194 protein-coding genes and 1 tRNA gene (2 of these 195 only partly in view) are annotated in these 196,238 nt (G+C 67.2%); 101 read left to right on the forward strand and 94 right to left on the reverse strand.

What is annotated here, in order from left to right; all coding sequences use genetic code 11:
* Positions 1-315 carry the 3' portion of a sterol desaturase family protein gene (locus ACWKSV_RS13150; protein WP_237243483.1) on the forward strand. The gene continues 252 nt to the left of window position 1, outside the view, so 315 of the gene's 567 nt are visible here — the last part of the coding sequence; its start codon lies beyond the left edge, outside the window; the stop codon is at positions 313-315.
* A gap of 26 nt (positions 316-341) precedes the next feature.
* Positions 342-674: a pilus assembly protein PilZ gene (locus tag ACWKSV_RS13155; protein WP_056439044.1), complete on the forward strand. Its 333-nt coding sequence runs from the start codon at positions 342-344 to the stop codon at positions 672-674.
* 244 nt (positions 675-918) lie between these two features.
* Here ACWKSV_RS13155 and ACWKSV_RS13160 read toward each other — a convergent pair whose 3' ends face one another.
* Positions 919-1,854 (reverse strand): ribose-phosphate pyrophosphokinase, encoded by a 936-nt coding sequence (locus ACWKSV_RS13160; RefSeq protein WP_056438950.1) that lies wholly within the window; start codon positions 1,852-1,854, stop codon positions 919-921.
* Positions 1,855-1,951: 97 nt separating this feature from the next.
* On the opposite strand from ACWKSV_RS13160, the gene gltX reads away from it, so the two are divergent.
* The 4 genes from gltX to ACWKSV_RS13180 all read left to right on the forward strand — a co-directional run bounded on the left by gltX (position 1,952) and on the right by ACWKSV_RS13180 (position 5,035).
* The gene (gene gltX / locus ACWKSV_RS13165) at positions 1,952-3,277 is read left to right on the forward strand and encodes a glutamate--tRNA ligase (RefSeq protein ID WP_076717767.1); all 1,326 of its coding nucleotides are present in this window, start codon (positions 1,952-1,954) and stop codon (positions 3,275-3,277) included.
* An 87-nt stretch (positions 3,278-3,364) separates the two neighbouring features.
* Entirely contained in the window at positions 3,365-4,261 is an 897-nt protein-coding gene (locus ACWKSV_RS13170) for a tetratricopeptide repeat protein (RefSeq protein ID WP_056438947.1), read from the forward strand.
* A 4-nt stretch (positions 4,262-4,265) separates the two neighbouring features.
* Positions 4,266-4,871 (forward strand): LON peptidase substrate-binding domain-containing protein, encoded by a 606-nt coding sequence (locus tag ACWKSV_RS13175; protein WP_056438944.1) that lies wholly within the window; start codon positions 4,266-4,268, stop codon positions 4,869-4,871.
* Positions 4,868-5,035 carry a Trm112 family protein gene (locus ACWKSV_RS13180; protein ID WP_076714270.1) on the forward strand — a complete coding sequence of 56 codons (168 nt, stop codon included), beginning with the start codon at positions 4,868-4,870 and terminating at the stop codon, positions 5,033-5,035. The genes ACWKSV_RS13175 and ACWKSV_RS13180 overlap by 4 nt, the downstream gene beginning before the upstream one ends.
* Before the next feature lie 50 nt (positions 5,036-5,085).
* Here ACWKSV_RS13180 and ACWKSV_RS13185 read toward each other — a convergent pair whose 3' ends face one another.
* Both ACWKSV_RS13185 and ACWKSV_RS13190 read right to left on the reverse strand, forming a co-directional pair.
* Positions 5,086-5,568: an MAPEG family protein gene (locus ACWKSV_RS13185; RefSeq protein ID WP_076714272.1), complete on the reverse strand. Its 483-nt coding sequence runs from the start codon at positions 5,566-5,568 to the stop codon at positions 5,086-5,088.
* A gap of 288 nt (positions 5,569-5,856) precedes the next feature.
* Entirely contained in the window at positions 5,857-7,071 is a 1,215-nt protein-coding gene (locus ACWKSV_RS13190) for a UbiH/UbiF/VisC/COQ6 family ubiquinone biosynthesis hydroxylase (RefSeq protein ID WP_076717768.1), read from the reverse strand.
* A 137-nt stretch (positions 7,072-7,208) separates the two neighbouring features.
* Here ACWKSV_RS13190 and ACWKSV_RS13195 point away from each other — a divergent pair, with 137 nt between their 5' ends.
* Entirely contained in the window at positions 7,209-9,524 is a 2,316-nt protein-coding gene (locus ACWKSV_RS13195; RefSeq protein WP_056438942.1) for a DNA translocase FtsK, read from the forward strand.
* A gap of 150 nt (positions 9,525-9,674) precedes the next feature.
* Here ACWKSV_RS13195 and ACWKSV_RS13200 read toward each other — a convergent pair whose 3' ends face one another.
* From ACWKSV_RS13200 to hemC, 6 genes are all read right to left on the reverse strand, one after another.
* On the reverse strand, positions 9,675-10,445 hold the full coding sequence (locus ACWKSV_RS13200) for a hypothetical protein (protein WP_156884155.1): 771 nt from the start codon (positions 10,443-10,445) through the stop codon (positions 9,675-9,677).
* A gap of 77 nt (positions 10,446-10,522) precedes the next feature.
* Entirely contained in the window at positions 10,523-11,122 is a 600-nt protein-coding gene (locus ACWKSV_RS13205) for a response regulator transcription factor (RefSeq protein WP_076714276.1), read from the reverse strand.
* Complete coding sequence (locus tag ACWKSV_RS13210) at positions 11,122-12,762, reverse strand: MASE1 domain-containing protein (protein WP_076714278.1); 1,641 nt, start codon at positions 12,760-12,762, stop codon at positions 11,122-11,124. The genes ACWKSV_RS13205 and ACWKSV_RS13210 overlap by 1 nt, the downstream gene beginning before the upstream one ends.
* Before the next feature lie 63 nt (positions 12,763-12,825).
* Complete coding sequence (locus tag ACWKSV_RS13215; RefSeq protein ID WP_076714280.1) at positions 12,826-13,779, reverse strand: hypothetical protein; 954 nt, start codon at positions 13,777-13,779, stop codon at positions 12,826-12,828.
* Entirely contained in the window at positions 13,776-14,459 is a 684-nt protein-coding gene (locus ACWKSV_RS13220; RefSeq protein ID WP_076714282.1) for a uroporphyrinogen-III synthase, read from the reverse strand. The genes ACWKSV_RS13215 and ACWKSV_RS13220 overlap by 4 nt, the downstream gene beginning before the upstream one ends.
* Before the next feature lie 4 nt (positions 14,460-14,463).
* On the reverse strand, positions 14,464-15,375 hold the full coding sequence (hemC, locus tag ACWKSV_RS13225) for a hydroxymethylbilane synthase (protein ID WP_184105799.1): 912 nt from the start codon (positions 15,373-15,375) through the stop codon (positions 14,464-14,466).
* A 65-nt stretch (positions 15,376-15,440) separates the two neighbouring features.
* On the opposite strand from hemC, the gene tsaD reads away from it, so the two are divergent.
* Both tsaD and ACWKSV_RS13235 read left to right on the forward strand, forming a co-directional pair.
* A complete protein-coding gene (gene tsaD, locus ACWKSV_RS13230; protein WP_076714284.1) occupies positions 15,441-16,466 on the forward strand; it encodes a tRNA (adenosine(37)-N6)-threonylcarbamoyltransferase complex transferase subunit TsaD in 1,026 nt (341 codons plus the stop codon).
* A complete protein-coding gene (locus ACWKSV_RS13235; protein ID WP_076714286.1) occupies positions 16,463-17,440 on the forward strand; it encodes an NAD(P)H-dependent glycerol-3-phosphate dehydrogenase in 978 nt (325 codons plus the stop codon). The genes tsaD and ACWKSV_RS13235 overlap by 4 nt, the downstream gene beginning before the upstream one ends.
* 31 nt (positions 17,441-17,471) lie before the next feature.
* On the opposite strand, the gene ACWKSV_RS13240 is transcribed toward ACWKSV_RS13235, so the two are convergent.
* Positions 17,472-19,316: an AsmA family protein gene (locus ACWKSV_RS13240; RefSeq protein WP_172839605.1), complete on the reverse strand. Its 1,845-nt coding sequence runs from the start codon at positions 19,314-19,316 to the stop codon at positions 17,472-17,474.
* A gap of 121 nt (positions 19,317-19,437) precedes the next feature.
* Here ACWKSV_RS13240 and ACWKSV_RS13245 point away from each other — a divergent pair, with 121 nt between their 5' ends.
* The 6 genes from ACWKSV_RS13245 to ACWKSV_RS13270 all read left to right on the forward strand — a co-directional run bounded on the left by ACWKSV_RS13245 (position 19,438) and on the right by ACWKSV_RS13270 (position 23,129).
* On the forward strand, positions 19,438-19,749 hold the full coding sequence (locus ACWKSV_RS13245) for a YggT family protein (RefSeq protein ID WP_076714288.1): 312 nt from the start codon (positions 19,438-19,440) through the stop codon (positions 19,747-19,749).
* Positions 19,749-20,051, forward strand: coding sequence for a DUF167 domain-containing protein (locus tag ACWKSV_RS13250; RefSeq protein ID WP_076714290.1), 303 nt, complete (start codon positions 19,749-19,751; stop codon positions 20,049-20,051). The genes ACWKSV_RS13245 and ACWKSV_RS13250 overlap by 1 nt, the downstream gene beginning before the upstream one ends.
* Positions 20,048-20,938: a bifunctional methylenetetrahydrofolate dehydrogenase/methenyltetrahydrofolate cyclohydrolase FolD gene (gene folD / locus ACWKSV_RS13255; RefSeq protein WP_076714292.1), complete on the forward strand. Its 891-nt coding sequence runs from the start codon at positions 20,048-20,050 to the stop codon at positions 20,936-20,938. Before ACWKSV_RS13250 ends, folD begins: the two co-directional genes overlap by 4 nt.
* 4 nt (positions 20,939-20,942) lie before the next feature.
* The gene (locus ACWKSV_RS13260) at positions 20,943-21,566 is read left to right on the forward strand and encodes a MarC family protein (RefSeq protein WP_042486983.1); all 624 of its coding nucleotides are present in this window, start codon (positions 20,943-20,945) and stop codon (positions 21,564-21,566) included.
* Positions 21,567-21,633: 67 nt separating this feature from the next.
* On the forward strand, positions 21,634-21,912 hold the full coding sequence (locus ACWKSV_RS13265) for an acylphosphatase (RefSeq protein ID WP_076714294.1): 279 nt from the start codon (positions 21,634-21,636) through the stop codon (positions 21,910-21,912).
* Entirely contained in the window at positions 21,906-23,129 is a 1,224-nt protein-coding gene (locus ACWKSV_RS13270) for a dipeptidase (RefSeq protein ID WP_076714296.1), read from the forward strand. Before ACWKSV_RS13265 ends, ACWKSV_RS13270 begins: the two co-directional genes overlap by 7 nt.
* Here ACWKSV_RS13270 and ACWKSV_RS13275 read toward each other — a convergent pair.
* A complete protein-coding gene (locus tag ACWKSV_RS13275) occupies positions 23,083-24,282 on the reverse strand; it encodes an MFS transporter (RefSeq protein ID WP_076714298.1) in 1,200 nt (399 codons plus the stop codon). The genes ACWKSV_RS13270 and ACWKSV_RS13275 overlap by 47 nt on opposite strands.
* Before the next feature lie 202 nt (positions 24,283-24,484).
* On the opposite strand from ACWKSV_RS13275, the gene ACWKSV_RS13280 reads away from it, so the two are divergent.
* The 5 genes from ACWKSV_RS13280 to ACWKSV_RS13300 all read left to right on the forward strand — a co-directional run bounded on the left by ACWKSV_RS13280 (position 24,485) and on the right by ACWKSV_RS13300 (position 30,264).
* The gene (locus ACWKSV_RS13280; RefSeq protein WP_172839606.1) at positions 24,485-25,864 is read left to right on the forward strand and encodes a glycosyl transferase family protein; all 1,380 of its coding nucleotides are present in this window, start codon (positions 24,485-24,487) and stop codon (positions 25,862-25,864) included.
* Positions 25,861-26,838, forward strand: coding sequence for a hypothetical protein (locus tag ACWKSV_RS13285; protein WP_237243485.1), 978 nt, complete (start codon positions 25,861-25,863; stop codon positions 26,836-26,838). Before ACWKSV_RS13280 ends, ACWKSV_RS13285 begins: the two co-directional genes overlap by 4 nt.
* A 45-nt stretch (positions 26,839-26,883) precedes the next feature.
* Positions 26,884-27,798, forward strand: a complete 915-nt coding sequence (locus ACWKSV_RS13290; RefSeq protein WP_056438903.1) for a sulfite exporter TauE/SafE family protein — start codon at positions 26,884-26,886, stop codon at positions 27,796-27,798.
* A 41-nt stretch (positions 27,799-27,839) separates the two neighbouring features.
* Complete coding sequence (locus ACWKSV_RS13295; protein ID WP_221238927.1) at positions 27,840-28,559, forward strand: TIGR02186 family protein; 720 nt, start codon at positions 27,840-27,842, stop codon at positions 28,557-28,559.
* Positions 28,560-28,626: 67 nt separating this feature from the next.
* Positions 28,627-30,264 carry an ATP-binding protein gene (locus ACWKSV_RS13300; protein ID WP_056438897.1) on the forward strand — a complete coding sequence of 546 codons (1,638 nt, stop codon included), beginning with the start codon at positions 28,627-28,629 and terminating at the stop codon, positions 30,262-30,264.
* A 138-nt stretch (positions 30,265-30,402) separates the two neighbouring features.
* Here ACWKSV_RS13300 and ACWKSV_RS13305 read toward each other — a convergent pair whose 3' ends face one another.
* On the reverse strand, positions 30,403-31,872 hold the full coding sequence (locus ACWKSV_RS13305; protein ID WP_076714301.1) for a M23 family metallopeptidase: 1,470 nt from the start codon (positions 31,870-31,872) through the stop codon (positions 30,403-30,405).
* Positions 31,873-32,093: 221 nt separating this feature from the next.
* Between ACWKSV_RS13305 and ACWKSV_RS13310 the strand changes: the two genes are divergently transcribed.
* The 6 genes from ACWKSV_RS13310 (at position 32,094) to ACWKSV_RS13335 (ending at position 38,044) form a co-directional block, all read left to right on the forward strand.
* On the forward strand, positions 32,094-34,586 hold the full coding sequence (locus tag ACWKSV_RS13310) for a helicase-related protein (RefSeq protein WP_076714303.1): 2,493 nt from the start codon (positions 32,094-32,096) through the stop codon (positions 34,584-34,586).
* Between the two features lie 220 nt (positions 34,587-34,806).
* On the forward strand, positions 34,807-35,163 hold the full coding sequence (locus ACWKSV_RS13315) for a S4 domain-containing protein (protein ID WP_056438888.1): 357 nt from the start codon (positions 34,807-34,809) through the stop codon (positions 35,161-35,163).
* A 29-nt stretch (positions 35,164-35,192) separates the two neighbouring features.
* On the forward strand, positions 35,193-35,534 hold the full coding sequence (gene fdxA / locus ACWKSV_RS13320; protein ID WP_042486955.1) for a ferredoxin FdxA: 342 nt from the start codon (positions 35,193-35,195) through the stop codon (positions 35,532-35,534).
* A 389-nt stretch (positions 35,535-35,923) separates the two neighbouring features.
* The gene (locus tag ACWKSV_RS13325) at positions 35,924-36,457 is read left to right on the forward strand and encodes a CarD family transcriptional regulator (protein ID WP_042486954.1); all 534 of its coding nucleotides are present in this window, start codon (positions 35,924-35,926) and stop codon (positions 36,455-36,457) included.
* A 118-nt stretch (positions 36,458-36,575) separates the two neighbouring features.
* Positions 36,576-37,325 carry a head GIN domain-containing protein gene (locus ACWKSV_RS13330; protein WP_076714305.1) on the forward strand — a complete coding sequence of 250 codons (750 nt, stop codon included), beginning with the start codon at positions 36,576-36,578 and terminating at the stop codon, positions 37,323-37,325.
* A gap of 47 nt (positions 37,326-37,372) precedes the next feature.
* On the forward strand, positions 37,373-38,044 hold the full coding sequence (locus ACWKSV_RS13335; protein ID WP_076717775.1) for a GIN domain-containing protein: 672 nt from the start codon (positions 37,373-37,375) through the stop codon (positions 38,042-38,044).
* On the opposite strand, the gene ACWKSV_RS13340 is transcribed toward ACWKSV_RS13335, so the two are convergent.
* From ACWKSV_RS13340 to ACWKSV_RS13355, 4 genes are all read right to left on the reverse strand, one after another.
* Positions 38,007-38,984, reverse strand: coding sequence for an alpha/beta fold hydrolase (locus tag ACWKSV_RS13340; RefSeq protein ID WP_076714307.1), 978 nt, complete (start codon positions 38,982-38,984; stop codon positions 38,007-38,009). The two genes, ACWKSV_RS13335 and ACWKSV_RS13340, sit on opposite strands and share 38 nt — an antisense overlap.
* Before the next feature lie 295 nt (positions 38,985-39,279).
* Positions 39,280-40,629, reverse strand: coding sequence for a family 43 glycosylhydrolase (locus ACWKSV_RS13345; RefSeq protein ID WP_076714309.1), 1,350 nt, complete (start codon positions 40,627-40,629; stop codon positions 39,280-39,282).
* Entirely contained in the window at positions 40,629-42,194 is a 1,566-nt protein-coding gene (locus ACWKSV_RS13350; RefSeq protein ID WP_076714311.1) for an alpha-N-arabinofuranosidase, read from the reverse strand. The genes ACWKSV_RS13345 and ACWKSV_RS13350 overlap by 1 nt, the downstream gene beginning before the upstream one ends.
* A gap of 56 nt (positions 42,195-42,250) precedes the next feature.
* Complete coding sequence (locus ACWKSV_RS13355; protein WP_076714313.1) at positions 42,251-45,445, reverse strand: glycoside hydrolase family 2 TIM barrel-domain containing protein; 3,195 nt, start codon at positions 45,443-45,445, stop codon at positions 42,251-42,253.
* 205 nt (positions 45,446-45,650) lie between these two features.
* On the opposite strand from ACWKSV_RS13355, the gene ACWKSV_RS13360 reads away from it, so the two are divergent.
* Entirely contained in the window at positions 45,651-47,150 is a 1,500-nt protein-coding gene (locus tag ACWKSV_RS13360; RefSeq protein WP_237243487.1) for a glycoside hydrolase, read from the forward strand.
* Positions 47,151-47,312: 162 nt separating this feature from the next.
* On the opposite strand, the gene ACWKSV_RS13365 is transcribed toward ACWKSV_RS13360, so the two are convergent.
* The 11 genes from ACWKSV_RS13365 to ACWKSV_RS13415 form a co-directional block, all read right to left on the reverse strand.
* The gene (locus tag ACWKSV_RS13365; RefSeq protein ID WP_076710376.1) at positions 47,313-47,801 is read right to left on the reverse strand and encodes an MmcB family DNA repair protein; all 489 of its coding nucleotides are present in this window, start codon (positions 47,799-47,801) and stop codon (positions 47,313-47,315) included.
* Positions 47,802-47,862: 61 nt separating this feature from the next.
* Positions 47,863-48,516 (reverse strand): cell wall hydrolase, encoded by a 654-nt coding sequence (locus ACWKSV_RS13370; protein WP_056438860.1) that lies wholly within the window; start codon positions 48,514-48,516, stop codon positions 47,863-47,865.
* A gap of 155 nt (positions 48,517-48,671) precedes the next feature.
* Positions 48,672-49,013, reverse strand: a complete 342-nt coding sequence (locus ACWKSV_RS13375; RefSeq protein ID WP_076714317.1) for a DUF1491 family protein — start codon at positions 49,011-49,013, stop codon at positions 48,672-48,674.
* A gap of 5 nt (positions 49,014-49,018) precedes the next feature.
* The gene (locus ACWKSV_RS13380) at positions 49,019-49,477 is read right to left on the reverse strand and encodes a PaaI family thioesterase (RefSeq protein ID WP_076714319.1); all 459 of its coding nucleotides are present in this window, start codon (positions 49,475-49,477) and stop codon (positions 49,019-49,021) included.
* Positions 49,461-49,931 carry a PTS IIA-like nitrogen regulatory protein PtsN gene (ptsN, locus tag ACWKSV_RS13385; RefSeq protein ID WP_056438851.1) on the reverse strand — a complete coding sequence of 157 codons (471 nt, stop codon included), beginning with the start codon at positions 49,929-49,931 and terminating at the stop codon, positions 49,461-49,463. Before ptsN ends, ACWKSV_RS13380 begins: the two co-directional genes overlap by 17 nt.
* Positions 49,932-49,995: 64 nt before the next feature.
* Positions 49,996-50,586, reverse strand: a complete 591-nt coding sequence (gene hpf / locus ACWKSV_RS13390; RefSeq protein WP_056438849.1) for a ribosome hibernation-promoting factor, HPF/YfiA family — start codon at positions 50,584-50,586, stop codon at positions 49,996-49,998.
* A 55-nt stretch (positions 50,587-50,641) separates the two neighbouring features.
* Positions 50,642-51,337 carry a DNA polymerase III subunit epsilon gene (gene dnaQ / locus ACWKSV_RS13395; RefSeq protein WP_076714321.1) on the reverse strand — a complete coding sequence of 232 codons (696 nt, stop codon included), beginning with the start codon at positions 51,335-51,337 and terminating at the stop codon, positions 50,642-50,644.
* A 7-nt stretch (positions 51,338-51,344) separates the two neighbouring features.
* A complete protein-coding gene (gene coaE / locus ACWKSV_RS13400; RefSeq protein ID WP_076714323.1) occupies positions 51,345-51,938 on the reverse strand; it encodes a dephospho-CoA kinase in 594 nt (197 codons plus the stop codon).
* Positions 51,935-52,747 carry a shikimate dehydrogenase gene (aroE, locus tag ACWKSV_RS13405; protein ID WP_191864752.1) on the reverse strand — a complete coding sequence of 271 codons (813 nt, stop codon included), beginning with the start codon at positions 52,745-52,747 and terminating at the stop codon, positions 51,935-51,937. Before aroE ends, coaE begins: the two co-directional genes overlap by 4 nt.
* Positions 52,747-53,334 carry a Maf family protein gene (locus ACWKSV_RS13410; RefSeq protein WP_076714324.1) on the reverse strand — a complete coding sequence of 196 codons (588 nt, stop codon included), beginning with the start codon at positions 53,332-53,334 and terminating at the stop codon, positions 52,747-52,749. The genes aroE and ACWKSV_RS13410 overlap by 1 nt, the downstream gene beginning before the upstream one ends.
* Complete coding sequence (locus tag ACWKSV_RS13415; RefSeq protein WP_056438836.1) at positions 53,331-54,149, reverse strand: pyruvate, water dikinase regulatory protein; 819 nt, start codon at positions 54,147-54,149, stop codon at positions 53,331-53,333. The genes ACWKSV_RS13410 and ACWKSV_RS13415 overlap by 4 nt, the downstream gene beginning before the upstream one ends.
* Before the next feature lie 372 nt (positions 54,150-54,521).
* Between ACWKSV_RS13415 and hemE the strand changes: the two genes are divergently transcribed.
* The 3 genes from hemE to rho all read left to right on the forward strand — a co-directional run bounded on the left by hemE (position 54,522) and on the right by rho (position 57,528).
* On the forward strand, positions 54,522-55,487 hold the full coding sequence (gene hemE / locus ACWKSV_RS13420) for a uroporphyrinogen decarboxylase (RefSeq protein WP_483666924.1): 966 nt from the start codon (positions 54,522-54,524) through the stop codon (positions 55,485-55,487).
* Positions 55,487-55,948 carry a CopD family protein gene (locus tag ACWKSV_RS13425; RefSeq protein ID WP_076717777.1) on the forward strand — a complete coding sequence of 154 codons (462 nt, stop codon included), beginning with the start codon at positions 55,487-55,489 and terminating at the stop codon, positions 55,946-55,948. The genes hemE and ACWKSV_RS13425 overlap by 1 nt, the downstream gene beginning before the upstream one ends.
* A gap of 323 nt (positions 55,949-56,271) precedes the next feature.
* Positions 56,272-57,528, forward strand: a complete 1,257-nt coding sequence (gene rho / locus ACWKSV_RS13430; protein WP_042486922.1) for a transcription termination factor Rho — start codon at positions 56,272-56,274, stop codon at positions 57,526-57,528.
* Between the two features lie 354 nt (positions 57,529-57,882).
* Here rho and ACWKSV_RS13435 read toward each other — a convergent pair whose 3' ends face one another.
* Complete coding sequence (locus tag ACWKSV_RS13435; RefSeq protein WP_056439014.1) at positions 57,883-58,374, reverse strand: outer membrane protein assembly factor BamE; 492 nt, start codon at positions 58,372-58,374, stop codon at positions 57,883-57,885.
* Positions 58,375-58,522: 148 nt separating this feature from the next.
* On the opposite strand from ACWKSV_RS13435, the gene ACWKSV_RS13440 reads away from it, so the two are divergent.
* Positions 58,523-59,056, forward strand: a complete 534-nt coding sequence (locus ACWKSV_RS13440; RefSeq protein WP_076714326.1) for a ubiquinol-cytochrome C chaperone family protein — start codon at positions 58,523-58,525, stop codon at positions 59,054-59,056.
* A complete protein-coding gene (locus ACWKSV_RS13445; RefSeq protein ID WP_076714328.1) occupies positions 59,053-59,580 on the forward strand; it encodes a YceD family protein in 528 nt (175 codons plus the stop codon). The genes ACWKSV_RS13440 and ACWKSV_RS13445 overlap by 4 nt, the downstream gene beginning before the upstream one ends.
* Positions 59,581-59,652: 72 nt before the next feature.
* On the opposite strand, the gene ACWKSV_RS13450 is transcribed toward ACWKSV_RS13445, so the two are convergent.
* Positions 59,653-60,186 (reverse strand): SixA phosphatase family protein, encoded by a 534-nt coding sequence (locus tag ACWKSV_RS13450; protein WP_076714330.1) that lies wholly within the window; start codon positions 60,184-60,186, stop codon positions 59,653-59,655.
* On the reverse strand, positions 60,183-62,918 hold the full coding sequence (locus ACWKSV_RS13455) for an ATP-dependent DNA helicase (RefSeq protein ID WP_076717779.1): 2,736 nt from the start codon (positions 62,916-62,918) through the stop codon (positions 60,183-60,185). The genes ACWKSV_RS13450 and ACWKSV_RS13455 overlap by 4 nt, the downstream gene beginning before the upstream one ends.
* A gap of 331 nt (positions 62,919-63,249) precedes the next feature.
* Here ACWKSV_RS13455 and ACWKSV_RS13460 point away from each other — a divergent pair, with 331 nt between their 5' ends.
* Entirely contained in the window at positions 63,250-64,824 is a 1,575-nt protein-coding gene (locus ACWKSV_RS13460) for a lysine--tRNA ligase (protein ID WP_191864751.1), read from the forward strand.
* Positions 64,825-64,931: 107 nt separating this feature from the next.
* On the opposite strand, the gene ACWKSV_RS13465 is transcribed toward ACWKSV_RS13460, so the two are convergent.
* A complete protein-coding gene (locus ACWKSV_RS13465) occupies positions 64,932-65,633 on the reverse strand; it encodes a dienelactone hydrolase family protein (protein WP_076714334.1) in 702 nt (233 codons plus the stop codon).
* A gap of 70 nt (positions 65,634-65,703) precedes the next feature.
* Between ACWKSV_RS13465 and ACWKSV_RS13470 the strand changes: the two genes are divergently transcribed.
* The 6 genes from ACWKSV_RS13470 (at position 65,704) to ACWKSV_RS13495 (ending at position 71,462) form a co-directional block, all read left to right on the forward strand.
* The gene (locus ACWKSV_RS13470) at positions 65,704-65,928 is read left to right on the forward strand and encodes a DUF6489 family protein (protein WP_042486898.1); all 225 of its coding nucleotides are present in this window, start codon (positions 65,704-65,706) and stop codon (positions 65,926-65,928) included.
* A gap of 8 nt (positions 65,929-65,936) precedes the next feature.
* Positions 65,937-67,223, forward strand: coding sequence for a tRNA uridine-5-carboxymethylaminomethyl(34) synthesis GTPase MnmE (gene mnmE, locus ACWKSV_RS13475; protein ID WP_076714336.1), 1,287 nt, complete (start codon positions 65,937-65,939; stop codon positions 67,221-67,223).
* An 81-nt stretch (positions 67,224-67,304) separates the two neighbouring features.
* Positions 67,305-69,140, forward strand: coding sequence for a tRNA uridine-5-carboxymethylaminomethyl(34) synthesis enzyme MnmG (gene mnmG, locus ACWKSV_RS13480; RefSeq protein ID WP_076714338.1), 1,836 nt, complete (start codon positions 67,305-67,307; stop codon positions 69,138-69,140).
* Positions 69,137-69,751: a 16S rRNA (guanine(527)-N(7))-methyltransferase RsmG gene (rsmG, locus tag ACWKSV_RS13485; protein WP_076714340.1), complete on the forward strand. Its 615-nt coding sequence runs from the start codon at positions 69,137-69,139 to the stop codon at positions 69,749-69,751. The genes mnmG and rsmG overlap by 4 nt, the downstream gene beginning before the upstream one ends.
* A complete protein-coding gene (locus ACWKSV_RS13490; RefSeq protein WP_056438807.1) occupies positions 69,748-70,539 on the forward strand; it encodes a ParA family protein in 792 nt (263 codons plus the stop codon). Before rsmG ends, ACWKSV_RS13490 begins: the two co-directional genes overlap by 4 nt.
* Positions 70,536-71,462 (forward strand): ParB/RepB/Spo0J family partition protein, encoded by a 927-nt coding sequence (locus tag ACWKSV_RS13495; protein ID WP_076714342.1) that lies wholly within the window; start codon positions 70,536-70,538, stop codon positions 71,460-71,462. Before ACWKSV_RS13490 ends, ACWKSV_RS13495 begins: the two co-directional genes overlap by 4 nt.
* A 188-nt stretch (positions 71,463-71,650) precedes the next feature.
* Here the strand turns inward: ACWKSV_RS13495 and ACWKSV_RS13500 are convergent, their stop codons facing one another.
* Both ACWKSV_RS13500 and ACWKSV_RS13505 read right to left on the reverse strand, forming a co-directional pair.
* Positions 71,651-72,319 (reverse strand): HAD family hydrolase, encoded by a 669-nt coding sequence (locus ACWKSV_RS13500; protein WP_056438800.1) that lies wholly within the window; start codon positions 72,317-72,319, stop codon positions 71,651-71,653.
* Positions 72,316-72,975: a YggS family pyridoxal phosphate-dependent enzyme gene (locus tag ACWKSV_RS13505; protein ID WP_076714344.1), complete on the reverse strand. Its 660-nt coding sequence runs from the start codon at positions 72,973-72,975 to the stop codon at positions 72,316-72,318. Before ACWKSV_RS13505 ends, ACWKSV_RS13500 begins: the two co-directional genes overlap by 4 nt.
* Positions 72,976-73,027: 52 nt before the next feature.
* Between ACWKSV_RS13505 and ACWKSV_RS13510 the strand changes: the two genes are divergently transcribed.
* Both ACWKSV_RS13510 and ACWKSV_RS13515 read left to right on the forward strand, forming a co-directional pair.
* Positions 73,028-73,549, forward strand: a complete 522-nt coding sequence (locus tag ACWKSV_RS13510) for a thiamine phosphate synthase (protein WP_156884342.1) — start codon at positions 73,028-73,030, stop codon at positions 73,547-73,549.
* 22 nt (positions 73,550-73,571) lie between these two features.
* Positions 73,572-74,051, forward strand: coding sequence for a COG3650 family protein (locus ACWKSV_RS13515; RefSeq protein ID WP_076714346.1), 480 nt, complete (start codon positions 73,572-73,574; stop codon positions 74,049-74,051).
* A gap of 38 nt (positions 74,052-74,089) precedes the next feature.
* Here ACWKSV_RS13515 and ACWKSV_RS13520 read toward each other — a convergent pair whose 3' ends face one another.
* Positions 74,090-74,800, reverse strand: a complete 711-nt coding sequence (locus ACWKSV_RS13520; RefSeq protein WP_172839608.1) for a hypothetical protein — start codon at positions 74,798-74,800, stop codon at positions 74,090-74,092.
* Between the two features lie 231 nt (positions 74,801-75,031).
* Here ACWKSV_RS13520 and ACWKSV_RS13525 point away from each other — a divergent pair, with 231 nt between their 5' ends.
* From ACWKSV_RS13525 to holA, 4 genes are read left to right on the forward strand one after another with little or no spacing between them, the layout of a single operon-like run.
* Positions 75,032-75,466, forward strand: coding sequence for a DUF3576 domain-containing protein (locus tag ACWKSV_RS13525; RefSeq protein WP_056439008.1), 435 nt, complete (start codon positions 75,032-75,034; stop codon positions 75,464-75,466).
* A gap of 12 nt (positions 75,467-75,478) precedes the next feature.
* A complete protein-coding gene (gene leuS, locus ACWKSV_RS13530) occupies positions 75,479-77,980 on the forward strand; it encodes a leucine--tRNA ligase (RefSeq protein WP_076714348.1) in 2,502 nt (833 codons plus the stop codon).
* On the forward strand, positions 77,977-78,504 hold the full coding sequence (lptE, locus tag ACWKSV_RS13535; protein ID WP_076714350.1) for an LPS assembly lipoprotein LptE: 528 nt from the start codon (positions 77,977-77,979) through the stop codon (positions 78,502-78,504). The genes leuS and lptE overlap by 4 nt, the downstream gene beginning before the upstream one ends.
* Before the next feature lie 13 nt (positions 78,505-78,517).
* Positions 78,518-79,537, forward strand: a complete 1,020-nt coding sequence (holA, locus tag ACWKSV_RS13540) for a DNA polymerase III subunit delta (protein ID WP_076717785.1) — start codon at positions 78,518-78,520, stop codon at positions 79,535-79,537.
* Between the two features lie 186 nt (positions 79,538-79,723).
* On the opposite strand, the gene ribA is transcribed toward holA, so the two are convergent.
* From ribA to ACWKSV_RS13575, 7 genes are all read right to left on the reverse strand, one after another.
* On the reverse strand, positions 79,724-80,773 hold the full coding sequence (gene ribA, locus ACWKSV_RS13545) for a GTP cyclohydrolase II (protein ID WP_076714352.1): 1,050 nt from the start codon (positions 80,771-80,773) through the stop codon (positions 79,724-79,726).
* Positions 80,770-81,552, reverse strand: a complete 783-nt coding sequence (locus tag ACWKSV_RS13550) for an exodeoxyribonuclease III (protein WP_076714354.1) — start codon at positions 81,550-81,552, stop codon at positions 80,770-80,772. Before ACWKSV_RS13550 ends, ribA begins: the two co-directional genes overlap by 4 nt.
* 363 nt (positions 81,553-81,915) lie before the next feature.
* Positions 81,916-82,548: a LolA family protein gene (locus ACWKSV_RS13555; protein WP_443026374.1), complete on the reverse strand. Its 633-nt coding sequence runs from the start codon at positions 82,546-82,548 to the stop codon at positions 81,916-81,918.
* Positions 82,549-82,615: 67 nt separating this feature from the next.
* The gene (locus ACWKSV_RS13560) at positions 82,616-84,022 is read right to left on the reverse strand and encodes a carbohydrate porin (protein WP_076714356.1); all 1,407 of its coding nucleotides are present in this window, start codon (positions 84,020-84,022) and stop codon (positions 82,616-82,618) included.
* 194 nt (positions 84,023-84,216) lie between these two features.
* The gene (gene msrB, locus ACWKSV_RS13565) at positions 84,217-84,678 is read right to left on the reverse strand and encodes a peptide-methionine (R)-S-oxide reductase MsrB (RefSeq protein ID WP_056438774.1); all 462 of its coding nucleotides are present in this window, start codon (positions 84,676-84,678) and stop codon (positions 84,217-84,219) included.
* Positions 84,679-84,700: 22 nt separating this feature from the next.
* Positions 84,701-85,357, reverse strand: coding sequence for a DsbA family oxidoreductase (locus ACWKSV_RS13570; RefSeq protein WP_076714358.1), 657 nt, complete (start codon positions 85,355-85,357; stop codon positions 84,701-84,703).
* A 79-nt stretch (positions 85,358-85,436) separates the two neighbouring features.
* On the reverse strand, positions 85,437-85,640 hold the full coding sequence (locus ACWKSV_RS13575; protein ID WP_056438767.1) for a hypothetical protein: 204 nt from the start codon (positions 85,638-85,640) through the stop codon (positions 85,437-85,439).
* Between the two features lie 221 nt (positions 85,641-85,861).
* On the opposite strand from ACWKSV_RS13575, the gene ACWKSV_RS13580 reads away from it, so the two are divergent.
* Positions 85,862-86,611 (forward strand): SDR family NAD(P)-dependent oxidoreductase, encoded by a 750-nt coding sequence (locus ACWKSV_RS13580; RefSeq protein WP_076714360.1) that lies wholly within the window; start codon positions 85,862-85,864, stop codon positions 86,609-86,611.
* Positions 86,612-86,613: 2 nt separating this feature from the next.
* On the opposite strand, the gene ACWKSV_RS13585 is transcribed toward ACWKSV_RS13580, so the two are convergent.
* Positions 86,614-87,096 carry a GNAT family N-acetyltransferase gene (locus ACWKSV_RS13585; protein ID WP_076717788.1) on the reverse strand — a complete coding sequence of 161 codons (483 nt, stop codon included), beginning with the start codon at positions 87,094-87,096 and terminating at the stop codon, positions 86,614-86,616.
* A 104-nt stretch (positions 87,097-87,200) separates the two neighbouring features.
* Between ACWKSV_RS13585 and ACWKSV_RS13590 the strand changes: the two genes are divergently transcribed.
* Positions 87,201-87,614, forward strand: a complete 414-nt coding sequence (locus ACWKSV_RS13590; protein ID WP_076717790.1) for a VOC family protein — start codon at positions 87,201-87,203, stop codon at positions 87,612-87,614.
* Between the two features lie 97 nt (positions 87,615-87,711).
* On the opposite strand, the gene ACWKSV_RS13595 is transcribed toward ACWKSV_RS13590, so the two are convergent.
* Positions 87,712-87,786, reverse strand: a tRNA-Gly gene (locus ACWKSV_RS13595).
* 131 nt (positions 87,787-87,917) lie between these two features.
* Here ACWKSV_RS13595 and ACWKSV_RS13600 point away from each other — a divergent pair.
* From ACWKSV_RS13600 to clpS, 4 genes are all read left to right on the forward strand, one after another.
* Positions 87,918-88,679, forward strand: coding sequence for an ImuA family protein (locus ACWKSV_RS13600; protein WP_076714362.1), 762 nt, complete (start codon positions 87,918-87,920; stop codon positions 88,677-88,679).
* The gene (locus ACWKSV_RS13605; RefSeq protein ID WP_237243489.1) at positions 88,570-90,123 is read left to right on the forward strand and encodes a Y-family DNA polymerase; all 1,554 of its coding nucleotides are present in this window, start codon (positions 88,570-88,572) and stop codon (positions 90,121-90,123) included. Before ACWKSV_RS13600 ends, ACWKSV_RS13605 begins: the two co-directional genes overlap by 110 nt.
* A gap of 161 nt (positions 90,124-90,284) precedes the next feature.
* The gene (locus ACWKSV_RS13610; RefSeq protein ID WP_191864749.1) at positions 90,285-93,578 is read left to right on the forward strand and encodes an error-prone DNA polymerase; all 3,294 of its coding nucleotides are present in this window, start codon (positions 90,285-90,287) and stop codon (positions 93,576-93,578) included.
* A 396-nt stretch (positions 93,579-93,974) separates the two neighbouring features.
* Complete coding sequence (gene clpS / locus ACWKSV_RS13615; protein ID WP_056438998.1) at positions 93,975-94,331, forward strand: ATP-dependent Clp protease adapter ClpS; 357 nt, start codon at positions 93,975-93,977, stop codon at positions 94,329-94,331.
* 32 nt (positions 94,332-94,363) lie between these two features.
* Here the strand turns inward: clpS and ACWKSV_RS13620 are convergent, their stop codons facing one another.
* Complete coding sequence (locus ACWKSV_RS13620) at positions 94,364-95,311, reverse strand: NAD(P)/FAD-dependent oxidoreductase (RefSeq protein WP_237243490.1); 948 nt, start codon at positions 95,309-95,311, stop codon at positions 94,364-94,366.
* A gap of 336 nt (positions 95,312-95,647) precedes the next feature.
* On the opposite strand from ACWKSV_RS13620, the gene katG reads away from it, so the two are divergent.
* Both katG and ACWKSV_RS13630 read left to right on the forward strand, forming a co-directional pair.
* Positions 95,648-97,909 carry a catalase/peroxidase HPI gene (gene katG / locus ACWKSV_RS13625; RefSeq protein WP_076714364.1) on the forward strand — a complete coding sequence of 754 codons (2,262 nt, stop codon included), beginning with the start codon at positions 95,648-95,650 and terminating at the stop codon, positions 97,907-97,909.
* A gap of 51 nt (positions 97,910-97,960) precedes the next feature.
* Complete coding sequence (locus ACWKSV_RS13630) at positions 97,961-98,311, forward strand: thiol-disulfide oxidoreductase DCC family protein (RefSeq protein WP_076714366.1); 351 nt, start codon at positions 97,961-97,963, stop codon at positions 98,309-98,311.
* Positions 98,312-98,342: 31 nt separating this feature from the next.
* Here the strand turns inward: ACWKSV_RS13630 and ACWKSV_RS13635 are convergent, their stop codons facing one another.
* On the reverse strand, positions 98,343-99,032 hold the full coding sequence (locus ACWKSV_RS13635; RefSeq protein ID WP_237243491.1) for a Crp/Fnr family transcriptional regulator: 690 nt from the start codon (positions 99,030-99,032) through the stop codon (positions 98,343-98,345).
* Positions 99,033-99,241: 209 nt separating this feature from the next.
* Here ACWKSV_RS13635 and murA point away from each other — a divergent pair, with 209 nt between their 5' ends.
* A complete protein-coding gene (gene murA, locus ACWKSV_RS13640; RefSeq protein ID WP_056438739.1) occupies positions 99,242-100,522 on the forward strand; it encodes a UDP-N-acetylglucosamine 1-carboxyvinyltransferase in 1,281 nt (426 codons plus the stop codon).
* 132 nt (positions 100,523-100,654) lie between these two features.
* On the opposite strand, the gene ACWKSV_RS13645 is transcribed toward murA, so the two are convergent.
* Positions 100,655-101,389, reverse strand: a complete 735-nt coding sequence (locus tag ACWKSV_RS13645) for a LytTR family DNA-binding domain-containing protein (RefSeq protein ID WP_172839609.1) — start codon at positions 101,387-101,389, stop codon at positions 100,655-100,657.
* 173 nt (positions 101,390-101,562) lie between these two features.
* On the opposite strand from ACWKSV_RS13645, the gene ACWKSV_RS13650 reads away from it, so the two are divergent.
* On the forward strand, positions 101,563-102,090 hold the full coding sequence (locus ACWKSV_RS13650; protein ID WP_172839610.1) for a DUF2306 domain-containing protein: 528 nt from the start codon (positions 101,563-101,565) through the stop codon (positions 102,088-102,090).
* Here the strand turns inward: ACWKSV_RS13650 and ACWKSV_RS13655 are convergent.
* Both ACWKSV_RS13655 and ACWKSV_RS13660 read right to left on the reverse strand, forming a co-directional pair.
* Positions 102,087-103,679, reverse strand: a complete 1,593-nt coding sequence (locus tag ACWKSV_RS13655; protein ID WP_483666805.1) for a cisplatin damage response ATP-dependent DNA ligase — start codon at positions 103,677-103,679, stop codon at positions 102,087-102,089. The genes ACWKSV_RS13650 and ACWKSV_RS13655 overlap by 4 nt on opposite strands.
* A gap of 6 nt (positions 103,680-103,685) precedes the next feature.
* Positions 103,686-103,871: a DUF1328 domain-containing protein gene (locus ACWKSV_RS13660; protein WP_007407044.1), complete on the reverse strand. Its 186-nt coding sequence runs from the start codon at positions 103,869-103,871 to the stop codon at positions 103,686-103,688.
* A gap of 269 nt (positions 103,872-104,140) precedes the next feature.
* Between ACWKSV_RS13660 and ACWKSV_RS13665 the strand changes: the two genes are divergently transcribed.
* Positions 104,141-105,904 (forward strand): polysaccharide deacetylase family protein, encoded by a 1,764-nt coding sequence (locus ACWKSV_RS13665; protein ID WP_172839611.1) that lies wholly within the window; start codon positions 104,141-104,143, stop codon positions 105,902-105,904.
* A 62-nt stretch (positions 105,905-105,966) separates the two neighbouring features.
* On the opposite strand, the gene ACWKSV_RS13670 is transcribed toward ACWKSV_RS13665, so the two are convergent.
* The 3 genes from ACWKSV_RS13670 to ACWKSV_RS13680 form a co-directional block, all read right to left on the reverse strand.
* A complete protein-coding gene (locus ACWKSV_RS13670; RefSeq protein ID WP_443025833.1) occupies positions 105,967-106,464 on the reverse strand; it encodes a Dps family protein in 498 nt (165 codons plus the stop codon).
* 102 nt (positions 106,465-106,566) lie between these two features.
* Entirely contained in the window at positions 106,567-107,136 is a 570-nt protein-coding gene (locus ACWKSV_RS13675) for a TMEM165/GDT1 family protein (protein WP_076714374.1), read from the reverse strand.
* Positions 107,136-107,486: a hypothetical protein gene (locus ACWKSV_RS13680; protein ID WP_237243492.1), complete on the reverse strand. Its 351-nt coding sequence runs from the start codon at positions 107,484-107,486 to the stop codon at positions 107,136-107,138. The genes ACWKSV_RS13675 and ACWKSV_RS13680 overlap by 1 nt, the downstream gene beginning before the upstream one ends.
* Positions 107,487-107,667: 181 nt before the next feature.
* Between ACWKSV_RS13680 and rpmG the strand changes: the two genes are divergently transcribed.
* Entirely contained in the window at positions 107,668-107,835 is a 168-nt protein-coding gene (gene rpmG, locus ACWKSV_RS13685) for a 50S ribosomal protein L33 (RefSeq protein WP_007407030.1), read from the forward strand.
* Positions 107,836-108,088: 253 nt separating this feature from the next.
* Here the strand turns inward: rpmG and ACWKSV_RS13690 are convergent, their stop codons facing one another.
* Positions 108,089-108,979, reverse strand: a complete 891-nt coding sequence (locus ACWKSV_RS13690) for a LysR substrate-binding domain-containing protein (protein WP_076714376.1) — start codon at positions 108,977-108,979, stop codon at positions 108,089-108,091.
* A gap of 262 nt (positions 108,980-109,241) precedes the next feature.
* On the opposite strand from ACWKSV_RS13690, the gene ACWKSV_RS13695 reads away from it, so the two are divergent.
* On the forward strand, positions 109,242-111,533 hold the full coding sequence (locus ACWKSV_RS13695) for a CDC48 family AAA ATPase (RefSeq protein WP_056438718.1): 2,292 nt from the start codon (positions 109,242-109,244) through the stop codon (positions 111,531-111,533).
* Between the two features lie 152 nt (positions 111,534-111,685).
* Here the strand turns inward: ACWKSV_RS13695 and ACWKSV_RS13700 are convergent, their stop codons facing one another.
* On the reverse strand, positions 111,686-112,003 hold the full coding sequence (locus tag ACWKSV_RS13700; protein ID WP_076717801.1) for an antibiotic biosynthesis monooxygenase family protein: 318 nt from the start codon (positions 112,001-112,003) through the stop codon (positions 111,686-111,688).
* 148 nt (positions 112,004-112,151) lie between these two features.
* Here ACWKSV_RS13700 and ACWKSV_RS13705 point away from each other — a divergent pair, with 148 nt between their 5' ends.
* Positions 112,152-112,766, forward strand: coding sequence for a class I SAM-dependent methyltransferase (locus ACWKSV_RS13705; RefSeq protein ID WP_056438713.1), 615 nt, complete (start codon positions 112,152-112,154; stop codon positions 112,764-112,766).
* Between the two features lie 127 nt (positions 112,767-112,893).
* Here ACWKSV_RS13705 and ACWKSV_RS13710 read toward each other — a convergent pair whose 3' ends face one another.
* The gene (locus ACWKSV_RS13710; protein WP_076717803.1) at positions 112,894-114,081 is read right to left on the reverse strand and encodes a phospholipase D-like domain-containing protein; all 1,188 of its coding nucleotides are present in this window, start codon (positions 114,079-114,081) and stop codon (positions 112,894-112,896) included.
* 147 nt (positions 114,082-114,228) lie between these two features.
* Here ACWKSV_RS13710 and rpoZ point away from each other — a divergent pair, with 147 nt between their 5' ends.
* Positions 114,229-114,573, forward strand: coding sequence for a DNA-directed RNA polymerase subunit omega (gene rpoZ / locus ACWKSV_RS13715; RefSeq protein ID WP_042486773.1), 345 nt, complete (start codon positions 114,229-114,231; stop codon positions 114,571-114,573).
* Between the two features lie 111 nt (positions 114,574-114,684).
* Here rpoZ and ACWKSV_RS13720 read toward each other — a convergent pair whose 3' ends face one another.
* Positions 114,685-115,011, reverse strand: coding sequence for a hypothetical protein (locus ACWKSV_RS13720; protein ID WP_076714378.1), 327 nt, complete (start codon positions 115,009-115,011; stop codon positions 114,685-114,687).
* 145 nt (positions 115,012-115,156) lie between these two features.
* Here ACWKSV_RS13720 and ACWKSV_RS13725 point away from each other — a divergent pair, with 145 nt between their 5' ends.
* Positions 115,157-115,621 (forward strand): hypothetical protein, encoded by a 465-nt coding sequence (locus ACWKSV_RS13725; protein ID WP_076714380.1) that lies wholly within the window; start codon positions 115,157-115,159, stop codon positions 115,619-115,621.
* A 175-nt stretch (positions 115,622-115,796) separates the two neighbouring features.
* Here ACWKSV_RS13725 and ACWKSV_RS13730 read toward each other — a convergent pair whose 3' ends face one another.
* Positions 115,797-117,206: a M20/M25/M40 family metallo-hydrolase gene (locus ACWKSV_RS13730; protein WP_076714382.1), complete on the reverse strand. Its 1,410-nt coding sequence runs from the start codon at positions 117,204-117,206 to the stop codon at positions 115,797-115,799.
* Positions 117,207-117,453: 247 nt separating this feature from the next.
* On the opposite strand from ACWKSV_RS13730, the gene ACWKSV_RS13735 reads away from it, so the two are divergent.
* Both ACWKSV_RS13735 and argB read left to right on the forward strand, forming a co-directional pair.
* Positions 117,454-118,107, forward strand: coding sequence for a queuosine precursor transporter (locus tag ACWKSV_RS13735; RefSeq protein ID WP_082442340.1), 654 nt, complete (start codon positions 117,454-117,456; stop codon positions 118,105-118,107).
* Between the two features lie 48 nt (positions 118,108-118,155).
* Positions 118,156-119,055 carry an acetylglutamate kinase gene (gene argB / locus ACWKSV_RS13740; RefSeq protein WP_076714383.1) on the forward strand — a complete coding sequence of 300 codons (900 nt, stop codon included), beginning with the start codon at positions 118,156-118,158 and terminating at the stop codon, positions 119,053-119,055.
* 279 nt (positions 119,056-119,334) lie between these two features.
* On the opposite strand, the gene ACWKSV_RS13745 is transcribed toward argB, so the two are convergent.
* Positions 119,335-119,496 carry a DUF1674 domain-containing protein gene (locus ACWKSV_RS13745; protein ID WP_076714385.1) on the reverse strand — a complete coding sequence of 54 codons (162 nt, stop codon included), beginning with the start codon at positions 119,494-119,496 and terminating at the stop codon, positions 119,335-119,337.
* A 68-nt stretch (positions 119,497-119,564) separates the two neighbouring features.
* Between ACWKSV_RS13745 and ACWKSV_RS13750 the strand changes: the two genes are divergently transcribed.
* The 4 genes from ACWKSV_RS13750 to purH all read left to right on the forward strand — a co-directional run bounded on the left by ACWKSV_RS13750 (position 119,565) and on the right by purH (position 125,388).
* Positions 119,565-120,908, forward strand: coding sequence for an RsmB/NOP family class I SAM-dependent RNA methyltransferase (locus ACWKSV_RS13750; RefSeq protein ID WP_443026375.1), 1,344 nt, complete (start codon positions 119,565-119,567; stop codon positions 120,906-120,908).
* Between the two features lie 33 nt (positions 120,909-120,941).
* On the forward strand, positions 120,942-121,598 hold the full coding sequence (gene rpe / locus ACWKSV_RS13755; protein ID WP_076714387.1) for a ribulose-phosphate 3-epimerase: 657 nt from the start codon (positions 120,942-120,944) through the stop codon (positions 121,596-121,598).
* 17 nt (positions 121,599-121,615) lie between these two features.
* Positions 121,616-123,358 carry a heparinase II/III family protein gene (locus ACWKSV_RS13760; protein ID WP_076714389.1) on the forward strand — a complete coding sequence of 581 codons (1,743 nt, stop codon included), beginning with the start codon at positions 121,616-121,618 and terminating at the stop codon, positions 123,356-123,358.
* Between the two features lie 410 nt (positions 123,359-123,768).
* Positions 123,769-125,388: a bifunctional phosphoribosylaminoimidazolecarboxamide formyltransferase/IMP cyclohydrolase gene (gene purH / locus ACWKSV_RS13765; protein ID WP_076714391.1), complete on the forward strand. Its 1,620-nt coding sequence runs from the start codon at positions 123,769-123,771 to the stop codon at positions 125,386-125,388.
* Positions 125,389-125,521: 133 nt separating this feature from the next.
* Here purH and ACWKSV_RS13770 read toward each other — a convergent pair whose 3' ends face one another.
* From ACWKSV_RS13770 to nadB, 4 genes are all read right to left on the reverse strand, one after another.
* The gene (locus ACWKSV_RS13770; protein WP_076714393.1) at positions 125,522-127,036 is read right to left on the reverse strand and encodes a lipopolysaccharide biosynthesis protein; all 1,515 of its coding nucleotides are present in this window, start codon (positions 127,034-127,036) and stop codon (positions 125,522-125,524) included.
* A 154-nt stretch (positions 127,037-127,190) separates the two neighbouring features.
* Positions 127,191-129,965, reverse strand: coding sequence for a DNA polymerase I (gene polA / locus ACWKSV_RS13775; protein ID WP_076714395.1), 2,775 nt, complete (start codon positions 129,963-129,965; stop codon positions 127,191-127,193).
* A 464-nt stretch (positions 129,966-130,429) separates the two neighbouring features.
* Positions 130,430-131,569 (reverse strand): serine hydrolase, encoded by a 1,140-nt coding sequence (locus tag ACWKSV_RS13780; protein WP_443026381.1) that lies wholly within the window; start codon positions 131,567-131,569, stop codon positions 130,430-130,432.
* Positions 131,570-131,752: 183 nt separating this feature from the next.
* Positions 131,753-133,330 carry an L-aspartate oxidase gene (nadB, locus tag ACWKSV_RS13785; protein ID WP_076714399.1) on the reverse strand — a complete coding sequence of 526 codons (1,578 nt, stop codon included), beginning with the start codon at positions 133,328-133,330 and terminating at the stop codon, positions 131,753-131,755.
* A gap of 119 nt (positions 133,331-133,449) precedes the next feature.
* Here nadB and ACWKSV_RS13790 point away from each other — a divergent pair, with 119 nt between their 5' ends.
* Positions 133,450-134,199, forward strand: coding sequence for an energy transducer TonB (locus tag ACWKSV_RS13790; RefSeq protein ID WP_076714401.1), 750 nt, complete (start codon positions 133,450-133,452; stop codon positions 134,197-134,199).
* A gap of 154 nt (positions 134,200-134,353) precedes the next feature.
* Here ACWKSV_RS13790 and pdeM read toward each other — a convergent pair whose 3' ends face one another.
* Positions 134,354-135,016: a ligase-associated DNA damage response endonuclease PdeM gene (gene pdeM, locus ACWKSV_RS13795; protein ID WP_076714403.1), complete on the reverse strand. Its 663-nt coding sequence runs from the start codon at positions 135,014-135,016 to the stop codon at positions 134,354-134,356.
* A 158-nt stretch (positions 135,017-135,174) separates the two neighbouring features.
* Between pdeM and ACWKSV_RS13800 the strand changes: the two genes are divergently transcribed.
* A complete protein-coding gene (locus ACWKSV_RS13800; RefSeq protein WP_191864837.1) occupies positions 135,175-137,127 on the forward strand; it encodes a potassium transporter Kup in 1,953 nt (650 codons plus the stop codon).
* A gap of 180 nt (positions 137,128-137,307) precedes the next feature.
* Here the strand turns inward: ACWKSV_RS13800 and ACWKSV_RS13805 are convergent, their stop codons facing one another.
* Positions 137,308-137,574: a hypothetical protein gene (locus ACWKSV_RS13805; protein WP_056438666.1), complete on the reverse strand. Its 267-nt coding sequence runs from the start codon at positions 137,572-137,574 to the stop codon at positions 137,308-137,310.
* 196 nt (positions 137,575-137,770) lie between these two features.
* Positions 137,771-139,159, reverse strand: a complete 1,389-nt coding sequence (locus ACWKSV_RS13810; RefSeq protein ID WP_076717806.1) for a DEAD/DEAH box helicase — start codon at positions 139,157-139,159, stop codon at positions 137,771-137,773.
* A gap of 274 nt (positions 139,160-139,433) precedes the next feature.
* On the opposite strand from ACWKSV_RS13810, the gene ACWKSV_RS13815 reads away from it, so the two are divergent.
* Complete coding sequence (locus ACWKSV_RS13815; RefSeq protein WP_076714407.1) at positions 139,434-140,435, forward strand: fumarylacetoacetate hydrolase family protein; 1,002 nt, start codon at positions 139,434-139,436, stop codon at positions 140,433-140,435.
* 168 nt (positions 140,436-140,603) lie between these two features.
* Here the strand turns inward: ACWKSV_RS13815 and ACWKSV_RS13820 are convergent, their stop codons facing one another.
* A complete protein-coding gene (locus ACWKSV_RS13820) occupies positions 140,604-140,894 on the reverse strand; it encodes a 4a-hydroxytetrahydrobiopterin dehydratase (protein ID WP_058746286.1) in 291 nt (96 codons plus the stop codon).
* A 57-nt stretch (positions 140,895-140,951) separates the two neighbouring features.
* Here ACWKSV_RS13820 and ACWKSV_RS13825 point away from each other — a divergent pair, with 57 nt between their 5' ends.
* The 4 genes from ACWKSV_RS13825 to ACWKSV_RS13840 are packed head-to-tail and all read left to right on the forward strand — an operon-like array spanning position 140,952 to position 143,326.
* The gene (locus ACWKSV_RS13825; protein ID WP_076714410.1) at positions 140,952-141,359 is read left to right on the forward strand and encodes a metallopeptidase family protein; all 408 of its coding nucleotides are present in this window, start codon (positions 140,952-140,954) and stop codon (positions 141,357-141,359) included.
* Entirely contained in the window at positions 141,356-141,946 is a 591-nt protein-coding gene (gene ccmA, locus ACWKSV_RS13830; RefSeq protein ID WP_076714412.1) for a heme ABC exporter ATP-binding protein CcmA, read from the forward strand. The genes ACWKSV_RS13825 and ccmA overlap by 4 nt, the downstream gene beginning before the upstream one ends.
* 8 nt (positions 141,947-141,954) lie before the next feature.
* Positions 141,955-142,593 (forward strand): heme exporter protein CcmB, encoded by a 639-nt coding sequence (locus ACWKSV_RS13835; RefSeq protein ID WP_076714414.1) that lies wholly within the window; start codon positions 141,955-141,957, stop codon positions 142,591-142,593.
* A 4-nt stretch (positions 142,594-142,597) separates the two neighbouring features.
* A complete protein-coding gene (locus ACWKSV_RS13840) occupies positions 142,598-143,326 on the forward strand; it encodes a methyltransferase (RefSeq protein WP_076714416.1) in 729 nt (242 codons plus the stop codon).
* A 100-nt stretch (positions 143,327-143,426) separates the two neighbouring features.
* Here ACWKSV_RS13840 and ACWKSV_RS13845 read toward each other — a convergent pair whose 3' ends face one another.
* From ACWKSV_RS13845 to coxB, 13 genes are all read right to left on the reverse strand, one after another.
* Positions 143,427-144,296, reverse strand: a complete 870-nt coding sequence (locus tag ACWKSV_RS13845; RefSeq protein WP_076714418.1) for a class I SAM-dependent methyltransferase — start codon at positions 144,294-144,296, stop codon at positions 143,427-143,429.
* A gap of 9 nt (positions 144,297-144,305) precedes the next feature.
* Positions 144,306-145,694 carry a threonine synthase gene (gene thrC, locus ACWKSV_RS13850; RefSeq protein ID WP_076714420.1) on the reverse strand — a complete coding sequence of 463 codons (1,389 nt, stop codon included), beginning with the start codon at positions 145,692-145,694 and terminating at the stop codon, positions 144,306-144,308.
* A gap of 13 nt (positions 145,695-145,707) precedes the next feature.
* Entirely contained in the window at positions 145,708-146,328 is a 621-nt protein-coding gene (locus ACWKSV_RS13855) for an SURF1 family cytochrome oxidase biogenesis protein (protein ID WP_076714422.1), read from the reverse strand.
* Positions 146,325-146,750 carry a DUF983 domain-containing protein gene (locus ACWKSV_RS13860; protein WP_443025840.1) on the reverse strand — a complete coding sequence of 142 codons (426 nt, stop codon included), beginning with the start codon at positions 146,748-146,750 and terminating at the stop codon, positions 146,325-146,327. Before ACWKSV_RS13860 ends, ACWKSV_RS13855 begins: the two co-directional genes overlap by 4 nt.
* Positions 146,740-147,651: a cytochrome c oxidase subunit 3 gene (locus tag ACWKSV_RS13865; RefSeq protein ID WP_076714426.1), complete on the reverse strand. Its 912-nt coding sequence runs from the start codon at positions 147,649-147,651 to the stop codon at positions 146,740-146,742. The genes ACWKSV_RS13860 and ACWKSV_RS13865 overlap by 11 nt, the downstream gene beginning before the upstream one ends.
* Positions 147,652-147,688: 37 nt before the next feature.
* Positions 147,689-148,228 carry a cytochrome c oxidase assembly protein gene (locus ACWKSV_RS13870; protein ID WP_076714428.1) on the reverse strand — a complete coding sequence of 180 codons (540 nt, stop codon included), beginning with the start codon at positions 148,226-148,228 and terminating at the stop codon, positions 147,689-147,691.
* Positions 148,228-148,362 (reverse strand): cytochrome c oxidase system small membrane protein, encoded by a 135-nt coding sequence (locus ACWKSV_RS13875; RefSeq protein ID WP_257575300.1) that lies wholly within the window; start codon positions 148,360-148,362, stop codon positions 148,228-148,230. The genes ACWKSV_RS13870 and ACWKSV_RS13875 overlap by 1 nt, the downstream gene beginning before the upstream one ends.
* The gene (locus ACWKSV_RS13880) at positions 148,359-149,258 is read right to left on the reverse strand and encodes a heme o synthase (protein ID WP_076714430.1); all 900 of its coding nucleotides are present in this window, start codon (positions 149,256-149,258) and stop codon (positions 148,359-148,361) included. The genes ACWKSV_RS13875 and ACWKSV_RS13880 overlap by 4 nt, the downstream gene beginning before the upstream one ends.
* A 225-nt stretch (positions 149,259-149,483) precedes the next feature.
* Positions 149,484-150,545, reverse strand: coding sequence for an NAD(P)-dependent alcohol dehydrogenase (locus ACWKSV_RS13885; protein ID WP_191864835.1), 1,062 nt, complete (start codon positions 150,543-150,545; stop codon positions 149,484-149,486).
* Positions 150,546-150,706: 161 nt separating this feature from the next.
* Entirely contained in the window at positions 150,707-152,089 is a 1,383-nt protein-coding gene (locus ACWKSV_RS13890; protein WP_335695361.1) for a DUF1501 domain-containing protein, read from the reverse strand.
* A 5-nt stretch (positions 152,090-152,094) separates the two neighbouring features.
* Positions 152,095-153,861: a DUF1800 domain-containing protein gene (locus ACWKSV_RS13895; protein WP_076714436.1), complete on the reverse strand. Its 1,767-nt coding sequence runs from the start codon at positions 153,859-153,861 to the stop codon at positions 152,095-152,097.
* Positions 153,862-154,057: 196 nt separating this feature from the next.
* Positions 154,058-155,731: a cytochrome c oxidase subunit I gene (gene ctaD / locus ACWKSV_RS13900; protein ID WP_056438620.1), complete on the reverse strand. Its 1,674-nt coding sequence runs from the start codon at positions 155,729-155,731 to the stop codon at positions 154,058-154,060.
* Between the two features lie 3 nt (positions 155,732-155,734).
* Positions 155,735-156,910, reverse strand: coding sequence for a cytochrome c oxidase subunit II (gene coxB, locus ACWKSV_RS13905; RefSeq protein ID WP_076714438.1), 1,176 nt, complete (start codon positions 156,908-156,910; stop codon positions 155,735-155,737).
* A 251-nt stretch (positions 156,911-157,161) separates the two neighbouring features.
* On the opposite strand from coxB, the gene pyrE reads away from it, so the two are divergent.
* The 5 genes from pyrE to ACWKSV_RS13930 all read left to right on the forward strand — a co-directional run bounded on the left by pyrE (position 157,162) and on the right by ACWKSV_RS13930 (position 161,077).
* Positions 157,162-157,746 (forward strand): orotate phosphoribosyltransferase, encoded by a 585-nt coding sequence (pyrE, locus tag ACWKSV_RS13910; RefSeq protein ID WP_056438614.1) that lies wholly within the window; start codon positions 157,162-157,164, stop codon positions 157,744-157,746.
* The gene (locus ACWKSV_RS13915; RefSeq protein ID WP_076714440.1) at positions 157,743-158,471 is read left to right on the forward strand and encodes a pyridoxine 5'-phosphate synthase; all 729 of its coding nucleotides are present in this window, start codon (positions 157,743-157,745) and stop codon (positions 158,469-158,471) included. The genes pyrE and ACWKSV_RS13915 overlap by 4 nt, the downstream gene beginning before the upstream one ends.
* Before the next feature lie 136 nt (positions 158,472-158,607).
* Complete coding sequence (gene acpS / locus ACWKSV_RS13920; RefSeq protein ID WP_056438608.1) at positions 158,608-159,018, forward strand: holo-ACP synthase; 411 nt, start codon at positions 158,608-158,610, stop codon at positions 159,016-159,018.
* Complete coding sequence (gene lepB / locus ACWKSV_RS13925) at positions 159,015-159,995, forward strand: signal peptidase I (RefSeq protein ID WP_056438605.1); 981 nt, start codon at positions 159,015-159,017, stop codon at positions 159,993-159,995. Before acpS ends, lepB begins: the two co-directional genes overlap by 4 nt.
* Complete coding sequence (locus ACWKSV_RS13930) at positions 159,992-161,077, forward strand: AI-2E family transporter (RefSeq protein ID WP_076714442.1); 1,086 nt, start codon at positions 159,992-159,994, stop codon at positions 161,075-161,077. Before lepB ends, ACWKSV_RS13930 begins: the two co-directional genes overlap by 4 nt.
* Before the next feature lie 12 nt (positions 161,078-161,089).
* Here ACWKSV_RS13930 and ACWKSV_RS13935 read toward each other — a convergent pair whose 3' ends face one another.
* On the reverse strand, positions 161,090-162,199 hold the full coding sequence (locus tag ACWKSV_RS13935) for a glycosyltransferase (RefSeq protein WP_076714444.1): 1,110 nt from the start codon (positions 162,197-162,199) through the stop codon (positions 161,090-161,092).
* A 213-nt stretch (positions 162,200-162,412) separates the two neighbouring features.
* On the opposite strand from ACWKSV_RS13935, the gene ACWKSV_RS13940 reads away from it, so the two are divergent.
* From ACWKSV_RS13940 to ACWKSV_RS13955, 4 genes are all read left to right on the forward strand, one after another.
* A complete protein-coding gene (locus ACWKSV_RS13940) occupies positions 162,413-163,381 on the forward strand; it encodes a hypothetical protein (RefSeq protein WP_237243493.1) in 969 nt (322 codons plus the stop codon).
* Positions 163,378-163,902: a DUF2141 domain-containing protein gene (locus tag ACWKSV_RS13945; protein ID WP_056438597.1), complete on the forward strand. Its 525-nt coding sequence runs from the start codon at positions 163,378-163,380 to the stop codon at positions 163,900-163,902. The genes ACWKSV_RS13940 and ACWKSV_RS13945 overlap by 4 nt, the downstream gene beginning before the upstream one ends.
* 10 nt (positions 163,903-163,912) lie before the next feature.
* The gene (locus ACWKSV_RS13950) at positions 163,913-165,097 is read left to right on the forward strand and encodes a glycosyltransferase (protein WP_076714446.1); all 1,185 of its coding nucleotides are present in this window, start codon (positions 163,913-163,915) and stop codon (positions 165,095-165,097) included.
* A gap of 68 nt (positions 165,098-165,165) precedes the next feature.
* The gene (locus ACWKSV_RS13955) at positions 165,166-165,630 is read left to right on the forward strand and encodes a hypothetical protein (protein ID WP_156884156.1); all 465 of its coding nucleotides are present in this window, start codon (positions 165,166-165,168) and stop codon (positions 165,628-165,630) included.
* Between the two features lies 1 nt (position 165,631).
* Here the strand turns inward: ACWKSV_RS13955 and ACWKSV_RS13960 are convergent, their stop codons facing one another.
* From ACWKSV_RS13960 to ubiG, 3 genes are all read right to left on the reverse strand, one after another.
* Positions 165,632-166,369, reverse strand: coding sequence for a polysaccharide deacetylase family protein (locus ACWKSV_RS13960; protein ID WP_076714450.1), 738 nt, complete (start codon positions 166,367-166,369; stop codon positions 165,632-165,634).
* The gene (locus tag ACWKSV_RS13965) at positions 166,366-167,799 is read right to left on the reverse strand and encodes a glycosyltransferase family protein (protein ID WP_076714452.1); all 1,434 of its coding nucleotides are present in this window, start codon (positions 167,797-167,799) and stop codon (positions 166,366-166,368) included. Before ACWKSV_RS13965 ends, ACWKSV_RS13960 begins: the two co-directional genes overlap by 4 nt.
* A 127-nt stretch (positions 167,800-167,926) precedes the next feature.
* The gene (gene ubiG, locus ACWKSV_RS13970) at positions 167,927-168,598 is read right to left on the reverse strand and encodes a bifunctional 2-polyprenyl-6-hydroxyphenol methylase/3-demethylubiquinol 3-O-methyltransferase UbiG (protein WP_443026382.1); all 672 of its coding nucleotides are present in this window, start codon (positions 168,596-168,598) and stop codon (positions 167,927-167,929) included.
* Between the two features lie 120 nt (positions 168,599-168,718).
* Between ubiG and ACWKSV_RS13975 the strand changes: the two genes are divergently transcribed.
* The 3 genes from ACWKSV_RS13975 to ACWKSV_RS13985 all read left to right on the forward strand — a co-directional run bounded on the left by ACWKSV_RS13975 (position 168,719) and on the right by ACWKSV_RS13985 (position 172,326).
* Positions 168,719-169,969: an aspartate kinase gene (locus ACWKSV_RS13975; protein ID WP_056438578.1), complete on the forward strand. Its 1,251-nt coding sequence runs from the start codon at positions 168,719-168,721 to the stop codon at positions 169,967-169,969.
* Positions 169,970-170,299: 330 nt separating this feature from the next.
* On the forward strand, positions 170,300-171,286 hold the full coding sequence (locus tag ACWKSV_RS13980; protein ID WP_056438961.1) for an NAD(P)H-dependent flavin oxidoreductase: 987 nt from the start codon (positions 170,300-170,302) through the stop codon (positions 171,284-171,286).
* 242 nt (positions 171,287-171,528) lie between these two features.
* Entirely contained in the window at positions 171,529-172,326 is a 798-nt protein-coding gene (locus tag ACWKSV_RS13985) for a hypothetical protein (protein ID WP_156884157.1), read from the forward strand.
* Positions 172,327-172,333: 7 nt separating this feature from the next.
* On the opposite strand, the gene ACWKSV_RS13990 is transcribed toward ACWKSV_RS13985, so the two are convergent.
* Positions 172,334-172,540, reverse strand: a complete 207-nt coding sequence (locus tag ACWKSV_RS13990; protein ID WP_076714458.1) for a helix-turn-helix transcriptional regulator — start codon at positions 172,538-172,540, stop codon at positions 172,334-172,336.
* Positions 172,537-172,959, reverse strand: coding sequence for a hypothetical protein (locus ACWKSV_RS13995; RefSeq protein ID WP_076714460.1), 423 nt, complete (start codon positions 172,957-172,959; stop codon positions 172,537-172,539). The genes ACWKSV_RS13990 and ACWKSV_RS13995 overlap by 4 nt, the downstream gene beginning before the upstream one ends.
* A 98-nt stretch (positions 172,960-173,057) precedes the next feature.
* On the opposite strand from ACWKSV_RS13995, the gene ACWKSV_RS14000 reads away from it, so the two are divergent.
* The 6 genes from ACWKSV_RS14000 to pal are packed head-to-tail and all read left to right on the forward strand — an operon-like array spanning position 173,058 to position 177,707.
* On the forward strand, positions 173,058-173,528 hold the full coding sequence (locus ACWKSV_RS14000; protein ID WP_076714462.1) for a YbgC/FadM family acyl-CoA thioesterase: 471 nt from the start codon (positions 173,058-173,060) through the stop codon (positions 173,526-173,528).
* Positions 173,525-174,217, forward strand: a complete 693-nt coding sequence (gene tolQ / locus ACWKSV_RS14005) for a protein TolQ (protein WP_056438563.1) — start codon at positions 173,525-173,527, stop codon at positions 174,215-174,217. Before ACWKSV_RS14000 ends, tolQ begins: the two co-directional genes overlap by 4 nt.
* 13 nt (positions 174,218-174,230) lie before the next feature.
* On the forward strand, positions 174,231-174,689 hold the full coding sequence (gene tolR, locus ACWKSV_RS14010) for a protein TolR (protein ID WP_076714464.1): 459 nt from the start codon (positions 174,231-174,233) through the stop codon (positions 174,687-174,689).
* Positions 174,689-175,717 (forward strand): cell envelope biogenesis protein TolA, encoded by a 1,029-nt coding sequence (locus tag ACWKSV_RS14015; protein ID WP_076714466.1) that lies wholly within the window; start codon positions 174,689-174,691, stop codon positions 175,715-175,717. The genes tolR and ACWKSV_RS14015 overlap by 1 nt, the downstream gene beginning before the upstream one ends.
* 11 nt (positions 175,718-175,728) lie before the next feature.
* A complete protein-coding gene (gene tolB / locus ACWKSV_RS14020; protein WP_083706726.1) occupies positions 175,729-177,138 on the forward strand; it encodes a Tol-Pal system beta propeller repeat protein TolB in 1,410 nt (469 codons plus the stop codon).
* Positions 177,139-177,182: 44 nt separating this feature from the next.
* Entirely contained in the window at positions 177,183-177,707 is a 525-nt protein-coding gene (gene pal, locus ACWKSV_RS14025; RefSeq protein WP_076714468.1) for a peptidoglycan-associated lipoprotein Pal, read from the forward strand.
* 142 nt (positions 177,708-177,849) lie between these two features.
* Here pal and ACWKSV_RS14030 read toward each other — a convergent pair whose 3' ends face one another.
* The 3 genes from ACWKSV_RS14030 to ACWKSV_RS14040 are packed head-to-tail and all read right to left on the reverse strand — an operon-like array spanning position 177,850 to position 180,868.
* Positions 177,850-178,722: a S1/P1 nuclease gene (locus tag ACWKSV_RS14030; RefSeq protein WP_076714470.1), complete on the reverse strand. Its 873-nt coding sequence runs from the start codon at positions 178,720-178,722 to the stop codon at positions 177,850-177,852.
* A gap of 10 nt (positions 178,723-178,732) precedes the next feature.
* The gene (locus ACWKSV_RS14035) at positions 178,733-179,659 is read right to left on the reverse strand and encodes an isoaspartyl peptidase/L-asparaginase family protein (protein WP_076714472.1); all 927 of its coding nucleotides are present in this window, start codon (positions 179,657-179,659) and stop codon (positions 178,733-178,735) included.
* A 42-nt stretch (positions 179,660-179,701) separates the two neighbouring features.
* The gene (locus tag ACWKSV_RS14040; RefSeq protein WP_172839613.1) at positions 179,702-180,868 is read right to left on the reverse strand and encodes an acyltransferase family protein; all 1,167 of its coding nucleotides are present in this window, start codon (positions 180,866-180,868) and stop codon (positions 179,702-179,704) included.
* Between the two features lie 60 nt (positions 180,869-180,928).
* Here ACWKSV_RS14040 and ispG point away from each other — a divergent pair, with 60 nt between their 5' ends.
* Positions 180,929-182,056, forward strand: coding sequence for a flavodoxin-dependent (E)-4-hydroxy-3-methylbut-2-enyl-diphosphate synthase (ispG, locus tag ACWKSV_RS14045; protein ID WP_056438549.1), 1,128 nt, complete (start codon positions 180,929-180,931; stop codon positions 182,054-182,056).
* Positions 182,056-182,466, forward strand: coding sequence for an NUDIX hydrolase (locus ACWKSV_RS14050; protein ID WP_076714474.1), 411 nt, complete (start codon positions 182,056-182,058; stop codon positions 182,464-182,466). The genes ispG and ACWKSV_RS14050 overlap by 1 nt, the downstream gene beginning before the upstream one ends.
* Before the next feature lie 132 nt (positions 182,467-182,598).
* Here the strand turns inward: ACWKSV_RS14050 and ACWKSV_RS14055 are convergent, their stop codons facing one another.
* Positions 182,599-183,369, reverse strand: coding sequence for a transporter (locus tag ACWKSV_RS14055; protein WP_076714476.1), 771 nt, complete (start codon positions 183,367-183,369; stop codon positions 182,599-182,601).
* Positions 183,370-183,606: 237 nt separating this feature from the next.
* Here ACWKSV_RS14055 and ACWKSV_RS14060 point away from each other — a divergent pair, with 237 nt between their 5' ends.
* A complete protein-coding gene (locus ACWKSV_RS14060; protein WP_076714478.1) occupies positions 183,607-184,503 on the forward strand; it encodes a DMT family transporter in 897 nt (298 codons plus the stop codon).
* The gene (locus tag ACWKSV_RS14065; RefSeq protein ID WP_076714480.1) at positions 184,500-184,979 is read left to right on the forward strand and encodes a GNAT family N-acetyltransferase; all 480 of its coding nucleotides are present in this window, start codon (positions 184,500-184,502) and stop codon (positions 184,977-184,979) included. The genes ACWKSV_RS14060 and ACWKSV_RS14065 overlap by 4 nt, the downstream gene beginning before the upstream one ends.
* A gap of 349 nt (positions 184,980-185,328) precedes the next feature.
* Here the strand turns inward: ACWKSV_RS14065 and ppa are convergent, their stop codons facing one another.
* The 4 genes from ppa to ACWKSV_RS14085 all read right to left on the reverse strand — a co-directional run bounded on the left by ppa (position 185,329) and on the right by ACWKSV_RS14085 (position 189,884).
* The gene (ppa, locus tag ACWKSV_RS14070) at positions 185,329-185,907 is read right to left on the reverse strand and encodes an inorganic diphosphatase (protein WP_056438535.1); all 579 of its coding nucleotides are present in this window, start codon (positions 185,905-185,907) and stop codon (positions 185,329-185,331) included.
* 119 nt (positions 185,908-186,026) lie between these two features.
* The gene (locus tag ACWKSV_RS14075; RefSeq protein WP_076714482.1) at positions 186,027-187,952 is read right to left on the reverse strand and encodes a M61 family metallopeptidase; all 1,926 of its coding nucleotides are present in this window, start codon (positions 187,950-187,952) and stop codon (positions 186,027-186,029) included.
* 82 nt (positions 187,953-188,034) lie between these two features.
* The gene (locus tag ACWKSV_RS14080) at positions 188,035-188,697 is read right to left on the reverse strand and encodes a DUF1345 domain-containing protein (protein ID WP_076714484.1); all 663 of its coding nucleotides are present in this window, start codon (positions 188,695-188,697) and stop codon (positions 188,035-188,037) included.
* Between the two features lie 50 nt (positions 188,698-188,747).
* Positions 188,748-189,884 carry a GGDEF domain-containing protein gene (locus ACWKSV_RS14085; RefSeq protein WP_076714486.1) on the reverse strand — a complete coding sequence of 379 codons (1,137 nt, stop codon included), beginning with the start codon at positions 189,882-189,884 and terminating at the stop codon, positions 188,748-188,750.
* Between the two features lie 308 nt (positions 189,885-190,192).
* Between ACWKSV_RS14085 and ACWKSV_RS14090 the strand changes: the two genes are divergently transcribed.
* From ACWKSV_RS14090 to ACWKSV_RS14110, 5 genes are all read left to right on the forward strand, one after another.
* Positions 190,193-190,774, forward strand: a complete 582-nt coding sequence (locus ACWKSV_RS14090; RefSeq protein ID WP_076714488.1) for a cysteine hydrolase family protein — start codon at positions 190,193-190,195, stop codon at positions 190,772-190,774.
* 48 nt (positions 190,775-190,822) lie between these two features.
* On the forward strand, positions 190,823-192,145 hold the full coding sequence (gene hisS, locus ACWKSV_RS14095; protein ID WP_076714490.1) for a histidine--tRNA ligase: 1,323 nt from the start codon (positions 190,823-190,825) through the stop codon (positions 192,143-192,145).
* Entirely contained in the window at positions 192,142-193,215 is a 1,074-nt protein-coding gene (gene prfA / locus ACWKSV_RS14100; protein WP_056438521.1) for a peptide chain release factor 1, read from the forward strand. Before hisS ends, prfA begins: the two co-directional genes overlap by 4 nt.
* Before the next feature lie 167 nt (positions 193,216-193,382).
* Positions 193,383-194,195, forward strand: a complete 813-nt coding sequence (gene prmC, locus ACWKSV_RS14105; protein WP_076714492.1) for a peptide chain release factor N(5)-glutamine methyltransferase — start codon at positions 193,383-193,385, stop codon at positions 194,193-194,195.
* A 285-nt stretch (positions 194,196-194,480) separates the two neighbouring features.
* On the forward strand, positions 194,481-195,332 hold the full coding sequence (locus tag ACWKSV_RS14110; protein WP_076714494.1) for a DUF4167 domain-containing protein: 852 nt from the start codon (positions 194,481-194,483) through the stop codon (positions 195,330-195,332).
* Between the two features lie 63 nt (positions 195,333-195,395).
* Here ACWKSV_RS14110 and ACWKSV_RS14115 read toward each other — a convergent pair whose 3' ends face one another.
* Both ACWKSV_RS14115 and ACWKSV_RS14120 read right to left on the reverse strand, forming a co-directional pair.
* Positions 195,396-195,674: a hypothetical protein gene (locus ACWKSV_RS14115; protein WP_056438513.1), complete on the reverse strand. Its 279-nt coding sequence runs from the start codon at positions 195,672-195,674 to the stop codon at positions 195,396-195,398.
* Positions 195,675-195,721: 47 nt separating this feature from the next.
* Positions 195,722-196,238 carry the 3' portion of an oligosaccharide flippase family protein gene (locus ACWKSV_RS14120; protein WP_076714496.1) on the reverse strand. The gene runs 962 nt beyond the window's last position, so 517 of the gene's 1,479 nt are visible here — the last part of the coding sequence; its start codon lies off the right edge, out of view; it ends in the stop codon at positions 195,722-195,724.

A 196,238-nucleotide genomic window follows, 5' to 3' on the forward strand; every position in this document is an offset into this window, starting at 1 on the left:
ACCTGGATCGGGGCGGGAATCGCGGCCTATGGCGCGATCTATTTCGGCTTTCACGACATCATCGTCCATAAGCGTCTTCCGACCCGATATCTGCCCAAGTCCGATTATATGAAGCGGATCATCCAGGCGCACCGGCTGCACCATGTCGTCGAGACGAAGGAAGGCACGGTCAGCTTCGGCTTTCTGGTCGCGCCTCGGCCCGAGGATCTGAAGGCGGAACTGAAGAAGCGCGCACGGGCGGGCGTGCGGCGGCCTGCGGGTGCGTCCGAACGTGTCGCGGCCGAGCGTCAGGATGCCCTGTTGACGGAAAAGTAACCTTGTTCAGCGAAGAGGGGAGCGTCATGGAAAAACCGGTCTTCACACCGCCTTTCGAGCCCGTTCCCGGCCAGGACCTTCGCCGGTCGCTGCGCCATGCGGTGCGCATGCGCGCCCATCTGCGCGACAAGGGCCAGACCCGGTTCGAGATCGACGTCGTCGACCTGTCGTCCGAGGGCTTTCGCGCCGAGACCAGCTTCACCCTGTGGCCGGGTACGATCGTCTGGCTGACCCTGCCGGGCCTCGCCCCGCTGGAGGCGGTGATCGCCTGGCGTGACCGCTTCAAATATGGCTGCGCATTCTCCAAGCCGCTCCACCCGGCGGTGTTCGAGCATATCGTCGCGCTGGGAAATCGCTGAGGAGTGTGAGCCTTAAGCGTTTCGCTTGTGGCGAAGCCCTCCCCCATCCCAGTTTCAGGTAAACGATGCCCCGCATCGTTTAGGTCATGCCGGCGGCATGACCGACCTGAAACTCGCCTGCGGGAGGGGCGTGCTTAGTTCGACTGGCTAGCGCTTCTTCTAAACCCCTCCTCCCGGCCGGGGGGAGGGGTTTGGGGTAGGGGATAGGCCACGAGCGAGATGCCTGCGGCTTACCCCAAAAAAATCAATCGAACAGGCTCGACACGCTGGTCTCATCCGCGATGCGCTTGATCGCTTCGCCCAGCAGCGGAGCAATCGGCAGGTGGCGGATCTTGCCCGTGCCGCTGATCGACTCATGGTTGCCGATCGAGTCGGTAATCACCAGCTCGCGCAGTTCCGAGCCATCGACTCGCGCCACCGCGCCACCCGACAGCACGCCGTGGGTGACATAGGCGACGACGTCTTCCGCCCCCGCCTGGCGCAAAGCGGCGGCCGCGTTGCACAGCGTGCCCGCCGAGTCGACGATATCGTCGATCAGGATGCAGAAGCGCCCTTCCACGTCACCGATGATGTTCATCACCTCCGACTCGCCCGCGCGCTCGCGGCGCTTGTCGACGATGGCGAGCGGCGCGTTGTTCAGCCGCTTGGCAAGCTGGCGGGCACGGACCACGCCGCCGACGTCGGGCGAGACGACCATGAGGTTGTCGTTCTTGAAGCGCGCCAGAATGTCCGCCGACATGACCGGCGCGGCATAGAGATTGTCGGTCGGGATATCGAAGAATCCCTGAATCTGACCGGCATGGAGATCGACCGACAGGACGCGGTCGGCGCCCGCGACGGTGATCAGGTTGGCGACCAGCTTGGCCGAGATCGGCGTGCGGGGGCCGGGCTTCCGATCCTGGCGCGCATAGCCGAAATAGGGAATCACCGCCGTGATGCGCCGCGCCGACGCGCGCTTCAGCGCGTCGATCATGATGAGCAGTTCCATGAGGTTGTCGTTGACCGGATAGCCGGTCGATTGGATCACGAACACGTCCTCGCCGCGGACGTTTTCCTGGATCTCGACGAAGATTTCCTCATCGGCGAAGCGGCGCACCAGTGCCTCCGTCAACGGCACCTCCAGATAGGAGGAAACCGCCTTCGCCAGCGGCAGATTGGAATTGCCGGTCATCAATTTCATGGTCGTACCCCGTCCCCGCAGACAGCCCGTAGTCGCGGCCCCTTTAATCGCGCTGTCACAATAGCGCAAAGGTGATTCCCCGATTATGGCGGCGCTCATGACCGTGACCCGTTTCGCTCCCTCGCCCACCGGGCGGCTGCATGTCGGCAATATCCGCACCGCGCTGCACAACTGGATGTATGCGCAAAAGGCTGGCGGGCGTTTCCTGCTGCGCATCGACGATACCGATGCCGAGCGCAGCGAGGAACGCTATGTGGATGCGATCCGGGCGGATTTGGCCTGGCTGGGGCTGATCCCCGATGCCGAGGTACGCCAGTCGCAGCGTTTCACTCTGTACGAGGCGCGCTTCGCCGAGCTGGTTGCGGGCGGCCATGTGTACCCCGCCTATGAGAGCGCGCAGGAACTGGACCTGAAGCGCAAGATCCAGCTCGGGCGCGGCCTGCCGCCGGTGTACGACCGCGCCGCGCTGTCGTTGACCGAGGAGGACCGTACCAAGCTGGAGAGCGAAGGCGTTCGCCCGCACTGGCGGTTCAAGCTGGATCACGGCGCGCCGATCGAATGGGACGATGCGGTGCGCGGGCCCCAGCGCTTCGACCCCGCAACGATGAGCGATCCCATCATCCGCCGCGCCGATGGGACATGGCTCTATATGCTGCCCTCGGTGATCGACGATATCGACATGGGCGTGACCCAGGTGGTGCGTGGCGAGGATCACGTCTCCAACACCGCGCTCCAGATTCAGATGTTCCAGGCGCTGGCGGCCGAGCTGCCGCGCTTCGCCCATGCCGCGCTGCTGACCGGCAATGAGGGCAAGCTGTCCAAGCGACTCGGCTCGCTGGGGGTCGACCACTTCCGCGAGATCGGCATCGAACCGCAGGCGGTGCGCGCGCTCCTCGCCCGCATCGGAACCAGCGATCCGGTCGAGCCGGTCGCCGACATGGCGCCGCTTATCGCCGGGTTCGATTTCTCCCGCTTCGGCCGGGCGCCCGCGCGGTTCGACGAAGCGGAACTGGCGCAGCTGAACGCGCGCATCCTCCACCAGACGCCGTTCGAGGCCGTCGCCGACCGGCTGCCGACCGGTATGGGTGTAGCGGAATGGGAGGCGGTGCGGCCCAATCTCAACACCGTCGCGGAGGCCGCCGACTGGTGGCAGGTGATCGAGGGGCCGGTCGAGGCTCCCGAGCCTGCCGAGGACGACCGCGCCTATCTGGCGCAAGCGGCCGAGGTCGCGGGGCGGATCGACTGGGCGGGCGATCCTTGGGCTGCGCTGACCGCCGCCTTGAAGGACGCGACGGGGCGCAAGGGCAAGACGCTGTTCCTGCCGCTGCGCCTGGCGCTGACCGGCCGGGCGCAGGGGCCGGACATGGCCGCGCTGCTGCCGCTGATCGGGCGGGAGCGGACGATCGCACGGCTGAACGGCTGATTTACGCCGCCACCTTTCATTACCGCCCCGCCTCGCCCACATAGGGCCTAGCAACACGTAAAGGAGCGTCTTTTGGCCACGTTGGGAATGTCGCCCGCCGACAAGGAAGCCGTCACCGCCTTCCGCCGTGATGTCGTCGAGCCGTCGATGACCAAGCTGGTCATCCTGGACTTCTGGGCGGAATGGTGCGGGCCGTGCAAGGCGCTGGGCCCGACGCTGGAGAAGGTCGCGGAGGCCTATGCCGACAAGGGCGTCGTGCTGGCGAAGATCGATACCGACAAGAACCAGTTCATCGCCAACCAATTCCAGATCCGCTCGATCCCGACCGTCTATGCGATGTTCCAGGGCCAGCTGGTCGCCGACCTAACCAGCGCGCGTACCGAAAGCGCGTTGCGCACGATGCTGGACCAGCTGCTCAAGCAGCTGCCGATCCAGTCGGAGGCGGCGGACGCGGCGGCCGAGCTGGAACCGCTGATCGCGATGGGCGAGGAAGTGCTGGAGGCCGGTGACGCTGAGCGCGCGGTGTCGATCTTCCAGCAGCTGCTCGACATGGCGCCGGAGCATCCCGCCGTGCTGTCGGGGCATATCCGTGCGCTGCTGGGTGCAGGGCGCATCGAGGAAGCCGAAGCCGCGACCGAGGCGCTGCCGCAAGGCCTGGCCAACGACCCCGCCATCCACCGCGCCATCGCGACCGTGTCGCTGGCGCGGTCCGCTCCACCGGCGGCGGACTATGCGGGGCTTGCGGCCGAGGTCGCGGCCAGCCCCGACGATCACGAAAAGCGGTTCGCGCTGGCCAACGCCCAGATGGCGGCGGGCGACCGTGACGGCGCGGCCGACAACCTCCTCCATATCGTCGCGGCCGACCGCAGCTGGAATGAGGATGCCGCGCGTCAGCAGTTGCTCAAGCTGTTCGAGGTGGTCGGCATGACCGATCCCTGGGTATCGCAGCAGCGGCGGCGCCTGTCCGCCATTCTGTTCGGCTAAGGACATGGCGCGGCTCTCGATCTTTCCGCTGGCGGGCGCGATCCTCTTTCCGGGGATGCCGCTTCCGCTGCACATCTTCGAGCCGCGCTACCGGGCGCTCGTCTCCGACGCGATGGCGCGCGACCGGCGGATCGGCATGGTCCAGCCATCGGGCGAGGGCGATACGCCGTCGCTCTACCAGATGGGCTGTGTCGGCCGCATCGCCGAGGTCGAGGCGATGGAGGATGGCCGCTACAACCTCGTCCTCGAAGGCGTGTCGCTGTTCCGCATCGTCCGCGAGCTGGAGGTGACGACGCCGTTCCGCCAGGTCGAGGCCGAGCTGCTGCCGGTGATCGACGAGGATCTGCTGTCGCTCGGCCGCCGCGCCTCGCTGGAGCAGGAATCGAAGCGTTTCGCCGATCTTCAGGGCTATGCGGTCGACTGGGACGCGGTCGGGCGGCTGGACGACGAGAGCCTGGTCAACGGCATCGCCCAGATCGCGCCGTTCGACGTGGCGGCCAAACAGGCGCTGCTGGAGGCCCCCGATCTGGAACAGCGTGCCGAACTGATCATCCAGCTGATGCAATTTTTCGGTCGTCATGACGGCGAGGATCGGGTGACCCTGCAATGAGCCTGGACCCATGGTTGCTCGAACGGCTGGTCTGCCCGCTGACGCGGACGCCTTTGCGCTATGACGAAGCGGCGCAGGAGCTGGTGTCGGAGGCGGCTGGGCTCGCCTATCCGATCCGCGACGGGGTGCCGGTGATGCTGGTCGAGGAAGCGCGGGAGCTCTGATCCCCGCCGCCTCCACCCTCCGTTCAGCCTGAGCGAACGGGGTGAGGGTATCAGGCCAGCCGCCCGACCAACGCCACCAGCACGATGACCAGCGCCGCCACGCTGGAATAAAATCCCAGCGCGAACCCGAAGGCCCGCGCCGCCGCGCCGCGCGCATAATGGGACCAGAACAGCGTGCGCCCCACGGAGAACAGCCCGGCCAGCGTCGGGATGATCGCCCCCGATCCCTCGACCACCCAGGCGAGCGCCAGATAGGCCGGGATCGCCAGCACCACCTGCTCCAGCGTGTTGCGCAGCACCGCCTGCGCCATCGCGACTCGCGGCGAATCGGGACTTCCGCTGGCCGCCGCATCGATATCGGCAGGCGATGTGAAGCGCAGCGCCGCGACATGCCCGATCGCCGCCGCCAGCCAGAGCGCGGCCACCGTGGATGCCGCCACCGCGCGTAAAATCCGGTCGGTGGGGGAAAGCGTTGGTCCGACACTCCACCCGACCAGCAAGGCAAGCGCCACCACGGCCAATGCGGCTGCCATGGCGCGGGCTACACCGGCCTGGCGGCGGTCGCGGATCGGGGTTCGAAGCGGACGAGTGGGATGGTCAGGCCCGGGGATCATGGCGCGCGAAACGCCGGACATGGCTTTTGGGATCCCATATGGTGTCATTACGGGTGCGTCGCTTGTGGCTTTCCCTCCCCCATCCCCTCCCGCCTGCGGGAGGGGAGCGCTTGTTGGCTGGCCGTAAGCGCGCCTCATGCCACGCCCCTCCCGCAGGCGGGAGGGGTTGGGGGAGGGCCTGATACTCTTCGGACCGGCCCGCCCGGTTTACACCAGCACACCCTGCAACAGGCGCGGCAACTGCCCCGTCTCGCCGCGCGCTTCGGCCATGAAGCGGTTCTTCAGCGGCGGGATATGGTCGATCGCGGTGATGCCCAGCCGCCGGACCGCGCTGGCGGTCTTGCCGGGCACGCTGAAGATGCGGTTGAAGCTATCGGTCGCCACCGACACCATCAGCGTGTCGAGCCCGCGCCACTGCTGATAACGCTGGAGCAAGGCCGCATCGCCCAGGTCCAGGCCGGTGCGCTTGCCCTCGATCAGCACCTCGACCAGGGCGGCGACGTCGCGATAGCCCAGATTGACGCCCTGACCCGCAATCGGGTGGATGCCATGCGCCGAGTCGCCGACCAGCACCAGCCGCTCGCCCGTCATCGTCGCGGCACGATGGAAGCCCAGCGGATAGGCGGAACGGGGACTCGCATGGCTCAGCTTGCCCAGGAACCCGCCCATGCTCTTCTCCGCCTCGGCCAGGAAGGCACGGTCGGACAGTTTCAGCATCGCATCGCCGTCACGCCCCGACACCGACCAGACGATCGCCGAGCGGTGGCCGATCTCGTCGTCGGGCAGGGGCAGCAGCGCGAAGGGGCCGCTGGGGTAGAAGATTTCGAACGCGATATTCTCGTGCGCGATTTCGTGATGGAAGGCGCTGATGATCGCCTTGTGGTCATAGGACCAGCGCGCGACCTTGATTCCCGCCGCCTCGCGAGTCGGCGACTGACGCCCTTCGGCGGCGACCAGCAGCGGCGCGCGGACGGTGCTGCCATCGCTCAAGGTCGCGGTGACGCCCGCCGGGCCGCGTTCGACATGCGTCGCGCGGGTCAGCATCCGCAGATCGACCAGCTCGGCTTCATTGGCGGCCTCGTTGATCGCGCGGCGCAGCAGCTTGTTCTCGAACATCGTGCCCAGCGCGCCGTCATCGGCGTCGGGAATGAAATCGAGCTTGCCCGGCTCCAGCCCGTCGCTGACCCGGATATGCCGAATCTCGCAGCCCTTGCCCGCCAGCTTCGCGCCGATACCGATCGCGTCCAGCATCCGCCAGCTGGCCGAGGCGACCGCCGAGGCGCGCCCGTCGAAGCCGGGGGCCAGCACGACCGCCGGATCGGCGGGATCGACGATGATCGAAGACAGGCCATGCGCGGCCAGACCGACACCCAGAGTCGCGCCGACCAGGCCGCCGCCGAGGATGATGACGTCGCTATCCATGTCCATGCTCCTAGACCGTCACGCGGTCGCAAACAATGCGGGTGTCGCCCCCCGCGCCTTGACGCAGGAACCGCCAGAGGCGATGAATTTTCCGGGATTTTTCCCGGATTTTTGCGACTTCCTGAAGGACAAGACCCATGGCCAGCCGCGCGCAGCCGGTTTTATGGCGCGAGACGGTGAAGGCGGGTGCGGTGCGCAGCGGTGCGCTGGTCGCCGCGCTCATCCTGTTTGCCGTAACGCTGATGCTGGTGCTGGCGCTCGCCAGCTACCGGGCGAGCGATCCTGCGCTCAACACCGCCTCGGGCGCGGCCCCGGCCAACTGGATGGGGCATCCCGGTGCCTGGATCGCCGATATCGTGCTGACCCTGTTCGGCCCCGCCGTGGCGCTGATCCTGCCGGTCGGGCCGATCATCGCGACCCGGTTGTGGCGCGACCGTCCGGCGGGCCGCTGGGTGAAGATGCTGCGCCAGGCGGTGCTTGGCGTTGCGCTGATGGCCTGCGCCCTGTCCTTCGTGTCCGACTCGGCGGTGCTGGCGCTGCCCGCCGGATGGGGCGGCGTGATCGGGCTGTCGGTGGCGGGCCTTGTCCGCTGGGCGCTGGAATTTTCGGGCCAGGCGGCGGTCGTGACCTGGGGATCGGTGGCGATCGGCCTGGCCTTCGGGCTGGGCGGCGCGCTGATCTGGGGCCGCAGCCTGGAACTCGACATCGCCGAACGCGGCCTGGCGCGCCTGCGCCGCCGCCGGGCGGTGAGCGAGGATGGCGAGGCGCTGCCCTGGGACGATGAGGACGAGGCGCTTTACGACGAAGACGACGAGGATGAGGAACCGCTGACGCTGGCCCGCAAGGCGGTGCCGGTGCGCGAGGATCGCCCCGCCCCCGTCATCGCCGACCGTCAGGTCGCGCCTGCGCCCGCCAAGCCCAAGACGGCGGCCGATCGCGATGCGCCCTATCAGTTGCCTGGCCTGGACCTGCTGACGCCCGCGCCGCCCTCGCCCGCCGGACAGATCGACAAGGCGGCGCTGGAGCGCAATGCGCGCCTGCTGGAGAATGTGCTCGACGATTTCCGCGTCCAGGGTTCGATCGTCGAGGTCCGCCCCGGCCCGGTCGTCACCATGTACGAGCTGGAGCCCGCGCCCGGCATCAAGGCCAACCGCGTCATCGCGCTGGCCGACGATATCGCGCGCAACATGTCGGCGATCTCGGCGCGCGTCGCGGTGATTCCGGGGCGCAACGTCATCGGCATCGAACTGCCCAATCCCAAGCGGGAGATGGTGTCGCTGCACGAACTGGTCGCGTCGCAGAGCTTCGCCGATCAGGCCGCGCAGCTGCCGATCATCCTGGGCAAGAACATCGCGGGCGACTCGGTCGTGGCCGATCTGGCGCCGATGCCCCACCTGCTGGTCGCGGGTACGACGGGTTCGGGCAAGTCGGTCGGCCTGAACGGCATGATCCTGTCGCTGCTCTATCGCCTGACGCCCGAGCAGTGCCGGATGATCATGATCGATCCCAAGATGCTGGAGTTGTCGATGTATGACGACATCCCGCATCTGCTGTCGCCGGTCGTGACCGATCCGGCCAAGGCGGTCCGCGCGCTGAAATGGGCGGTCGAGACGATGGAGGACCGCTATCGGCAAATGTCCTCGGTCGGCGTGCGCAGTCTCGCCAGCTTCAACGACAAGGTGCGCGCGGCCAAGGCCAAGGGCCAGCCGCTCGGCCGCAAGGTCCAGACCGGCTATCATCCCGAGACCGGCCAGCCGGTCTATGAGGAAGAGAAGCTCGAATACGAACCGCTGCCGCAGATCGTCGTGATCGTCGACGAGCTGGCCGACCTGATGATGACGGCGGGCAAGGAAGTCGAATTCCTGATCCAGCGCCTCGCGCAAAAGGCGCGTGCGGCGGGTATCCACCTGATCATGGCGACGCAGCGGCCGTCGGTCGACGTCATCACCGGCGTCATCAAGGCGAATTTGCCGACCCGCATCAGCTTCCATGTGACGTCGAAGATCGACTCGCGCACCATCCTGGGCGAACAGGGCGCCGAACAGCTGCTGGGGCGCGGCGACATGCTCTACATGCCCGGCGGCAAGGGCATCGTCCGCGTCCACGGCCCCTTCGTCTCGGACGACGAGGTGCACCGCGTCGCAGATCACTGGCGCGCGCAGGGCCAGCCCGATTACATCTCCTCGGTCACCGAGGAACCGGCCGAGAGCTTCGCGCTCGACGGCGCGCCCACGGGCGAGGACACGGCCGAGGACCAGCAATATCGCGCGGCGATCCAGCTGGTGTGCGAAAGCCAGAAGGCCTCGACTTCCTGGCTCCAGCGTCAGTTGCGCATCGGCTATAACTCGGCGGCGCGGCTGATCGAGCGGATGGAGACCGACGGCATCGTCAGCCGCCCGGACCATGTCGGACGGCGCGAGGTGCTGCGCGATACCGAGGGGCATCCGGTTTAGGGAAGTCCGGGGCGTGGCCTTCGACTTCGCTCAAGCTGAACGGAGGTTGGGAGGAGCCGCCGTCCCCCCACGCCCGTTCACACTGAGCGAAGTCGAAGTGCACGTTCCGCGCTTAGCCACGAGGGCCATTCCCATAGCCTTCGACGAAGCTCAGGTCGCAGGCTTCAATGTCGCCGAATCGATATGCCACCGCAGCTGTGCCGCACTGGCCCCCGGCACGTCGTTGACCCGCCGCACCACATATTGCCCGACGAAGCGCTGCTGCCGCCCATCGTCGAGCTGTGCATTCACCGTCACCGGCACCGTCGCATAGATCGACCCCGCCGCGCCCTCGCTGGGGGCCAGCTTGCCGATCGTCACGCTGGTCGCGCGGGTATTCGCAAAGCCCTTCTGAAAATCGGCGAAACGCTGGCCGGGGCGGCCGTCCGGGCCCCATTGCGTCCAGGCGGTGCTATAGTCATGTGCATTGATCGCCGCATAATAACGGCGGACGACATCGACCGCCGCCGCATCGCTTTTGGGATCGACCGCGCAGCCGGGCGTTTTGCCCGCGTCATCGCCCATCAGCGCACAGGATCGGGCAATCTCGTCCTCGATGATCGCGCAGCTATTGACCGCATTGCAGGGCGGATGAGTGGCGGGTGAAACCGAGGTACAGATCTTCACCAGCCGCTGCGCCGCCGCCTGCCCACGCTCGGCCGAGCAGGACAGGACCGCATCCGGGGCGCGGGTGGCGCCGGTCTTGATCGGCGCGGGCAGGGTGGCGCGGGTCGGCTCGACTGCCGGTGTCGCCTCAGCGTCCGGCGAGGGGACGGCCGTCACCATGTTGCGCTCCGGCTCGCCGCCCCCGCCACAGGCAGCCAGCGGCAGGACCAGCGCACCCGCCAGCCAGCGGGTCATGCGGAATGCGGGACGAATCACGGCAGAACCTCCGACAGCATCGATCCCGGTCAACGCGCCCCGCCCGCGCCCGGCTCCTCGCTTCACCGCAAGCGGATTTAGCGGGATAGCGCGATCAGCTGCGCCACGCTTTGCGTCTGGGTCTTGTGGAACACCGCCGCCCGGTGATCCTCGATCGTCTTGGGCGACAGGCCAAGCAGCCCGGCCATCGCCTTGTTGCCATGGCCCTGCACCATCAGGTCGAACACCTGCCGTTCGCGCGGCGACAGCTCGCCCAACCGCCGGGCGGTCGCGCGACTCGCGGTCGACCAGGCGATGCCGTCGCGCAACGACGCACACAGCCGCGCCTCGTCGATGGGCTTGTCCAGATAATCGACGCCGCCATGCCGCCGGACCGAATCGACCGCATGGGCCGTGTTCGGCCAGGCGGTCATGAACAGGATGGCGACATGGGCATCGAGCGCGCGCAGCCGCTCGGCAAAGTCGAAGCCGTGCCACTCGCCCATCATCACATCGGTGACGACGGCATGGGCGGCCCGGCCGGGATAGGCGGCGAGCAGTGCGGCGGGATCGTCAAAGGCCTTGGCGACGAAACCCTGCCGGGTCAGCATCCGCGCGACCGCCGCCCCCAGATCGGCATCGTCGTCCAGCACATGCACGGTCGCGGGGGCTACGGGATCGGGCGAACGGAGGGGCATCAGCGGATCTCGATCAGGGGAAGCGACAGGGCGGCATGGACCATGCCGTCCGGCCCATGCATCCGGGTCAGGGTGCCGCCATGCGCCTCGACGATGGCGCGCGCGACATGGGTGCCGATCCCCATGCCGTCGCGCGCCACCGGCCGGGCGGATGCGCGATTGACGACATGGATCACGGCCTGGGTCTCGTCGGCGGTGACGTCCAGCGTGACGGGATGAGGATCGGCGTCGCCCTGCGCGGCCTGCACCGCGTTGCGGACGAGGTTCATCACCGCCTGCGCCAGCTCGACCTCCTGCGCCATCACCTGCAAGGTTGGATCGACCGGGCTGATGACGAGGGCGACGCCCGCCTCGCGCGCCTCGGCCTGGGCCAGCGTCGCCACCATGTCGACCAGCGCGGTCAGCGCCAGCGGCTGCGGTGCGCCTTCGGCATGGCCGCCGAACCGGCGCAGGCGTCGGATCAGCGTCGCCAGATGCTCCGCCTTGCGATCGATCAGCGCCGCTCCGTCCGCGATCTCGTCCCCCCGCCCGGCGGTCAGCTGGTGCAGGTGGCGCGCCTCGATCGCGAGCGTGGACAGCGGCTGGCTGACCTCATGGATCACCGCCACCGACATGGCGCGCAGCGTCTTCAGCCGCTCGGCCTGGAAGAGCAGCCGGTCGCGCCGTTCCAGCATGGCGCGTGCGGTGGCCTGCGCATCGGCGAAGCTGCCCGCCAGATAGCCGGTGACGACGATGGTCGCGAGCGCCAGGTGCCGCTGCAACCGCTCGGGCGTGTCCATCGCGCCCGCCGTGTCGGGCAGGACGCGCAGCACCACGACGAGCAGCGCCCCCCAGGCGGCGGCACGGCCGAAGCGCAACCCGATCCACGCCACCGCGACCAGCACCGGCGCGGGCTGCATCCCCAGCCCCGCCTGGTCGAGCAGCCGGGCAAGGCCGATGCCCAGCCCTAATACCCCCGCCGTCTCCACAGCCGCGAGCAACGAAGGCAGCGGCCAGCGCCAGCGGGCCCGGCCCGACACCGCATCGGCGATCCACAGGAGCGGCGGCGCAATGAACAGCGTGCCAAGCAGATCGCCGACCGCAAAGGCGGCGAGCGACACGATCACCTCGCGCGGGCTGGATACGCCGGTCAGCTCCGGGCTGGTCAGCGCCTGGGGCACCGCGCTCAACGCCGCCGCCAGCGGGGCGAGCACCAGCGCCAGCCCCAGCGGCATCGGCGCAGTCAGCAAGGCCGCCCCCCGCCGCTCCGCCAGCCAGCCGATGGCCGCGACCGTCGCGCCGTAAGCCAGCACCGGGCGCGCAATGCCCCAGATCGCGACCGTCCAAGGCATGCCCTTCAGCACCGCCGGGGTCAGGGTGACGTCGACCGCGATCTCGACCAGCGCGATCGCCGGGGTCAGCCGGGGCCCCAGCCGCCAGAGCAGAGCGAGCCGCAGCCCGGCCGCCGGAAACCAGAGCGAATAGAAGCCGCTGCCGCCCCAATAGGCCGCCAGCCGGTGCAGGACGGCGAACCCCACCGCATAGAAGGCGAGCGCCGGCCAGTCCTGCCGCCGGGGCCAGAACATCCGCAGGCCGAGCGTGTCGAGAGGCTCAGGGGCAGCGGGCTGGGAAGCAAAGGAGGGACTGAGCGGCGCCGTCATCGCAATCTGTCTGTACCGGGCGCCTGGCGATCGGCATCCGGGAATTTCCCGGATAGACAGTGTTTAGATGGTCGGCGCGGCTGGTGCCGTCTGTGGAGAAGCCTGTGGATTATCCTGTGGGTTCGTTTGGGCCGTGGTGGTGTCGGCCGTGTCGGCGGGCGGGGTGCCCGGCACCGGGGTCGTCACGATCGGTGCCGGGGGCGGCGCGGGCGGGGTGACGAGCGCGGCATTCTCGATCAGGTCGAGCGCCTGGCGCGCGCGGACATAGCGCAAGGCGGCTTGTTGCCAGCCTTGGGCGGCGGCGGCACCGGGCAGGCGTGCGACCTCGGCCCGGGCGGCATCGACCTGTCCGCCGTCGAGCAGGCGGCGCGCCCGCGCCAGCCGGTCGGTTGGGTTGGTCGAGGGGGCATTGGCCTCTCGAATGACGATCAGGCGCGCCAGTTCCTGGCGAAGTCCTTCCCACCAGCCATTGCCGCCGCTGACGACCAGATCGGGGGCCAGCGTATCGAGCCCCTGGCGCAGCGTTTCCAGCGTCACCGGCTGGCGCGCGGTGACGATCAGGACGGAGACGGCGCGCGGCTCGCTGGTGCCGAAGCGGGTGCGAAGCTGCTCCTCCAGATAGCCGAGCGGCTGGCCACGATCGACCGCGCGGCGCACGGCGGCGGCGACCAGGATCGACTCGGCGCGGCCCGCCTGCGCACCCGCCGCCGTGGCGTCGGTGGACAGCGTGGCGGCGCGCGTCTCCAGCGCGGCGAGCTGCGCGGCCAGTTGCGCCTCGCGCGTGGCCAGCGCCACGGGATCGGTACGCGGCGTTTCCTTGACGGTGCCGCCGGTGCCGCCGGGCTTGGCGGTGACGGCCTGCGTCGCGGTGCCATTGGCGTTGAACCAGGACAGGTTGCGCATGGCATAGGCCATCAGCAGGATACCGGCGACAAAGGCGATCAGGACCAGCGCGACGATCGCGCCCTTTCGGGGGCCGCGCGTCGGCGGTCGGTCGGAAGGCGCGAAATTGTTCATGCCCCGCTTATCCCCGTGGCGGCGGCTCGGGTCAACGCCTGCGCGGCCGCCACCATGGCATCGTCGCGCGGCGCCGTGGCGATGACGGCCGCCTGCCAGCCCGGCCCAGCCGCCGCCGCCGTCTTGGCGCTGATCGCCACCAGTGACACGGTGGCGCGGGACAGGCCCGCCCGCTCGACCAGCTCGGCCAGCCGCGCGGCGGCGCGGGCGGAGTGAAGCAGGACGATCTGCCCCGCCAGGGCGTGGATCGCGGACACCTCCACCGCCACGGGATCGGCGGCATAGACGATGCAGGTCATCGCCCCCGTCTCGACCCGATCACGGCCCGCCAGATGAAGCAGCCGCGCATATTCCTGCATCCGCGCCTGGGCGACGACCGACGCGGCATCCTGCGTACCGGTCAGCACCACCGACAGCCCGGCCTCGCGCGCGGCGGCGGCGGTGGCGGGGCCGACCGCGATCACCGGCTTGTGGCGCAGCGGACCGAGCGCCGATCCGGCCAGCCGGACGCCCTGGGCACTGGTGAAGAGCAGCGCATCGAACGTCTCGGCCGCAGGTGCCGTCCACGCGACCGCATGCGCCGCGAACAGCGGCAGCGACATGGCGTCCAGCCCCGCCGCGTGCAGGGCGGCGATCGTCGCGCCATGGCCGGGTTCGGGCCGGACGACGACGACCGCCACGGGCTCAGCCCCCGGCGAACAGGCGGCGTACTTCGGGGGCCGCGCGTTCGAGCAGATCGACCGCCAGCCGCGCGCCGAGTTCCTCGTCGAGCCCCCCCTCGACCCAGCCGCTGACCCGCGACGATCCGTCCTCGGCCAGCAATTCGGCACGCAGGGTCAGCATCTCGCCCGCCAGCGAGGCGAGCGCCGCGACCGGGCTGTGGCAATCGGCCTGCAAGGCGGCGAGCAGCGCGCGTTCGGCCATTACGCAGGCATGGGTCTCGGCATGGTCGATCGAGGCGATCAACATGGTCGCGGCGGCATCGTCGGCGCGCGTCTCGATCCCGACCGCGCCTTGCGCGGGCGCAGGCAGCATCTGGTCGGTGGGCACAGGCTGGCCGACCTCGCGCCCCAGCCGGTCGAGCCCGGCGGCGGCGAGCAGCGTCGCGTCGACATCGCCGTTCGCCACCGCGGCGAGGCGTGTGTCGACATTGCCGCGCAGCAGGGTGATGGTCAGGTCGGGCCGGTGCGACAGCATCTGGGCGCGGCGGCGCGGGCTGCTGGTGCCGATCACTGCGCCGGGCCGCAGCTCGGCAATGGTCTCCGCGCCGATCAGCCGGTCGCGGACATCGGCGCGCGGCAGCATCGCGGCGATATGCAGCCAGTCGGGCCGGATCGTCTCGACATCCTTCATCGAATGGACCGAAGCATCGATCTCGCGGTCGTACAGCGCGCGGTCCAGTTCCTTGGTCCACAGCGCCTTGCCGCCGATCTCGGCCAGTGCGCGGTCCTGCACCCGGTCGCCGGTGGTCTTGATCGGCACGATCTGAACCGCATCCTCGCTCCACCCCTGGGCGTTTGCCAGCGCCGCGCGCACCATATGCGCCTGGGTGAGGGCCAGCGGCGAACCGCGCGTACCGAGCCGGAAACGAACCATGCGTCCGCCTTTGCCGCATCAAGCCCCCCTTCGACAAGTTGCCAACGGACAGGTATGGGGAAGTCATGCTGATCCTGGGACTGGAATCCTCGTGCGACGAGACCGCCGCCGCGCTTGTCACCGATGACGGCCGCGTGCTGGCGCACCGGCTGCTGGGGCAGGAGGCCGCGCACGCCCCCTTCGGCGGCGTCGTTCCCGAAATCGCCGCGCGCGCGCATGTCGAGGCGATGGAGCCGCTGGTTGCCGCCGCCTTTGCCGATGCGGGGGTGACGCTGGCCGAGGTCGACGCGATCGCGGCGACGGCGGGGCCGGGGCTGATCGGCGGGGTGATGGTCGGCCTCGTGACCGGCAAGGCGCTGGCGCACGCGGCGGGCAAGCCGTTGATCGCGGTCAACCATCTGGAGGGCCATGCCCTGTCGCCGCGCCTGTCGGATCGCGAACTGGCCTATCCCTATCTCCTACTGCTCGTCTCGGGCGGGCATTGCCAGCTGCTGCTGGTCGAGGGCGTCGGACGCTATCGACGGATGGCGACCACCATCGACGATGCGGCGGGCGAGGCGTTCGACAAGACCGCCAAGCTGCTGGGTCTGGGCTATCCCGGCGGCCCGCGCGTCGAGGCGGCGGCGCGGGAGGGCAACCCCCATGCCGTGCCGCTGCCCCGGCCGCTCAAGGGTTCGGCCGAGCCGCATTTCTCCTTTGCCGGGCTGAAGAGCGCGGTGGCGCGCGCGATCGGGCATCATTCGCCCGAGGACATCGCCGCCTCGTTCCAGCAGGCGGTGGTCGATTGCCTGCTCGACCGGACGCGGCGTGCGCTGGCCGATGTGCCGCCCGTCACAGCGCTGGTGGTCGCGGGCGGTGTCGCGGCGAACGGCGTGATCCGGGGGGCGCTGGAGGGGCTGGCGGCCGAGTATGGCCTGCGCTTCGTCGCGCCGCCGCTCTGGCTGTGCACCGACAATGCCGCGATGATCGCCTGGGCGGGCGTGGAGCGGTTCCGCGAAGGGCTGACCGATCCGCTCGACACGCCCGCACGGGCGCGCTGGCCGCTCGATCCGGCGGCGGAAGCGGTGCGCGGCGCGGGGGTGAAGGCATGAAGATCGGGGTGATCGGCGCTGGCGCCTGGGGCACCGCGCTGGCACAGGTGGCGGCGCATGGGCGTAGGCCGGTGCGGCTCTGGGCGCGCGATCCGGCGGTGGCCGAGGCGATCAACACGACTCACGCCAACCCGCTCTATCTGCCGAACATCGCATTGTCGCCGAGCATCGAGGCGGTCAGCGATCCGGCGGCGATGGCCGAGATGGATGCGCTGCTGGTCGTCACGCCCGCGCAGGCCGTCGGCGCGGTGCTGGCGACGATGCCGGTGGGCCCCAAGCCGCTGGTCCTGTGCTCCAAGGGGATCGAGGCGGGGACCCGGCGGCTGGTCGGCGAGGTCGCGCGGGCGATCCACCCCGACGCGCCGATCGCGGTGCTGTCCGGCCCGACCTTCGCGCATGAGGTGGCGGCGGGGCTGCCGACGGCGGTGACGCTGGCGTGCGAGAACCCCGAGCTGCGCAAGGCCCTGTCCGCGCGCCTCGCGGCGCCGCATTTCCGGCCCTATGCCACCGACGACGTGACGGGCGCGGAGATCGGCGGCGCGATCAAGAATGTGCTCGCCATCGGTTGCGGCGTGGTAGAGGGCGCGGGGCTGGGCCAGAATGCCCGCGCCGCCCTGATCGCACGCGGCTTTGCCGAGATGACGCGGTTTGGCCTCGCGCGCGGCGGGCGGGCGGAGACGCTGGCGGGCCTGTCGGGGCTGGGCGACCTGGTTCTGACCTGTTCGTCGACCGCCTCACGCAATTTCTCGCTGGGCGTCGGGCTGGGGCAGGGGCGGTCGGCCGCCGAGCTGCTGGCCGACCGGCGGACCGTGGCGGAGGGGGCGTTCACCGCGCCGGTCCTGCGTCAGGCGGCGGTGGAGGCCGGTGTGGACATGCCGGTGTGCGAGGCGGTGTGCCGGTTGCTGGAGGGCGCGACCGTGGGTGAGGTAATCGGGGCGCTGCTCGCGCGGCCGCTGAAAGCCGAGGGTAACTGACCCCGTTCCGCGGAACGGAGATTGGGGGAAATTACCGCAACACCTGCCGCGCCAGCGCCCCGCAGGCCGCATTCTGCGCCTTCGGCCCGGTATCGCCGGTGATCGCGCGGCCGATCGACTTGAAGATATTGCCGACCGACTTCACCTCCTTCGGGATCACCAGATCGGGCTTTTGCAGCGTGCCCGTTACCGTTGCCGCCCCCGCCAGCCTCAGCGTCGCCCCCTGTTTCGGCGCGCCGGTCAGCCGCAGCGCCAGTCGTTCGTCGGGGAAATGGACCGTCCCCGTCCCGTCCAACCGACTGCGCGAGGTGTCGACGATCAGCGGATCCGCGCGGCCCGTGCCGTTCGTCATGTCCACCCCCAGCACCAGACAGCGCAGGGCCGCCTTGCCGCTGTCGCCCATGAATGCCGCGCCCGCGTCGAAGCCCAGCGCCGTCGCATAGCGATCGGGCAAGGTCCCGTTGGCGACGACCAGCCCGATGCGGCCATTCGCGCGCCCGATCGCCGCGCGCACCGTCTCTCCCACACCCGCCAGCTTGGCGCGCGCGCCGACATGGCCGGTGATCCGTGTCTCGCCCGAGAGCGACAACACGCTCGCCCCGCGCAGCCGCAGGTCGACCGACAGCTTCGGCACCTTCGCGCCGTTCCGCTGGTCGATCACCGCCTGGCCCGTCACCACGCCTTCGCGCAAGGCCATGCGGATGTCGCCGATGGTCAGCAACTGATGGTCCATCGTCATCCGCCCGGCCAGCCCGGTGATCGGTGAGGGACCTTGTGCGCTGACCACCCGGCCGACCTTGAAGCGAATGGTCCCGTCGGTCGTGTCGATCTTGCCGATATCGATCCGCGTATTGGGCACCAGTCGCGGTCCGATCCGGCGTTCGAGCGCGGCGGCCTCGGCACGCCCTTGCGCCGACGACAGATCGTCGAAATCGAGCTGTCCCGCCGTCACCTCGCCGTCCAGCCGCGTGCGGCCTTCTTTCTTGTCGACGGTCAACCGCCCGTTCAGGTCGGAGCGGCCGATCCGCCCCTTCAGATCGGTGATGGTCCAGCGCGGGCGTTCGTGGCGGACATGCGCGGTCAGCTGGACCGGACGGGTCTGGAACAGCCCCGCCTCGATCACCGCATCGATCCGCTTCAGGTCGTCGGCCTTCGCCGTCAGGTCCAGCGTCATCGCATCGGTGTCGAGCGGTCGGTCCATCGTGCCGGCCGCCTTCATCACCAACTGCTCGCCAGTGATGTCGGCGGTGAAGGGCCAGCGGCCGGGCTTCACCGCCGCGCCGGTAAAGGCGATGCGGACGGGCGCGCCGCGCACCCTGCCCTCACCCTCGGCCCGCACGCCGCGATCCGGGTCGGCTGCCACGTTCAGCACCGCCTGCCGATCCTCCTTGGCGTCGCGGTAGCTGACCACGCCATCGCTGACGGTCAGCCCCTGCAGATCGGTCGCGCTGCCGCCTTCCTCGGGTTCGCCGGGGCGTGACCAGTTGGTGCGGCCCTGCCTGTCGCGGACCAGCGCCAGGCGAAGCCCGGACACGCGAATATCCTCCGGGACGAAAGCACCGCGCAGCAACGGCCAGACCGAAAAGCGGATTTCCGCCCGCTTTACCGCCGCGAAATCGCCCTGACCGGCCCAACCGGCCTGCGGAATCTTCAGGTCTTCGACCGCGATGGTCGGATGAAAGCCGATGCCGTCGACCCGGTGGACCGACCCGATGGTCACCGGCCGCCCGAACCGCTCGGTCGCCGCGCGGCACACCGCGTCGCGCAGGAGCCCCCAGGGAAACACCGCCAGGATCAGCAGAAAAAGCAGGGGCAACCCGATCAGCAGCGCCACCACGCCCCGCATCCAGCGCGGCCATCCCCTATCCTGTATCATGATGATGGGACGCGCGACCGGGGGCTTCGTTCCGCCTGCGTCAGGATCGCCGCGCACGATTATTGCCCCGACGCGCGTCCTACCCTAGATATGGCGAAATCCGTATTCGGGAGCCCTCACGTTGGTCCTCATCCTTCAGATCCTTCAGATTCTGCTCAATGTCGTCTGGTGGATCATCATCGTGCAGGCGATCCTGTCCTGGCTGATCGCGTTCAACGTCATCAACACCTCGAATGATTTCATCCGGTCGGTCTGGTACGCGCTGCAGAAGATGACCGATCCGCTCTATCGCCCGATCCGGCGCATCCTGCCCGATTTCGGCGCGCTCGACCTGTCGCCGATGGTCGTGCTGCTGGCGGTCATCATCCTGGGCAAGATCCTGGACGCCGCGATCGCCAATGCGATGTACGGGGGGGCGGTCGTCGTCGGCTGATGCCCGCCTGGACGGCCAGCGATGATGGGATTCGGATCGCGGTCCGGGTCACGCCGCGCGGCGGGCGCGATGCGCTGAGTGCGGGCACGGAGGAGCATTTCGCCGCGCGCCTGTCGGCACCGCCGGTCGACGGCGCGGCCAATGCGGCGCTGATCCCGCTGGTCGCCAAGCATTTCGGGGTGCCCAAGCGCGCGGTCAGCATCGTCGCGGGAGATACCGCACGATTGAAGCGTCTGCATGTCGCCGGAGACCCGCACATACTGGCGCGTATCGCCCAGGCGCTTTATGGCGATCGGCCATGACCCCAGAGATCCCAAGCGCCACGATCATCGACGGCAAGGCGTTCGCCGCCGGCCTCCGCACCCGCATCGCCACCCAGGTAGCCAAGTTCCGCGAACAGGCAGGCCGCGCGCCCGGCCTGGCGGTCGTGCTGGTCGGCGAGGACCCCGCCTCCAGCGTCTATGTCCGCTCCAAGGGCAAGGCGACGCGCGAGGCAGGCATGGAGAGCATCGAGCATCGCCTGCCCGTCGATACCGACCAGGCGACGCTGCTGGCGCTCGTCGAGCAGCTCAATCAAGACCCGACCGTCGACGGCATCCTCGTCCAGCTGCCGCTGCCGGGCCAGATCGACGCGCAGGCGGTGATCCAGGCGATCGACCCCGACAAGGACGTCGACGGCTTCCACCCGGTCAACGCCGGACGGCTGGCGACGGGCAGCGAGGGCTTCGTCCCCTGCACCCCGCTCGGCTGCCTGATGCTGCTCAAGAGCATCCACCCCAGCCTGTCGGGCATGGACGCGGTGGTCGTCGGCCGCTCCAACATCGTCGGCAAGCCGATGGCGCAGTTGCTGCTCGGCGAAAGCTGCACGGTAACGGTCGCGCACAGCCGCACGCGTAATCTGGCCGAGGTAGTCGGTCGCGCCGATATCGTCGTGGCGGCGGTGGGTGTTCCCGGCCTGGTCAAGGGCGAGTGGATCAAGCCCGGCGCCAGCGTCATCGATGTCGGCATCAACCGCACCGAGACGGGTCTGGTCGGTGATGTCGAATATGACACGGCGGCGCAGCGGGCGGGCGCGATCACCCCGGTGCCGGGCGGCGTCGGGCCGATGACGATCGCGGTCCTGCTGCGCAACACCCTGGTTTCGGCGGGACGCCGCGAGGGCGTCGCGATCGACCAGACGGCGCTGTAAGGCCGTGCTCGAACTCTATATCTCCTCGCTGATCACCTTCTTCGTGGTGATCGATCCGCCGGGTTGCGCCCCCATTTATGCGGGCCTCTCGGCGGGGGCGACGCCGCAGCATCGCCGGGCGATGGCGATCCGCGCGGTCATGGTCGCCTCGGTCATCCTGTTCGTCTTCGCCCTGTTCGGCGAAGCGCTGCTGCATGGCCTGGGTATCGAGATGGCGGCGTTCCGCATCGCGGGCGGCATCATGCTGTTCCTGATCGCACTGGAGATGGTGTTCGAGAAGCGCACCCAGCGGCGCGAGGACCGCGCGGCCAAGGTCGCCGACGATCCGCACGAGGCGGAGGATGTGTCGATCTTCCCCATGGCGATGCCGATGATCGCCGGGCCGGGCTCGATCGCGACCGTCATGCTGTTGATGAGCCGCAATTCGGGGCTTCAGGCGTCGATCGTGGTCCTGGGCGCGATGGTGTCGATCCTGCTGCTGACGCTCGTTGCGCTGCTGGCGGCGGGGCCGTTGATGCGGCTGCTGGGCGCCAAGATCGAGGCGGTGATCACCCGCGTGCTGGGCGTGCTGCTCGCCGCGCTGGCGGTGCAGTTCGTGATCGACGGGGTGACCGCCAGCCTGAAGTGATCCCCCTCCCCATGCCGGAAGGATCGGGACCTTCCTTTTCCCACCCTCCCGCGCGACAATCGCGGGCATGATCGGTCGTCATCTTCGCATCACCGGGCGCGTACAGGGCGTTGGATATCGTTACTGGTTCCTTGGACACGCGGCGGCCTCGGGGCTGACCGGCTGGGTTCGCAACCGTATGGACGGCACGGTCGAGGCGGTGGTGCAGGGACCGGGGGACGCGGTGGCACGGATCGTGGCCGAGGCGGAATCGGGACCGCCCGCCGCGCGGATTGACCGGGTCGAGACGATCGAGCAGGCCATCGACCCTCTATTGACCCGCTTCGAGCAGCGGCCGACATGCTGATCGCCCTACTCCTCGCCCAGGCCGCCGATCCAGCTATCACGCGGCGGGTCGAGTCGGTCCTGGCCCGCGCACCGATCGTCGACGGGCATAACGACCTGCCCTGGGAGTTACGGGACTCCGACCTTTCGCCCGAGTCTCCTTCGCTCGCGACCGGCACCGCCGCCCTGCCCCATCCGCTTCAGACCGACCTGCCCCGCCTCAAACGCGGCGGGGTCGGCGGGCAATTCTGGTCGGTCTGGATTCCCGCCGATGTCACCGGCCCACGCGCGGTCGAGATGACGCTGGAGCAGATCGACCGTGTCCACCGCCTGGTCGCCGCCCATCCGACCCGGCTCGCGATGGCACGCACCGCCGCAGATATCCGCCGGGTCGCGCGCGCGGGCCGGGTCGCCTCGCTGATCGGGGTCGAGGGCGGGCATCAGATCGACGGGCGCTTGTCGGTGTTGCGCCAGTACAAGGCGCTGGGCGTCGCCTATCTGACGCTGACCCATGGCCGCAGCCTGGCCTGGGCCGATTCCTCGACCGATGCCCCCATCGCCAATGGGCTCGGCCCCTTTGGTCGTGCGGTGGTGGCCGAGATGAACCGGATCGGCATGATCGTCGATGTCGCGCACGTCTCCGACGCGACGATGGCGGCGGTGCTGGATACCAGCCGGGCGCCCGTCATCGCCTCGCACTCCGATGCCCGCGCCTTGGCCGATGCGTCGCGCAATATTCCCGACGCACTGCTCCGCCGGATCGGCGCGGGCGGCGGGGTCGTGATGGTCAATTGCTATCCCGCCTTCCTGTCGAGCGAATGGCGGGCCTGGGATTCCGGCCGCACCGCCTATGCCAGGTCGGTCGGCGTGGTCGCCAACATCTATGGCCCGCGCGCGCCAGCGCCGTTGATTGCCTGGGACGCCAGCCACCCCGCCCCGCGCGTGACGGCGGCGATGGTCGCCGATCATCTCGAGCATATCGCCCGCGTGGCGGGACGCGGGGCGGTGGGCTTTGGCGGCGATTATGACGGGATCAACGGCACCGGCCCGGAGGGGATGACCGGTGTGGACGGCTATCCGCTGGTGCTGGCCGAACTGGTCCGGCGCGGTTGGGGCGACGCGGACTTGATGGCCCTGACCAGCGGCAATATCCTGCGCGTGATGGAACGGGTCGAGGCGGTGGCGCAAAGCCTCAGTGCGACAGCACCGGGCGATTCGATTGATCCGCTGGCGCGCTAGTCCCACCGAAACGCATCGCGATCAGCCAGATCACGAACCCGCCCAGCGCCAGCCCGCACCCGACATAGCCGGTCGAGGTCCATCCCAACCCGTTGGCGATGGCCAGCCCGCCCGCCCAGGGACCGATGGCATTGGCCGTGTTGAAGGCCGAATGGTTGAGCGCGGCGGCGAGCCCCTGTCCTTCGCCCGCCACGTCCATCAGCCGCGTCTGGAGCACGGTGCCCAGTGCTCCGCCCAGCCCGATCGCAAAGACGATGGGCAGGATCGTCCACAGGCTGCCCGCCGCCAGCGGATAGAGCGCCAGCATCGCCGCCGACCAGAGCAGCAAGCCCCCGGCGGTCGGCATCAGAGCGCGGTCGGCGAAACGCGGGACCACGATATTGCCGATCGTCATGCCCAGCCCGAACACCGCCAGCACCAGCGGGATCATGGCGGTCGACGCGCCGGTCACTTCGGTCAGCGTCGCCGCCAGATAGGTATAGACCGCGAACATGCCGCCAAAGCCGATCGCCCCGATGGCGAGCGTCAGCCAGACCTGCCCCTTGCTCAGCGCGTCGAGTTCGCGACGGATGCTGGCGCCTTCGTCGGGCCGGTCATGCGGCGCGGCGATGGCGACCAGCGTCGCGGTCAGCAGCGCCAGTGCCGCGACGACACCGAACACCCAGCGCCAGTTGAGCCACTGGCCCAGCATCTGCGCCAGCGGCACGCCGATCACCGTCGCGACCGTCAGGCCCAGCATGATCCGCCCGACCGCCACCGTCCGCCGCGACTCAGGGACGAGCGAGGCCGCGACCAGCGCCGCGATCCCGAAATAGGCCCCGTGTGGCAGCCCGCTGAGGAATCGGAAGAACAGCATCCAGTGATAATCGGGCGCCATCGCCGACAGGCCGTTGCCCGCAGCGAACATCAGCATCAACGCGATCAGCAGCGTGCGCCGCGCCAGCTTGGCCGACAGCACCGCCAGGAGCGGTGCCCCCACCACCACGCCCAGCGCATAGGCGCTGATGACATGCCCCGCCGTCGGCGCATCGATGCCGAGGCCGCGCGCCAGATCGGGCTCCAGGCTCATCGCGGCGAATTCGGTCGTGCCGATCGCAAAGCCGCCCACCGCCAGTGCGGTATGGACGATGCCGGGGGGAAGTGTCCGGGCCATGGAAAATCCTTTCGCGACCCCATATGTTGCACCGCAGCAGAAGGTGCAACCACCCGCCGGTTCGACATACTGATTTTGCAGGATAAAAGGCGAAACACACGGCTTTCCCGCAGGGGTGCTTAGGCCAAAATGACCAATCACACCGCTATTGATCGGCTCATTTCGGACAGGCACAATAAGATTCGGCAACGGGGGGAGCCGAGTGGGGGAAGTCTCGACGATCTTCGAAATCGTCGCGCGGGAACTGTTGTTGTTCGCGGCCGTCGGATTGTTGGTCGGGGGCCTGGATGATCTTCTGGTCGATCTGATCTATATCGTACGACGACTGATAAAAGGCCCCGCCACGCCGATCCGCAGCTATGCGCTGCCCCAACCCGAACAGCCGGGACGCATGATCGTCTTCACCCCGGCCTGGGACGAAGCCGCGGTGATCGGCGCGATGCTATCCACTGCGCTCGCGCGTTTCCGGCATCCCGATTATCGTATCTATGTCGGGCTCTACCCCAATGACCCGGCCACCATTGCGGCGGCGGCCGATATGGCCGAACGCGACGATCGGGTCCGTCTGGTCATCGGCGCGCGCGATGGCCCGACGACCAAGGCCGATTGCCTCAACACGCTTTGGCACGCACTCCAGCACGACATCGCGGTGGAAGGGTTTCGAGCGAAGGCGATCGTCCTGCACGATGCCGAAGATGTCGTGCATCCGGACGAACTGGCGGTCTTCGACTCGCTGATCGAGGAGCGGGCGGTGGTGCAGTTGCCGGTCCTGCCGCTGGTCGTACCGGGATCGCGCCTGGTGTCCGGCCACTATGCCGACGAGTTCGCCGAAAGCCACATCAAGCAGCTGGTCGTCCGCACCTGGATCGGGGCGGGCATGCCGCTGGCCGGCACCGGCTGCGCGCTGTCGCCAGCCATGCTGGGCCGGATCGCCGCGTCGCGCGGGGGCGATCCGTTCGATGCGACCAGCCTGACCGAGGATTACGAGCTGGGCCTGCGCATCGCCGAACTGGGCGGCGAGGGACTGTTCGCGCGGGTCGCGGACGGGACGCGGGGCGGCGTGGTGGCGGTCCGCGCCTATTTCCCGGCGACCCTGGTGGCCGCCGTCCGGCAAAAGGCCCGATGGATGACCGGTATCGCGCTGATCGGCTGGGATCGCACCGGTTGGGGGCGGGCATTGGCGATGGGGGATCATTGGTGGCGCTTACGCGATCGGCGGGGGCCGATGGCGATGCTGGTGCTGGCGGCGGCCTATCTGGGCATGACCGCCGATGTGCTGGCCGTGTCGATCCACTGGATCGCCGGCACGCCCCTGCCGCCGGTCGATCCGGGCCTGCGTTTCCTGTTCGGGGTCAACGCCCTGCTGCTGGCATGGCGGCTGGCCGTGCGCATGACGTTCACCGGCCGCGCCTATGGCTGGCGAGAGGCCTTATGGTCGTTGCCGCGATTCATCATCGGTAATTTCGTGGCGCTGGCGGCCATCCCCCGCGCCCTGATCCGCTATATCCATGTGCTGCGTGGCGGCGTGCCCGCCTGGGACAAGACGAGCCACCACTTCCCCGACCTGTCGCCGCAGTCATGAGCGGACGCCCCTTGCGATTCCTGGGCGGCGTCGTCGGGCTGTGGACGCTGGGCCGCATCGCCTTTCTCCTGCCCTCCGACCCGGCCGTCGTGATAGCGGTGAGGCCCGTCAAGCGTACCGAACCGCGCGCTGCCCTGACCCTGCTTCGTGGTCCCGTCCCGCATCAGCCCGAGATACAGCTCGCACGACTTGGGATTACGCGTGCACCACGACCGAAACCCTCGATCCAGGGTCCCGCTCGACCTTCCCCGATCCCCGCCGCGCAAGCGCCGATCCAGGACAGGCCGATCATCGCATCGGCACCGTCCGTCCCACCGCTTTCGCCGCGTGTCGCGCTGCCCATACTTCCCGCCCCGCCGCAGCGGTGGAGCGCCAGCCTGTGGGCCGTCATTCGCGAAGGCGGCCAGACGCTGCTGCCCGGTGGCCAACTGGGTGGGACGCAAGGCGGCATCCGCTTGTTACGGCGGCTCGATTCGCGGGGCGACGTGGCCGCCAGCCTGCGCCTGTCCGCGCCCGCGGAGGGAATCGGACGCGAGATGGCGGTCGGGATCGACTGGCGCCCGCTTCATCATGTGCCGATTCACCTGCTGGTCGAACAAAGGCTGGCGCTCGATGCCGGACAGGATGCCCCCGCCGCACTGGTCGTGGGCGGGATCGGTCCCCGTTCCGTTGCCCCCGGCATCGTCCTGACCGGCTATGCCCAGGCCGGTGCGGTGGCCCGCGCGCGGATCGAGCCCTTCGCCGACGGCGCGGTTCGGGCCAGCACGCCGCTGACGCCCGCCCTCGACCTGGGGCTGGCGCTATGGGGCGGGGCGCAGCGGGATGCGCAGCGGCTGGATATCGGACCGACCTTGGGCATCGCCCTGCCCGTCGCGAACCGCCGCGTCCGCCTGTCGCTCGACTGGCGGCAGCGGGTGGCGGGGCGTGCCGCTCCCGATTCCGGCCCCGCACTGACGCTGGCGGGCGATTTCTGACGCTTCGACACTGTTCGGAAAGGCGGGCGCGTCTATAACGCGGCCGTGGACCTGTATCTTCCGATCGCCAACCTGTCGGTCAATGCGCTCGTCATCATCGCGCTGGGGGCGGGTGTCGGCCTGTTGTCGGGGATGTTCGGGGTCGGCGGCGGGTTCCTGACCACGCCGCTGTTGATCGTCTATGGCATTCCGCCCACCGTCGCCGCCGCCTCGGCCGCCAGCCAGGTGACGGGGGCGAGCGTCTCGGGCGTATCCGCGCATTGGCGACGTGGCGGGGTGGATGTGAAGATGGGCGGCGTGCTGGTCGCGGGCGGCATCATCGGGTCGTTCGCGGGCGCCTGGATCTTCCGCCTGCTCCAGGCGAGCGGGCAAATCGATACGGTCATTGCCATCGTCTATGTGCTGATGTTGGGGTGGATCGGATCGGTCATGGCGCGCGAGGCGGCCGGGGCGATCCTGGCGCAGCGGCGCGGGCGGCCGCAGAAAGCGGCACGGCGGCGGCATCATCCGCTGGTCGCGGCCCTGCCCTTCCGCACCCGCTTCTATGCCTCGGGCCTGTATATCTCGCCGCTCGCCCCGCTGATGCTGGGATTCTTTACCGGCATCCTGACCATATTGCTGGGTGTCGGCGGCGGGTTCATCCTCGTGCCCGCCATGATCTATATCCTGGGCATGGCGACCAATGTCGTGCTCGGCACCTCGCTGTTCCAGACCTTGTTCGTCACCGCCGCCGCGACGATGGTCCATGCGACGACCACCAAGGCGGTCGATATCGTGCTGGCCGGACTGCTTCTGGTCGGATCGGTGACGGGGGCGCAGGTCGGCGCGAAGCTCGCCACCAATGCGAAGCCCGAATATCTGCGCCTGGCGCTGGCCGTCATCGTGCTCTTGGTCGGCTTGCGCATCCTTTTGGGGTTGGTGTGGCGGCCCGAGGAAATCTTCACGGTCCAGCTGCTGTGAAACGCCTTTCCGTCATCCTGGCGCTGCTCTCGCCGCTATTGATGGCGCAGGCTAAGCCGGTGCTGGTCCCCGACGTGTCGCAGCGCGATATCCAGATCGCCTACAGCTTCACCGGCGCGGAACTGCTGTTGTTCGGCGCGATCCTCTATCCCGGCGGCCGCCCGCCCAGCGACGACCGGCCGACCGACATCGTCGTCGTGGTCAAGGGGCCGACCCAATCGATCCTGATCCGCGAGAAGGAGAAGATCGCCGGTCTCTGGGTCAATGCCGGGCGCCTGCGCTATCAGTCGGCGCCGTCCTTCTACGCCATCGCCTCATCGCGGCCGATCGAGCGGATCGTCGACGATCGCACCCGCGCCATCTACGAACTCGGGCTCGACAGCCTGCAGCTCTCGCCCGCCTCCGCCGCGCCCGCCAATGTCCAGGCGCGGTTTCAGCAGGGGCTGGTCGACCAGCGCCGCCGCAGCGGCCTGTATGTCGAGGCGCCACGCGCCGTCGAGATTACCGACGACGTGCTCTACCGCGCCCGCGTCACCATCCCGGCGCGCGTGCCGGTGGGGCGCTTCACCGCCGAAACCTTCCTGATCCGCGACGGCCGCGTGCTGGCCGCCGCCGTGCGCGACATCGATATCCGCAAATCGGGGTTCGAGCGTTTCGTGGCGCGCGCCGCCGACCGCGCGGCCATCCCCTATGGCCTGACGGCGGTGGCGCTGTCGATCCTGCTCGGCTGGACCGCAGGCTGGATCGCGCGGCGGGTGTAAGGATCGGGAAATCTTAAGATTTCCAACCTAGCGTCGCCATCCTCCCATTCCAAATGACGGCGTATCCATGTCCTCCCTACCGTCTGCCGACCCCCATTCCGCCCATGATACACCGGTCATCGGCTGGCTGCTCGCCATCGCCGGGTCGTCGGGGCGGATCGTGCTCGACCGCCAGGCGCTGGCCGCGCTGGCGGAGGATACCGATCCGGTGCTGGCCGCTGCCGGACAGGTGGCGATGCCGGTCAAGGTCAAGCGCGGCGATCGCTGGATCATCGGCACGATCCGCTCGCTCGCGCTCGACCCCGCCAGCGACGCCGCCGCGCTGACGACCGAGATCGACCTGATGGGGGAAGGGATGCGCCAGCCCGAGACGGGCGCGCTGTACGGCTTTCGGCGCGGCGTCACCTCCTATCCCATGCCCGGCGCGACGATCCATGCGATCACCAATGACGAGCTGGCGGGCATCCACCTCAACCGTGCCCAGACGACGGTGACGATCGGCACCGTCCACCCCGCCCGCACCGTACCCGCGACTCTGGCGGTCGACGCATTGCTGGGACGGCATTTCGCCATCCTGGGATCGACCGGCACCGGCAAGTCCACCGCGACGGCGATGATCCTGCACCGCATCTGCGAGCGTGCGCCGCTGGGCCATATCGTCATGATCGATCCGCATGGCGAATATGCCCGGGCCTTTCGCGACACCGGCAGCATCCATGACGTCGGCAATCTGCGCATGCCCTATTGGCTGATGAACTTCGCCGAGCATTGCGAGATCCTGCTCTCGGCCAGCGGCGAACAGCGCCAGCACGACGCCGATGTGCTCGCCAAATGCCTGCTCGCCGCCCGCATGCGCAACCGCGCCGCCGCCGAACTGCCGCGCGTCACCGTCGACACGCCCATCCCCTATCTCCTGTCCGACCTGACCGCGCAGCTGGGCCAGGAGATGAGCAAGCTGGAGCGGGTCGGCGACATCGCCCCCTATCAGCGGATCAAGTCCAAGATCGAGGAGATCAAGAGCGATCCCCGCTATGCCTTCATGTTCTCAGGCATGCTGGTCGCCGATACGATGACCGACTTCCTCGCGCGCATCCTGCGGATGCCGGGGGACGGGCGGCCGATCTCGATCATCGACGTCTCCGGCGTGCCGTCGGACGTGACCAGCAGCGTCGTCGCGGTGCTGGCGCGGATGATCTTCGACCATGCGATCTGGACCCATCCCGCCGAGCGTCGCCCCGTCCTGATGGTCTGCGAGGAGGCGCATCGCTACATCCCCGCACAGGCCGAACAGACGTCGGCGGTCGGCCGAATCCTGTCGCGCATCGCCAAGGAGGGACGCAAATACGGCGTCTCGCTGGGCCTGGTGACGCAGCGCCCGTCCGACCTGGCCGAGGGCGTGCTGTCGCAATGCGGCACCATCATCGCGATGCGGCTGAACAACGAACGCGATCAGGCGATGGTGCGCTCGGCGATGCCCGAGGGCGGGCGCGGCCTGCTCGACACCATTTCGGCGCTGCGCAACCGCGAGGCGATCCTGTGCGGCGAGGCCGTCAGCTTCCCGATGCGCGCTAGCCTGGACAATCTGGCCGAGGACAAATGCCCGGCATCCAGCGACATGACGATCACCGCGCTCTGGGCGAACCCGTCGGGGGGCAACCGGGTGCTGACCGAGACGGTCGGCCGCTGGCGCGCGGCGGGGAAGTAACGCCTTCCGGCTTTAGCCCGCCTCCCCACCTTCGTTCAGCCTGAGCGCAATCGAAGGCCTCGGGATGAACTGGCCAAGCGCGGAACGTGCACTTCGACTTCGCTCAGTGCGAACGGGGGTTGGGATTGGGAAAAAGCTTTACCGCCCCGGCTTGACCGCCAGCATCGCCTGCACCTCGCGGCGGAAGGTGCGCAGCTTGGCACCCGACAGCACCGCCATGCTCGCCAGCTTCAGCGTGCGCGGGTTCACCACCGCGCCGTTCTTCCACACTTCCCAGTGCAGGTGCGGGCCGGTCGACATGCCGGTCGAGCCGACATAGCCGATCACCTGGCCCTGTTTCACATGCGCGCCCGAACGGACGGCGAAGCGGCTCATATGGCCATAGCCGCTGGCGACCCCGCCCGAATGCGCCAGCTTGATGAAATTGCCGTAACCGCCCGAGCGACCGGCGAACTGGACGACCCCGTCCATCATCGCATGGATCGGCGTGCCATAGGGCGCACCGATATCGGTGCCCTTGTGCATCCGCATTAGGCCCAGGATCGGGTGGACCCGCTTGCCGTATGACGAGGTGACGCGCCCGGCGACCGGCATCCCCATCGCGCCGCGCTTTTCGCTCTGGCCGTTCACGTCATACCATTGGCCGTCCTCGTCATCGGCCAGCCGTGCCAGCTGCACCTTGCGCCCGCCATGGTCGAGCCCCGCGAGCAGCAGCTTGCCGAGCCGGGTCTCGCCGGTTGCGGCCCGCTCGCGCTCGATAATCAGGTCGAAACTGTCCGAACGCTTCACGTCGCGGCCGACCGACATGCGCGACGCCAGTGCCTTGATATAGGCCTCGACCACCTTGGCGGGCGCTCCCGCCGCGCGGACCGAACGGTACAGGCTCGATCCCGCCAGTCCTTGCAGGCGCAGCGGCGTGCGGTCGATCGCGATCGGCGCCTGCGTCATCTCGAACCCCTGTGGCGTGCGGGTCAGCGTGACGGCCAGGTCGAAGCGCGCGCGCAGCTTCATCGTCTCCAGCGGTCGCGCGACCGATCGGCTCGGTCGCCGTCCCAGGGTCAGCGCGATGCGGGTGCCCGACGGGATCGCCTCGCCCTCCGTCACCGGCTGGATCAGGGCGGCGGCGGCGCGCGCCTGATCCCGGGACACGCCCGCACGTTGCAGCACGCGGTCGAGACGGTCGCCCGAACCGATGGTGGCGGACAATTCCATCATGGGCCGCTCTGGCGCTTCGGCCAGGTGCATGACGAGTTCGTTGGCGGCCAGCCGTTGCCCGCTGTCCGCACCCAGCGCCAGCGGGGCGATGGCCTGCGCCCGCTCATGGCTCCGCGCCTCGCCGGTCAGGGGAGCAGGGGCCTGCCCGACGATGGGGCGGTGAAAGCCCGGCGCCATGGCAATGGTCGCGGCACAAAGCGCCGAACAGGTCGCCAGCCCCCGCCACCAGTCGCGGCTGCCGATCTGGGTTCCCAGATCGGGCACCCAGTCGATCTCGCGGGCGCCGATGCGCCACCGGGCGAGGCGTCCCATGGGCGGCGGGGCCACGCGGCCCATGGGGCGCGTGGCGGTTCCCCCGGACAGGATCAGGGCTTCGTCGGTGGCAAGGAACATGAGAAGCGTTGCGTTTCCGTGAAATCGTCGACAGCGTCGCCGATCCCCCCCGGCGCACAGGATTTTGCGGTGTGGGCAGCAGCGTGCAAAGTCAAAGCCGCTGCGTCCCGCCGCCCCGATGCTGCGGCAAGACGTGGCCGGACCGGGCCGAATCCCGCCAGTGCACGACGATCTTGCTCCATGCCGTTGCAACCGCGCCTGCGAAGCCCGATGTAGGGCGTATGACAAGCCGCGTATCGGGCGCCGTGACGGCCGTTCTCGGGCCGACCAACACCGGCAAGACGCACCTCGCGATAGAGCGGATGTGCGCGCATAGCAGCGGCATCATCGGCTTTCCCCTCCGCCTGCTCGCGCGCGAGGTCTATGACCGGGTCGTGGCGCTGAAGGGACCGGGCCAGGTCGCGCTGGTCACGGGCGAGGAAAAGATCGTGCCGCCCGATGCGCGCTGGTTCCTGTGCACCGCCGAGTCCATGCCCGACCGCGACGTCGCCTTCATGGCGCTGGACGAGGCGCAGCTGGGCGCGGACCTGGAGCGCGGTCATGTCTTTACCGATCGGTTGCTGCACCGGCGCGGCCGCGATGAGACGATGATCCTGGGGTCCGAGGCGCTCAAGCCCATGATCCGCGCGCTGGTGCCGGATGCCGAGATCATCGCCCGTCCCCGCTTCTCGACGCTCACCTATGCGGGCGCCAAGAAGATCAGCCGCCTGCCCAAGCGCTCCGCCATCGTCGCCTTCTCGGCCGAGGAGGTCTATGCGGTGGCCGAGATGCTGCGCCGTTTGCGTGGCGGCGCCGCGGTGGTGATGGGCGCGCTGTCCCCGCGCACCCGCAATGCGCAGGTCGAGATGTTCCAGGCGGGCGAGGTCGATTATCTCGTCGCCACCGATGCGATCGGCATGGGTCTGAACATGGATGTCGCGCATGTCGCCTTTGCCGGGCTGCACAAGTTCGACGGTCGTCGTCGCCGCCGCCTGACCGTGGCCGAGATGGCGCAGATCGCCGGACGCGCCGGGCGGCATCACCGCGACGGCAGCTTCGGCGCGCTGGCCGAGGAGGGACCGGACTCGTTCCTGCCCGAAGAGGTGCTGGCGATCGAGGAGCATCGCTTCCCCCGGCTCGACCATCTCTATTGGCGGGAGGGCGATCCCGACCTGTCGAGCATCGACGCATTGATCGCCAGCCTGGAGCGCAAGCCCGCCCCCGGCGTGCTGCGCGCAGCCCCGCTCGCCACCGATCTTCAGGTGCTCAAGCGGCTGTCCGACGAACCCTGGGTCCGCGACCGGGTGCGGCGGCCCGCCATGGTCGCGCGGCTGTGGGCGGCATGCGGCATTCCCGATTTCCGCAAGGTGGGCATCGACCCCCATGCCCGCTTCGTCTCGCGCGTCTTCGGCCATTTGTCCGAAGGGCTGGGTCATGTCCCGCACCAGTGGTTCGCCGACGAGATTGCGCGGCTCGACAATATGGCGGGCGATGTCGAGACGCTGGCGGGCCGCCTCTCCGCGATCCGCAGCTGGGCCTATATCGCCCAGCGCGCCGACTGGCTGGCCGATCCCAGACACTGGGCCGAACGCACGCGCGAGATCGAGGAGCGACTGTCGGACGGCCTTCATGCCAGCCTGACCCAGCGTTTCGTCGACAAGCGCACCACCGCGCTGATCCGCCGCATCGGCGCCGATGCGGGTGCATTGCCCGTCACCATCGGGCCGGAGGGCGAGGTGCTGGTCGAGGATCATCCGATCGGTCGGCTGGAGGGATTCCGCTTCACCGTCGAGGCGGGCGCGCGGGCGAACGACAAGCGCCTGTTGCTGGCGGCGGCGGAAAAGCGGCTGGGCACCGAGCGGTCGCGCCGCGCCGAGGCGCTGATCGCCGCCGAGCATGACGCGATCGCGCTGGTCGAGGATCGGCTGGTCTGGGACGGGCATGGCGTGGCGCGGCTGATAGCGGGGCCGTCGCTGGGGCGGCCGGTGCTGCGGCTGGAACGCGATCTCGATTGCCTGGCCCCGATCCAGCGCGAGCAGGTGAAGGCCCGGCTGGACGCCTGGCTGGCGCGGTCGCTCGACCGGCAACTGCCCGCGCTCGTCCGGCTGGCGGGGCTGGCGCGCGAGGCCAAGGCGTCGCCCGCGATCCGCGCCGTCGCCGCCGCGCTGGAGGATGCGGGCGGCATCGCGCCGCGCCAGCCGCTGCGCCTGATGATCGATGCGTTGTCGCCCGAGGAGCGGCGGCGACTGCGCGGCATGGGGATCACCATCGGCACGCTGGACGTGTTCGATCCGCGGTTGCTCAAACCCGGTGCGGCGGCATGGCGGCGTATCCTGATGACCCTGTGGGGCCAGACGCCCGACCTCGCCCGGCCGGGCGCCACCATCCTGCGCCGCGACGAGCCGGGGCGCGGCGTCGCGTCGGGCTATCGGCCGCTCGGCGAACAGGCGGTACGGATCGATCTGGTCGAGCGCATCGCGCGTGCCGCCCATGACGCGCGCGAGGGGCGTGGACCCTTCACCCCCGACGCCTCGTTGGCGACCTCGATCGGGCTGGAGGCGGCGACGCTCGACCGGCTGATGGGCGACCTGGGGTTCCGCAAGATACGGGGCGGGGAGAATGAACCCGCCCGCTGGATCTGGCGCGGCCGTCCACCTGCCCGCCCCGCCCCGCGTGTCACCGCCAGCCCAGGCAACGCCTTCGCCGCGCTCGCCGACTGGGGGCGTACGCCGTGACGACACGCCTCCGTTCCTCCCCATCTTCGATGGGGAGGGGGACCACCGCGAAGCGGTGGTGGAGGGGCAATATCCTGCGGCTCGCGCCAGGCCGCGAAGGTCATCGCCAAGCCCCTGCCCCTCCACCATCATGCGGATGGTCCCCCTCCCCAAGCCTAGCTTGGGGAGGAATGGGCTTGTCCGCGCCTTCCATGACCCACCGAAAGGACCGCCCCACCCCATGAGCACCCGCGCCCCTGCACTCGAGTCGATGCGGCTCGACCGTTTCCTCTGGTGGGCGCGGATCGCCAAGTCGCGGGAGACGGCGCAGGCGATGGCGTGCGATGGGCATTTCCGCATGGACGGCCGCGCGATCGACCGGGCCCATGCGCCGGTGCGGATCGGCAGCATCCTGACCTTTGCGCATCATGGCCAGGTGCGCGTGCTGCGGGTGGAATCGCTGCCCGTCCGGCGCGGGCCGCCCGCCGAGGGGCGCGCCTGTTACTGCGATCTGGTCACCTCGCCGGTCTCTAGCCCCAATATGGTTTCGGGCCCCGATACGGTTTCAAGCGTTGACGGATCGCCGCACGCGGCATAGCAGCACGCGTTCGTACCTTGGGAGTTGTCATGACCTACGTCGTCACCGATGCCTGCATTCGCTGCAAGTATATGGACTGTGTCGAGGTGTGTCCCGTCGACTGCTTCTATGAGGGCGAGAACATGCTCGTCATCAACCCGTCGGAGTGCATCGATTGCGGCGTGTGCGAGCCGGAATGCCCGGCCGAGGCGATCCTGCCCGACACCGAGAGCGGGCTGGAACAGTGGTTGGAGCTGAACAACACCTTCTCCGCCCAGTGGCCCAACGTCACCCGCAAGCTCGACCAGACGCCGCCCGATGCGGATGCGATGAAGGGTGTCGAGAACAAGTACGACCAGTTCTTCAGCCCGGAGCCCGGCAAGGGCGACTAACCGGGACGCGCCCGGCAAGGGCGACTGATCCCGATCATTCCTCCCCTTTCAGGGGAGGTGGCAGGCCGAAGGCTTGACGGAGGGATGTACCCCCTTTCGATGGCGGGACACCCCTCCACCATGCTGCGCATGGTCCCCCTCCCCTTACAGGGGAGGAAAGATGGAATGGGGATGCGTAGGCCGCCCGCACCGGATGGTTCCGCTACCCTGCACATATGCTGGTAATTTTCTTGCGACCATGCTATATGGTTCCGCGACGGGCATAGCTGTTTTCGCGACCGCCCGCCTTTGATGTGTTCGACCCTTCCTTCCCGAGGCCGACTTGATCAGTGGACCCATTTCCGCTTGTTCGGCGCTCGTGCGAAGGCCCTGATCCGGAAAGGCCCCCAATGGCTGCCAAGGCGCTCCACTTCGACGTCGGTGACTATGTCGTGTATCCCAAACATGGCGTGGGCCGCGTTATCGAGCTGCAAAAGCAGGAAATCGCAGGGATGCAGCTCGAACTCTATGTGCTGCGGTTCGAAAAGGAGCGCATGACGCTCCGCGTTCCCACCAACAAGGCCGAGTCGGTCGGCATGCGCAAGCTGTCCTCGGACAAGACCATGCGCGAGGCGATGGAAACGCTGAAGGGCAAGCCCAAGGTCAAGCGCACCATGTGGTCGCGCCGCGCCCAGGAATATGAAGCGAAGATCAACTCGGGCGACCTGGTGTCGATCGCCGAAGTGGTCCGCGACCTGTTCCGCGCCGACGACCAGCCCGAGCAGAGCTATTCCGAGCGGCAGATCTTCGAAGCGGCCACCAGCCGCCTCGCCCGCGAACTCGCCGCGATGGAAGAGGTGGACGAACCGCGCGCCCAGGAAAAGATCCTGGAAATCCTGCGCGCTGCCGCCGCCATCTACAACAAGGAAAAGCCCGCCGCCTGATAAGCGGTCGGTCTTTGCCGATACGAACAAGGGGCGGTCCCGGGCGGGGCCGCCCCTTTTCATTTGCACGGGCAACCCGAGCATGTGTATTATTCGTTCAATACACAGGAGGTCGCTCATGCCCAAGTCCGTCACGCTTTCCACGCTTCTCGGCCTGATGGTACTGGCCATCCCCACCGCCGCCTGCTCGTTCGAGAGCGACGCCAAGGGACAGGAAGTCCCCGCGCAAGGCTCTGGCGACACGCGCAGCTACGCGGCGCGGGGCTTTACCACCGTGTCCAGCGACGGCAGCGATCCGGTCGATATCCGGGTCGGCGGCGATTTCTCGGTGCGTGCGGAAGGGGCGGCATCCGACCTCGACCAGCTGCGGATCGCACGCGATGGCGACACGCTGCGGATCGGCATGAAGAAGGGCGTGCATTGGGGCAATCGCCGCAACGTCCGCATCCTGGTAACGCTGCCCCGCCTGACCGAAGCCGGTATCGCGGGTTCGGGCCAGATGCGCATCGACCGGGTCGAGGGTGCGCGCTTCAAGGGCGGGATTGCGGGCTCGGGCGACCTGACGATCGCCACCCTGCGGGTCGAGCAGGCTGAACTGGGCATCGCGGGTTCCGGCTCGGTCCAGGCCAGCGGGCTCGTCGGCGCGCTGAAGATCGGCATTGCCGGGTCGGGCGACGTGCGCGCCAATGGGCTTCAAGCCAAGCAGGCCGAGGTCGGGATCGCTGGATCGGGCCATGTCGCGGTACAGGTCGACGGCCCTGCCAAGGTATCCTTGAGCGGTTCGGGCGATGCCGACCTGGGGCCGAACTCGGTCTGCACCGTCCGCAAGGCGGGATCGGGTAGCGCGCGCTGCGGGCGTACCTTGTAACGGAGACCGGCTTGCGACGCCGACGGGGCGGTGCGAGGATGGCGATCATGGCGATCCGTGCGCTCCTTTTCCTGCCCGTCTTGTTGGCGACCGCCCCGGCCATGGCCGCCGAACGGCGCGTCGATCTGAGCAGCTTCGACAAATTGCGGGTCGAGGGGCCGTTCCGCGTCACCATGACCACCGCTCCCTCGCCGCGCGGCACCCTGTCCGGTGACGGCGCGGCGCTGCGGCAGGTCGAGGCGCAGGTGATGGGCAGCACGCTGGTCCTGCGACGCTCGGGCGGGGGCGACGCGCCGGTGACGCTGGCCCTTGCCGCGCCGCCGCTCTCCGGTGTCACCGTCATCGGCGGCGCGCAGGTGACGGTGCAGGCGATGAAGGGCAGCGCGCTTAACCTGTCGGTCACGGGCACGGGCGAGGTGCGGGTCGGTCGGGCGGATGGCGATCAGCTGACCGCGATGCTGTTCGGCCCTGCCAGGCTGACCATCGAAGGCGGCCGGGTCGGCAAGGCGCGGCTGGCGGCCAATGGGCCTGCCAGCATTGCGGCCGATACGCTGGAGGCGGGCGACCTGACCGTCACGCTCGACGGCCCCGGCGAGATTGCCGCACGGGCGCGCTATACGGCGGCGGTCGCCAATGGCGGGCTGGGCAAGGTGACGGTGGCGGGCACCCCCAAATGCCGGATTACGGGCGGTGGTCTGGTTCGCTGCGGGCTGAAGTAACCGGCGCGCGCCGGTCGAGAAACGCGGCGATGGCGGCAAAGGCGTTGGCGCGGACCGGATCGGCCTCGCGCAGGATTTCATGCGCACAGCCGCGACCGAAGGCGACCAGCTCGCCCTGCGGCAAACGCTGCGCCACCCGCGCCGACGCGCCTGCATCGACCAGCTGATCGGCGAGCGCAACCAGCATCAGCACCGGCGTTGCGATCCGCGCCAGCGCCGGATCGTCGCGCAATGCCGCCGTGGCGCGAAAGGCCTCCGCCACCCAATGCCAGCTGGGCGATCCCAGACACAGCTCGGGCTGCGCCTGTCGAAACGCCTGCTGGTCGGCGAAGCGGGTCAGGTCATGGGTCAGCCTCTTCTGCCGCGCGGTGGCGGCAGCGGGTGTCTCCAGCCGTCGCCAGGCGGGGCGTAGCGGATCGCCGCGCCCGACCTGCCAGCGGGCGAACCGTGCACCTGCCCATTGGCCGACCGGCGAGCGCAGCGCCAGCATCGGCGCGACCAGCACCACCGCATCGGGCGCGATCCCGCCCCCGGCCAGTGCCGACAGGGTGGCGAACCCGCCCATCGAATGGCCCAGCACGACATGCGGCCCCTCGCCCGGTCGTACCCACCCGGCATAAAACGCCGCCAGATCCTCGCCCAGCCGGTCGAGCCGGTCGATATGCCCGGTCCCGTCGCCCGTCAGCCGCCCCGACCCACCCTGCCCGCGCCAGTCGAAGGCCGTAACGTCCCAGCCCTGTGCGCGGAAATGATCGATCGCATCGCCATATTTCTCGATCATGTCGGCACGACCAGTCTGGAACAGCAACCGGCCCCGCCGCGCGGTGCCCGGTTCGTGCGGGCGGTCATAGCGGCGATGGACCCAGCCATCGGGGGCCGTCCAGTATGACAGGAAGGGCGTGAGGGGGCCTTCCATCGGGTTCGATGTGTGTGTCGCCATGCAGGTCCGTCCTAGCACGCCCTGTGTTACGGTTGTTGTGGGGTTTGGGGAAAGGTCTGCCCTTGGCCTTCGACTTCGCTCAGGCTGAACGGGGGTTTGGGGTACGATCCGCTCGCCCCAGGCACGCCCCTCCCGCAGGCGGGAGGGGATGGGGGAGGGCAAGGGGTCTCACCGAGACCATCGCTCACGGCCCTCCCCTCCCCAAACCCAGTTTCAGGTAAACGATGCCCCGCATCGTTTAGGTCATGCCGGGGGCATGACCGACCTGAAACTCGCCTGCGGGAGGGGCTCAAGATCAGAAGATCGACCACTCCAGGATCGCAGGTTCCTTCGCCGTCACCGTCATGCGCAGGAAGCGGGCCTTGCCCGGATGGCGCAGCGTGATCGGTGAGCCGCTCACGCCCGTCTCGGCCGCCACGTTGCGCCAGCTATTGCCGTCCGGCGAAGCCTCGATCCGTAGATCCTGCGGCTGGATCGCGAAGGCCGGACGGACCCGGCTTTCGCGTATGTCCCGCAATCCGCCCAGATCGGCGGTCAGCACCGGCGCCTGCCCGGCTTCGGGCCGCCACGCGGTCGCGTAATTGTCGTCCGCCGCCAGCGCATCCACGCCCTTGCCCGTCCAGCGCAGCCCGCGATCGCGCTTTGCCGCAAAGGCCGGGATCACCGGATCATGGCTGGGCCGAACCTTCTCGAACGTGCCGTCCGCCCGCACGGTCAGCGGGTCGACCGACACCTGCCGCAGCACGCGCTCGCCACCCGTCACGAAGGGCAGCGCCTGACGGTGATAGAGGATGTACGACTTGCCCTTGTCGGCGAAGATCGCGTGATGGCCGGGGCTGATGATCTGCCGTGCGGCATCGGTTTCCAGCAGCGGGCTGTTCGCCGCTTCGGTGAACGGGCCCATCGGCGATCTGCCGACCGCATAACGGACCTTGTACGTGTCCTTGGTGGTGTTGCCGTCGCTATAGGTCAGCAGGTAACGCCCCTTCTCCTTCACCATGAAGGGGCCTTCGAAGTAATTCGCCGGGGTCACATCCTTCGGCGCGCCGTCGAAATGGACCATGTCGGGCTTCAGCTTCACGACGAAGCAATGGCCGTTGACCCAGTTCAGCCCCGATCCCCAATAGAGATAGGCCTGGCCGTCATCATCGACGAACGCCTCGGCGTCGATCATATGATATTGGGGCGCAAAGTCGCGCGCGATCAGCGGCTTGCCGCCATTGGCATCGGCCCATGGTCCCGCCGGGGATGGGGCGGAGCCGACCCACACCTCGCTGCCGACCGAGACATACATATACCAGCGTCCGTTCGGCGCCTTGACCACCGAAGGGGCCCAGACCTTGGCATCGCCCGAGGTCGGGCTGGTCGCAGCCTGCTTGGTCGGCCAGTTCGGCTGCGAGAAGCGCCAGTCGCGGCCATTGTCCGAGGTCCACAGCCCCAGACGGTCGTCGCCCCACGGATCGATCGTGGCGAAGATATACCAACGCCCCCCATCGCGAACGATGGAGGGGTCGGCGAAATAGCCGGGGAGCAGCGGGTTGCCCGCCCCCGGACTATTCCAAGGAACATCGCGCCGGGGCACAGCGGACCCCGCCGCCCCGGTAAGAAGGACGGCGGCGAGCAGCGCTCCGGCGCGGGCCTTCATCAGCGCAGGTCCAGCATGACGACCGACTTGGCCGGCACCTGCACGGTCAGCATGCCGCCCGACAGCGTCGCGCCGTTGAACGGCTGCGGCGCGACCTGGTTCGGCGCGTCGAAGCTGTTGTGCGCGTCCATCGTCGCGCCGGTCAGAACCCGGCCCGACACCTGCGCCGCGGTCACGCCGTCCAGCTTGACCGAGACGGTCGCGGGCTGGTTGGGATCGACATTGGTCAGGCCGACATGGACCACGCCCGCCTTGTCGCGAACGGCCGAGGCGCTGACCGCCTTCATCACCCACTGGTTCTTGTTGTACCAGCGCGACTGGACATCGACCGGCAGGACGGTCGCGTCCTGATAGTCCTTGTACATGTCGAACACCCAATAGGTGGGCGTCTTCACCATGCGCGCGCCGTCGGTCAGGATCATCGCCTGGAGGACGTTGATCATCTGGGCGATGTTGGCGCCCCGCACGCGGTCGGCATGACGGGCAAAGATGTCGAGGTTCAGGCTCGTCACCATCGCGTCGCGAAGCGAGTTCTGCTGGTACAGGAAGCCCGGATTGGTGCCGGGTTCGACGTCATACCAGGTGCCCCATTCGTCGACGAGCAGCGCGACCCGCTTGTTCGGATCGTACTTGTCCATGATCGCCGAGTGACGGGTGAGCAACTCCTCCATCTTCAGCGTCTTGGACAGGGTGCGCGCCCAGCTTTCCTCGTCGAAGCCGGTGGCCGCGCCCTTCTTGTCCCAATTGCCCGGAATCGTATAGTAATGGACGCCGATGCCGTCGAACGCGCCGCCCGCGTCCCGCATCATCACTTCGGTCCAGTTGTAATCGTCGCTGTTGGCGCCGCTGGCGATCTTCTGAAGCTTTTCGCCTGCGGGCACCTTCAGGAAGGTCGAATAGCGGCGAGTCACGTCGGCGGCATATTCGGGACGCATATTGCCGCCGCAACCCCATAGCTCGTTGCCGATGCCGAACATGGCGAGCTTCCACGGTTTGTCGCGGCCGTTCTTGCGGCGCTCCTCGGCATAGGTCGATTTGGACGGGAAGGTCATATATTCGACCCACTCGGCCATTTCCGACGGCGAGGCCGAGCCGACATTGCCCGAGACATAGGCCTCGGCGCCGACCATCTCGCTGTAATTCATGAATTCATGCGTGCCGAAGCTGTTGTCCTCGGTCACGCCGCCCCAGTTGGTGTTGACCTTGGTCAGGCGCTTGGCCTGCGGGCCGACACCTTCGCGCCAGTGATATTCGTCCGCATAGCAGCCGCCCGGCCAGCGGATGACCGGCACCCGGATCGCCTTCAGCGCGTCGAGCACGTCGCGGCGATAGCCGTTGACGTTGGGAATCTTGCTGCCCTTGCCGACCCAGATACCGCCATAGATGCCGGTGCCCAGATGCTCGGCGAACTGGCCGAACAGGCGGCGGTTATAGACCGGACCCGGACGGTCGGCATGCACTTCGACCGTGTCGGCGGTACCGGCGGGCGCGGTTTGTCCGGTTGCGGTGCCCGCGAACAGCGTGGCGACCGCCGCCGCAAACAGGAATTTCGTTGCCCTTTTCATGGATTCTCCTCTGCCTGATGCGGCATGATGGCTTATTGTCCGAGTAAAGAACAGCCCTATTGCACCTCTGTTGCGCGGGCGGGCTTCGCTTTGTCGGGGGTGGTGCCATCGCCGCTGAAGGGCTCCAGGCGGAAGGCGACGCGCGTCGGCGCGAGGACGGTGCGATATTGCTGATGCGGCTGGCCGACATGGCTCCAGGTCGTGTCGCCGCCGACACCCCATTGCGCGGCATCGATGATCAGCGTCGTCTCGCCATGCGGCACGATATCGGTCGACTTCCACGTCCCCGGCGCCCGGCGGTAGAGGTCGCCATAGGGGAAGGCGAGCGCCTGCATCATCAGCGGCTTGGATGCACGGACACGCATACCCGCCCCCTCGCCCGACAATTCCATCCAGCGGACATCGACCTTGTTGCCGGTATCCTGCGGCCGCATGTAATCATGGTTCTGCTCGGCGATGCTCCCTCGCCACAGCCCGATCGCCGCCGAACTCTTGCGATCGACATAGCTTTCATGCGGGCCCCGGCCATACCATTCGACCGTCTTCATGGTGGTGGGCATGGTGTACCACAGGCCGATACGGACCGGCGGCGGCAGGTCGGCCTTCAGCGGCACGAACTGCCCGTCGACATCGACCGCGCCGTTGCCTGCCATCTTGTAGCGGGTGACGAAACGCGCCGCGCCCGCCCCCATCTCGTGATCGACGGCCACGCTCTGGTCGGGACCGATCGATACACTCCGCACCTGATAGCGGCCGTTCATCGTGAACCAGGGCGACTGCTGGGCGACGGTCCCGTTGGCGGTGTCGTTGTCGGTTTCGGCACGGACGAAATTGGGCTGGCCGCCCTTGGCCAGCATCCGTCCGCCCGCCGCATAACGCGTTACGAGTCCGGTCTTGCGGTCGATGACCAACTCCGCGCCGTTCGCCGACAGGGTGACGCTGTCGGCATTATCGGCGACCGCGACCTGCCCTCTGGCCGCCACCGGCATGGCGGGGGCGTCGGTGAGCGCGAACTGTTCCCAGCCGACCACGTAATTAGCCGGAACCGCGCGGATCGTGCCGTCCTTGGCATGGGCGCGGACGGTCAGGACATATTCCGCTCCGGCCTCGCGCGCGAATTTGGGGGCGAGCGCCACCGTCTGCACCTGCCCGGCTGCCGTGGTCAGCGCGGGGAGCTGCCCGCTCGCCACTGCGACGCCGTTCTTCTCCACCACCCAGTCGAAGGTGAAACCCGACAGATCGATAAAGTCATGACGGTTATGTACAGTCAGTCGTCCGGTCTTCGCATCGTAACCGTCGAAGCGGATCGGCGACTGAACCTTCTGCACCTCGTACAGCTGCGGATTGGGCGTCCGGTCGGGCTGGTTCAGCCCGTCGCCAAACTCGATATCGCCGCCCGGATTGGGGCCATACTCGCCGCCGTCACCCCAGTAACGCCGCCCGTCCTTGGTATAGCGATACATGGACTGGTCGACCCAATCCCAGATGAAGCCGCCCTGCAGCTTGCGGTGCGCGTAGATGGTGTCCCAGTAATCCTTGAAATTGCCGCCCGAATTGCCCTGCATATGGGCATATTCGCACTGGATCATCGGCTGGGTCCGGGTCGGGTCCTCGGCCCAGTCGACCATCTTTTCGATGTCGTCATACATGGGCGCATAGATATCGACATAGTTGTTCGGCTGATGGCTCCAGTCGAGCGTCCCCCAGCCGAGATAGGAGATCAGCCGTGCCGGATCGCGCCGCCGGATCGCCGCCGCCGCCTTCTCGAAATTGGGGCCGATGCCTGCCTCATTGCCCAGCGACCAGAAGATGATCGAGGGGTGGTTCTTGTCCCGCTCGACCATGTTCATCACGCGGGAGACATGCGCGCCCTCCCAGGCAGGGTCGAAGCCGATCTGATATTTGCTGCGCTGATCGCCGTTGCGATTGCCCTGCTCCATATAGGCGTGGCTCTCGATATTGGCCTCGTCCATCAGGTAGAAGCCATACTCGTCCGCCAGCGCCAGGAAACGCGGGTCGTTGGGGTAGTGCGAGGTGCGGATGGCGTTGAAATTGTTGCGCTTCATCAGCTCCAGGTCGCGGCGCATCGACGCTTCGGAGATGACGTGGAAGGTCTCGGGGTCATGCTCGTGGCGGTTGACGCCGCGGATCACGATGCGGCGGCCATTGACCATGACCTGCCCGTCCTTGATCTCGACGGTGCGGAAGCCGATCCGCTGCGGCGTGGCCTGCACCACCTGGCCGTTCGCATCGACCAGTTCGACCAGCAACGTGTAGAGATGGGGCGTCTCCGCCGACCAGCTCCGCACGCCGGGCACGGCGGCATCCAGCTTGGCCGAGGTGGCGCCCTGGGCCAGTGCTACCTCCCGCGTCACCACCGCTCGCTCGCCGTCGAGCAGCGTCATGCGCGCGGTCATCGCCTGGGGCAGCGCGGGCAGCGTCAACTCGGTCGACAGGGTGCCGTCGCGGTAATTCTTGTCGAGCCCGGCATGGACGAACAGATCGTCGATCCGCGCTTTCGGCACCGCCCGCAGATATACCGACCGCTCGATCCCCGAGACGCGCCAGAAATCCTGATCCTCCAGATAGCTGCCGTCCGACCAGCGATAGACGCGGATCGCCACGACATTGCGGCCGGGCTTCAGGAACCGGGTGACGTCATATTCGGTGGGAAGCTTGGAGTCCTCGGAATATCCGGCGTCCTGCCCGTTGATCCATAGCTGATAGGCCGATCCCGCCGCACCGATCTGAAGGATCACATCCTGCCCGCGCCAGCCGTCCGGCAGGATGAAGTCGCGGCGGTACGATCCCGTCTCGTTATCGTCATGCGGCACCAGCGGACGGTTGGCCGGGAAGGGATAGGTGATGTTGTTGTATTTGGGCTGACCATATCCTTCGGCCTGCCACATCGCGGGGACCTTTATCGTCTTCCACTTGGACACATCGTAACCGGGCCGCTCGAACCCCTTGGGCGCGCCGTCGACAGAGGGGGAGAAGGCGAAGGACCAGTCGCCGTCGAGGCTCATGAAGCGGCTGGATCGGGTCCGGTCGCCCGCCAGCGCCAGGTCGCGGCTTTCATAGGGAAAGGCGGTGGCGCTGGCGAGGCGGGTTCCCCGCGCGTTGACGGCGGGATTTTCCCAATCGGGGCGGCTGGGATCGACCTGGACGGCGGCGACCTGTGGGCCGTTTTGCGCAAAAGCCGGGCTCGCCAGAGCCACCACGGCCACACCGGCCGCCAAACGCCACTTCATATCACTCCCCTTTGTCACTTCCCGCGATTCCCTGACCGGATCGCGCCTATATTTGTCTGATTTTTATGACGGCTTTGTCATCTCGACAAGGAAAAAGGACCTCGGGGCCGCCAGCGCATCCCCGATCCGACGCAGGTTGACGGACCCGCCGCGCCTCCGGCTATAGTCTGACGTTTGATCGGATATGCGTTGGGGAGACGCCAGGGTGAAGAACGGGACGATCCTTCGCAAAAGCCGTCTGGCGGCCGCCGCGCTGGCGCTGATCTCGGGTCCGGGGGCGGCCCAGGCGGCGCAGGGACAGGCAGCCCCGCCGCCCGCCGACCGTCCGGTGCCCGTGACCCTGCGCCCCGCGATCGACCGCCCGTCGACGGTGTTCGAGGGCTGGGGCACCGCGCTCGCTTGGTTCGCGCATGTCACCGGCGGCTGGCCCGAGGCGGAGCGGACACGGCTGGCGGATTTGTTCTACGGGCCGCAAGGCCTCGGCTGGACGATCGCGCGCTATAATATCGGCGGCGGCAATGCGGCGGACACGCCCCCCTATATGAAGGTCGGGCGCGCGGTGCCGGGCTTCTGGCGACAACCGGCGGGGATGACGGGCAAGGACTGGTGGCGCGCCGACGATCCCGCCATGTGGGACTGGGGGCAGGACGCCAACCAGCGCTGGTGGCTCGACGCCATCACCGCGCGGGTGAAGCGGCCGATCTTCGAGGCCTTCTCCAACTCGCCGCCCTGGTTCATGACGGTCAGTGGCCGGGTATCGGGCGCGGAAAAGGGGACGGACGACAATCTTCGCCCCGGTCAGGAAGCCGCCTTCGCCACCTATCTGGTCCGCGTCACCGACGAATTGCAGCGGCGGCACCATCTGACCTTCCGCACCCTGTCGCCGGTCAACGAGCCCAACACCAATTACTGGTTCGCCGCCAATACCCAGGAAGGCGCGCATTGGAGCCCCGCCCGCCAGGCGCAGATGATCGACGCGACCGCCGCCGCGTTGAAGGCCAAGCGGCTGTCCACCGTCATCGCCGCCCCCGACGAAACCGCCTCGCATCTGTTCGTACAGGACTGGGCCGCCTATCCGCCCGCCACCCGCGCCGCGATCGGGCAGCTGAACGTCCACAGCTATGGCACGGTCCACCAGACCGCCGTGCGCGACATCGCCCGCGCCTCGGGCATCAAGATGTGGATGAGCGAGAACGACACGCCGCTGTCGGGCGATCCCGAGGACCTGACCGGCATGGCGACGCCGCTGGCCTTTGCCGAGCATGTCGTCGCCGATCTCAAGCGGCTGGAGCCCGCCGCCTGGGTCTTCTGGCAGGCGGTCGAGGATCTCAGCACCCGCAAGGGCGAGAAGGGATCGAACTGGGGCATCGTCAAGGCCGACCTGATGGGCGCGGCGGACCAGCCCCATGCGATCCATGTGACGGGCAAATATTGGGCGATGGCGCAGTTCAGCCGCTATATCCGGCCGGGCGACCGGCTGGTGCCGGTGGACGATATGGATACGGTCGGCGCGCTGTCACCCGACGGACGGCGGCTGGTGCTGGTCCATGTCAATCCAGGCCTGTCGCCAAGGCCGCTGAGCGTCGCGGTGCCGGGGCGGTGGCAGCGGCGGATGATCGTAACCGACGCTGTGCATAAGTCCGTGGATATCGCGGGGGATATCGCGCCGCCGCGCTCGGTGGTGACGTTGATATTGACGCGGTGAAGGTGGAGCGTGGCCTTCGACTTCGCTCAGGCTGAACGGCTGTTTGTATCGGCCCCCTCCCCCCAACCTCCGTTCCGCCTGAGCGTAGTCGAAGGCCACGGGAAACCCTCTCCACACTGAACCGCTAGGTTGCGGGTCCGAGTCCTGCCGGGCCCACCAATCTCACATCCCCGCATCCGGATCGGTCAACCCGATCATCCGCCGCCCTGCCCTGCGCGCGAAATTCAGCGTCGCCTTTTTCCGCACATGCGCGGGCAGCGGCACGCTATGCGCCTCGCGCACGATCGCGGCATCGTAACGATCGGCAACGATGATCCCCGTCCGCTCGGGCAGGAACGCCGCGCTTTCCAGCGGCGACCAGTCGAACCCGGCGGGCACCGCCCAGTAGAAGCGGTCGCAATGCGCCAGATAATCGGGCCATTTGCCGTCGCCCAGCATGTCGGCGCGCGACACCTTGATCTCGACGACGACGACATTCCCCCGCGCGTCGAGCGCCATCAGGTCGGCGCGGCGGCCGCCCTCCAGCGGGACTTCGGGAATGGTGATCAGGTCGTGGCGGAGCAGCATCCGGGTCACGCCCCGCGCGACATCGGCGGCGCAGAGCGGAGACAGCGGATCGTCGACGCACGAAGCGGGCGGCATGTCCAACATGCCACCCGCTTAGAACATTTGACGAACAAATGCAAAAGCCCCTGGAACGGGGCCTTGAATATCAACGATAGAAGATGTGGTTGCCGATCGCGGCGACCTTCTGCACCCGCACGCCCGGACGGTTGCCGGGGGTGTTGAAGTACAGCGCCTTGCCCGCGGTGCTGTCCCATGCCTGGGCCAGCGCGACCTTGGCGACGGCGACGGCGGTGCGATAGGCGGTGTGCGACGGGCTGACCGACGGAATTTCACCACGGCGCACGAAGCTGAACTGGCCGCGCTGCTTGATGACGTCGCACACGCCGGTGGGGAAACGACCCGACTTGGTGCGGTTCAGGATGACCTGCGCCACGGCGAGCTGGCCTGCGAGCGGTTCGCCGCGACCTTCGAAATAGATGGCACCGGCCAGACAGCGGAGCTCTTCGCTCGACGCAATCTCGTCCTGATCGGCCACGGCGTCGGCCAGCGAGTCATAGTCGCCGTCCTCATCGCCTTCAGAAACCTGGGAAAAATCGGGGAGCGCGGACATGGTGGCCCGGGCGCTTTGGGGAACCATCGCGACATCGGCGACGTTGATCCCGGAAACAGTCATCGCACTGACTGGAGTGGCAGCAACACCGGCAACGTTGGTCGCGAGGCTGGGGGTGCTGGTGGCGAGAAGACCCGCCAGAGATAGAGCCATGGCAGCGGACGCCGCGACTCGCTTGAAAACGGTCATTCACTCAAACAGACATGCGGTTGGATCACGGACCCGAGCATTGCCCAAAGGCGCTCGTCCGGGCTTCCCCCCGACTGCGTAACCCACCGGATCGCACCCGATAAGCACAACGCGAAATTACGATGGGGGGCTCGTGGCCGATCCGGCCGCGTTCGTCAATGTTGCAGGATCGTTTCAGCGGTGAAGCGTTCCGCCGCAGCGCCATCCAGTTCCAGGACCCACAGGTCCGGATCGCGCGCCCGGCGGCGGCGCCAATAGCTTAAAATATCGTTTGCAGGCGTCGATTCGATCAGCGCGGTCTTGCCATCGGGGCCGATACCCCGTTCCAGCACCCGCTCGCGCCGGTGCGACGTGACGGGGTCGGTATCGATGACGATCACCAACATGCCCCCGGCCTGCGGATCGCCCTTGGCCAGCACCATGCCCATACCGCCGCTGTCGTTCATCCGGCGCAACAGGGCGGTGACCAGCATTCCGCTCGGCAGACGGCCGTCCATCGCGCTCAGGCCGTCCGATAGCCGGGCAGGCCCGCCAGCGCGATCTGCGAGCGCATGAAGGTGCCGGTGCCGCGCGCGACCTCTTCGCCGCTGGCATCGATCAGCCGGGCATCGGCGACGAACACCCGTCGCCGCCCGCTGACCCAGCGGCCCTCGGCCACGACCTCCCCCGCCTTGATCGGACGGGTCAGCAACAGGTTGAACTGCGTGGTCAGCAAGAAGCGGTCGGTGACCAGGCTGTTGCAGGCATAGAAAGCCGCATCGTCGAGCATCTTGAAATAGCTCGTACCATGCGCTGCGCCGGCCGCGTGATAATGCCGCTCGTCCACCCGAAAGCGGATGCGCGCGACGCCCGGCTCGGTAATCTCCAGCGTGGAGTCGAACAGGCGATTGATCGGGGCTTCGGCATAGAGCGTCTCGAGCGCCCGAAAATGCGCGGCCTCGCCCTCAGGCCGCGGCGTCACGCGCCTCGTCCTGGGTGAGCAGCGCCCAGATCGCATCGGGCGACCCCGCCCCGCGCAGCTTGGCGACGAAGCCCTTGTCGCGCAGCCGCCGCGAAATCCGGGCCAGCGCCTTCAGATGCGCGGATCCCGCATCGGCGGGCGAGAACATCGCAAAGACCAGATCGACCGGCATGTCGTCGACCGCCTGGAAATCGACCGGCTGTGCCAGGCGCGCAAAGACACCGACGATCTGGGTCAGTCCGGGCAGCTTGCCGTGCGGGATGGCGACGCCCCCGCCGAAACCGGTCGACCCCAGCTTCTCGCGTTCGAGCAGCACATCGGCCAGCAGCTTGGCATCCTGCCCCGCAGGCCCGGCGGCAGCCGCCGCCAGCGCCTGGAACAGGGTCTTCTTGTTGGCGGCGCTGACGCCCGCCAGCACCGTATCGTGGCGCAACAGATCGCTGAAGTCGTTCATGGTCTTTCCGGTGCGCCCCCGCGCGGCCCGCCTAATAACGGGCCACGCGGAAGAACGATAGAGCTTATCCGGCCGTGCCGCCGCGTTGCGGCTCGACCCAGCCGATGGTTCCGTCACCACGGCGATAGACCATGTTATACGATCCCGTGCCCGAATTCTTGAACAACAGGGCCGCAGTATTGCGCAGATCGAGCATCATGACCGCATCGGAGACACTGGCGTCGGGGATATCGACGCGGGTTTCGGCGATGATCAGGGGTGCATCGCCCGCCTCGTCCTCATCCACCTGTTCGGCAAAGAGGGTGTAGCCCGCATCATAGGCCCCGGCCTCGGCCAGTTCGATCGCCTGCCCCGCATTGCGGTCCTTCAGGCGGCGCGAATAACGGCGCAGCTGCTTTTCAATCTTGGTCGCGGCGCCGTCAAAGGCGAGGTGCGCGTCCTGGGCTTCGTGACGGCCTTTGAGCACCAGGCCGCGGGTGACGTGCATCACGATATCGCATTTGAAGCCGACGTCATGCGGCCCCTTGCCGAACGTCACCTCGGACGAGATGGCGCGGGCGAAATATTTCTCGGCGATACCCTGAAGCCGGTCCGTCACATGGGTCCGCAGCGCGTCGCCCGTTTCGACCTGATGACCAGAAATCCGGATATCCATCGTCTTCTCCTTGATGCACTCTGATGGGACGGTCCTTTTGGCCTGTCCCGTGGCGTCAACCGGACGCCTCGGCCCCCCAAACCGGATCGGTTATGCCCTTTAGAAACGCCGCATGGGCGGCAAGTTCCGCCTCGCTCGGTCGGAAGATGCGCGGCGGGCGGACTTTTGCGGGCGCGCGGGCGACGATCACCGGCCCGGTATCCGCGCTCGCCTCGGCGAGCAGGCCCAGGCCGATCTGCCGCCCGCCCATCAACTCGACATAGACCTGCGCCAGCAGCTGCGCGTCGAGCAGCGCGCCGTGCAGCACACGGTGCGAGCGGTCGATGCCATAGCGCGAGCAGAGCGCGTCGAGCGTATGCTTGGCGCCGGGATGCTTGCTGCGCGCGATCGCCAGCGTGTCGACCATCCGCGTCTTCTCGCAGACCGGCGGGAAGCCCAGCACGCCCAGCTCGCCATTGATGAAGCCGAAGTCGAAGGTCGCGTTGTGCGCGATCAGCGGCGCGTCGCCGATGAAGTCCAGAAACTCGGCCACCCCGGCCGAAAAGACCGGCTTGTCCTTCAGGAACGCGTCGGACAATCCGTGGACCGCCTGCGCCTCGGCAGGCATCGACCGTTCGGGATTGAAATAGGCGTGATAGGTGCGCCCGGTCTCGACCCGGTTGACCAGTTCGACACAGCCGATTTCGACCAGCCGGTCGCCTTCCGAAAATTTGAACCCTGTCGTTTCGGTGTCGAAAACGATCTCTCTCATGACCCGACTATCGGCCTTCGGATGCGGTGATGCAAGCGATCAAAGACCGCACTTTTTCGCGGGTTTCGGCCAATGGAATGTCGGTCGCGACGACATGATCGGCGCGCGCGCGTTTATCCCCATCGGGCCATTGACGCTTCAAAATGGCGTCGAATTTGGCCCGGGTCATTCCCGGCCTTGCCAACACCCGCGCCTCCTGGATTTCGGGTTTTGCCGAAACCACCAACACCTTATCCACAACCTTGTCACCGCCGGTTTCGAACAGCAGCGGCACGTCGACCACCACCAGCGGAGCCCCGGCATGTGCCGCCAGAAAGGCCGCGCGTTCGGCCTGCACCGCTGGGTGCACGATCGCCTCGAGTCGGCGCATCGCCGAATCATCGCCCAGCACCGCCTGCCCCAGCGCGGCACGATTCACGCCATCGGGTCCGGTGGTACCGGGAAAGGCCGACTCAATCGTTGCGACCAATGTTCCACCTGGCCCTTGCAAGCGGTGGACACAGGCATCGGCGTCGAACACCGGCACCCCTTCGTCGCGAAACATCTGCGCGACGGTCGACTTGCCCATGCCGATCGAGCCGGTCAGCCCCAAAACGATCATCGCAGCAGGATCTCGCGCAGCTCGCCGTCCCGGTCGCGCGGCGGGGCCGCGCCGAAGAACCGCTCGAACGCCACCGCCGCCTGTCCGATCAGCATCTCCAGCCCGTCGATCGTCGCCAGCCCCCTCGCCCGCGCCGCCGCCAGCAGCGCGGTTTCGAGCGGCGCATAGACGATGTCATAGACGACCGCGTCCCCCGGCAGGGCGGACAGGTCGAGGTCGAGCGGCGGCTGGCCGGTCATGCCCAGGCTGGTCGCGTTGACGACCAGGGCACTGGGCGGCACGGCGTCACCGATCGGCAGCGCCTGCCCCTCCAGTCCGAAGGACGACAACAGCGCCGCCCCCTTTTCCACATTGCGGTTGAACAGCGTCACCGCCCCGACGCCGATCCCCGCCAGGGCATAAAGCACCGCCCGCCCGGCCCCCCCTGCCCCGATCACCGTCACCGGCTTGCCCGCCAGATCAAAGGCTTTGAGCGGCGCGGCAAAACCCGCCGCATCGGTGTTGGTGCCAACCAAAGCGCCGTCCGCATCGCGAAACGCCGTGTTGGTCGCCCCGATCGCGGTGCGTATATCCTCACGATCCTCGACATGCTCCAGCGCGGCGATCTTGTGCGGCACGGTGATGTTGCAGCCGCGCCAGTCCGGATCGGCCTTCCGCTCGGCGAAATAGGCGGGCAGCGCGTCCGGCGTGACATGGGTGGCGCGATACGCCGCCTCGATCCCCAGCGCCTTTAGCCAGAAACCGTGGATTTTCGGGGATTTGCTATGAGCAATCGGGTCGCCGATCACCTCCGCATAAGGAAGGGCCATCAGGCGGGCGTCCAGCCGCGTTCGCGCAAATAGCCCAGCACAGGAAGCAGCGGCATACCGAGAATGGTGAAATGGCTGCCCTCGATCCGCGAGAAGAGCTGCACTCCCGGCCCCTCGATCCGGAAACAGCCGACGCAGCCCGAAATGGCGGGCCATTCCTGATCCAGATAGCGGTCGATGAACGCGGGTGACAGCGGCCGGACATGGAGCTTGGCGCGCTCGACATGTCGCCAGACCGGACGGCCATGCTCGGCGATGACGGCGGCGCTCCACAGCTCGTGGCTCCCGCTGCTCATCCGCGCCAGATGCTCGGCCGCCTCCTCGCGGCTCTCCGGCTTGTCGAGCAGCGTGCCGTCGGCGAGCGCGACGATGGAATCGGACCCCAGCACCGGCACCGGCCCGGCATTGGCGGAGACCTTTACCGCCTTCATCTCGGCCAGCGCATCGGACAGGTCGCGTGGGGAAGCCCCGGCCATCGCCGCCTTGACCCCGGCTTCGTCCACCCGCGCAGGCAACGCTTCATAGGCCACGCCCGCCGCGTCGAGCATCGCCCGGCGCGAGGCGCTTTGCGAGGCGAGGATGATCATGCGTCGGACTTTCTCTGGTTCACGAGGGAGATGATCGCCGCCGCCGTTTCCTCGATCGAGCGGCGGGTGACGTCGATCACCGGCCAGTCATTGTCGGCGAACATCCGCCTGGCGAAGGTGAGTTCGCGATTGACCGCCTCCTGCTCGACATAATCGGTGTCGGGCGCTTGGTTGAGCGAGAGCAGCCGGTTGCGCCGGATCGCGATCAGCCGATCCGCACTGGTGGTCAGGCCCACGACCAGCGGCTTTTTCAGCGTGAACAGGAAGGGGGGCGGGGGGCTTTCGACGACGATCGGAATGTTTGCGGTCTTGTAGCCGCGATTGGCGAGATAGATGGAGGTCGGCGTCTTGGACGAACGGCTGACACCCGCCAGCACGATATCGGCCTCCTCCCATTCCTCCCAGGCGATGCCGTCGTCATGCGCGATGGTGAACTGGATCGCATCGACGCGCGCGAAATAGGCGGCGTCGAGCACATGCTGGCGGCCGGGGCGCATCTTGGCCTGTACGCCCAGCAAGCCCGACAGCGCGGCATTGACCGGATCGAGCGGCGCGACCGTCGGCAGGCCCAGCGCGTGGCAGCGGCTTTCCAGCACGCGCCGCGTCGTCGGGTTGACCAGCGTGTAGATCACCAGCCCCGGATTCTGTGCGATCTCCTGCAGGATGCGCTCCAAGTGACTCTCGGTGCGCACCATCGGCCAGAAGTGCCGGACGGTTTCCACATCGTCATATTGGGCAAGCGCCGCCTTCGCGATGTTCTCCAGCGTTTCGCCGGTGGAATCGGACAGGAGGTGCAGGTGGAGCCGCGTCTTCATGACCGACCTAATGACTCTGTGGATAACATGGGAAGAATCGGTAGCGTAACTTCGCCGACCGGCCAAGCGGCGGACCGGCGGTGGATAACGACCGATTCGTCCACAATGAATCTCACAGGTCCGATTCTTTTCCACAGCCTGTGAGTTACGGGGGTCATGAATCCGAATCCCGTTGAATCGGCGATTCCCCATGAGTCAACGTGTTGGCATATCGGGGAGAGCCGCATAATCCCGACAACCAACGTGCCAACCACTTCAACAATCCATTCTTAGAATCTTCTTTAATAGAAGAAGGGGGGTCTCCTGACCGACGTTGCGATTCAAAAGCCCCTGCTCGCCGTGCTGAACGGAGAGCGGCAGGCGACACCGCCGATGTGGCTCATGCGACAGGCCGGACGCTATCTGCCGGAGTATCGCGCGCTGCGGGCGGAGAAGGGGGGCTTCCTGGCTTTGGCCACCGATCCGACGGCGGCGGCCGAGGTGACGGTGCAACCGATCCGGCGCTTCGGATTCGACGGCGCGATCCTGTTCTCCGACATCCTGATGGTCCCCTGGGCGCTGGGCCAGGACCTCAGCTTCGGGGCAGGGGAGGGGCCACGTCTGGCGCCTGCGCTGGTCGATCATGCGCTGAATGCCCTGGAGCGCGTCCCTGAGCGGCTCGATCCGGTCTATGCCACCGTAGCGGGGGTCAAGGCGCAATTGCCTCCACAGACCAGCTTCCTGGGCTTTGCGGGCTCTCCCTGGACGGTCGCAACCTATATGGTGGCGGGGCAGGGGTCCAAGGACCAGGGCGAGACGCGGCGTTTCGCCTATGCCGACCCGGCGGGGTTCGGGGCGATCGTCGATGCGATCGTGACCATGACCATCGATTATCTGGCGGGACAGGTCGAAAACGGGGTCGAGGCGGTGCAGCTGTTCGACAGCTGGGCAGGCTCGCTGTCCCCCGCGCAGTTCGAACGCTGGGTGATCGCGCCCAATGCCGCGATCGTCGAGGGTTTCCGGGTGCGCTGTCCCGGCGTGCCGGTGATCGGCTTCCCCAAGGGGGCCGGGGGCAAGCTGCCCGCTTATGCGCGGGAGACCGGTGTGGACGCGGTCGGGCTGGACGAGACGGTCGATCCGGTCTGGGCCGATACCTATCTGCCCAAGGGTTTGCCGGTGCAGGGCAATCTCGATCCCCTGGCGCTGATCGCCGGGGGCGAGGCGCTGGACGGGGCGGTGGATCATATCCTGGCGGCCTTCACCGAACGGCCGCATATCTTCAACCTGGGCCATGGCATCCTGCCCGACACGCCGATCGCGCATGTCGAGCGGCTGATCGCCCGCGTACGGAGCGCATGATGACCGGACTGTTGGGGGCCGCCTATGAATGGGTGAAGGCGGCGCATATCATCTTCGTGATCTTCTGGATGGCCGGGTTGTTCATGATGCCGCGCTATCTGGTCTATCATCAGGAGGCGCTGGTCGCGAGCGACGCCACCGACGCCGCGCGCTGGGTCGAGCGCGAGGGCAAGCTGCGCAAGATCATCCTGACCCCGGCGATGATCGTGGTCTGGGTGCTGGGCCTGCTGCTGGCGGGCTCGCTGGGGCTGTTCTCGGGGGTGCCGGGGCTGGGATGGCTCCATGCCAAGCTGTTCTTCGTGCTGCTGCTCAGCGGCTATCATGGCTGGATGGTCGGTTATTCCAAGAAGTTGGCGCGGGGTCAGATGAAGCTGAGCGGCAAGCAGCTGCGGATGATCAACGAGGTGCCTGCGCTCGCCGCGACGATCATCGTCGTGCTGGTGGTGATCAAGCCGTTCTGAACTCCTCTCCCCCTTCTGCTCCCCTCCCGCAGGCGGGAGGGGTTGGGGGAGGGCAAGGTGTCTCACAGAGCCCATCGCCTGCGGCTTACCCTCCCCCCGCCCCTCCCGCCTGCGGGAGGGGAGTAAGAAGAGGAGACCTCTCGTTTACGGGAGGGGCGTGAGTCTCACTTCGGGCGCACCCTTTCCCCATTGACTTGGGGCACCCCCAATCCTAACTCCTCCCCCGTACGGCGCGGTCCTCGCGTCGGGTACGCTTCCTTATCGACAGCCTCGTTTCGCCGCGATCCTCGCCGACCGACGCCCTCCGACCATCCGGACCGATCATGCATCTGAAAGACCTCAAGAAGAAAACCCCCGCCGACCTCGTGCAGCTGGCCGAGGAATTGGGGGTCGAAAGCGCGTCCACGCTGCGCAAGCAGGACCTGCTGTTCGCCATCCTGAAGGAGCAGGCGGAGAAGGGCGACCAGATCATGGGCCTGGGCACGATCGAGGTGCTGCCCGACGGTTTCGGCTTCCTGCGCTCGCCCGAAGCCAATTACCTCGCCGGCCCGGACGACATCTATGTCTCGCCCAACCAGGTGCGTAAGCACGGCCTGCGCACCGGCGATACGGTGGAAGGCGAGATCCGCGCGCCCAAGGATGGCGAACGCTATTTCGCGCTGACCAAGCTGACCAGCGTCAATTTCGACGATCCAGAGGCGGTCCGCCACCGCGTCAATTTCGACAATCTGACGCCGCTCTATCCCGAGCAGAAGCTGATCCTCGACCCCGCCGACCCGACCCAGAAGGACAAGTCGGCGCGTGTCATCGATATCGTCAGCCCCCAGGGCAAGGGCCAGCGCACGCTGATCGTCGCACCGCCGCGCGTCGGTAAGACGGTGATGTTGCAGAACATCGCCAAGGCGATCACCGACAACCATCCCGAAGTCTTCCTGATCGTCCTCCTCATCGACGAGCGTCCGGAAGAAGTCACCGACATGCAGCGCTCGGTGCGTGGCGAGGTCGTCTCCTCGACCTTCGACGAACCGGCACAGCGCCACGTCCAGGTCGCCGAGATGGTGATCGAAAAGGCCAAGCGCCTGGTCGAGCACAAGAAGGATGTCGTCATCCTGCTCGACTCGATCACCCGTCTGGGTCGCGCCTACAACACCGTCGTGCCGTCGTCGGGCAAGGTGCTGACGGGCGGCGTCGATGCGAACGCGCTCCAGCGGCCCAAGCGCTTCTTCGGTGCGGCGCGCAATATCGAGGAGGGCGGTTCGCTCTCGATCATCGCCACCGCGCTGATCGACACCGGTAGCCGCATGGACGAGGTCATCTTCGAAGAGTTCAAGGGCACCGGCAACTCGGAAATCGTCCTCGACCGCAAGGTGGCGGACAAGCGCATCTTCCCGGCGATGGACGTCGGCAAGTCGGGCACCCGCAAGGAAGAGCTGCTGGTCGAGAAGGACAAGCTGTCCAAGATGTGGGTGCTGCGCCGCATCCTGATGCAGATGGGCACGATCGACTCGATGGAGTTCCTGCTCGACAAGATGAAGAATTCGAAGACCAACGAGGATTTCTTCGACTCGATGAACCAGTAAGCTTTGGGGAACCGGTAAGGCGCCAGGCGGGGCTTCGGCCCTGCCGACGCTACGGTTTGATGGGTTCGCTGGCGGCAAACAGGCCCACTTGCGAACCCATTTTCGTTTTGGGGCGTTAGCAGGCCCGATCCCACCCCCTTCGGGATCGTGCCGGTCCAAGCACGGCACGGCCGCGTCGTTGCTTAACACGCGACGCGGCCAAACGGGGTGGGGTTCGAGCCCATTCACCCCCAACTTCCGTTCAGCCTGAGCGAAGTCGAAGGCCAAGGGAATCCGTCGACGAAACGCAGAACGCGCGCTTCGACTTCGCTCGGCGCGAACGGCTGTTATCGTTGTGAAGGAAAACCCAGCCCTTTACGGCCGGGTACGCCCGCCACCCATGCCGCCGCCCTGACCGCCACCGGCGCCCGGCGCACCGACTGCGCCGATATTGCCGAACAGATCCTGGAAGAAGCCGCGCTGGCGACCCAAGGTCGGCGTGGTCTTGCCATAGGGCGAGATGTCGGCGACCTGATCGACACCGGCGCGGCGGATCGTTGCGACGTTGCCCGCCTGGTCGAAGCTGATCTGCAATGTGATCTGCGACACGGGCTTGGGCAGGGTATAGCCCAGGTTGCGGCTGTCGCGGGCGACATAATACCAGTCGCCACCGCCGAACTGGCTGGAGATGGTCGGCGTGCCCAGTGTCTGGAGCACCGACTGGCGGTTGTCGACGCCCGGCTGGATCGAGTTGACGAGATCGACATCGACCACATAACCCTGATGCGACCGCAGCGGCGTACAGGCCGACGCCGCCAGGGCCATGATCAGGCCCAGCCCGAGGGCGCGGGTGGAAGAAACGCTCATCATTATCTCCGGGCCGGACGATCGGCCGCACAGGCAGCTATACAGGCGGTCGATCCGCTCGACCGTCACCCCCTCGATATGCCAAGGGAAAGGCGCATACAAGCAATTCGCGCGCAACCGGTCGTGCGGGCAGGAAGGGGAGGGGCACATGGCCTGGGGCTGGCTCAAGCAGGGGATCGCCCGCTATTTCGGGCGGGACGCGGATGCGGCGCTGCCGCTGTACAACGCCGTCGTGCTGCGCGCGCGGGCGGAGCATTGGTATCTGGACGGCGCGGTGCCCGATACGGTCGATGGCCGGTTCGACATGATCGCGGCGGTCCTGTCGGTGGTGCTGATCCGGCTGGAGGCCGAGCCCAAGGGCGTGGAACCCGCTGCGCGGCTGACCGAGCGCTTCGTCACCGACATGGACGGGCAGCTTCGCGAACTCGGCATCGGCGACATCGTGGTCGGCAAGCATATCGGCAAGATGATGGCGATGCTGGGAGGGCGCCTGACCGCCTATCGCGAGGGGCTGACCGGGGATAAGGCGGTGATGGACGCCGCCTTGGTCCGCAATCTGTATCGCGGCGCGGCACCCGCGGATACGGATGCCGTTGCCCATGTTCGTGACGCGCTTCGCACCCTACATGAGCAATTGGCGGCTGTTTCGCTCGCTCGCCTTACCCTTGGAGACCTGCCGTGACCCCCGAATGGAGCCGCCCCGAAAAGATCGACACGATCGGTGAGCGCGAAAAGCCCGTCTCGATCGACACGACCGCGGACGAACGCCGGGCGCTGGCCGGGCGGTTCGGGCTGCTCTCGGTCGAAGCGCTGTCGGCCGATCTGGTCGTGCGGCGCGATGCGGCCGGTATCCTCGTCACCGGCACGGTGCGTGGGTCGGTGGTGCAGCCCTGTTCGGTGACGGGCGACCCGGTCCCGGCCAAGGTCGACGAACCGGTCGCCCTGCGCTTCGTCGAACCCATGGGGCACGGTGCGGACGAGGAGATCGAACTGTCCGAGGATTCGCTCGACACGATCGAGATCGAGGGCGGCACGATCGACCTGGGCGAGGCGGCGGCCGAAACCATGGCCCTGTCGCTCGATCCCTTCCCGCGCAGCCCGAACGCGGCGGCAACTCTCAAGGAAGCGGGCGTGATCAGCGAGGATGAAGCGGGGCCATTCGGCGCGCTGGCTGGACTGAAGGCGAAGCTCGAAGGGAAGGGGTAACCAATTCCTCCCCAAGCTCGCTTGGGGAGGGGGACCGCCGGGCGTCGGCCCGGTGGTGGAGGGGCAGGCGGGCTACGGCGTATCCGGCCCCAGCGTCGGGTCCAGATCGCGCGGCCGGATGAACGCCACCAGCGTCGCGCTATGCGCCCGGACCTCGGCCCAGCGATCGACCGGCAAGGTCATCTGCGCCACCGTCGCGGTCGGATATTTATCCTCCACCCGCTCGCGCAATTCGCCGGTGAGCGTGAGGTCAAGGACCAGATCCTCCAGCCCCGGATTATGCCCGACCATCAACACATGGTCCGCAGCGTCGGGCATCGCCTGGACCAGATCGAGCAGGCTGGCGGCGGAGGCCAGGTACATCGCCTTGTTCCAGACCGGCTCCAGCTTTTGGCCGTAACCGCTCCATACCTCGTCCAGCGTCTCGATGACGCGGACAGCGGGGGAGGCGAGAACATGGTCGAAGGCGAATCCCTTGGCCTTCAGATGCCGCCCGATCATCGCCGCCGCGCGCCGTCCCTTGGCATTGAGCGGACGATCGAAATCGCGGGCGACGGGATCGTCCCAGCTCGACTTGGCATGGCGAAGGAGCGTCAGCGTCTTCATCGATCCGGAAACTCCGTCGCGGCGGCTGGCAGGATTTGGCTATCCCCATGCCCTATCGGCGCGTCGGAGGAAAGCCGCCCCGCGACCCGCGCGACCGCTTCGTCGAGGGTCACGCGGGAAATCGCGACGCCCGGTGGAAAGGCGTCGAGCAGCCGCGACGGCATGGCGGCGGAGAGCAGGACGAACGCCCCGCGATCGTCGGCGCGCCGGATTAACCGACCGAACGCCTGCGCCAGCCGCGCCCGCACGATCCGGTCGTCATAGGCGCTGCCGCCGCCCGCCAATTTGCGCGCGGCGTGCAGCACGGTGGGCTTGGGCCAGGGCACACCCTCCATCACCACCAGCCGGAGGGACGAGCCGGGCACGTCCACCCCGTCGCGCAACGCATCGGTGCCGAGCAGCGACGCCGATGGATCGTCGCGAAAGATATCCACAAGCGTGCCGGTGTCGATCGGATCGACATGCTGCGCGTGCAGCGCCAGCCCGTCGCGCGCTAGCCGGTCGGCGATCCGGCCATGCACACCGCGCAACCGCCGGATCGCGGTGAACAGCCCCAGCGTCCCGCCCTTGGCCGCCGCGATCAGCCGGGAATAGGCATTGGCGAGTTGTGGAATATCACCCCGCTTCACATCGGTGACGATCAGCACTTCGGCGCGGGTCGGATAATCGAACGGGCTCTCCGCGACAAAATGGGCGGGGTCACGCGCCAGATGCGGCGCGCCCGTCCTGGCCTCCGCCACGTCCCAATTCCCTCCGGCCCGCAAGGTCGCCGAGGTGACGAGCGCGCCATGCGCAGGCTTCAGCACGATCTCGGCAAAGGGGCGGGTGGGGTCGAGCCAGTGGCGATGCAGGCCGATATCATATTCGCGCCCCTCGACCCGATCGACCGCCAGCCAGTCGACGAAATCGGGATCGACCGGCCCGCCGATCCGCGCGAGCAACGACAGCCAGGCGGCGACCGTTTCCGCGCGCCATGCGATCGAGGCGATCGCGCCTTCCACCCGCGCACGCGCTTGCCCGTCGAGCCAGTCGGGCGCTTCCTGCAACACCGCCTCCAGCCGCTGGCCCAAGGTCACGAGCGGCCGCAGCAGGGCGTCGAGCGCATGGGCGGCGGGCCCGGCGGCCTCGATCAGTGCGGGCGAGGGATCGGCCAGTTCGGTCTCCAGGCCATAACCCGCATCGCCCGGTTGCTCGGCGCGGGCAAAGGCCAGGCCGCGTACCGCCGCCAGCAATGCCTCGATCGGGCCGAAGGGCTGACCCTCCGCCAGTCGTCCCAGCCAGCCTTCGCTCGCCAGCGCGTGCGCCGCCTGCACCGCATCTCCGATCGCGCGGTTGCCGCCCTCGTCATAGCTGGCGACATCGGACAGTCGCGCGGCGAGGCCCCGGCGACGCCCCCGCGATCCGGCTTCGGGGCCAAGTATCCAGCGCCGTAGCTCGATCGTCTCGGAACCGGTCAGCGCGGTGGCGAACATCGAGTCCGCCGCGTCGAACAGGTGATGGCCCTCGTCGAAGACGTAGCGCGTTGGGCGCGTCTGCGTTTCGCGACCACGTGCGGCGTTGACCATGACCAGTGCGTGATTGGCGATGACGATGTCCGCCTGCACCGAGGCGCGCGCCGCATGCTCGATGAAGCATTTCCGGTAATGCGGGCAGCCCGCATAGACGCACTCGCCGCGCCGGTCGGTCAGCGCGGCCGAGCCGTTGCGACGGAACAAGGTGGTCAGCCAGCCGGGCAGGTCGCCCCCGACCATGTCGCCATCGGCGCTATAGGCCGCCCAGCGCGCGACCAGCTGCGCCAGCACCGCTGCGCGTCCGGCGAACCCGCCTTGCAGCGCATCCTCCAGATTGAGCAGGCACAGATAATTTTCGCGGCCCTTGCGGGTGACAACGCGTTCCTTGCGCAGCACGGCATCCGGGAAGATGCGCGCGGTCTCGCCGCTCAACTGGCGTTGCAGCGCCTTCGTATAGGTCGAAATCCACACCGCGCCGCCCGCCCGCTCGGCCCAGAGGCTGGCGGGGGCGAGATAGCCGAGCGTCTTGCCGATACCGGTTCCCGCCTCGGCCAGCACCATGTTCGGCGTGTCGCGAACGGCGCGCGGTGCGAAGGCGGCGGTGACGGCGGCGGCATAGGCGCGCTGGCCCGGGCGTTCCTCGGCCCCATCGCCGGTCAGGCGTCGCAGCCGTTCCTCCGAATCCTGCGGCGGCAGATCGATGGTGCGCGGGGCGGGACGGGGGGCGTCCTCCTCCCATTCAGGCAGCGCGCTGAACAGCCAGCGCTCGTTGCGCTCCGGCCGAGTGAGCCGTGGGCCGATCAGCGGCGCCCAGGGCCAGCGGAGCCGGGCAAGGCTTTGCGCAGCCGTCCACGCACCCTCGCGCTCAGGCCATGCGCCGTCTGGCATGGCGAGCAGCTTTTCGGTCGCGCGAAGCAGAAAGGCGGCCACGTCCGCATCGCCTTCCGGTGGCTCCAATCCACAGGCGCGGGCGAGACCGTGCGGCGTCGGGACCGCGAATTGCGCGGGGCGCAGAAAGGCGAAGAGTTCGAGGATGTCGAGCCCGGACAGTTCGGCATAGCCCAGTCGCTGGCCGATCAACGGCGCGTTGAGCAGGATGACCGGCGTTTCCGACGCCAGCCCGATCGCCTCGCCGCGTGAGACGGCACGGGTCTGTCCCCCGGTGGAAATCCACACACCGCTATGGCTGGCATGAAGGGCGGGGTGGGGGAGTGAAGTCACCAAAGTGATTTGGGGGAGTGGGAACAGGATGGCAACGGGGGATGGGAATTTGACGCGATCCATTGAGCAAATAGTTCTCGGTGACGCCCTCTCCAAACCCTTCCCGCCTGCGGGAGGGGCTTACCGGGTGAGGCGCGCTTATCCTTTCAACCAGGCACTCCCCTCCCGCAGGCGGGAGGGGATGGGGGAGGGAATGCCAAACAGTACGACCTCATCTGTTCCACGTGGAACAAACTCACCCTGTGGATAACTCTGTGCATGAGCGGCGAGCAGCCCGTGGAAATCGCAAAATACATTGTGCATCACGCCCCGGCTTGCCAGAGGCAAATCCATGACAGACGAACTCCGCTCCACCGCTCTCGAGTCCAAGGCCTGGCCCTATGAGGAGGCTCGCAAGCTCCTCAAACGCTATCCCGACGGCAAGCCGGGCGGTGCGCCGGTCCTGTTCGAAACCGGCTATGGCCCCTCGGGCCTGCCGCATATCGGCACGTTCAACGAAGTGCTGCGCACCACCATGGTCCGCAATGCCTTCCACGCGCTGTCGGATCAGAAGACCCGGCTGATCGCCTTTTCGGACGATATGGACGGCCTGCGCAAGGTGCCGGACAATGTGCCGAACCAGGAAATGCTGCTCGAGCATCTCGGCAAGCCGCTGACCCAGGTGCCCGATCCGTTCGAGAAGTTCGACAGCTTCGCTGCGCACAACAACGCGCTGCTGCGCCAGTTTCTTGACCGCTATGGCTTCGATTACGAGTTCGCCTCGTCGACGGAGTACTACACGTCCGGCCGGTTTGACGATGCGTTGCGGCTGGTGCTGAAGCATTTCCAGGGCATTCAGGACGTGATGCTCCCGACGCTGCGTGCCGAGCGCCGCGCGACCTATTCACCCGTCCTGCCGATCAGCCCCAAGTCGGGCATCGTGTTGCAGGTGCCGGTCGAGGTGATCGACGCCGAGGCAGGCCTGATTGCCTTCGAGGACGAGGGCGAGCGAATCGTCCAGTCGGCGCTGGGCGGCCTGTCCAAGCTGCAATGGAAGGTCGACTGGGCGATGCGCTGGGTCGCGCTCGGTGTGGATTACGAGATGGCGGGCAAGGACCTGATCGACTCGGTCACCCAGTCGTCGAAGATCGTGCGCGTGCTCGGCGGCCGTCCGCCCGAGGGCTTCAACTACGAGATGTTCCTTGACGAGCATGGCGAGAAGATTTCCAAGTCGAAGGGCAACGGCCTCAGCCTCGACCAGTGGCTGACCTATGGCCCGGAGGAGAGCCTGGCCTTCTTCGCCTATCGCGAGCCGAAAAAGGCCAAGCAGCTGCACATGGGCGTCATCCCGCGGGCTGTGGACGAATATTGGCAGTTCCGGGTCAACTATCCCAACCAGTCGCTCAAGGAGCAGCTGGGCAATCCGGTCCACCATATCCATGACGGCAAGCTGCCCGAGGGCGAGCTGCCGGTGACGTTCGGGCTGCTGCTCAACCTGGTCGGCGTGATGGGTGAGGCCACCAAGGAACAGGTCTGGGGCTATCTCGCCAATTACGTTCCGGAAGCGTCGGCGGAGAAATATCCCGAGCTCGACCGGCTGATCGACCACGCGCTAGCCTATGCCCGTGACTTCGTCGCGCCCACGCTCCAGCGCCGCGCGCCCGAGCCGCATGAGGCGGAAGCGCTGCGCCAGCTGGATGCGCAGTTGGCCGCATTGCCCGAGGGCGCGACCGCCGAGGACATCCAAAATATCGTCTATGAGATCGGCAAGACCGACGCCTTCCCGTCGCTGCGCGACTGGTTCAAGGCGCTGTACGAGACGCTGCTGGGCTCGGCGCAAGGGCCGCGCATGGGCAGCTTCATCGCGCTTTACGGTGTGGATAACAGCCGCAAACTGATCGCCGAGGCGCTGGCCAAGACGGCGTAAAAATACACCCTCACCCTTCCGGCGCTTCGCGCCTCCCTCCCTCTCCCAATGGGAGCGGGAAGGGACCCACCCGCAGCGCGGGTGGGAAGGGTGAGGGTGGTTCCTATTTAGCGGAGATGCTCCGCGAAGAACGCCATGGTGCGTTCATCCGCCAGCTTGGCGGACTCATCCGACCGACGCTGACCGAACTCGGTCGCGAAGCCGTGATCCTCACCGGCATAATCATACAGCGTGACCTTGGGGTGATCGTCCAGCCCCTCATGCATCCGCGCTTGCGCGTCCTTGTCGACGAAGTGATCCTCCTGCGGAATGTGGAGCAGGACCGGCTTGGCGATGGCGTGCTTCTCGCCCAGCAGGCCGTCGATGCCGACGCCATAATAGCCGGTACTGGCGTCCACATCGGTCCGCGCGGCGGTCATGAAGGCCAGTCGCCCGCCCAGGCAATAGCCGACGACGCCGACCTTGAAGTCCGCGCCATGCTCGTCGCGGATCGCCTTGATCGTCGCCTCGATATCGCGAATGCCGCCGTCCTGGTCGAACTGGCCCATCAGGTCGAGTGCCTGTTGCATCTCGTTGGGGACGTCGGGGTCCAGTTCGATGCCGGGGGCGATCTTGTGGAAAAGATCGGGGGCGACGGCCAGATAGCCCGCCTCGGCCAACGTATCGCATTTGCGGCGGATGCCCGCATTCACGCCGAAGATTTCCTGGATGACGATGATCGCGGCGGTCGGCTGACCCTCCGGCTCGGCATAATAGGCGTTGAACTGGCCTTCGCCGTGGGTGGCGGCGATGGTCTTGGTGGCAGTCATGCGGGTCTCCTGTGGTCGTCGCGACGATAACGCCTTATGCCATTCTTGGTCGCGTGATGGAGGATGGCGCATGAAAGTGAATGTGGAAATCGACTGCACGCCCGAAGAGGCGCGCCGCGCCATGGGCCTGCCCGACCTGACGCCGATCCACGAACGCTATGTCCAGATGATGCTCGACACGATGCAGTCCGGCGTGAAGCCCGAGATGATCGAGGCGATGATGCGCAACTGGGCGCCGATGGGCGAGGCAAGCATGACCATGTGGCGCCGGATGTTCGAGGGGCAGAAGGGCTGACCCTGAGCATGACCGACACGATCTTCGCCGTCTCCAGCGGACAGCCGCCCGCCGCCATCGCGGTGATCCGTGTGAGCGGCCCGGCGGCCTTCGCAGCCGCCGAGCGGCTGGGCGGACGGTTGCCCGAGGCCCGTCGCGCGAGCCTGCGGACGTTGAAGGATGGGGCGGGGGCAGTGCTGGATTCGGCGTTGCTGCTCTCCTTTCCCGGCCCGGCGACGGCGACCGGCGAGGATCTGATCGAACTGCACTGCCATGGCGGTCGCGCGGTGGTGGCAGCGGTCGAGCGGGCCTTGGCAGAACAGCCGGGCGTTCGCCGTGCCGAGCCGGGCGAGTTTACCCGTCGCGCTTTGCTGAATGGCCGGATCGATCTGGCCGAGGCGGAAGGGCTGGCCGATCTTCTGGAAGCACAGACCGAACGCCAGCGCCGCGCCGCGATCGGTGCGGTCGAAGGGCGGGTGAGCCAGGCGGTGCGCGGCTGGATGGATCGGCTGGCGATGCTGTCGGCGATGATCGAGGCGATGCTCGATTTCGCCGAAGAGGATGACGTGCCGCTCGATCAGGCGGCGGTGGCGCGGATCAAAAGCGAGATGCACGATCTGGCTATCACCATGCTGGAGGTGGTCGAGCGGCCGCCGGTCGACCGGCTTCACGACGGTATCCGCGTGGTGCTGGCCGGGCCGCCCAATAGCGGCAAGTCGACCTTGCTCAACCTGCTGGTCGAGCGCGAGGCGGCCATCGTCTCGCCGATTGCGGGCACGACCCGTGACCGGATCGAGGCGAGCGTGCTGCGGGGCGGGGTGGCCTATGTGCTGACCGATACCGCCGGACTGGCCGAAGATACCGATGACGTGATCGAGGCGATCGGCGTAACCCGCGCGCAAGAGGCGATCCTTCAGGCGGACATCCTGTTGTGGATGGCCGACACGCCTCCGCCGCGTGGCGATGCGATCTGGCTCCATTCGCGGGCGGATTTGCCGGGGCGGGAGGGGCTGCCCGAGGGGCGGCGGCTGGCCGTGCGACGTGATGAGGGGAGCAGTGTAGCCAGCGTCTGGGACGCGATTGCGGAGACCGCCACCGGACTGCTGCCGCGCGAAGATGCGATCGGATTCAAGCGGCATCAGCAGGACCAATGCCGCCGCGCCGCCAATGCGTTGATCGCCGCGCCGAGCGATGACATCCTTTTGATGGCGGAGGAATTGCGGGTGGCACGACAGGCGCTGGCGGAAGTGCTGGGCGTCAGTGCGACCGAAACGATGCTCGATGCACTGTTCGGGCGCTTTTGCCTCGGCAAGTAATTGTTCCACGTGGAACGTTAAGCATAGAATGTTGGTGGGGATCGCTTTGACGCTGCCCGGTCCTTCCGGTAGGGCGGGGGCATGTTTGATGTCGTAGTGATCGGTGGTGGTCACGCGGGAACCGAGGCCGCTGCGGCGGCTGCGCGCCGGGGTGCGCGGACGGCCCTTTTGTCCTTCGATCGTCATGGCCTGGGCGCCATGTCCTGCAATCCCGCCATCGGGGGATTGGGGAAGGGCCATATCGTGCGGGAGGTCGATGCCTTTGACGGGCTGATCGGCCGCGCGGCGGATATGGGTGCGATCCATTATCGGATGCTCAACCGCAGCAAGGGCACCGCCGTCCAGGGGCCGCGCGTGCAGGCGGACCGGCGGCGCTATGCCGGGGCAATCCAGGCGATGCTCGCGGCGCAACCCAATTTGACCATCGTCGAGGGTGAGGCCGAGGCTCTGGTTCTCGACGGCGATCGGGTCGCGGGTGTGCAGCTGGCCGACGGCACGATCCTGTCGGCTCGTGCGGTGGTGCTGGCGACCGGGACCTTCCTGGGCGGACGGCTGTTCCGCGGCGAGGAACGGCATCTGGGCGGTCGCATCGGCGAGCGCGCCGCGACCCGCATGGCCGAGCAGCTCCGTGCACTCGGCTTGCCGATGGCACGGATGAAGACCGGCACGCCGCCGCGTCTCGACGGCCGCACAATCGACTGGGCGAAGCTGGACGAGCAGCCTTCCGACACCAATCCCTGGACCATGTCGCCGATGACGGCGGCCCGGCCGCTACCCCAGATCGCCTGCGCGATCACGCGAACGACCGAGCAGACTCATGCGATCATCGCGGCGGCTTTCCACCGCTCGCCGCTGTTCACCGGCGCGATCGAGGCGAACGGTCCGCGCTACTGCCCGTCGATCGAGGACAAGATCAAACGCTTCGCCGACCGCGACAGCCATCAGATCTTTCTGGAGCCGGAGGGGCTGGACGATCCCTTGGTCTATCCGAACGGCCTGTCGACCTCGCTACCGACCGATGTGCAGGAGGCGATGATCGCCTCCATGCCGGGGCTGGAGAGGGCGGTCATCACGCTGCCGGGCTATGCCGTCGAGTATGATCATATCGATCCGCGTGCCCTTGATTCACGATTGGCACTCGGCGCTCTGGCGGGGGTATTCTGCGCCGGTCAGATCAACGGCACGACCGGCTATGAGGAAGCGGCGGGGCAGGGACTGATCGCCGGGCTGAACGCCGCGGCGCATGCCTGTGATCTGTCACCCGTCATCCTCGACCGGGCATCGAGCTATCTGGGCGTGATGATCGACGATCTGGTGTTGCAGGGCGTGACCGAACCCTATCGCATGCTGACCGCGCGCGCCGAGTACCGCCTGTCGTTGCGGGCGGACAATGCCGAGACACGGTTGGGCGGTATTGCCGAAGCGGCCGGGTGCCTCTCGGAGCAACGGCTGGCCCATAGGCGGCAGCGACAGGAACAGCAGGCAAGGTTGCGCGAGCGGTTGTCCGTGGTGCGTACCGCGTCCGATCTGTCGCGCAGCGGTGCCGCGATCGCGCAGGATGGCGCGCGGCGGACGGCTTATGAATGGCTGCGTTTCGACGGTGTGACGCTGGCGCATGTTGCGCCCGACGCAGCGGAGGGTTGCGACCCGGCGGTGGTGGCCGAAACACTGGAGGATGCGCGTTACGCGCCCTATGTCGAACGACAGGCGGAGGAGGTCGCACGGCTCCGTGCCGATGAGCAAATCCTATTGTCGCCTGCGCTCGACTATGCCGCCATCCCCGGGCTGTCGCAGGAGATGATCGACCGGCTCGGTCTCGCGCGCCCCGCTACCTTGGCGGCGGCATCGCGTATTCGCGGCATCACGCCTGCTGCCCTGTCGGCAGTGCTTCTCTACGCTCGAAAGGTCGCCGCATGAACGAGGATCAGGCCCGCGACTGGGCGGTGCAGCGGTTCGGGGAGGATGCGGCGTCGCGGATCGACTGGTTCCTCGACCGTGTGGTTGTGGAAAACGACCAGCAGAACCTCATCTCACCTTCCACCATCGGCACGATCTGGAGCCGCCATGCGGTCGACTCGGCACAGCTGATCCCTCTCGCCGATCGGGCGGATGGCCAGTGGATCGATATCGGCACGGGCGGCGGCTTTCCCGGCATGATCGTCGCCATCGCTTGGCCCGGGCGGGTCGCGCTGGTCGAGCCGCGCAAGAAGCGGGCGGAGTTCCTGCAAGAATGCGTCGACGGGCTGGGCATGGGTGACCGGGTGACGGTCCACGCGTCCAAGATCGAAGCCGTGCCGCTCCAGGCCGATATTATTTCTGCTCGTGCGGTGGCGACAGTCGAAAATCTTTTGCGCGCGGCGGCGCACTGCGGCAAACAGGAAACGCGGTGGCTGCTCCCGCGCGGCCGCCTGGACGAGCGCGAAATCAAGACCCTCAAGCGGCAATGGCGCTTCGTGTTTCACGTGGAACATAGCATCACCTCGGCGGAATCGTCGATCGTGATCCTCGACCGAGTAGAGGCCCGATGATCTGCGTTGCCATCGCGAACCAGAAGGGTGGGGTGGGCAAGACCACCAGCGCCATCAATCTTGCCACCGCGCTGGCGGCGACGGGGCTGAACGTCCTGCTGATCGATCTCGATCCACAGGGTAATGCTTCGACAGGTCTGGGCATTCCCAACAGCCAGCGGATGTTCTCCAGCTATCACGTACTGCTGGGCGAGGCGCGGATCGACGATGCGGTGGTGCATAGCCAGGTGCCGCGTCTGGACGTCGTGCCCGCCACGGTCGACCTGTCAGGCGCCGAGCTGGAGCTGGTCGATTTCGAGAATCGGACGCACCGGCTGGACCATGCGCTGCGGCGGACGCAGGGCAATTGGGACATCGTGCTGGTCGATTGCCCGCCCTCGCTGGGACTGTTGACGATCAACGCCATGGTGGCGTCCGACTCGCTGTTCGTGCCGCTGCAATGCGAGTTCTTTGCGCTCGAAGGTCTGTCGCAGTTGCTGACCACAGTCGAGCGGATACGCGCGCGGTTCAATCCCGGGCTCGCGATCCTGGGCGTGGCCTTGACGATGTATGACCGGCGCAACCGGCTGACCGACCAGGTGTCGGCCGATGTGCGCGCCGTTTTGGGGGGTGTAGTGTTCGATACGGTGATTCCGCGCAACGTCCGGCTGTCGGAGGCGCCCAGCCATGGCCTGCCCGCGTTGATCTATGACCATCGCTGCGTCGGCAGCCAGGCCTATATCGCGCTGGCCCGCGAGCTGATCGCGCGCCTGCCGCTCGGCCACCAGCCGGGAGCGGCGGCGGCATGAGCGGCGAAACCACAGCAAAGCGTCCGCGTCCCGGTCTGGGCCGCGGCCTTGGCGCCCTGCTCGGCGATATCGCGCGTGAGGCGCCGATCCGGCCGGGCGATCAGCCGACGCCGGGGGGCGTGCGGATGCTGCCCGTTGGCTCGTTGCAGCCGCATCCCGATCAGCCGCGCCGTCATTTCGAGGAAGCAGCGCTGGACGAACTCGCCGCCTCGATCGCGGCGCGCGGGCTGATCCAGCCGATCGTCGTGCGCCCGCACGGCAAGGACTATCAGATCGTCGCGGGCGAACGCCGTTGGCGTGCGGCCCAGCGCGCGCGGTTGCACGAGGTGCCGGTCGTCGTCCGGGACTTCGACGATGCCCAGACGCTCGAAGTCGCGTTGATCGAGAATATCCAGCGGCAGGACCTGAACGCCATCGAAGAGGCGCAGGCCTATCAGCGGCTGGCGGGCGAGTTCGGTCATACCCAGGAGGCGCTGGCCAAGATCGTCCACAAGTCGCGCAGCCATGTCGCCAATCTGCTGCGCCTGCTTGAACTGCCCGATACGGTGCAGGGGCAGGTGGTCAGCGGCGCGCTGTCGATGGGCCATGCCCGTGCGCTGCTCGGCGCAAACGAGGTCGAGGCGCTGGCCGATCAGGTCATCGCGCGCGGCCTCAGCGTTCGTGAGACCGAGAAGCTGACCCGCGAAGCCAAGGGCGGCGGTCGCAAGGGATCGGACGAGGGCGAGAAGGGTACTGGCAAACTGCCGCCGGGGCAGGACGCGGCGGATGCCGATATCGCCGCCCTGGAGGGACAGCTTGCCGATCTGCTCGGCCTGTCGGTGCGTATCGCGCATGGCGAGAAGGGGGGTACGCTGACCCTCAGCTATTCGACGCTCGATCAGCTGGACATGGTATGCCAGCGCCTGACAGGTGAGGGTATTTGAAAGGGATACGCCAGCATCCTTTTAGGACCGGCGCAATTTTCCTTTGATTTTTGAGGGGGGCTTTATCCCCCCTTCCGTTCACGCTGAGCGAAGTCGAAGCGCACATGCGGTGCTATGCGACAAGGTTTATTCCCGTGGCCTTCGACTTCGCTCCGGCTGAACGGAGGTAGGTTTGAGGACTATCGGCCTCAGAACCCCAATTCGCGGCGGACGTCTTCATAATCCTGCGCGATCGCAGCGACGCCGATGTCGCGCAGTCTCTGGTCATGGCCGATGGCGCAATGCGTGCCCATGCACATGCCGATGACATGCCCGCCGCTCGCCACCGCACCAGTCGCGCCGACGGGGGAGTCCTCCAGGATCGCGCAATCCTCGATCCGGACGCCCAGCTGCTCGGCTGCATGGAGATAGAGGTCGGGGGCGGGCTTGCCGCGCGTGACATGCTCGCGACCGCTATAGATATGCTCGCCGAACAGGTCGCGCAGGCCGATATGGCGCAAATGCTGGTCGATCCAGACGGTCGGGCTGGATGAGACGATTGCCTTGGGAAAATCGGCGGGAAGCGACTTCACGAACGCCACCGCGCCACCGATCGCCGCCACGCCCTCTGCCATGGCGCGAACATCCTCGGCCCGGCGTGCTTCGTAGAAACTCTCAGGCAGGGTGTGGCCGATACGCCCCTCGATCGTCGCGATGAAGTCCTTGCCCGCCAGCCCCATATAATGGTGCATCGCTTCCTGCGGAGAATGCGGGTGGCCGTTGGCGGTCAGCCATTCGGCGAGGTGGCGATTGCCTTCATATTCGCTGTCGATCAGGACACCGTCGAAATCGAACAAAAGGGCGGCAAAGCGGCTCATGCGCGGGCTCCGAACAAGGCGCTGCCGATGCGGACATGGCTGGCACCCAGCATCACGGCGACCTCATAATCCTCGGACATGCCCATGCTGAGCTTCGCCAGCCCCAGTTCGCGCGCCATTTTGGCGAGCAAGGCGAAATAGGGGGCGGCGTCCAGCCCGTGCGGCGGGATCGCCATCAGGCCGATGATGGGTAGGCCAGCGCTGCGGGCCGCCTCCAGCATCGCAGGGGCCTCGGCGATGGCACAGCCGCCCTTCTGGTCCTCGTCGCCGATATTGACCTGAAGGAAACAGTCGGGCCGCTTTCCGCTCTTGTCCATCGCCTCGGCCAGCGCGGCGATCAGCGAGGGACGGTCGACGGTGTGGATCACATCGAACAACGCAACCGCGTCGGCCGCCTTGTTCGATTGAAGTTGGCCAATCAGATGGAGTTCGACGCCCGGATAGGCCGCGCGCAGGTCGGGCCATTTGGTAGCCGCCTCCTGCACCCGGTTTTCGCCGAAGACGCGGTGTCCGGCCTCCAGCAGCGGGCGGATCGTGTCGGCATCATGCGTCTTCGACACCGCGATCAGGGTCGGGGTCGCGTGCTGTCCAAGCTTCGCGGCGTGCTGAAGCTGGGCGGAGACGGTGGCAAGGCGGGAAACGCTGTCGTCGGTCATGCCCGGCGCTATAATGCCCCCGATGGCCGACCGATACCCCGTGACATGGCTGATGACCGACGAGCGGCTGGGGGAGGGGCTTTGGGCCGCGCTGCGCAGGCTGCCGCCCCGATCGGGGGTGGTGTTCCGTCACCACGCGACGCCCCCGGCCGAGCGGCGTGCGATTCACCGCCGGGTCCGGCGAATCGCCAAAGCGCGGGGGCTGGTTCTGCTGATCGCGGGAGGGGGTTTGCCCGGCGATGGGGTACATAAGGCAAGACGGGGCAGGGGGCTGCGAAGCTGGCCTGCGCATGACCGGGCGGAAGCGGTGGCGGGATGGAAGGCCGGGGCCGACCTTTTGTTCGTCTCGCCAGTCTTTCCCACGCGCTCGCATCCGGGTGCTCCGGCATTGGGCTTGGCAAGAGCCATGTGGATCGGACGCGGGCTCGGTCTGCCGCGAATCGCATTGGGCGGGATGAATGCGCAGCGCTTCCGCCGGTTGCGCGGGGTGTTTCAGGGCTGGGCCGCGATCGATGCCTGGAGTTCGTCCCATCCCATGTGCTCGTCATCAAAGGGTCGTGCAGACACGCGATGATGGTCGAGCAAGGAGGAGCGTCATGATGGTTTTGCTGATTCTGGCCGCCTTAGCCGAGCCGACGCCAATTCCTGCTGGGCTGGCCGCCTATGTCCGCGACCAGAAACTCACCCGGTATGATTATGCGCTCCGTGATCTGAACGGCGACGGCCGACCCGAGGCGTTGGTCTATGCTTGGCAGGGACGCGAGGATGGCCAGGACGTCAGCTTATGTGGCTCGGGTGGGTGCGATCTGACGATCCTGACACTGACGCCGACCGGCTATCACGCTATATCCAATATCAGCATCACGCGTCCGCCCATCCGCGTTCTGAACAGTGGTACGAAGGGTTGGCATGATCTGAGCGTGCTGGTCAGCGGCGGCGGCATCCTGCCCGGCTATCGCGTGCGCTTGCGTTTCGATGGGAAAAGCTATCCGACCAATCCCAGCGTCGCGCCTACCCGACGCTTGAAGGGGCAAGAGCCAGCGGGGGTAACCGTGATCGACGTCAAATCAGACTGACGGGAAATCCATGCCGGGTCCGCGGTGAACAGCAGGAGTTAGAAGCGGAAGGCCGTTCCCAGATAGACTGCCTGGCTGTTCCGGCGATCGTCGTCGATCCGAGCCAGACGCTCACGATCCGAGCGATAGCGGACACCCGCCGTTACATCGAGATTGCGGGTCAGCGAATAGGAGCCACCCATGTCGAGCGAATAGCTGGACGGCATGTCGATCATCTTCGGTGCGCCGTCGATCGGGCGGTCGGTCGAGGCCTTTACGCGGCCAGTGAAGCGACTCGCGGTATAGCTGACCGCCACATCGGCGCTCTCGCGGCTGCCCGGCAGACCGGCCAGATCGACACGCGCGATATCGCCCGACAGCGCGACACGCTTCCAGCCGACCGACACGCCCAGATTATAGGAGATCGGGGCCAAGCCGACGGTCGGCGCGGTGTTGGCGGCAACGCGTTCCTCGTTGGTGCGGCTACTCTGCGCGCGCACCGCGACGGTCACGGGGCGGTTGACGCCGCGCTGGCTCTCCGCCGGGGTGAAGCGCAGGTCACCCGCATCGAGTCCACTCTTGGCGAAGATGGCGGCGAGCCGGGGGTCTGCGGCGGACGGGGTAAAACCGCCACGGCCGAGCAGGCTGAATCCCCGTGGCTTGACCGGGTGCTTATTCTGGTCGACCGCACCGATGGCGGGCGCGACCATCGCGGTCGTGGCGGCAAGCGCCCCGATTGCGATTCCGATCACGATACGCCCGAACGACACGGTCCACCCCTTTTATAAGACCCTTTTGCAAGATTGCTCCTAACATGGAATCGGGCGTGAGCGATCCCATTGTTACGCCCATTATCGCGAATCTTGTCCGAGTGTTGCGCAACTTCCACAGAATCGGTCGTATCGTCCATGGCGTCCCGGCGCTTGCCGGGGTGTCGGCACCCCTGTAGAGGCTATAGGCAACCCATATTCCCGTCCTTCATCGCAGTCAGGATAATGCCGATGCTTCGCCGTTCCGCCACCGCGTTCGCGGTAATCGCCGCTTTGTCGCTCGGCGCCTGTGCCGGCAAGAAGGAGCGCCCGCAGGGCGATCTGGCCGCGTCGAAGATCACCACGATCGGCGTCAATTCCTATCTGTGGCGCGCCAGCCTCGACACGCTGAGCTTCATGCCGCTGGCCGAGACCGACTCCAACGGCGGCGTCATCGTCACCGACTGGTACGTGAATCCGCAGGTCCCGACCGAGCGGATGAAGGTCACCGTCACCATCCTCGACCAGGATCTGCGCGCCGATGCGCTACGCGTGACCGCCCTGCGCGAAGTCAATCGCGGCGGCCAGTGGGTGGAGGCGCCGGTGCAGGCGGCCACCATCCAGAAGCTGGAAGACATCATCCTCACCAAGGCGCGCGACCTGCGCCGCGCCTCGATCACAAAGTAAAAGACGACCCGAATGGCCTCGCGTTACAATGCCCTGAAATCGGATTCGACCTGGCAGCGGATCTGGGAAGAACGGCGCACCTTCGCCGCCGACGATCACAGCCCCAAGCCCCGGTCCTATGTCCTTGAGATGTTTCCCTATCCGTCGGGGCGCATCCACATGGGGCATGTCCGCAACTATACGATGGGCGACGTGCTGGCGCGCTATCGCCGGATGATCGGGCATGAGGTGCTCCACCCGATGGGCTGGGACGCGTTCGGCATGCCTGCCGAGAATGCCGCGATGGAAAAGGGCGTCCATCCGGGCGGCTGGACCCGCGACAATATCGCGACGATGAAGGCGCAGCTGAAGCGGCTGGGCTTCGCGCTCGACTGGACGCGTGAGATCGCGACCTGCGAGCCGGATTATTACGGGCATGAGCAGGCGCTGTTCCTCGACCTGTACGCAGGCGGCCTGGTCTATCGCAAGGAATCGGCGGTCAATTGGGACCCGGTCGACATGACCGTGCTGGCCAATGAACAGGTAATCGACGGGCGCGGCTGGCGCTCGGGCGCGCTGGTCGAGAAGCGCAAGCTGAACCAGTGGTTCCTGAAGATCACCGACTTCGCCGACGAGCTGCTGGAGGGTCTGACGACGCTCGAGCATTGGCCCGACAAGGTGAAGCTGATGCAGGAGAACTGGATTGGCCGCAGCAAGGGGCTCCAGTTCCGCTTCGCTCCCGTGGCGCCCTTCGCGACGCCGATCGAGGTCTATTCGACCCGTCCCGACACCATCTTCGGGGCGAGCTTCGTCGCGATCGCCGCGGATCACCCGATCGCGCGCGAACTGGCCGAGACGAACGCGGAGGCAGCCGCCTTCATCGAGCGTTGCAAAGCGGGCGGCACGACGGCAGCCGAGCTGGAAACCCAGGAAAAGCTGGGCTTCGACACCGGCTATCGGATGCAGCATCCGATGGACGACGGCATCACCTTGCCCGTCTATATCGCGAACTTCGTGCTGATGGATTACGGCACGGGCGCCGTCATGGGCGTGCCCGCGCATGACCAGCGCGACCTGGATTTCGCGCGGAAGTACGGCCTGAGCGTCACGCGCGTCGTCGCCGATGGCGATGTCACCGCGCCGGTGTTCGAGGGCGACACCGCCTTCACCGGTATCGGGCGTCTGGTGAACTCCGGTCCGCTCGATGGCATGGATGTCGAGGCCGCCAAGGCCGCCGTCATCGCCCGTGCCGAGGGCGAAGGCTGGGGCCAGGGCCAGACCGTGTACCGTCTGCGCGACTGGGGCGTCAGCCGCCAGCGTTACTGGGGCACGCCGATCCCGATCATCCATTGCGATGACTGCGGCGCGGTGCCGGTGCCGAAGGACCAGTTGCCGGTGACGCTGCCCGAGGATGTAACTTTCGACGTCCCCGGCAATCCGCTCGATCGCCATGCGACGTGGAAGCATGTCGACTGCCCGACCTGCGGCAAGCCCGCCCGGCGCGAAACCGACACGCTCGACACCTTTGTCGATTCGTCCTGGTATTTCATCCGCTTCGCCAGCCAGCCCAAGGATCGCCCGTTCGACCCCGAGGTGGTGAAGCAGTGGCTGCCGGTCGGGCAATATATCGGCGGCGTCGAGCATGCGATCCTGCACCTGCTCTACGCCCGCTTCTGGACGCGGGCGCTCAAGCATATCGGCCTGATCGACGTGGCGGAGCCTTTTGCGGGCCTGTTTACCCAAGGCATGGTCACGCACGAGAGCTATAAATCCTCGGACGGCCGCTGGCTCGCACCCGGCGAGATTCGCGACGGCATCGAGATCGCGACCGGCCAGCCGATCACGGTCGGCCGCGTCGAGAAGATGTCCAAGTCCAAGAAGAACACCGTCGATCCCGAGCCCATCGTGGATCAGTACGGCGCGGACGCGGTGCGCTGGTTCATGCTGTCCGACAGCCCGCCCGAGCGCGACCTGCCTTGGTCGGAATCGGGCATCGAGGGGTCGTGGCGTTTCGTCCAGCGCCTGTGGCGTCTGTTCGACGGCTCGGAAGCGGCCGAGGGTGAGGACAAGGCGCTTTCCCGCAAGCTGCACCAGACCATCGCGGGCGTCGCGGCGGATATCGAGGCGCTGGCCTTCAACAAGGCGGTCGCCAAGCTGTACGAGCTGGTCAACGCCATCGAAAAGGCCAAGCCTTCGGCCGCCCGCAACGACGCGATCCGCACCACCATGTTGCTGGTCGCGCCGATGGTCCCGCACATGGCCGAGGAAGCCTGGGCGGGCATGGGCCAGGAGGGCCTGATCGCCGACGCCGCCTGGCCGGCGGTCGACGAAAGCCTGCTGGTCGAGGACGAAGTCACCGTCGCGGTGCAGGTCAACGGCAAGCTGCGCGACACGCTGACCGTCGCCAAGGGGCTGCCCAAGGATCAGTTGGAGGCGACCGCGCTGGCGTCCGAGAAGATCGTCCGCGCGCTGGATGGCGCGACCCCGAAAAAGGTGATCGTGGTGCCCGACCGTCTGGTGAACATCGTCGCATGAACCGCACGCTTCCCCTGATCGTTGCCGGTCTGGCGCTGACGCTGGGTCTGTCGGGCTGTGGGCTGCATCCGCTTTATGCGGGTGGCGGTTCCGGTCCGGTCGCGAATGCCCTGTCGCAGATCGAGGTCGCGCCGATTCAGGGGAAGGCGGGCTGGCTGATGGCCAATGCGCTGAACGACCGGCTGGGCGGCAAGACGGGGACGGCGCGTTACCGGCTGGACGTGAAGCTGGACGACCAGATTCGCGGGCTTGGCGTGCGGCGCGACGACTCAGTGGTGCGCGAACGGCGTATCCTGCGCGCGCGCTATCAGCTGGTCGACCAGACGAGCAACGCGGTCCTGGTCGATTCCACCGCCGGATCGGATGCCGGGATCGATGTGGTCCGCTCCGAATATGCGACCATCGCGGCGGAAAACACCGCGCTGGAGCGGCTGTCGGTGATCGTTGCGGACGAAATCGTCGCGCGGCTGGCCACCTATGCCCGGTCGCGGCCCGGCGAGGCGATGGTGCCCGCCCGCCAATGAAGGCCCGTTGGTCGTGAAGGCTAACGCCAACCAGATCCGACAGGCGCTGGGGCGTCCCTCCGCCGATATCCGCCTCTATCTACTCCATGGCCCCGACGAGGCGGGAGCGAGCGAACTGGCGCGAATCCTCGCCAAGGCGATGGGGCAGGATGCCGAGCGGATCGACCTGGATTCGGCCACGCTGAAAAGCGATCCCGCCCGCCTGACCGACGAAGCGGCGGCCATGTCGTTGTTCGGCGGCCCGCGCCATATCCGTATCGCCAGCGTCGGCGAGGAGGGGCTGGCGGCGTTTACCGCGTTGCTGGAGGCCGAGTCGGCGGGCAATCCGGTCGTCGCCATCGCCCCCACGGTCAAGACGACCGCCAAGATCGTGAAACTGGCGCTCGATTCGCCGCGCGCGATGGCGTTCGGCTGTTATGCGCCCACCGCTGCGGACGCCGAGCGGCTGGCGACCACGATCGGCGGCGAGATGGGGCTGCGGCTGGCGGCGGGCGTGCCGACGCGACTGGTCGAGGCGGCCGCCGCCGACCGGTCGGTGATGATGCGCGAGTTGGAGAAGCTGGCGCTTTACCTCGACGCCGCGCCCGATCGCCCGCGCGAGGTCGATCACGCCGCGATGGATGCGATCGGCGCCGATCTGGGCGAGGTCGAGATGGGCGACGCGGTCGAGGCGGTGGTCGAGGGCCGCGTGGGCGATCTGGGCGGGGAACTGGCGCTGCTCGACGAGGGCGGAGCCTCGCCCATCCCCTGGCTACGTGCGCTGGCCCGGCGGCTGGTCGCGCTGGCCGAGATGCGGGCCGATGTCGATGCGGGCGAGCCGGTCGACGCGGTGATGAAGCGCCACCGCGTCTTCTTCCGCGACGAAGCGAAGACCGCGCGTGCGCTGCGCCGCTGGACTCCCGCCATGCTGGCCCGCGCGATGGCGCGCATCCGCGCGGCCGAACGCGCGGTAATGGCGCCGGGCAATGCCGGATCGGTGCTGGCCGAGGCGGAGGCGACGATCATCGCCCAAGGGATCGCGCGGCGGGGGTAACGCCTGGAAGGCAAGATGATGTTCGCGCGGAGGCGCGGAGAACGCGGAGGTGTCTGGCTCGCCGCGACAGCAGCCCTCCTATCGCAACCGAGGTGAGAGAGGGGCTCAGCCCAGCCCCGAGCGATTCATCTCCGCGCCTCCGCGTCTCCGCGCGAACCATTCTTCTGAAAGAGCGCGACGCGCTCCTTAAAGCTGGTGTCCCGTCCGATCGCGCTTAGTCGCGAGATAGCGTTCGTTATGCGGATTGGGCGGCAGTCTGTGCGCGACCCGCTCGATCACCTGCACCCCTGCGGCACCCAGTCCCGCAACCTTGGCCGGATTGTTCGTCAACAGCCGCACCTTGTCCTGCCCCATCAGGGTCAGCATCCGCGCCGCCACGCCGAAGTCGCGCGCGTCGATCGCGAAGCCCAGCCGGGTGTTGGCGTCGACCGTGTCGAAGCCCTGATCCTGAAGCTGATAGGCGCGCAATTTGTTGACCAGGCCGATCCCGCGCCCCTCCTGCCGCAGATAGAGCAATATGCCCCAGCCCGATGTCGCAATGGCATGGATCGCGGCATGAAGCTGCGGCCCGCAATCGCATTTCAGGCTGCCCAGCACATCGCCGGTCAGGCATTCGCTGTGCAGCCGCACCAAGGGCGGCTGGCCGTTGGGCTGGCCGATCAGCAGCGCGACATGTTCGCCCGCGGCATGGGGCGAGCGGAACGCGACGATCTCGGCATCCTCTGCTCCCGCCACGGGCAAGCGGGCGCGGGTGGCGATGGCGAGCGCCTCGGCATTTTCATGCGCGGCGATGTCGGCCAGTGAAATCTCCGCCTCGACACCGGTACCGCCGAGGAAGAAGGCGGGCAGCATCCCGGCGATCCGCGCGAACCGGATCGCCGCCGCCGCGACCGCCGGGTCGGGCAAAGGGAGGGCGCGGAACGGGCCTTTCAGCGGGGTCGCCAGATCGAATTGCGGATCGGCCAGGGCGGTCGCGGCGGCGAAGTCGACCCAGGGCGCGCGCTCGACCAGCACGGCGGCGTCGGGATCGGCGGCCTCCAACTGGTTGGTCAGCTTCAACGTCGCGGCGCGCCCCGCCGAGATCAGGACGGGCGCCTGGCCCTCCGGATCGAAGGCAGCGAGGCGCAACGGATCGGCCGTCTCGACCGCCAGCAGCGGCTGGCCCGCAATCGCGATCGGCCAGCCCCGGCGCAGCGCGTCGATCGCGCGGGCCGCCGCTTTGGGATCGGCGCTCAAAAATCGAATTCCGTCATGATCGGGATATGGTCGGAGGGCTTCAGCCAGCTGCGGCACGGCTCGAACACCTGATGCGACACCGCCTTGTCGGCCACGTCGCGCGTCGCCCACATATGGTCGAGCCGCCGCCCGCGATCCGACGCCGCCCAGTCCTTCGCGCGGTAGCTCCACCAGGTATAGAGCCGCTGCGGCGCGGGGATGAAGTGGCGGCCCAGATCGATCCAGTCATTCGACGCCTGCAACCTCGCCAGCGTCTCCACCTCGATGGGGGTATGGCTGACCACGTCGAGCAGCTGCCTATGGCTCCACACGTCCGATTCGAGCGGGGCGATATTGAAGTCGCCGGTCAGGATCGTCGGACAGTCGAGCTGGCCCGACCATTCGATCATGCGGCCGAGGAAATCGAGCTTCTGGCCGAATTTCGGATTCACCTCGCGATCGGGCACGTCGCCGCCCGCCGGGATATAGACATTCTCCAGCCGCACGCCGTTCGGCAGGCGGATGCCGACATGCCGCGCCTCGGCATTGGCCTGCCAGTCGAGCCGGTCGTCCTCGGCGATGGGCACACGCGCGACGATCGCGACGCCGTGGTGCATCCGCTGACCATGGATGATGATGTGATCATAGCCGAGCGAGCGGAACAGCTCGAACGGAAAGTCGTCATCGACGACTTTCGTCTCCTGAAGACACAGCACATCGGGCGCGGCTTCCTTCAGGAATTGCTCGACGATCGCGGCGCGGAAACGCACCGAATTGATGTTCCAGGAGGCGATTTTCACGGGATGCGATGTAGCGGGGGCAGGGGGGTGAGACAAGATTACCTGCCCCGCATTCCTCCCCTGCAAGGGGAGGTGGCAGGGCGCAGCCCTGACGGAGGGGTGTCGCCCCTATCGAGAGCGGGACACCCCTCCGACGCGCGATGCGCGCCACCTCCCCTTGCAGGGGAGGAATGATGGGAGTCCAGAAACGGAAAGGCCCCCGCTCCGGGGGCATGGAGCGAGGGCCGACCTAGCGTTCGTCACGCAGGCGGGATGAGGGTGCTCGTCCGAGCAACAGGGGGGAATCTCGAAGGCCCCTCAACCGCAACGCCTTGATAGGGCAGCGAACCTGTCGCCCGGATGAATGAAACGGTCCGCCAGCGTTCAGTTACGCGCCGCCGTTCTCCGGGGATCGTTGAATCGGAACGCCTTGTCGTCCACCGGCACGCCGAAACGCTGGTTGGACAGGCGAATCGTCGTGCGGTTGTTCTGGCTGTCGAGCGCGACCCAGCCCTGCATCATCAGCCCGCCCGGCGCGGCGGCATCGCGGGCGAAGACCAGGGTGATCTTGCCATATTCGGGATGCTTGGGATCGTTCGCCTCGACCGAGAGCAGGCGCGGGTCGGCGCTGGGTACGACCTTGGCATAACGACCGATGTCACGGCTGGGGTCGAGCAGCACGCCCAGCGGCGAATTCTTGATCGGCCAGCGCTGCACCTGCTTGACCGAATAATCGATGAAGGTCAGCGCGCCGCCATCGGCGACGATCAACAGGGGCACGCCCTTTTCATATTGAAACCGAATCTTGCCCGGCTTCTTCATGGTCAGCGTGCCGGTCAGCACCTTGCCCGCGCGGTCGGTCTGGGTGAAGTCGGCGGTCATCGTCTGCACCGATTGCAGGTGACGCTGCACCGCCGCCAGATCGCCATTGGCCTGCGCCAAGGCGGGCACGGGGGCGGCGACCATCGCCATGGCGGTCGGCGCCAGCAGGGCGGACGCCATCATCGAACGGATCATCAAATCACTCCTTTGGGCACGCCTGTCCTTGCGCGCCGCCTATTGAACGGGTCGTGAATCAGGGGCGTTACAGGGTGAAGGCGGCCTTCAGCCCCAATATGGTGACGTCATCCGCCTGCGCATAGCCGCCGGGATGGTGGACGAACTGGAGGTTGGGCCGCATCTCCAGCCACTCCGCCGGATGGATGCTGTAATAGACTTCGGCGGCATATTCGGAGCCCTGTACGGCGGGTCGGGTGGGATCGAGCCGCTGTCCGTCCGCGACGCGCCCGTTCACATGGGTCCGCGCCACGCCGAAGCCCAGCACGTCGCCCGGCACGGCGGGGACCAGCCCCTTGTAGAACAGCCCGGCCGCAACCTGGTTGTCGGTGATGCTGGTCGCGCGGTCGGCCTGGGTGGCGTTCAGGAAGACGCTGAGGCCGTTTTCCGCCTTGCCGTCCTTGGTCTTGCCGGTCAGCTGCTGCTGGATGTTGACGTACACGCCGTAGCGGCTGCTGCGTTCCAGCGGGGCCAGGCCGGTGATCGCCACGGGTCTGCGGTTCACGTCGAGGAACACGTCCGGCGCATCGGCCGTCGCGATCCAGCCACCTAGCTTGTACGACCCGATCCGCCCGGCACTGGCATTGCGGATCCAGCCGATTTCGGCAGGGACCAGCACGCCGGTCGCGCCCTTGAAGTGGCCGATGAAGAAATCATTGTCGAGGTTGCGCGGATTGATCTCATAGACCGCGCCCTGGACATACAGGTCGTCGCGCGGTTCGTAGCGCAGCCGCGCGCCCCATTGGCTGACCGGCCAGTTCTGCCAATAGTCGCCGACCAGATTGCCCGGTTGCGCGCCGCAGAAACTCAAGTTCATGAAGTGGCACGAGAAGATCGCGAAATCCTCGCCCGGATTGGTGCGGCCCAGCTTCAGCTCGAACCGCTCGCCGATCCGCTGTTCATACCAGAATTGCGTCAGGCGCAGCGTCTGGCCGCGTCCATAGACCTCCTGCACCTGTTGCAGCGTGCCGAGATTCGCATCGTCGCTCAGGTTACGGCCCCGGCGATAGGTGAGGGTGGCCTGGAACGCCCCGCCCTTCAGCCCCATCACTTTTTCCAGATCGAACAGCGCGCCCGCGTCGAACTGGCCCGTCTCGCGGAACAGCGTCTTGCGCCCGCCGGTGACGTTGGCGGCGCTTTCCGAGGCGTAACGCGCGGTGACGGTAATGCCGCGCTCGTTCAGGCGGGTGCGGATCTCGTGCCAGTCGCCGATGATCCCCGGCGGCGGCGTGCGGCGCGTGTCGGCGGTGATCGCCGAGGGCGCGCTGTCGGAGGGGCGGACCGGGCGGCGGCGGGTGGGCGTGCGCTGCGTATCGCCCGCTGCGGCATCGGGGGTGATGCGGGCGGCGGTGGGGACGGGATCGGTGGTCTGCTGGGGCGCCAGCGGTGCCGCCGTCAACAGCGCAGCCCAACCCCAGATCATCGTCGCCAACATTGCCCCTGTTTCCCGAACCTTATCGTTGCGGAGGCCAAACGATCGGACGGGCAAAAGGTGCCGTAGACGTCAATGCGGATTCCTCCCCTGAAAGGAGAGGTGGCAGTCCGTAGGACCGACGGAGGGGTGTCCCGGTCGGTGAGGTGGGCGAACCTCGCCAGCGGTGACACCCCTCCCCTTGCAGGGGAGGAAAATTAGCCCTGCTCGGCGGCGCGGACCTGATCGACATAATCGCCATATCCCTGCGCCTCCATATCCCCCAGCGGCACGAAGCGCAGCGAGGCGGAGTTGATGCAATAGCGCAGGCCGCCGCGATCGCGCGGGCCGTCGGGGAAGACATGGCCCAGATGGCTGTCACCATGCGCAGAGCGGACCTCGGTACGGACCATGCCGTGCGTAGTGTCGCGCAGTTCGTTGACATGGGCAGGCTCGATCGGCCGGGTGAAGCTGGGCCAGCCGCAATGCGAATCGAATTTGTCGGCCGAGGCGAACAGCGGCTCGCCCGAGACGATGTCGACATACAGACCCGGCTCGCGGGTGTGGAGATATTCGCCGGTGCCGGGGCGCTCGGTGCCGCTCTCTTGGGTCACATAATATTGTTCGGGCGTCAGCTTCGCGAGCGCTTCCTCGGTCTTGGCATAACGGGTGTCGGCCATGGGGTCTGTCCTTTCCGTAAAATCAGGCAGCAGCAGGTTCGGCGGCGATTTGGCGCAGCGCCTGCTCGAAGGATTCGGGCGGCTGTCCGCCCGAGATGAGATAGCGGTTGTCGATCACGATGGCGGGCACCGACTGGATGCCGCGTCCCTGCCACAACCGCTCCGCCTCGCGCACCTCGGTCGCGTAGCGGTCAGACGACAGGATCGCGCGGGCCTCGTCGGTGTCCAGCCCGGTGCGGCTCACGGCGGCGATCAGCACGTCATGGTTCGAGATATCCTCGCCGCGCGTGAAATAGCTGTCGAACAGCGCATGCTTCAGCGCCGCCTGCCGCCCCTCCATCTTCGCCCAGTGGAGCAGCCGGTGCGCGTCGAAGCTGTTATAGATGCGCGCATCGTCGGCCATCGCCATGGTGAAGCCGACCGAGGCCGCCCGCTCGCGGATATTGGCACGGTTGGCGGCGGACTGTTCGGGCGTCGCGCCATATTTGCGGCCGATATGCTCGACGATATTCTCGCCCTCGGGCGCCATGGCGGGGTTCAGCTCGAAGGGCTGGAAATGGATGTCCGCCTCGACCGTATCGCCCATTCGCTCCAGCGCGATCTCCAGCCCGCGCAGCCCGATAATGCACCAGGGGCAGGAAATGTCGGAGACGAAATCGATACGAAGGCGGCGGGGCATGGGGAGTCCTGGCTGATGCGACCCCAAGGCGGCCGCCCCGCTTATGTGGGAGGGCGATCCGGCCCCCGCAACCGTGGCGCTACCAACGGACCCGGACCCAGCCGTCCACCGCCTCGTCTTCCGGGCAAGGATAGATGGCGCGAACCGTCATGGCGCCATCCGCCTCGGTCGCTGCGCCGGTCAGCGCGGGCCGGAAATCACACTGTCCGCCCTGTGCACGGGGGAAGGGGCCGCGCGAGCGGTCACTGGCGATTCGTCGCGGCTGGCCTGGTCGATAGTCCATGCCCGTCTTCTCCCGAGGCCGATCATGCCGCCATCCAGATATCCCGGCCATCCGGGAAAAGCCCGGTATTTCTAGTGCTTGGATAAGGAGCGGGAACAGAGGCCGGTCTTGCCGCCTTGTGCACCGCGTACGCTTTGCCATGTCCGGCCCCGCCGGATACCAGCAGGTGCCCGGCCCCGCCGGATACCAGCAGGCAAACCGCTTGAGAGGGAGTTGGACGGATGACGAAGACAGTTCTGGTGACGGGGGCGACCGCCGGAATCGGTGCGGGCACCGCGCGTGCCTTTGTCGCGGCCGGATGGCGGGTGATCGGCACGGGCCGCCGCGCCGACCGGCTCCAGGCGCTGGCCGACGAGCTGGGCGCGGCCTTTCATCCGCTGGCCTTCGACATCACCGACGAGGAGGCGCTCGACGCCGCGCTGGGCGGCCTGCCGCCGGAATTCGCCGAGATCGACCTGCTCATCAACAATGCGGGCCTCGCGCTCGGCACCAAGCCCGCCCAGGACAGCGATCTGGCCCAGTGGCGCACGATGATCGCGACCAATATCGACGGGCTCATCACCATCACCCATCGGCTGCTGCCCCGGCTGATCGAACGGCGCGGGGCGATCATCAACCTGTCCTCGGTGGCGGCGAACTATCCCTATACCGGCGGCAACGTCTATGGCGGCACCAAGGCGTTCGTGAAGCAATTCTCGCTGAACCTGCGCGCGGACCTGCACGGCAAGGGGGTGCGCGTCACCTCGATCGAGCCGGGCATGGTCGAGACCGAGTTCACCACCATCCGCACCGGCGGCGACCAGGCGGCGTCGGACGCGCTCTATGCGGGCTCCGATCCGATGACGGCGCAGGATATCGCCGCCACTTTGCTCTGGGTCGCCGAACTGCCGCCGCATCTGAACATCAACCGGCTGGAGCTGATGCCGGTCAGCCAGTCCTTTGCGGGCTTCCAGGTCGCGCGCGAAGGGTGATGCTATAGCGCCCGGTGCATGACCAGTGCATCCACCGGGCCCAGGCGCGGGTGCCGGAACGCCTCCGGCACCCTTCCGACCGTGGCGAAGCCCAGCGCCGTCCACAGATGCACGGCGGCCTCATTGCTGGCGACCACGAAGTTGAACTGCATCGCGGCAAAGCCCCGTGCGCGGGCTTCGTCGAAGGAATGCAACGCCATCGCCCGCGCCACCCCGCGCCCGCGCGCGGCGGGGCCGGTCATATAGCCCGCATTGGCGACATGATCCCCGCCGCCCGCCTGATTGGCGCGCAGATAATAGGTGCCGAGGATGGCGCCGTCCTCTTCGAACACGAAGACCGTCTTGTCGCCGCCGAACCAGTAAGCGAGCGCCGCCTCTTCGGTTATCGCGGGATCGAGCGCATAGGTCTCCCCCGCACGGATCACCGGCAGGATGATCGCGGCGATGGCATTGGCGTGGGCGGAGGTGGCGGGGCGAATCGGCATGGGGATCAGATAGCGCGTGGCGTCGATGATGGGCATCCACGGACCATGACTTGATCGGCGTCGCGACTCCTCCGATGGTGGCTACGCAGACAAGGCGCGAGAGCATGGCCGCAGGCATCACCGGATTGAACCACGTCACGCTCGCCGTCGTCGATCTGGAAAGGTCCGTGGCATTTTACCGGGATGTCCTGGGCTGCACGGTCCGTGCGATCTGGGCGGATGGCGCGTATCTGGAGGCGGGATCGTTATGGTTATGCCTGTCTCGCGATGACGAGGCACGCCGTAGGCCACACGCCGATTATAGTCATATCGCCTTCAGCGTATCGGAAGAGGATTACACCGCGCTCAGCACACGATTGGTGGCGGAGTATGCCATTTGGAAAGAGGACCGAAGCGAAGGGCGTTCGACCTATTTCCTCGATCCCGACGGCCACAAGCTCGAAATCCATGTGGGAACGATGGAATCACGATTGCGCCATTATCGGCAGCATCCAGAGAAGAACGTGAAAATCTTTTGACGTAACCAGCGATGTTAACAATCCATGCCGTCGTTTATCGTTATGTCATATGAAAACCGTCGCTATGCGACGAAGGCGATCTCATCCGAGAGATCGCTGGAGCGGGCGAAGGGATTCGAACCCTCGACCCCAACCTTGGCAAGGTTGTGCTCTACCCCTGAGCTACGCCCGCTCTGGCGTTCCGAACCGGCTGACCGGCTGGGGTGAGGCGGGCTATTAGACGTGGGTTTCGAATCCGGCAAGCACTTTTTTCAATTTTTTTACGGCTGGCGACTCCGGTCATAGAACATTACAAGAACATATATGGAGGAGCCCTTTGCCCTGATCGATCGTCTGCGCCGCGCCGCCGCTCTGGTGGCGCCGGGCGATGATGGCGGGATGGAGTCGGGACGGGGCTTCGAGGTTCGGCTGGCGGTTGCGCAGCTCCATGAAATCCATGCGCTTTCGGAAGGCGAAGCGGCGAGCGGCGCTGGGCTGGCGCTGGGCTGTGCGTTGACGGTGGGGGCGCGGCCGATCCTGTGGCTGCGCACCGAGGCGGCCGAGCGGCAGGGCGGGCGACTCCATGGGCCGGGACTGGTCGCGATGGGTCTCGACCCCGCCGATCTGGTCGTGGTGGTGGTGGCCGATGATGCCGCGCTGCTGCGTGCCGCCGCCGATGGCGCGCGCTGTCCGGGGCTGGGCACGGTCATCGCGGAAGGCTGGGGGGCGATGCGCGGGCTGGACCTGACCGCGTCGCGGCGGCTGATGCTGGCGGCCGAAGCCTCGGGTGTGTTGATGCTGGTGCTGCGCGTCGGCGGTCAGGTCGTGCCCAGCGCGGCGGCGACCCGCTGGTCGGTCGCGTCGGCCCCCTCGCGGGCGCTGGCGGCGGAGGCACCGGGGGCACCGGCCTATGATCTGGAATTGCTGCGCCGAAGGGGAGGGCCCGCGGGCGCCCGGTGGCGCGTGGAGTGGAACCGTGACACGCAAAGCTTCGACCCCGCGCCGCTATCTGGCGCTCGTCTTCCCCTGGTTGCCGATCGAGCGGTTGCGGGCCCGGCGCCCGCACCTGTTCGTGGCGCGGGATGAGGCGCCGATCGGTTTTGCCGAATCGGTCGGCGGCGCGATTCGCCTGGCGGCGCTGAACGCCCAGGCGGCAGCGGCGGGGCTGTCGGTCGGGCTGACGCTGGCCGATGCGCGCGCGCGGGTGCCCGAGGTCGAGATATTCCCGCACGACCCCGCCGCCGATGCCGACTGGCTGGAGCGGCTGGCCGAGGGGGCGCGGCGCTACAGCCCGGCGGTGGCGCTCGATCCGCCGCAAGGGCTGGTGCTCGATTCGGGCGGGGCGGATCATCTGTTCGGCGGCGAGCGGGGCCTTGCCGAGGATATCGAGACGCGGATGGCGCGGCGGGGACTGACCGTGCGACTGGCCTATGGCGATACGCCCGAGGCGGCGCGCGCGCTGGCGCGGCATGCAGGCGCTCCGGCACCCGACGAGATGGGGGCGATCCGTCGCCTGCCCGTCGCGGCGCTGGAATTGGATGAGGATGCCGGCGCGGCGCTGATCGCGGCAGGGCTGAAGTCGGTCGGCGACGTGCTGGCGCGACCCATGGCGACGATCGCGGCGCGCTTCGGGCGGGAGGCGGCGACGGCACTGCGGCGGTTGACCGGCGAGGAGGACAGCCCGCTGACCCCGCGCGTCGTGGCCGCGCCGATCGGGGTGGAGCGGCGCTTTGCCGAGCCGGTGGCGCGGACCGAGCATATGCTGGGCGTGCTGGAGGAACTGACGGGAGAGGCGGCGCGCGTGCTGGAGGAGCGGCACGAAGGCGGGCGGCGCTGGGACGCGCGGCTGTTCCGTTCGGATGGCGAGGTGCAGCATTTGCGGGTCGAGACGGGGCAGCCGACCCGCGATCCGGCCGTGCTGTTGCGGCTGTTCCGCGAGCGGATCGAGGCGCTGGCCGATCCGCTCGACCCCGGTTTTGGATATGACCTGATGCGGCTGGATGTCGGGCTGGCCGAGAAGCTGGACGCGGTGCAGCTTCGGCTGGAGGGCGGCGAGGCCAAGTCGGAGGCGGTGGCGGCGCTGATCGACCGGCTGGGCACGCGGCTGGGGCGCGAGCGGGTGCGACGGATCCATCCCCGCGACAGCCATATGCCCGAACAGGCCGAATTGCTGCTGCCCGCGACCGATCCCGCGCCCAAGGCCGAATGGACCCGGCCGGAGCCGGGCGAGCCGCCCTTGCGGCCGATTCACCTGTTCGATCCGCCCCAGCCGATCGAATCGCTCGCCGCCGAGACGCCCGATGGACCGCCGGCGCGGTTTCGCTGGCGGCGCAAGATGCACGACGTGGCGCGCGCAGAAGGGCCGGAGCGGATCGCGGGCGAATGGTGGCGCCGCGCCGACATGGCGCCGCCGACACGGGACTATTACCGGGTCGAGGATGTGCGCGGGCGGCGCTTCTGGATCTTCCGCCATGGGCTCTACACCGAAACCGAGCGGCCGCGCTGGTATGTGCATGGGCTGTTCGCGTGAGGGGGCGGGCCGATATTCCTCCCCTGCAAGGGGAGGGGGACCATGCGCAGCATGGTGGAGGGGTGTCACCGGTTGAGAGGGCATCCATCTTCTCCGATGGTGACACCCCTCCGTCAGTCCTTCGGACTGCCACCTCCCCTTGCAGGGGAGGAAAAGGGTAAATGCCCGACTTCGCCGAACTGGTCGCGGCGACGCATTATTCCTTCCTCGACGGCGCAAGCTCGGCGGAGGCGATGGTTCAGCAGGCGATTTTGCTGGGGCTGGACGGAATCGGCATTGCCGACCGCAACACGGTGGCGGGGGTGGTGCGGGCCTACCGGGCGCTGCGGGAAATCCGCGAGACACTCGGTGATCGGATGCCGCCTTTCGAACTGGTCGTCGGCGCGCGCCTCGTCTTTGCCGATGGCACGCCGGATATCGTCGCCTATCCGATCGACCGGACGGGCTGGGGGCGGCTGACCCGGTTGCTGACGACGGGCAATAAGCGGGCGCGCAAGGGCGGCTGTATCCTGGGACTGGGCGACCTGATCCGCCATGCCGAGGATCTGCTGCTGATCGCACTTCCCAAGTCGAGTGCGCGGCCCTGCGAGCCGATGACGGATGCGATGCTGCCCCCCAAGCGCGCCGATCCGGGGCTGGCGGCGACGCTCGACCGGCTGGTGGCGGCGGCGCCGGGGCGGGTGTGGCTGGGCGTGACCATGCCGCGATCGGGGGCGGACCGGCGGCGGCTGATGGCGCATGCCGCGCTGGTCGAGGCGCGGGGCGTGCCCCTGCTCGCCACCACCGATGCACTGTCCGCCTCACCTGCGGACCGTCCGGTACAGGATATACTGACCTGCATCCGCGAAGGACTGACCGTCCGCACCGGGGGGCGGCGGCTGGCGGCCAATGCGGAGCGGCATCTGAAACCCGGTGTCGAGATGGCGCGCTTGTTCGCCGACCGTCCGGAAGCGGTGGCGGAGAGCATGGCGATCCTGGAGCGGATTACCTTTCGTCTGGATCACATCTCCTACCAATATCCCGACGAGCCGATCCCGCAGGGCTGGGACGCACAGAACTGGCTGGAGGAACTGGTCCGGCGCGAAGCCGTGAAGCGCTATCCGGGGGGCGTTCCGGTCAAGCTGCGCGCCTTGCTGGACGAGGAACTCGGGCTGATCCGCCGGTGCGGATATGCGCATTATTTTCTGACCGTGCATGACGTCGTCCGCTTCGCGCGGACGGTGGAGCCGCCCATTCTTTGCCAGGGGCGCGGATCGGCGGCCAATTCGGCGGTCTGCTGGGTCCTGGGCGTCACCTCGGTCGATCCGGTGCGATATGACCTGCTCTTCTCGCGCTTCGTATCGGAGGAGCGCCGCGAGCCGCCCGATATCGACATCGATTTCGAGCATGAGCGGCGCGAGGAGGTGATCCAGTATATCTATGACCGCTATGGTCGCCACCGCGCCGCCATCGCCGCCACCGTCATCCATTACCGCCCGCGCAGCACGGTGCGCGAGGTCGGTCGCGCGCTGGGGCTGAGCGAGGATGTCACGCAAAGGCTGACCAGCACCGTCTGGGGCAGCTTTTCCAAACAGTTCGAGGAGAAGCGGTTCCACGAAACGGGCTTCTCCCCCGACAATCCCGAGATCGCCCGCCTGCGCACCCTGGTCGACCGGCTGCTGGGCGCGCCCCGCCATTTGTCGCAGCATGTCGGCGGCTTCGTGCTGACTCAGGGGCGGCTCGACGAGACGGTGCCGATCCACAACGGCGCGATGGAGGGGCGGACCTTCATCGAATGGGATAAGGACGATATCGACGAGCTGAAGATCATGAAGGTCGACATATTGGCGCTGGGCATGCTGACCTGCATCCGCAAGGCGTTCGATCTGATGGAGGCGAACGGCCTGGCCCGTCCCGATCTCGACACGCTGGCGCAGGATGAGGACGCGGCCGTCTACAAGATGCTGCAAAAGGGCGACAGCATCGGCGTGTTCCAGGTGGAGAGCCGCGCGCAGATCAACATGCTGCCCCGCCTGAAGCCCCGCGAATTCTACGATCTGGTCGTGCAAGTCGCGATCGTGCGGCCGGGGCCGATCGAGGGCGACATGGTCCATCCCTATCTGCGGCGGCGGGCACAAAAGGAGGCGGTGACCTATCCCTCGCCGCATCCCGATCATGGCCCGGCGGACGAACTGCGTACCCTGCTCGGCAAGACGTACGGCGTGCCGCTGTTTCAGGAACAGGCGATGAAACTCGCCATCACCGCCGCCAAGTTCACCCCCGACGAGGCCAATCAGCTTCGCCGCGCCATGGCGACCTTCCGCAAGGTCGGGGGAATGGACGGATTCCAGCAAAAGATGATCGGCGGCATGGTCGCGCGCGGGTACGAGCCCGAATTCGCCGAGCGGTGCTTCAAGCAGATCGAGGGGTTCGGCTCCTATGGTTTTCCCGAAAGCCATGCGCTGTCCTTCGCCCGGCTGGTCTATGTCTCGGCCTGGCTGAAACGCCATCAGCCCGCGATCTTCACCTGTGCGCTTTTGAACGCCCAGCCGATGGGCTTCTACGCGCCCGCGCAGCTCGTCCGCGACGCGCGCGAGAATGGCGGGGTCGAGGTGCGACCGGTCGATGTGAATTTCAGCGGCTGGGACAATAGGCTGGAGCGGCGGGAGGACGGAGCCTTCGCGCTGCGGCTGGGCTTTCGGCAGGTCGATGCCTTTCGTGAGGCCTGGGGCAAGGGAATTGCGGATCACGCCCCCTATGAGACTATCGAATCGGTCGCGATCCGGGCGCAGCTGCCGCGCCGTGCGCTCGACCTGCTGGCGCAGGCCGACGCCTATCGCTCGTTGAGCCGCGGACGGCGCGAGGGGCAGTGGGAGGCGCGGCGGATGAAGTCGGCGCAATTGCCGCTGTTCGCCGCGATGGAGGCCCCCGAAATGGCAATCGAACCCGATGTCACGCTGCCGCCGATGCCGCTGTCCGAACAGGTCAGCGCCGATTACCGCGCAACGCGGCTGTCGCTGAAAGGCCATCCCATGGCGTTCCTACGCCGCGAGCTGGCGGGCGAGGGCATCCTGTCCGCCGCCGATCTGGGCCATCTGGCCGATGGGCGGCGGGCCAAGGTGGCGGGGGTGGTGTTGGTCCGCCAGCGGCCGGGCAAGGGCAATGCGATCTTCGTCACGATCGAGGACGAGACGGGCATCGTCAACGCGTTGATGTGGGCGCGCGATTTCGAGGCGAACCGGCGCGCGGTGATGGCCTCGCGGCTGATGCTGATCCACGGCGTCGTCCAGCGCAGCGAGGAGGGCGTGATCCACCTGATGACCGCAGGGGTCGAGGATCGCAGCGCGATGCTGACCCGGTTGGAGGACGTGCCCGCCGCCGCCACCCGCTCGCATGATCCGCGTGGGGCTCCGGCGCAACGCGGGGTCCATCCCCGCGATGTCCGCCTGCTGCCCCGCTCGCGCGACTTTCATTAGGGGCGATTGCCATTCGGCTTGTTTTGCATTCCCTCTCCCCTGGACAGGGGAGAGGGTTAGCGGAGCTTGCCAGCGTGCTGGCTAGCGCAGCTTGGGTGAGGGGTTGAGCGAGTCTCCGGCTCGCGCGCGCGTTCCGCGCGCTCACCCCTCACCCAGCTCCGACTAAGTCTTTGCTTCCGCAAAGACCAAGTCTGCGCAACCCTCTCCCCTCAAAGAGGGGCGAGGGAAGGGTAGGCTCGCCCTGTTCTGCAAAGAAAGAAGGATGTGGGAAATTCCCGTCGGAAAGTGCCGATTTATACGATCGACGCTGTCCCCAAGGGCTTGTGCCTACCCCCCGCCATGCCATATTTTACCGTCATGGCCCAGAACAGCGACACCTTCACCCATCCTCTGGGAATGGCCGGCAATGGTCCCGGGCAAGGGCCCGATCATGGCCCCGATCACGGCGATGACGAGGGCACCGGCCTGGGCGTCGCGACGCGGACCCGGACGCGCACCAAGCAGCCGACGCCGTACCGCGTGCTGATGCTGAACGACGACTATACGCCAATGGAATTCGTCGTGCTGTGCCTGCAGCGTTTCTTCCGCATGAGCATGGACGATGCGACCCGCGTCATGCTGCACGTCCATCAGCGCGGCGTGGGGGTGTGCGGCGTATTCTCCTATGAGGTCGCCGAGACCAAGGTGGCGCAGGTGATCGACTTCGCCCGCGCCAACCAGCATCCGCTTCAGTGCACGCTGGAGAAGGCGTAACTCTTGTTCATTCCTCTCCGGCACGGGGAGGACTACGCCATTACCAGATCCGCCGCCTGCCGCCCGGACAGCCAGGCACTCTCCACCCGTGGCGCGATCATCCAGTCGCCACAGGCCGCCAGCCCCGTATCGGCCTGGTGATAGGCCCCGACACCGGCCTTGCCCGACCGCGCGTAACGCCAGCGATGCGCGGTGGCATGGACCGGCACGGGCAGGGTGCCCACCTGTTCTTCCAGCGCGCGTAGCAGCGAGGCGGTGACGGAGGTGCGGTCGCTTTCGACATGGCGCCGCGACCAGTCGGCCGTGGCATGGATCGTCCAGGCTTCGCCGCCCTCGCGTCCCGGTTTGGCGCTGTTGCGTGCGGCCCAGTCGATGGGATCGGCGGCGGACAGGATATCCGGTGCCGAGAAGCCGGCGTCGAACCCCAGCAGCACGGTCCAGCACGGATCGGACGGATGCGCGCGGGCCAGTTCGGCCAACGCCGGATCGATTGGTGCGACAAGTCCCGCCGTTTGTTCGGCGGGGAGCGCCAGGACCGCCACATCGAACGGCCCCTCGGCCATCTCGTCATGGTCCAGCCGCCATCCGTCCGCATCGCGGCGCAACGCGCGGATATGCGTCGACCAGCGCACGTCGAGCGCCGCCGCCATATGCGTGACAAGCGCATTCATCCCCGGCACCCCGACCCAGGCATCGTCGCCCATGGCGGGCCATCGCGCAGCCACTCCCTGCCGCTCCCAGTCTCGGACTTGCGCGACGAAGGCCGGGTCGCGCGCGGTCAGATATTGCGCGCCATAATCGAAGGCGAAGCAGGCACCTTGCGCCGTCACGACCTTGCTCGCCATGCGGCCGCCGGGGCCGCGCCCCTTGTCGAACAGCGTGACCCGCCATCCCGCCTCGGTCAGGCGTGAGGCGCAGGCCAGACCCGCTATCCCCGCGCCGACGATCGCCGCCGATCCGGCCATATCCCGTTCCTTCATGATTCGCCGCATCGCGTGCAATCCGACGATACGCCTCGGGTTGAGGATCGATCCGTCTCATCGGTGAACCGCCCCCCGATTCCACCAAGTATCAGGGTTGATCCATGCTAAAATTTTTGGGTGTGGGGTGGTCCGGTCAAGGATCGACCGGGAATGCCCGACGTTGTGGGGCATGACGAGCGGCGGTCCCTTCCGCTCAGGGGAAGACCTCAGGCCGTCCATGTCCATGACAGACGCGACATGATCCCGCCCGATGGGCGTGCCGGTGAGCCTGTGGGCTTGCCAAGTCTTTGCGCGCCCGGCCTTTTTACCAGATTAACCCGGAGAGCTTGCGGCATGGAAGACTATAAGACGGTACTCGAAGGCAAGTGCCCCTTTGGCGGCGACCGGATCGGGGGTGCCTTCACCACGCCGCCGACGCTGGCCGAATGGTATCCCAACCGCCTGCGCGTCGAGCAGCTGCACCGCCACGGCCCCCGTGCCAATCCGCTGGGGGAGGATTTCGACTATCGCGCCGCATTCGCCAAGATTGACCTCGATACGCTGAAGGCCGAGATCAAGCGCTTCCTGACCAGTTCGGTCGCGTGGTGGCCGTCCGACTATGGCAATTACGGGCCGCAGATGATCCGCATGTCGTGGCATTCGGCGGGCAGCTATCGCATCGCCGACGGGCGCGGCGGTGCTGGCGAGGCGATGCAGCGTTTCGCGCCGATCAACAGCTGGTGGGACAATGGCAATGTCGACAAGTCGCGTCGCCTGCTCTGGCCGATCAAGCAGAAATATGGCGCGGCGCTGTCCTGGGCCGACCTGATCGTCCTGACCGGCAATTGCTCGCTCGAGATCATGGGGCTGCCGACCTATGGTTTCGGCGGCGGGCGCGAGGATGCGTGGGAGGCCGATGACGCGACCTATTGGGGTCCCGAGGTCTTCGACATGACCCAGGTCGACTCGTTCGACGAGATGGTCAACCGCGACAAGCGCTGGCGCGGGCAGAATGGCGATGCGGACTATGATCTGGAGCAGCCGCTGGCCGCCTCGCACCAGTCGCTCATCTATGTGAACCCCGAAGGCCCCTATGCCAGCGGCGATCCGATGGCCTCGGCCCGCGACATCCGCATCACCTTCACCCGCATGGCGATGAACGACGAGGAGACGGTGGCGCTGATCGCGGGCGGCCATGCCTTCGGCAAGAGCCATGGCATGGTGAAGGCCGACCGTATCGGCGCGCCGCCCGAAATCGCCGCGATCGAGGAGATGGGGCTGGGCTGGCACAACCCCGAGGGCACCGGCAATGCCGAGTTCACCATGACCAACGGTATCGAGGGCAGCTGGACCCAGAACCCGACCCAGTGGGACAACAGCTATCTCGAAAACCTGCTGGGCCTGGAATGGGAACAGACGCGCAGCCCGGCGGGTGCGCTGCAATGGACGCCGGTCAGCGGTGACGCGCCGCGCACCCCCGACGCGCATATCGAGGGCAAGAGCCATGCGCTGATGATGATGACCAGCGACATCGCGTTGAAGGTCGATCCGGTCTATCGCCCGATCTGCGAGCGGTTCCTGACCGACTTCGACTATTTCACCGAGCAGTTTTCGAAGGCGTGGTACAAGCTGACGCACCGCGACATGGGACCGCGCGAGCGTTATGTCGGGCCCGAGGTCACGATCGAGCCGGACCTGCTGTGGCAGGACCCGATCCCCGAGCGCGATTACGAGTTGGTCGACGCCGCCGACATCGGGGCGTTGAAGCAGCGGATCCTGGACAGCGGCCTGTCGGTGTCGGACCTGGCCTTCACCGCCTTTTCCGCCGCCGTCACCTACCGCGACAGCGACAAGCGCGGCGGCGCGAATGGTGCGCGTCTGGCCCTCGCCCCGCAAAAGGACTGGGCGATCAATCGTCGCACCGTGCCCGTCATCGCGTGCTTGCGCGAGATCATGGGCGCGTTCAACGACGGGGCGACCGGCGGCAAGCGCGTGTCGCTGGCCGACCTGATCGTGCTGGGCGGCACGGCGGCGGTCGAGAAGGCGGCGGCGGATGCGGGTGCCGCGCTGGAGGTGCCCTTCACCGCCGGGCGTCGCGACACCACCGACGAACTGACCGATGCCGACAGCTTCGAATGGCTGAAGCCGGTGGTCGATGGTTTCCGCAACTATGTCGACGATCACTTCACCGAGGTGACGGCGGGCCGCGTCGCCCCCGAGGAACTGTTCCTCGACAAGGCGGCGCTGCTGAAGCTCAGTGCGCCCGAATGGGTGGTGCTGACCGGCGGCCTGCGTGCGCTGGGGGCGAATTGGGACGAGAGCGAGGCGGGCCTGTTCACCGACCGGGTGGGTGTGCTGAGCAACGACTTCTTCCGCGTGCTGACCAGCATGGACTATGTCTGGACCAAGCAGAACGAGGCGGGTTTGCGCTTTACCCTGGACGACCGGGATAGCGGTGAGACGCGCTACACCGCCACGCGTAACGACCTGGTCTTCGGGGCCAATTCGCAGCTGCGCAACATCGCGGAATTCTACGCGGCCGAGGACGGCCATCCCCGCATGGTCCGCGACTTCGTGAAGGTCTGGAACAAGGTGATGACCGCCGATCTTTTCTGATGGTGGAGGCGGCCCGGTCGTGATCGGGCCGCCCTTGCCGGAGAGAAGGGCATGACAACCGTCACCGTCTGGTATGATGCCGCCTGTCCGCTGTGTCGCCGCGAGATCGCGGTGATGCGGCGGCTGGACCGACGTCGCCGGATCGAATTCGTCGCGATCGGCGGGCAGGGGCCTGACCAATGCCCGATCGACCGCGACACGCTGCTCGCGCGCTTTCACGCGCGGGAGGATGGCCGGATGCTGTCGGGCGCGGCAGCCTTTGCCGCGATGTGGCGGGCGATCCCGCTCCTCCGGCCGCTGGGTCTGGCGGCACGCTCTCCCTGGATGCTGGCGTTGCTGGAGCGCGGCTATCGACGCTTTCTGAAGGTTCGACCGCGCCTGCAACGTTGGGCGGGACCCTGACCATTCCTCCCCTTTTCGGGGAAGGAATGCCTCAATGCCCCGGTGGCAGCCAGCTGAGGTCCAGCCCCTCGAACCGGTCGATATAGCCCGCTTCGCGCACCAGCTGTGCTTCGTCGAGCAGGTGGACACGCCCGCCCTCGCGCTTGATCAGCCCATCGTCCTCCAGCTGGCGCAGCATCCGGTTGACGTGGACGGCGGTCAGCCCGATCGCGTCGCCCATCTCCTCCTGGGTCAGGCCGGGGGCGAAGGACGCGGCCACCTCTATGCCCGCCTGGCGCATCTGGCCGCGCAGCGACAGCAACAGCGTCGCCACCCGCACCCGCGCCGAGGTACGGCCGAGACCTGCCAGCCGGTCGGTGGTGATGACCCGCTCGATCTGGTTGAGCACCAGGATCAGGCTGAACAGGCGGGGATGCCGGGTCGCCAGTCCCGCGATCTGGCCCCGGTCGAAGGGACAGACGACCGCATTGGAGACTGCCACCACCGTATCGGGCGAACGGCCATAGACCAGCGCCGACAGCGCGAAGAGATCGCCGGGAAACAGGAAGCGTACCACCTGGCGGCTGCCATCGTCGAGCAGCACATAGCACATCAACATGCCCTGCTGCACGACGAACAGCTCGTCGCTGCGCGCCTGTTCCTCCATCAACACCGCACCGCGCCGGATCGTCTTTGGTCGATCCTCCAGCCGTGCCAAGGCCTCTCGTTCGGCCGGGGTCAACGAAACCCATTTGTTCAGGCGATCAGCTAGCCCGCAATTTGACACTGACACCTCATCCCCGGAGCGGACGAACGCCTTAGCCATCAAGGGTGCGACCACGCATTAATATCGATCAACCGGCCCTTTTCTTTGCTTTTCGTGCTCTTTGGCCATGGGGGACGGGCACGACCCTTGGCGATGCCCGCCACGTCCGCTAGGAGGACGGGTCTATGGACCGTATCCTTATTCGCGGCGGCAACCGGCTGTCGGGCCGCCTGAAGATCTCGGGCGCGAAGAACGCCGCGCTCACCCTGATGCCCTGCGCGATCCTGACCGACGAACCGGTCACGCTGCGCAACCTGCCGCGTCTGGCCGATGTCGACGGGTTCGGCCATCTGCTGAACCAGATCGGCGCATCGACCCGTGTCGAGGGGACACGTCCCGAAGATTTCGGCCGGGTGATGACGATCCGCGCGGGCCAGCTCTTCTCGACCGAGGCGCCGTACGACATCGTGCGCAAGATGCGCGCGTCGATCCTGGTGCTCGGCCCCATTCTGGCGCGCGCGGGCGAGGCGCGGGTGTCGCTGCCCGGCGGCTGCGCGATCGGCAACCGCCCGATCGATTTGCACCTGAAGGCGCTCGAGGCGATCGGCGCGGAGATCGAACTGACCGCCGGTTACGTCAAGGCCAGCGCGCCCGGCGGCCGCCTGTCGGGCGGACGCTATACCTTCCCGGTGGTGTCGGTCGGCGCGACGGAGAATGCGCTGATGGCCGCCGTCACGGCCAAGGGCACCTCGGTGCTGGGCAATGCCGCGCGCGAGCCCGAGATCGTCGACCTGTGCCGCTTGCTGATCGCGATGGGCGCGCGGATCGACGGCGTCGGTACCGAGACGCTGACCATCGAGGGTGTCGACCGGCTGCACGGCGCCACCTATTCGGTGATGCCCGACCGGATCGAAGCGGGCAGTTACGCCTGTGCCGCCGCGATCACCGGCGGTGACCTGGAGCTGGTCGGTGCCTGTGCCGAGGATATGCGCGCCACCTTGTCCGCGCTGACCGAAGCGGGCGTGACGGTCGAGGAAAGCCGGGATTCGATCCGGGTGAAGGCCGATGGTCCGCTCCAGCCGCTGACCCTGTCGACCGCGCCCTATCCGGGCTTCGCCACCGACATGCAGGCGCAGTTCATGGCGATGCTGTGCAAGGCGGAGGGGACCAGCACCCTGACCGAGACGATCTTCGAGAATCGCTACATGCACGTGCCTGAGCTGGCGCGCATGGGCGCGGACATCCAGGTCCATGGCCGCACCGCGATGGTGAAGGGTGTGAACAAGCTGACCGGCGCGCCGGTGATGGCGACCGACCTGCGCGCCTCGATGAGCCTGATCCTGGCGGGTCTGGCGGCCGAGGGCGAGACGTCGGTGGCCCGCGTGTACCATCTCGACCGCGGTTACGAACGTCTGGAAGAGAAGCTGTCGGCCGTCGGCGCCGACATCGAACGCGTCGGCGACTGATTTCATCCTCCCCGGCACGGGGAGGGGGACCGCCGCGAAGCGGTGGTGGAGGGGTGTCAGCAGCAGCGTTGACACCCCTCCGTCAGTCCTACGGACTGCCACCTCTCCTTGCAGGGGAGGAATTTAAAGCCGCTACCACCAGCCCTCCGCCTCCAGCACCGGTACCATCGCGCGCGATACCCGCGCCTCGACCCCGCCGGTCAGGACCAGCCGCAGCCCGCGCCCCTCGCGATGCGTCTCGCGAACGGCAGCCCGCGCCACCCACCAGCTCCGATGCACCTGCGCGCCGATCAGCGGCGCGACCTCCTGCACCGCGTCACGCATCCTCAGCAGGATCAGCTCCGACCCATAGGCGCCATGGACGCGCAGATAATGGTCCTCCATTTCCAGCGCGACGATATCCGGCCCGAAACCGGGCGGCAGGCGGTCGAGCAGCGCGGGGCGGGGGGCTGCAACCGGCGGGGCGGATGGAGCCGGCTCCGGCGCGACAGTCCGTCGCGTTTGCCCATACCAAAGGAGCAGGCTCGCCAATCCCCCGATCACCAGCACATTGCCATAGAGGAGCAGGGCCTGATCCGCGTCGGGCCAACGCAGCGGCAGACCCAGACGTCCGACCCACCAGACGACGACGCTCATCGGCAGGCTGGCGAGAATCGCGGCGGCAGCCCAGCCCGCCATTTTGGGCAGATGCAGCCGCGCCGCCGCAACCAGTGCACCCGCCATTATCGGCTTGTAGAGTGCATAGCCCGCCAGCATCAGCGCGATCCAATAGATCAGCCGATAGGCGAAGCGCGCGTCGAAGGTTCCGAACGGTCCCAGCACCGCGAGCAGCAGCCCGACGCCGATCATCAGCGCGATATCGATCACTATGCGGCGCGAGCGGGGCATCACGGCCCCGTGCCTATGGCCAATTGGCGCTTCGTGAAATGGCAAATCGGCCGCTCCACGAAGGGAAACCGCCGTTCGACGCAATCAGACTGGCGCGGGTTCGGCGCCAGGTCAGGAAAGGGGCAACTCGTTTCCGATCAGGATCTCGACCGATGACCAGCCTTTCGATCGCCGCCCCAAACCGCCGCCCTCTCGATACCTCTCCCGCCGCCCGCGCCGCGATCCTGCTTGCAGGGGGCACGCTGTCGCTGATGGCGGTGGTCGCCATGGCGCGCGGTGCGCTCGGGCTCTCGCCGACCCTGGCGCGGACGCATGACGTGGCGGTGTGGATTCATCTCGGCTCGGTCCTGCCCGCCCTGCCGCTGGGGCTCTATGTCCTGCTGGCGCGCAAAGGGGATGCGCGGCACCGGATGCTGGGCAATCTCTGGGCGGTGCTGATGGTGGTCGCGGCCCTTTCCGCCCTGGCGCTGCGCGACCTGAATCACGGGCAATTCAGTTTCATCCATATCTTCGTGCCCGTCACGCTGATCGGACTGTGGCGCGCGATCGCGGCGGCACGGGCCGGGCGGATCGACACGCATCGCAAGGTGATGGTCAGCCTGTATCTTACCGGTCTGATCGGTGCGGGCTCCTTCGCCTTCCTGCCCGGCCGGGTGATGGGGACGTGGCTGTTCGGTTAAGTCACCAGCCGCTTGAGCGTCTCCACCCGGTCGGCTTCGGCGGCGGGCTTGTCAGTGCGGATGCGGGCGATGCGGGGGAAGCGCATGGCGACGCCTGACTTGTGGCGCTTCGAATCGTGGATCGAATCGAACGCGATCTCGAGCACCAGCATCTTTTCCACCTCGCGTACCGGACCGAAGCGGTGGACGGTATGCGCCCGCACGAACCGGTCGAGCTGGCGCAATTCCTCGTCGGTGATCCCCGAATAGGCCTTGCCGACCGGCAGCAACTCGCCCTCCTCGGTCCAGCAGCCGAAGGTATAGTCGCTATAATAGCTCGAACGCCGGCCATTGCCGCGCTGCGCGTACATCATCACGCAATCGGCCGTCAGCGGATCGCGCTTCCATTTGTACCACAGGCCGACGCGCCGCCCGCCGCTATAGGGGGAATCGCGGCGCTTGAGCATCACCCCCTCGATCGCGGCATCGCGCGCGGTGGCGCGCAAAGCCTCCAGCGCGGTGAAGTCCTCCGCTTCGATCACCGCGCTGACGTCGAACCGCTCGGGGTCGAGCTTGGCGGCGAACCCCTCCAGCCTCTTGCGCCGCTCGGTCCAGGGCAAAGCGCGGACATCCTCGGTCCCGTCGACCAATATGTCGTAGAGCCGGACGAAGGCGGGATAGTCGGCGAGCATCTTGGCCGACACCGTCTTGCGCCCGAGCCTTTGCTGGAGCGCGTTGAAGCTGGCCGCACCGCCGCCATCCTCCAGCGTGCCACCCTGATGCTCGCCCTTGACCAGCAACTCGCCGTCCACGGCCCCGATCGCATCGAAAGCACTCGCCACATCGGGAAAGGCGTGGGTCACATCGTCGCCGGTCCGACTGTAGAGCCGGGTCTGGCCGGCGACATGAACGATCTGCACCCGGATGCCGTCCCATTTCCATTCGGCGGCATAGTCGGTCAGGTCGACCCGCAGATCCTCCAGCGGATGGGCGAGCATGAAGGGGCGGAAAACCGGCACATCGGCGGGTGTCGGCTGCGCGCCCGTGCCCTCGACCCAGGCGAACAGCTCGGCATAAGGCGGCGACAGGCCGTGCCAGACCTCCTCGACCGCCTCGACATCCAATCCGAAATGTTGGGCAAAGGCAGTCTTCGCAAGCCGAGCGGACAGGCCGATGCGCAAGCCCCCCGTCGCCATCTTGAGCAGCGCGAACCGTTCCTCGGCGGTCGACCGGTCGAGCATATCAGCCAGCACGCCGGGCGCGTCGGAACGCGACAGATGCCGCAGCCGCTCGACCACATCGCTGACCGATAAGGGCTCGGGATCGAGCGGCCGGTCGGGCGCGTGCCAGAGCAGGGCGACCGTCTCGGCGGTGTCGCCGACATAATCGCGGCTCATGCGGAACAGCACGGGGTCCACCCGCTGCTCGATAAGCGCGCGGATCAGCGCGGTCTTGACGCCCGGCAGGTCGAGATCGCCCGTCAGCGCCGCCATCGCCCAACCCCGGTCGGGATCGGGCGTGGCGGCAAGGTAATCCGCGACCAACTTCAGCTTGGCGTTGCGCGAGCGCGTATAGATCAGCGCATCGAGCAACGCCGCGAATTCGCGCATGGGGGATCAGTCGATCGCGTTCTTTACCGACTTGCCCGCGACCAGCCCGAGCACGAGGAAGATCACGAACAGCGCGATCGCGATGAAGAACAGAATCTTGGCGATCCCGACGAACGCGCCGCCAATGCCCCCGAAACCGAGCGCCCCCAGGATCAATCCGACGACAAGGAAGGTGATGGCAAGCTTGAGCATGGGGTAATCCTCCTGACCTGATAAGGGGTTAACTGGCGGGGAGGGTCGGTGTTCCGGTTACGGATGATCGGATGGGCCGCGATCCGGCAGAATCCGGGCGCTCTGCCGTTGAAAAGAGCATATCATCTGTCTCATCATGGAATAGAAATCGATGCATGGGACGATCACAGGATTGCGTCGCTGTCCTGACTTGGTGCATCCGCTAAGCAAGGGGGGGCGGCGATGATCTGCCCCGCGGGGGAAAATCGATGACAACTCGGCGTCAATTCTTGATCGGCGCGATGGCCTTTTCATGCTCTGGTTGCGTGATCGAGGGTGGGAACGACCCTGCACCGCAACCGACGCCGACACCGACACCATCGGTTAATGCGCCGCAAATCTATATGCTGGCAACGAAGGACGGATCGGTCGGGCAGACCTATTCGGCCCCGCAGGGAATGTCGGGAGTCCAGTGGTTTCGCGAAGCCCTGACCTCCGACCGAACACGTACGCCGATTACCGATGCCTCGGCGACCACCTATGTCGCGCGCGCTGAGGATATCGGTACTCGTCTGGTCACGGTCGGCGTCATGAATGGGCAGCGCGTCGTCGCCTCCGCGCTGTCGGTCGTGCTCGACATTCCCATATTGCTGGAAAGCTTTGATACGACCAGTGGGTTCACCGCGACCAATGAAGCCTTGCTCGCCAGTCGTTCGGCGGTGGCGCAAGGCAGTGGTGCAGTGGAGATCCAGGGGACCGGATCACGCCTGGGCGGTCCGGGCCTGAGCAAATCGGATATCGGCTATCACGATCCCGCCAAATTCGGCACCATCGCACAGTTCGTCGATCTGGGATGGGACCCGATCTATCATACCGTCACAGCCTTCGATCTGACGCTGACGCGTGGTAGCCAGGAATTTCGTGCGAAAACGCCGCTTCTGGAGCCGCTGTACCAGACGCCGCAGCCGCTCTTTTATGGCTCCATGTGGGCATCGATCCACTCGAGTGAGATCGAAGGATTACAGGGCGCTGGCGCCGGCCGTTTCGGCGTGACGAACAGTGTGATTACCCAGGTTCCGCATGCGCCGCGCGTCAGCGTGGATGCGCTGGTGGCCCGCGCGGGTGGTCGCCCGACCATTGTCATCGGCTTCGACGACATTTTGCGGACGCAATATACGGACGCATTCCCCTATATGCAGGCTCGCAACGTCAAGGGCGGCTTCCATATCGCTCCCGGCAAGATCGGGGGGCCAAGTCGGCTGATGCTGGCACAGCTTCGCGAGATGTATAATGCAGGCTGGGATTGCTATCTAAACGGTAGCTATGACGATGATCTGATGACCACCCGGCCGACCTTGGCGGCCGCTCTCGCGGAATTGCAGAAGGTACGAGACTGGGCTCAGGCCAATGGAATGACGCGTGGCAATGATTTCTGTTGCTACCCCAATGGACGTTACCAAGACAGCCCCTTCCGGCCGCGCAGCTTCTCTGCCAAGACCAATGGCACACGGATCGCCACCATGTCGGATACGTCGGGCATTCAGCCGGGCATGCTCGTCGGCGGTTACAACGTGCCAGTAGGAACAACCGTTGTCAGCGTGGACAGCCCGACGCAGATCACGCTCAGCGAAAATGTTATCGCACAGGTGAAGACGTTCAATTTCACTGATTTGTCGAGCGAGTTTTCCTACACGAAACTGCCCCTCGCGCTGAAGGCCGCCGGATACAAGATGGCGCGCACGACACAGGGTAAGGGGAGCTGGCTGTCACGGTTCGGCATTACGGATCGCGGCGGAGTGGTCACGCCCGCCAACGCCACTTCGAACATGAGCTTGGACGAGCTTAAGTCCCTGGTTGATGTTGCTATATTGCGAGGCGAGACATTGGAATTTTACCTTCACGGCATTTACGAAACCGGAACGGGCCAGACCGATTCCGCCAAATTCCGTGGTTTGATCGATTATATCGTTGCGCGCCGCGACGCCGGGCAGCTGGACGTTTTGACCAAGACCGAATTGTGGATGCGGGACGGAAATTCCTCGCTCCCGATCTGACACGAAGGAAAAAAGGCCCCGGTATCGACCGGGGCCTTTTCGTATCGGGTCGGGGAGGGCGGTCAGCCCTTGCGACCGGCCTCGAACAGGAACCAGGCGCGTTCCTCGGCCTGGTCGGTCCATTCGTCGACGATGCCGCTGGTGGCGTTGTCCTTGGCCTCCTCGGCCGCGTCCTTGACCGTGCGGAAACGTTCGACCAGCTTCAGATTGTCATCGCGCAGTTCGACCAGCATGTCGGCGGCCGACACGAATTCGCGGTCATTGTCGACGATGGTCTGACGGCGCGCGATGTCGCCGATCGAGCGCAGCGTGACGTTGCCGGTCTTTCGCACGCGCTCGGCAATGGCGTCGGTCACGCCCAGGATCTGCGCGGCCTGATCGTCGAGCATCAGGTGATAGTCGCGGAAATGCGGGCCAGAGACGTGCCAGTGAAAATTCTTGGTCTTCAGATAAAGTGCATAGCAATCGGCCAGCGCGCCGTTCAGCGCGTCGGCGACGCTGGCGGTGGCGTTGCGATTGAGGTCGGTCGGCGTATCGAGCGCCGGATTGATATCGGACATGGACATGCTCCCGCTGTCTGAGGAATCGTTGCGTTAACGATCCGATGGCCCAATGGCTCCCCCGCTGTCCATGTACAAAGCCTGTGCTGTCTGATCGACCGCCTAGATCAATCCCTTGGCAGAAAGCGCGATGACGATGCCGATCAGGATCATGATCGCACCGCCCGTCATCCGGATCGGCCGCCACGCCAGCCTGCGCCACTCACGCGCGCCCAGCAGGATCGCCGGTATCAACGCGCCGAGCATCCCCAGCATCGCGCCCGGCCAGGCCGCCCAGGGCAGGGGAGAGCGTGCGGCGGCGACCGCGACCAGCACCAGCCCGGATTCCATCAACAGGATCGTGCCAGCCCCCAACAAGGCGGTGCCGAACACCCCCAGGCGAACCGAGCCGAAGGGCGAACCAGCGCGCGGCAACCGCCCCATCATGCCGAGGCCCACCAGCACCAGCGCAACCGCCAGCAACAGGCTGCGCGCCTCAGGTGTCACCTGCGGCCCCAGCAATATCCCGATGCGGATCGCCACCGCCGCCAGCAACCCTTGCGCCAGCAGGACCCCCGCCAGGACCGGCAGGGCGCTGTCCGTCCGTTCCGCCAGCCTTTCGGCAAAACCGCTCAGCCGCCCGCCCGCCTGTGACAGCAGCGTGGCGACCAGGACGATCATCAGCGCATCCATCAGCTGGCCAGACGTACCGAACAGGCCTCTGCAAAGGCGTTGGCGGCCTGCCAATCCTGCCGCTCGCTGGCGATGGCGTCGCTCAGGATCGCGAACCAGCCATGGACCGGCGCGGGCTCATCCTGCCGCATGAGCGCGCGGCCGATGAAATGGGTGACGGTGACGGCGGGGACCAGCCCGTGGCGATGGGCGATGCGGCGAATCGCCTCCACCCCGTCGATCAATTCGGCCGCCCGCGCATAGGGGGCGGACACGTCGAGCGCGGCGATTCGGGCCCAGAGCTGGTCGCGAATCTCGGTGGAGCTGAGGCCCGCATGAAGTGATTCGCCCGGCTCCATCGTGATGGTCATCCCTCTCATGCCCGCCCCGATAGCGGGAAGCGGCACGGTTTCCATAGGGCCTTGGCCGTAAAGAGGGGCTTAAATCAGGTGAAATGCTTGACTCGGGCAGGCCCATGGGCCATGGGCGGCCCTTATATAGCGGCGGCTCCGGCTGCCGCTTTCGCTTTTTCACGCATACAGGAACCAGGTCATGGCCAAGCCGACCACCGTCAAGATCAAGCTCGTCAGCTCGGCTGATACCGGCTTCTTTTACGTCACCAAGAAGAACCCGCGCACCAAGACCGAGAAGCTGAGCTTCAACAAGTACGACCCGGTCGTGCGCAAGCATGTTGAGTTCAAGGAAGCCAAGATCAAGTAATTTGCGGGCGGCGGCCCCAGGGTCGCCCCGTGAGCCTTGAAGGCGTGAAGCCGCCGTCCGACAGGACGCGCGGCTTTTTGTCGTTGGGTTGAGCGCCTAGGTCCGCCATGCGCGCTCCCCCTCCCGCAGGCGGGAGGGGGTCGGGGGGAGGGTTAGGAGTCTCATCGAGACCGTCGCTCGTGGCTTTCCCTCCCCCTCCCCCATCCCCTCCCGCTTGCGGGAGGGGCGTGCTTGTGGCGGGTGTAGGGGAGTATCAACCCGCTTCCGGGTACAGCGTGGCGATCAGCCAGTCGTGGAACAGCTTCACCGACTTCAACTGAAGCGCGCGCGGGCGGCAGACAAACCAGTGGCTGTACGGGCTGTCGACCTCGATATCGAACAGCCGGACCAGACGCGGATCATGCGCATGTTCGAAATGGCTGGCGTGCATGAAGGCGACGCCGAGGCCCTGCGCCACCGCCTCCAGCATCAGGCCGCCCGAGTCGAAGAAGTCGATCGCCTTGGGCTTGATATCGGTCAGTCCCGCAACCTGGCACCAGGCGGTGAAGGCGTCGGGCATTTCGCGGTGCAGCAACGCGGTCATGCCGTTCATCTGCTCGGGACGGAGCAGCGGATCGGGGCCTTCGAGCAGCCGCTTGGCGCCGATGACATAGACTTTGTTGCGGTCGAGCCGCTTGGCGTAGAGCGAGGGGTCGATGTCGCGGCCCAGCGCGATCACCGCGTCCAGTCCTTCGCCCAGCCGCGCGATGCCATGCCCGGCGGTGTCGATATCCAGATGCAGTTCGGGATGTGCCGCACGTAGCAGCCCCATATGCGGGAACAGCCGCTGCGACGCATAGAGCGGCAGCACGCCCAGGCGCAGGCGCAACACTTCCTGTCCGCTGGTCATCGCCTCCACCGCATCCGACAATTGGTCGAGCAGCGGCGCGATCTGCTCCATCAGGCGCTGGCCCTCTTCATTGGGCACCATCGCCTGGTGCCGCCGGGCGAATAGCGGCTTGCCGACAAAGCGTTCCAGCGTCTGCACCCGGCGGCTGAGCGCGGGCGCCGACAGCGCCAGTTCCTCGGCCGCCGCCTTGATGGAGCCCAGGCGTACGACCTGGACAAATGCTTCGATCGCACCCAGCGGGGGGAGCCTGCGCATGGCGTACCTGTACTCGTTGACCTATTGGGCAGAGGATTGCACAAACTGCAATCATAACCAAGCTTTTCGCACTTGCAACATAACGTGTCGCACCGCAAAAGGAACGGGCCTTTCAGGCATCCTCTCCTAAAAACTTTCACGGGCTGGTCGTTTCGATCGGCCCTTTTTTTTGCCTCGGCTCGGCCGTCCGCCCTTTTGCGGATCGGAACCCGCCCCCACGTCCCGCGCTTTCGTGTTTCAGACACTTTGCCAAGGGACGATCATGGCCGACAGCGACGCGCCGACCCGCAAGATACAGGTGGCCAATAGCCGCCCCGAGGATTCGGGCCGGGGCCTCGCCCATGTCCCGCGCAGCCTGATGGCGGCGCTGGGCATCACCGAGGGCGACGTGGTCGAGATCGTCGGCAAACAGGCCACCCCGGCGCGCGCGGTCGCCCCCTATCCCGAGGATGAAGGGCTGGACCTCGTCCGCATCGACGGATTGCAGCGCGCCAATGCAGGCGTCGGCTCGGGCGATTTCGTCGAGGTGCGCAAGGTCGAATCGAAGCCTGCGACCCGTGTCGTCTTTGCCCCTGCGCAACAGAATCTGCGGCTTCAGGGCTCGGCCCAGGCATTGAAGCGGACCTTCTTCAACCGGCCGCTCTGTCAGGGCGATGTGGTGGCCACGGCGGGGCAGCAGCGGGTCACCAACATGCCGCCGGGCGTCGCGCAGTTCATGAACGCGCCCGCCTATGCGCTCCAGGAAATCCGCCTCGCGGTCGTCGCGGCCAGCCCCAAGGGGGTCGTCCATATCGACGAGAATACCGAGGTCGAGCTGCGTCCCGAATATGAGGAACCGCGCGAGGCGAGGCGCGCCGACGTCACCTATGACGATATCGGCGGCATGGCCTCGACCATCGACCAGCTGCGCGAGATGGTCGAGCTGCCGCTACGCTATCCCGAATTGTTCGAGCGGTTGGGCGTCGAGCCGCCCAAGGGCGTGCTGCTCCACGGGCCACCCGGCACCGGCAAGACGCGGCTGGCCCGTGCCGTCGCCAATGAGTCGGATGCCCAGTTCTTCCTGATCAACGGCCCCGAGATCATGGGCTCGGCCTATGGCGAGTCGGAGCAGCGGCTGCGCGAGATTTTCGAGGAGGCGACCAAATCCGCCCCCTCGATCGTCTTCATCGACGAAATCGACTCGATCGCCCCCAAGCGCGACCGCGTGCAGGGTGAGGCGGAGAAGCGGCTCGTCGCACAGCTGCTGACGCTGATGGATGGGCTGGAAGCGCGCGCGAACCTGGTCATCATCGCCGCGACCAATCGGCCCGAAGCGATCGACGAGGCGCTGCGGCGGCCGGGTCGGTTCGACCGCGAGATCGTGGTCGGCGTGCCCGATGAGCGCGGGCGGCGCGAAATCCTGGGCATCCATACGCGCGGCATGCCACTGGGCGACAAGGTCGATCTGAACGAGCTGGCGCGCACCACCTTCGGCTTTGTCGGCGCGGATTTGGCCGCGCTGACCCGCGAGGCGGCGATCGAGGCGGTGCGGCGGATCATGCCGCGCCTGAACCTGGAGGAGCGGACGATCCCGGCCGAAGTGCTCGACACGCTATCGGTGACGCGCGAGGATTTCCTGGAGGCGCTGAAGCGCGTCCAGCCCTCGGCGATGCGCGAGGTGATGGTGCAGGCGCCGACCGTGCGCTGGGAGGATGTCGGCGGCCTCGACACCGCGCAGATGAAGCTGAAGGAAGGCGTCGAACTGCCGCTGAAGGACCCGGATGCGTTTCGGCGCCTGGGCATTCGGCCCGCCAAGGGTTTCCTGCTCTATGGCCCGCCAGGCACCGGCAAGACGCTGTTGGCGAAAGCGGTCGCGCGCGAGGCGCAGGCCAATTTCATCGCCACCAAGTCGAGCGACCTTCTGTCCAAATGGTATGGCGAGAGCGAGCAGCAGATCACTCGGCTGTTCGCCCGTGCGCGGCAGGTGGCGCCGACCGTGATCTTCATCGACGAACTGGATTCGCTGGTCCCGGCGCGTGGCGGCGGGCTGGGTGAGCCGCAGGTGACCGAGCGGGTGGTCAACACCATTCTGGCCGAGATGGACGGGCTGGAGGAGTTGCAGTCGGTCGTCGTCATCGGCGCGACCAATCGGCCCAATCTGGTCGACCCCGCGCTGCTCCGGCCCGGTCGGTTCGACGAACTGATCTATGTCGGCGTGCCCGACAAGGCGGGGCGGCGGCGTATCCTGGGCATCCAGACCGCCAAGATGCCGTTGGCCGAGGATGTCGATCTGGACGATGTGGCGGCGCGGACCGACCGTTTCACCGGTGCCGATCTGGGCGATGTGGTGCGCCGGGCGGGCCTGATCGCGCTGCGCAAGTCGCTGGGCGCGACTCAGGTCGATATGGCGGCCTTTGACGAGGCACTGACCGAGGCGCGGGCGAGCGTAACCCCGGAAATGGAGCGCGATTACGAACAGATCGCCGCCAAGCTGAAGCAGGAGGCGGCTGCGATCCAGCCGATCGGCTTCATCGCGCCGGGCATGCTGACGCCGCGAGGGGACAAGCAGCCGTAACGGAAGCCTAAGCCCCTCCTCCCGGCAGGGGGGAGGGGTTTGGGGTGGGGGCAGGGCCGCAAGCGATGGTCTCTGTGAGACTCCTTGCCCTCCCCCATCCCCTCCCGCCTGCGGGAGGGGCGTGCTTGCGGCGCGCTTTGGATTCCAAACGGCTAAGTTTGGTCCCACTCATAACTCCGCCCAACCTGCGCCACGGCCACCTCATACCGCGAATACCATTCCGCCCGCCCCCGCTCCCGGATCGCGGCATGGTCCGGGTGCGCCCGCCACGCCAAGGCGCTGGCTTCGTCTGCCCACCAACTGACGGTGATCCCGATCCCATCCGCCCCGCGCGCACTGTCGACGCCACGATAACCCGGTTGCCCGGCGGCCAGCCGATCCATCGCCTCCGCCGCCGCGGCATAGCCCGCCGCATCGCTCTCCGTCCGCGTCGACACGAAAATCACCGCGATCTGCCCTGTCCGGTCCATGCCAAATTCCCCGTCGATCGAGTCCGCTTTGCGACGGAATGCACCGCGCCCGCGCAACCCAATAGCTTGAAAGTCGTTCGGCACCTGTGCGACGAGGGGGTTTCCCTCGCGCGTCCCTTACGCGGGGATCACGAACGACAGGAACTCGATGCCCAGCTCGACCACCGCCGCGCGCAAGTCCCGCACCGACGCCACGGGTTATCCGTCGCCCGGCCAGATGTTCTTTCAGCAGTTCCTGAAGCATCCGGTGATGGTGGGCTCGATCATTCCGTCGTCGGGCAAGCTGATCCGCAAGATGCTGGCCCCCGTCGATTGGGCCAACACCAAGTTGTTCGTCGAATATGGCCCCGGCGTCGGCACCTTCTGTCGCCCGGTGCTGGAGCGCATGGCGCCCGACGCGACGTTGATCGCGATCGATACCAATGCCGATTTCTGCGACTATCTGCGCCACACGATCATCGATTCCCGCTTCAAGGCGGTGAACGGGTCGGCGGCGGACGTGCAGAAGATCGTGCGCGATCATGGTTTCGACCATGCCGATTATGTCCTGTCGGGCCTGCCCTTCTCGACCCTGCCGCCCGGCGTCGGTCCGGCGATCGCGCAAGGCACGCATGACGTGCTGCGCCCCGGCGGCGCGTTCCTGGTCTATCAGTTCAGCCCCAAGGTGAAGGACTTCCTGGTCCCGCACTGGTCGAACATCGACCACGATATGGAATGGTGGAACGTGCCCCCGGCGCAGCTCTACTGGGCCTGGAAGGACTGACACCCATTCCTCCCCTGTAAGGGGAGGGGAACCAGCGAAGCTGGTGGAGGGGTGTCGCCCTCTCGATAGCGGGACACCCCTCCGTCAGGCCTGACGGCCTGCCACCTCCCCTTACAGGGGAGGAATTTTAGTCCCCGTCCGGCGCCTCGATCCCGAAGTTCAGCCCCCGCGATACCGACGGGTCGATCACCGCGATCAGCAGATATGCCGCGAACTGGCGCAGCCGCTGGAACCAACCGGTATTCCGCTTGTACCAGTCGGGGGTGATCGCCTCCGACCGCGCGACCTCTCCATCGATATAGGCGCGGACATGGGCTGCGAAGGCGGCGTCCTCCACCCTGAGCATCAGTTCCAGATTCACGAACAGGCTGCGCATGTCGAAATTGGCCGAGCCGACATGCACGGCATCGTCGATCACGTATAATTTGGTGTGCAGCTTGGTCAGCTGATATTCGAAAATCCGCACGCCCTTGCGCAGCAGGCCCGCATAGGTGAAGCGCGCGGCGGCGATCGTCGCCTCGTTGTCGGACTTGCCCGCCGTCACGATCCGCACCTCGGCCTCGCGCCGCCCCGCCCGGTCGAGGCGGCGCAGCATGGTGGGGCTGGGCGTGAAATAGGCGGCGATCACGTCGATGCGTCGCCCCCGCCGCATATCGTCGCGCACGGTTCGCGCCCAGGGCGACAGCCGCCGGGTCGGCCCGCCGATCAACCAGCGCAATCTGCCCTTCGACTCGCTCCAATGCGCCAGCGCCTTGTTCAGGTCGCGAAGGCGCCCCTTGGGATCTTCCGTCCAGGCGAACAGCGCATCGAAATATCCCGCCATCCGCGCCGCCGCCGAACCCTCGACCAACAGGCCCAGATCGCGCCAGCTCTGGTCGGCGGGGGTGCCGAAATAATCATCCTCAATATTGAAGCCGCCGATGATGATCGAGGGGGAGGGCCCTTCGGCATCCGCCAGCGCCAGCTTCTGATGGTTGCGCAACAGATAGCGGCGGCCGAAGCGCGGCTCGAACCGTGAAAGCCGCGCACCCGTCTCGACCAGCGGGCGGAAGAACGCCTCGTCCGCGCCCGCCCCGAATCCGTCGACGATCACCGACACCGAAACGCCGCGCCGGGCCGCCGCGATCATCGCGTCGCGGACCCGCCGCCCGGTTTCGTCATCGGCATAGATATAATAGAGGATGCGCAACGACACCTGCGCCCCGTCGATCAGCGCCAGCACCGCCTCCAGTCGCCGCGGCCCCGTGTCGAGCAGGGTCAGCCGCTGCCCATCGACCTGGAAACCGGGCTGCTCGGGCGGATGGGGGGCGGAAATGGCGCGGCTCCTTGGGGTAGGTGATCCTGTTGAAAACGTAACGATCCAGGGGGCAGGGGTGTTGCAAGCCCAAGGCTTTTGACTTGGGCGGCCTTTGCTGCTAGGCGGCACGCTTTCATCCCAGCATTATTTGCGAAGGACACACGCATGGCGCGCGTCACCGTCGAAGATTGCGTCGACAAGATTCCCAACCGTTTCGATCTGGTGCTGTTCGCGGCGCAGCGGGCCCGTCAGATTTCGGGCGGGGCGGATCTGACCGTCGACCGCGATCGCGACAAAAACCCGGTCGTCGCGCTGCGCGAGATCGCAGAGGAAACGGTTCGTCCGACCCATCTGGAAGAAGCCGTGGTCAACAGCCTGCAGCGCGTCCAGATCGACGACGAGGACGAGGCGGATGACGTCGGCAGCCTGCAGGCCTCGGCCGAGGCGCTGCGCCTGACCGCCGCCGCTCCGCCGCGCAACCAGAATCTGGGTGCCGATTACGACGGCTGATCGGCTGCGGGCCGATCGCCGGGCGTGATCGCCGAGTGTATCGCACAGCAAAAAGGGGCCGACGCTAACCCAGCGTCGGCCCCTTTTCCGTTGCGCGTCGGGGGGCGGGGCTTACCAGCCCCAGCCGTGATGCCGCCATGAATCCCAATATTGCGCCTTCTTCGCCTCATGCGCGAAGCGGGCGGCCTGTTTGGCCTCCGACCGGCGGATCGAGGCATCATGCGCATAGGCATTGGCGGCGCGGTAATCGCCATAATAGGCGGCTTCGTCGGCCGCGCGCTGGTCCCGGCCCGCCTGATAGGCGCGATACCGGGCATCCTGATGCGCCTGTTGCGCGGCATAGCCGTCATAGCGCCAGTCCTGCGCGCCGGCGGCGGTGGCCGTCAGCATCGCCCCACCGGCCAGGGCCACCAGCAATCCGGTCTTGAGCATCTTCATTGCCAGTTCCTCGAAACGTATTCGCTCCCGTATGTTGCAGATATTGAGGCATTTGATCTGAACGAAGCATGGCGGCGGCGTTCAGCCAATTGGCAGCTTGCGACGGGCGCGACGCCCCAGCGGTTGAAGGAACGGGAGAGCCGAGATGATCGCAGCATTGATCCTGCAAGCCAGCATCACCGGGCCGTTACCCGATGATGTCTGGGCGGACATGACCTATGAGCCGTCACTTGCCTATAGTTCGGAAACCGTCGCGTTTCTTCGCGACGAGGCCAGTAGCATGGCGGATCCCCGCATCCTGCGCATGACCTTACGGCGACACGGCAAGCCGACCGTCATCACATGGGCCGATAGCCGGACATGTCCCGGCGCGGCCGAAGCCGTCCGCCATTTGCGATCCATCCCCATGCCGAGACCGTCGCTGCCCAGCGACCCGGCGGACTTGATCCTGGACGGCGTGGGCTATCGGGTCCGTTTTCGGGCGCATTACGGCTCGGAAATCGGGTTTCCGGTCGAGGTCGATTCGAATGCCGGCACGCCGCTGGCCGAATGGGTGAACCGGACGCGCGCGATGCTGAAACCCTGCTGGACGACGACCCGCCCCGGTTAGGGCCACGGCGCGATCCACCCCTCCCCTTGTCCGAGGGCGGGGGGAAGACAGGCCTATGGGCATGCCGACCCTGCCCGGATGTGCAAACCGTCGCACTCTCGGATGGGGAGCACGCGCATCCCCCGGCTCGATGTGAAAAACCGCCGCCCGCCGGGCACGGGCGGCGACGTTTCACTCAATATGCATAAGCCTTCACCAGATCGTAGAGATAATCCCGCCCGTCATAGAGCGAGCTGACCCGAATCCGCTCGTTCAGGCCGTGGATGCCCGACATGTCCTTCTCGATGAAGATGCCCGGCGCGCCGTAAACGGGAATGCCGATCGTCTGGAAGAAGATGCCGTCGGTCGCCCCGGTGGACATCATCGGGACCAGCGGCACGCCGGGGAAGTGCTTGGCCGCCAGCGTCTTCATCGGGCCGATGATCTTCGGGTCCAGCTTGGGCGAAATCGCGGTCGGGCGCACCGGCTGGTTGGCGGTGACGGTGACCTTGGCGCCCGCCAGCTCCTTCAGCCGGGCCAGCGTGCCGTCGACCGTCTCACCGGGGAAGATGCGGCAGTTGATATTGGCCGTCGCGCGCTGGGGCAGGGCGTTTTCGGCATGGCCCGCCTGGAGGAGCGTCGCGACGCAGGTGGTGCGCAGCGTCGAGTGCAGCGCCTTGTCCTGGCTGACGATCGCATCCGCTGCCTTGTCGTCCGGATTGGCGAGCAGGCGGGTAATCGCATCGCCCAGCTGGCCGCCGACCTTCTGTGCGGTCGCGGTCAGGAAGGCGCGGGTGGTGTCGGTCAGGTGGATGGGAAACTCGTAACCCTGCACCGCCTTCACGGCATCGGCGAGTCCGTAGATCGCGTTTTCCGGCGTCGGCTGCGAACTGTGCCCGCCCGGATTGGTGGCGAGGAAGGTATAGTTCTGCGCCGCCTTCTCGCCGACCTGCACCGCCAGCAACTCGCGCTTGCCGTCCGAATCGAGCCGCCCGCCGCCGCCCTCGTTCAGGACGAATTCGGCGGCGATCAGGTCGGGCTTGTTCTTGGCCAGCCATTCCGCGCCGTTGAAGGCGAAGGTCGTTTCCTCGCCACAGGTCAGCGCCATCTTGATCGTGCGCTTGGGCGGGGTCTTTTTCAGGCGGATCAGCGTGTCGGCCCAGATCGCGCTCATCGCCTTGTCGTCGACGGTGCCGCGTCCATAGAGGAAGCCGTCCTCCTCGATCAGCTTGAACGGATCGCGCGTCCAGTCCTCGCGCTTGGCCTCGACCACGTCGAGATGGCCGAGCAGCAGCATCGGCTTCAGCTTCTTGTCGGTGCCGGGCAGGATCGCGACGATGCCGCCGTCCTTGGGATGTTCGGGCACCGCGAACAGGGTGATGTCGGCGTCCTTGTAGCCCGCCGCCTTCAGCCGGTCGGCGATCTGCGCGGAGGCCTGGGTGCAGCTGCCGACCGACAGGCTGGTGTTGGTTTCGACCAGCTGCTTGTACAGGTCGAAGAACGCCTTCTGGTCGGGCCTCCCTTGCGCCGCCGCGATGCCGGGCAGCATCGCCCCGGGAATCGCCAGTGCCGCCGCCACCCCGCCGAGCCATTTAGCCAACCGCATGTGATCCCCCTCTTTTCTGTGTCGGCGGGGAATAGAGCCTGTCACGGGGTGCGGTGCAAGCGGTTGAGCTTGCCAATTCCTCCCCTGCAAGGGGAGGTGGCGCGCGCAGCGCGTCGGAGGGGTGTCTCGCTATCGAGAAGGGCGACACCCCTCCGTCAGGCCTCCAGCCTGCCACCTCCCGTTCCAGGGGAGGGATGTGACGCCGCTAATCCTTTGCCCCGGATCGTTTTCGCGCTAGCAGTCGCCGATGGACCAGCCCGACATTTCCGCTCGCCCCCGCCTGATTTCGCCTTCGCTCTTTGCCCTGTCGATCTTCTATGGCGGCATGGTCTGTATCGCGGGCGTGCTGGGCAACAAGCAGGTGGCGCTCGGCCCGCTGGCGGTGGAGGCGGGCATCTTCGCCTTCCTGCTGCTGGTCGTCACGTCGAGCGCGGTGGCCGAGCTGCACGGCCCCGCCACCGCCGGACGGCTGGTGCGGGTGGGCTTCGTGCCGCTGCTCGTGTCGCTGGTCCTCTCCTTCGTCGTCTACAAGCTGCCCGCCTCGCCGGAGATGATCCCGGCCAATCGCGATGCGATCCAGCTGGTGCTGGGATCGACCTGGCGGATCTGGATGGGGGGCATCGTCGCCTACGGCGTGTCGCAGACGCTGAACGTCACCATCTTCGCCGCCCTGAAAGGACGCGAGGGCAGCAAGCTGCTCTGGCTCCGCGCGGCGATCGCCAGCATGCTCAGCCAGGTGGTCGACACGCTGCTGTTCGTGACGATCGCCTTTTACGGCGAGTTTCCCGTCGGCCCGCTGATCGTGGGGCAGATGATCGCCAAGGTCACGCTGTCGGCGATCCTGGTGCCGCCGTTGATCTATGTCTTCGTGGGGCTGGGGCGGCGGCTGGACCGCGCCTGACCCATATTGCCGGTTTTCCCCGCTCCCGACCCGCGATAAAGGGCCGCCATGACCAACCACGATCCCGACGCCGCCCTGCTCGCCAAGGCTGAGACGCTGACCGAGGCGCTGCCCTATCTTCAGCGTTATGCGGGCAAGACCTTCGTGGTGAAATATGGCGGCCACGCCATGGGCGATCCCGAGCGGCAGCGCGACTTCGCCGAGGACATGGTTCTACTCAAGGCGGTCGGCATCAACCCGGTGGTCGTGCACGGTGGCGGCCCGCAGATCGGCGCCATGCTGAAGCGGCTGGGCGTCGAATCACAGTTCGTCAATGGCCTGCGCGTCACCGACCGCGAAACCGCGCAGATCGCCGAAATGGTGCTGGCGGGTTCGATCAACAAGGAAATCGTCAGCTGGATCTCCGCCGCCGGGGGCCGCGCGGTCGGCATCTCGGGCAAGGATGCGGGCCTCGTCATCGCCGAGAAGATCCAGGGGCGCGAGGCCGATCCGCTGAAGGGGATCGAGCGGCATGTCGACCTGGGCTTCGTCGGTGAGCCGGTCGCGGTCGACCCGCGACTCATCGAAAGCCTGTGCGCCGACGGCATCATCCCGGTCATCGCGCCGGTCGCCATCGGGCTGGACGGGCATACCTATAACATCAACGCCGACACCATGGCGGGCGCGATCGCCGCGCGGCTGGGCGCGTCGCGCTTCTTCCTGCTGACCGATGTCGCGGGCGTGCTGGACAAGCAGGGCGAGCTGATGACCGACCTCAACCCGGCAAAGATCGCGGAACTGCGCATCGACGGGACGATTTCGGGGGGGATGATCCCCAAGCTGGAAACCTGCGTCAACGCGGTGGAAGCGGGCGTGGATGCGGCGGTGATCCTGGATGGGCGCGTGCCGCATGGGATGCTGCTGGAGATCTTCACCAAGCAGGGGGCGGGGACTTTGGTGCGGCGGTGATTTTTTGCTTGAGGTGAGGTCGGGGTGTGGCCTTCGACTTCGCTCAGGCTGAACGGGGGTAGGGCGGTAAACGCCTGCCTCTTGCCGCTCCCCTCCCGCAGGCGAGTTTCAGGTCGGTCATGCCCCCGGCATGACCTAAACGATGCGGGGCATCGTTTACCTGAAACTGGGATGGGGGAGGGCAAGCCCCAAGCGATAAACTCTGCGAGGCTCCGTGCCCTCCCCAAACCCCTCCCGCGTGCGGGAGGGGCTTAAAAGAAGAAGGGTAAGGGCTTCCCCTCAAAAATCGACCGCTACGCCCTTCAACTCCCAATCCCCATAGCGCACCGGATTCTTCCCCAACGGGTCGTCTTGCGGCTCCGGCTTGGCCTCGGGCTGCGGCACGGGCGGGTTCTGCGAGAGATAGGCGGGCGGCTTCACATGGTCGGGGCGCTGGCCCATGAGCGGTCCTTTCGACTAAGGGGACGGAATATTGCAGCCCATGTCGGGGCTGACAGGAGTTTTGCCAAGTGACACGTCCTCCCCAATCGCCGACCCGTGGCCGTCCCGATCGTCGTGGTGGCCCCAAGGGCGAGGACCGGCGCGGGCGGCAGCAGCGCCCGACCGAGCCGCTGGGCACCGCGAGCCGCCGCGCCGCCATCCGGCTGCTCGACGCGGTGCTGCGTCGGGGCGAGCCGCTGGAGGCCGCCCTCGCCTCGGCGACTCGCGCGCTGCCGGGCGGGCCTGATCGGGGCCTGGCGCACGCCATCGCGGCGGAGACGCTGCGCCGCCTGCCCGATCTCGACGCGCTGATCGACTCGGCGACCAAGCAGCGCCTGCCCGACGATGCCAAGGCGCGCTTCGCCCTGCGCATCGCGCTCGTCCAGGTGCTGGCGCTGGGCACGCCGCCGCACGCCGCCATCTCGACCGTGCTGCCGCTGGTCGATGGCGGCCCGCGCAAGCTGGTCCACGGCGTGTTCAGCACCATCACCAAGAGCGGCGTGCTGCTCCCCGAAATCCCCGCTCTGCCCGACACGGCCGAGGCCCGTTGGGAAGAGAATTGGGGCGAGGAGATGGTCGAGGCCGCCGCCCATGCCATCGCCGCGCCGCCGCCGCTCGACCTGACTCTGGCCGATCCGTCCGCGACCGGGGAATGGGCCGAAAAGCTGGGCGGGATTAGCCTGTTGCCCGGTCATGTGCGTTTGCCTTCGGGCAGCGCGGTGATGGAGTTGCAGGGTTTCGACGAGGGCGCCTGGTGGGTGCAGGACCTCGCCGCCTCGATCCCCGCACGGCTGCTGGGCGAGGGCAAGGGCCATGTGCTCGACCTGTGTGCCGCACCGGGTGGCAAGACGCTCCAGCTCGCCGCCGCCGGTTGGACCGTCACCGCGATCGACCAGTCCGAGTCGCGCCTTGCCCGACTCGCCGAGAATCTGGAGCGCACCAACCAGTCCGCCGAAGTCGTCACCGCCGACCTGCGCGAATGGAGCCCGAAGCAACCGGTCGACGCGATCCTGGTCGACGCGCCGTGCAGCGCCAGCGGCATCTTCCGCCGTCACCCGGACGTCCTCTACCGCGTCCGCCCCGCGATCATCGCCGAGATGGCCGCGTTGCAGCGCGTGATCCTGGCGCGCGCCGCCGACTGGCTGAAGCCCGGCGGGACCTTGGTCTATGCCACCTGCTCGCTGGAGCCCGAAGAGGGCGAGCGCCAGATTGCCGCCTTCCTGGCCGAGCGGCCCGATTATGCGCTGTCGCCGATCACCGGCGAGTGGCCGGGGATCACCGAGGAGGGCACGATCCGCACCCTGCCGACGATGCTCGCAAAGGAAGGGCGGCTCGACGGGTTCTTCATCGCGCGGCTGCAACGCAAAGGCTGACTTGGGCGCGATATGGCGTTAAGGACAAATGCCATGCTCCCCGTCCGTATCGCACCCTCCATCCTGTCCGCCGATTTCGCCAAACTGGGCGAGGAAGTCCGGGCCATCGACGCCGCTGGTGCCGACTGGATCCATATCGATGTGATGGACGGGCATTTCGTGCCCAACATCACCATCGGCCCGGCGGTGGTGAGGGCGTTGCGCCCGCACACGACCAAGCCGTTCGACGTGCATCTGATGATCTCGCCGATCGACGCCTATCTCGACGCCTTTGCCGAGGCCGGGGCGGACACGATCACGGTCCATCCGGAGGCGGGGCCGCATATCCACCGCACGATCCAGCACATCAAGGGGCTGGGCAAGCGCGCCGGTGTCGTCCTGAACCCCGCCACGCCCGCCAAGATGCTGGATTACCTGATCGACATGGTCGACCTGGTCCTGGTGATGAGCGTGAACCCCGGCTTCGGCGGGCAGAGCTTCATCGAGAGCCAGCTCAAGAAGATTTCGGCGATCCGCAAGATGATCGAGCATTCGGGCCGCGCCATCGACCTGGAGGTGGATGGCGGGGTCGATCCGGCCTGGGCCAAGCGCTGTATCGAGGCCGGGGCCGACGCGCTGGTCGCGGGCACCGCCGCCTTCCGGGGTGGTCCGGAGCATTACGCCGCGAACATCGCCGCTCTGCGCGGTTGAGCGGGCCGTTGACTCAAATGCGCGATCGCATGGGGGCCGAAGAGGCCCGTATCGCCGCCGACAGCATCGAGGAAGGCAAACGCCTGGTCCGCGTCCAGAGCGGCGGCCTGTCGCTCGCGGATCGGCTTAGCGAGCATCTTCACCGGCTGACCTGGCGTACGCCGCTGCATTCGCTGCGGCTGAAGGGGCGGCATCCGCTGAAGCTGATGGCGGTGCCCGAGGACCCCGTATTGGGCGATATCGAGCGCGGTCATGCGCTGCTGGGCGGGGTGCTCGACTGGCGGGGCGAGGAGCGCGGGGTCGAGTCGATCGATTTCGCCCGGCCCGACTGGTCGACGGGTTTTGCCGATCATCTGCACAGCTTTGCCTGGCTGCGCGACCTGTCGACCGTCGCGACCCGGGCGCAGGGCGCGCCGATCGCCGAGTATCTGATGGGTCGCTGGCTCGACGCCTTTGCCGAGACGGTCGATGCCGTCGCTTGGCGCCCCGATCTCTGGGGGCGGCGCATCCTGTTCTGGACCGCGCATGCGCCGCTGATCCTGTCGTCCGACGACCTCGTCTATCGCTCGCGCGTGCTCAACACGATGGCGCGGGGCGCGCGGCATCTCGATCGCGGCGCCGACAAGGCCCCGCCGGGCGTCGCGCGCATCGCGGCATGGTGCGGGGTGATCGCGGCCGGGCTGCTGCTGGCGGGCGGCGATCCGCGCCAGGCGTTCGGTGAGGCGGGGCTGGCCCGCGCGCTCGATACCGGGCTGTTTCCCGACGGCGGCGTGATCGCGCGCAGTCCGGCGGTACAGCTCGACGCGGTGATGCTGCTGACCATGATGCGCGAAGTCTATGACGCGCGCGGCCTGGCCTTTCCCGAACAGTTCCAGACGCGGTTGCAGCGGATGATCTCCGCGCTGCTCGGCGTCATGCATGGCGACCGGGCGCTGTCGAGCTGGCAGGGCTCCGGCCCCGAAACGCCCGAGCGGATCGCCGCCGTGATCGAGGCGTCGGGCGTGCGTACCCGGCCGCTGCGCCAGGCAGGCGACTGGGGCTATCAGCGGCTGGCGGCGGCGCAGGCGGTGCTGGTCATGGACGCCGCCCCCCCACCGATCGCCCGCGCGATCGAGGGTGGCTGCGCCTCGACCCTGGCCTTCGAGTTTTCGGACGGCGCGCAGCGGATCGTCGTCAATTGCGGCGGCGCGCGCGCCACCGTGGCGCAGGTGCCCGCCAGCCTGGCCCATGGCCTGCGCACCACGGCGGCGCATTCGACGCTGACGCTGGGCGACAGCAACTCCACCGCCATCCATGCCGATGGCACGCTGGGACGCGGCGTCGCCGAGGTGGAGCTCAGCCGCCAGGAGTCGGACGCGGCCAGCCGGATCGAGGCGAGCCATGACGGTTATGTCCGCCGCTATGGCTTCACCCATCGTCGCCAGCTGCTGCTGACCGGCGACGGGCGCGAACTGCGCGGCGAGGATGCGCTGCTGCCCGAGGGGCGCAAGCGGCAGGCGGGCAGCACGGTCTTCGCCCTGCGCTTCCATCTGGGCGACGGGGTGGAGGCGATGGTGACGGCCGAGAGCGGCCAGGCGATCCTGCGGCTGGAGGACGGCGCGCTGTGGCAGTTCCGCTGTCGCGGCGGCATGCTGGCCATCGAGGAGTCGCTGTGGATCGACGGCACCGGACGGCCGGTGGCGACGCAGCAGCTGGTCGTGACCGGCGAAACGCCCGCGGGCGGCGCGCATGTCAGCTGGGCATTCAAGCGGGCGCTTTAAGAAGGATCGTTCGCGCGGAGGCGCGGAGAACGCAGAGATGACTGGCCTGGCTCATGCGCAGGATTCCTCTCAGGCCATTGCTGATCCGAGCGGCTTGCCAGGGGAACAAACCCCTCCGCATTCTCCGCGCGAACGATCAAATTCCTCCCCTGGAAGGGGAGGTGGCAGGGCGCAGCCCTGACGGAGGGGTGTCGCCCTCTCGATAGCGCTACACCCCTCCACCAGCTTGGCTGGTCCCAGTGACAGGTCGATCATGCCCCCGGCATGATCTGGATTGCCTGGGAGGCAATCCACCTGCCACTCCTTGCAAGGGAGGAAAGGCGCATACCCCGAATCACATTTTGCGCTTCGGCGAATCGGAGTCTATCGGGTCCGCAAACTCCCCTTCAGCATGTAGGACCCGCTGCCCGATGGCCGTTTCGCTCCCCTCCGCTCCCTCCGTCGATCTCGTGCCGGTCCGCCGCGCGCTGCTGTCGGTGTCCGACAAGACCGGCGTCATCGACCTGGCCCGTGCGCTGGCCGAGCGCGGGGTCGATCTTGTCTCGACCGGCGGCACCGCCAAGGCGATCCGCGATGCGGGCCTGCCGGTGCGGGACATTTCCGAGGTCACCAACTTCCCCGAGATGATGGACGGCCGGGTCAAGACGCTGCACCCGATGGTGCATGGCGGCCTGCTCGCGGTGCGCGACGACCCCGCCCATGCCGCCGCGATGACCGAGCATGGCATCGGCGCGATCGACCTCGTGGTGGTCAACCTCTACCCCTTCCAGCAGACCGCCGCGAAGGGCGCGGAGCGGCCCGAGATCATCGAGAATATCGATATCGGCGGCCCGTCCATGGTCCGCTCGGCAGCCAAGAATCATGGCTATGTCTCGATCCTGACCGATCCCGCCGACTATGCCGACTTCCTGGCCGATCTGGCCGCCCATGACGGCGCCTCGACGTTGAAGACCCGCCAGCGCCTCGCCGCCAAGGCCTTCGCCGCCACTGCCGCCTATGACTCGGCGATCGCGCAGTGGTTCGGCTTCGTCGACCAGGGAGAGGCGTTCCCGGCGACCCTGCCGCTCGCTTTCACCAAGCATCCCGAAACGCTGCGCTATGGCGAGAACCCGCATCAGGTCGCCGCGCTCTATCTGCCGCAAAAGGGCGGTCAGGGCATCGCCCAGGCCGAGCAGTTGCAGGGCAAGGCGCTGAGCTACAACAATCTCAACGACGCCGACGCCGCGCTGGAACTGGTCAGCGAGTTCCTCGACGGCCCGCCGACCGTCGTCATCGTCAAGCACGCCAATCCCTGCGGCGTGGCGAGCGGCGAGACGCTGCTGGAGGCCTATCAGGCGGCGTTCGCCTGCGACACGGTGTCGGCGTTCGGCGGCATCATCGCCTGCAACCGTCCGCTCGACGCCGAGACGGCGGAAGCGATCTCGGGCATCTTCACCGAAGTGGTGGTGGCCCCGGACGCTTCGCCGGAAGCGCGTGAGATTTTCGCCAAGAAGAAGAATCTGCGCCTGCTGCTGTCGGGTGAGCTTCCCAACCCGGCACGCCCCGGCCTGATGATGAAGTCGATCGCGGGCGGCCTGTTGGTCCAGAGCCGCGACAATGGCCGCCTGACCGACGGCATGCTGAAGGTCGTGACCAAGCGCGCGCCGACGGAGCAGGAACTGGCCGATTGCCGCTTCGCCTGGACGGTGGCCAAGCATGTGAAGTCGAACGCGATCGTCTATGCCAAGGGCGGCTCGACCGCCGGTGTCGGTGCGGGCCAGATGAACCGTCTGGAATCGGCGCGCATCGCGGCGTGGAAGGCCAAGGACGCCGCCGAGAAGGCGGGCTGGGCGGAACCCCGCACCATCGGTTCGGCGGTCGCGTCGGACGCCTTCTTCCCCTTCGCCGACGGCCTGCTCGCCGCGGTCGAGGCGGGCGCGACGGCGGTGATTCAGCCGGGTGGCTCGATCCGCGACGACGAGGTCATCGCGGCGGCGGACGAGGCGGGCCTGGCGATGGTCTTCACCGGCATGCGCCACTTCCGGCATTGATCGGGCTGTAGTTCCTCCCCTGCAAGGGGAGGTGGCAGGCCAAAGGCCTGACGGAGGGGTGTCCCGCTCTCGATAGGGCGACACCCCTCCACCAGCTTCGCTGGTCCCCCTCCCCTTGCAGGGGAGGAAAAGGTTACCGTGTGATCCCGCCCGCATTGGGCAGCGTCGCCTCCTCCGCGCTTGGCGCCTTGCCGAACAGCGCCCGGTCCGCCGGACCGAAGGCCCAGCGCCACAGCACCAGCAGATAGGTCGCCGCGATGGCGGGCTCGCCGAACAGCAGTTCGGCCCATTCCAGCCGCTTGGGCAGCAGGGTGAACGCGCCCCCGACCACGACCGCCGCACCGGCCGCCCAGACCAAAGGCCAGCGGAACGGCGATACCGGCGCCTTCAATATGCCCGACAACACGCGCGCCTTGATGACCGAGGTCATGGTCACGCTCATGGCCAGCGCCACCGCCGGGCCCGCCGCCGCCCAGGTCTGTGGCCAGCCGAGCGCGCGCATCCCCAGGATCAGCGCGAAGCTCAGGCCGATCTGTACGCCCAGCATCGCGATCGAGATCATCAGGTTGCGGTGCCGCGCAGTATAGACCAGCGCCGACTCGCATACCGCGCCGGTCGAGGCCAGCACCTCGGCGAACAGCAGGAAGGCGAGGGCGGCGGTGCCCGACACGAATTGCGGGCCGACCACGCCCATCACGCCTTCGCCCGGAATCGAGCCCATCAGCGCCAGACAGCCCTGCGCCGCCATGATCCAGAAGGCGACCTGCCGCACCTGCCGCGCGATCGCGCCCATGTCGCCATTGGCCAGGCTCTGGGTAATGACGGGGCCCAGAATCGGGTCGAAACTGGTCTTCAGCTTCTGCGGCAAGGACGCGACCTGCTGCGCCATGTAATAGATGCCGACGATGCGCGGTTCGAACATCACGCCCAGGATGAAGCGGTCGACATTGCGCGTGCCCCATTCCAGCGCGTCCGCCCCCGCCAGCGGCGCATTGGCACGGGCCAGCGCGAAGACGCGGGCGAGGCGGGGGCTCCATCCCTGCGGCAGGCCATAGCTGCGCAGGAACGGCACCAGGCTGGCGATCAGCGCCGCCGTCATCGACGCGACATAGGACAGGACGAGGCCGTCGCGGATGGTGAAGAAGGAAAAGACCCAGGCGGCGATCGAGATGGTCCAGGGCTCGATCACCGCCCGTGCGGTGACGGTCGCCTTGACGTTGTGGCGATAGGCGAGCGCGGCCAGACTGACATCGGACCAGGCGATGGCGACGATGATGCAGGGCAGCCACCGGTCCAGCCCGGTGATCGCGCTATTGGGGTAGAGAAGCTCGGGAAAGCTCCACAGGACCGCACTGGCCGCCACCGAGGCGAGGAAGGCGAGCGCCATCGCGTCCCAGACGACATGGACATGCGGCCGGTCGGTTGAGGCCAGTGCCTGTGCCAGCCCGCGCTTCATGCCCAGTGTCGCGACCAGCGCCGCCAGCTCGACCACCACTACGGCAATGGCGAAGCGCCCGACCAGATCGGGGCCATAGATGCGCCCCGCGATGAACAGAAAGGGGATGCGCGCCGCCAGCCGCAGGACGAAGCCCGCGATGTTGGTCCGCCCGCCCTTGGCCAGCGCGTCGATGTCCTGGGTCTGGGCCATCAGTGGGCGCAGTGCCCCGAAATCGGCCGACGGCCTGACGGAGGGGTGTCACCGGCCGCGAGGTTGGGCCAAGCTGCCCCCCCATCATGGCTATCGCCATGGTCCCCCTCCCCAAGCGGCGCTTGGGGAGGAATGGGGGTGAGGGAAGCGTGGATCAATGTGCCGCGCCCCAGCTCTTGCCGAAGCCGATCTCGACGCCCAGCGGCACCGACAGCGACACCGCCGGTTCGGCCGCGCCCGCCATCACCTCGCGGATGACCGCGCCCGCCGCCTCGGCATCCGCTTCGGGCGCCTCGAACACCAGTTCGTCATGCACCTGCAGCAGCATCCGGACATGGCCGAGGCCAGCGGCGGCGAGGGCGGGTTCCATGCGGACCATGGCGCGCTTGATGATGTCGGCGCTGGTGCCCTGGATCGGCGCGTTGATCGCGGCACGCTCGGCCCCCTGGCGTTCGCCCTGGTTGCGCGAGGCGATGCGCGGGAAATGCGTCTTGCGGCCGAACAGCGTCTCGGTGAACCCCTTCTCGCGCACGCTCGACAGCGTCTCGGCGATATAGCGGTTGATGCCGGGGAAACGTTCGAAATAGCGGTCGATCATCGACTGCGCCTCGTCCGCCGACACGTCGAGCCGCCCCGCCAGGCCCCAGCGCGAAATGCCGTAGAGGATGGCGAAGTTGATCGTCTTGGCGCGCCCGCGCGTGTCGCGATTGACCTCGCCGAACAGCTCCATCGCGGTCAGGCTGTGGATGTCGTCGCCATTGGCAAAGGCATCGCGCAGGGCGGGCACGTCGGCCATATGCGCGGCCAGCCGCAACTCGATCTGCGAATAGTCGGCCGCGATCAGGACATGGCCGTCCTCGGCGATGAACGCCTCGCGCAACTGCCGCCCCACCTCGGTGCGGATCGGGATGTTCTGAAGGTTCGGCTCGGTCGAGGACAGGCGGCCGGTCTGTGCGCCGGTCAGGCTGTAGCTGGTGTGGACGCGGCCGGTCTTGGGGTTGATCTGCGCTTGGAGCGCGTCGGTATAGGTGCTCTTCAGCTTGGAGAGCTGGCGCCATTCCAGGATCTTGCGCACGATCTCCGCCGCTTCGCCGCCGTCGCGCGCCAGGCGTTCGAGTTCGGTCACGTCGGTCGAATAGACGCCCGACTTCCCCTTGCGCCCGCCCTTCAGGCCGAGGCGGTCGAACAGGATTTCGCCGAGCTGCTTGGGGCTGCCGATGGTGAAGGGGGTGCCCGCCATCGCATGAATCTCGCCCTCGAGCGCGGCAATCTGTCCGGCGAACTCGGTGGAGAGTTGCGAGAGGCGGTCGCGATCGACCTTGATCCCGCGCCGCTCCATGCCCGCGATCACGGGGACGAGCGGGCGGTCGACCATCTCGTAGACGCGCGTCGCCTGCTCCATGGGCAACCGCGCCTTGAACCGCTTCCACAACCGCAGCGTGACGTCGGCATCCTCAGCGGCGTAGCGGGTGGCGAGTTTGAGATCGACCTCGTGGAAGCCGAGCTGTTTCTTGCCGGTGCCGACCACCTCCTTGAAGGCGAGGCAGGTGTGCGACAGATGCGTCGCGGCCAGTTCGTCCATGCCGTGGCCGTGAAGCCCGGCGTCGAGGTCGAAGCTCATGACGATGGTGTCGTCATGCGGCGCGACGGCGATGCCGCGCTCGCCCAGCACGATCATGTCGAACTTCAGATTCTGACCGATCTTCAGGACCGACGGGTCCTCGCACAGTGCCTTGATCCGCTCCAAGGCTTCGGCGACCGGAATCTGTACCGGCACCTCGGCCAACAGGTCGGTGCCGCCATGGCCCAGCGGGATATAACACGCCTTGTTGGGCGCCAGGCACAAGCTGACCCCGACCAGTTCGGCCTGGGTCGCGTCGGTCGAGCTGGTCTCGGTGTCGATCGCGACGAAACCCTGATGACGCGCGTCGGCCACCCATTGGTCGAGCGTCGCCAGGTCCTGCACCGTGGTATAGCCGTCGAGATTGCACGGCTCGTCATCGTCCATCGGCGCGGCGGGCGCGGCTTCTCCGGCGACGGGGGCGGGCGCGGCATCGTCGGTGATCTGGCCCATCTTGGCGATCAGCGAGCGGAAGCCGTGATGCTCCAGAAAGGCGCGAAGCGGCGCATCCGGGATGGTCGGATGCAGCGCCAGTTCCTCCAGCGGCTGCGGCAGCGGCGCGTTGCACTCCAGCGTGACCAGCCGCTTCGACAGCCGCGCATTCTCGGCATGTTCGATCAGGTTGTCGCGCAGCTTGCCCTTCTTCATCTCGGGCGCGGCGGCGAGGACGGATTCCAGGTCGCCATGCTCGACGATCAACTTGGAGGCGGTCTTGGGGCCGACACCCGGCACGCCCGGCACGTTATCGACGCTGTCGCCCATCAGCGCGAGGACATCGCCCAGCTGCTTCGGCCCGACGCCGAACTTCTCCTGGACGTACGCCTCGCCGAGACGCCGGTTGTTCATCGTATCGAGCATGTCGAGGCTGCCATCCTCGACCAGCTGCATCAGGTCCTTGTCGCCCGAGACGATCGTGACCTGCCACCCCTGCGCCATCGCGGCGCGGGCATAACAGGCGATCAGGTCGTCGGCCTCCAGCCCCATCTCCTCGATGCAGGGCAGCGAAAAGGCGCGGGTGGCGTCGCGGATCATCGGGAACTGGGGCACCAGATCGGGCGGGGGCGGGGGCCGGTGCGCCTTATACTGGTCGTACATCTCGTTGCGGAAGGTCTTGGACGACTTGTCGAGGACCACCGCCATATGGGTCGGCCCATCGGCGGCATTGATCTCGTCCACCAGCTTCCAGAGCATGGTAGTATAGCCGTACACCGCCCCCACCGGCTCGCCATGCTTGTTCGTCAGCGGCGGCAGGCGGTGATAGGCGCGGAAGATATAGCCGGAGCCGTCGACGAGATAGAGATGGGGCATATGCTCGCGGTTTAGCGGAACAGAGAGAGGGTAAACAGCCCCTGATCGCACGGCTTTTTGGCGGCTGTGGCGGATGGGTCACGCCATTGCGCGGTTTGTGGGTCGCCCATGAGTAAAGATGTAGAAACGCAGCTTTGCAGGTGATGACGGCGCACTGACCAAAACAAGCCCCTCCCCTTCAGGGGAGGGGTTGGGGTGGGGCCTCTCCATCAGCGTTGCGCCTGCGGAAAGGCCCCACCCCCGGCCCCTCCCCTAAAGGGGAGGGGTGATTCAAGATCGAGTTATTTTGTTCAAAATAATAGTAATTTAGCGGGATTGCTTGTTCAAAATCCTTATTGCTGCGCAAAGATTGCGTGCTGCTTCTTCCGGTTCGACAAAGACATTCAATTATCGCACTGATGACCATTGGATATAATCGGTCAGAGGTTGGGAAACGCCAGTCATCTTGCGACAGTTGTACGCAATCAGTTCGCCACCGCCACCGGCCCCCTCGGCGGCCCCGCCGCATTGGCCACCGCCGCCGCGACATTCTGGATCAGCTGTTGCCGCTTGCGAATATCCTCGGTCGTGTCGCCGATCATCACGGCAATCGCGAAGCGGCGGCCGTCGGGGGCGGTCAGCAGGCCGACATCGTTGAAGCCTGCATTGCGGCGGCCCAGATCCTGGCCGGTGCCGGTCTTGTGCGCGATCTGCCAGCCGCTGGGCACGGCGGCGCGCAGGCGGGCATGGCCGGTGCGCGAAGCCTCCATTGTGTCGATCAGGATACGGGTCGAGGTCTCGGACAACAACTCGCCGCGCGCCAGCCGGGCGAGCGCGTCGGCGATGGCGATGGGCGCGGCGCCGTCGGGCGGATCGCTGACATAGGCGTCGAGCGCGGCCTTGCGTGCCGCCGGATCGAGCCGGTTGCGCGCCGCCTGGAACGCGCCTGCCGCCGCGAAGGCGGGCTGCCACGTCAGACCCGCCGTCTTCGCCTGGAGCAGCCGCTCGCCCGGGCCGAAGCGAATATCGCCCAGCCGCTTGGCGGCGATCATCGCGCGCACCGCCTGCGGTCCGCCGACATAGGTCAGCAGCCGGTCGTTCGCGGTATTGTCGCTCATCGTCAGCGCGCGGTTCAGCAACTCGCCGACCGTGGTGTGATAGCCGTCGCCCTTGACCAGCATCGCGATCGGCTGGTGGAAGACGGTCAGGTCCTCGCGTCGCACGACGATCGGCTCGTCCAGCCGCGCCCGGCCCCGGTCCCGAAGGTCGAGTAGCGTGATCGCAACCCACAGCTTGGAGACGGATTGCTGCGGCAGGCGCTGGCGCCCGCCGACCTCGACGGTCCAGCCGTCATCGACGGCGCGCACGGCAATGCCCTTCTTGCCCGCGAACGACGCGGAGAGGCGGTTGATCGTCGACACCAGCTCGGCAGGCGCAGCGGGCGCGCGGCTGGGGCGGGGCGGGGGGAGCGGCATCGATACCGACACCTGGGGATCGGGCACGCTGGGAGCATGGGACGTCGCGCCGGGGCGTGAATCCGCCCCACAGCCTGCGAGCCCCAAGAGAAGAAACCCGGCAGGCCATGAACGCAGCCCGCCGCTCGATACTCGCTTCGTCACCGCAATACCCCGCAACACAGGGGTATCCTTACGTGTTGACCGGGTGGGGGAAATCCCCGTGTCCGGGGCTTGCGACGAAAGGCCGCACGCGCACGACAAGACGCGAAACATTTTAAATTGCTCCCCTGCAAGGGGAGGTGGCGCGCGAAGCGCGTCGGAGGGGTGTCCCCGCTATCGAGAGGGCTTGCCTCACGGAATCAGGATGGTGTCCACCGCCTCGTCCAGCGTCTCGGGATAATCGAGCGTATAGTGCAGCCCCCGGCTCTCCTTGCGATGGAGGGCGCACCGAACGATCAGTTCCGCCGTCTGGAGCAGGTTGCGCAGCTCGATCAGGTCGGGCGTGACGCGGAAATGGCCGTAATAGTCGTTCACCTCGTCGGTCAGCATGCGGATGCGATGCTGTGCGCGTTCCAGCCGCTTGGTGGTGCGCACGATGCCGACATAATTCCACATGAAGCGGCGGATCTCGGTCCAGTTCTGCTTGATGACCACCTCTTCGTCCGAATCGGTGACTCGGCTTTCGTCCCAGGGGCGGATGGCGGGTGGTGGGGGCAGATCGTCCCAATGCTGCGCAATATGGTTGGCGCATGCCTCGCCATAGACGAAGCATTCGAGCAGCGAGTTGGAGGCCAGCCGGTTCGCGCCGTGCAGGCCGGACTGGGTGACCTCGCCCGCCGCATAGAGACCGGGCAGGTCGGTTCGCCCGTCGCGGTCCACGATGACGCCGCCACAGGTGTAATGCTGGGCGGGGACGACCGGGATCGGCTGCACCGTCATATCGATGCCGAGCGAAAGCAGCTTTTCGTGGATGTTGGGGAAATGCTCGCGGACAAAGGCGGGCGGCTGGTGGCTGATGTCGAGATGGACATAGTCCAGGCCCAGCCGCTTGATCTCATGGTCGATCGCGCGCGCCACGATGTCGCGCGGCGCCAGTTCGGCACGGGCATCGAAATCGGGCATGAAGCGATGCCCGGTCTCGGGGATCTTCAGGTGTCCGCCCTCGCCGCGAACCGCCTCGGTAATCAGGAAATTCTTGACCTGGGTGTTGTAGAGGCAGGTCGGGTGGAACTGCATGAACTCCATGTTGGAGACACGCGCCCCCGCCCGCCACGCCATGGCGATGCCGTCGCCGGTCGCCCCCTTGGGCGCGGTCGAGAATTGATAGGTTCTCCCTGCGCCACCCGTGGCCAAGATCGTCGCGCGCGCCTTGTGCAGCACCACGCGGCCGGTCCGCCGGTCGACGGCATAGATGCCCCAGACATGGCCCGCCCCCGAATAGCGCATCTCGTGGCGGCTGGTTGCCAGGTCGATGGCGACCTGATCGGGGACCATGGTGATATTGGGATGCGCGTCCGCCGCCTTCAGCAGCGCGTCGAGCACCGCCCAGCCGGTCGCGTCCGCCACATGCACTATGCGGCGATGCGAATGCCCGCCCTCGCGCGTCAGGTGCAGCATATTGCCCTCGGTCGCGAAGGGCACGCCCAACTTCTGGAGCCGCGCGATCGCGGCAGGGGCGTTCTCGACGACGAACTCGACGGTGGCGCGGTCGTTCAGCCCGGCGCCCGCGACCATCGTATCCTCGATATGGCTGTCGAACGTGTCGCCGGGTTCGAGGACGGCGGCGATGCCCCCCTGCGCCCAGGCGGTCGAGCCCTCGTTCATCTTGCCCTTGGCCAGAACCGTGACCTTGAAACGGTCGGCCAGGTTCAGCGCGGCGGTCAGCCCGGCCGCGCCCGATCCGACGATCAGGATATCGGATTCGGTCATGCGCGGGCTCCTTGTGGCGCGGATCGGGGTTGCATGACGGTCCTGTGGCACGGACGCGGGGCGGGGGACAGGGGGTTAAGCGGCTTGCGGGCGGGGGCGGGCCTTCCCACCTGTCCCCCATGACGCTGACCCGGCCCGATTGGCGCGACCGTCTGCGCGCAGCCATTCCCACGGCGCTGATCGCGGGGGGGATGGGCTATGCGCTGATCGTCGGGCTGGGCTTTGCGCCGACCCTGCCGATCCCGGCCGAGGCGCTGGACAGTTTCGACGTGCGCCCGCCCGCACCGCCTCCGCCGCCGCGCATCCAGCCCAAGCGGGTCCAGACCCACCGCCCGCGTGGTGCCGCCGCGCCGCCCAATCTCCGGTCGCAGGCGACGCAGGTGGTCGCACCGCCGCCGGTGGTCGTGCTGCCGCCCGTCTCGCCGGTGATCGCCGCGCCGGTCGCGGGCACCGGCTCGCAGGCCAGCCAGGGGGCCTCGGACAAGCCCGGTCCCGGCACCGGTGCGGGCGGGATCGGCAATGGCACGGGCAGCGGCGGGTCGGGCGACGGCGACGGTTATGGCGACGAAACCCCGCCGCGCCGGATCAAGGGGCGCATCAAGGACTCCGACTATCCCCGCGAAGCCGCCGAGGCGGGGGTGAGCGGTAGCGTGACGGTGCGCTATTTCGTCAATGTCGATGGCCGGGTCAGCGGCTGCGTCGTGACCCGCAGCAGCGGCAATCGCGCACTGGACGAGACGACGTGCAGCCTGATCGAGAAACGCTATCGCTACGACCCGTCACGCGATGCCGACGGGCGGCCGGTGCGCTCGATCATCGTCGTCAGCCAGGATTGGGTCCTGGAGCGCGAGCCGCCGGAGGGGCGTTAGGGCCGAGCCCATTCCTCCCCTGCAAGGGGAGGGGGACCAGCGAAGCTGGTGGAGGGGTGTCACCGGTTGTTTGAGCAACCGAACCTCATCAAGTGGGACACCCCTCCGTCAGGCCTTCGGCCTGCCACCTCCCCTTGCAGGGGAGGAATTGGGGTTAGGCCGCGACGGGAAAGCGCAGCATCCGGTCGCGCACCGGCACCAGAGCTTCGGCGGGGCGGCCGACGGCCTGGCGCAGGGCGGGGTGGTCCACGTCCAGCCCGCCGGTCAGCGCGCCGAAGGCGGGCAGGATCAGCTTGTTCGCCGTGCCCACGAAGCAGCGCCGCGCGACCAGCTTGCCGCGCACCCGTAAGCGAAGCTTGGGGTGGAAATGCCCCGACAGTTCGGGGCGTGTCTCGGCCGGATCGGCTTCGTGGCGTAGGACGAGGCCGTCGACCGCCGCCTCCTCGGTCACCGCGCCGCCGCAGCGATCGCGCATCACCGGATCGTGGTTGCCGGTGATCCATGTCCAGGCGGTCGAGCCGGTCAGCGCCAGCAGCATGGCCCGCGCCTCCGGCAGCAGCCGGTCGCAGCCATCCACGTCATGGAAACTGTCGCCCAGGCACCAGACCTCCCGCGCCCCCGTCCGCGTGACGATCGCGGTCAGTTCGCTGAGCGTCGCCAGCGAGTCGTAGGGCGGCAGCATCTGTCCGCCGCCCGCATACCAGCTTGCCTTTTCCAGATGGAGATCGGCGACCAGCAACGCCCCCCGCGCAGGCCAGTAGAGTGCGCCATCGGCCAGCGCCTGGAAAGCATGACCGCCGAACGAAAAGGGAACCATTTCACGCCCATGCGCTTGACGCCTGGCAATATCAAGGGTTTGCAAACGGTCGCCGAAAGCCCTTGCGTCAGGCGCGCATAAGCGTAAAGCGCGCCGTCCTTTTGGCACAGGGGGTTCCGGTGGGCATGACGGGGACGGCAACCGACATGAGGGGCGAGATGACGGGCCATTCGGCGCCATCGACCGACACGGGTGACGCGGGCGTGCAACGCCACCCCGCGCTGGTGGCACTGACCATCGGCGCGATCGGCGTCGTGTTCGGCGATATCGGCACCAGCCCCCTCTACGCCTTTCGCGAGGCGCTGGCGCAATCGGCGGGCGACGGCATCGACCCGGGCGAGATTCTGGGTGTGCTCAGCCTCGCGCTCTGGTCGCTAATCCTGGTCGTGACGATCAAATATGTCGTCTTCCTGATGCGCGCCGACAACCAGGGCGAGGGCGGGGTGCTGGCGCTCGCCGCGCTGGCCCGCCGGGCGGCGGGTGCGCGTTCGCGCATCGCGCTGGTGCTGGGCGCGGCGGGGGCGTCGCTCTTCTATGGCGATGCGATCATCACGCCCGCCCTGTCCGTGCTGTCCGCGATGGAGGGCCTGCGCACCATTCCCGCCGCCGCGTCGATCTTCGACGAGGCCGTGATCCGCATGTGCACGATCGTCATCCTGGTCGGGCTGTTCTTCATCCAGTCGCGCGGCACGGCACAGGTGTCGAAGCTGTTCGGGCCGATCTGTATCCTCTGGTTCCTCGTCATCGGCGGGCTGGGCATCTGGCATATTGCCGACGAACCCTCGATCGCGCGGGTCGTGTGGCCGGGTTATGGCGTCGGCTTCCTGGCCAACCACGGAGTCGTCGGGCTGTTCGTGCTGGGCGCGGTGTTCCTGACCGTCACCGGGGCCGAGGCGCTGACCGCCGATATGGGGCATTTCGGTCGGCTGCCGATCCGCATCGGCTGGTTCTCGCTGGTCCTGCCCGCGCTGGCGCTCAACTATCTGGGGCAGGGGGCTTTCGCCCTTTCCACGCTCGAGCAGGCGGCGGCGAGCGGCAAGCCCTTCACCAATCAGGACTGGTTCTTCCTGATGGCGCCCGAACCGCTTCGCCCGGCGCTGATCGTGCTGGCGGGGCTGGCGACGGTCATCGCGGCGCAGGCGGTCATCACCGGCGCCTTTTCGCTGACGCAACAGGCGATCCAGCTCGGCTTCCTGCCCCGGCTGCGGGTGCGTCAGACCTCGGCCGATTTCCAGGGCCAGATCTATCTGCCCGCGATCAACTGGCTGTTGCTGTTCGGCGTGCTGGTGCTGGTGATCCAGTTCAAGACGTCCTCGGCCATGGCCGCCGCCTATGGCATCGCGGTGACGGGCACGATGGTCGTGACGACCTGCCTGGCCTATCTGGTCGTGCGCCACCGCTGGGGCTGGTCGCGGGCGCTCGCGCTGGCGGCGATCCTGCCGTTCCTGACGCTCGACCTGGTCTTTTTCGGCGCCAATATCCTGCGCGTGATCGAAGGGGGCTGGGTGCCGCTGCTGGTCGGGGCGGGCGTTGGCCTTGTCATCTATACCTGGGTGCGCGGGCGCGGGATCGTGTCGGCCTTCGAGAAGCGCCAGGCGATCCCGCTCGCCGATCTGGCCGCCGCGCTGGCCAAGCGCCCGCCGGAGCGGGTGCCGGGCACGGCGGTGTTCCTGACCGCCAACCCCGCCTCGGCACCGGGCGCGCTGCTCCACAATCTGAAGCATAACAAGGTGCTGCATGCGCAGAACCTGGTGATGACGATCCGCACCGCCGACCGCCCCTATGTGCCCGCCGAGCGCCGCGCCCATGTCGAGCGGCTGGACGATAATTTCGCGACCGTCACGCTGACCTATGGCTTCATGGAGACCCCGGACGTGCCGCGCGACCTGCCGCGCGATCTGGGCATCGAGAACAGGACGACCGGGCTGGACCCGATGAAGACCAGCTTCTTCATCGGCCGCAACACGCTGAAGCCCGAGGCGGAGAAAGGCATGCCGCTGTGGCAGGACCGGCTGTTCATGTTTCTGCAGCGCAATGCCAGCGACCCAACCGAGTTCCTGCGGATTCCGCCGGGCAAGGTGCTGGAACTGGGCGAGCAGGTGACGGTGTAACCCTATTCCTCCCCAAGCTCGCTTGGGGAGGGGGACCGCTCGGCGATAGCCGAGTGGTGGAGGGGCAGGGGCCGTCGCTTCCGTCTTAGGTGATGGAGCAGGCCGCATGGCCTTGCCCCACCACCACCGGGCTGGCGCCCGGCGGTCCCCCTCCCCATCGGAGATGGGGAGGACTATGGGCTAGAGCGTGACCTTGGGCGGCTTGGCGGCCTCGACCGCGACCAGCACCATCTTTTCCCAGATCGCCGGATCGCCCGCATCGGCCATCGCCTGATCGGGTTCGCGCAGTGTGCGCAGCACGGCCAGTGCATCGGCCATATGATCGCGCCACTGCGCGTCGACCAGCTTGGCGGCGGATTCGGAGTCGCCCTTGGCATTGGCGCTCAACCGCTGACCGCACAGCACGCGTGCGATGCGTTCGGCGGCGGGGGTGTGGGCAATATCCATGGCAACCTCTCCTGATGCGCGGGATCGTTACGCGTTCAACGCGGGAGAGGGGAGAATGGTGCCAGCATCTGCGGCTGGGCACGCCCCTCCCGTAAACGGGAGGGGATGGGGAGGGTAAGCCGCAGGCGTTGGTCTCGGTGAGACCCCTTGCCCTCCCCAAACCCCTCCCGCTTGCGGGAGGGGCTTAAGAAGGGGTTTAGCCCTGCGCGCCGCGACCGGCACCGCCGCCGCCGGGGCGACCCTGGCCGCCACGACCGCGACCGCCGCCCGGACCACCGGCACCACCACCGCCGCCGCGACGACGCGGCTGGCGGCCCTGCGGCGCCCGCGAGTCGGTCGCACGCGGATGATGCGTGGCGCGCGGGCGGGCCGGGTCACGCGGACGGTCGACGCGCGGCGCGGGGTCGGCGCCGATCGCCTTCACGCGCTGCGACTTGATCGTCTCGGCGCGCTTCACGAAGTCGGCGGGAAGCGGCACGACGGTGATCTTCTGCCGCGTCAGCTTCTCGATATCCTTCAGATATGGACGCTCATCCTCGGCGCAGAAGGCGATGGCCATGCCCGAACGACCGGCGCGCGCGGTGCGGCCGATGCGGTGGACATATTGTTCCGCGACGTTGGGCAGCTCGAAATTGAAGACGTGGCTGACGCCCGGAATGTCGATGCCGCGCGCGGCGATGTCGGTCGCCACCAGCACGCGGGTCTGGCCTGAGCGGAACTCTCCCAGCGCACGCTCGCGCTGGCCCTGACTCTTGTTGCCGTGGATCGCATTGGCGGCGATGCCGTTGCCTGCCAGCAGCTTCACGACGCGGTCGGCGCCATGCTTGGTGCGGGTGAAGACCAGCGCCAGCTCGATCGCGGGATCGGCGAGCAGGATGGTCAGCAGCGCCTGCTTTTCCTGTTGCGTGACGAAGGTCACCGACTGGTCGACGCGCTCGGCGGTGGTCGACACCGGGGTCACGGTGACGGTCGCCGGATTGTCGAGGAACTTGTCGGCCAGGTCGCGGATCGCGGCGGGCATGGTGGCCGAGAAGAACAGGGTCTGACGCTTGCGCGGGATCATCTTCACGATGCGGCGCAGCGCGTGGATGAAGCCCAGGTCGAGCATCTGGTCGGCTTCGTCGAGCACCAGGATCTCGATCATCGACAGGTTCAGGAAGCCCTGCTCGACGAGGTCGATCAGGCGGCCCGGCGTGGCGACCAGGATGTCGACGCCGCGCGACAGGTCCTGGCGGTTCTTGTTCAGGCTGGTCCCGCCGAAGACGGTCGCGACCGCCAGCTTGGAAAACTTGGCATAGCCCTTGGCATTTTCGGCGATCTGGCTGGCCAGTTCGCGCGTCGGCGCAAGGACGAGCATCCGGCAATGGGTCGGCAGGACGCGCTTGTTCGCCTCGACCAGACGCTGGATCGAGGGGAGGACGAAGGCCGCCGTCTTGCCGGTGCCGGTCTGCGCGATGCCGAGCAGGTCGCGGCCTTCCAGCAGCGTCGGGATCGAGTCGCGCTGAATGGGCGTGGGTTCGGAATAGCCCTTGGCTTCGAGCGCACGGACGAGCGGCTCGGCGAGGCCGAGTTCGGAAAAGGACATGGAATTACTTTCGATCATGGCGCGCGAGTCACGACAGGCCGCAAGCGCGGGCCGGGGTTGATGACACCCCGCGTGACAAGGGAAGCCTGAAGACAGGGTCGGGGCGGAGCCGGGACCAGATGGTCCGTTCACGCTGCGAGTGGACGCCTCGACGGGCGGGCATGTGCGCTGGCCATTGCCAAAAGTCAAGTTTCGGGCAGGATCGCCACCGCAATGCGTGACAAGCGCGGACGGATGGTTACATCTGATACCAGTTAGCGAAGAGGAGTCCTGCATGAAACTCGCCAGTCTGAAGAACGGTCGTGACGGCAAGCTGGTCGTCGTGTCGAGCGACCTCGCCTGGTATGCGGATGCGGGGCATATCGTGCCGACGCTTCAGGCCGCGCTCGACGATTGGGAGACGCATGCGCCCGCGCTCGCCAATCTGGCGATCGACCTGGATCATGAGGCGATCCCGCGTGCGCGCTTCCACGAGCATGACGCCGCCTCGCCCTTACCGCGCGCCTATCAATGGGCGGACGGATCGGCCTATGTGAATCACGTCGCGCTCGTCCGCCAGGCGCGCGGGGCGGAACTGCCCGAGAGCTTCTGGCATGACCCGCTAATGTATCAGGGCGGCTCGGACGGGTTTCTGGGGCCGCGCGATGCCATTCCGCTGGCCGATGAAAGCTGGGGCTGCGACCTGGAGGGCGAGGTCGTCGTCGTCACCGGCGACGTGGCCCTAGGCGCAAGCCGCGAAGAGGCGCTGGCGGCGATCCGGCTGGTCGGGCTGACCAACGACGTGTCGTTGCGCGGGCTGATCCCCGGCGAGCTGGCCAAGGGCTTCGGCTTCTTCCAGTCCAAGCCCGCCTCAGCCTTCTCTCCCGTCTTCGTGACGCCGGAGTCGCTGGGCGACTGGTGGCAGGACGGCAAGCTGCACCGCGTGCTGAAGGTTGACCTGAACGGCCAGCCCTTCGGTCGGGCGGATGCGGGGCAGGACATGACCTTCGATTTCGGCACGTTGGTCGCCCATGCCGCCAAGACCCGCGCGCTGGGGGCGGGGACGATCATCGGGTCGGGCACCGTATCCAACCGCGATTCGGACGGCGGCCCGGGCAAGCCGGTGGCGGAGGGCGGCGTCGGCTATAGCTGCCTGGCCGAGCTGCGCATGATCGAGACGATCCGCGGCGGCGAGGCGGTGACGCCGTTCCTGAAGAAGGGCGACACGGTGCGCATCTGGATGGAGGACGACCGCCACCATCCGATCTTCGGCGCGATCGAACAGACGGTCGGCTGAACCTAAATCCTCCCCAAGCACAGCTTGGGGAGGGGGACCATCGCGCAAGCGATGGTGGAGGGGCAGGGCCGCGCCATCACCGATCACCGAAGGCGTCCGGCATCGCCCCTCCACCACGGCCTTCGGCCGCGGTCCCCCTCCCCATCGGAGATGGGGAGGATTGAGGGGTTACTCCACCAAAGCGTCGATCGCCTCGGCCATGTCGATGTCGCGCGCCGACAGCCCCCCTGCGTCATGGGTGGTCAGCACGATATCGACCCGGTTCCAGACATTGGACCATTCGGGATGATGATCCGCCTTTTCCGCCAGAAGGGCGACGCGGGTCATGAAGCCGAACGCCTCGTTGAAGTCGGCAAACACGAAACGGCGGCTGATCGCATCACGCGATTCGTCCCAGTCCCATTCGGTCAGGCCGTCCAGCGCCTCGTCCCGGTCCAGCTCGCTCAGCCGTTCCACCATGATCGTCCCCTTGGCGTATCTTGTTCTTTTGACCGGCACAGCGGTAAGACGGCGGCCATGGGCGGGCAAGACGCGATTGGTGAAGCACCGGGTCCCGAGGTGATCGAGCGGATCGCGCGGGATATGATCGCGCGCCTGCCCGCCGCATTCGCCGCGCATCTGGGCGATGTCGTCCTGATCGTCGAGGAATTCGCCGATGACGAGACGCTGGCCGCGCTGGGCCTCGACCATCCGCTGGACCTGACCGGCCTGTATCATGGGCGGCCGGTGGGCGAGAAAAGCAGCATGGATTCAGGGGCGCTGCCCGACCGCATCCATCTGTATCGTCGCGCGATCCTGGACGAATGGGTCGAGACGGGCGTGCGCCTCGACGATCTGGTCGCGCATGTGACGATCCATGAGATCGGCCATCATTTCGGCCTGTCCGACGACGACATGCACGCGCTGGAAGACGCCGTGACGTGATCCTGGAGTTGCATCAGGTTGCCTGCGCACGCGGCGGGCGGCTGCTCTTCACGCAACTGTCGCTGGCCTTGGGCGCGGGCGAGGCGGTGGTCGTCACTGGCCCCAACGGCATCGGCAAGTCGAGCCTGCTGCGTCTCGCCGCCGGATTGATCGCGCCGTTCGAGGGGCGTGTCACCCGGTCGGGGCGGATCGCCCTGGCGACCGAGGATCTCGCGCTCGATACGGAGCGGCGGCTGGGGGAGGCGCTGTCCTTCTGGGCGCGGCTCGACGGGCTGGCGGCGGCGGATCGGCGGGTTGCCGCGGCGCTCGATACGGTCGGGCTGGGCAAGCTCGCCGATGTGCCGGTGCGTCTGCTCTCGACCGGGCAGCGGCGGCGTGCGGGGCTGGCACGGGTACTGGCGGCGCAGGCCCCGCTCTGGCTGCTCGACGAGCCGGGCAATGGGCTGGACGTCGCGGGTGTCGCGATGCTGGAGCGGGCCATCGCGGATCACCGTGCGGGGGGCGGCGCGGTGCTGCTGACCACGCACCAGCCGCTGGCGTTGACGGACGCGCGGACACTCGCGCTGGACGGGTACGCCCCGGCATGACCACGGCCATGACCCTTGTGGCGACCCTGATCGCGCGCGACGTGCGGCGCGGCTATGCCGGGGGCGGGGCGGGGCTGGTGTGTGGCTTCTTCCTGCTGGCGGTGGTGTTGTTCCCCTTTGCGATCGGGCCGGACCGGGCGGTGCTGATGCGTGTCGGCGCGGGGGCGATCTGGGTCGCGGCGCTGCTGGCCGCGCTGCTGCCGGTCGAGCGGCTGGTCGCGCCCGATGTCGAATCGGGGTGGTTCGACCAGATTCGCGTCCTCGGCCTGTCACTGCCGCTGGTGATGGCGCTGCGCATCGTCGCCCACTGGCTGGCCTTTGCGCCGCCGCTGATGCTGGCGGCGCTGGTCGCGGCCGGGCTGTTCGGACTGGAGACGGCGGCGCTGGTGCGGGTCGAGGCGGGGTTGCTGCTCGGCACGCCCGGGCTGGCGGCGCTGGCCGTGGCGACGGGGGCGCTGACCGCCGGATTGCGCGGCGCGGGCGGGCTGGCCGGGCTGCTCCTGCTGCCGCTTGCGCTGCCGCTGCTGATCTTCGGCGCGGGGAGCGGTGACATGGGTGCGCCGAAGCTGCTGGCGGCGGTGTCGCTGATGCTGGTGGCGGGCGCGCCGTGGATCGCGGCGGCGGCGATCCGATCGGTGCGTGATTGAGGTGATGGCCGAATCGAAAGCGATCGCGCGGGCCTTCGACGCGGCCTCGGCTTATGACGCGCATGCGGTGGTGCAGCGGCAGGTCGCCGACTGGCTGGCCGAACGGATCGTCGCGATGGCACCACCCGCCCCGCGCGTGCTGGAAGTGGGGTGCGGGACCGGCTTTCTGACGGCTGCGACCTTGCCGCGATTGGTGAATCCCGACTGGCTGATGACCGACATCGCGCCCGCCATGCTGGCGCGGGGCCTTGCCAAGCATCCGGGTGTGCGCGGCCGAGTGATGGACGGCGAGTATCCCGATCTGCCGGGCGAGGCGCCGTTCGACCTGATCGTCAGCAGCCTGGCGGTGCAATGGTTCGGCGATCTGGAGGCGGGCTTGCGGCGGCTGGCCGGGTTGCTGGCGCCGGGCGGGCGGATGCTGGTGACGACGCTGGTCGAAGGGACCTTCGCAGCGTGGCATGAGGCGCACCGGGCGGAGGGTCATGAGGCGGGGAGTCCGGTCTATCCCCCGGTCGAGGCGCTGGGCTGGCCGGTCGAGACCCGGCGGTTCGAGCAGCGGCATCGATCGGCGGCGGACTTCATGCGCGCGCTCCGGGCGATCGGGGCGGGGACACCGCGTGAGGGACACCGCCCCATTCCGCCGGGCGCGATGCGGCGGATCGCGCGGCGGTTCGAGGCGGGCGGGGCGGTGGCGGCCTATGAGGTCGCGTTGATTGAGGTCGCTGCCCCGTAACCCCCCGCCCCGTTCATGCTGAGCGAAGTCGAAGCACACGCCCCGCCGCTATGATCTGGCGCGGCCTTCGACTTCGCTCAGGCTGAACGGAGGTTTTTGCTTATCGGCTCCACCGCGCCCAGATGGCGGTGGGCAGGGTCAGGCCGCGGGCTTCCTCGCGCACGCCGAGTTCGCCGCATTCCACCTTGCCGGGAAGATCGGCCATCACCTGGCGCATCATCTCGCCGATCGCCATCGCCGACATGCGCACCGCATAAACGGTCAGGAACAGGAAGCGCGAATCGGCGTCCAGCAGCTGGCGGCAATTGGCGATCAGGCCGGGCAGGTCCTCTTCCAACCGCCAGACCTCGCCCTCCGGCCCGCGTCCGTACTTCGGCGGGTCGAGCAGGATGCCGTCATAGCGCCGGGCGCGCCGCACCTCGCGCGCGACGAACTTGGCGGCGTCGTCGATGATCCAGCGGACCGGCGCATCGCCCAGACCCGACAGCATCGCATTGCCGCGTGCCGCCTCGACCGATTTCTTCGAGGCGTCGACATGGACCATCTTGGCGCCCGCGCTCGCCATCGCCAGCGTGCCGACGCCGGTATAGCCGAACAGGTTCATGCATTCGGGCTCGGCCATCCCGTCGACCTGCTCGCGCATCCAGCTCCACACCGGCGCCATGTCGGGGAAGAAGCCCAGATGGCGGAACGGCGTGTTCTGCGCGGTGAAGCGAACCTCGTTCCACTTGAGCGGCCAGCCGTCGCGCGGGACCGGTTCGTTGAAGTTCCAGCGGCCGCCGCCATCCTCGTCCGATCCGGGCACGAACTCGGCCGCCGCGCGCCAGTCGGTGGTCGCGGGGGCCCACATCGCCTGCGGTTCGGGGCGGATGAAGCGGAACCGGCCATAGCGTTCCAGCTTGCGGCCATGGCCGGAGTCGACGAGCCCGTAATCCGCCCAGGGCTCGCCGATCATCGTTTCGAGTTTCATGGGAGTGCGTTAGCGCAAACCATGCCCGTCGATAAAGGCCGTCACCGCGTTGAAGGTGGCGGGCAGGGTGGTATAGCGTTCCTCGCGCTCGAACAGGTCGCCGACGCGGCGGGGCAGCGCGGGGCGGCTGCCGGTCGCGCGCTCGACCGCATCGGTGAACTTGGCCGGGTGCGCGGTGGCCAGCGTCACCACCGGCACGTCCAGCCCGCTCTTGCGCGCGGCGGACAGGGCGATGCCGGTATGCGGGTCGAGAATCTGCCCGGCCTCGTCCGCCGCCCAGCGCATCGCGCGGCTCATGTCATCGGCGTCCACGCGCGCGCTGGTGAAGAGCGGGGCGATATTCTGGCTCTGCGCATTGGTCAGCCGCATCGCGCCCGTACCCTCAAAGCCCTTCATCTGCGCGGCCAGCGCGGCGCCGTCGCGGCCATTGGCGTCGAACAGCAGCCGCTCGAAATTCGAGCTGACCTGGATGTCCATCGAAGGGGTGGCGGTCGCCTGGACCTGCCCCTTGGAATAGTCGCCCGACGATAGCGCGCGGTGGAGGATGTCGTTGACGTTGGTCGCGACGATCAGCCGCTCGATCGGCAGGCCCATGCGCGCGGCCACATAACCGGCAAACACGTCGCCGAAATTGCCCGTCGGCACCGAGAAGGCGATGCGCTTGCCCGGCGCGCCCAGCCGGACGGCGGTGTAGAAATAATAGACGACCTGCGCCATCAACCGCGCCCAGTTGATCGAATTGACCGCCGACAGGGTGTGGCGGTCGGCAAAGGCGCGGTCGTTGAACATGGCCTTCACCAGCGCCTGGGCGTCGTCGAAATTGCCCTCGATCGCGATGTTGTGGACGTTGGGGGCGAGCACCGTCGTCATCTGGCGGCGCTGGATCTCGGTCACGCGGCCTGCCGGGTGCAGCATGAAGATGTCGATATTGGCGCGCCCCGCGACCGCATCGATCGCGGCCGATCCGGTGTCGCCGCTGGTCGCGCCGACGATGGTCAGGCGGGTGTCGGTGCCGCGCAGGAACCGCTCGAACAGCAGGCCCAGCATCTGGAGCGCGACGTCCTTGAACGCCAGCGTGGGGCCGTGGAACAGCTCCAGCAGCCACTGGTCATGGTCGAGCTGGACCAAGGGCGTGACGGCCGCGTGCGAGAAACGACCATAGGCGGCGTCGCACAGGCCCTGGAGTTCCTCTGCGGTCAGGCTGTCGCCGATGAACGGCGCCATGATCTTTGCGGCGGTCTGCGCATAGGACAGGCCCGCCAGCCCCTCGATGTCTTGCGGAGACAGGGTCGGCCAGGTCTCGGGCACGTAGAGCCCGCCATCGCTGGCGAGACCGGCCAGGGTCGCACCCCGGAAATCGAGGACGGGGGCGGAGCCACGGGTACTGTGATAGCGCATGATGCGCTGCGGCTTAACGGGGTGCGTTGCGTACCACAACCATTCGATTGCGCCGGGCGACCGCCAAAACATAGATAATTGCGGCGATGGCGGCAAACAGGAACCATTGCAGCGCATAGGCGAGATGGTTGTTGGGTATCCCGTCGATCCCCGGGCGGGGGTTCGCGTCGAGGCCGGGGGCGGGGGTGTCGGCGACCAGCAGCATGTCCTGCGGCCGATGGTCGAAGGCCGACTGGAGCAACGACCGGCTGTCGGGCGCATGGGAGACATAGCCGCTCACACGACCGCCCGGCCAATGGCTCACCGCGCGCGGATCATGGGTCGTGCCCAGTTGCACCTGCAGCGATCCCTGCGGCACCGAACAGGTGGCGATCAGGCGAAATCCCGCCGCCCCGGCGCCTGCGCGGCGGATGGCGAGCGGCGGGCGGCAATCGGCGACCGTGCGGCGGAAGAGCAGGCTGTCGTCCGGGAACAGCGGAAAGGCGATGACGGGGCGCGCCGGATTGGCGGCGAGCTGCGCCAGATAGGCTTCCTTTTTCGGCAGCCGGTCCAGCAACTGCCACAGGCCCAGCGCGATCATTGCCGCGACCGCCAGACCGACGATCAGCGTGGGCAGGACGGGCAGGCGCTTCATGATTCCCCGTCTCGGGCGTCTTCGTCGTCTTCGGGGCGAACCACGGCCCCCTCACGCGCCTCGTTGCGATATTCGGCCGCCATCAGCGCACCCTTGGCGATGCGCAAGCTATAGACCACGCCGATCGCGGTCAGCGGCAGCCAGATCGCCATTTGCAGCCACAGCGGCGGATGCAGGGTCAGCTCGACGGTGATGGCCGCAATGGTGATGATCGTGCCCAAGATCAGCGTCAGGAACGCGGCGGGGCCGTCGCCGACATTGAACCGGGTGAAGTCCAGCCCGCACGCGGCGCATGCATCGGCAAAGGTCGTCACCTTCGTCGAGAAGACCGGCCCTGCAAACAAATGGGGCTGGCCGCAACGCGGACACAGCCCCTGAAATGCCGCCTGCGCGATGGTCGGAGGCGTAAACTCAGCCACTATGAACCGGCGCGCCCCAACCACCCCAGACATAGATGGTGACGAACAGGAACAGCCACACCACGTCGACGAAATGCCAGTACCAGGCCGCCGCCTCGAACCCGAAATGCTGGCGGGGCGTGAAGTCGCCGCGATAGGCGCGGATCAGGCAGACGATCAGGAAGATGGTGCCGACGATGACGTGGAAACCATGGAAGCCGGTCGCCATGAAGAAGGCCGCGCCATAGTTGATGCCCTTGAACGGGAAGGGCGCGTGCATGTATTCATAGGCCTGGATCGCGCTGAAGATCAGGCCCAGGATCACGGTCAGCCACAGGCCCTTGAGCACGCCGTCGCGGTCGCCCACGCCCAGCGCACCCCACAGGCCGCGCTTCTCGCCACCGCGCTGGTCGTGGATCAGCGCATGATGCGCCCAGGTGACGGTGGTGCCGCTGGTCAGCAGGATCAGCGTGTTGAGAAGCGGCAGCTTGAAGGCATCGATCACCTCCAGCCCCTTGGGCGGCCAGGTCGCGGCGATGGCGGCGGCGCCCTCGGTCGCGCGCTCGACCTGTCCGTCGACGAAGCTCATCGCGGTCGGGAACAGCGCGAAGTCGAAAAAGGCCCAGAACCAGCCGACGAAGAACATCACTTCCGATGCGATGAATAGGATCATGCCGTATCGGAAATGCAGCTGCACGACGGGGGTATGGTCGCCATGATGCGCCTCGCGCACCACGTCCGCCCACCAGCTGCCCATGCAGAACAGCACCGCCGCCAGGCCCGCCAGGAACGCCCAGCCGCCGCCCTGCACGCTGTGCATCCACATGATCGCGCCGGAGGCCATCAGCAGCGCCGACATCGAACTGGCCAGCGGCCAGGGGCTCGGCGGCAGGATATGATAGTCGTGGTTCTTCGCGCCAGCCATGATCCCGTCCCTATGTTTTTGCTATTTTGGGGACAGGCTAACCCGCTTTCTTCGCCGAATCCACCGGGTAAAATGTGTAGGACAGGGTGATGGTCTCGATGTCGCGCGCGTCGGGATCGTTCAGGATCTTCGGGTCGATGAAGAAGATGACCGGCATCCGCGCCGTCTCACCGGGTTTCAGCGTCTGCTGGGTGAAGCAGAAGCATTGGATCTTGGTGAAATAGCGCCCCGCCTGATCGGGGGTGACGTTGAACGTCGCGGTGCCGGTGACCGGCACTTTCGCATTGTTGGTGGCGGTGAAGAACACCATGTCGCGCGCGCCGATATCGACGGTCTCGTGCGGGTTCTCGGGCTTGAAGGTCCAGGCGAGGCGCGAGGAGACGTTGGCGTCGAAATTGACGGTGATCTGGCGGTGGACGCTGCCGGGGGCCTGACTGCCCCGCTGGGTCGTGCCCTGATAACCCGTCACCTGGCAGAACATGCGGTAGAGCGGCACGCTGGCAAAGGCGAGGCCGGTCATGAACACCACGCCGAAGATCGCCAGCGCAACCGTCCGACCCTGGCGCGTCAGTCGCATCAGTGCATGCCCGACCGGATTTTCGACAGGGTGATGAAGAAGATCAGCACCACCAGAAAGCCGAGCAGCAGGGCCATGGCGGTGGCGCGGGCGCGCTGCTTGGCGCGAATCCGATTCGAATCGTCAGGCGTCATGCCCAACGATCCACCACCAGCGCGCCAAAGAGAAGGAAAAGATAGAGAATCGAATATTTGAACAGCCGCTTCTCGGGCTTCATCGAATCCTCGGGCCCGGTATGGCGGAAGGCGACGATCGCGGCATAGGCGGCGAACAGCGCGGTTCCGGCGGTCGCGATCACGCCATAGATCGATCCCGTCAGCCCCAGCGGCCAGGGCGCGACGGCGGCGATCGCCATCGGAATGGTGTAGAGGCCGATCTGCGCGCGCGTCACCCGCTCGCCCGCCACCACGGGCAGCATCGGCACGCCCGCATTGGCGTAATCGGTCTTCACGAAGAGGGCCAGCGCCCAGAAATGCGGCGGCGTCCACAGGAAGACCAGGCTGAACAGCAGGAAGGGGAGGAGCGCGACTTCGCCCGTCGCGGCGGCCCAGCCGATCAACGGCGGAAACGCGCCCGCCGCCCCGCCGATGACGATATTCTGCGGCGTCCGCCGTTTCAGCCAGACGGTGTAGACCAGCACATAGAACAGGATCGAGACGGTCAGGATTCCGGCGGCGACATAATTGACCGCCAGCCCCATCAGCAGAACCGAGAAACAGGCAAGCCCCACGCCGAAGTGCAACGCCGATTCGCGGGTCATGCGCCCGGCGGGCAGCGGCCGCTTGGCGGTGCGCTTCATCAGCGCGTCGAGGTCCGCCTCATACCATTGGTTCAGCGCCCCCGCCGCGCCCGCGCCCAGCGCGATGCACAATATGGCGGTGAAGCCGATGACCGGATCGACGCCGACAGGGGCCGCCAGCATCCCGCACAGGCCGGTGAACACCACCAGCGTCATCACCCGCGGCTTGGTCAGGGCCAGGAAGTCGCGCCAGTCGGCGGGAACGAAGACGGAGGAGGGAATGCTGGACATGGGAGCCCCGCATATAGGGCTTGGGGGGAAGGGGGGCAATCGAAGCGGGTGTCTTGGAACGGATACTACCGCTCGCCAAACGCGCACCCCCTCCCGCAAGCGGAAGGGGGATGGGGGGAGGGCAGGGAGTCTCACCGAGACCGACGCCCGTGGCGTTCCCTCCCCCATCCCCTCCCGTTTACGGGAGGGGCGTGCCAAGCATTGAGGGAAGGGCCTAAACCAGACTCAACCCTTCAACGTCGCCATGTCGATGACGAAGCGATACTTCACATCGCTCTTCTGCATCCGGTCATAGGCGGTGTTGACCTCGTCCATCGCGATCATCTCGATGTCGGCGGTCAGGCCATGCTGATGACAGAAATCGAGCATCTCCTGCGTCTCGGCGATGCCGCCGATCAGCGAGCCCGCCAGCGAACGGCGGCGGAAGACGAGGTTGCCGACCGAGGGCGAGGGGTGCGGCGAATCGGGCACGCCGACCAGCGTCATCGTGCCGTCGCGCTTCAGCAGCATCAGGAACGCGTCGAGGATGTGCGGCGCGGCCACCGTGTTCAGGATGAAGTCGAAGCTGTTGGCATGTTCCGCCATCTGCGCCTCGTCCTTCGACACGATCAGGCCCTTGGCGCCCAGCCGCTTGGCATCCTCGGCCTTGTTGGGCGAGGTCGAGAAGACATAGACCTCGGCCCCCATGGCGGCGGCGATCTTCACGCCCATATGACCAAGGCCGCCCAGACCGACGATGCCGACCTTCTGGCCCGGCCCGACCTTCCAGTGGCGCAGCGGCGAATAGGTGGTTATGCCCGCGCAGAGCAGCGGCGCGACGGCGGCCAGATCGGCCTCGTCATGGTTGATCTTCAGGACGAAGCCTTGCTTGACCACGATATGGTCGGAATAGCCGCCAAAGGTATGGCCGCCCAGCACGGAATCGGGGCCGTTATAGGTGCCGACGAAGCCGGTCGTCTCGCAATATTGTTCTTCGCCGTCATGGCAGGACGGGCAGTGGCCGCAGCTGTCGACCATGCAGCCGACGCCGACCAGATCGCCCACCTTGTACTGGGTCACGTCGCCGCCGACGGCGGTCACGCGGCCGACGATCTCATGTCCCGGCACGCACGGATATTGGGTGCCCGCCCATTCGCCGCGCGCGGTGTGCAGGTCGGAATGGCAGACGCCGCAATAGAGGATGTCGATCGCGACATCGTCGCCCTGCGGGTCGCGACGCTCGAAGGAAAAGGGGGCGAGCGGGGTTTCGGCCGACTGGGCGGCATAACCCTTGGCGGGAGTGGGCATGGAAGCTCCTCTGGAATCTGTATCGCGACCGGACGGGCGCGGCCGCCCATATGGGGGCCGCGCGGTCCGGTGCCAGACGATCCAAGGGTTAAGTTTTCCGATTGGCGATGATCGGAGAATTGCCTCAAATCAATATGTTATATTGTCACAAGGCGCTCGGCCTATCCCATGAACCCCTGATTCCAGGTCGAGGAGTCATAGTTGCCGATATTGGGCAGCACGGTGCGCAAGCCGCCCGAATCGATCCCGAACCAGCTGGCCAGGGTCGCGGCATATTGGTCGACCGACATGGTGGGGATCAGGCGGCCCTGACCGACATCGTCATTGGTGTTGGTGCCGACGATCGGCGCTTTGCCATAGAAACGCTGCCCTTTCACCGCGCCGCCGACGATGAAGTGCATGCCGCCCCAGCCATGGTCCGACCCGTCGTCGTTCGACTGGAGCGTGCGGCCGAAGTCCGATGCGGTAAAGCTGGTCACCTGGTTGGCGACCCCCATCGCGGCGGTGGTGTCGTAAAAGGCCTTCATCGCCGAGGATATCTTGGCGAGCAGCCCCGGATGCTGCGCGACCAGATTGTCGTGCAGGTCGAACCCGCCCATCGACACGAAGAACACCTGCCGCTTCAGCCCCAGCGTCTGGTTCACCGCGATCATCCGCGCGACCATCTTCAGCTGGTCGGCGAGCGTGTTGTTCGAGGGGAAGAGCGGGAAATTGGTGGTGGGCGCCCCGGCCAGCGCGCTGCTCAACTGGGCCTGGATGTCGAGCGACCGCTTGCTGATCCGTGCATGTTCGTTGGCCATCGCAAGGCCGGTCTCGGTCGTCATCAGCGCGCGCAGCGTGTCGAGGGCGGTCGACGATCCGTACAGCGTGCGGCTGCTGTTCAGCAGGGCGATCGGGCCGCCGGTGCCGACCGAATATTGGATGGCGTTGCGCCCGGTCAGGTACACCGCATTGCCGCTGGTGTTGATGCAGGTCAGCGCGGCATTGCCGTTGCCGTTCTGGAACACGTCGCCGATCCGCCCGCCCCAGCCGCTGCCCGCACCCTCCGGGCTGGACGCCTGGAAGAAGCTCTGCTGATCATTGTGGCTGAACAGCTTGGGCGGCAGTTGCACGGTGCGGCGCTGATACTGGCTCTTGGTCGTCGGTTCGACCAGCGTGCCGACGTTCAGCGCGACCGCCATCTTTCCGGCGGCGAACAACTGGCTCATCTCCGGCATGCTCGGCGACAGCGCATAGGCGCGGCCATCGGGCAGGGCGACCGTCGGGTTCAGCACGGTCCCCCCCAGCACGTCGCGCTGATAGCCGATATTGGCGCGCGCCGCGCGATAGGCGGCAAAGCTGCCCTCATCATACGGGACCAACGTGTTGGCATAGTCGTTGCCGCCATAGAGGAACACGCACACCAGCGCCTTATAGTCGGACGCGGTGGCCGCCGCCGCCTCGCCGATCGCGGCCAGGCTGGAGACGAAGGGGGTGGCAGTCCCGGCCAGGCCGAGCAGCGCGCTGCGCTTCAGGAAGGCGCGTCTGGACTGATCTTGCATCATGCTCATCACCGCAGGGTCAGGTAATCGGGGGAGGCCATCGTCAGCAGGATCGCGATGCCGACGCGGTTGATCGGGCCATTGGCGGCGGTGGCGGACACGCTGTCTACCGCCGCGCGGATCGAGGCCAGGGTGGTGGCGGACAATTGCCCGGCGGCGAGGACCAGATTGACTTCGTCGAGCAGCGCCTTGCTGTCGGCGGCCAGCGTCAGGATGTCGGTGTAATCGGCCTTCACGTCGCCGATGCCGTTGGCGATCAGGCCGTACATGAAGTTCACATAACCGACGACGCTCTGTTCGTTGGTGATCTGGAATTCGGGCGCGACCAGGCCGCTGCTCGCCAGATTGGTGCCGGGCGGGGTATAGCCCGGACGATAGAAGTTGAAGACCGAGGGGCTGTGTCCCTTGGCCTGGCCCAGCCGGTTCGCCGGATTGGTCGTGTCGCCGATCAGCCAGGCGTTGGAGGGCGAGGTCGCCTTGAACGCCCGTGCCCAGCCGGTCAGGCGCAGCACGGGTTCGCGCAGCTTGCCCGCGGTGGCGGCGGTCGGCACGTTGCGCGCCTCGCTGTCGAGCAGGATGGCGCGGATCACCGCCTTCATGTCGCCGCGCACGCCCTGGCCGTTATCGGCGAACTTGGTGGCGACGCGGGTGACATAGCCGGGCGAGGGGTTGCTGGTCACCAGCCGCTGGATCAGCTGTTTCGCAATGAAGGGCGGCACATTGGGATGGGCGAAGATCGTATCCAGCGCGGCCGAGATCGCGGCCATGCCGCCGCCGCTGACCGTGGTGCCCAGAAAGGTCGAGGCGCCGGTCTCGTTGAGCGAGGCGTTCATCACCAAAGGCTGGCGCAGGCGGGCGGGGGTGTTGCTGTCGGTGCTGGTCGGGACCAGCCCGGTGAAGACGCGCGCCAGCCCGGTCACATCGGCCTGGCCATAGGTGTCGATCGTCTGGCCGCCGTTCAGCTTGGGCGTGCCGTCCATGTTCAACTGGCTGACGCCCAGGGTGAACAGCTGCATCAGCTCGCGTGCGTAATTCTCGTCGGGCTGGGTGCCGGTGGTTGGGTTGGCCTTGCGATTGTAGAGATAGGTCAGGAAATTGCCCATCGCATAGCTGGTCGTCACTGCGCCCAGCAGATCGCGGTAATTGCCGAAGGCGTTGTCGAGCAGAAGATCGACATAGGCCCCCATCGCATAGGCGCGCCATGTATCGCTGGACTGGTCGATGCCGACCACCAGGATGTCGAGCAGCGCCATGCCGACCCGCTGGCGCAACTGGTCGGGCTCGACGATCATCTGCCGCCACATGGACGGGTCGAAGCCGTTGATCGAATTCATCTTGGCCGAGTCGAAGCCGTTCGCGGTCAGCCAGTCCCAGTGGCTGGTGGCACGGGGCAGGGCGAACTGGTCGGTCAGCCAGCCGTCATAACCGCGCGAGACGACGGCATCGATGGTGCTGCGGGTCGCGCCCATCGACGCCTGCGCCAGGAAGCGGCTGGCCTCGGTGGCGGTGGGTGGCGCGGTGACGACGACGATGGGGGTGGAGCTGGATGTATCGGTCGGCGTACCGGCATTGCCCGCGGGTGTGGCGCTCGTCGTGCCCCCGCCCGTGCCACCGCCGCCGCCGCACGCGGCCAGCGCGACCAGCGGCAACAGCGCGCTGCTTTTTCCCGCCCGCGCCAGGACGCCGTCCGTGCCGCCCGGTATCGCAGGCGCGACTGTCCCCTCGGTGGCGGTGGCCGCCATCGGCGACGCGTCCCGCTCGTCCCACCCCGTCATATGTCGAAATCCCGCTAGGCCCGCCTGTCTGCGGACCCGCCGAAAATGCCGCGAAGTTGGATAACAAACCGTGAAATGGTTCCGCGCTTCGTCGCATATCGCGATGAGCCGAGCCCATTGCATGTCATTGCGAAACCGCAATGAAAAAGGCCCCGGAGCAAAGCTCCGAGGCCCTTTCGGGATGGGGTGGCCGGGATCAGTCGATGCGCGGCAGCGTCTCGAACTGGTGATAGGGCGGCGGGCTGGACAGCGTCCATTCCAGCGTCGTCGCGCCTTCGCCCCAGGGATTGTCGCCCGCGGGCTTGCCCGCGATCAGCGACCAGATCAGGTTGATGAAGAAGATCGCCATGCCCGCGGCCATGATCTCATAGCCGTGGGTCGCGACCTTGTTCCACAGCGCGAAGGCGTCCGGATAGTCCGGATAGCGGCGCGGCATGCCCTGCAGCCCCAGGAAGTGCATCGGGAAGAACAACAGGTTCACGCCCGCGAAGAACACCCAGAAATGCAGCTGGCCGAGCAGCTCGCTATACATCTTCCCCGACATCTTGGGGAACCAGTAATAGAAGCCCGCAAACAGCGCGAAAACGGCGCCCAGCGACAGGACATAGTGAAAGTGCGCCACGACATAATAGGTGTCGTGCATGTAATCGTCGATGCCGCCATTCGCCAGCACGACGCCGGTCACGCCGCCGACCGTGAACATGAAGATGAAGCCGATCGCCCAGACCATCGGCGTCTTGAACGACAGCGAACCGCCCCACATGGTCGCGATCCACGAGAAGATCTTGATGCCGGTCGGCACCGCGATGATCATCGTCGCGGCGGTGAAGTACATCTTGGTGTTCACTGACAGGCCGGTGGCGAACATGTGGTGCGCCCATACGACGAAGCCGACCACGCCGATCGCGACCATGGCGTATGCCATGCCCAAATAGCCGAAGACCGGCTTGCGGCTGAAGGTCGCGATGATCTGGCTGACGATGCCGAAGCCCGGCAGGATCATGATGTACACTTCGGGGTGGCCGAAGAACCAGAAGAGATGCTGGTACAGGATCGGATCGCCGCCACCGGCGGGATCGAAGAAAGTCGTGCCGAAGTTGCGATCGGTCAGCAGCATGGTGATCGCGGCGGCCAGCACCGGCAGCGAGAGCAGCAGCAGGAAGGCGGTGACCAGCACCGACCAGACGAACAGCGGCATCTTGTGCAGCGTCATGCCCGGCGCGCGCATGTTGAAGATGGTGGTGATGAAGTTGATCGCCCCCAGGATCGACGAGGCGCCCGCCAGGTGGAGCGACAGGATGGCCATGTCGACCGATGGACCCGGCTCGCCGAAGGTCGATAGCGGGGCGTAGGCGGTCCAGCCGACGCCCGCGCCCGACCCGAAGAAGGGCGAGGCGAGCAGCAGGGTGAAGGCCGGGATCAGCAGCCAGAAGGACACGTTGTTCATGCGCGGGAAGGCCATGTCGGGCGCGCCGATCATGATCGGCACGAACCAATTGCCGAACCCGCCGATCATCGCGGGCATGACCATGAAGAACACCATGATCAGGCCATGCGCGGTAATCAGCACATTCCACAGGTGGAGCGACTGGTCGAGGCTCTGCGCGCCGCCGTGGAGCATCCCCGCCCAGATACCCAGATACTGGATGCCCGGCTCGCGCAGCTCGGCCCGCATCAGGCCGGAGATGCCGCCGCCGATGATCCCCGCCACGATGGCGAAGATCAGATAGAGGGTGCCGATATCCTTGTGGTTGGTCGACAGGAACCAGCGCGCGAAGAAGCCGGGCTTGTGATCGGCGTCATGGTGCGCGTGGTGATGATCCTCATGACCGACGAATGCCGATCCGGGGTGAAGTGCGGTGTCGGTCATGGCTTATTGTCCAGCGTTGCCGGGGCCGGCCGGATTCCCGGTGGCGCCCTGCGCGGAAGAAGGGGACTGGGCGGGGGTGGCCATGTTGTCGGCCGGACCGGTGACCGCCTCGGCCGCATTGGCCTGGGTGGCTTCGACCTTCGAACCCTCGGCACCCGGCTGCGGGATGACCGCCGCCGACGGCGCGACCGAACCCGGCATCTTGCCGCCCTTGGCCGCGACCCAGGCGGCGAACTGCTCACGCGGCACCGCCTGCACCGCGATCGGCATGAAGGCATGGCGTGCGCCGCACAGTTCCGAACACTGGCCGAAATACAGGCCCGGCTTCTCGATGGTGAAGCTCGTCTCGTTCAACCGGCCGGGCACCGCGTCCAGCTTCATCCAGAAGGCCGGGATCGCCCAGCTGTGGATGACGTCGTTCGACGTGGTGATCAGGCGGATCGGCACGCCGACGGGTAGGACGATGCGGTTGTCCACCGCCAGCAGGCGCGGGCCGTCGGCATCGGTGCGCGCACGCTCACCCGGCGCGACCTGATCCTTTTCCTTCAGCATGTTGGCGGTGATCTCGATCCCGCCATGATCCGGATACTGATAGGTCCAGTACCATTGGTTGCCGATCGCCTTCAGCGTGACGGCACCGGCGGGCGCGGGCTTGAACTGCGCCTGGAGCAGGCCGATCGAGGGGATGGCGATCAGGACGAGGACCACGACCGGCCCCAGCGTCCACAACACCTCGACCAGCGTGTTGTGGCTGGTCTTGGACGGCACCGGGTTGGCGGCGCGGCGATAGCGGAACACCACCCAGGCGAGCAGCAGCAGGACGAGCACGCAGATCGCGGTGATGACGGGCACCAGCACGTCGTTGTGCATCCAATGCGCGAACTCGCCGTTCTTCGTCACCTGCGGCTGGAGGCCGAAGCGGCCGTCGATCGGCAGGCCGACATTGGGATCGATCGTCGTGGCGGGGGCGCCGTCCTGCGCCAGCAGCGGGCTGGTCGGCGCGGCGGTGGCGGGGGCCGCGGCGCTGGTCGGCGCGGTGTTGGAGACGCCCGCCCCCTCGGCGGCGGCCTGCGGCGCGGGGGCGGCGGTCTGGGTCGCAGGGGGCGCGGCCGGAGTCGCGAAGGCGACACCCGACAGCGTGGCGCATCCCATCCCGGCGGCGATCGCGAGCGCCTTCATGCGTTTGGGCATCCTCATCCTCCGGGGTCCGGACATGCGCTTGACCTCGCTCATCCCGCTCTCGTCTCCCATCTCCCTCACCCGTCCATCGGTCGTCCGACGGTCCTGGGGCGGGGCCTCATGTCGTTTTTGTTAGGGGGACTATAGCACGGGACTTCGCCCCCTCAACCCTTGAGCGCATATGCCAGATTGCGCGGGGGGCGGGGCGATCCTATGAGGCCGGGTCATCTGACCGATGCCGGAGTTGCCCCATGACCGATGAAGACGTCCTTGCCGAGTTCCGTGCCGCCGAGGCGCTGCTCGAAGGGCATTTCATCCTCTCCTCCGGCCTGCGCAGCCCGCGCTATCTGCAATGCGCGCGCGTCCTGATGGACCCGGCCCGCGCCGCCCGGCTGTGCGAGGCGGTGGCCGCCAAGATCCCGGCCGACATCAAGGCGCAGATCAGCGCCGTCGTCGCCCCCGCCATGGGCGGCGTCATCGTCGGCCATGAAATGGCGCGTGCGCTGGGTGTGCCGGGCATGTTCCTGGAGCGGCCCGAGGGAACCTTCCACCTGCGCCGCGGCTTCCGCCTGGAGCCAGGGCAGAAGGTGCTGATGATGGAAGACGTGGTCACGACCGGCCTGTCCAGCCGCGAGGCGATCGCCGCCATCGCGCGCGAAGGGGGCGAGACGATTGCCGCCGCCTCGCTGGTCGACCGCTCGAACGGCGCCGCGGATCTGGGCGTGCCCTTCTTCCCGCTGATCCGGCTGGACGTGCCGAGCTACAGCCCCGACGACTTGCCGCCCGAACTGGCCGCGATCCCCGCGATCAAGCCGGGGAGCCGCGCGGCGGCATGACCGAGCATCTGCGCCTGGGCGTCAATATCGACCATATCGCGACCGTGCGGAATGCGCGCGGCGTGGGCTATCCCGATCCGGTCAAGGCGGCGCTGATCGCGGCAGAAGCGGGTGCGGACGGCATCACCGCGCATCTGCGCGAGGACCGGCGGCACATCACCGACGACGACATTGCGCGGTTGTCGGCGGACCTCAGCGTGCCGCTGAACCTGGAGATGGCGGCGACCGAGGAAATGCTGGCCATCGCGCTGAAGCATCGCCCCCACGCCGCCTGCATCGTGCCGGAAAAGCGCGAGGAGCGGACGACCGAAGGCGGCCTCGACGCCGCCGGGCAGCGCGAATGGCTGGCACCCATGGTGGCGAAGCTGGGCGAGGCGGGTATCCGGGTTTCCTTGTTTATCGAACCCGATCCGCGCCAGATCGAGGCCGCGCTGCATCTGGGTGTGCCGGTGGTCGAGCTGCACACCGGCCGTTATGCCGAGCTGGACGGCGAGGCGCGCAGCGTGGAGCTGCGCCGCCTGTCGGACGCAGCGGCGCTGGCGGCGAAGAACGGCATCGAGGTTCATGCCGGGCACGGGCTGACCTATGACAATGTCGCGCCCATCGCGGCGATCCCGCAGGTGCGCGAGCTGAACATCGGCCATTTCCTGATCGCCGACGCGGTGTTCGTCGGCCTGCCCGAAGTGGTGCGCAAGATGCGCACCGCGATGGACCTGGCCCGGTGAGAGGCTTCACCCATTCCTCCCCTGCAAGGGGAGGGGGACCACGGCAAAGCCGTGGTGGAGGGGTGTCCCCGCTGGCCGTGACACCCCTCCGTCAGCCCTTCGGGCTGCCACCTCCCCTTGCAGGGGAGGAAATGTCGTGATTATCGGTCTCGGCTCCGACCTCTGTAACATCGAGCGTATCCAGGCCGCGCTGGATCGGCATGGCGGGCGTTTCGAGGCGCGCTGTTTCACCGATATCGAGCAGGCCAAGGCGGCCAAGCGTCCCTTCACCCGCGCGGGCACCTACGCCAAGCGCTTCGCCGCCAAGGAGGCCTTTTCCAAGGCGGTCGGCACGGGTTTCTCGCAGGGTGTGTTCATGCGCGACATCGGCGTCGTGAACCTGCCCGGCGGTGCGCCGACCCTCTCTTTGACCGGCGGCGCGCGCGAACGGCTTGACGCGATGACGCCGGAGGGCCACGTCGCCCATATCCACTTGACCATGACCGACGATCACCCCTGGGCGCAGGCCTTTGTCGTGATCGAGGCACGACCGGAAGTTTCCGCATGAAGGACGCGGTGTTGGACACGAACCCAGGCTCACCCGCCGATCCGACGGTGAGCGCGCCGCCGCCACCTGCGCAGACGCCGCCCGCCAGGAAGAAGGGCACCGACTGGTGGGCCGAGGTCAAGGGGCTGTTCTGGCTGCTGCTGATCGTGCTGGGCTTCCACAGCTTCATCGCCAAGCCCTTCTACATCCCGTCCGAATCGATGCTGCCGGGCCTGCGCGTCGGCGACCGGCTGGTCGTCAGCAAGTTCGCCTATGGCTGGTCCTATATCTCGCCGACCATTCCCAACCCGGTCGCGATCTTCAAGTCGGTGGTCCTGCGCCAGCCCGAGGCGAGCTGGAGCTATCAGCTGCCCTTCATCCATGGCCGGGTCTTCGGCTCGCTGCCCAAGCGCGGCGACGTCGTGATCGTGACCCCGCCGGGCACGCACAACGACTATATCAAGCGGGTGATCGGCCTGCCCGGCGATACGCTGGCGGTGCGCGACGGCACGGTGATCCTGAACGGCAAGCCGGTGCAGCGCGGGCCGATCCATTATATCGACATCCCCATCGATACGAATAGCCCGTGCACCGACTATGGCGATCAGGCGCGCGTCCGCACCGCGAACGGCCAATGGGTCTGCCACCTGCCGATCGTGACCGAGACGCTGCCCAATGGCCGCCGTTACGACACGGTCGAAATGGGGTGGAGCCCGGGCGACAATTATCCGGCCATCACCATCCCGGCCGATCATGTCTTCCTGATGGGCGACAATCGCGACCGTTCGGCCGACAGCCGCTTCTCGCTGGCCGAGCTGGGGCTGGGCGGGGCGGTGCCCTATGAGAATATCGGCGGCCGGGCCGAGTTCGTGACCTTCAGCCTGGACGGCGACACGACGCTGAACCCCGTCACTTGGTGGACCTCGCTGCGGTCGGGCCGGGCGGGGCTGTCGCTGCACCCAACCACCGTCAAGACCGGCGACGGCGCCACGCCATGAGCGATCAGGCCCCGCTGACCGACCGCCCGGCGCCGATCGAGTTCCGGGAAGGCTTTGTCCGGCGGGAGCTGACCCGCGCGGCAATCTGGCTGGGACTGATCGCCGCGATGGCGGTAACGGTGCTGCTGGTCCAGCCGTTGCTGGTGATCTTTGCCGGGCTGGTCTTTGCCACGCTGCTCGACGGTGGCGTGCGACTACTCGGCCGGGTGTTGCCGATCGGGCGCGGCTGGCGGTTGCTGATCGTCGTGCTGGCGGTGGTCGTCTTCCTGCTCGGCACCTTCTACCTGACCGGTGTCGAGATGACGCAGCAGGTGACCCAGCTCCGCTCCACGCTGGAGACGCAGGCGGGCAAGGTCACCGGCTGGCTGTCGTCGCAGGGGCTGATGCCCGGCACGTCGGATATCAACGGCCTGCTGAAACAGTCGGTGGGGTCGATCGGCAAGCTGACCTCCTGGGTCGGCACCGCCGTGGGCGCGGTGACGACGATGTTCATGATCCTGATCATCGGCCTGTTCCTGGCGATGGACCCCGAAGGCTATGCGCGCGGCCTGCAATGGTTCGTGCCGCGTGCCGCCCGCGCCGAATTCGCGATCACGCAAGGGCGCGTGATGTTCACGCTGCGCCGCCTGCTCGCCGGGCGTCTGCTGGGCATGGCGGTGGAGGGGGTGCTGACCGGCATCGCGCTGATGATCGGCGGCGTGCCGATGGCGCTGCTGCTGGGCATCATCGCGGGCATCCTGGCCTTCATCCCCAATATCGGGGCCATCATCACCGGCGCGCTGATGATCGCGGTCGGCTTTTCGGCCGGTAGCGATGCGGGCTTCTGGGCGATCGGCACCTATCTGATCGTGCAGACCTTCGACGGCTATGTCGTGGTGCCGATGGTCGCCAAGCGCACCGTCGACCTGCCGCCCGCGCTGACCCTGTCGACCCAGATCATGGCGAGTGCCTTGTTTGGTATCCTCGGGTTGGCGCTGGCCGATCCGATGACCGCCATGGCCAAGTCCGCGCTCCAGCGCCGCTCGGAGCGCGAGGCGGAACAGGACAAGGACACGGCCCGCGCCGAGGCTGATATTCAGTAAGCTCCGGCCGCTCTACCCGGCTAGCACAGGTTCTAGCAGTCCCCTGTCGCCCAACGTGCGGCGGGCCCGGGCGGCGACGATCGAATCGAACAGCGCCAGATAACGCTCGGCCGAATCCTGCCCGGGTTGCGGGACGGGTTCGGGACGCGGTGCCACGGGATCGAGCCAGTGGCGCAGCGCCGCGACCAGGGCGCCCAGATCCTCGCGCGGGACGATGGTGCCCAGCGAGCGATCGGACACGATCTCATGCACCGCCGGGCTCGAATCGGTGCTGACCACGGGCGTGCCGACCGCCAGCGCCTCGCGCAGCACGCCGGGCACGCCTTCATAGTCGGAGGGCAGGGCGACGACCTGCGCCGCCGCCATCGCGGCGGGCGCGTTCGCGCTGTGGCCGGGCAGCGAGACCCGGTGCGACAGGCCCAATATCTCGATCTGCGCGGTCAGGGCGGGACGCAGGCTGCCCTCGCCCAATATAGTCAGGCCGATATCGTCGGGCAGATGGGTCATCGCGGTGATCAGCCGGTCCCAGCGCTTCTGCGGCTCCAGCCGCCCGACGCCCAGGATGCGGCGGCCCGGCGTCGTGGCGCGCGGAACCGCCATGGGATCGAGCAATGTCGGTGGATTGGGAATGACCGCGACCGACAGCCCGGTGGCGCCCTGCGCCTCGCGCGCGGTCGCCGGGGTCATCGCGACCAGCGCGTCCAGGAACAGCCGGTGCCCCGCCAGCCATTGCCGCTGGCCCCAGGCGATCAGTGCGGGCTGGTCGCCGCGATCGACCGCATTCGACATCTTGGCGACGATCGGCGGGCAGGACCCGGCCAGCCGCGCCCGCGTCCACGCGGCCATGGCGGTATAGTGATTGCCCGGACAGAAGACGATATCGGGCCGCACCCGCTCGATCGCTAAAGGCAATGCGCGGCACAGCCCGGCATAGCGTTGATGGCCCAGCGTCACCGTCTCGACACCCTTCGGCACGCCGCCCTGGAACTGGCCGTCCTCGTCGCCCAGGATCAGCGTGACGCGCCGTCCCCGGTTCAGCCAGCCCGGCAGCATCCGCCCCAGCGCCGCTTCGACGCCGCCGCGCATGGCCAGGGCATAGGTCAGGATATGATCGGCGGGCATAGGCTCCGTGGGCGATGGGACGGGTCGATAATGGGAGCGCTAATCGCCGCTTGTCGCTGAATTATGTCAATTTCAGCCCTAAGGTCGACACAATCGCACGACAGAGGATGAATTCTTATTCAGGTGCGAGAAAGCAGTGTTGAGGTTAGCGGGCGCCACCGGCGAACGCCGCCGAGGAATCTCCATAACGTGCAGAATGAACGAGATGATCCCATGACCCCGCAACAGGCCCTGCCTGGCGGCTCGGTACCCGGAGCGGCGCAGGGCGCCGGCGGTACGAGCGGCCCGGTGGCGCGCGACATGGCCGCGCTGGAGCCGTTGAAGACGGTCAAGAGCCGCTGGCCCGCCATTATCGGCGGCGTGCTGACGCTCGCCATGATCGTCGGGCTGGGGCAGGAACTGCTTGGGCGCGGTCTGGTCGGCCTCAGCCATTCGGTTCCGACCAACCCGCTCTTCTACATCGTCTTTGTCGGCCTCTACATGGCGCTGCCGATCGGCGATTATATCATCTTCCGGCGGCTGTGGGGCATCCCGATCAGCGGCATGGCCGCGCTGATCCGTAAGCGGATCGCGAACGAAGTGGCGTTCAGCTATTCGGGCGAGGCCTATTTCTACGCCTGGGCGCGCGCGAATGCGAAGATGGTCGCCGCTCCCTTCGGCGCGGTCAAGGATGTCGGCATTTTGTCCGCCATCGCGGGCAATGCGATCACCCTTCTCATGATCGGCCTGGCCCTGCCGGTCGGGCGCGAGCTGCTGACGCCGGAACAGCTGCGGCTGGTCTGGGGATCGATCGCGATCGTCATGGCGACCTCGCTGCCCTTCCTGATCTTTTCGCGGCGGGTCTTCTCGCTCGATCGCAAGACGCTCTGGTGGGTCTTCATGGTCCACTGCACCCGCCTGATCGCCAATTCGCTGCTGGTTGCACTGGCGTGGCATTACGGCATGCCGAGCGTGTCCTTGGGCATGTGGCTGTTCCTGTCGGCGGCGCGGCTGCTCGTCTCGCGCCTGCCGCTGGTGCCCAACAAGGACCTTCTTTTCGCCAATTTCGCGATCCTGTTGATCGGGCAGGATCAGGAACTGAGCGAACTGATCGCCTTCACCGCGGCGCTGACCCTGCTGGTCCATGTCGTGTTGATCGCGGGGTTCGGTGTGGCGGCACTGGTTCGGAAGGTACGCGCATGATTCGCGTGATGAAGATGATGATGGCGGCGACGATTGGCCTGGCGATGATGCCGCAGGCGGCGGGCGCGCAGGTGCTGGGCAGCGATGCGGCGGCGTGCACGAGTGGCGGCGGTCCCGCCATCCTGGCCCGGATCGAGGGGTTGAAGGACCGCAAGGGCAATCTGAAGCTGGAACTCTATCCCGCGAACGAGGAGGATTTCCTCCAGGACGACAGCGTGCTGGTCAGCGCGGGCAAGACCTTCCGCCGCGTCCAGGTGCCGACCCCGGCAGGCGGCGCGATCGCGCTGTGCATCCGCGTGCCGCGTCCCGGCCGCTATGCGCTGCTGTTCACCCATGACCGTGACGGCAAGAACAAGTTCAATTTCTGGAGCGACGGCGCAGGCTTCCCGGCCAATACGAAGCTTGGCCGCCGCAAGCCGCCGCTCGCCTCCGCGCTGATCGACGTGCCCAACGGGGTGGCGACGACGACCATCCGTGCCCAATATCTGCGTGGGCTGGGCGGTTTCGGTCCGGTGGAGTAAGGAACAGACGATGCGCATCGTCGACGTCAACGAATTCTACTCCCCCACCGGCGGGGGCGTGCGGACCTATATCGATCGCAAGATGTCGATCCTGGCCGAGATGGGCCATGAGCTGATCGTGCTCGCGCCGGGCACCGAGGACCGGGTCGAGGAACGCCCCGGCGGCGGCAAGATCATCTATGTGAAGGCGCCGCGCCTGATCCTGGACACCAATTACGGGATGTTCTGGGATTCCGCGCCGGTCTGCCAGCTGCTCGACGAGCTGGACCCCGACATCGTGGAGGTCTCCTCGCCCGCCAAGCCCGCCTGGTTCGTCGCCAGCTGGCAGGCGCGCGCGAAGAAGGTCTTCTTCATGCACAACGACAATGTCGGCACCTATCCGGTCCGCTGGCTGGACGGCCTGGTCGCGCAGGAGCGGGTGGAGGACTGGTTCAGCTGGTACAGCCGCTACATGAACCGTTTCCTCGACCATTACGACCTGGTGCTGTCCAACGGCCCGGCGCTGGTGAAGCGCCTGGGCAAGCGCGGCGTGCGGGTGGACGAGGGCATTCCGCTGGGCATCGAGCGGCATTTCTTCTCGCCCGACCACCGCGACGAACGGCTGCGCGCCGCGCTGCTGGCGCAGTGTGCTCTCCCTGAGGACGCGCATCTGTTGCTGGGGCTGGGGCGGCATCATCCCGAAAAGCGCTGGCCGATGGTCATCGACGCGGTCGAGCGCGTGGCCTCGACCCGGCCGGTCGGCCTGATCCTGATCGGCGGCGGCGTCGCCAGCCGGACGCTGGAGAAGCGGATCGCGGGCAGCCCCCATATCCGCCTGTTCCGCCCGGTCTATGACCGCCCGCGCCTCGCCCGGATCATGGCGAGCTGCGACGCGCTGGTCCATGGCTGTGAGACCGAGACGTTCGGGCTGGTGGCGTCCGAAGCGCTGGCCTCCGGCCTGCCGCTGGTCGTGCCCGATTATGGCGGCTGTGCCGAGGTGGCGAACCCGCTGTTCGCCGAGACCTTCCGCGCGCGCGACGGGGCGGCCTGTGCCGAGGCGATCGAGCGGCTGCTGGCGCGCGACCAGCGCGTGCTGCGCAACGCCGCGCGCGTGGCGGCGGGCAAGGTGTTCAGCGACCGCGACCATGCCGAGGCGCTGATCGCGCGCTATCAGCAGTTGCTCGACCAGGGCGAGCAGTTGCAGGCCGTCGCCTAAGCCGGAACGGACCTTTCGCACCGCCCGTGAGTCTGTCATCATGACAAAAATGTCATGGGAGACGGTCGATGAGTCGTGGCTTCGCAGTCGTGATGGGCATCATGCTGGCGTCTTCGGGCGCCGCACAGGCGGCCGACCGTCCCCCGATCGAAAGCTGGGGCAAACCCGGCGTCACCTTCGACCAGTATCGCGCCGACTCGGTCGAATGCGCCAAGATCGGCTATTTCCGTGACGTATCGCAGGATGAACCGGCAAAGCGGTTCATCCGAGGGTTCGAGACGGCGGATCGCCTGATGAATTTCCCCAGCCCCGCCGATGGCGGCGACGACTGGATGCTGTCCGTTCGTCGAACGCAGCCGGATCGGCAAAAGCGCCTGCTCCACGGCATTCAGGTCGGCGACGTCGAACGGTGCCTGGGCAGCAAAGGCTATCAGAAATTCAGCCTGACCGCAGGTGAGGCGAAGATGCTTGCCGCCTATCCGCGCGGGTCGGAGGCGCGGCATCGCTACCTCCATACGCTGGCGGCGCGCTGATTCAGGCGGCGAGCAGGTCCGCGTAGCGCGACGGCCGATGGGTACGGGCGAGGCGCGCATAGGTCTTGTCGATGCTGTCGAGCAGCGCGGGCACGCCATTGTCGCCCGGATGCACCGCGACGCGCGCGACCGGGGTCGGGCGCAGGCCGTGACGCAGCACGGCGGCGGCGGCGAGCGAACTCAACTGCCGCCCGCGCGAACGGCTGGCCCAGGTGACGACGGGGCCACGCGCGATGATCTTGCCGTCGGTCGGTGTCCAGACGCGGAAATGATCCTCCGCCAGCCCGAAACCCGCATCCCCCAGCGCCAGGCGCGCCTCGTCCGAATAGAGCCAGGCGGGGGCGATGAAGCCGGTCGCGCGGCGGCCGATGATATCCTCGATCAGCGCGGTGCCGCGTTGCATCCGGCGCAGCGCCTCGGCGCGGTCCAGGCCGACGAACTCACCTTCGCCCGCGGTCATGTGCTTGGCCTTCAGCGCGGTCTTCTGGTCGGTGTGAACCATATCGTCCTTATGCGACCAGCCATGGACGAACATCTCGATTCCCATGTCCGCCCAGTTGCGCAGCCGCGTGGCAAAGGGGGTGCCGGGTGCGATGGGCGCGCTGTTCCAATGGTCGGGAATGACCAGCATGGCGAGGCGCGGGCCGCCCAGATGCCCCGACAGACGGTCGTACAGCGCATCGACCGCCCCCTCGAACCGGGGGGACACGTCATGGATCGAGGCGAGAAGGCGTTTCATCGCGTGGATTTATAGACGCTGATCGTCTCATTGCCCATCGGCAGTTTCGCCGCCAGCCGATAGCCATCGGCCATCGCCGCCAGGACGCGGGCATGGGCCTCGGGACGCTCGCCATTATAGGGCGGGCGCATCACGACGACGGCGGGATGTTGCGAGAGGATGCGGGTGATCTCCACATCCTGGTCGACGCCGGTGGCCCCGGCCTCGCGCGCGCGGCTGAGATGCGCAGGCACGATCCAGCGCGACAGGGCGCAGCGCTGGGTCGCGACATAGAGCATGGTGCTGCCCGAATAGACGTAGAGGCAACCCGGCCCCTTGCCGACCGCCTGGGACAGAGCGGCGAACTCGGTCGCGTCGCCGCGTTCGTGGCGCAAGGACAGCAGCACGATCTGCCCCGCCAGCGCGACGGTCAGCAGCAGGGCAGGGGTATAGCGCCGCCGCCAAACTTCCCGCCCCAGCATCGCCGCCGCCGCCGTACAGGCGGGGAGCAGGATCGGCAGGCCGTAATGATCGAACCAAGGCCGGAATATCAGCACCCCGATGATCGCGGCGCCCAGCCAGACGGCCAGGAAATTCCGTTCCCGATCGTGCTCCGCTCGCTTCAATCCGAGCACCGCCAGCGTGACGATGGGCGACAGGATCAACACCATCTGCCCCAGATTGCCCGCCAGTTCTGCCAGCGGATCGGGGTTGCGGTGAAAGATCGACAGGAAATTGGCGTAGAGGAACGCGTCCCACTGCCCGATCGCGGCATAGACGCCCGCCGCCATCGCGGTGGGCAACAGCGACACGACCACCAGCGCGAGGCCATAAAGGATCAGGGCAACAGGCGACCGGCTCCGCCGCCACTCTGCAACGAGCAGCCACAAGCCGAAGACCATCCCCTCGACCACTGCCGAATATTTGATCTGCAGGACAAGGCCAACCAGCGCCATTGCGGCAAGACCCAGGCTGCGCAGTCCTCGCCGATCCGATTCGAGGATCGCCCAGGCCGCCCCCATCATCAGCAGATTGTAGAAGACCGGCGCTTGGCCCCCCTGTCCGCCGAGCAGGTCCAGCCACAGAATATAGGCGATCCCCGCCGCCGTCGCGCCTGCGCCCCAGCCGAGCCGCTCGGCCATGCGTGCGATCAGCCAGCCGGTCGCGACGACGCTGGCCAGTGCCATGGCCTGATAGGCCCAGATGCCCGCCGGAAAGCCGAATGCGGCGGGTAGGGCATAGAGCAGGAACAGCCCGATCGGCTTGCGGTCCCACACATCGACGAACGGCCATGCGCCCTGCCACATCGAATGGCCGGTGAAGAAATAGAACTCCTCGTCCACATGCACCACCGGATTGCCGAAGGTCAGCGCACGAGCGGCAAGTGCGACGGCGAGCAGGATCAGGAGGCGGTGGTTGGCCGAAATCGTGGGGCGGTCAAAAGATGGCATGGGGGTATTCCGAGCAAGCCCCTCCCCTTCAGGGGAGGGGTTGGGGTGGGGCGTCGCCACTGGCCGTGCGTTTGCGGAAGCGCCCACCCCCGACCCTTCCCCTGAAGGGGAAGGGAGAATGGCGGCGTCAGCGGGTCGCGGTCACGAAATAGTCGAGCGCGGTCGAGTCGCTGACCATGAACCCCTTGGTCGGCGAATAACTCAGCCCCCGCACATCGCGGACCGTCAGTCCTGCGTCCGTCAGCAGCGCCGACAGTTCCTCCGGCGTCAGGAACTTCGACCAGTCATGCGTGCCCTTGGGGATCGCACCCGTCCCCTCGGCCAGCGTGATCAGCGCCAGCCTCGACAACGGCGTACGGTTGGGCGTTGACAGGATCATCAGCCCGCCCGGCGCCAGCGCATCGGCCAGCCCGCGCACGAATCGCGCCGGATCGGCGACATGCTCGATCACCTCCAGCGAGGTGACGAGGTCGAACGTCTCGCCCGCCAGCCCCTCGACGCTGCCCGCGCGATAATGGATGTCCAGCCCCGATTGCGCGGCATGGGCGGCGGCGACCGCGACGTTTTCGGCGGCGGCGTCGAGCCCCGTCACCTCGGCCCCGAGTCGCGCCAGCGGCTCGCACAACAACCCCGCGCCGCACCCGACGTCCAGCGCGCGCTTGCCCGAAAGCGGCGTGAAGCCCTGTCCGTCCGCATCCCAATGCAGATCGATCTGCTCGCGAATGTAACGCAGCCGGGGCGGGTTGAGTCGGTGCAGCATCGCGCTCGACCCCTTGGGATCCCACCAATCCGCCGCCATCTTTCCGAAATGTGCGGCTTCGGCCCCAATAATGGTAGAATCGTTCAAATGGCTTGCGTTCGTCATGGGGGCTACCTATCAGGACCGCCGTTTTACCCCAAGGAGATTGGCAAAAACCGCATGGCCCGTATCGTGATGAAGTTCGGCGGCACCTCGATGGCCGGAATCGAGCGCATCCGCAACGTGGCGGCGCGGGTCAAATGCGAGGTGGAGGCGGGCCATGAGGTCGCGGTCGTCGTCTCTGCAATGGCGGGGGAGACCGACCGGCTGGTCGGTTTCTGCCGCGAGGCCTCGTCGCTTTACGATCCCCAGGAATATGACGTCGTCGTCTCGGCGGGCGAACAGATCACCAGCGGCCTGCTGGCGATCACGCTCCAGGCGATGGGCGTCCCGGCTCGCTCGTGGCTGGGTTGGCAGCTGCCGATCCATACCGACACCGCCTTTGCGAAGGCGCGGATCGGCGAGATCGACACCACCGCGCTCGACCAGAGCCTCGCCAGCGGCGTCGTCGCGGTGATCCCCGGCTTCCAGGGCGTGGCCGAGGGCAACCGGGTCACGACGCTGGGGCGTGGCGGATCGGACACCAGCGCGGTCGCCGTCGCGGCGGCGATGAAGGCGGAGCGGTGCGACATCTATACCGATGTCGACGGCGTCTACACGACCGACCCGCGCATCGTGCCCCGCGCACGCAAGCTGTCGAAGGTCACCTATGAGGAGATGCTGGAACTCGCCAGTGTCGGCGCCAAGGTGCTCCAGACCCGCTCGGTGGGTCTGGCGATGAAGGAACAGGTGCGCGTGCGGGTGCTCAGCTCGTTCGACGACGCACGGGACGAAGACGGACATCGCGGCACGTTGATCGTGGGCGAAGAGGAAATCGACGATATGGAACGCCAGCTCATCACCGGCATCGCGCATGACAAGAACGAAGCCAAGATCACCCTGACCGCCGTGCCGGATCGCCCCGGCGCGGTCGGCGCGATCTTCGCGCCGCTGGCCGATGCGGGGATCAATGTGGACATGATCGTCCAGAATATCGCGCATTCGACCGGTTCGACCGACGTGACGTTCACCGTGCCATCGGCCGACCTGGCGCGCAGCCTGGACGTGCTGGAAAAGGCGAGCGGCGAGATCGGGTACGGCAACCTCGTCCACGATACGCGGGTCGCCAAGATCTCGGTCGTGGGCGTCGGCATGCGCAGCCATGCGGGCGTGGCCTCGACCATGTTCCAGACGTTGGGCGCGCGCGGGATCAACATCCTTGCTATCACCACGTCGGAGATCAAGGTCAGCGTGCTGATCGAAGAGGACTATACCGAACTGGCGGTGCGTGTCCTGCACACCGCTTACGGCCTGGACGCTGAGGCTGCCTAAAGGCTTCCCCCTCCCTGGGTCCGGCTTGGGGAGGGGGCTTTCGTTCACGCGAAGACGCGAAGAGTCTTCAAGAAGATTGGTTCGCGCGGAGGCGCGGAGACGCGGAGGTGTTGAGTCCAGCCGCGTCGCCGTTCCTTTTTCAACCATCGTTGATCAAGTGGTGGCGCTGCCGCGCGCAGGTCATCTCCGCGCCTCCGCGCGAACCAACTTCTTCGCGGCATCGCGGCTTCGCGTGAACCAAATCTTGCCGTCCGCCCCGCTCCACGGCATGGAGCGTCGATGACCGACACCCTCACCACCACCACCGGCGAACAGCGTCTCGCCACCCGCATGGCGCGCGGCGCGGAATTTCTGGGCGCCGACATGGCGATCATGGCGGGGGCCATGTCCTGGGTCTCGGAGCGCAACCTGGTTTCCGCCATGTCGAATGCGGGCGGCTTCGGCGTGATCGCGTGCGGCGCGATGACCCCCGAGCTGCTCGATACCGAGATCGCTGCGACCAAGGCGATGACCAGCCGCCCGTTTGGCGTGAACCTGATCACCATGCACCCGCAGCTGTTCGACCTGATCGCGGTGTGCGGCCGTCATCAGGTCGGCCATGTCGTGCTGGCCGGTGGCCTGCCCCCCAAGGGTGCGCTGGAGGCGATCAAGGAGACGGGGGCCAAGGTCATCTGCTTCGCGCCCGCGCTCAGCCTCGCCAAGAAGCTGATCCGCTCGGGCGTCGACGCGCTGGTGATCGAGGGCATGGAGGCGGGCGGCCATATCGGCCCGGTGTCGACCAGCGTGCTGGCGCAGGAAATGCTGCCCGAGATCGCGGAGCAGGTGCCGGTCTTCGTGGCGGGCGGTATCGGCCGGGGCGAGGCGATCGCGGGTTATCTCGACATGGGCGCGGCGGGCGTCCAGCTCGGCACGCGTTTCGTCTGTGCGACCGAATCGATCGCCCATGCCAATTTCAAAAAGGCGTTCATCCGCGCCTCGGCCCGCGATGCGGTGGCCAGCGTGCAGATCGACCCGCGCCTGCCGGTCATCCCGGTCCGCGCGCTGAAGAATGCGGGCGGTGAGCTGTTCACCGCCAAGCAGCGCGAAGTCGCCCAGGCGCTGGACGAGGGCAAGGTCGCAATGATGGAGGCGCAGCTCCAAATCGAACATTACTGGGCGGGCGCGCTGCGCCGCGCGGTGATCGACGGCGATGTCGAGCATGGCTCGGTGATGGCGGGCCAGTCGGTCGGCATGGTGACGAAGGAAGAGCCGATCGCCGACATCCTCGCTCAGCTGATGACCGAAGCCGCCGCCGCACTGGTCGCGCGCGCGGCGTAAACCTGTTCCTCCCCTTGCAGGGGAGGGGGACCATGCGAAGCATGGTGGAGGGGTGTCCCCACTGGCCGTGACACCCCTCCGTCAGGGCTTCGCCCTGCCACCTCCCCTTGCAGGGGAGGAATGATACGACTTCCAACCCCCTGACATACGCCTCGTTTCATCGCACAGGTTACGACGTGTTAACCTTGTTTCGGCATGACGTCGCCCATAACCGGGGGCGGGGTTTTCCGAGGATCAGGGTCATGGCGAGTTTGCGTATTGTATCGGGTGTGGCGATCGGCCTGTCGCTGGCGGGATGCGCCGCGCGCGAAACCGCCAAGGTCGCGCCGCCGCCGGTCATGGTCCCGGCCCCGCCGCAATATGTCCGCGCGCCGATGCCCGCCGGTGCCACGCCGGGGATGCGGATCCCGGCCCTGTTGCCCGACGGCAATTACGCCACGCCCAATCGCTCGCTGACCAGCGCCGCCACCGTCTGGCATCTGCGCTCGGGGCTGAACGTCGCCGCGCTGGCCTGTCGCGGGCCGGATGAGGGGCAGATCGTCACCCGCTACAACACCATGCTGACCGTCCAGCGGATCGAGCTGGCGGCCGCGGAAAAGCGCTATTCGGCGGAGTATCAGGCGCAGGGCGGCGACTGGCGCGACAGCTATGACGATGCGATGACCCGGCTCTACAATTTCTTCTCGATCACGCCGGTCCGCAAGACCTTCTGCGCCGCCGCCGACGAAGTGCTGGCCGACATCAGCGCCGCCCCGACCACCGCTTTCGACATGAAGGCGGCCGAGCGGCTGGAAAAGCTCAACGCACCCTTCATCGCCTTCTTCCGCGCCTATGACGCCTGGCGCGCGGGCACGATGGTGCCGGTGAAGCAGGGCGTCGCCCCGCTGACCATCGCGAGCAGCGCGGCCCCCGCCGTCGCCCCGGCCACCGCGCCCGCCGGCCCCGTGTTGTCGAGCCAGCCGGTGCCTGCCGCCAAGCCCTATACCCCGCCGGTCATCAATCCGCCGTCGCTGAAGGTCGATCCCGCCGCGCTGCAATAAGCGCGGCTCACTCCGCGATCCAGAAGAGCGACTCGACCGGCCGACCCAAGGCACGTGCCAGTTTGAGCGCGAGAAGGGTCGATGGTTGGAAGACCCCGTTTTCCACCGTGTTGATCGTCTTGCGGCTGACCCCGATCGCCTCGGCGAGGCCGCCCTGGGTCAGCCCGACGGCTTCGCGCGCGGCCTTCAAGTCGTTGCAAAGCGTCTCGTTCATCGGCTGGCGCGCAGTTCCAATGTGGCAAAGGCGATGAGCGCAGCGGTAAGCCCGGCGGTGATCGTGATTCGGCCCAGGGCCGCAGCACCCAATGGTTGGGAGGTCGCCACCACCATGGTCGTCGCCGCCGACAGGATCATTGCCCAAAAGCCGGCGGCAAAACTTGATCGCCGGTGATCCTTGGTCGTCTCGTCATTCATGAGACGGGATACCGGTCCACACCGGCTCCAGCGAAACGGGAGGCTACTGAGGTTCAAGGCGGCCAGCCCGATTATGAGCAGCCAGAGCAGAAGCCGGGTCGTGGATTCGCCGGGTCCCGCCAACGCCAGGATCGTCATCAGCGGCAATATCGTCGCCAGCGCGTAGAATAGCGCCGCCCGCAACCGACTGCGTTGTTCCGCCTTTTCCACCAGATTCATCACAACCTCCTGTAACCTATAGGTGTCATGTAACCTGTAGGTAACAGGCGTGCAAGTGCCTTCCTTCGCCCGGACGGATGGGTTAACGGGCAGTCACCATGACGGTGACGGGAGAAGACCAGCCGAAGGGCGGCCGCTTCGAGGGGCATGAGCATCGCTTTGCGGTGCGCGTCTATTTCGAGGATACCGACCTGTCGGGCGTGGTCTATCACGCCAATTACCTGCGCTATATGGAGCGCGCCCGCTCCGACATGTTGCGGACAGCCGGGATCGACCAGCGCGCCGCGCATGAGGCGGGGCAGGGCGCCTATGCCGTCACCGATATCGCCATCCGCTATGCCGCCTCCGCGCGGCTCGACGACGACCTGGTCGTCACATCCCGACTGATCGAGGTCAGTGCGGTGCGCGTCGTCATTCATCAGACAGTCAGGTGCGGGGCGGTCAAGCTGACCGACGCGCGCGTGACCGTCGCGTGGGTCGGCCCGAACGGTCGCCCGCGTCGGCAGCCCGCCGACTGGATCGCCATCTACCAACGCCTTGTCTGGCAAGGGGACACCCAACACCCATGAATCCCGTCTTCAACATGGATGCCGCCAGTTTGTCGCCCGTCGCACTGTTCATCCACGCCGACTGGGTGGTGAAGTTCGTGATGATCGGCCTGCTGCTCGCCAGCATCTGGACCTGGGCGATCATCGTCGCCTTCTCGCGCAAGCTGGCGCGCACGAAGAAGGGCATGACCCGGTTCGAGCGCGATTTCTGGAAGGCGGAAGATATCGACGCCTTTCACCGGATGGAGCAGGACAATGAACTGCCCTCCGCGCGGGTGTTTTCGGCGGGTGTGCAGGAATGGCGGCGCTCGACCGCAGGTGGGCATATCGACCGCGACGGCACGCGCGAGCGCCTGGCCACCGCGATGGGATCGGCCGTGGCGGGCGAGATCGACAAGCTGTCGGACCGGTTGAACGTGCTGGCGACGGTCGGCTCGGTCGCGCCGTTCGTGGGGCTGTTCGGCACCGTCTGGGGCATCATGCGCAGCTTCACCGGCATCGCACAGGCGCAGAACACCTCGCTGGCGGTCGTGGCGCCGGGCATTTCGGAGGCGCTGTTCGCCACCGCCATCGGCCTGTTCGCCGCCATCCCGGCGGTGATCGCGTACAACCGCTTCAGCCACGGCGTGAACCGGGTGGAGGCGTCGCTGAACCGCTTCGCCGACGGCTTCCACACCACGCTCAGCCGCCAGCTCGACCAGGCGCGTTGAAAGGGTAGCGGCGATGGCCATGAACCTTCCCTCCCGCTCCGGCCGGGGCCGCCGCGCGCCGATGGCGGACATCAACGTGACGCCTTTGGTCGACGTGATGCTGGTGCTGCTGATTATCTTCATGGTGACCGCGCCGCTGCTGACCTCGGGCGTGCCGGTCAACCTGCCCGATAGCCGCGCCAAGGCGCTGGACCAGGAGCAGAAGCCCGAACAGATCGCGATCGACGAGCAGGGGCGCATGTTCCTGAACGATGACGAAATCACCGAAGGCGATCTGCCCGCCAGGCTGGACGCCATCGCGGCCCGCAAGGGTCCGGACGGACAGGTGCCGCAGGTCTATCTGCGCGCCGACCGCGCGCTGGATTATGGCCGGGTGATGCGGGTGATGGGCGAGCTAAACCGCGCCGGGCTGAACCGCGTGTCGCTGGTCACCGTGGAGGGCGGACCGTCCCAGGGAGCGGGCGCCCGCTGATGGAGCGTGGGGAACGGACCGGACTGGCGATTGCGGTCGCAGGACATATCGTCCTGTTCGGCCTGTTGTCGGTCGGCTTTCTGTCGACGCCGAACCCGGAAAAGCTGAAGGTCACGCCGATCGACATCTCGCTGGTCAAGGATGTCGCGCTGGAAGCCGCGTCGCCCAACCCCAACGAGCAGGCTGCCCAGTCGATCGCGCCCGAGGAAGGACCGCCCGAGGACGCCGCGCCGCCCGAGCCGGTGGAGGCCGAACCCGAGCCCCAGCCCGCACCGCCGCCCCCGGCACCGCAGCCAAAACCTCAGCCGCAACCCAAACCCCAGCCGAAACCCGAACCGGCCAAGCCCCAGCCGCGCCCGGAACCTAAGCCGCAGCCGAAGCCCCAGCCCAAACCGGCGGAAAAGCCCCAGCCGCAGCCCAAGCCCCAGCCCCAGCCGAAACCAAAGCCCGCGCCCGCCAAGCCCGCCCCGGCCAAGCCGGTACGCGAGGCCAAGCCCGCGCCCGCCGCTCCGGCCAAGCCCAGTCCGGCGGCCAGGCCCTCCACCGCCAAGCCCGCCACCCCGGCGCGGGGCAGCGGTCAGAGCCAGACGGCGACCACGGCCAAGCCGCGCGGATCGCGTCTGGGCGACAATTTCCTGAAGGGCTTGTCGCCCGATCCGTCGCCCTCCAGGTCGGAAGCGGCTCCCGCGGCGAAGATGGGCGCGCAGCAGCTGGCCAATATCGCTTCCGCGATCCAGCGGCAGGTCCAGCCCTGCGCCAATCGGCAGGTGACGCCGGGACCGGGCGCGGAGAAGATCCGCGTCGCGATCAACCTGCACATCAACCGCGACGGCAGCCTGGCCTCCGAACCGCGCGTCGTCGGCCATACCGGCGTCGACGGCGAGAACGACCGCTATGTCGACCGCGTCGACGCGCTGGCGATCGCGACGTTCAAGGGCTGCTCGCCACTGCGGGGGCTGCCGCAGGAACTGTACGACATTCCCAATGGCTGGCGGAACATCACGCTGCGCTACAAACTTCCGGGTTGAGGATGATGCTTATGCCCCGTTCCCTGCTGACTCTTCCGCTCACCCTGGCGCTGGCCGCCAGCGCCGTGGGGGCACAGGATGTGCCCGCGCCCGCAACCCAGGATCAGGCCGCTCCCGCCGCCGGGCAGCAGCCCGCCGCCCAGCCTGCGAATGGTCAGGAAGGCCTGGTCGTCGATGTCGAGGGCGGTATCTCCGCGCCGATGCCGATCGCTGTTCCGGCGATGCCGACCAGCGCGGTGGTGCAGACCCCGGCGGGCACCACCGACGTGGTGGGGCAGAAGCTGTCCGAGATCATCGTCAACGACCTGCGCAATTCGGGGCTGTTCACGCCGATCCCGCCCGCGCAGCTGCGCACCGTGTCTTTCCCCGAAGTGACCGCGCCTGCCTTCGACTATTGGAACGGCACCGGCGCGCAGGCGCTGGTCCAGGGTTATGTCCGCGCCAATGGCGACGGGACGCTGACGGTCGGCTGCTATCTTTACGACGTGCTGGCCAAGAGCGAGCTGGCCCGGCAGGGCTTTGTCGTGTCGCCGGGCGACTGGCGGCGCGCGGCGCACAAATGCGCCGACACCATCTATACCAAGCTGACCGGCGAAGGCCCCTATTTCGACAGCCGCATCACCTATGTCTCGGAAACCGGGCCCAAGGCGCGTCGCATCAAGCGGCTGGCGATCATGGACCAGGACGGCGCGAACCATCGTTTCCTGACCAACGGCCAGTCGATCGTGCTGACCCCGCGCTTCGCGCCGAACCAGCAGTCGATCGTCTATATGTCCTATATCGACAAGCGGCCCGCCATCTATGTCTATGACATCGGCACCGGGCGGCAGCGCCTGGTGGTGCAGAATGCCGCGACGACCTTCGCGCCGCGCTTCTCGCCCGATGGCCGCTGGATTCTGTTCTCGATGGCGCAGGGCGGCAATACCGATATCTACCGCGTGTCGTCGCAAGGTGGGGCACCCCAACGCCTGACGAATGCGCCGGGGATCGATACCGGCGGCAGCTATTCCCCCGATGGTTCGAAGATCGTGTTCGAGAGCGATCGGTCGGGCGGGCAGCAGATCTACGTCATGAACGCCGATGGCTCGAACCAGCAGCGGATCAGCTTCGGGGGCGGGCGCTATGCGACGCCGGTGTGGAGCCCGCGCGGCGACCTGATCGCCTTCACCAAGCTGGGTGGAGCGTTCCGGATCGGCATCATGAACCCGTCGGGCGGCGGCGAAAAGCTGCTGACCAACAGCTGGCAGGACGAGGGGCCGAGCTGGTCGCCCAATGGCCGCGTCATCACCTTCCAGCGCTCGACGCAGGGGGCGTCGGGCAAGGCGGATGTGTGGATGGTCGACCTGACGGGCGTGAACGAGCGCCGCATTCCGACGCCGCTCGACGGGTCGGACCCCGCCTGGGGGCCGCTGCGCCAGTAAGTTGTTTCGGGGGTTCCACCAATCTGTAGGGAGTTGAGAGTCCGATGACCAAGATCAAGACCACGCTCGTCGTCGCCACCATGGCGATCGCCATGGCGGGCTGTGCCAAGAAGCGCCCCGAAGTGCTGCCGCCCGCGCCGATCAGCCAGGGCAATGGCGTCGATCCCAATGCGGGTGCGAACACCAATCCGGACGGCGCGATCGTTCCCGGCTCGGACGCCGACTTCAAGCGCTCGGTGACGTCGAACACGATCCATTTCGGGCTCGACCAATATGACATCGATCCCCAGTCGCGCGCGATCCTGGACAGCCAGGCGCAGTGGCTGGCGCGCTATCCCAATGTCCGCATCACCATCGAGGGGCATTGCGACGAGCGCGGCACCCGCGAATATAATCTCGCCCTGGGTGATCGTCGCGCCAACGCCGCCAAGAACTATCTGGCGGCGCGCGGTGTTTCGCCGGAGCGGATGAACGTCATCAGCTATGGCAAGGAACGCCCGGTCGCGCTGGGTTCGGACGAAGCCAGCTATGCCGAGAATCGTCGCGCCGTGACGGTGGTGTTGAGCTGATCGACGCTATTCCTCCCCAAGCTTGCTTGGGGAGGGGGACCGCGCCCGAAGGGCGTGGTGGAGGGGCGTGGCCGGTCCGTCTGCCCCTTCACCACCGCTTCGCGGCGGTCCCCCTCCCCATCGGAGATGGGGAGGAATGGGGTTATCCCCGGAAAGCCTGGTTCAGCAGCTTCGCCAGCCGCAGCCCGCCACGCTTCACCTGTTCGCGCTCGACCGGTGCCATCTCGCGGATCGCGGCTTCATCCATCGTCATATGCGCCGGTGTCGGCCGGCACGGATCGCCCCCCATCGCGGCGGCATAGGCGCGCTTGGCGATGGCCCAATTCTCGCGGCTCCACGCCGTCACGCCGCCAGCCGACTCGCGCCGCCGCTCGGCCGCCGGATAGGCGCGGATCAGCTTGGGCGGGGTCGAGATCGCCCGCTCGGCGAGCAGGCCGTCCCAGATCGAATGCAGGTTCAGACGGGGCGTCGCATAGGCGCCGTAATCGACATGGGTGTCGTTGCCGCCCTTGTCGCTCTTGTCCCCCGCGTGGAGCGGCTGGTGCAGGTCGCCGACGAAATGGACCAGAAAGGCCAGCGCCATCACCCGCTCCTTCGCACCCGCGCGCCTGTTCTTCAGGATGGCGAGTTGGCGCGGAATCTGTGCCGACACGCAGTCGCCCGTGTCGCAGGCCGGGGGCAGGCGGAAGGGCTGGCAGATGTCGATATTCTGATAATGCCAGACATAGGCATAGCCGAAGCGCGACTTGCCGTTTTCGTCCTTCAGCGGCTTGACGCAATCGGGCCAGACGCTGGCCTCCTCGATCGTCCGGACCGGACAGGTCGGCGTGTCGAGCTGGGCTTGGGCGCGCAGGATCTGGCGGATTTCGGCGCGGGCATGCGGGGTGATATTGGCCCAGGCGATGGCCGCGACGGTCTCGTGGCCATATTCCCAATAGGCGGCGGCGGGGGAGGCGAGGGACAGGCTGGCGAATAGGCCCGCCAGCATCCCGAGGAGAATGCGCAAGTGCTTCATAGCGCGTCTTTTATCCCTCGTCGGCATAGATCGCCACCCGATGTTCGCCCGCCGAAGTCGCGCGGCCGCGATACATGCCCGCCGTCGTCAGGCTCCACGCGATGGCGCCGTCGGGTGCCGCGACGATGGTGCCGCCGGTGCCGCCCAACGCCTTGACCTCGGCCAGCACGGTGTCGGCGGCGGTCTGGATATCCTCGCCGGTGAAGCGGCGGTGCGCGGCGATCTCATGCCCGACGCCGACCCGGATGAATACCTCGCCCGATCCGGTGCACGACACCGCGCAGGCCCGGTCGTCGGCATAGGTGCCCGCACCGACCAAAGGCGAGTCGCCGATCCGCCCCCAGCGCTTGCCGGTCACGCCCCCGGTCGAGGTGGCGGCGGCGACATGACCCTGGGTGTCGCAGGCGACCGCGCCGACCGTGCCGTATTTCATGTCGCTGTCAAAGGCGTCGGCGTTGCGGGAGAGGAGTTCGTCGAGCTGGCGCCGCCGCTCGTCGGTGTGGAACCAGCTGGGGTCGACCTGCTCGAGTCCCTGTTCCACCGAGAAGCGATCCGCGCCCGATCCGGCGAGCAGGACATGCGGGCTCGCCTCCATCACCTGGCGGGCGAGCGACACCGGATTGCGGGTGCGAGTCACCCCCGCGACCGATCCCGCCCGCCGGTCGCGCCCGTCCATGATCGCGGCGTCGAGTTCGTTGGTCCCCTCGCGCGTGAAACAGGCGCCGCGTCCGGCGTTGAAATGCGGATCGTCCTCCAGCACGCGCACCGCCGCCTCGACCGCGTCCAGCGCGCAGCCGCCATCGGCCAGCACCGCCGACCCGGCCTTGAGCGCGGCGTCCAGCCCGGCGCGGGCGCCTGCATCCTGTTCGGGCGTCAGGACATCACGGGTGATCCGGCCCGCGCCGCCATGGATGACCAGCGACCAGGATGGGGACATGGGCGAAACTCCGAAACTGTCAGGGAAACGCCCGCGCCCCTATCAGATCGCAGGCTTGCTGCCATCCCCCGGCCTCAAGCCTATGAGGGGCCGTAGCCATCTGACATTGCGTCCGAGCAGATAAAAGGCCCAGCATCCCGCCACCGTCGCCGCGATCAGGATCATGGTATCGAGCCAGAGCGGCCAGCCCAGCCCGCCCAAGGCAAAGGCGACCAGGATGATGATCGTCTGGTGGATCAGATAGAAGGGGAAGACCGCTTCGGTCAGCGTCCGCCGCCAGGGATGGTCGCGGTTCCAGAATCGCTCGGCCACCCCGATCAGCGCGACGACCGCCATCCAGCCCTGTACCGCGCGCGCGCCCGCAAAGACGATGCCCAGCCCCGGCGGCGCGCCCGCCATGCCCGGCCAGCGCCACTCCAGTCCGGCGGCGACCGCATAGCTGGCCAGCGCGATCAGCGCGGCGACGATCCAGCCCCGGCGGAAGCTGTCCAGCACCCGCTCCGACCCCGCCATGCCGAAGCCGAAGAGCAGGGCAGGAAGATAGATGGCATGCGCCAGCCAGTCGTCGAGCAGGCCATGCGTTTCCGACTGGCCGGGAAACAGCCGGATATCGACCAGCAACAGCCAGACCACCGGCAGCACCGCGCCGCCCCATCCGCCGAACACCCGGTCGAACAGCCGCTGTGCTGCCCCGGCCAGGCCATGGCCGACCGCCAGCATGACCGCGATCGCCATGGTATAGGCCCAGAGATAGCCGACGAACCAAAGGTGATTCCAGGCGGGCGTCGGCACCACGCCCCCGATCGCCCGAAAGCCCAGCCAGTCCCGCATCCAGAAGGTCCAATAGGATCCGGCATAGCCATATTTGCTCGCCAGCTCGGCCCAGATCTGCGGCGGCACCAGCACGCAGACGCCGAAGAGCAGCGGCACCAGCAGCCGGATGCTGCGCCCCCGCGCGAAGCTGAAGACGCTGGGATGCCGCACCGCCAGCGCGCGCGTGGCATAGCCTGATACGACGAACAGCAGCATCAGCCGCCACGGATTGCTCGCCAGCATCGGGATCGCCACCCAGGGCAGCCGCGCCAGTTGGACGTGAAAGCCCCAGGGCACGAACACCATGCCGATATGATAGAGGATCAGGATGGCGAAGGCGCCGATCCGCAACCAGTCTAGGCCGTAATGGCGGGGGATGGGGGCGGCGGCGGTCATTTGGCGGTCTGGTACAGCACTGACTTTGAACCGCAACTCGCTGCGCGTATATAGCGGTCCATGTCCATTCGTCCCTGGCGTGATATCGTCCGCCGCCAAAGCCGTCAGATCATGGTGGGCAACGTGCCCGTGGGCGGCGACGCCCCCGTGACCGTGCAGACCATGACCAACACGCCGACCAGCGATCCGGTCGCCACGATCAACCAGATCCGGCGCTGCGAAGAGGCGGGGGCGGACATCATCCGCGTCTCCTGCCCCGACACCGATTCGACCGCCGCGCTGGCCAAGATCACCAAGGCGGCGCGCGTTCCCATCGTCGCGGACATCCATTTCCACTATAAGCGCGCGCTGGAAGCCGCCGATGCGGGCGCGGCGTGCCTGCGCATCAATCCGGGCAATATCGGCTCGTCCGAGCGCGTCGCCGAAGTCGTCCGCGCCGCCAAGGCCAATGGCTGCGCCATCCGAATCGGCGTGAATGCCGGGTCGCTGGAGAAGGACCTGCTGGAAAAGTATGGCGAGCCATGCCCCGAGGCGCTGGTCGAATCGGCGCTCGACCATATCAAGCTGCTCCAGGACCATGATTTCCACGAATATAAGGTCGCGGTGAAGGCATCCGACGTCTTCCTGGCGGTGGCCGCCTATCAGGGGCTGGCCGAGGCGACCGACTGCCCGCTGCACCTGGGGATCACCGAGGCGGGCGGGCTGATCGGCGGGACGGTCAAGTCCTCGATCGGCATCGGCTCGCTCCTGTGGTTCGGAATTGGCGACACGATCCGCGTCTCGCTTTCGGCCGAGCCCGAGGAAGAGGTGCGCGTCGGCTTCGAGATCCTGAAGGCGCTGGGCATCCGCAATCGCGGCGTGCGCGTCGTATCCTGTCCGTCCTGCGCGCGGCAAGGCTTCGATGTGATCCGCACCGTGCAGGTGCTGGAGGAACGGCTCCAGCATATCCGCACGCCCATGTCGCTGTCGGTGCTGGGCTGCGTCGTCAACGGCCCCGGCGAAGCGCGCGAGACCGATATCGGCGTGACCGGCGGCGGCAACGGCAAGCACATGGTCTATCTGTCGGGCCTGACCGACCACACGGTCGAGGATGCCGACATGGTCGAGCATATCGTCAAGCTGGTCGAGGCCAAGGCCGCCGAACTGGAAGCGGCCGATATCGCCAAGGCGGCGATCGCGGCGGAGTAATGCCCGCCGTCATCCGTATCGCCGCCGCCCTGATCGACGACGGGGCGGGGCGATTGCTGCTGGTGCGCAAGGCGGGCACGTCCTGCTTCATGCAGGCGGGCGGCAAGATCGAACCGGGCGAGGACCCCGCCGCCGCGCTGATCCGCGAACTGGACGAGGAAATCGGGCTGCGCGCGGATGTGGACGATTTGCGGCCGGTCGGCCGGTTCGCGGCGGCGGCGGCGAATGAGCCGGGGCACCGGATCGACGCGACGGTCTTCCACCTGCGCAGCACGCACGTACCGGTTCCGGCAGCGGAGATCGAAGAAGCGATCTGGGTGGATGCGGCGACGGTGGAAACCCTGACGCTGGCCCCACTGCTCCGCGAGCATATCCTGCCTTGGTACCGGCAAATGCTGGTATATCCCTAATCCTCCCCGGCACGGGGAGGTGGCAGGGCGCAGCCCTGAAGGAGGGGGACTCCACAAAGGACTCGCCTAGCGGCACTCCCCCTCCACCACCGCTTCGCGGCGGTCCCCCTCCCCGTACCGGGGAGGATAGCGTTACAGCCGCAACCCCAGCCGCACGCCTGCACCCATATCGGGCGCGCCCTTGCTGACCCCGGCGCTGCCCTGCACGCCCAGCGACAGGCGCTGCGACAATGCGGTGTCGAGCCCCGCGCCGATTTCCTGCCGGTCGGCGACCTGATCGCTCACTCGCGAGGCGTAATTGTACGAGACGCTGACCTCGCTCGCCTTGCCGATCCCGACCGCCACGCCGCCGCGCGCGCTGGTCACGTCGCGCAGGCTATAGCCATCGGGCTGGCCGACAAAGGTGTGGCCGACCGCCGCGAAGGGCGTGACCTTGCCCGGCACCGCTGCCTCCGCCACGATCGAATAATCCGCCTTGCCCGTGCCCAGCCCGCGCGAGGCCGAGGCAGTGGGCAGCTTGGCGCTGCCGGTCAGGGCCAGCGCCAGGTGATGGCGACGCGGCGGCACCAGTTGGACCGAGGCGCCGACCACCGCATCGCCCAGCCCGCTGCGCTTCACGCGGGTGGCGGGCTTGGTGGGATCGACCAGGATCGGCAGGCCCAGCGGCCCGCCGGGCGCGACGACATTGCCCGGCGCATCGACCTGCACATAGGGCAGTGCGGCGAACACCGTCACCCGCTTCCGCTTGGCGCGCAGCGTGGCGGTGGAACTGGCGCTGCGCACCTCCTGGCTGGTGCCGTATTGGCCCGACGCATAGTCCGCGCCGACCGAGGCGGTGACCTGCGCGCCCGCAGGGGCGGCCAGCAGCATCGTCAGACCCGTTGCGGCGATCAGCGTCTTCATTCCCTTTGTCCCTTGATGTTCGGTTCGAAGGGGCAACGGATGCCGGGCGGGGTTTAATCCCGGTATCGGTCCGTCGGCCAGTGCACACCCTCACCCTTCCGGCGCTTCGCGCCTCCCTCCCTCTCCCATGGGGAGAGGGAAGGGGCCCGCCCGCGAAAGCGGGTGGGAAGGGTGAGGGTGGTTATGAGAGGCGACGGAGTGCTCGCCTTTCCCCCGCCGCCCCGGTATCGCCACGGCATGAGCGCGCGCCCCTCTCCCGTCATCGCCTTTGGCGCCGCCGCGCTGGGTATCGCGATCTATTCGGTGATGGACACGCTGATGAAGCGGCTGTCGATCGACAGCGGGGCCTATAGCGCGGTGCTGTGGCGGTCCTGGGTCGGGGTGGCGATCACCGGCGCCTTGTTTCTGGCCAAGCGGGGACGCTGGCCGGCGCGCGAGGTGCTGGCCCTTCATATCGCGCGCGGGGCGACGGGCGGCGCCTCGGTGCTGCTGTTCTTCTGGGGGCTGGCGCGGGTGCCGATGGCGCAGAGCATCGCGCTGACCTTTCTCTCGCCCCTGATCGCGCTGTTCCTCGCCGCCTTCATGCTGGGCGAGACGGTCCGGCGCGCCGCGATCCTGGGGTCGCTGATCGCGGGCGCGGGCGTGCTGGTGATCGCGGGCGGCGAGGTGCAGGCGCAGGCCTCCACGCAAGTGGTGCTGGGCTCGCTCGCCATTCTGGTCGCCTCGATCCTCTATGCGGTCAGTCTGGTGCTGTTGCGGCGGCAGGCGCAGGTCGCGGGCCCGGCCGAGGTCGCGCTGTTCACCATGCTGGTCATCGCGGTGCTGATGACGCCGGCCGCCCCCTTCGTCTCGGGTTGGCCCGCCGCGCAGCAATGGCCCAGCATCGTGATCGCCGCGCTGCTGGGCAGCCTGTCGGCGCTGCTGCTCGCCTGGGCCTATGCGCGTGCCGAGGCGCAGGTGCTGGCGCCGGTCGAATATACCGCCTTCGTCTGGGCGGCGGGGCTGGGCTATGCGGTATTCGGCGAGCATGTCTCGCTGTTCACGCTGGCGGGGGCGGTGCTGATCATTGCGGGGTGCGTGGTGGCGGTGCGGCGGCCTGTCGCGCCCGGATCACAGAGTGAGGCCGGATTATGAGCATTACCCTTCGCCCGGCCGAACCCGCCGATGCCGCCACGATATTGGGCTTTGTCCGCGAACTGGCGGCGTTCGAGCGCGAGCCCGACGCGGTCGTCGCCACCGAGCCGATGCTGGCCGAGGCGCTGTTCGGCGTGCCTCCGGCGGCGGAGGCGGTCATCGCCGAGCGGGACGGTCAGGCGGTCGGCTTTGCGTTGTTCTTCGCCAATTTCTCGACCTGGACCGGGCGGCGGGGGCTGTATCTCGAAGACCTGTACGTCACGCCCTCCGCGCGTGGGGCCGGGGTCGGCAAGGCGTTGCTGATCCATCTGGCAGGGATCGCCCGGGATCGCGGCTGGGCGCGGTTCGAATGGTCCGTGCTCGACTGGAACACGCCCGCGGTGGAATTCTACCGCGCGATGGGGGCGCAGGCGATGGACGAGTGGACCGTCCAGCGGGTGTCGGGTGAGGCTTTGAAGACCCTCGCGGGGCGGTAGACCGGAATAGGGTTCGCGCAGAGGCGCTGAGGACGCAGAGATGTTGGGCCCCGAGGCATGCCTCATTCCTTCATCTCTGGCTGATGATGGAGGGATGCTGTCAGCAGCAGGCGAGCCGCCTCCGCGTTCTCCGCGCCTCCGCGCGAACTAATCTTCTTGGCCGCCACAACTCCCGCTCCGTTCAGCCTGAGCGCAGTCGAAGGCCACGGGATGGACCTTTCCTCAAGCTCCGGGATGGCCCTCCCCCAACCCCTCCCGCCTGCGGGAGGGGAGTAGAAGAAAGGTAGAAATAAAAACGCCCCGGTGCGCTGGGCACCGAGGCGTCTTCGTCAAACCGGAACCGGAAGGATTAGGCGCGGCCGGGGACGTCGTGGTCGTGGGGCTCTTCGCCCTTGGCCTTGGCGTCCTCATAGCGTTCGATCGCCTCGGTGACGATGCGGCGAGCCTCGTCGCGGTCGCCCCAGGTGCCGATACGCACCCACTTCTTCTTCTCCAGGTCCTTATAGTGGGTGAAGAAGTGCTCGATCTGCTGGAACACGATCTCGGGCAGGTCGTCGCGGCCGCCGACGTTCGAATAATAGGGGAAGGTGGAGTCGACCGGCACGCAGACCAGCTTCTCGTCGCCGCCGGCTTCGTCTTCCAGGTTCAGCACGGCGATCGGGCGGGCACGTACGACGCAGCCCGGGATGAAGGGCGAGCGCGACACGACCAGCGCGTCGAGCGGATCGCCATCGGGCGACAGGGTGTGCGGCACGAAGCCGTAATTCGCCGGATAGCGCATCGGCGTGTGCAGGATGCGGTCGACGAACAGTGCGCCGGACGCCTTGTCGAACTCGTACTTCACGGGCTCGCCGCCGGTCGGCACCTCGATCACAACATTGAGGTCATCGGGCGGGCTCTTGCCGACGGGAATGAGGTCGATGCGCATCGAATCGGTCTTTCTTGCCAATACCGGAAGAGTTCCGGTGGAAAAACAATGGCGGGCGCGATAGCGCAACCCGCCATGTCGTGTCGATAGACGAGGATGAAGCCTTCGTCGGACAGGCGTCAGCGAGCGGTCAGCAAGCGATCCAGCCCGGTCTCGCCCGTGCCGACCTTTTGCAGACGCGGATAGCGCGGGCCGCCGGTATAATCGATCGTCACCTCGCGGAAGACATCCTGGTTCTTTATCACCAACTTGACCGGCTTTTTCGGGTCCTTGGCGGCCAGGATCGCGGCCTTCAGCCGATCGCCGGTATAGCTTTCGCCGTTCACCGCCTGGATTTGCGTGCCGACATCGATGCCCGCCTTGAACGCCGGACTGTCCCAAATTGAACTGGTCACGTCGCCGCTGTTCGCCACCGTCAGGCCGATCGAATAGGTGACGTTGGTGCTGCCCTTCTCGCCCTGCTTGAAAGTCGGGGTCGGCTCGGGCGTGTAGACCAGCTTGTAGCCGTTCATGGCAAAGCCATTGATCGGCGCGGGCTTGCCCGTCTCGGTGATGCGCTGGCGCAGGAACCCGGCCCAGTCATAGGGCACGATGCCGTTCAGCGTGCTGGCGACATCCTCGAAGGTATAGGTCACTTCGCCCCAGTCGCCGTTGCGGATGCCGAAGAACGCCTTGGCGAAATCGTCGATCGACTTGGTGCCGTTCGACTTCTGGCGGAGCATCGCATCGACCTCCATCCAGACCATCAGGCCTTCGTTGTAATAATCCTCCGACCGCTGCCAGCTGGTCCAGCCCTTGGGCTTGCGCGACGAGATGATGGGGTCGTTGGTGGTGTCGAGCAGATCGCGCCACTGCCGCGCGGGCGCCGTGTCGTAGATGGCGAGGATCGAGGCGTACTGGTCCAGCGTATCCTGTTTCGACACCATGCCCGAGCGCGCTTGGAGCACATAACCCCAGAACTGCGTCTGCCCCTCATAGACCCAGAGCAGCGAGTTGCGCATCGGCGTGCGGAAATCGGGGGTCCACAGGTCCGCGCCGCGCCGGAACTTGCCGTCCCAGCTGTGCGTGAACTCGTGCGGCAACAGGTTGCGGCGGCCCGGCCCGGCATCCCACTCGGTGAAATAGCCCGGCGTCACGCCGTTTTCGGACGAGCGGTGATGCTCCAGACCGATCCCGCCCAGCTGGTCGCTGATCGACAGCAGGAACTCATATTTGTCGTAATGCTGCGCGCCGAAGGTCTTCACCGCCTGATCGACCAGCCGCTGGTGTGCGGCGATCTGTTCGGGCTTGGCGTTCAGCTCGGCAGCGTTGTCGGCAAAAACGTTGAGGTTCACCTGCGGGCTGAGCGGGAAGACCTTGCCGTACTTGCCCGCCAGCACCGGCGAATCGACCAGGATTTCGTAATTGGTCGTGTCATAGGTGTAGGTCGAACCCGACGCCTTGGCCGGGACCGCGCCCGCCGCCGTCCAACCCGTGGGGAAGATCGCGGTCATCTGGATCGGGATCTGGCGGGTATAATAACCGGCCGGATACAGGCTAACCGAATTGGGCTGGAGCGAGATCATCGTCGGGGTGACGGCGATGCGGCCCTGGTCCGGCTTGGTCGCCGACAGGAACTGGAACTCCAGGTCCAGCGCCTTCGTGCCCGACGGCACGTCGACATGGAAGGCGAAGACATCGACCGTATCGCGCGTCCAGGGCAGGACGCGGCCATTCGCCTTGATGACCAGGCCCGCCAGCTTCTCGATCTCGCCGCGCGGATTGTGCGCGCCGGGCAGCCATTTGGGGAATAGCAGCGCCATCGGACCCGCCTTGGCGACGGGGATGGTCTCCTTCACGCGGAAGATGCCGCGCTGGGTATCCGTGGCATCGACGACCAGCTTGATCGTGCCCGGATAGGGCGTGTCGACCGCATCGGGGATGGTGTTGACGAAGGGAGCCGCGGCGGCGGGCGCGGAGTTGCCCGGCGGGACTTGGGCGACAGCAGCAGCGGAGGAGGCGAGCAGCGAGCCGACGAACACGGAACGAAGCGGGTGGCGGATCATGAAAGGCCTTTTGCGGCGACGGGGAGATGGCGGCAGGTTAGGCACCCGATAGGCCAGTCGTCCAGACCCTTTTGGCGGTCCCCTATCCGCCGCCGCCGCCCAACACGTTGACGGTAAAGGCGATGACGCCGAGGTTGAAGATGAAGGCCGCCAGGCACTGGCCGGTCACCACCCGTCGCATCCGGCGCGAGGCGATCGACACGTCGCTGGTCTGGAAGGTCATGCCCAGCGTCACCGAGAAATACAGGAAATCCCAATAATCGGGCTCGGCCGTGTCGGGGAATTGCAGACCGCCCGCATCGCCGCCGCCATCCGCGCTGTAATAAAGGTGCGCATAATGCAGCGCATAGACGATGTTGGAGAACAGCCAGGCGAGGATCAGCGTGCCGACGACCAGCGCGACGGTGACGGTGCTGCTCCGCCCACGCAACTCGCCGCCGACCGCGACCAGCACGACGAACAGCACGATCCCGCAAAAAACGAGAAGGACGGCGCGATTGGCGTCGTTGCGCGCAGCACGGGCGCGCATCTTCGCGGCCTGCCCCTGCCGCAGCAGCGGGATGAGCGACCCGATGAACAGAAGCGCGGCGGCATCGAACCCGGCGAGGATACCCCGCGTCATGCCCAGAACCGGCACCAGCCCCCCAGCCGCCCCGATCAGGATCAGCGCGAACAGCAGGAAACGCGGCGGCGCGATCCGATCGCCGATACGGGTTTGCAGGCGCTGCCAGCGGGGAGTGGTCATGAGCAGGACTTAACGCGCAGCGAGCGAACTTGGCCATGGGGGAAACCGGCTCACCCCACGGCGCGCAATTCGTCCTCGGCGATGGCCACGCGATTGCGCCCGTCCCGCTTGGCCCGGTAGAGCGCGTCGTCCGCCGATCGGAACAGATCGTCCTGGCTGGTGGTGGTGCGGCCCGGATAGAGGATCGCCTGCCCGATGCTGACCGTGACGATGCGGCCGGGGGGCAGGCCGGGATGCGGCATCGCCATGGCCTCGACATGGCGACGAACGGCCTCCGCAACCCTCAGGTCGGCACCGGGGACCAGCAGGGCGAACTCCTCGCCGCCGCAGCGGGTGACCTGCTCGATCGGGCAGCGGGCGGCGGCGATCGTTTTCGTCACCGCCTGCAGGCACAGGTCGCCCGCCGCATGTCCGGCCGAATCGTTGAACAGCTTGAAATGATCGACATCGATCAGGATCAGGCTGAACGCCTCGCCGCGCGTCCGGGCGGCCTGCCACAATTCGGGATAGCGTGCGTCCAGGCTGCGCCGGTTACCCGCCCCGGTCAGCGGATCGCAGAGGGACATGCGGGTCAGCTCTTGGACCGCGGCTTCCAGCTCGCTGCTCTGCCGGTGCTGGATCAGGGTCAGCAGGAAACGCTCCTTCTGCACCCGCTCGTAGAAAAAGCCGCCTACCGGCGTCGCCAGGATCATCGCACTGTGAAAGATCAGGATGTCGACCGACTGGAGCAGCGGGGTCCAGGGGGCAATGGCGAAGGGCAGGCCCAGATAGGCGGCGATATTGGCGAGCGACACCAGGATCGCCGCGTGCGTCCTGATCGGCAGGACGAGGTTGGTGGCAAAGGCCGCCACCAGCGCGGTCGTGGCCAGCCGCTCGGACAGGGGTGGTGGTACCGCCAGTGACAGGCGGGTGACCAGCGCGACGGTGATGACCAGCGGGATCGCCCCGGCCAGCCACATATGGGCCGGTGCGATTCGCCGCTGCGCCACGAGCCACAGCCCCAGCGCGATGGCGGGCAATTGCAGGCTCAGCTTCCAGTGGAGAGACAGATTCAAAACGCCGATGCGCGCATCCGCCACCAAGCCGAACAGTGTCAGAACCAGAAGGGTGACAAGGACATAGGCGACCTGGCTGCGAGAACTATCGGCGCGATCGCAATCGAATTGCCGCTCAAGGTGGGGCGGCAATCGGTTCGAAGTGGCGAGGCGGGAAAGCGATTCCTCAAGTTCTTGGCGGTCAGGCATGGTAAACTCCGGCGGTCCTGACCCTATAAACACTTCGGTAAATCTTGTATTACCGAAAATAAAAGACATTGGCATCTTGCATGTATTCCAATGAGATTTTCGTCTTTGCTTCAATCGCTTGGGAATGCGGTCAACCGATTGGTCCAATATCGTTGCTGGTTCGGTTCAAATTGTTCGGCCTCACCGTCGATGGGGAAGTGTAATTCAAGCAGATCAAGGCTTTAGGGTGCGTGGTGTGACATGTTGCCGCCATGCCCGACACTGCCCCCCATGCCGCCGCACTGATCATTATCGACATGATCAACGACCTGAACTTCGAGGGTGGGGAGGATCTGCGCGCAACGGCCGAGGCGGCGGCGCGGCGGATTGTCGCGTTGCGGGCGGCGGCGGACGAAGCGGGCGTGCCGGTCATCTACGTCAACGACAATTTCGGCCATTGGCATTCCGAACGCTCCTCGATCGTCGCGCATTGCGACCGTGAGGACAGCCCCGGCCGTGCGTTGATTGCCGCGCTCCGGCCGCGCGACAGCGACTATTTCATCGTGAAGCCGCAATTTTCGGGCTTCTATGCCACCAACCTGCCGGTGCTGCTGCCGCAACTGGGCGTCAGCCGCGTCATCCTGACCGGGGTGGCGGCGGATATCTGCGTGCTGTTCACCGCCGCCGATGCGCATATGCGGGAGTACGACCTGTGGGTGCCGGGCGATACGGTGGCCAGCGAGAGCGACGATCATCGCCGCTGGGCGCTGGAGATCATGCGGCACAGCATGTGCGCGGAGACGCGTCCCACGACCAAACTGGCACTGGCGGATTGGTTGTCCAGGGACGGGTGATCGCACTCTAGCGCAGCGGCGCTCGCTACCTTAGATAGCGCCACCTCTATGGCACGGATCGAAACCCCCAAGCGCGTGCGCGGCACGCAGGACATCTTCGGCGACGAACAGCGCCGCTTTGCGCAGGTGCTGAGCACCTTCGAGCATGTCCACGGCCTCTACGCCTTCCAGCGGCTCGACCTGCCGGTGTTCGAGGATACGCAGGTCTTTGCCCGTTCGATCGGCGAGACGACCGATGTCGTGTCGAAGGAAATGTACACCTTCCCCGATCGCGGCGGCGACCTGCTGACCCTGCGGCCCGAATTCACCGCCGGGATCGCGCGCGCCTATCTGACCGAGGGGTGGCAGCAATATGCGCCGCTCAAGCTCGTCACCTCGGGTGCGGTGTTCCGTTACGAGCGCCCGCAAAAGGGCCGCTATCGCCAGTTCCACCAGATCGACGCCGAGATTTTGGGCGCGCCCGAACCGGCGGCGGATGTCGAGCTGCTGGTGATGGCCGACCAGTTGCTGCGCGAACTGGGTATCGCCGAGGGCGTGACGCTGCAGCTCAACACGCTGGGCGATGCGGAAACGCGTGACGCCTGGCGCGATGCGCTGGTCGCGCATTTCGAGGCGCACCGGGATCAGCTGTCCGAGGACAGCCTGGTGCGGCTGGAGAAGAATCCGCTGCGCATCCTCGACTCGAAGGACCCGCGCGACCGGCCGATCGCCGATGCCGCGCCCGATATCGACGCCTATCTGACGCCCGAGGCGCGCGCGTTCTTCGAGGCGGTGACGGCGGGACTGGACGCGGCGGGGGTCGCCTGGACGCGCAATGCGCGGCTGGTGCGGGGGCTCGATTATTATCGCCACACCGCGTTCGAGTTCGTGACCGACCGGCTGGGATCGCAGGGCACCGTGCTGGCGGGGGGGCGCTATGACGGACTGATCGAGTCGCTTGGCGGACCCGCCACGGCAGGCGTGGGCTGGGCGGCCGGGGTCGAACGGCTGGCGATGTTGCTCGACGAACCGGAGAAGCCGGGGATCGATGCGGTCGTGGTACCGATGGGTGCGGCGGCGGAATTGCGTGCGACGGGCCTCGTCGCCGAGCTGCGCCGCGCGGACGTCGCCACCGACATGGCGTTTCGCGGCAATATGAAGCGTCGCATGGCCAAGGCGAACGACCAGGGCGCCCGCTATGCGCTGATTCTGGGCGATGACGAGCTGGCGAACGGTCAAGTGCAGGTCAAGGCGCTGAAGACCGGCGAGCAGGCCAAGGTGTCGCTCGACATGGTGGCGCAGAGCCTGTCCGACCTGCTGTTCGAGGATGAGATCGCCGAGGATCATGGCGAGCAGCTTCCCCCATTGGCGCAGCGTCTGACGCCGCGATGAAAACCATCTCGGCCGAGCGCATCGCGCAGATCGAGGCGCGACGCGACGAATTGCAGGCGATGATGGCCACCGGCGAGCTGCCCTCGGACCGCTTCGTCGCGGTGTCGAAGGAATATGCCGAGCTGGAGCCGGTTGCCAATGCCGCCGCCGAGGTGCGTCGGTTGCGGCAGGAGGCCGACAGCCTGGCGTTCATGACGCAGGACGGCGACGACGAACTGCGCGAGCTGGCGGCAGAGGAGCTCCACGCCAACCGCAATGCGCTGGCGGCGGCGGATCGCCATTTGGCGCTGGCCCTGCTGCCGCGCGACGCCGCCGACGAACGCGCCGCGATGCTGGAAATCCGCGCCGGGACCGGCGGCGACGAGGCGGCTTTGTTCGCGGGCGACCTGTTCCGCATGTACCAGCGTTATGCCGAGCGGCAGGGCTGGCGGGTCGAGGTCATCTCCGCCTCGGTGCCCGATACCGGCGGCTATAAGGAAGTCGTCGCCTCGGTCGCGGGGGCGGGCGTGTTCGCCAAGCTGAAGTTCGAATCGGGCGTCCACCGCGTCCAGCGCGTGCCCGTCACCGAATCGGGCGGGCGCATCCACACCTCGGCGGCGACCGTCGCGGTGCTCCCCGAAGCAGAGGAGGTCGATCTCCAGATCGACGACAAGGACCTGCGCATCGACATCTATCGCTCGTCGGGCGCGGGCGGACAGCACGTCAACACCACCGACTCGGCGATCCGCATCACCCATATCCCGACCGGGCTGGTCGTGATCCAGCAGGACGAACGCTCGCAGCACAAGAACCGCGCCAAGGCGATGAAGGTGTTGCGCACCCGTCTCTACGAAGCCGAACGCGAGCGGCTGGCGGCGGAACGCGCGGGCACTCGGCGGTCGATGGTCGGCTCGGGCGATCGGTCAGAGCGGATCCGGACGTACAATTTTCCGCAGGGCCGCGTGACCGATCACCGGATCAACCTGACGCTGCACCGCCTGCCCGAAATCCTGGAGGGCGAACTGGACGAACTGATCGGCGCGCTGCTGGCGGAGGATGAAGCCGAACGGCTCGCCGCGCTCGATGGGTGATGTTCGCGCAGAGGCGCAGAGGACGCAGAGAGAGAGGATTTGCGGCGCCGCAGGCTCTTCGTTTCTGACGTCGACTGATGCCCGCACGTCGCCCGACACGAGACACCTCCGCGCCCTCTGCGCCTCTGCGCGAACCAATTTTCTTTATTCGTCTGCCGGTCGATAAGTTGACGGACGCCCGTACCGCGCTCGCGCAAGCTGCCGAGCGGTTTACCTTCTCCCCCACGGCGCGGCTCGACGCGGAACTGCTGCTCGCCCACGCCCTAGGGATCGAGCGCAACGCCCTGCTGCTCGACCTGACCCGGCCCGTCCCCGACAGCTTCTGGCCGCTGGTCGAGCGCCGCGCGCGCCAGGAGCCGGTCGCCTATATCACCGGTACACGTGGTTTCTGGACGCTGGACCTGATGGTCGGCCCCGGCGCGCTGGTTCCCCGCGTCGATAGCGAGACGCTGGTCGATGCGGCGCTCCGGCACTTCCGGGGGCGTGCCCCAGCCACCCTGCTCGACCTGGGCACCGGGCCGGGCACGTTGCTGCTCGCCCTTCTCGACGAGTGGCGCGACACGAAGGGGCTGGGTGTCGACCGTTCCCCGCAAGCGTTGCGATACGCCGTCGCCAACGCCGCGGCCTGTGGGCTGGCCGACCGGGCGCGGTTCGTGTGCGGCGACTGGGCGACCGGGCTGGCGGGGCCGTTCGACTGCATCGTCACCAACCCGCCCTATATCGGAACGGCCGAGCCGCTCTCGCCAGAGGTGCGCGATTACGAGCCCGGCACCGCACTCTTCGCCGGGCCGGACGGGCTGGACGATTACCGGCTGCTCGCCCCCGAACTGCGCCGCCTGCTCGCCCCCGGCGGGGCGGCGGTGGTCGAGATCGGGCATGAACAGGCCGGGGCGGTGACGGCTTTGCTGGCGGATCAAGGCTTTGCGGTAACGCTGCACCGCGATCTGGGCGGGCGACCGCGTGCCTTGCTGGCGCATTGAACAATCGCGCGTGATGCCCTATATTTCACTTGAAGGACCTAGGTCCGACCCGCTAGAGCGGGCACAGGGGCACGCGAACATCTGGCACTCTCACCGGTTTTTCGGGGTCGCAGGATGTCGGGCCGATGCCCATACCCTTCGTCATGTAGTCGCTGCTGTCCGGCGGCCGTGGCAGCGCCCGAAATCGGGTGCGACAGCTTCGCATCGCGCGAACCGCGCGCGATGTCGGGAAGAGTGGGTCGGAAAAAGTGGACCTTGTTGGTTTGACGACTAAGGACGAACAGCTTGATCAATAATCGGCAGGCCGGCCGCCGTCGCGGTCGTGGCGGCAACAACAATGGTGGGCAGCGTCCGGGCGGCAATCCCGGCCGTTCCGACAATGGCAATCGCATCGACAACCGCGCGCGCGGCAACGCCAGCCAGCTGTACGAGAAGTACAAGAATCTGGCGACCGAGGCGCAGCGTCAGGGCGACCGGGTCAACACCGAATATTACTGGCAGTTCGCCGATCACTATTTCCGGGTGCTGAGCGAAACCCGCTCGCGCTTCGAGGAGCAGAATCAGCGCCGCCAGCGCGAGGAATCGCGCGACGACCAGTATGACGACGGCTTCGACAACGACGCCGAGGATTATGGCGACGAGGGCGATCCCATCCGTCCCGGCGAGCAGCAGGGCGAGATCGAACAGCCGCGTCGTGAGCGTCAGCCCAGGGACAGCCAGCGCGACAACCAGCCGCGCGAAGCCTATGCGCGCGACAATCAGCAGCGCGAAGAGCGTCCCCGGCGCGACCGCGACGATCGCCCGCGCCGTGAGCCGCGCGAGGATCGCCGCCCGATGCGTGCCGAACAGCCCGCCATGGTCGAGGATGCGCAGCCGGTCGTGACCGCGCCCGTCATCACCCCCGAGGTCGCTTCGGTCCCGCAGGCCGAGGAGGAAGCCCCCCGTCGTCGCGGCCGTCCGCGTCGCGAGCGTCCCGCCGAGGTGCAGGATACGGGCGAGCAGACCGGCTTCGACGCCGATCGCCTGCCCCCGGCCCTGAGCGCTGCGCCCGAGGCGGAAGCGGCCCCTGAGGAAAAGCCCCGCCGTCGTCGCGTCCGCGCGGCGGCGCCGGTGGAGCCGGAGGCGGCGGCGGGCTGATCGCCTTCCACGCTTTCGATGGATAAAGGACCGGCCTTCGCGATGCTCGCGGGGGCCGGTTTTTTATGGTCGCCGGTCGACATCCTCGTCATGCCCGGTGCCCGAGCTGAGGAAGACCAGCCCCATCAGCGCACCGGTCAGCATCACCATGCCGCCGATCCCGCCAATCACCCCCAGCATCGTCACTCCGTTGAGCGGGCCATAGACCTCGGCCAGCGCGATCATCGCGAAGGCCACCGCGACGGCGGCGGCAACCGTCATCCACGCCATCAACATGCGGAACCGCGCCCAGGCAAAGGCCGCCTGTTCGGGATCGTCGAGTCCGGGTGGGGGCGGGGACATGGGCCGACTATGGGCAACGGGGGGCCGCTTCACAAGCGGGGCAGACCTTACCCCGCCCGGCGCAACCGCCCGACCGGCAGCTTGGCCCAGATGCCCCCGGCGATCGCATCGATCTCGCGCCGGACCGGGTGGCGCACCGCATAGACGACCGTCAGCCAGGCCAGCACGCCCGCCGCCGCGCTCACGCTCAACAGCATGAAGCCGACGGTCTCGGGCGATGCGACCCAGCGATAGACGGCCAGCAGCGGCGCGACCGTCGCCAGCGTGGCGATCAGGCTCTGCGCATAGACTTTGGCCATCCCCCGCCAGGCAAAGCCGGTCAGCGGCTTCATCAGCGTGGCGTAAAGCACGAACCACACAATCCCATAGCCGATGCGCGATATCGCCGCCCATTCCAGGCTGACCGTCGCCCCCAGGATCAGCAGCCCGATCGACGCGATCGTATCTAGCGCATTGGCGACGATCAGCCGCCGGATATGTCCCAGCAGGATGGGAAGCTCGAAGTGCAGCGGCACGGCGGCGAAGAACAACTGTCCCAGCGCGATCCAGCTCAACAGCGGCGCC

The sequence above is a fragment of the Sphingomonas sp. SphC10 genome (assembly GCF_057004845.1).

Coding starts and splice junctions, on each gene's coding strand:
- ACWKSV_RS13470 (WP_042486898.1), top strand. CDS start 65,704: ATGAAAGTGAATGTGGAAATCGACTGCACGCCCGAAGAGGCGCGCCGC.
- nadB (WP_076714399.1), bottom strand. CDS start 133,330: ATGACCGAATCCGATATCCTGATCGTCGGATCGGGCGCGGCCGGGCTG.
- ACWKSV_RS13760 (WP_076714389.1), top strand. CDS start 121,616: ATGCGCGATCGCATGGGGGCCGAAGAGGCCCGTATCGCCGCCGACAGC.
- ACWKSV_RS13330 (WP_076714305.1), top strand. CDS start 36,576: ATGCCCAAGTCCGTCACGCTTTCCACGCTTCTCGGCCTGATGGTACTG.
- ppa (WP_056438535.1), bottom strand. CDS start 185,907: ATGCGCATCGACCTCATTCCCGTCGGCAAGAGCCCGCCCGATGACCTC.
- ACWKSV_RS14050 (WP_076714474.1), top strand. CDS start 182,056: ATGCCCGCCGTCATCCGTATCGCCGCCGCCCTGATCGACGACGGGGCG.
- ACWKSV_RS13600 (WP_076714362.1), top strand. CDS start 87,918: ATGGAGGAGCCCTTTGCCCTGATCGATCGTCTGCGCCGCGCCGCCGCT.
- ACWKSV_RS13885 (WP_191864835.1), bottom strand. CDS start 150,545: ATGCCCACTCCCGCCAAGGGTTATGCCGCCCAGTCGGCCGAAACCCCG.
- ACWKSV_RS13515 (WP_076714346.1), top strand. CDS start 73,572: ATGATGGTTTTGCTGATTCTGGCCGCCTTAGCCGAGCCGACGCCAATT.
- ACWKSV_RS13705 (WP_056438713.1), top strand. CDS start 112,152: ATGCCCAGCTCGACCACCGCCGCGCGCAAGTCCCGCACCGACGCCACG.
- hemE (WP_483666924.1), top strand. CDS start 54,522: ATGTGGCTCATGCGACAGGCCGGACGCTATCTGCCGGAGTATCGCGCG.
- ACWKSV_RS13180 (WP_076714270.1), top strand. CDS start 4,868: ATGAGCCTGGACCCATGGTTGCTCGAACGGCTGGTCTGCCCGCTGACG.
- ACWKSV_RS13590 (WP_076717790.1), top strand. CDS start 87,201: ATGGCCGCAGGCATCACCGGATTGAACCACGTCACGCTCGCCGTCGTC.
- ACWKSV_RS13845 (WP_076714418.1), bottom strand. CDS start 144,296: ATGAAACTCGAAACGATGATCGGCGAGCCCTGGGCGGATTACGGGCTC.
- ACWKSV_RS13345 (WP_076714309.1), bottom strand. CDS start 40,629: ATGAAGGCCCGCGCCGGAGCGCTGCTCGCCGCCGTCCTTCTTACCGGG.
- ACWKSV_RS13435 (WP_056439014.1), bottom strand. CDS start 58,374: ATGAGCGTTTCTTCCACCCGCGCCCTCGGGCTGGGCCTGATCATGGCC.
- argB (WP_076714383.1), top strand. CDS start 118,156: ATGACCAACCACGATCCCGACGCCGCCCTGCTCGCCAAGGCTGAGACG.
- murA (WP_056438739.1), top strand. CDS start 99,242: ATGGACCGTATCCTTATTCGCGGCGGCAACCGGCTGTCGGGCCGCCTG.
- ACWKSV_RS13975 (WP_056438578.1), top strand. CDS start 168,719: ATGGCCCGTATCGTGATGAAGTTCGGCGGCACCTCGATGGCCGGAATC.
- hisS (WP_076714490.1), top strand. CDS start 190,823: ATGGCACGGATCGAAACCCCCAAGCGCGTGCGCGGCACGCAGGACATC.
- ACWKSV_RS13965 (WP_076714452.1), bottom strand. CDS start 167,799: ATGCCATCTTTTGACCGCCCCACGATTTCGGCCAACCACCGCCTCCTG.
- ACWKSV_RS13735 (WP_082442340.1), top strand. CDS start 117,454: ATGGACCAGCCCGACATTTCCGCTCGCCCCCGCCTGATTTCGCCTTCG.
- pyrE (WP_056438614.1), top strand. CDS start 157,162: ATGACCGATGAAGACGTCCTTGCCGAGTTCCGTGCCGCCGAGGCGCTG.
- ACWKSV_RS13315 (WP_056438888.1), top strand. CDS start 34,807: ATGAGCACCCGCGCCCCTGCACTCGAGTCGATGCGGCTCGACCGTTTC.
- ptsN (WP_056438851.1), bottom strand. CDS start 49,931: ATGAACGACTTCAGCGATCTGTTGCGCCACGATACGGTGCTGGCGGGC.
- rpoZ (WP_042486773.1), top strand. CDS start 114,229: ATGGCGCGCGTCACCGTCGAAGATTGCGTCGACAAGATTCCCAACCGT.
- ACWKSV_RS13875 (WP_257575300.1), bottom strand. CDS start 148,362: ATGACGCCTGACGATTCGAATCGGATTCGCGCCAAGCAGCGCGCCCGC.
- ACWKSV_RS13720 (WP_076714378.1), bottom strand. CDS start 115,011: ATGAAGATGCTCAAGACCGGATTGCTGGTGGCCCTGGCCGGTGGGGCG.
- ACWKSV_RS13510 (WP_156884342.1), top strand. CDS start 73,028: ATGACCGACGAGCGGCTGGGGGAGGGGCTTTGGGCCGCGCTGCGCAGG.
- ACWKSV_RS13465 (WP_076714334.1), bottom strand. CDS start 65,633: ATGACTGCCACCAAGACCATCGCCGCCACCCACGGCGAAGGCCAGTTC.
- ACWKSV_RS14035 (WP_076714472.1), bottom strand. CDS start 179,659: ATGTCCCCATCCTGGTCGCTGGTCATCCATGGCGGCGCGGGCCGGATC.
- ACWKSV_RS13980 (WP_056438961.1), top strand. CDS start 170,300: ATGGCGCGCGGCGCGGAATTTCTGGGCGCCGACATGGCGATCATGGCG.
- ACWKSV_RS13930 (WP_076714442.1), top strand. CDS start 159,992: ATGAGCGATCAGGCCCCGCTGACCGACCGCCCGGCGCCGATCGAGTTC.
- ACWKSV_RS13170 (WP_056438947.1), top strand. CDS start 3,365: ATGTCGCCCGCCGACAAGGAAGCCGTCACCGCCTTCCGCCGTGATGTC.
- fdxA (WP_042486955.1), top strand. CDS start 35,193: ATGACCTACGTCGTCACCGATGCCTGCATTCGCTGCAAGTATATGGAC.
- ACWKSV_RS13675 (WP_076714374.1), bottom strand. CDS start 107,136: ATGGATGCGCTGATGATCGTCCTGGTCGCCACGCTGCTGTCACAGGCG.
- ACWKSV_RS13460 (WP_191864751.1), top strand. CDS start 63,250: ATGACAGACGAACTCCGCTCCACCGCTCTCGAGTCCAAGGCCTGGCCC.
- thrC (WP_076714420.1), bottom strand. CDS start 145,694: ATGCGCTATCACAGTACCCGTGGCTCCGCCCCCGTCCTCGATTTCCGG.
- ACWKSV_RS13295 (WP_221238927.1), top strand. CDS start 27,840: ATGGCGCAGGCTAAGCCGGTGCTGGTCCCCGACGTGTCGCAGCGCGAT.
- ACWKSV_RS13940 (WP_237243493.1), top strand. CDS start 162,413: ATGACCCCGCAACAGGCCCTGCCTGGCGGCTCGGTACCCGGAGCGGCG.
- ACWKSV_RS13335 (WP_076717775.1), top strand. CDS start 37,373: ATGGCGATCCGTGCGCTCCTTTTCCTGCCCGTCTTGTTGGCGACCGCC.
- ACWKSV_RS13610 (WP_191864749.1), top strand. CDS start 90,285: ATGCCCGACTTCGCCGAACTGGTCGCGGCGACGCATTATTCCTTCCTC.
- ACWKSV_RS13985 (WP_156884157.1), top strand. CDS start 171,529: ATGGCGAGTTTGCGTATTGTATCGGGTGTGGCGATCGGCCTGTCGCTG.
- ACWKSV_RS13835 (WP_076714414.1), top strand. CDS start 141,955: ATGACCCTTGTGGCGACCCTGATCGCGCGCGACGTGCGGCGCGGCTAT.
- ispG (WP_056438549.1), top strand. CDS start 180,929: ATGTCCATTCGTCCCTGGCGTGATATCGTCCGCCGCCAAAGCCGTCAG.
- ACWKSV_RS13500 (WP_056438800.1), bottom strand. CDS start 72,319: ATGAGCCGCTTTGCCGCCCTTTTGTTCGATTTCGACGGTGTCCTGATC.
- folD (WP_076714292.1), top strand. CDS start 20,048: ATGACCCCAGAGATCCCAAGCGCCACGATCATCGACGGCAAGGCGTTC.
- ACWKSV_RS13855 (WP_076714422.1), bottom strand. CDS start 146,328: ATGAAGCGCCTGCCCGTCCTGCCCACGCTGATCGTCGGTCTGGCGGTC.
- ACWKSV_RS14090 (WP_076714488.1), top strand. CDS start 190,193: ATGCCCGACACTGCCCCCCATGCCGCCGCACTGATCATTATCGACATG.
- ACWKSV_RS13275 (WP_076714298.1), bottom strand. CDS start 24,282: ATGGCCCGGACACTTCCCCCCGGCATCGTCCATACCGCACTGGCGGTG.
- ACWKSV_RS14000 (WP_076714462.1), top strand. CDS start 173,058: ATGACGGTGACGGGAGAAGACCAGCCGAAGGGCGGCCGCTTCGAGGGG.
- ACWKSV_RS13495 (WP_076714342.1), top strand. CDS start 70,536: ATGAGCGGCGAAACCACAGCAAAGCGTCCGCGTCCCGGTCTGGGCCGC.
- ACWKSV_RS14060 (WP_076714478.1), top strand. CDS start 183,607: ATGAGCGCGCGCCCCTCTCCCGTCATCGCCTTTGGCGCCGCCGCGCTG.
- ACWKSV_RS13820 (WP_058746286.1), bottom strand. CDS start 140,894: ATGGTGGAACGGCTGAGCGAGCTGGACCGGGACGAGGCGCTGGACGGC.
- ACWKSV_RS14015 (WP_076714466.1), top strand. CDS start 174,689: ATGGAGCGTGGGGAACGGACCGGACTGGCGATTGCGGTCGCAGGACAT.
- rsmG (WP_076714340.1), top strand. CDS start 69,137: ATGAACGAGGATCAGGCCCGCGACTGGGCGGTGCAGCGGTTCGGGGAG.
- ACWKSV_RS13300 (WP_056438897.1), top strand. CDS start 28,627: ATGTCCTCCCTACCGTCTGCCGACCCCCATTCCGCCCATGATACACCG.
- ACWKSV_RS13370 (WP_056438860.1), bottom strand. CDS start 48,516: ATGACCGTTTTCAAGCGAGTCGCGGCGTCCGCTGCCATGGCTCTATCT.
- ACWKSV_RS13415 (WP_056438836.1), bottom strand. CDS start 54,149: ATGAAGACGCGGCTCCACCTGCACCTCCTGTCCGATTCCACCGGCGAA.
- ACWKSV_RS14080 (WP_076714484.1), bottom strand. CDS start 188,697: ATGACCACTCCCCGCTGGCAGCGCCTGCAAACCCGTATCGGCGATCGG.
- ACWKSV_RS13375 (WP_076714317.1), bottom strand. CDS start 49,013: ATGGACGGCCGTCTGCCGAGCGGAATGCTGGTCACCGCCCTGTTGCGC.
- ACWKSV_RS14075 (WP_076714482.1), bottom strand. CDS start 187,952: ATGATCCGCCACCCGCTTCGTTCCGTGTTCGTCGGCTCGCTGCTCGCC.
- ACWKSV_RS13895 (WP_076714436.1), bottom strand. CDS start 153,861: ATGACGGGGTGGGACGAGCGGGACGCGTCGCCGATGGCGGCCACCGCC.
- ACWKSV_RS13660 (WP_007407044.1), bottom strand. CDS start 103,871: ATGCTCAAGCTTGCCATCACCTTCCTTGTCGTCGGATTGATCCTGGGG.
- ACWKSV_RS13810 (WP_076717806.1), bottom strand. CDS start 139,159: ATGTCCTTTTCCGAACTCGGCCTCGCCGAGCCGCTCGTCCGTGCGCTC.
- mnmG (WP_076714338.1), top strand. CDS start 67,305: ATGTTTGATGTCGTAGTGATCGGTGGTGGTCACGCGGGAACCGAGGCC.
- ACWKSV_RS13575 (WP_056438767.1), bottom strand. CDS start 85,640: ATGGACTATCGACCAGGCCAGCCGCGACGAATCGCCAGTGACCGCTCG.
- rho (WP_042486922.1), top strand. CDS start 56,272: ATGCATCTGAAAGACCTCAAGAAGAAAACCCCCGCCGACCTCGTGCAG.
- ACWKSV_RS13890 (WP_335695361.1), bottom strand. CDS start 152,089: ATGATGCAAGATCAGTCCAGACGCGCCTTCCTGAAGCGCAGCGCGCTG.
- hpf (WP_056438849.1), bottom strand. CDS start 50,586: ATGGATATCCGGATTTCTGGTCATCAGGTCGAAACGGGCGACGCGCTG.
- ACWKSV_RS13800 (WP_191864837.1), top strand. CDS start 135,175: ATGACGGGCCATTCGGCGCCATCGACCGACACGGGTGACGCGGGCGTG.
- ACWKSV_RS13770 (WP_076714393.1), bottom strand. CDS start 127,036: ATGGCCCAGACCCAGGACATCGACGCGCTGGCCAAGGGCGGGCGGACC.
- ACWKSV_RS13995 (WP_076714460.1), bottom strand. CDS start 172,959: ATGAATCTGGTGGAAAAGGCGGAACAACGCAGTCGGTTGCGGGCGGCG.
- ACWKSV_RS14055 (WP_076714476.1), bottom strand. CDS start 183,369: ATGAAGACGCTGATCGCCGCAACGGGTCTGACGATGCTGCTGGCCGCC.
- ACWKSV_RS13160 (WP_056438950.1), bottom strand. CDS start 1,854: ATGAAATTGATGACCGGCAATTCCAATCTGCCGCTGGCGAAGGCGGTT.
- coaE (WP_076714323.1), bottom strand. CDS start 51,938: ATGATCGTTTTGGGGCTGACCGGCTCGATCGGCATGGGCAAGTCGACC.
- ACWKSV_RS13580 (WP_076714360.1), top strand. CDS start 85,862: ATGACGAAGACAGTTCTGGTGACGGGGGCGACCGCCGGAATCGGTGCG.
- ACWKSV_RS13265 (WP_076714294.1), top strand. CDS start 21,634: ATGATCGGTCGTCATCTTCGCATCACCGGGCGCGTACAGGGCGTTGGA.
- gltX (WP_076717767.1), top strand. CDS start 1,952: ATGACCGTGACCCGTTTCGCTCCCTCGCCCACCGGGCGGCTGCATGTC.
- tsaD (WP_076714284.1), top strand. CDS start 15,441: ATGCTGATCCTGGGACTGGAATCCTCGTGCGACGAGACCGCCGCCGCG.
- ACWKSV_RS13215 (WP_076714280.1), bottom strand. CDS start 13,779: ATGAACAATTTCGCGCCTTCCGACCGACCGCCGACGCGCGGCCCCCGA.
- ctaD (WP_056438620.1), bottom strand. CDS start 155,731: ATGACCGACACCGCACTTCACCCCGGATCGGCATTCGTCGGTCATGAG.
- pal (WP_076714468.1), top strand. CDS start 177,183: ATGACCAAGATCAAGACCACGCTCGTCGTCGCCACCATGGCGATCGCC.
- ACWKSV_RS13250 (WP_076714290.1), top strand. CDS start 19,749: ATGCCCGCCTGGACGGCCAGCGATGATGGGATTCGGATCGCGGTCCGG.
- ACWKSV_RS13990 (WP_076714458.1), bottom strand. CDS start 172,540: ATGAACGAGACGCTTTGCAACGACTTGAAGGCCGCGCGCGAAGCCGTC.
- ACWKSV_RS13690 (WP_076714376.1), bottom strand. CDS start 108,979: ATGCGCAGGCTCCCCCCGCTGGGTGCGATCGAAGCATTTGTCCAGGTC.
- ACWKSV_RS13425 (WP_076717777.1), top strand. CDS start 55,487: ATGACCGGACTGTTGGGGGCCGCCTATGAATGGGTGAAGGCGGCGCAT.
- lptE (WP_076714350.1), top strand. CDS start 77,977: ATGAACCGCACGCTTCCCCTGATCGTTGCCGGTCTGGCGCTGACGCTG.
- ACWKSV_RS13630 (WP_076714366.1), top strand. CDS start 97,961: ATGACAACCGTCACCGTCTGGTATGATGCCGCCTGTCCGCTGTGTCGC.
- ubiG (WP_443026382.1), bottom strand. CDS start 168,598: ATGGCGGCGGATTGGTGGGATCCCAAGGGGTCGAGCGCGATGCTGCAC.
- lepB (WP_056438605.1), top strand. CDS start 159,015: ATGAAGGACGCGGTGTTGGACACGAACCCAGGCTCACCCGCCGATCCG.
- ACWKSV_RS13185 (WP_076714272.1), bottom strand. CDS start 5,568: ATGGCAGCCGCATTGGCCGTGGTGGCGCTTGCCTTGCTGGTCGGGTGG.
- ACWKSV_RS13695 (WP_056438718.1), top strand. CDS start 109,242: ATGGCCGACAGCGACGCGCCGACCCGCAAGATACAGGTGGCCAATAGC.
- ACWKSV_RS13155 (WP_056439044.1), top strand. CDS start 342: ATGGAAAAACCGGTCTTCACACCGCCTTTCGAGCCCGTTCCCGGCCAG.
- ACWKSV_RS13270 (WP_076714296.1), top strand. CDS start 21,906: ATGCTGATCGCCCTACTCCTCGCCCAGGCCGCCGATCCAGCTATCACG.
- ACWKSV_RS13365 (WP_076710376.1), bottom strand. CDS start 47,801: ATGTTGGACATGCCGCCCGCTTCGTGCGTCGACGATCCGCTGTCTCCG.
- tolR (WP_076714464.1), top strand. CDS start 174,231: ATGGCCATGAACCTTCCCTCCCGCTCCGGCCGGGGCCGCCGCGCGCCG.
- ACWKSV_RS13285 (WP_237243485.1), top strand. CDS start 25,861: ATGAGCGGACGCCCCTTGCGATTCCTGGGCGGCGTCGTCGGGCTGTGG.
- tolQ (WP_056438563.1), top strand. CDS start 173,525: ATGAATCCCGTCTTCAACATGGATGCCGCCAGTTTGTCGCCCGTCGCA.
- ACWKSV_RS13700 (WP_076717801.1), bottom strand. CDS start 112,003: ATGGACCGGACAGGGCAGATCGCGGTGATTTTCGTGTCGACGCGGACG.
- ACWKSV_RS13190 (WP_076717768.1), bottom strand. CDS start 7,071: ATGGATAGCGACGTCATCATCCTCGGCGGCGGCCTGGTCGGCGCGACT.
- ACWKSV_RS13725 (WP_076714380.1), top strand. CDS start 115,157: ATGATCGCAGCATTGATCCTGCAAGCCAGCATCACCGGGCCGTTACCC.
- ACWKSV_RS13450 (WP_076714330.1), bottom strand. CDS start 60,186: ATGAAGACGCTGACGCTCCTTCGCCATGCCAAGTCGAGCTGGGACGAT.
- ACWKSV_RS13490 (WP_056438807.1), top strand. CDS start 69,748: ATGATCTGCGTTGCCATCGCGAACCAGAAGGGTGGGGTGGGCAAGACC.
- ACWKSV_RS13310 (WP_076714303.1), top strand. CDS start 32,094: ATGACAAGCCGCGTATCGGGCGCCGTGACGGCCGTTCTCGGGCCGACC.
- ACWKSV_RS13620 (WP_237243490.1), bottom strand. CDS start 95,311: ATGAAGGAACGGGATATGGCCGGATCGGCGGCGATCGTCGGCGCGGGG.
- clpS (WP_056438998.1), top strand. CDS start 93,975: ATGGCCGGCAATGGTCCCGGGCAAGGGCCCGATCATGGCCCCGATCAC.
- ACWKSV_RS13880 (WP_076714430.1), bottom strand. CDS start 149,258: ATGTCCAGCATTCCCTCCTCCGTCTTCGTTCCCGCCGACTGGCGCGAC.
- ACWKSV_RS13815 (WP_076714407.1), top strand. CDS start 139,434: ATGAAACTCGCCAGTCTGAAGAACGGTCGTGACGGCAAGCTGGTCGTC.
- ACWKSV_RS13955 (WP_156884156.1), top strand. CDS start 165,166: ATGAGTCGTGGCTTCGCAGTCGTGATGGGCATCATGCTGGCGTCTTCG.
- ACWKSV_RS14040 (WP_172839613.1), bottom strand. CDS start 180,868: ATGACCGCCGCCGCCCCCATCCCCCGCCATTACGGCCTAGACTGGTTG.
- ACWKSV_RS13235 (WP_076714286.1), top strand. CDS start 16,463: ATGAAGATCGGGGTGATCGGCGCTGGCGCCTGGGGCACCGCGCTGGCA.
- ACWKSV_RS13440 (WP_076714326.1), top strand. CDS start 58,523: ATGGCCTGGGGCTGGCTCAAGCAGGGGATCGCCCGCTATTTCGGGCGG.
- ACWKSV_RS13240 (WP_172839605.1), bottom strand. CDS start 19,316: ATGATACAGGATAGGGGATGGCCGCGCTGGATGCGGGGCGTGGTGGCG.
- ACWKSV_RS13840 (WP_076714416.1), top strand. CDS start 142,598: ATGGCCGAATCGAAAGCGATCGCGCGGGCCTTCGACGCGGCCTCGGCT.
- tolB (WP_083706726.1), top strand. CDS start 175,729: ATGCCCCGTTCCCTGCTGACTCTTCCGCTCACCCTGGCGCTGGCCGCC.
- ACWKSV_RS13350 (WP_076714311.1), bottom strand. CDS start 42,194: ATGAAAAGGGCAACGAAATTCCTGTTTGCGGCGGCGGTCGCCACGCTG.
- prfA (WP_056438521.1), top strand. CDS start 192,142: ATGAAAACCATCTCGGCCGAGCGCATCGCGCAGATCGAGGCGCGACGC.
- ACWKSV_RS13355 (WP_076714313.1), bottom strand. CDS start 45,445: ATGAAGTGGCGTTTGGCGGCCGGTGTGGCCGTGGTGGCTCTGGCGAGC.
- ACWKSV_RS13805 (WP_056438666.1), bottom strand. CDS start 137,574: ATGGATATTGCCCACACCCCCGCCGCCGAACGCATCGCACGCGTGCTG.
- ACWKSV_RS13650 (WP_172839610.1), top strand. CDS start 101,563: ATGACCAGCCTTTCGATCGCCGCCCCAAACCGCCGCCCTCTCGATACC.
- pdeM (WP_076714403.1), bottom strand. CDS start 135,016: ATGGTTCCCTTTTCGTTCGGCGGTCATGCTTTCCAGGCGCTGGCCGAT.
- rpmG (WP_007407030.1), top strand. CDS start 107,668: ATGGCCAAGCCGACCACCGTCAAGATCAAGCTCGTCAGCTCGGCTGAT.
- ACWKSV_RS13410 (WP_076714324.1), bottom strand. CDS start 53,334: ATGATCATCCTCGCCTCGCAAAGCGCCTCGCGCCGGGCGATGCTCGAC.
- mnmE (WP_076714336.1), top strand. CDS start 65,937: ATGACCGACACGATCTTCGCCGTCTCCAGCGGACAGCCGCCCGCCGCC.
- ACWKSV_RS14030 (WP_076714470.1), bottom strand. CDS start 178,722: ATGAAGCACTTGCGCATTCTCCTCGGGATGCTGGCGGGCCTATTCGCC.
- ACWKSV_RS13585 (WP_076717788.1), bottom strand. CDS start 87,096: ATGCCGATTCGCCCCGCCACCTCCGCCCACGCCAATGCCATCGCCGCG.
- ACWKSV_RS13935 (WP_076714444.1), bottom strand. CDS start 162,199: ATGCCCGCCGATCATATCCTGACCTATGCCCTGGCCATGCGCGGCGGC.
- hemC (WP_184105799.1), bottom strand. CDS start 15,375: ATGGTTCGTTTCCGGCTCGGTACGCGCGGTTCGCCGCTGGCCCTCACC.
- ACWKSV_RS13195 (WP_056438942.1), top strand. CDS start 7,209: ATGGCCAGCCGCGCGCAGCCGGTTTTATGGCGCGAGACGGTGAAGGCG.
- ACWKSV_RS13560 (WP_076714356.1), bottom strand. CDS start 84,022: ATGTTGGCGACGATGATCTGGGGTTGGGCTGCGCTGTTGACGGCGGCA.
- ACWKSV_RS13960 (WP_076714450.1), bottom strand. CDS start 166,369: ATGAAACGCCTTCTCGCCTCGATCCATGACGTGTCCCCCCGGTTCGAG.
- ACWKSV_RS13680 (WP_237243492.1), bottom strand. CDS start 107,486: ATGACCATCACGATGGAGCCGGGCGAATCACTTCATGCGGGCCTCAGC.
- ACWKSV_RS14065 (WP_076714480.1), top strand. CDS start 184,500: ATGAGCATTACCCTTCGCCCGGCCGAACCCGCCGATGCCGCCACGATA.
- ACWKSV_RS13655 (WP_483666805.1), bottom strand. CDS start 103,679: ATGCGCGAATTCGCGGCGTTGCTCGATGCGCTGATCTATACGCGCTCG.
- ACWKSV_RS13945 (WP_056438597.1), top strand. CDS start 163,378: ATGATTCGCGTGATGAAGATGATGATGGCGGCGACGATTGGCCTGGCG.
- ACWKSV_RS13555 (WP_443026374.1), bottom strand. CDS start 82,548: ATGATCCGTTCGATGATGGCGTCCGCCCTGCTGGCGCCGACCGCCATG.
- ACWKSV_RS13505 (WP_076714344.1), bottom strand. CDS start 72,975: ATGACCGACGACAGCGTTTCCCGCCTTGCCACCGTCTCCGCCCAGCTT.
- msrB (WP_056438774.1), bottom strand. CDS start 84,678: ATGGCCGACACCCGTTATGCCAAGACCGAGGAAGCGCTCGCGAAGCTG.
- ACWKSV_RS13210 (WP_076714278.1), bottom strand. CDS start 12,762: ATGACGGCGCCGCTCAGTCCCTCCTTTGCTTCCCAGCCCGCTGCCCCT.
- ACWKSV_RS13915 (WP_076714440.1), top strand. CDS start 157,743: ATGACCGAGCATCTGCGCCTGGGCGTCAATATCGACCATATCGCGACC.
- coxB (WP_076714438.1), bottom strand. CDS start 156,910: ATGAAGGCGCTCGCGATCGCCGCCGGGATGGGATGCGCCACGCTGTCG.
- ACWKSV_RS13325 (WP_042486954.1), top strand. CDS start 35,924: ATGGCTGCCAAGGCGCTCCACTTCGACGTCGGTGACTATGTCGTGTAT.
- ACWKSV_RS13790 (WP_076714401.1), top strand. CDS start 133,450: ATGACGCTGACCCGGCCCGATTGGCGCGACCGTCTGCGCGCAGCCATT.
- polA (WP_076714395.1), bottom strand. CDS start 129,965: ATGCCCCATCTCTATCTCGTCGACGGCTCCGGCTATATCTTCCGCGCC.
- ACWKSV_RS14115 (WP_056438513.1), bottom strand. CDS start 195,674: ATGTCCCCGCCCCCACCCGGACTCGACGATCCCGAACAGGCGGCCTTT.
- ACWKSV_RS13950 (WP_076714446.1), top strand. CDS start 163,913: ATGCGCATCGTCGACGTCAACGAATTCTACTCCCCCACCGGCGGGGGC.
- ACWKSV_RS13525 (WP_056439008.1), top strand. CDS start 75,032: ATGCTTCGCCGTTCCGCCACCGCGTTCGCGGTAATCGCCGCTTTGTCG.
- ACWKSV_RS13205 (WP_076714276.1), bottom strand. CDS start 11,122: ATGCCCCTCCGTTCGCCCGATCCCGTAGCCCCCGCGACCGTGCATGTG.
- rpe (WP_076714387.1), top strand. CDS start 120,942: ATGCTCCCCGTCCGTATCGCACCCTCCATCCTGTCCGCCGATTTCGCC.
- ACWKSV_RS13870 (WP_076714428.1), bottom strand. CDS start 148,228: ATGCGACTGACGCGCCAGGGTCGGACGGTTGCGCTGGCGATCTTCGGC.
- ACWKSV_RS13340 (WP_076714307.1), bottom strand. CDS start 38,984: ATGGCGACACACACATCGAACCCGATGGAAGGCCCCCTCACGCCCTTC.
- katG (WP_076714364.1), top strand. CDS start 95,648: ATGGAAGACTATAAGACGGTACTCGAAGGCAAGTGCCCCTTTGGCGGC.
- ACWKSV_RS13670 (WP_443025833.1), bottom strand. CDS start 106,464: ATGTCCGATATCAATCCGGCGCTCGATACGCCGACCGACCTCAATCGC.
- ACWKSV_RS13305 (WP_076714301.1), bottom strand. CDS start 31,872: ATGTTCCTTGCCACCGACGAAGCCCTGATCCTGTCCGGGGGAACCGCC.
- ACWKSV_RS13825 (WP_076714410.1), top strand. CDS start 140,952: ATGGGCGGGCAAGACGCGATTGGTGAAGCACCGGGTCCCGAGGTGATC.
- purH (WP_076714391.1), top strand. CDS start 123,769: ATGGCCGTTTCGCTCCCCTCCGCTCCCTCCGTCGATCTCGTGCCGGTC.
- ACWKSV_RS13570 (WP_076714358.1), bottom strand. CDS start 85,357: ATGCCCCGCCGCCTTCGTATCGATTTCGTCTCCGACATTTCCTGCCCC.
- aroE (WP_191864752.1), bottom strand. CDS start 52,747: ATGGCCCTTCCTTATGCGGAGGTGATCGGCGACCCGATTGCTCATAGC.
- ACWKSV_RS13745 (WP_076714385.1), bottom strand. CDS start 119,496: ATGGGCCAGCGCCCCGACCATGTGAAGCCGCCCGCCTATCTCTCGCAG.
- ACWKSV_RS13865 (WP_076714426.1), bottom strand. CDS start 147,651: ATGGCTGGCGCGAAGAACCACGACTATCATATCCTGCCGCCGAGCCCC.
- ACWKSV_RS13175 (WP_056438944.1), top strand. CDS start 4,266: ATGGCGCGGCTCTCGATCTTTCCGCTGGCGGGCGCGATCCTCTTTCCG.
- dnaQ (WP_076714321.1), bottom strand. CDS start 51,337: ATGAGAGAGATCGTTTTCGACACCGAAACGACAGGGTTCAAATTTTCG.
- ACWKSV_RS13730 (WP_076714382.1), bottom strand. CDS start 117,206: ATGCGGTTGGCTAAATGGCTCGGCGGGGTGGCGGCGGCACTGGCGATT.
- leuS (WP_076714348.1), top strand. CDS start 75,479: ATGGCCTCGCGTTACAATGCCCTGAAATCGGATTCGACCTGGCAGCGG.